Source organism: Pseudarthrobacter sp. MOO14, assembly GCF_058267675.1.
In genome coordinates this window covers 1705020-1926608 of sequence record NZ_CM177849.1, presented here as the reverse complement: position 1 = coordinate 1926608, position 221589 = coordinate 1705020, and the positions used below count along the sequence as shown (strand labels likewise).

The following is a 221589-nucleotide window of genomic DNA, read 5'->3' as shown; positions in this document are numbered from 1 at the left end:
CCGCTGCCAATTTGCAGGGCGCCGAGACCCAGTGATGCGGCCGTGCCAAAGAGCGTAGCGAAGATGGCAAGGATGTTGATGACCTTTCCCACCGGCCCCTCAACGGTCCTGATGCCGAACAGCGAGGTGAAGGCGGCGGAGATCAGTTGCCTGCGTCCCAGCCGGTAGGTGCCGTAGGCCATGGCAATGCCCACCACTGCATACATGGCCCAAGGGTGCAGGGTCCAGTGGAAGATGGAGGTGGCCATGGCCGTCTGGATGGCTGCGGGGGTACGCCCGTCAACGGTTCCGGGCGGCGGCGAGACGAAGTGGTACAGCGGCTCGGCCACCCCGTAGAACATCAGGCCGATGCCCATTCCAGCGGCAAACATCATGGCGATCCATGACACCGTGCGGAACTCGGGTTTTTCGCCGTCCTTGCCCAAGGGAATGTTGCCAAACTTGCCCAGGGCCAGCCACAGGACAAACACGACGAACAGGGACGCGAGGACCATAAAGAGCCAGCCGGTGTATTCCATGACCCAGGCCAGGGCGTCTTTGGACGTGGTGGCCAGGCTGTCCTTGTCGGCAAATCCCCACACCACGAAGGCGAGGGCGATGGCGCCGGTGATGCCGAACGTGGCCTTGTCCAGCGTCAGCTTCCGGTCGCGGCGCTGGGAGACGGCCTGCTCCCTGTTACTCTGCCGCAGTTCCTCCAGTATCTGCTGGTGTTCGTTGACGGCGGGAAGGGCCGTCGATTCCTCGTGGCCGGCGCCCGGTGGCTCGGCGGGAATTCCATCGGAAGGCGGCACTTTTGGCTTGGCGGAGGTGAGATCACTGTTAATGGCCACGAAAGCGGGTCCTTTGGCTAGTCCATGGGCTTGCGTTCAGTGCTGGGCATCGGGCAGCGCAATCCGGGGATGAATCGCCGCCTGGCCGTTGGCCAGCGGTGGCAGGGCATTGGGCCCTATGGGGAGGTGTTCCGCAAAGATCAACAGAGTTCGCGCTAAGCAACAAGAGTGCTGTACGTCACTTTGAAAGTCAAGGGTGTTACGGGGTGCGGAGTCGCTGCTCACCAGGCGAAGCGAGGGACCCGTTGCATAAAAAAGTGACCCCCGGTCCAGCCGGGGGTCACTCATTTTCTTAGTGGCCGTGGTAGCCCATGTTGGCGCTGACCTTATGGCCTGCTTCCTTCAATGTATCCAGCAGGCCTGGAATCCCCTCCGGGTCGAAGCGGAATGCCGGCCCCGAAATACTGATGGCGCCAATCACGGTTCCCTGGTGGTTGCGCACGGGAACCGCAACGGCATTCAGGCCGATCTCGAACTCCTCGCGCACCACGGCATACCCGTCGGCCGCTGCTTTGAGCAACTGAGCGTCCAGTTCCTTGCGGCTGGTGATGGTCCGGGCGGTCCGGGCGGCCAGGCCGGTCTCCTTCAGGATGCGGTCCCGGTCGTCGGCCTCCAGCGCGGCCAGGAGGACCTTGCCGCTGGACGTGGCGTGCAGCGGCGTCAGGCTCCCCACCCAGTCGTGGGTGGCCAGCGTTGAGGGTCCCATGGCCTGGTCAACGTTAACGGCGTAATTCGAACGCAGCACCGCCAGGTTGACGGTCTCCTTGAACTCGTCCGCAAGGCTTTCCAGGACCGGCCTTGCCTCGTGGACCAGGCTCAGCCGCCCGGGAATGGAGCTGGCCAGCCGGAGGATCCCGAAGCCAAGCTGGTACTTGCCCCGTTCGCTGTTCTGGTGGACCATCTGGCGCGTCACGAGCGAACCCATCAGCCTCGAGACGGTGGACTTGTGGATCCCCATTTCCTCGGCGATCTCGCTCACGCCCGCATGGCCGTCCCGGGCCAGGATCTCCAGCACGGTCAGGGCGCGCTCCACGGATTGCACCCCGCCGGACTGGCCGCCCTCGGCGTCGGTATCGGATTCCGGGTCTCTATTCGAAGCCATACCTCCAGATCCTATGCCGGAACTGTGACCGCCGTGACATTCGGTTTACGTGCTTGACACGCCGGCCCTGACGTCCGCGCTAGCTCCCGCGGTACGTTGAGTAGGCAAACGGGCTCAGGAGCAGGGGGACGTGGTAGTGCTCAGGGCCGGTCACTTCGAAGACCAGGTCAACCTCGGGGAAGAAGGTGGCTGTCTGCAGCCCGGCGTAGTACTCTCCCGTGGCGAAGTTCAGTTTGTACTGCCCGGGTTCCAGTTGCTCGGGGCCCAGGTCCTTTGCCCGGCCGTCGGCGTCGGTGCTGGAAGCGGCCAGCTCGCGCCAGGTGCCGGCGTCGTTCTTTGAAAGGACGACGGCGACCCCCGCCGCCGGGCGTCCGGCGCCGGTGTCAAGGATGTGGGTGGTGACGTGGGAAACGCTCATTCGCTGATCAGTCCTTCAAGCCGCAGCACGGCAATCTCGCGCAGCTGCTGGGCCACGATGGTGTCTTCTTCTTCGGGGGAGTTGGCGAGCCGCCGGTTCAGTGCCTGCAGGATTTCCGGTGCGGTGCGTCCGGCGGCCCGGATCAGGAAGACCCGGCCGAATTTTTCCTCGTACTCCCGGTTCCCCTTGGCGAGGGCCTCTGCGGCGTCGGTATCTGCCGGGTCAACCCCGGCCTGTTCGGAACGGGACATGGACGCCTCGGTGCCGGCCGTCGTCGGGCGTTCCCCGATCCGCGGGTGGTGGGCCATGGCGGCTTCGACTTCGGCGGGAGTGAACGGCTTGGCTGCGTCCGCAGCGAACGCCAGGAGCCCGTCCCGGCTGGCGAACGGCCGGGCTGCAGCCACTGCCTCCACCCAGCGGGTGACGTCGATGCAGGGCCGGAGGGTGGCCTGGGCCGTGGCGGGCTCCGCGGTGTTGAATTCGGCAAGCTTCATGCTGGCGTATTCCTTGGTGGTCATGCTGGCATCCATGGTGACGGCTATGCGGATGCCGGTTGACCCGGCGCCGATCGTCCGAGCGGCTTCCGCATCATGGAACTGTTATTTCAGCATACGTAATATCTAAGGACAGGCCGGCGCCCGTGTCAAGAGCGTACATCAGCCATTTGGGCCAGCCGGTAGGATCGCGGAAGGGCCACGGGCCCACGCTGATGATACTGGGGGCACAAGGGAATTATGGACGGGGCGGCTATGCAAGTGCTGACCGATCAGGATGCAGGACGCGACGCGGGCCTGCGGGCCTACGGACTGCTGCCATTGGCAGCGGGGGACACAGCGGGCCTGATTGATGACGGGGCGCAGGAGGCGCTCGAGAACCTGGTCCGCCTCGCCGCTTCCCTGTGCGGGGTGCCCTACAGCGTGGTCAACATCATCATGTCCAGTGAACAGGTCCAGATTGCTGCGTATGGCATCGACCCCGGGGTCTGCGCCCGCGAGGATTCCATGTGCGCCGTGGTCTTCCTCGACCACAGCACCACGGTGGTCCGGGACGCTTCCCGGGATCCCCGGTTCGCCGCCAACCCGTTCGTCACCGGCCGCATCGCCGACGTCCGCTTCTACGCATCCGTGCCGTTGGAGACATCCTCGGGACTGGTCCTTGGGTCACTGTGCGTGTTCTCCGATGAGGCGAAACTCCCTGCTCCGGAGCAGATCGAACTGCTGGAGGTGTTGGCCCACCAGGTGGTCGAACTCCTGGAACTGCAGCACCGCACCCTCCAGCTCAACGACGCCCTGGCCGAACTGCGGCGCAGCAACGATTTGCTCTCCGAATTCGCTGGCCGGGTCAGCCATGACCTTCGCACTCCACTGACCACCATCCTGGGATATGTGGAGCTGGCAAAGGATGATCCCGGAATCACGCCGTCAGACCCATCCGCGGAATACCTGGACCTGATTGGCACCGGCGGCCGGCGCATGCTGGGCATGCTGGAAGAGGTGCTGTCCTATGCCAGGGTGGACGGCGAAATCCGTCCGGAACGGGTATCTCTGCTGGCCGTCACCGCCGAGGCCGCGCAGGACCTGGGGGTGGATCTGGGCTACGGCAGCGGCATCTCGTGCGAGGACGCGGAAATCTTCGCGGACCGGGCCCAGTTGCGGACGCTGGTGCAGAACCTGTTGGCGAATTCCTTGAACTATGGCCGCGCCGACCGTGCACTGCGAATAACCGTCGGCGCCAGCGAAGGACCCCAAGGCGCCACCCTTACGGTGGCCGACAACGGCAAGGGGATCCTGCCCGCGGACCGGGAACGGGCGGTCCAGCCGTTGGTCCGCCTGAACCGCCCCGGCGACGGGCCCGGGACCGGGCTGGGGCTGGCGACGTCCCGGCGCATCGCCCAGGCGCACGGCGGCGAACTCGCCATTGGTGACACACCAGGCGGTGGCGCGGCGGTATCGGTGCTGTTCCCCGCCCGGCCGTAGCCGGCCCCGAACCTAGTCCTGGGAGGACGTCCGGGACAGCACCCACGTGTTGGTGCCGTCCTGGCGTTCAAACGTCACGGTGGTAACCAACGCTTCGATCAGCGCCAGGCCCCGCCCTGATTCGGCGTCCTCGTCCGGGGTGGAAGCCTCCATCGGACCGAACGGCGGCTTGGCGTAATAGGCACTGACGCGGGCCTGCAGCAGCGCGGGCTGCACGGTGGTTTCCACGCCCAGCTCCACGTCCCGTTCACCGGCGGGCTGGGCGTGCTGGACGATGTTGGACGCAGATTCGATGACCGCGGTGGTGAACGTCATCTGGTCCATGTCGTTGACGAATGGAACATCCAGCCACAGGCTGTCGAGGTCGTTGTGGACCGCTTCGATGGCATCCTCGGCGGCCGCCCCCCGGAAGCTGCGCGAGGCCAGGACCTCAGTCATTGCCGAACGCATCTTCGGCCGTGGTGTACGCCGTGAGGACCTTGTCCATGCTGGTCAGCTTCAGGACCATGTTCACCTGCGGCTGCACCGCGGCGATCCGGAGGTCGCCGCCTGCCTGCCGTGCCGCCTTCAGGCACCCGATCAGCGCGCCAAGGCCCGAGGAGTCCATGAACGCCGTGTTCTCCAGGTTGACCACGATCCGGTTCGACCCACCGGCGATCACGTCGGTGACGAACTCGCGCAGCTTCGGGGCGGAGACCATGTTCAGCCGTCCGTCCGCTTTGACCTCCGCGTATGAGTCCTTGACCTCATAACTGAACTCCATCAGGATTCCTCTCTTGTTGCAGGTTCTGCGGCCGGTTCGTACCCCTTGTAGAGCACGGCGCGGACCAGGATGCTCATGACCACCAGGTCAAAGACCACCCAGATGACATTGACCAGGGTGCCCAGCGGTTCCGCCAGCCCGGTGGCCAGGCGGATGATGCCGACGACGGCGGCGACGGCCAGCAGGACGGACACCACGATCTGGGGCCGGATCAGGCTCCAGCTGGGTCCGCCGCTTTGGCGCGCCTTGGGGGTGACCGCAAACCCGAGGGGACGGCCGAACCATACGTTGCGCGCCGCCGTCGTGCATGCCTTGATCCACGTGGGGAACAAGGCAAGGCTGTACTGCTGGCCGCGCCAGGTGGGGATGCCACGGCCGGCCACCGCGAACAGCAGCTGGTTGACCACCATGAACGGGATGAACCGGATGAAGAAGTCCCAGCTCAGGCTGCTCACCGGCAGGATGCCCAGCAGCAGGTAGATGATGGGGGCGGCGAAGTAGATGACGGCTGCGAACCCGCTCAGGTACGTCCACATGGTGGCGAAGTACATCAGGCGCTGGCCCAGCTTCAGGCCCTTCTGCACCAGCGGGTTTTCACGGAGCAGCACCTGGATGGTTCCCTGCGCCCAGCGCAGCCGCTGGGTGAGCATGGTTTTCAGGTCCTCCGGCGCCAGGCCATAGGCCAGGATTTCGTGGTGGTAGACGCTCTCCCAGCCCATCGCGTGCATGCGCATGGCGGTGGCCATGTCCTCGGTCACGGAAATGGTGGCCAGCGGCATGACAGGCTGGGCCTCGCCGGTCCGCTCCACGGTCAGGGCGTCCAGCACGGCCTGGACAGATTCCAGCGCGCCCAGCGGCGACCAGTCGCGGGCGGACATGCGCTGGACAGCGTCGTCCGCCACCACGGGCACGCCGGACTCACCCACGTGCGCAAGCTCCATGGCGGCGATCTCTTCGAGGTCTGCTTGCAGCGCCGCGACGTCGGCCTGGACCAGGGTCTGCACCGCGGCGTCCACCCGGCGGCGTACCCGGTAGGTGACTTCGGCCAGGGGCTGGCCGGCGTCCACTTCCTGCTGGGCTTCCCGGGTGGCGGCCTCCACCTCGTCCAGCACCTCGGCCACCAACGGCGAGTCGATATCAGTGGACTTGCGGGCCTGCCGGATGGCTGCGCGCGATGCGGCCAGGGCGCGGCGGATGCTCTTTTCGGTTTCCTTGACGTAGCCCACCAAGCCCAGCTGCATCAGGGCTTCGCGGCGGAGGATCGCGTTGGAGCCGCAGAAGAACGCGGCGTTCCAGCCGTCCTTGCCTTGCTGGATGGGGCCGTAGAACAGGGGCGCCTGGCTGCCCAGGGGGTCGCTGGCCGGGACGTTGCTGAAGTACTGGGGAGTCTGGACCAGGGCCACGCGCCGGTTGTTGAAGTAGCCCAGGGTCTTTTCCAGGATGTCCGGTTCGGGGATCTGGTCCGCATCCAGGATCAGCAGGAATTCGCCGTCGGTGACCATCAGCGCGTTGTTGAGGTTTCCTGCCTTGGCATGGCGGGGGAGGTCCTTGGTCCAGTCCTCGCTGCGGGTGACGTAGCCCAGGCCGTGCTGTTCGCACAGGGCCTTGAGCTCGGGCCGGGCGCCGTCGTCCAGGATCCAGGTGCTGTGCGGGTGGCGGATCTTCTGGGCCGCCAGCGCCGTGGTCAGGACCATGTCCAGGTCCTCGTTGTACGTGGTGATGAAGACGTCCACGGTGGCGTCATGGGGCGGTTTGGGGGCGCCCTTGCGGATCTTCAGGTTCCACACGGTCATCCCGAAGAGCATGACGTCGATGAGGCTGTAGGTTTCCGCGGCCACCAGCGGCAGCGCGATCCACCACGCGTCCCAGTTCAGGGAGGACATCCAGCGCCAGGCGATGTAGTTCAGGCCTGTCAGGACGGTGAGGACCACCACCAGGCGGGTCCAGAAACGGGTCATGCGGCCGCGTCCTCTGCGGGCAGCCGACGGACCACAACCACAGTGACGTCATCCTCCGCGGTGTCGGCCGGCGCCAGGGCCAGGATGGCGTTGCTGGCCTCATGCGCGGAGCCGGCGGACTGCGTGGCCGCCCGGACGGCGTCGGTGAAGTCCTCCACCGATGCGAAGACGTCCAGGACGCCGTCACTGACCACCACCAGGGTGTCCCCGGGGGCCAGCTCCAGTTCCGCATGCGGCCACTGTGTCCCGGGCCATGCGCCCACCGGTGGTCCGCCGGAAGGAAGGCGTGCCGCAGGCCCGACGGGCTGGACGTGCAGCGCCAGGCCGTGTCCGGCGTCGACGTAGCTGACCTTTCCGGAGGATGCGTCGAGCCGGGCATGGAACAGGGTCACGAATGAGTTTGAGGAATCCAGGTCCGTGGCGATCGCCTTACTGGCGGAGGCGAAACCGGCGTCGAGGTCCTGCTGCTGGCCGGTGGAGCGCATGACGGCCCGGACGGTGGCCGCGATCAGGGCGGCGCCCATCCCCTTGCCCATGGCGTCCGCGAACGTCAGGTGGAGACCTTCGGGCGTCTGGTACCAGTCGTAAAAGTCGCCGCCCACGTTGCGCGAGGGGCGGAAGATGCCGGCCACGTCATAGCCGTCCATCCGGATGTCCTCCTTGGGCAGCAGGCTCTGCTGTACCTCGGTGGCGCGTTCCAGCTCGCCCCGGGCCGCGGATTCGGCGGCAGCGGAGGGCCGGCGCCGGAACAGTGCGTTGATGCGGGACTGCAGCTCCCGTGGGCTGAACGGCTTGCTGATGTATTCATCGGCGCCGTTGTCCAGGCCTGTCAGCTTGTCCAGTTCGTCGGCCCGTGCCGTGAGCATCACGATGAATGCGTCGGAGAATTCGCGCAGGAGTTTGCACACTTCCAGACCATCGAGGTCGGGGAGGTTCAGGTCCAGGGTCACCAGATCGGGCTTGCGGAGGCGGACTTCTTCCACCCCCGGCAGGCCGGCTCCGGCGTGGGTGACATCGAAGCCCTGCTTCGCCAGGACACGGACCAGCAGGCCGCGAATGTCCGGGTCATCTTCGATGACCACCGCACGGCGGGATTCGGAGGGAGAGACCATAGCTCTACTTAACCGTATTAAGCCGCACAGGGCATGTCTTATGCTTCACAGTTTCCGGTGACTTGGCTGACAGGGCGGTTTCCGGTCCTTCCGCCCAGCCGCGGGGCACCCAGCAGATCTTGCGGAAATCTTGGCACCTGCTTGCCGAGACGTTGAGGAAGCCCGCGCACACTCGAAGGAACGCAGCAGCTTCCGGGCATCAGGATACGACGACGACCGCGCGGAGACTGTACAGCTTGCGGAAGGCGGGGAAGCCCATGGAAGACGTCAGGAACAGAGGGGCGGACAAGGCCAGGGCCCTGATCCGCCTGTACTTCCACGCACGGAAAGTGCGGGCCGCGGCCAAGGACCTGGAGCAGGCGCTCGCCGAATCGCGGGAAGTTTCGAGCTGGCCCGGCGACCGCCTCCCCGTGGGGGAGGAGATGTCCCGGCACGTGGAGAAGCTGACCCGGCGGCTCAAGGTGGAGACCGAGGCCCACAGCAGGTTCGCGAATCTCTTAAAGACTGCGGGAAGCGGGCATTCCTTAGCGGCGCTGTAGGTGCCAGACTTAGCAGCAATCGATTGGCTGGGGATAGTCAGGAGATTGCAGTGGGCGTGTTGGCAGGCTGGGCGTACCTTTTGGCGGGACTCATGACCATGGACGCGCTGTTGTTGGCGTTGTGGGCCATGGAGGTTGACTGGGGGAAGTACTGGCGCCGCAAGTAGCACCTGCCACTTCCGGGTCCCGGGCCGGGAAGGTTCAGGGCAGCGCCAGCCTCATCAGGACACGAGGGAAGCCATTGAGCACCGAGTCCGTTTCCGCGGCCTTGGCGAACCCGGCGTCTTCGAAGAGTTTGCGGGTGCCCACGTAGGCCATGGTGAGGTCCACTTTGCTGCCGCCGTTGTCCACCGGATACCCCTCAATGGCGGGCGCCCCGTAGGAGCGGGCCATTTCCACCGCCCCGGCCAGGAGGACGTGCGAGATGCCCTTGCCGCGGTGTCCGGGACGGACTCGCAGGCACCACACGGACCAGGCGTCCAGTCCGTCCACGTGCGGAATTTTCCGGTTCCGGGCGAAGCTGGTGTCCGCACGGGGGTGGACCGCGGCCCATCCAACCACCTCGCCGCCGTCGTACGCCAGGACCCCCGGCGGCGGGTCCTGGGCCACCAATTCCTTAACCAGCGCGCCACGTTCCTCAGCGCGCAGCGCGACGTTCTGCTGGGACGGGATCCGGTAGCTCAGGCACCAGCAGACCGTCGCGTCAGGGCGCTTGGGCCCCACCATGGTCCTGACGTCCTCGAAAACCGTTGCCGGGCGTACCTCGATGGCCATCCCGCCATCCTTCCACCGGCTGCCGGCCGCAGGCAACGCACCCGGGGAAGTGCCGTCCCGGGAACGCCGAACGCCCTTGCACCACGTGCAGGGGCGTTCGGGAAACAGCTGCGGGAAGCGGAGGCAGGTCTAGATGCCGAGGGCTTCCTTCAGGCGGGCGACGTGCCCGTCGGCCTGCACCTGGTATTGGGCCAGGGTGACCTTGCCTTCGGGGTCCACCACTACGGTGGAGCGGACGATTCCTTCGTGGATTTCGCCGTTGACCAGCTTCTCGCCCCAGGCTCCGTAGGCCAGGGCGACAGTGTGGTCGGGGTCTGAGAGCAGGGGGAAGGTCAGGGAGAAATCACCGGTGAAGCCGGCCAGGGCCTCCTGGGCGTCGGGGGAGACGCCGACAACCTCGTAGCCCTTGCCCTGCAGGGAGGACAGGCTGTCGCGGAAGTCGCAGGCCTCGGTGGTGCAGCCGGGAGTGGCGGCTTTGGGGTAGAAGTACACGATGACGTTCTTGCCACGGTAATCGGCCAACGAGGTCTCCCGGCCTTGGGCGTCCCGGAGGGTGAACTCAGGAGCCGGCGTGCCGGGCTGAAGCTTGGTGGTCAGGGTGGGGCTCATGGCGTTCCTTTGTAAGACTGGTCAGTGATGGCCAAACATCCAGTGAAGCGGTTTGCCGCTTGGTGATACAACTCCTGCGTCATATGCAGTATTCCGCCGGACCCCGAACGGTTGCGTGCGGACCGGCAACAAACTGGTAGCCGCCGCCGCGAACGGTGGCCACGGCATGGCGGGCATTGCCCAGTTTCCTGCGGATCCTCCCCACGTACACGTCGATGGACCGTGCAGTGGCGCCGGGAAAGGCCAGGGACTCCAGGAACTGTTGCAGTTCCTCCCGGCCTACCGTGCGGGACAGGTGGGTCACCAGGTAGTGCAGCACCTTGTATTCGACGCCGGTGAGGGCCACCGGCGTCCCGTCCAGCAGGACGGCATCGGCCGCGAGGTCAACGGCCACCCGGCTGACGGGCCCGGCCGACGGCGGGAGCAGGGTGCCGTCGTCGTCCCCCGGCTGTGCCGGGCACGGGTCCTCCGCCGCGGAGGGAGTGCGGGAGGAGTGGTTTGCGGCTCCCTCCGCGGCGGACGTGGGGGCTCCGGCGGCAGGCCAATGGACTTCCGCCTCCGGAGCAGTTTGCAGGGCTTTGGCGAGGACCATGCGGGCGGCGTGGCGCAGGAGTTCCGGGCTCGCGCCCTCAGCTGGAACCACCCACAGGGCCAGCCCGTAAGCGGTGGCCCGCCTGGCTGGAACCTGGTGCGCGGCAGCCGGCCGCGGATGATGGGCTTCCACTGCCATGGCCGGTCCTTATACGCCGCCGCGGCGGATCAGCTTGCCCGTGGGGGTCTGGCCGTCCACCACGGCGCCGCGGAGGAAGGTCTTGCGGACCACGCCGGACAGGGCCTTGCCGTCATAGGGAGTGATGGGGTTCTTGTGCTTGAGCTTGGAGACGTCCACCACGAAAGCCTCGTCCGGGGCGAAGACAGCGAAGTCGGCGTCGTAGCCAAGGGCCAGCTGGCCCTTGTTGCCGAGGCGGGCCAGGTTGGCGGGCTTTTCAGCCATCCAGGACACTACCTGCTCCAGCGGGATGCCGCGCTGCCGCGCCTCGGTCCAGATCAGGGACAGGCCCAGCTGCAGCGAGGAGACGCCGCCCCAGGCGACGGCGAAGTCGCCGTTCTCCAGGTCCTTCAGGTCCAGGGTGGAGGGGGAGTGGTCAGAGACGATGCAGTCGATGGTGCCGTCCTGCAGCCCCTCCCAGAGCAGCTCGCGGTTGGAGGCCTCGCGGATGGGCGGGCAGCACTTATAGGCGGTGGCGCCGTCCGGGATTTCCTCCGCCATCAGGGTCAGGTAGTGCGGGCACGTCTCCACGGTGAGCTTGACGCCGTCGCGCTTAGCGGAGGCGATCATGGGCAGTGCGTCCGACGACGACAGGTGCAGGATGTGTGCCCGGGCGCCCGTCCAGCGGGCCCGTTCGATGACTTCCGCGATGGCCTTGTTCTCGGCGCCGCGCGGGCGGGAGGCCAGGAAGGTGGAGTAGTGGTCGCCGCCGGGGTGCGGGGCACGGTCGATGGCGTGCGAGTCCTCGGCATGGACGATCATGACCGAGTCGAAGGACTTCAGCTCGGCCATGTCCTCTTCCATCTCGTCCGCGTCCAGGTGCGGGAACTCGTCCACGCCGGAGTGCAGGAGGAAGCACTTGAAGCCGAAGACGCCCTCATCGTGCAGGGGGCGCAGGTCGGCCTTGTTGCCGGGGATGGCGCCACCCCAGAATCCGACGTCGATGAACGCCTGGTCCTCGGCCACCTCGCGCTTGAGCTTGAGGTTTTCCACCGTGGTGGTGGGCGGGACGGAGTTCAGCGGCATGTCGATGATGGTGGTCACCCCGCCGGCTGCCGCGGCCCGGGTGGCGGACGCGAAGCCCTCCCATTCGGTGCGGCCGGGCTCGTTGACGTGGACGTGCGTGTCCACCAGGCCCGGGAGCAGCGTTTCGTCATCAGCCAGTTCGATGACTTCGGCGCCGGCAAGGCCGTTGCCGAGCGGTTCGAGGGCCACGATCCTGCCGTTGCGGACGCCCACCTCGCGTGGGGCAATCCCGGCGGTGGTCAGGATGCGCCGGCCCCGGATGACGAGGTCAAAACGTTCTTCAGACACGGAGGTCCTCCTTGGTACTTGCGGTGGCAGGCCTGTTGGCCGCCAGCCCCGCACTGATTTGGGTGCCCAGCTGCTCCAGCAGCGGCCCGGCCTCTGCTATGCACCTGTTTACATCTGATTCGAGCGCCGTCAAAGCGTAAACATCGTCGAATCCTGCGGCCGACGCCTGCCCGTGGTCCAGGGTGGTCCGGCCGCAGACGGCGACGACCGGAACGCCTTGCGCCGCCGCGGCCCGGGCAACACCCATGGGGGTCTTGCCGAGCAGGCTTTGTTCGTCCAGGCTGCCCTCGCCGGTAATGACCAGGTCGGCGCCGGCCAGGCGGTCCGCCAGTCCCGTGAATTCGAGGACGACGTCGATGCCCGGCCGCCGCGTTGCGGCCAGGACGGCGATGGCGGCGTAGCCCACGCCGCCGGCCGCCCCGGCTCCGGGAGCCTCTGCGGCCTTGACGGCGCGGAATCCGATTTCCCTGGCCAGGACTTCGACAAACCTGGCCAGGGCGGCGTCGAGCATGCCGACGTCTTGTGGTGTGGCACCCTTTTGCGGGCCGAAGACCGCCGCGGCGCCCTGGGCGCCCAGCAGGGGGTTGTCGACGTCGGATGCCAGCACGAAGCGGGTGTCCACCAAGCGCGGTTCAAAGTGGGTGAAATCGATGCTGTGCAGGTTGGCGAGCGCCGCACCGCCGGGTGGGAGTTCGTTGTTCCTGCTGTCCAGGAACCGGGCGCCGAGCCCCTGCAGGAGTCCCGCGCCGCCGTCGGTATTCGCGCTGCCCCCAACGCCCAGCACGATGCGGCGGCAGCCGGCGTCCAAGGCTGCCCGGATCAGCTGCCCGGTTCCCAGGGACGTCGCCGCGGTGGCTGCTGCCGAGTCCGGCCTGCCGCCCTTGCTGGTCCGCGGCACCAGGGCGAGTCCGGATGCGGTGGCCATTTCGATGACCGCTTCGTGCCCACGGACGGCGAAGTCCGCTTCCACCGGCTGGCCGGTGGGGCCGGTGACCGTTGCCGTGCGGCGGGTGAAGCCGGAGCCGACGGCGGCGTCGAGGGTGCCCTCGCCGCCGTCGGCCACCGGAATCCGGACGACGTCAAGGTTGCCGCCTGCGCCTCGCTGCAGGCCCTTCGCAAGGTGGGCACACACGTCCGGCGCGGAGAGGGATCCCTTGAATTTGTCCGGGGCAATAACCACGCGCATGGTTACGCCTGCAGTGCCAGGATGGCGGTGGGGGCGTCAGCGGCGGACTCTGCCAGTTCCTCGAACTCGTTCACGGCGTTGATTTCCACGCCCATGGAGATGTTGGTGACCTTCTCCAGGATCACTTCCACCACCACGGGAACCTGGAACTCGCCCATCAAAGCCTTGGCCTTGTCGAATGCGGCGGCGAGGTCGCTGGGATCCTCCACACGGACAGCCTTGCAGCCCAGTCCTTCGGCCACCTTGAGGTGGTCCACGCCGTAGCCGCGGGTGTCCTCGGAAAGGTGCGCGCTGTTGATGTTCTCGAACGCCAGGGAGACGTTCTGCTCCATGTTGAAGCCGCGCTGCGACTGGCGGATCAGGCCCAGGTAGGAGTTGTTCACCACCACGTGGATGTACGGGAGGTTGAACTGCGCGCCCACGGCCAGTTCCTCGATCATGAACTGGAAGTCGTAGTCGCCGGACAGGGCCACCACGGTCTGCTCCGGGTTGGAACGGGCGACGCCGAGGGCTGCCGGGGCGGTCCAGCCCAGGGGCCCTGCCTGGCCGGCGTTGATCCACTTGCGCGGGCCGAACACGTGCAGCATCTGCGCGCCGGCGATCTGCGAAAGCCCGATGGTGGATACGTAGACGGTGTCGCGGCCGAAAGACTTGTTCATCTCCTCGTACACGCGCTGCGGCTTGATGGGGATGTTCTCGAAGTGCGTCTTGCGGTGCAGGGAGGCCTTGCGGTCCTGGCACTCGGCAACCCAGGCGCTGTAGTCCGGCAGGGACCCGGCGGCCTTGCGCTCCTTGGCGAGCTCAACCAGCCCGGCCAGCGCCGCACCGGCGTCGGACGCGATGCCCAGGTCGGGGGAGAATACGCGGCCGATCTGGGTGGGTTCGATGTCGATGTGCACGAACGTGCGGCCGGCGGTGTAGGTTTCCAGGCCGCCGGTGTGGCGGTTGGCCCAGCGGTTGCCGATGCCGATCACGAAGTCGCTCTGCAGGTAGTTCTCGTTGCCGTAGCGGTGGCTGGTCTGCAGGCCCACCATGCCGGCCATCAGCTGGTGGTCATCCGGAATGGTGCCCCAGCCCATCAGGGTGGGGATGACCGGCACATTCAGGGTTTCCGCCAGTTCCACCAGCTGCGCGGAGGCGCCGGCGTTGATGATGCCGCCGCCGGCCACGATCAGCGGGTGCTTGGCGGCGAGGAGCATGTCCAGGGCCTTTTCCAGCTGCTTGCGGGAGGCCTTCGGCTTCTCGACAGGCAGCGGCTCGTAGGTATCGATGTCGAACTCGATCTCGGCCATTTGCACGTCGATGGGCAAGTCCAGGAGAACCGGGCCGGGCCGGCCGGAGCGCATCAGCTGGAAGGCCTTCTGAAAGGCGCCCGGAACCTGGCCGGGCTCCAGGATGGTCATGGCCATCTTGGTGACGGGCTTGGCGATGGACTCGATGTCCACGGCCTGGAAGTCTTCCTTGTGCAGCTTGGCCACGGGTGCCTGGCCGGTGATGCAGAGCATGGGGATGGAGTCGGCCCAGGCGGCGTAGAGGCCGGTGACCATGTCGGTGCCGGCGGGGCCGGAGGTGCCGATGCAGATGCCGATGTTGCCGTCCTTGGCGCGGCTGAAGCCGTCGGCCATGTGGCTGGCACCTTCGACGTGGCGGGCCAGGGTGTGGCGGATGCCGCCGTGGGCGCGCATGGCCGAGTAGAAGGGGTTGATGGCAGCGCCTGGCAGGCCGAACGCCTCGATGGCGCCTTCCTTTTCCAGGATGGCTACCGCTGCATCAACGGTACGCATCTTGCTCATGGGGTGCTCCTTGAAAGCTTGTGGTCGGGCCCGGTGGTTGAGCCTGTCGAAACCTGTTTTTGGGTGTGGTGGGGGGACCGCCGTCGTAATCCACGACGGCGGGCTCCCCGCTTAAGTGCTTGTTTCCGCGCTTTTTGTCCCGGCTGCGCGGGGAGTGGCTACTTCCGGCCGCTGAGCTGGAGGACCTGCTTGAAGAGTCCGGAGTGGTCCAGTGCACCGTCGCCCTGGTTGACGGTGGCGGCGACGAGCTGGGCGGCGATGGCGCCGAGCGGGATGGCCACGTTGGCTTCGCGGGCGGCGGAGGTGACGATGCCCAGGTCCTTGTGGTGCAGGGCCAGGCGGAAGCCGGGGTCGAAGTTGCGGTCCAGCATCTTCTGGCCCTTCTGCTCCAGGACCTTGGAGCTGGCCAGGCCGCCGCCGAGGACCTTGAGGGCGGCGTCGGTGTCCACGCCGTAGGCCTCGAGGAAGGCGATGGCTTCGCCGAGGACCTCGATGTTGACCGCGACGATCAGCTGGTTTGCAGCTTTGACGGTCTGGCCGGAGCCGGAGGGTCCCACGTGCACGATGGTCTTGCCGACGGCGTTCAGGACGTCCTGGGCGTCGTCGAAGTCTGCCTTGTCGCCGCCCACCATGATGGAGAGGACGGCGTCGATGGCGCCCTGTTCGCCGCCGGAGACCGGGGCGTCGAGGGGGCGGATGCCGGCTTCCTTGGCGTCTGCGGCGAGGCGGACGGCGACGTCGGGACGGATGCTGGAGGCGTCGATCCACAGGGCGCCCGGCTTGGCGTTGGCGAAGACGCCGTCCTTGCCGCTGACCACACCTTCAACGTCGGGGGAGTCCGGCACCATGGTGATGACGACGTCGGCATCCTTGACGGCGTCCGCGATGCTCGAGGCGCCCGTGCCGCCCTCGGAGACCAGTTTGTCAATCTTGTCCTGGCTGCGGTTGAAACCGGTGACGGAGTGGCCGGCCTTGACCAGGTTGATGGCCATGGGGAGGCCCATGATTCCGAGTCCGATGACTGCTACGTTGCTCATGATGGTTCTCTTTCTGAAGTCTTGAGGGTCTTGCGTGTGTGCGGCGGTGGTTACCGGGCGACGTGTTCGCGGATGGCCCAGCTGAAGGCGGTTTCCTGTGGTTCCTTGTACTCGAGGCCGATGTACCCCTGGTATCCGAGTTCGCGGCTGCGGGCGATCCATTCCCCCAAGGGGAGGGTGCCGGTGCCCGGGGCGCCACGGCCGGGGTTGTCAGCGATTTGGATGTGGCCGAAGTCCTTGGCGTGCTTTTCGATGACGGATTCGACGTCGTCGCCGTTGACGGCCAGGTGGTAGAAGTCGGCGAGGAGCTTGATGTTCCCGGCGCCGGTCTCTTCCTTGACGCGGGAGATGACGTTGAGTGCGTCGTTGGCGGTGAGGAGCGGGTATTTGGGTGCGCCGCTGACCGGTTCGAGGAGGACGGTGCCGCCGATCCGGGCGACTCCTTGGGCTGCCGCCGCCAGGTTCTTGACGGCGAGCTCGTCCTGCTCCTCAGGGGCGAATTCGTCCTGCCGGTTGCCGTAGAGGGCGTTGAAGGCCTTGCAGCCCAGGCGTTCGCCGATGGCGGTGACGACGTCGATGTTGTCCTTGAACTCGGAGCAGCGTCCCTTCCAGGAAACCAGGCCGCGGTCACCGGCGGGCATGTTGCCGGCGTTGAAGTTCAGGCCGGTGAGCTGGACGCCGGCATCCGTGATGGCGTTCTCGAACTTCGTGATCTCGCTGTCGGCCGGGACGGAGGTTTGGAAGGGCCACCAGAATTCGACGGCGTCGAAGCCGGCTGCCTTGGCGGCCGCCGGGCGCTCGAGCAGGGGCAGCTCCGTAAGGAGGATGGAGCAGTTCACTGTGTACGTCATCGTAGGTCCTTCCGAGGAGGGGCTTTGATCTATCTTCCCTTGCTTCCCGGTCTTCACCGTTTCCGCTTTGTGGAATTTAGATTCTGCTTTACGAAAAGTGTAGGGATCCTGGGGTGGGGTAGTCAAGGGGCGCCATGGGCAGGACACTGGAGGGAGGTAAGCCCGCTCCTCAGGGATGGAGTCAATCGATCATGGCCGGTGCCCGCCTGCGCGTTTTGGCTTGGGTGGTCGCCCTGGCCGGATTCCTTACGGCCTGCACGCCGACGACGGGCCTTCCGGAGGCGGCTACGGAGCCTGTGTCAACGGCTGCACCATCCGGAACGGCGTCTGCCGGCCTGGCGGTGGCGGAGGCCGGCGACGCCCTGACTCCGCCGCCTGCGCCCGCGACGGCATCGACGCCTGGTTCTTCACCGGCTGCCGAGCCGACCCCGGCTCCGCCCGCACCGGCTCCGCAGCCCTTCGCCCTGAACCTGTACCGGGAGGGTGACTTCGTTCCCCAGTACACCTTCGACTGGTGTGTTGCCGCGAGCATCCAGATGGCCCATAACCTCATCGACGACACCGGGGGAAGCGGCTGGGCTGACAGGGCGCAGCAAAGCGATTTGTGGGAGATGGCCCGCGCCCGCTCGTCCGACTCGTTCAATGGCGCCAACCCCTATGGCTGGGCGCAAGTGCTGACCGAATCGGGAATGGGTCCGTATCGGGTGGTCAGCATCCCGGACTATGGCGAGGCGCTCCGCACTGCCGCGCGCGCCATGGCCGAGACGGGAAGGCCGGTGGGGCTGGTCATGTGGAGTGGCCGCCACGCTTGGGTGATGAGCGGCGTTGAGTCGCTGGGCGACCCCCGGCAGTTCGCCGACTTCTCCGTCACGGGCATCCACGTCCTTGATCCCCTCTATCCCTACGGCAGCACGCAGTGGGGGCCATCGCCGGCGCCCAACAGCCTGCTCAGTCCCGAGCAGCTGGCGACGCAGTTCGTGATTCGCGAGCCGCGGCGCTGGAGCAGCGGACTGCCGGCCGGGTACCTCCTCGTGTTGCCGGTCGCTGCCTGACGGAGCTTCCATGTGGGCGCGTCTTTGGTAGTTGACGTGCGCTGCAGCCGACCTGCCAACGCACGCCAAAACGATTCTTCTCGCCAGTGAGAACCACACCAGGTCCGGATCCCGAGCTGCGTCAATGGCCGAATTTCCAGCTGGTGTGACACTTGACACTCCACGGAGTGGGGTCCTACAGTGTTGCCAAGTCGTTTTGGCAAAACGATTTTTCACCCCAAGCTCATTCTCACCATTCCGTTCGAGAGAAAGTGAGTCGACAGCGATGTCCACTCGTAAATTCATCAACAGGCTCGCCATCGGCGGCATCTGCACCGCTGTCGCCCTGGTCGCCTCCGGGTGCGGCGCAGGGGGCCCGGCCGCCACGTCGGGAAGTGCCGGCACCAACACGGTCAACGTCCTGGTCGAAGCCGGCGGCCACGCAGAGCTGACCGGCGTCGCCGAACAGTGCAAGAAGGAAGCCGGCGTCGACGTCAACTTCGTCGAACTGCCCTATGACGGTATGTTCAACCGGCTCTCCAGCGAATTTTCCTCCGGCAACGTCTCCTTCGACGTCGCCGCCCTGGACTCAGTCTGGCTCCCCAGCTTCAAGGACGCGGTCCAGCCCATCGACGAACTCTTTACCGATGAAGCCAAGAAGGATATCTTCCCGGCGTTGGTGAAGGAAGCCAACGTTGACGGCCACTTCATCGGCATGCCCGCCTGGACGAACGCCGAGATCATCCTTTACCGCAAGGATCTTTTCGAAGATGCCAAGAACAAGGCCGATTTCAAAGCGAAGTACGGTTACGACCTGGCGGCTCCCACCACCTGGAAGCAGTACCAGGACATTTCCGCGTTCTTCACCAAGGACGGCATGTTCGGTACGGACGTGAAGGGCGGCGTGGAAACCGAGTGGCTCGCCCACGTGCTGCAGGCCGGCTCGCCCATGGTGCTGGACGCTAACAACAAGGTGGTCATCGACAACGCCGCCCACAAGGAAGCCCTGGACTTCTACACCAGCCTGGTCAAGGACGCCCCGTCCGGGGCCGCCCAGGTGGACTGGGCTGCCGCGCAAAACCTGTTCAACCAGGGCAAGACCGCCATGACCCGGTTCTGGGCCCACGCCTACCGCCAGATCCCCAAGGACTCCCCGGTTGCAGGCAAGGTTGGCGCTGCCCCGATGATCGCCGGCTCGGCCGGCATCGGCGGCGTCCCCGGACCCTGGTACCTGACCGTCCCGAAGGCCACCAAAAACGCGGACGCCGCCAAGAAATTCGTGAAGTGCGCCTACGACTACAACGACAAAGGCATCGAATCCAACCTGGGCCTGGCCGCGCGCATCTCTGCCTTCGAGAAGTACCAGGACATGCCCGGCTACGAGAGCTTCAAGCCACTGATTGAAACCCTCAACGGCAAGGCCACTGCCACGCGACCTGCTACCGAGAAGTGGCAGCAGATCGTGGACACCGTTCTGGTTCCCATGCTTCAGAAGGCTGTTGCCGGTGGTGACTCCGCAACCCTCCTCGCCGATGCCAAGAAGCAGATCGAGGATCTCCTTAAGTAAGACCCCCGCGGCCGGCGCCTGAACTACCGGCGCCGGCCGCGGCCCCAACCAGCGGAAGAGAAAACCGTGCGTATCTCCGATCGCCGCTTCGCATTGTTCCTGATGACACCAGCGGCGCTGTTCCTGGCAGTTTTTGTTGCCTTCCCGCTGTTCCGCCTTGTCGCGGACAGCTTTTTCAAGATCTCCCCGATCGCCGGCGGCCCCCGCGAATTTGTGGGCCTTGACAACTACGTCCGGGCCTTCGCCTCCGAGGCCTTTACCGGCGCCGGATGGCGGACGCTGGCCTACACGCTGGTTGTGGTCACGCTCGAATTCGCACTTGGCCTTGGCATGGCACTGCTCTTCACCATGCTGGGCAGGAGCTCCCAGATTTGGCGGACCGTATTCATGTATCCGCTCATGATCGCCCCGATCGTGGCCGGCCTGCTGTGGAAGTTCCTGATGATCGACAACTTCGGGCTCATTGGCACCCTCCTGCACCAAGCCGGCATCCTCTCCGACCCCAACCAGATCGGCTGGCTGTCGGACCCAAACATCGTGCTCTTTTCGGTGGCGATCCCGGACATCTGGCTCACCACGTCGTTCATGTGCCTGGTGCTCTTCGCCGGACTGCAAAACATTCCGGGGGACCTCATCGAGGCGGCCCGGCTGGACGGTGCCCGCGCCCCCGCGCTCCTGTTCCGGATCATCCTTCCCCTCCTCCGGCCGGTCATCGCCGTGGCTCTCGTGGTCCGGGGCATTGACGCTGCCCGGGCCTTCGACACCATCCTCATCCAGACCAACGGCGGCCCGCAGTCGGCCTCCGAGACCATGAGCCTGTTGATCTACCGCACCATGATCCGCTTTGGCGATCCGGGCCTGGCCAGTGCCATGGGCACCATCTACCTGCTGGCGATGCTCGCCATCGCATTCTTCGCGGTGGCCACCATCTGGCGGCCCGGAAAGGACACCTGATGAGCACCGCAGAACGAACCACGTACGACGGCGGAACGCGGCACAAGGCGGCGCCGGCACCTTCGGCGCAGACCGGCACCGTCCAGCCCCGCAAACGGCGCGGCGTCAACCGGGAAGGACTGGAAGCCGGCAGGCGAGGGACCCGCACCCTGCTCTGGATCCTGCTCGCGGCGGCCATGGTGCTGTACGGCTTCCCCTTCCTGTATCTGCTGTTCACGTCGTTCAAGACCCCCATCGACACCATTGCGGTTCCACCCACGTTCCTCCCCAGGGAGTGGACCCTGGAGAACTACGCCAATGCCCTGGGCCGGAACGGAGTCCCGGCCTCGTTCATCAACAGCATCCAGACCGCGGTGATCAGCACGCTGCTTTCCCTTGTGCTGGCGGTACCGGCGGCCTATGGCATCACCCGGTACAAGACCCTTAGCGGCCGGATCTTCATCATGGCCGCGCTGGTGACCCGGATGGTGCCCCCGGTGGCCATCGGCATCCCGCTGGCGTCCATGATGGCGTCAATGGGCCTTGCCGATACCCCCATCGCCCTGTCCATCGCGCACACCACCATCTCGCTGCCGCTCTCGATCTGGCTCATGTCCAGCTTCTTCGAGGCGGTGCCCAAAGACCTGGAAGAAGCTGCCACCGTGGATGGCTGCAGCAGGCTGGGCGCGTTGTGGCGGGTGGTGATCCCCGTGGTGTCCGGCGGTGTCGCCGTCACCGCGATCTTCGCCTTCCTGGCGTCCTGGAACGAGTTCCTTTTCGCCCTGTTGATGACGGCCATCCGTTCCCAGACAACGCCCGTGGTCATCGCGAACTTCCAGACCCAATTTGGCCTGGACTGGGGTTCCATGACGGCTTTGGCCGCCGTCTACTCCATCCCGGTCATCCTTTTGACCCTGCTGCTGCAGCGCAAGATCGTGGCGGGCATGACGCTCGGCGCCGTCAAGGGTTAGACCACCAGCAACGAGTAGCCTACTGGTAACCCCCAGGGGCATCACCAACCATAAGGACGTGGGACGCAGATGAGTAACAGGAACATCGGGATCAAGGACGTGGCCGTAGCCGCCGGCGTGTCCGTGACGACTGTTTCCCACGTCCTCAACGAGGTGTCCTATGCCCGGATCAGCCCCGAAACCAGGGACAAGGTCCGGTCCGCCGCCGAGCAGCTGGGTTATGGCCCCAACCGGCTTGCGCAGGCCCTCCGGACCCAGCGGACCGGGATGCTGGGGCTGGTGAGCGAGGATATCGCCACCACGCCCCACGCCGGCCGGATCATCCTGGGTGCCGATGAGGCCGCGAAGGCCCGGGGGTACAACCTCATGATCATCAACACCTCCGGTTCCGCCAGCCTCGAATCGAGGCAGGCCGATGTTGAGGCCCTCCTGGAGCGCCGGGTGGACGGGATCCTCTACGCCACCATGTACCACCGCACCGTGAAGCTGCCGGCGAACCTGGGCAGCGTGCCCTCCATCCTGGTTGACTCGGTGGCCACGGACGGCAACATCACAGCCGTGATTCCGGACGAAGAAGGTGGCGCACGCGCGGCTGTGGGTGCGCTCCTCGAGGCCGGCCACACGCGTGTGGGCTTCCTCAACAACACCGACGATGTCCCGGCGACACGGCAACGGCTCCACGCCTTCCGGGCCGCACTCGATGAGGCAGGGCTCGATGGCGGCACGGCGCCCGTGGAGGCGGCGGCCTCGGAGGTCCAGGGCGGTTACGAAGCGGCCCTGCGCATCCTGGCCCGCGACGACCGCCCCACCGGGCTCTTCTGCTACAACGACCGCATGGCGATGGGCGCCTACCGGGCCGCCGCGGAGCTGGGACTTTCCATCCCGTCCGACCTCTCCGTGGTGGGCTTTGATGACCAGGAACTCATCGCCGCGAACCTGCACCCGGGCCTCAGCACCGTCGCACTGCCCCATTACGAGATGGGCGCCTGGGCAACCGAACACCTGATTGACGCCGTCGAGGGGAAGACGGACCTTTCCCTCATGGCACTGCATCCGACCATCCTGGGCTGCCCGCTGGTACGCCGCGATTCCATCGCGGCCCCACGCCACTGAGCAGCCAACCCTTCCACTTCCCGGAGGACCGCACCAACATGTCCACCTTCCTTGATGCCGCACGCCCGGAAACACCGGCCGGAACCGCCAGGTTTCGTCCAGCCATCCATTTCACGGCGAGGGACACTTGGCTGAACGATCCCAACGGCCTGGTGTTCCACGACGGCAAGTACCACCTCTTCTTCCAGAACAATCCGTTCGGCAACGTCTGGGGCAACATGTCCTGGGGCCACGCCACCTCTACCGATCTGCTGCACTGGACTGAACACCCGGTTGCCATCGCCTGCGACGACGAGGAGGACATTTTCTCCGGCAGCGTCGTGGTGGACGACGGCAACACGGCCGGCTTTGGCTCTGCGGAGCAGCCCGCACTCGTGGCCATCTACACCAGTGCCTTCAAAGCCGCCTCAGAATTGAACGGCACGCAGGCCCAGTCCCTTGCGTACAGCACCGACGGCGGCATGACGTGGCAGAAATACGACGGAAACCCTGTCCTCACCAGGAATTCGGCGAACTTCAGGGATCCCAAGGTGTTCCGCTACCAAGGGGACCAGGGCTCGTACTGGGTCATGGTCGCGGTCGAAGCGCATCACCAGCAGGTGGTCTTCTACCGTTCGGACGACCTCAAGTCGTGGGATTTCCTGAGCGATTTCGGCCCGGCCAACGCCGACGCCGGTGACTGGGAGTGCCCCGATCTCTTTCCCCTCGCTGTGGACGGGGATCCGGGCAACACCAAATGGGTCCTGATCGTCAACGTCAACCCCGGCGCAGTGGCAGGGGGGTCCGGCGGCCAGTACTTCGTGGGCCAGTTCGACGGCGCCCGGTTCGTTCCGGACGCAGGTTCCCTCGTGGCTCCGGCCGGGCTGCGTACCGTCCCGGACCCTTCGGAGGCTGCGGCGGCGCTGCGGGAATGCCTCTGGCTTGACTGGGGACGCGACTGCTACGCCTCTGTCTCCTTCAGCAACGCCCCGGACGGCCGCCGCATCGTCATCGGCTGGATGAACAACTGGGATTACGCCAACGAACTGCCCACCGCACCCTGGCGGTCGTCCATGACCCTGGCCCGCGAATTGCGGCTCGCCACGGTCAACGGCTCCGCCCGCCTGGTCCAGCAACCAGTCCTGGCAGGGCGAGGCCAGGAGGGAAGGCTCCCGCGTGCCACAGAGCTGACGGACGCGGGATTGCGTGAGCTGAACGCCGCAGGCCTGCGGCTGCCGGACGCAATCCCCGGCGCCGCCCAGTTCATCGAGGCCGAGCTTGCCCCTGGCGGTGCTGACCGGATCGAGGTCCGGATCTTCTGCAGCAGCGACCGGACGACGGGCGCCGTCCTGAGCTACGACACAGCCAGCGCCCGGCTCAGCCTTGACCGCCGGCACTCAGGCGACACCGGCTTCCATGCCAAGTTCGCCTCGGTCGAATCAGCCCCGCTGGTCCTGGAAGACGGTGTCCTCAAGCTGCAGATCGTCGTCGACCACTGCTCCGTGGAGGTCTTTGCACAGGGGGGCAAGGTGGTGATGACCGACCTCGTCTTCCCTGGCGCCGGGCACCTGCAGACCTGGCTCTCGGCCGACGGGGGCCAGGCAACCGTGCTGCACCTCGCGGTTTCATCACTTACCTAAGGAAGGGTCCAGAATGTCAACAGCCCCGCACCTCCACGGTGGTTCCGGTCCGGACGTGATCGTGGTCGGTGAAGCCTTGGTGGACATTGTCGCCTCAGCCCACGGCACGGCTGAACATCCGGGCGGATCACCGGCAAACGTCGCCTACGGACTCGGCCGCCTGGGCGTCGATACCGCACTCCTCACCTCGATCGGCGTGGACCGCCATGCAACGGCCATCGAAGAACACCTTCGAAGCGCCGGCGTAGGCCTACTGCCCGGTTCCAGGCGGCCGGGCACGAGCGCTACCGCCACCGCCGTCCTGGCTGCGGATGGATCAGCCCGGTATAACTTCGACATCCACTGGGACCTGCCACGAACGGCGCCTGCCACGCTGCCCAAAATCCTGCACACCGGTTCCATCGCCTCCTTCCTGGCGCCGGGGGCGGCAGCAGTCCGGGACCTCCTTGAGCAATCACACCGGCGCTGCGTTGTGACCTACGACCCCAACATCCGCCCCGCTCTGCTCGGCAGCCACGTCCAGGCGAAGACCACCTTCGAGGAACTCATCCCGTTCACCGAAGTGGTCAAGCTCAGCGACGAGGACGCCCACTGGCTCTATCCGCGGCGGCCACTGGAGGAAGTGTCACGCCATCTCCTGGCCTTGGGCGCCGGGCTTGTCGCCATCACCAAGGGATCGGACGGCTCCATGCTGGCAACACGGGACGCCCAAGTGCTGGTTCCCCCGGCCACCGCCGCGGTGGCTGACACCATCGGGGCCGGCGACTCCTATATGTCCGCCCTGATCTACGGGCTCCTGATGCGCGGCGCAGACGGACTGGCGCCGTCAGTCCTCGAAGCGCTGGGACGGATGGCGTCAAAGGCCGCCGCCATCACGGTTGGCCGCCCCGGTGCCCAACCGCCAACATTGGATGAACTGCAGTCAGACGCGCCTCAACACCAGCCGGCGAACCAGTGAGAACACCAAGGAAAGAAGCTATGTCCAGCAGCAACTACTACGACGTGACGGCGTGGCCCATCGGAAACCCGGCCCAGGACGTCGGGGAAGTCATCAACAGCATCATCGCGGACGTCAAGGAACGGCAGACCGCCACCGATGTGGACCACGGCGGAAAGCCGGGCGCGGCGATCTACCTGCCGCCCGGAGACTACCGGCTCCGTACCCAAGTGGTGATCGACGTCAGCTTCCTCAAGATCCAAGGTTCGGGACACGGCTTCACGTCATCGAGCATCCGATTCAATGTTCCCGAAGGCGAATGGCCCGACCTGCACGAACTGTGGCCGGGAGGCAGCCGGATCCTCGTGGACCTCGTTTCCGGTGGTGAGGCAGGGGACGCAGCGGGAGCCGCCTTCCTCATAAAGCGGGACGGCAGCCCGCGGATCAGCTCCGTGGAGTTCTCCAATTTCTGCATCGACGGCCTGCACTTCGTTCAGGACGGTTCGGGCCTTCACCCGGAGAACACCTACGTCAACGGCAAAACCGGCATCTACGTGGCGAGCGCCAACGATTCGTTCCGCATCAACGGCATGGGGTTCGTCTATCTCGAGAACGCACTGACCATTCACAACGCGGACGCACTGTCCATCCACGACAACTTCATCGCTGAATGCGGAAGCTGCATCGAACTGCGCGGCTGGGGACAGGCATCGAAGATCACGGACAACCTGGTGGGAGCCGGCTTCAAGGGCTATTCAATCTATGCCGAGAACCACGGCGGACTGTTGGTCACTGCCAACAACGTCTTTCCCCGGGGTGCGAGCAGCGTCCACCTCAGGGCGGTCACGCGGTCAAGCGTGAGCAACAACCGGCTGCATTCCTTCTACCCCGGGATGGTGGTCCTGGCGGAAGGCAGTTCCGAGAACCTTGTGGCCACCAACCATTTCCTGCGCGACCACGAGCCCTGGACGCCTTTCCTGGGGATCGGCAACGGGCTGGATGACCTCCACGGGCTGCTGTCCGTCAGTGGCAACAACAATTCGATTATCGGCAACCATTTCTCCGAAGTCATCGATTCGCAGACCATCCGGCCGGAGGGCGCCACGCCGGTGATCATTCGGCTGGTGGAAGGGTCAGCCAACTTCGTCTCCAACAACCATGTGGTTGCCCTCGACGTCAATGCCACCTCGAGCGACTCCTGCTTTGAGGCGCAGGTGGACGCCCTCCTGGCCACGGACGCTGCCGACGGGCTCGCCGTCACGGCCGTACAGGTCGATGCCGGATCCACCCGCAATACGATCCTTGACTCCGGAACCGAAGCCCAGGTGGCCGCCGACAGGGCAGCCAACGCTGTCAGGGCAACCCCGTCAGTAGGTGTCCGGGCTGTTACGGGGCCGGCGGGCCAGTAGGGAAACGACCGGTGCAGCACAAGGTCCCCGGTGCCGGTACCGGCCACCGGGGACCTTCCGCCGGGGTTCTAGTGCGTCAGGTCCTTGCCCTTGGTTTCGGGGATGGTGAACACGAAGGCCGCACTGATCACCAGCAGGAGCACCGCATAGACGTTGAACACCTGCGGTGCGCCCAGCGAGGACCCCAGCCACTGTTGCAGGTAGGGGGCGGTGCCGCCGAAGACCGCCACGCAGATGGAGTAGGGGACGCCCACCCCCACGGTACGGATCGACGTCGGGAACAGCTCGGCGTAGACAGCCGGAACGATCGCTGCGCTGGCGGCGATGAAGACCAGCATGACGGACATGCTCACCGCCAGCTGCCAGGCGGAGTCCTTGAGCAGGGCCGTCATCGGGAAGTGCATGATCCCTGCGCCGATGGCCCCGGCCCAGAGGACTTTCTTGCGGCCGATCCGGTCTGAGAGCTTGCCCCAGACCGGCAGCGCCGCGATGAAGACGATGTTGGCGGCCACGCCTGCCCAGAGTGCCTCGCCGCGGTCGATCTTCAGCGCCGTGGTGGCGTAGCTTGGCGCCACCACACCCCAGATGTAGTAGATCACCGTAAGGCCAACGGTCAGGCCGACCACCTGCAGCGCCTGCTTGCGGTAGCGGACAATCTGCGGCCAGATCGCAACCCGCTTGGCCGTGGCTGCCCCCTCAAACGCTTCGGTTTCATGCAGCCGTGACCGCATGATCAATGCGTACAGGCCCATGGCCGCGCCGATCAGGAACGGGATCCGCCAGCCCCAGGCGTTCATCGCCTCCGTGGTCAGCGCCATGTTCAGGACAGCCCCCAGGAGGGTGCCGAACAGGATTCCCACGGTTCCGGACGTGTAGATCAGCGTGGCCCAGAATCCGCGGTGCTCCTTGGGTGCCATTTCGGACAGGTACGTTTGCGACGACGGCAACTCCCCGCCGTGGGCCAAGCCCTGGACCAGCCGTGCCACCAGGAGCATGAGTGACGCGAACGCGCCGACGTTGGCGAAGGTTGGCGCAACACCGATCATCAGGCTGCCCAGCGAGGCAAGGCCCACGGCGAGCGTCATGGAAGTCTTCCGGCCCACCCGGTCGCCGATCCAGCCGAACAGGAACCCGCCGAACGGCCGGGCCACGAAGCCGACGGCGAAGATCGCCAGGGTGGACAACACGGCCGATGCCGGGTCTTCCTTGCTGAAGAGCTGGCTGGCGATGAAGGGGGTGAACGTGGCATAGATTGCCCAGTCGTACCACTCAACGGCGTTTCCGATGCCGGTGCCAACGATGGTTTTCGCGGTGGACATGCGTCCAGTCTGGGGCTTGCTTACTGCGACGGACATGGTGTTCTTCCTGGTCGGTTGGGTTCGGGGAAGGCAGGTTGCGCTGGTGTCGGAGCCTAGGAGGCCGGGGCGAGGGCACCCAGCCGCGACATGGCGAGTTCCGCGTACAGCGCGGCCCCGTCAGCCAGCACGCCGTCGTCGAACGTTGCGTACGGTGAGTGGTTGAACGGTGAGGTGGCCGGATCGCCGCTGGGGGCCACGGCGCTGAGGCCCACGAAGGTGCCGGGCACCTCGGCCAGCACCCTGGAGAAGTCCTCGGAGCCGCTGAGCGGGGTTGCCCAGCGTGAGAGCCGGCGCTCGCCGAACAGTTCGGTGATCACCTTTTCCGCCGTGTGTGTTTCGTCCTCGCTGGTGATGGTGAGGGGGTATTCCTGCAGGTAGTCGACGCCCACCTCCACCCCGTGTGCTGCCGCGATCCCCTTCAGCAGGCGCGGGACAGTGTCCATCATCTTGTGGCGTGACGCGTCGGAAAAGGTCCGGATGGTGGCCTCGATGCGGGCCGATTCGGGGATGACGTTCCGTTTGGTGCCGGCATGCAGCACGCCCACTGACAGGACCACGGGATCGAACATGTTGAACTGCCGGGTGACCATCACCTGCAAGGCGGTCACCATCTCGGCGGCAACGGTGACAGGGTCCTTGGCCGAATGCGGCGCAGAACCGTGGCCGCCGGCTCCGAGGACCGTGACTTCCAGCCCGTCCGAGGCGCTGAGCATGACGCCGGGCTTGGTGCAAAAGGTGCCGTGCGGCTCCAGTGCGGAGAACACGTGCATTCCGTAGGCTGCCTGGACGCGGGTTCCGGCGGCGTCCAGGACGCCTTCGCGGATCATGTAGCTTGCGCCGTCGAACCCTTCCTCGCCCGGCTGGAACATGAGGACGACGTCGCCGCCGAGCAGGTGCTTCTTGTCGGCCAGGAGCGTTGCGGCTCCCACGAGCATGGAAGTGTGCAGGTCGTGGCCGCAGGCGTGCATGGCCCCGTCCGCCTGCGACGCAAAGTCGACGCCGGTCTTCTCCTGCACCGGCAGTCCGTCCATGTCGGCGCGCAGCAGGACTGCGGGGCGGGGGCCAACGGACTCCCCTCCGGGGTGCCCGCCGCGCAGGACTGCGGTGACCGACGTCGTGTCCTTGCCCAGCGTGATCTCAAGGGGGAGTCCGTCCAATGCCTGGAGCACCTTCTCCTGGGTGCGGGGGAGTTGGAGCCCGATTTCCGGTTGGCGGTGAAGGTCGTGGCGCAGGCGGATGAGCTCTTCCTGCAGGTCCGTGGCGTCGGCGGTCGTGGGCACGTGGCACTCCTTGGCAATTGGCATTCGGGCTTGTGGACTATTCTGGAGTGGCGTGGTTCACACTCAGCGAAACCGCTGGAATTATGCTCGAAGCCGCGCTTTGGAACAGGATTCACGCAAAGGAAGAGCTGTGTCGGAAGAGCTGAGCGAAGACGATCTTGCCCTGATCCAGGTCCTGCAGGCCTCCCCGCGGCTGGGCTGGGCGGATGCTGCCAAGGTCCTCGGCGTACACCCCACCACGTTGGCCGCCCGCTGGGAGCGGCTGACGTCGAGCGGCGCATCGTGGGTTACTGCCCACCTTGCCGGGGATCCGAAGCAGATGCTCCTGGCCTACGTTGCGGTGGACTGCGAGATGACCCGGCGCGAAAGCGTCACAGCCCAGCTGGCAGCCGTCCCGGAGATCGTCACCGTGGAAGAGGCGGCCAGCAACCGGGACCTGATGCTGACCGTCATCACCCGCTCGCTGGAGGAATTCAGCGCCAAGATCATCTCCAGGCTCAAGGCCATCGAGGGCCTGACCAAGTACCAGGTGGCCCTTTGCACGCGGCTGCACAGCAGCGGGGACGACTGGAGGCTGAACGTCCTGAGCCGGTCTCAGCTGGCTGCACTCCGGGCGCTCGGTACCCAGCCCATGTCCGAACCGGGTCCGGCCGCGGGCCGGCTGCCGGAGAGCCACCTCGACCTCCTGCCGTTTTTGGCCAGGGACGGCCGCGCCACCGCCGCGGACATTGCCCGCGCGCTGGGCCGCCACCCGGCCACGACGCAGCGCCAGCTGAACCGGGTGCTGGCCAGCGGCATCCTGTCCTTCCGCTGCGAAATCGCCCAGCGCTATTCGTCGTTCCCGGTGACGTGCCAATGGTTTGTCAACGTCCCGGCCGGCGGCCACGATGCGGCGGCGGCGGAAATCCGGACCATCAGCAACGTCAGGCTGAGTGCCTCAACCACAGGACCCACCAACTTCGTGATCATCATGTGGCTGCACTCGCTCGCCGACATCATGTCGGCCGAGCTGGCGCTGCAGCAGAAGGTGCCCGGCATCGAGATCGTCGAAAGCGCGGTGATGCTGCGGACGGTCAAGCGGGTTGGTTGGATGCTGCGGGAAGATACGACGGCGACCGGTGCCGTGGTGCATGAAGCGAGCCTGGGCGCTGCAGAGTGAGGGCGCGGTGCGCTACGCCGTGCGGCCGCCGCCGGCCTCGCTGCTTGCCTGCCGCACGTTCTTCCTGTCCCGGATGCTGAGGAGCACTGCTCCGGCAGTCCCGATGCCCAGGGCCACGAGGATACTGGGCCCGGCTCCGCCCGCCGGCCCGAGGGTAGCCGCCAGGATCTGGCGCGACAGCATGGCCATCTCCTGGAAGTCGCCAAGGTAGACGCGGGTCCCGAGGACGTAGTTCACGCTGGTGAAGAGCGCTGGGACAAGCCAGAGCAGGGCTGCGTCGGCTGCCCACACCAGGAGCCGGACGAGCGGCCTGAATCCACACCACGCCAAGGCCACGCCAACCAGGACCGCCGGAAGCCAGCGCCACGCCATGCTGATCGGGGCGGGGACGGCGTCCGCGCCCGCCATGAAGGTGGTGGCGGCGGCCAGCCAGGAGGCGAAGGGCACGGCCATGAAGCCGACGCCCAGCGCGGCCACGGCGCGGGATCTTGCGGCGAGCATCAGCAGCGCCAAGACGCCGGCAGCTATGGCTGCGATGGTGCCCCCCAGCAGGCCGGCGAAGTACAGGGCTGAGCTGGATCCGGGCGCCAATCCACTGTTGAGTGCGCTGAATGACTGGATGGTGGCACCTGTATGGACCAGCAGCACGCCGGACAGGGCGCCGGCCGTAGTGAGGCCGCGGCGGCCCGGTTTCCACACGCGGAGGGCCAAGCCCGCGGCCGCGGCGCCAACGGTCAAGAGCGCCACAATGGTTGTACCCCGGTATTGGCTCAGCGGCAGGAACGTGAGGGGCATGTCCGCCGGAAGGGCGTCGCTGGCCCACAGATTCTGCAGCGGGAGCCGGGCTCCCGTAGCCAGCCACGGAGCGAGTCCCACGAGTGCGGCAGCGATGCCGAGCAGGACGGCGATGCCGGTTTCCGCGGCCGGAGTCCGGCCTGCGGGCGTGCGGTCGGTCCGGCCGCGGCGCCGGGAGGCTGGGTCCGTGACGGATGTTCCGGTGTCCGGCGGCGGGCGGGTCGTGTCCTGCGCGGGGTCTTCCATGGGGTCCCTTTGTTCGCCGACGTTGCTGGTCCGCCGGTGCGGCCTTGGCTGGTTGGACTATAGCCGCAGCAATAATACAGCGTGTGGAATAAATACTTTAATATTTCCGCATTACGGATTTATCTTTCCGGAAACATGGGTTACCTACGTTTGGGATGACCCTGCGGCGTTCTGGCGCCGCCATCCGAAGCAGGCGCCGCTCCCGTATGGCGTCCTTCCCAACGAACAGGCACACAGCATGAAGATCACCGCCTCCACCACGCCGCTGCCGCCGGCCCAGGATGCACTCAGGAAGCCGTTGTACAGGTCCCTTTTCATCCAGATCCTCGTGGCGGTGGTGGCGGGCATCCTCATCGGCCACTTCTGGCCGGACCTCGGCGCAGGACTCCGCCCGCTCGGCGACGGCTTCATCCAGCTGATCAAGATGATCATTGCGCCGCTCATCTTCCTGGTGATCGTCACCGGCATCGCTGCGGTCAGCGACGTCAAGGCCGTGGGCCGGGTGGGTGTCAAAGCCTTGGCGTACTTCACCGGCGCCACGCTGTTCGCCTTGGTCTTCGGGCTCGTCGTCGCCAACCTGGTGCAGCCGGGCGCCGGCCTCAACATCGATCCCGCCACGCTGTCCCAGGACGCACTCAACGCCAAAACCTCCACCGCCCCGCCCAAGGATGCCGGCGCCTTCCTGCTCGGCATCATCCCCACCAGCGTCGTTGGCGCCTTTGCCGGCAACAACCTCCTCCAGGTCCTCTGTTTCTCCGTCTTCTTCGGCGCGGCGATCGTCGTCGTCGGCCGTGAACGCTGCCTGCCAGTGATCACCCTGATGGAAACCGTGCTGGAACTGTTCTTCAAGATCATGGGCTGGGTGATGCGTGCCGCGCCCGTGGGAGCGTTTGGCGCCATGGCCTTCATCATCGGCCAGTACGGCCTCCATTCCCTCGGGACCTACGCGGTGCTGATCGCCGCCTGCTACGGCGCCGCAGCAGTGTTCATCGGGCTCCTCTTCGTGGTGGCATGGGCCTACCCCAGGGTGCCGCTGTGGCAGTTCCTCAAGTACACCCGGGAGGAATTCCTGCTGGCCCTGGGCACGGCATCCACCGAGTCCGTCCTGCCGCGGATCATGACCAAACTGACCAACGCGGGCTGCTCCCGCGCCACTACGGGCCTGGTGGTTCCCACCGGCTACTCGTTCAACCTGGACGGAGCAGCCATCTACCTCTCCATCTCCCTGCTCTTCCTGGCCCAGGCCTTTGGCTACAACCTTGACCTGGGCCAGCAGCTCGCGGCCCTGGGCATCCTGATGCTGACGTCCAAGGGCATGGCCGGAGTTCCCGGATCTGCCTTCCTTGCCTTGTCCGCAACCGCTGGTGCGCTGGGCATCTTCCCGGTAGCCGGCGTCGCGCTCCTCCTCGGCGCCGACCGACTCATGGATTCCATGCGTGTTGTGGTGAACCTGCTGGGCAACTGCGTGGCTACGTTTGTGGTGGCCAAATGGGAAGGACAGTTCGATCGCGAGGCCATGCTCCGGGCGTTCGCCGGCGGGGACGCTGCGACGGAATCCGTCGGTGGAGGCACGACGACGGCAGCCGAGGGACAGCCGGACGTTGCCGCGGTGCCGCAGGGGGAGGCAGCGGGACCCGGCGCCGAGTTCACGCACCCGGGCGCAGTGACTGCACAGCCGGCAAGCGCTGCGTCGGCGGCAGTCCGGTAGGTACGCGCCTCCCGGCCGCCTGTCCTGCCTTCCGCGCCCACCATGTTGCCCCCGCCCGGCGGTCCGTCCCCCTGAGACTGTTGTCCGGCCCGTGTTGCACACTGTCCCTATGACTTTTGCCAATGTGGGAATGCTCGGAACCAAGCCCGGCCAGCGCGATGCCCTGGTGGCCATCCTGCTCCGGCCCAAGCCCGGGATGAGGGAGGCCGGCTGCCTGCTGTACGAGGTGGGGGTGAATGACGAGGTTCCGGACACGGTTTTCGTCTCCGAACTCTGGGAATCCGCCGAGGCGCACCAGGCATCACTGCAGTTGGACAGCACGCGCGCAGCCATCGCTGAGGCCATGCCGTTGCTGTCCGGGGAAATGGCCGGCCACCGGTTCACGGTGTTGGGCTCGCCGCTGGAGTAGGCCGGTGCGCGCCACTCGTTGAAACGCCCGGATTCCGGAGCGGGAATTTTGTTCCGGGATCCGGGTACCGTTCCAGCCTGAGTGGACTACGGTAATCGGGGTAAGGAGGACACATGAAACCGCTGCCCGCGCTTGAACTTGTCACCCGCCTCGAGGACGCCGACTGGCTTGATCCCCTGGCCAAGAGTGTCCGGAAAGCCGTAAAGAAGGTCATCCCGGCCCGTTGGGCCCGCGATGTCCTGCACGGCGTCCCTGTCGGCCACCCGGTCCATCCCCTCGCCGTCCAGGTGCCTATTGGCGCTTGGCTTTCGGCCGGCGTGCTTGATGCAGTTCCGGGAGGCGAGAAGGCCGCCAGGCTCCTGATTGGAGTCGGCGCGGCCAGCGTGGTTCCGTCCGCCCTGGCCGGGTTCACCGACTGGTCGCAGCTGCACCCGCAGCAGCAACGGGTGGGGCTGGTGCACGCAGCGGCCAACGTCACGGCCACCGGGCTTTACCTTGCCTCGCTGGTGCAGAGGGCAAGGGGCAGCCAAGGAAGCGGCAAGGTGCTGGCGTACCTGGGGCTGGCCACGGTGAGCGCCGGCGGCTTCCTGGGCGGCCACCTCACGTACCGGCAAGCCGCCGGGGTGAACCACAGCGAGGAAATCCCGCACCGGTTCCCGTCCGGCTGGCATCCCTTGGCTCCGTTGGTTGACCTGCCCGAAGGCGGCCTCCACAAGCGCGACGTGGCCGGGATCCCGCTGCTGGTCCACCGCGAGGGTGACACCGTCAACGTCCTGTCCGACGTTTGCAGCCACCTTTCCGGACCGCTTCATGAAGGCAAGGTCAAGGACGACGGCGGGGACCCGTGCGTCGTCTGCCCTTGGCACCGGAGTACCTTTTCGCTGCGGACCGGCGAGGTCAAGGCCGGGCCTGCCACCGCCCGCCAGCCGGTCTTCGAAACGCGCACCAATGGCGGCCTCGTGGAGGTGTGCCTGCCCGGGGCTGACTGAGCGGGGAGCCCCGGCCTGCGCGCGAAGGCCGTTCGGCCCTACTGCGCGGTACGGAACGACGAAAGAATTAGCCCATGGCGGGTGCCGGCGGAGTGGAACCATGAGTCAACGCCGCAGCGTCAACATGGAGCTGCGTTCGGTGATACGCCACGCGGGGGTGCGACTGGACGATGCGTGTTTCTGAACCACGGGAGATCGCTTCCGGCCTCCTGCTCCTGACCTCCGGCAGCGGGCCACTGGCTTCGAACTTCTACCTTGTCCGGACCGGGCCGGCCTGGGTGCTGGTGGACTGCGGTTGGGGAAGCGGCGCGGAACCAGCACGCATCGCCGTTGAGCGCGTCCTCGGGCCGGGGGCGAAACCTGACGCGATCTTCCTGACCCACATCCACCCGGACCATTCCGGCGCCGCGGGCGCGTTGGCCCGCGCGTGGAAGGTGCCGGTGTACGCCCACCAGGCCGAGTTGCCCATGGCTGCCGGAAGATATGTCCCCGCGCGGTCCATGCCGCTGGACCGGTGGATTACAGCCCCGCTGATGTGGTCGCTGCCGGCCCGTGCGCGTCGCAGGATTGAGGCCGCGGGTGACATTTCGGACCTCGTGCGGCCCCTTCCCCGCAGCGGTGAGGTGCCGGGCATGCCCGGATGGGTGGCGGTGCCCACGCCGGGCCATACCGCCGGGCACGTTGCCTACTGGCGCGCAGGCGACGGCGTCCTCATCACCGGCGACGCAATCGTCACGGTGAACCTGAACTCCCTCGGCGGGATTCTGCTGGGATTGCCCGACCTGTCCGGGCCGCCCTGGTACACCACGTGGAACATGGACGTGGCCAAGGCCTCGGTCACGCGGCTTGCCGGACTGGGGCCCCGCCTGCTGGCGCCCGGGCACGGGCAGCCGCTGACTTTCGGGATCGCTCCCCGGTTGCGTGCACTGGCCGCGAAGGAGCCAAGGCAGCGGACCGCATTTCGGCGGCGCGCCGCGGGAGCACCCGGGGCTGTCTAATGTGCGGCGATCGAAGCGTCGCCGCTTTGCGGCCGCGGTTCCTCCGGGGCTGGTCAGGCCTAAAATTCTCAGTCAGCACGGGAACCACAACAAAATACTCAAACGGAGGCCATCATGACGAGCGATAAGAACCGGCCTGACGTCTTTACGCGTTTTACCACCAGGACGGCCAAGATACTCGGACACGCCTGGGTATTCGTCCTCGCCGTGGCTGTACTCATTGTGTGGGCCTTGACCGGTCCGCTGCTGGGGTTTTCAGACACCTGGCAGCTGGTCATCAATACCAGTACGACCATTGTGACGTTCCTGATGGTCTTCATCATCCAGAACACCCAAAACAGGGACACCGCCGCCCTGCATGTGAAGCTCGATGCGCTGATGCTCGAACTCAAGATCAGCAACGCGAAGCTGTACGAGGCCGAAGAGGAAGGCGAAAAAGAAATTGAGCGGCAGCGCCGACGGATCGAGGAAGCAGCCGAAGACGGCGGATAGCGGGGTACCTGTCGTAGGTGCTGGACGATCCGGCGGCGGCTGCATAGCCTGAAATTGACCGCACCAACGGAACTGCGACAGGGCGGAGGTCCCCTCATGACCATCAAGCTGAACGACGCCGGACTTCGTCAGGCCCGGAAGCTGATCAAGGACTCCAGAATCACGCGCGATGCCCGCGACGACTGGAGCGAACATGCCCCGGACACGGAGCAGGAAAATGCGTACATAGACAAGCACGGCTACACCGAATACGGCACCTGGCACCTGGGCGAAGACAGCGACAAAACCCCCGAAACGAAGGGCCGGTACAGCTTTCCCTTCGGGGATTTCCGCCGGCTGCACAGGTGCGCCGTGCTGGCCATCGAAAGCCGGGCCGCCCAAAACAACTACGACGACATCGCCAAGGCGGCAAAGTCGCTGCTTGAGGAACTCGACAAGGACTAGTCGGCCCGGCCAGATCTGCCATGAACGCAGGTGATGAGCCCGGGACCATGCTGGACCGGGCCCAAACACCCGCGGAGCCTGCCCCGATTGCTCAGCTGGGTGCGCTGGCCCATTGGCCCCTGCGCAGCACTGCCGCCAGGCTCAGGTCGTGGTCAAGGACCACGACGTCGGCCTGCATCCCGGCGCGCAGGTCACCGGCCTGCGCCGAGAGACCCAACAATGATGCGGGGACGGCGGAGGCGGAGGTGACGGCATCCCGCAAGGGAACGCCGGCAGCCACGCAGGAGCGGATGACATCCAGCAACGTGCTGGTACCCCCTGCAATGGCACCCGTGGCGTCAACCCGGGCTACGCCGCCGGCAACCGTCACGGCGAGGGAGCCCAGCATGTACTGCCCATCCTCCAGGCCGGTGGCGGCCATCGAGTCGGTCACCAGCGTGATGTTCTCCGGCCCCACGAGGTCAAACACCAACTTCACGGTTTCCGGGGCAAGGTGAACGCCATCGGCAATCAGCTCCACCACGGCCTGCCCGGCCTTGGCCGCACTGAGGCTCGCCGATACCGGCCCGGGCGAGCGGTGGTGCAGTGGCGGCATGGCATTGAACAAGTGGGTCACCGTTGGGCGGTTCCTCCCGGTCGCGTTGCCGGCCGAATCCAAGGCCTCCGCCGCGCGTGCCAGGAAGGCTGCCGCCGTCGCATGGTCCGCGGCGGTGTGGCCCAGGGACGGAATGATCCCTTGGGCCGCAAGCCGGACCGCAAGTTCGGAGGCACCCGGCAGCTCTGCCGCGAGGGTCATCGATACCAGGGATTTCCCCGCCGTGGCCAGCATGCGGGCCACCAAATCCGGATCGGGTTCCAGGAGCAGGCCGGGATCGTGCGCACCGCACTGGTGGCCCGAGAGGAACGGACCTTCCAGGTGCGAGCCGGCAACCAGCTCCTGGCCCGCCAGCTCCCTTAGCATTCCAAGGTTCCGCACCAGGTCCCCGGGCTTTCCGGTGACCAGGCTTGCCACCAGCGTGGTGGTTCCACGGCTGTGCAGGTAGTGCGCCGCCCGCGCCGCGCCATCGGGATCGCCCTCCGAGAAATCCGAACCATAGGCGCCGTGGCAGTGCACGTCCACGAGGCCCGGCATCAAGACCCGGCCGGCGGGTGCCTCGGGCGGAAGAACCCCGGGGAAGCCCCGCGCCGGCCCGGCGAAGGTGACCAGGCCGCCGTCGGCCGCCACCACTCCATCCGCAACATCCAGCGAGGCGGTGACTATGCGGCCGCGAAGAACGACGTCATCGCCCATGGTTCAAGGTCCTTTGTTCGGTGCAATCATCGATGGAAACAGCAGCGGCAATACGTGCTGCCAGTGCGGGGTCCGCGGCGCCGGACCGGTCTCCGCCGCCCGCAGCGCCGGCGTGCCGGGGCCGCGCCGAGGTGTGCACGGCATGGACCCCCGCCTCAAGGAGCGACGGTACCAGCGCCAGGGTGACGCCCCCGCCGGCCATGACCTGGACCGATGGCGCACTGTGGCGTCCCTGCTGCACAAGCCGGCCCAGCATCTCCAACCCCGCGGCGCAGTCGGGACCGCCCCCACTGGTGAGGACGCGGTCCACTCCGGCGTGCTCCAGTAAGGAGAGCACCTCGGCCGGGTCGGCACCAGCTGCCAGGGCTGCGTCGAACGCGCGGTGGAACGTGATTTCGGCTTCCGGTTTCACGGCCCGCGCAGCAGCAACGATGCGGCCGATCGCCGGGATGTCCGGGCTGCCGTCCGGGGACAGGACACCAACCACCACACCCGCGGCTCCGGCGGCCAAAGCCGCGGTGGCATCGTGCTCGATGACATCGAGCTCTTCCGGCGAATAGCTGAAGTCGCCGGGCCGCGGACGCACCAGGACATGGACGGGAAGTCCCAGGCCGCAGGCCTGCCCGATGGTGCCGATGCTCGGCGTGATGCCCTCTGTTTCCGCCAGGGCGGCGCACAGTTCAACGCGGGCAGCGCCCACGGCAGCGGCCAGCCGGACGCCGCCGGCATTCTCCACCGCCAACTCCAACTGCACGGTCCCGGCCCTGGGCACCCGCCTGGAGCTCAGAGTCCCTGCCATGCCGGCTTCCGGCCGAAGGTGTCCTGGTAGTACTCGCGGTGGGCGAGCCGTGAGGCAGCCGCCTCGTCCACGAGCACCGACACGTGCGGGTGCAGCTGGAGGGCCGACGCCGGGCAGACCGCCGCGACGGGACCTTCAACGGCGGCCGCCACGGCCTCTGCCTTGGCCTCGCCCATGGCCAGCAGCAGCAGGTGCCGGGCCTCCCGGATGGTGCCCAGGCCCTGGGTCAGCACATGGTCCGGGACCTCCTCCGGTGCAGCAAAGAAGCGCGCGTTGTCCTGGCGGGTCTGCCGGGTGAGCGTCTTGATCCGAGTGCGGGAGGCGAGCGAGGACATGGGCTCATTGAAGCCCACATGGCCGTCGGTGCCGATGCCCAGGATCTGGATGTCCACCCCGCCGGCGGCGGCGATCCGGGCTTCGTACGCGGCGGCCTCCGCCTGCGGATCCCGGACCATGCCGTCCAACCCGTGGACCGCACCGGCGCCGAAGTCCACGCTTGCCGTGAATTCGTCCCGGATGACCGAGTGGTAGGACTGGGGATGCCCGGCAGGCAGGCCCACGTACTCGTCCAGCAGGAAGGCCTGGGCCGAGGCGAAGCTCAGCCCGCCATTCCGGTGCCGGTCGATCAGTTCGCGGTAGGTACCCAGGGGTGTGGAGCCCGTGGCCAGTCCCAGGACGGACGGGCCGCGGCGGACCTGTTCCTCGATGGCATCCGCGGCCGTGCGGGCGACGTCGTCAGGGGTGGGCAGAATGATGATTTCCATGCGGTGTGTTGCTTTCGGCTGGAGGGTGCAGTTGGTGGGCGGTCTACTTCGCGGCTTCGGTTTCCACCGTCACTTCGTCGTCCTCACGGCCAGGCGTGCGAAGGTTCCAGCGCTTGATGACGAACGAGAAGAGGAAGTAGTAGATGGCCGCGTAGCCCAGGCCGATCGGGATCAGCATCCACGCGTTCTGTGCTTTGCCGAAGTTGAGGACGAAGTCGATCAGGCCGGCTGAGAACGTGAAGCCGTCGTGGATGCCCAGTGCGTTCACCAGGGCCATGGAGGTTCCGGTCAGGGCGGCGTGGACGACGTAGAGCGGGAACGCGACGAACATGAACGAGTACTCAAGGGGCTCGGTGATGCCGGTGAAGAACGCCGTGAGTGCGGTGGAGAGCATGATGCCGCCCACGATCTTCTTCTGCGACGGCTTGGCGTGGCGCCAGATGGCAAGGGCCGCGGCGGGCAGGCCGAACATCATGATGGGGAAGAAACCGGTCATGAAGGTGCCGGCGGTGGGGTCTCCGGCGAAGAAGCGGTTGAGGTCGCCGCGGACCAGGTGGCCGGATGCGTCGGTGTAATCGCCGATGAGGAACCAGACGCCCGAGTTCAGGATGTGGTGGAGCCCTGCAGGGATGAGCATGCGGTTGGCGAAGCCGTAGATTCCGCCGCCGAGTACCGCGTTGCCCGCCACAGCCTGTCCCACTGCGGAGAGGCCTGCGTTGAAGAGCGGGTACAGCAGGGCCAGGACGACGCCGGCCACCAGGCTGGTGACGGACGTCAGGATGGGGACCAGGCGCCGGCCGCTGAAGAAGCCAAGGAAGTCGGGCAGCTTGGTGCGGTAGAACCGCTGCCACAGGCCGGCGGACAACAGGCCCACCACGATTCCGGCGAGGACGCCGTAATTGATCATGGCCGGCTTCCCCGCGGGGTCCAGCTGGCCGTCCAGGACCAGGGGAGACATCGCCTTGAAGACGCCGTCGATCACCATGTAGCCCACCACCGCCGCGAGTGCGGTGGAGCCGTCTGCCTTCTTGGCCCAGCCGACGGCGATGCCCACCGCAAAGATGAGGGGCAGCCAGGTGAAGACGGCGTTGCCTGCGGCGGAGATGACGGACGCGCCGCCTTCGAAGCCGGGGATGGCGCCGAGCAGGTCGGCCTGGCCGATGCGCAGCAGGATACCGGCGGCGGGAAGGACGGCGATGGGGAGCATCAGGCAGCGGCCAAGCCGCTGAAGGGTGGCGAAGGCCCGGTTTGGCTTCTTCTCTGGGGCCAGTGCGGTGGTCTCGGATGTTGGCATGGTTGCACCTCTGCGGGGTTCGGGTGGGGGCTTGTGAAGAATGGGTTCCAGCCGGTACTGTCTGGTTATGACCAGTTCAGTGTGATTCATCCCACGGTCCGGTGTCAAGGAAGGAAAAATCCCTCCAGGACGGGCCGCCCGTGGCGAAAGAAGCCAGCATTGGTCGTACCGGGGCCGCCGGCCCAGGTGGAGGAAGATGTGCCCCGTGCGGGCACCGTCAGAAAGGGCAGCCATGTCCAAAGCAGAAAAAATCATCGAAGGCCTGGGCGGAGCCGGCAACATCGTGGAAGTGGAAGCGTGCATAACCCGGCTGCGCACCGAGGTGAAGGACTCCTCACTGGTCAATGAGGCCTCGCTCAAGGCTGCGGGAGCCCATGGCGTCCTGGCCGCCGGCACCGCCGTGCAGGTCATTGTGGGCCCGGAGGCGGACACACTGGCCGAAGACATCGAGGACCTCCTCTAGTGGCGCAGTCCTTGCCGGTCCATGCCCCCATCGGCGGGTCGGTCATTCCGCTGGCCGACGTGCCGGACCCCGTCTTCGCAGGCCAGATGGTGGGTTCCGGCGCGGCCGTTGAGCCGCCCGCCGGAGAGGCGTTCGACGTCGTGTCCCCCGTCGCGGGGAAAGTGGTCAAGATGCTGCCGCACGCCTTCGTGGTGGTCGAGCCGTCAGGCCGCGGCGTCCTGACACACGTAGGCATCGACACCGTCAAGCTCAAGGGCGAAGGCTTCAAGGTGCTGGTGGCGCAAGGAGACGTGGTCGAGGCCGGCGAGCCGGTCATGCACGTCGATCCCACGGCAGCCCTGGCCGCGGGCTACTCAATGGTGAGCCCCGTCGTCGTCCTGGATACCAAGCCGGACACTGCCACCTTGGTGGAGGCCGGGACCGTCAGTGCCGGCGAGCTGCTTTTTACGCTCGGCTGAACCGACTCACAAGCGGACCTCCATGCTGAGGGAATAGCGGTCCGAGCGGTACCAGGAGCGCGAATGCTCGATGGCCAGCGCGCCCGAATAGGACACGCGGTCAAAGGCCAGCACCGGCGCTCCGGTGCCCGTCCCCAGGAGTGCCCCGATGTCGGCCGGGGCGCCCTCGGACCGGACGCTTTGGCGCGCCCGGTCGATCTGGTGGCCGAACTGCGCGGCCAGTGCCTTGTAGACGGAGCCGGTGAGGTCGATGCCCAGCAGTCCCGGCGCATGCTGGGGGCTGTACCAGGCGTCGTCCACGCTCACGGGCCGGCCGTCCGCAAGGCGGAGCCGCTTCAGGTGGAACGCCTCCGCGCCCGGGGCGAGGCTGAGTGCGGCGGCCGTGTCCTCGGGGGCCGGGACTTGTTCGGCCACCAGGACCACCGTGCTGGGGACGTGGCCCATCGCCTCCATCTCCTGCGTGAACGAAGCCAGGTGCAGCGTGGACTGGACCGGGGAGTCCGCCACGAACGTCCCCTTCGCCGGAACCCGCACCAAGTGCCCTTCGTTGACCAGGCGGCCGATCGCGGCGCGCACGGTGATGCGGCTGACGCCGTAGGAATCCATGAGGGTCCGCTCGCTGGGAAGCCGGGCGCCGGGCTCCAGCTCCTCCTTGGCAAGTTTGAGGATGATGAGCCGGAGCTGCTCATGCTTGGGGACCTGGGTGTTATTGATGGGCGCGGTGGCCGCCTGCGCCGTGTTGCCGGGTGTGGCGGACATCCAGCCCCTCCTTCGTCTGGAGCGGTCCGGTTAGGACCACTTTCTCGGATTATTCCACACGGAGCCGTCCAAGGAGACGCGTGTTGGCGGCGGGCTGCCGGACGCTTGGCCGGCAGCGGCAGCGGCAGGAAAGACGGAAAGGCCAGGACGTCGCTGTCCTGGCCTTCCCCTTTTTTCCTTTACCTGCCGGGCAGAATGCCTACTGTGCCTTGCTGCCGAACCCCACGCGGGCACTCCCATCCGCCGGGAGTTCGGGGATGACGTCGCGGGTTGGCGCGCCGCGGAACTTCGGCGAAGGATCCTGGCCTTCGGTCAGGCGCTGCAACTCCTGGCCTTCGAAATCCTCTTCCTTGCCGAGCAGGATGGCCGAGTCGTGGTTGGTGATTTCACCTTTGAAGGCCCGCACCATGACGCTGTGGTCAAACTGGCCCTCCCACTTGGACACCACGAACGTTGCCACGCAGTTGCCCAGCAGGTTCACCACCACGCGCATCGAGTCCATGAGCCGGTCGGCGCCGAGGAGGAGCGCGACGCCGGCCACCGGGAAGATGCCCAGTGCGGCGGCCGTGGCCGACAGGGCCAGGAACGACGATCCCGGGACCCCTGCCATGCCCTTGGATGTCAGCAGCAGCACGCCCAGGGCCGCCAGCTGCTGGCCCAGGTCAAGGTGGTGGCCGAAGGCCTGGGCAAGGAACAGCAAGGAGATCGACAGGTAGATCGCCGCGCCGTCCAGGTTGAAGGAGTAGCCGGTGGGAACCACCAGGCCCGTGGTGGCGCGGGAGCAGCCCGCGTTGGTCAGTTTGGTCATGATCCGGGGCATCACCGCTTCGGTGGACGCTGTGCCCAGGGCCAGCAGGAATTCTTCCCGGGTGTATTTGAGGAAATGCCAGAGCGGCACCCGGGCAAAGCCCCAGGCCACGACGAACAGCAGGCCAATGAACACCAGCGCAGCGCCGTAGCAGGCGGCAATCAGGACCGCATAGGTACTCAGCGTGTCCAGCCCGTACTGGCCGATGATGAAGGCCATGGCACCAAATGCGCCTAGGGGAGCCACTTTCATGATCCAGGCCATGATCTTGAAGATCAGTTCCAGGACCGTTTCCATGACATTGACCACCGGCATGCACCGCTCGCGGCCGATCACGACGATCGCTGCACCGAAGAAGACGGAGAAGAAGAGGACCTGGAGGAGGCTGTTGCTGGCGAAGGCGCCGATGACGCTGGCGGGAATGATGTCCAGGATGAACGACGCCGCATCCTTGGGTGCCGCGGACCCGGTCTTCGCGTCCAGGTCGGCCTGGGAGAGGGTGGACGGGTCGATGTTCAGCCCGGCGCCCGGCTGGACGATGTTGCCCACGATCAGGCCGAAGACAAGGGCGAACAGCGTGGCCCCGGTGAAGTAGAGCAGGGCCTTGACGCCAACCCGGCCGACCGCTTTGACGTCGCCAACGGCCGATATTCCGGTGACGATCACCAGGAAGATCAGCGGCGCGATGATCATCTTGATGAGTTTGATGAAGCCATCTCCAAGCGGCCTCAGTTGGGATCCGAGGTCCGGCCAGAAATGCCCGATGAGCACACCTGCCACGACGGCGATCAGAATCTGGAAGAAGAGCGACTTATACAGCGGCTTCCTCTTCGCGGGCACCGAACTCGCCTTCAGTGCCTCAGGGTTAGGGATCTTCATTGACCTTTGCCTATCAATTGGGAACAGCCCGTTTTCGGGGCTCGTTTCCAACGTAATCCCGGTCACACTATTCCGCAAGAGGAAAACCAAATTCCACAATACGGAAGGCTAATCCGGCTTTGTGACTGAAGGCAGCGCCAGGCGCGAGGCCAGGTCGGCTGCCAGCTCATGGGCCGGGACCGAGGCGTCCAGCTTCACGAACCCCGCGTACTCCGGCAGTTCCCGGTATCCCGACTGGAATGCGGCGAGGTCATCAAGGGTCTCGGAATCCGTGCCACGTGCAACGATGCGGCGGTATGCTTCGGCGGGTTCGATGTCCAGGTGGAAGATGGCGTCCGGTTCCGGGAGGCGGGCGAGCAACCATGGAAGCAACCGGCCCCGTGGCAGTCCATTGGCGGTTCGCAGCGCCAGCTGGCAGTAGAGGTGCCGGTCCATGACAACCAAGCCGTCGTAGCGGCTGGCGCGCAGGTGTGAAACCAGCACGTTGCCCACCCTGAGGACGGTCTCGACGGCGTCGGACAACCTGGCGGGCAAGCCAACTCCCAACCTGGCGGCCAGCAGGGACATGACACGCCGGCCCGCATGGTTGTTGAGCAACCGGGCCCGGCCTCCCCGGGCCCGGACACCGGCGATTAGGGCACGGGCCGCCGTCGACTTCCCCGATCCGTCGATGCCTGTCAGCACAATGATCATCCGGCCTCCTCCGATGCCCCGTTTAACGCCGCGCCGGGGCGCAACGTCCCGGGTGAGGCGCAATTCACAGGGTGGGCAACGGCCGGGGCCCGGGCAGGCCTCCCGGAGGCAGCCGCCTATATGACCCCGGTAGGTACCAGAAGTGCCCACGCCAGCGCCGGCGCCACCAGGACCACGCCGCCCGCATAGAACATCAGCTGCTTGTAGACCCGCGGGCGGTCGTCGTCGCGGGCGTTGGCCACCACCAGGGCGCCGTCGGTGGAGAAGGGGGAGACGTCGACGACGGTGGCGGCGACGGCCAGCGCGGCAATGGTCCCGGAAGGGCTGAGCGAGCTCGTGGCCAGCAGCGGGCCGGCCAGCGGGATGAAGGCGGTCAACAGAGCGGTGGAGGAGGCGAAAGCGGAGCCGACGCCAATCACGTAGCACAGGATGAGGGCGATCAGCAGCGGCGCACCGAGTGCCAGGGCTTCCCCGGCGAGGGTGTCGATCACGCCTACATGCTGCAGCAGGGACACGTAGGTGATCATGCCGGCCACCATCAGGACGGTGGACCAGGAGATCCCGCCGATGAACGACCGGTGTTCCCTGACGTTGATGAAGGCCAGCAGGAGGCCCGCGGAGAGCGCAACGAAGCCGATGGGCATGTGGAAGCCGAGGGTACAGACGAGCATGCCGGCAATCAGTGCCAGCGTCAGCACCTGCTGGCCATGCGGGCGGCCGGTAGCGGTGTCGATGTCCTGGCCCCGGACGCCCGCGCCGTCGCGCAGCCTGCCCAGCAGGGCGAACAAGGCGATGGTCAGCACCGAGAGGAGCAGGTTCAGCGCGAAGCTGGCCAGGAACAGGCCCGCCTGGGAGATCGGGAAGCCGTTCTGGAGGGCAATGTCGTGGACCAGGACGCCGGCCACGGACAGCGGTGAGAACCCGCCTGCGTGGGCGCCGTTAACGATGAAGGCGCCCATGACCACCGGGTGGATGCGGGATTCATAGGCGAATCCGATGGCGGCCGGTGCCAGCAGCGCAATCGCGGCGGGGGAGAACGTGCCCAGGGAGGTGAGGGCGGCCGCGATCAGGAAGAACACCCATGGGAGCAGCAGCATCTTGCCGCGGACCATGCGCACGCAGCCCTTGACGATGAGGTCGATCGTGCCGTTCCGCTGGGCCATGCTGAAGAAATACGTGACGCCAATGATGGTCAGGACGATCGTGGCCGGGAAGGCCTCAAGGATCTGCCTGTCCGACATGCCCAGCATGAAGTACCCGACGCCGAAGGACGCCACGAGTCCCATCACGCCGATGTTCAGCGGCCACTTGGTGGCGGCAACGAACATCACCACGAGTATCACCAGCGGGATGATCTGGACTGCAGTCATGCTCGGCTCCGGGTTCTGGGTGGCCGGCTGGCCATGCCGGCCATCGTCCACAGCAGGATACGACGCCGGGCGGAGCCGGACCGGGATGACGTCAAGGTTTCATCGAATACGAAATCCCAGGCCGTAGGCTGGAAGCCGGTCGGGGGTTCCCCGGCCGGTACAGCAGTTCCCAGGTGAAAGGCAGGACCATGACCGTTTCCAGCGACGATCCCCAGAACACCGCAGACCTCCGCGGGCCGGGCGACCCGGACGGGGCCAAGGACGAAACCAAGGACGACGTCACCAAGGCCCCGCAGTCCGGCCAGCACCTGGAACAGCCGGGAGCATCCAACATCCGCGAGGAACAGCAGGGCCATGCTGCCGGAACGGTCCCGGCATCGTATGTGGGCGGCGAAGAGGCTGACCCGGAACAGAAGCCCGAAGAGGCGCTGGCGGAGCCGGGCACCTGGGATGACGAAGTCTGACAATGATCACCCGCGCTGACATCGACCAGGCCGCGCAGCGGACAGCGGGCCTTGTCCGCAGGACACCAGTCCTGCAGGCGGATGCCGGCACCGCCGCCGGCCCGGTCTGGTTCAAATGCGAATTCATGCAGCACACGGGCACGTTCAAGGCCCGTGGCGCGCTGAACCGGATCCTGGCCAGCAAGGAACGGGGTGAACTGCAGGCGGACGTGGGGGTGGTTGTGGCATCCGGCGGGAACGCGGGCCTGGCAAACGCCTATGCGGCGGCCCAGCTCGGGGTGCCTGCAACGGTCTTCGTTCCTGAAGCGGCACCGGCCGTCAAAGTCGGCAAGCTCAGGGCCATCGGTGCCACCGTGGTCCAGGGCGGTTCAGAGTACGCGGCCGCCTATCAGGCCGCCATTGCGCACGCCGAGAAGACCAGCGCCGTCTACTGCCATGCTTACGACCAGCCGGAAATTGCCGCCGGCGCCGGGACCGTGGGCTCCGAGTTGCTGGAACAGGTGCCGGAGGTGGACACCGTCCTGGTGGCCGTGGGCGGTGGCGGCCTGATGGCCGGCGTGGCTGCCGCAGTGGAAGGCCGCGCCAAAGTGGTGGCTGTGGAACCGGAAACTGCGCCCACCCTCCACGCCGCCCTGGCGGCAGGGGAACCGGTGGACGTCGCGGTATCGGGCGTCGCCGCGGACTCCCTGGGTGCCCGCCGCATAGGCGACATCGGCTTCTCCGTCGCGGTCCGCTGCGGCGTCAAAAGCGTCCTGGTCTCCGATGAACAGATCGTCGCCGCCCGCTCCGCGCTGTGGAACGACTACCGGATTGCGGTGGAGCATGGTGCCGCAGCCGCCTACGCCGCGCTGGCCTCCGGGGCTTACGTGCCCGGGAAGGATGAACGTCTTGCCGTGATCCTGTGCGGCGCGAATACAGACCCGGCGACGCTCTGAAAGGTCACCGGCCGCCCGGAGGGGCGGCCGGTTCCTTCGCCCGGCAGCCTAGCCGGCGGCCTGGCCGCAGAACTTGCTGTAGGTGCTGCCGGCCTCCTGGTAGCCGGACTGGAGATCGGCGAGCTTGTCCTTGTCCGGGTTCTCCTTGGCCTGCTCATCCGTGTACGCAAGGATCGAAGCGAGGGCGGGCTTGAGATCGTCCGACGCAACGGCGTGGATGGGGCGGATCTGGTTGGCGAGGTTGTTCATGCCCGTCTTGCCGGCGTTGTTGGCGGGGTTCGATACAACAGCCTGGATCCGCTCACAGGTTTCAGCGGTGGTCAGTTGGTGCGAGGCGGAGCAGGCCGTGGCGGAGGCAACGAGGCCGGCGGCAAACAGGGCTGTGGCGAGTTTCTTCATGGGTCCCTCAGTAGTGGTCAGAGGTTTCGATTGTAAGCAGATCGGGTACCTCCCCGCCTTCGGGGCGGCTTTCATTGCTTCTTTCCTTGGTCCCTTTCTGCCCTGCAGCCGGCTCATCGAGGACCCGCCACGCGCCACCGAGCGCACCACTGGCCGGCAGGAGGACCTGCCGGCCAGTGGTTGAACCCGCTGCTGCAGGGTCAGATGGTCCGCGGGGCCTTGGCCAGGTTGGCGGTCAGCTCAGCGGCCGTCTGCCGCTTCACGTAGGCCGGGCGGTCACGCTCCACCCGCCAGCTTTCCGAGAGCGGGCCGACGTTGACCGTGTCGAAACCGAACTCGTCGTACAGGCGCGTGACCAGTTCGGCGGCCTCCGGGTAGTCGCTGGCGGTGGCCAGCGCACGCCGGTTTTCGGTTCCCGCCGGAGTTCCGTCTGAGGTGATGTCCTTGGCCATGATGTGGTTGAATCCCTTGGCCACCTTGGACTCGGGCAGGTGCTCCTGGAGCAGGCCGGAGGTGGTGGCCTCGCCGTTGTCCAGGGCGGGAATCCTGCCGTCCCGCTCCCAGTAGTAGTTGTTCGTGTCGATGACAATCTTGCCGGCCAGCGGCTCGGCCGGAATGTCCTTGTAGTTCTTCAGCGGCACGGTGACCACGGCAAAGTCCCCGGCGGCTGCAGCCTCGGCTGCGGTGGCGGCGCGGGCCTTGGGGCCAAGCTCAGCCACCAGTTCCTGGAGGGTTTCCGGCCCTCGGGAGTTGCTGATGACCACGTCGTAGCCCAGCTCCACGGCCTTCCGTGCAACCTGGCTGCCAATATGTCCTGCACCGATGATTCCGATTGTTGTCATACGGGCGGCAACACCGGGCCGCGCCAGGATATTTCAGGGCCCTGCCAGTGCGTCAGTCCTGTGGGCTGCGGGAATGCTGTGCGGCCCGGTCCACGATTTCGTGCGCAATCGCATGGACCTTCTTGTTCAGCGACTGGCTTTGTTGGTTGATCAGCTCATAGGCTTCGTCCGCGGTGACGCCGGTGCGGCCCATCAGGATGCCTTTTGCCTGTTCGATGACCGCGCGGTTGCGGGCCGAGGCGGCGACTGCTTCCGTTGCCAGCTGGTGCCGGTCCGTATGGATCGATTGGGTCAGATCCACCACCACACCCCAGACGCCCACCGGGGTACCGTTTTCGATGATGAAGTCCGCCGAGAAGAGCAGCTTGTGCTGCCGGTCCTTTCGGTCCCGGATGGACACGTAGATCGATGACGGGCCGCCCGATGCCGCCACGCGGTCCCAGAACGCCTGCACGGTGGGCCTGTCGTCCGGTTCGATGTGGGCGAGGGCCATGTCCATTGAGGGGATGACGTCGCCACGCTCGTAGCCGTAAATGCGGTACAGGTCATCAGACCAGCGGAAGATGCCGTCGGAGAAGAAATATTCCACCAGCCCGGTGGGGCAGTTGAGGTACGCGGGGCTAAGATCCTCCGCTGATTCCGGAAGTGAAGAGATGCTGTTGGAGGTCACAGTGGGGCCGTTCGACGTGCTGTATCCGGGCTCCCCTGGCCCGGAAATTCAAGTGAACAGAATATAGCAGTTCCCGTCGCCGGGATGGGCCCTTGTCCGCTTACATTCCCAGGTAGCGGCCGGGCCGGTGGTTCAGGGCCAGGACCAGGTTCAACAGGGTGGCGCCCACCGCGGACAGGACCACCATCAGCGGCGCAACGAGGACGAGGGATGCCAGGACGATGGCCACGTCAAACACCATCTGGACGTAGCCTGCGCGCCACGCGAACTTCTCCTGCAGGAGCAGGGCCAGGATGTTGAAACCGCCCAGGCTGGATTTGTGCCGGAACAGGATCAGCAGCCCGACGCCGGCGAGCAGGTTTCCGCCCAGCACGCCGTACAGCGGGTCCAGGTGCACGGAGCCGAATGCGGCAGGGTGCACGCCGGCCAGGACCGAGACCAGTGCGATGGCCGCCCCGGTCCGAAGGGCGAAATCCCAGCCCTTCTTCCAGACTGCCAAGGCGAAGAACGGCAGGTTGACCGCAAAGAAGATGATGCCGAACGGCAAGGGCACGGTGTAGCTGACCAGCAGCGCCAGGCCGGCGGTTCCGCCCGTCACCGCCCCGCTCGACTTGAGCAGGAACAAGCCCAAGGACGCTGCGAAGGTGCCGGTGAGGATGCCCAGGACGTCCTCGACTGCCGAATGGCGGACGGCCGACGACGGCCCTGGACGCGCCGCCGTCGGCCCTTCCTGGTGCCCGCGGCCGTCCATGCTGGGTGCGGCGGCGGTGGTTTCCGCGGGGGCGCTCACTGGGCCGCGCCCGACTGGGGCAGGAACCGTCCGCGATTGGCAAGGACGGCAAGCACCCTGTCGTTCGTGTCCGGGTCCGCAAGCGTAATCCGGACGCCGTCCTTGGCGTAGCCGCGGGCCAGGATGTCGGCCTCACCCAGGGCGGCGAGGACCTGTTCGCGGAGCTCGTCGGATGCGCGGAGCCAGTAGAAGTTCGCCTGGCTGTCCGGTACGTCCCAGCCATGGCCGCGGAGGGCGTCGATGACCCGGCTGCGTTCCGCCGCCACCGCCTCCGTCCGCCGGAGGATTTCGTCCCCGGCCGCAAGGGAGGCAACCGCGGCGGCCTGCGCCATCCTGTTCACGCCGAACGGCACGGCGGTGTGCCGGAGGCCCTCCGCGATCTGCGGCCGGGCGATCGCGTAGCCGATCCGCAGGCCGGCGAGTCCGTAGGCCTTGGAGAAAGTGCGCAGGATACAAAGGTTGGGGTACCGGCGGTAGAAATCCAGGGCATCAACGCCGGGTCCGCGCTGGAACTCGATGTAGGCCTCGTCCAGCACCACCAGCACCCGCGGCGGGACGGACTGGAGGAACTCCTCCAGCTGGCCGGCGCTGATGGAGACCCCCGTGGGGTTGTTGGGCGAACATAGGATCACCAGCCGGGTGCGGTCCGTGATGGCAGCCGCCATGGCGGGAAGGTCGTGCTGCTCATTGGCCAGGAGCGGCACGGGCACCGAAACGGCGCCGGCCACCGCCACCAGGATGGGGTAGGCCTCGAAGGAGCGCCATGCGAACACCACTTCGTCGCCGTGGCCGCACACGGCCGAAATGATCTGCTGGAGCACCCCGGAACTGCCCGGGCCGGCAGCGACTTCCTCGGCTGCGACACCGAAATGCCGGGCAATGGCTTCCCGGGCCTCCGGCGCTCCCATGCCGGGGTACCGGTGGATCCGGCCCGCTTCCGCCGAAATCGCCTCCACAACCGACGGCAGGGGAGCGAAGTGGCTCTCGTTGGCGGCCAGGGCGGCCGTCAAATCAGTCTGCGCGCCCTTGCCTGCCACGTAGGCGGGCAGCTGGGCGACGGCGGCACGGAGTTCCGGCATGGCGGCATCGGGAAGGGTAGCGGTCATGGACAGCATGGTGGGGTGAGGCAGGACGTCTGCGCAACACAGACGTCCCGGGCAGGACAGATCAGGCATTTACTTGCCGGGAAAGTGGCAAAATGCTCACTATGCACCACATTGATGCCCTGGACGCCGAGATCCTCCTCACACTCGACCAGGACCCCCAAGCCACCGTCCTTTCACTGTCCCGGACGTTGGGCGTGGCCCGTAACACCGTGCACGCCAGGCTGAGGCGGCTGGTGAACGACGGCAGCCTGGCCCCTTTCAGCCAGCGGGTGCGCACAGCGGCGCTGGGGCTGCCGCTGGTTGCCTTCATCTCGATTTCCATCAGCCAGTCATCCAGCGACCAGGCCGTAGCGGCACTGCAGACCACCCCGGAAATTATCGAAATGCACGCCACGACCGGGGACGCGGACCTGCTCGCCAAAGTGGCTGCGAAGGACCCCGCCGATCTCCACCGGATCACCAACGCGATGCTGGCCATCGACGGCGTCGTCCGCACCAGCACCGCGATGTCTCTGGTGGAAGTGATGCCCACCCGGACCCTGCCCCTGCTGCGGGCAGCCGCGCGGAAGTAGCGGGACCGCCGTCAGGCAAGCTGGTCCAGGGCGTCGATGAGCGCGTCCACGAATGCGGTCAGGATGGCCGGCTGGGTGCGGCCGGTCATGGTCTGGACCTGGCCTTGGCGTTGCCGCAGCACCGGGTGCTCCAGGGTGACGGTCACCAGGTCCTCCTTGTCGCGCCGGTCCAGCGACAGGCCACCCACCAGCGAAACGCCGGCGAACGGAAAGAAACGTAACAGAACAATTTCTCCCATTAGGATCCCGTCAAAGCCTTGACTGAAATTGTCAGGCGCTGATAGACGTTAAGGGCAGAAAGCGTTTCCTCGCAGCAATCCTCCTCAAAATCACTCGTGAGGGGGACTGTCCACTGTGAATGAAACGTTACAAAATGGCTGGGCGGTGCCCTGTGCTGCCGCCGCATCAAAGGAGATGTTCTTTTGGCAAACCCCTCAATGTATTCCCCGACGCCCCGGACGGGCAGGGCGCCGAAGGCTGCTGCTGCCGCCCTGGCGGCTGCAGCGATTGCCTTCACCGGCCTTCCGGCCGCGGCTGCGGACCCTGCCGCGGCGGCACTTCCCGCAACGCCGGCAAATTCCGGCTCCCCGGCTGTCCCGGCCGCACCGGCAGGGCAGCAACTGAAGCGGCAGGTGGAAAGCCTTGACCGGGCCCCGGTCGCCGTCCTGACGGACCAGGGCGTCTCGCTGGGCTGGCGGATGCTGGGCCTGGACAAGGACAGCGTGGGCTTCCACGTCATCCGCGACGGCGTCCAGATCACCGATCAGCCCGTCCGTGGCACCACCACCTACGTGGACCCCGCAGGCAAGGCGGACTCCACGTACGTCATCAAGACCGTGGGCAACGGCGAGGGGCAGGACAAGCTGAGCGCAGGGTTCAGCCCGCTGGCCCAAAACTACCTGCCCATCAAGCTGGACAAGCCGGCCGACGGCGTCACCCCGGCGGGGCAGGCCTACACCTACAGCGCCAACGACTCGAGCGTGGCGGACCTGGACGGCGACGGCGCCTACGAAATCATCCAGCTGTGGAATCCCTCCAACGCGAAGGACAACTCCCAGTCCGGGTACACCGGAAACGTCTACGTGGACGCCTACAAGATGGACGGCACCAAACTCTGGCGCATCGACCTGGGCCGCAACATCCGCGCCGGCGCCCACTACACCCAAATGCTCGCCTACGACTTCGACGGCGACGGCAAGGCCGAAGTTGCCTTCAAGACCGCGGACGGCACCACGGATGCCGCGGGCACCGTCATTGGCGACCCGGCGGCTGACTACCGCAACAGCGCGGGCTATGTCCTGTCCGGGCCGGAATTCCTCACCGTGTTCAATGGGGCTGCCGGCACCATCATGGACACCGTTCCCTATGATCCGCCCCGCGGCACCGTCACCGCCTGGGGAGACGGCTACGGCAACCGCGTGGACCGGTTCCTCAGCGCTGTGGCATACCTCGACGGCGAGCATCCGTCCATGATGTTCAGCCGCGGCTACTACACCCGTACCGTCCTGGTCACCTATGACCTGGTGAACGGCAAGCTGGCCAAGCGGTGGAAGTTCGATTCCGACGCTGCCGGGGCCGAATACAAGGGCCAGGGCAACCACAACCTCTCCGTGGCGGACGTGGACCAGGACGGCAAGGACGAGTTCGTCTTTGGCTCCATGACCATCGACGACGACGGCAAGCCGCTGTACAACACCAAGCTGGGTCACGGCGACGCCATCCACACCGGCGACCTCGATCCCTCCCGGCCCGGCCTCGAGACCTTTGCCGTGCACGAGGACATGCGGTCGAGCGGGAACCGCGGTGCCACCTTCCGTGACGCCGCCACCGGTGAGGTCCTGTGGAGCATCCCGGCCTTCAAGGACACCGGCCGCGGCGCCACCGGCGACATCGACCCCCGTTTCCCGGGTTCGGAGAGCTGGGCGGTGGGTGGCGACGCCGCGTGGAACTCCACCGTCGGCTACCTGATGTCCGCCAAGGGTGAGCGGATTTCCGACAAGATTCCTGCCGCCAACTTCATGGCCTGGTGGGACGGCGACCTGCTGCGCGAGATCGTGGACCACGATTTCGACGCCGAGGCCGGCTATGGCGTGCCCACCATTTCCAAGTGGAATTGGGAAACCGAGTCCAGCGACCGACTGCTGACCGCCACCGGCGCCCGCACCAACAACTACACCAAGGGCAACCCGTCGCTGCAGGCGGACCTCCTGGGCGATTGGCGCGAAGAGCTGGTGTTCCCGTCGGCTGACAGCACCGAGTTGCGGATCTATACCAGCACCTCACCCACCGACGTCCGGCTCCGCACCCTGATGCACGATCCCATGTACCGGACCGGCGTAGCGCGCGAGACCGTGGGCTACAACCAGCCCCCGCACCCGAGCTTCTTCCTCGGTGAGGGCATGCAGGCCCCGGCCTTGCCGGCGGTCTACTACGCCGGCAAGGCCAAGTAGCACGGAGAAGAAAGCGCGGCCGCTCCGCCCCATCCGGGGGCGGGGCGGCCGTCTTTTTATGTGCTCGGCCGCGGATGCATGATCCGCATCTGGTCCCAGGTCCGCTCCGAGGCCGCAATGCTCCGGGTGGACCGTTCACGGTCCAGGGAGGCCAGCTCGACGGCCACCGCCTGCACTGCGGCAACGGCTCCCGTGAGGGAGGGGAAGAAGCCCGCGCTTTCGGCGGGGACCACGATCTTATGGGCGGCGTGGGCTGCCACCGGCGAACTTGCGGTGTCGGTGATGCTGACGATCCGGGCCCCGAGCTGATGGGCGATGTCCACGGCGCGGACTGTGCTGTCATAGACCCGCCAGAGGCTGATGGCAATGACCAGGTCGTCCGGCGTCAGGCGCGCGACCGCATTGGTCAACGCTGCCACATCGGCATCCAGCAGCCGGACGTCATAGCCGGCGATGATGCCGTTGTGCTCCAGCGCCTTGCCCGGAATGGCATAGCTGCCGGCGGCGATGATGAGGGTCTGCCGCGCACCTGCCATGGCGTCCGCAACGGCATGGATGACGGCAGGGTCCACGGTCCGCTCCAAGTGGGCCAGGTTGGACCGGTCCGTGGTCAGGGATGCCTGCGCCGGGCTGCTCACGTGGCCGTTGTGTTGTGCGGCGATCTCCACGGCGCTCAAGGACGCCAGGAAGCGGGAGCGGAGTTCGAACTGGAACTCCGCCCAGCCCTTGAAGCCTAGCGTCTGGGCGGTCCGGGTCACGGTTGAGGCGTTCGACGACGCCGCGGCGGCTATGTCGCTGACGGAGCCGTAGGAAGCCAGCCGCGGCTGGGAACGGAGGACGCCCAAGACCTGCAGCTGGCGGGCCGCGAGCTTCCGCCCCTGGGCCTGGCCATCGAGCCATTCGGTCAAGGTGGCGCTGTTAACTTCTTGTTTCACCTATTGACCTCCGCAAGTGATGCACGTAACTTCAATCTACATGCACAGATCTGTGCAAATCCTAAAAATTGTACAACTTGGCCCACTTCGGCAGGATTCCCAATGTCTCTCACAGCACGCCTGGACCGGCTCCCACTCAGTCGTCCACACTACAAGCTCCTCCTCATCGGAGGGCTCGGTTACTCCTTTGACGGCATGGACGGCGCCGTGGTGGCCTTCCTGCTGCCGCGCATCCAGGAGATCTGGGGCCTGAGCACCGCAAGCCTGGGCCTGGTGGGCTCGGCAGCGCCGCTGGGCTTCTTCTTCGGTGCCATCCTGTCCGGCTGGCTGGGTGACCGGTTCGGCCGGAAGAAGGTCATGCTGTGGGCGCTTGCCTTCTACTGCGCCATGTCCGTGGTGGCCGCCGTCGCCCCGAACTTCGAAGTCTTCCTTGTTGCCCGGGTCCTGGCGGGACTCGGCGCCGGCGCGGAGAGCGTCATCATCGCCCCGTTCCTTTCGGAGTTCATTCCGCCCAAGCGGCGCGGCTGGTTCATCGGGACCCTGGCCGGGTTCTTTTCGTTCGGCTTCGTGGCCGCGGCGCTCATCGGGCGGTTTGTGGTTCCCCTGGGTGACGACGGCTGGCGGTGGGCCCAGGTCATTACCGCCGTCCCCATCCTCCTGCTTCTTTGGTGGCGCCGCAGCCTTCCCGAATCACCCCGCTTCCTCATGAGCCAGGGCCGTGCGGCGGAGGCTGAACGGGTGGTGGAAGGGTTCGAGCAGAAGGTGCTCCTCGCCACCGGCAAGGAGCTTCCGGTGGTGGAAGCCGGTGGGGAAGACATCACCAAACACGGGCAGAAGATCAGCATCTGGAACGCCCTGAAGGTCATGTGGTCTCCCGCCCTGCGTCGGAGGACCGCCGTGATCTGGCTGATCTGGTTCGTGATCACCTTCTCCTACTACGGATTCTTTTCCTGGATCCCCACCTTGCTGGTGGGGCGCGGAATAACCGTCACCAAGAGTTTCGAATACTCCATCATCATTTACCTTGCGCAGATCCCCGGCTACTTCTCCGCGGCCTGGCTGTGCGACCGGATCGACCGCAAGAACACCATCGCCCTGTACCTGGCGGGCTCGGCCCTCAGTGCGTTCTGGCTGAGCCAGTCCAACGATTCCGGGATGATCCTGGTGGCCGCGGCAACGCTGTCCTTCTTCCTCAACGGCACCTACGCCGGGGTTTACGCCTACACCCCGGAACTCTTCCCCACCTGGATGCGCGCCACCGGCGTCGGACTGGCCAGCGCGGTAGGGCGCGTGGGCAGCATCCTGGCGCCGTCCATCATCGGTGTGTTCGCCGCAACGCTCGGCTTCGGCGGCGTGTTCACCATGACCACAGTGGTCCTGGCCGTGGGCGTTCTCGGAGTCGTCATCTTCGGAACGTCCACGGCGGGCAAATCGCTGGAAGACATCAATGCCCGCACCGAACCCGAGCAGGCAGCCGTGTTGGGAGGCGGCAAATGACGCAGGATCCCAACCCAGCCTTCCAGGAAATCTACGAGCACCTCCGCCGCGAACCGGGCGTCATCCTGTTCACCGCGCTGCGCTGGCTGCCGGGGCCCTCCGTGCTCCGAAGGGTCTCCACCAGCCACCCGGTGGACTACCCGCTGGGTGCCGAAAAGTCGGTGGAAATCTCCGAGGGCTGGCTTGACACCGTCATAGCCAACCAGCAGCCGTTCCTCGCTCCCGATGCCGCCGCCCTCGCGGAGGTGTTCACGGACGTCGCCTTGATCCAGTCCCTGGGCTGCGGCGCAGTGATCAACATCCCGGTGACAAGCCACGGCGAGGTGGTGGGCGTCCTGGCATTGCTCGACGCCGAGGGGCAGTACACCGGCCACAGCCTGGACGCGGCGTCCGCGGCAGTGTCCGCTGCCTCCGAAAGGCTTGCCGCAGCCTTCATCGATTCAGACCAAACCATTACGACAGGAAAGGATGCAGTCCTCCCGTGACCTCCTCCACCGAACCACTCGTCATCAGGAACGCCCACGTCCTGGATATCCATGCCGGCACCTTCTCCTTGGCCGACGTCGTGACCTCCGACGGAAAAATCCGCAGCGTTGGGCCTGGTGCGGAAGCGCCGGATAATGCGCGGGTCATCGATGGCACGGGCAAATACGTCATTCCCGGCCTCATTGACGCCCACGTCCACGTGGTGGCTTCCAGCGCGGACTTCCGGTCCTTGACCTGGACGCCCGCCTCGTACGTGTACGCCCAGACTGCGAGGATCATGCAGGGCATGCTGAGCCGGGGCTTCACCACCGTGCGCGACCTCTCAGGCGCCGACTTTGGCCTGGCGAAAGCCCAGGCCGAGGGGCTCCTGGAGGGGCCGAAGCTGCACTTTTGCGGCCGCGCCCTCAGCCAGACCGGTGGCCACGGCGACATGCGCCTTCCCGGCGAGGACCACGAACCCAACGGCCGGGGATGCTGTGGCATCGGGCGGGTGGCGGACGGCGTGGACGCCGTGCGCGCCGCCGCCCGCGACGAGCTCCGCAAGGGGGCCCACCACATCAAGATCATGGCGTCCGGAGGGGTGTCTTCCCCGACGGACCGCATCGACTCCACCCAGTACTCGCTCGAGGAGATGCGGGCCGCCGTCGAAGAAGCGGAAGCGGCCAACCGCTACGTGGCAGCCCACGCCTACACGGCCCGGGCCATCAACCGCGCCCTCGAATCTGGGGTCAGGTCCATTGAACACGGCAACCTCCTTGACGACGAGAGCCTGCGGCTCTTCCTGGAGAAGGATGCCTTCCTGGTGCCCACCCTGGTGACTTACTGGGCGCTGAAGGAAGAAGGCAAGGAGTTTGGCTTGACCGAGGAGATGTGGGCAAAGGTGGATTCAGTCCTCAGCAGCGGCCTGGAAGCGATCGCCCGGGCGCACGAGGCCGGCGTGAAGATGGTGTACGGCTCGGACCTGCTGGGCGGGATGCACCGGCACCAGAACGAGCAGTTCCGGCTGCTGGGCAAGGTCCAGCCGGCCATCGACGCCATCCGGTCCGCGACCACCACCGCCGCCGAACTGCTGGGCCGCCCGGGTGAACTGGGAGTCATCGCCCCCGGAGCGGACGCTGATGTGCTGGTGCTCTCGGCGGACCCGGTGGAGGACATTGCCGTGCTGGCGGACATCGCCGACCACCTGGAATACGTAGTCCAGGATGGCACCGTCGTCGGCGGACGCGCCTGACGCTCCTGCGAACGGAAACGGGCGACGACGGCACCTGGCCAGGTGCCGTCGTCGCCCGTTTGTCCGCGGCGGTGGACTTGTCAGTCCAGGTACTTGCCCACCAATGCCAGGTTCTGGATCACCGCCAGCCCGAACTGCGCCGTGTCATTGGTGGAGACGGTGGGTGCCTCGTCCACGGGCAGCAGTACGTGGGGTGGCTCGATCCGGCGCAGCGTGAAGGCGGATCCGTGGTTCAGGTGCTCGCCACCCTCGGTGAAACTGTCCCAGGCCCGGGCTGCGAGGTCACGATCCTGCAACCTTGCCGCCGCGTACGCCGTCAGCCGGCTGTGCGCCTGCGTCAGGTAGACGCCCTCCAAGGGCTGGCCGACCGCTTCCACCTGCTCCTCCTTGGTGGCCAGGAACAGGCGGCAGTACTGCAGCCAGGCCCGTTCGAAGTCCGCATCCCGCACCAGGTCCACCAGTTCGCTGCAGATCTCCACCAGCCCGAAGACGGCGCTGAGGTGTGAGACCTGGATCTGTTCGCGGCCAGTGTCGAACCGGCCTTTGTCCAGGTCGTACAAGGCTTCGCCGGTGAGGAAGCCGTACTTCAGCGCACCGATGTCCGCCATGGTGCCCAGCAGCCGGTCCCGGGACCATGGGTTACCGGTGCGTTCCCAGTCGGTGAGCCAGGTAGCGGCCAGGGATCCCCAGTCTGTCCCCAGCCCGACGCCCAGGGCGCCCCGGTTGGGCCGGTAGGTGGCAGCATCCGGGCGCACCTTGCGGACCGGATCCAGGCCCAGGAAGTTCCGGTCGCTGTCCACCAGTTCGCTCAGCAGGTCTCCGGTGCGCTCGTCGGCCGTGAGGTAGTAGTAGAAGCGGCGGTAGGCGGGGGTGCTGATCCGCAGCTGCTTGGCGCTGCAGCCCCAGTGCTGGACGTTGTGCCGGGAACCCAGGCCCTTCCATGGCCCCAAGTGGTACACGTCCACCTCGCCGGTATGCCGGGTCATTGCCTCGGCGAAGCGGAAGATGTCTGCCCGGCCCGAGCGGAGGTAGGAGTACCACAACCACAGGTCGGGGGAGAGCTCGGAGTTGTCCCAGGCGTATCCGCCCACGTCGTAGCGCCACACGTGCCGGTCGAAGTCATACGTGTGCATCACGTCGCCGAAGTTCCAGAAGCCGTACCAGCGGCGCTGCTCCACCTGGCCGGCGTAGAAGTCAAAGAGGAAGTCCAGCTGGTCCTCCAGCCGGGCACGTGCGGGAGTGCTGCGGTCCACCGGGTCCCAGTCACCGAAGACGCCCACGGAGTGCAGGTGTTCCGGCGTGGCCTGCAGCAGCGCCGGGGTGGACGCGGCGGCGGCGTCGGCGGCGAGGCCCACGGTGGACGGGGTGGCGTCATAGGCGAACAGGGTCACCTCGTGGGTGCGGGCAATGCCGGTGGGATTGCCGAATCCGGGTTCGTAGTCCTCGTAGGTGATCTCGAGCCCCTCGAGCTGCTCCTCGAAAGTGTCCTGGCCCAGGCCGTCGTGGTAGAACCGCAGGTCCATGGGCTGGGCTTCCGGGGAGAACAGCCATGCCGTCAGGGTTGCCTCGCCGGTAGCAGCGCCGCGGATGTCCAGCTGGCCCGGGTGGGACTGCCAGAAATCCTTGATTCCCACGCCCAGGCCGCCGCGGGTGTCGCTCAGGGAGCAGAAGCCTGCCGAGCGGGTGCCGCCGGAGATTCCCACCCAGCCATGGCCGCCGGTGGTCCGCTTGCGCAGTTCGAATCCGTCCGCGTTGAGCTGGGTAAGGGTGTAGTCTCCCCAGCTGGGGATGAGGTGCAGCCGGCCTGAGACCTCGGGGTTCCATGCCTCCGCGGGGGGAGTGGCGCGGCCGGCGATTTGCGCCTCCCGTACGTCCGCGCCGGGGTCCCGGCGCAGCCCGGTCAGGCCGCGCACGGCCTCGGTGAGGAACCCGCCGTCGGCCCCGGCGATCCGGACGTGCCGGTCATGCAGTTCAGCCTCCAGCGGCACGCTGAACCGGACGCCGAGGCCGGCCAGGAAGTCCTGCTCCGGGTCCCCGTCCCAGATGAAGGAGTGCACCATGCGCACGCTGCGGGCGTTGGCGTGGAAGTAGAAGCGCACCACAAACGGCAGCCAGTCGCGATGCGCGTAGTCCGCCAGGTCGGGGTGGTGGCGCCCTTCCAGCCGCACCACCGCGCGCACGGGCCCGGCTTGTTCCAGGACGACGGCGGTCACCTCGCCGGTGAAGGCCTTCCGGCCCGCGGTTCCGGCCCCTTCGGGAACGCCGTCCTGCAGCAGGCTGACCAGCCGTGCGTCGCGGGCAACGGGCCTGCCGTCCCTGGACAGGCTGCTGAACAGGGTGGATCCGCTGCGGTTGATCACCATCTGCAAGACGCCGGTATCAACTGTCAGCGCGCCGGCATCCTCGGTGACCTTGACGGCCGTACCTTCCGGCGCCTGCCGGCCTGCTGCGGCGGGCGTACCGGCGCCGGTCCGCACCCGGTAGGTTTCCGACGGGGTGTCCGTCGCCGGGAGGGCGATTCCCGCCCATTTCAGGGAGCCGTCCGGCCACGTGGCCAACGGCCACGCCTGGCTGGGGAGGGGAGCGCCGGCGCCGTCCGCCACCGAAAGTGCATCAGCGCCGGGCACTGAGCCGCGGGCGAACGGCATGCCCCACGTTGTTCCGCCGCTGATTTCTGCCGGGGCCTGTCCATCGATCCACCTGATGAGGGTGCTGTCCGTCATGTCTTCCGATTCCACTGGTGATTGCCGCGCGTAAGGGTCCCGCCAGAATGCAGGAAAGCGCTTTCTCGATTACGACTACAACGTAGTAGACGGCAATGCCGGGCGCAAGGGGTTTCTGCCCTCCGGACTACCTGCCCGGCTGGTGACGGTCACATCTGATGAGTGTTCGGTCTTCGTGGCCAGGGTCCTGGCGGCCCATGCGCCCGGACGCATCGACGCTTGAACCGGACAATGGCAAGCTTTCACGCTGGCGTCCTGCCGCGGGCGTGAATACGGATGGCCGCCGTCCCAGCGACAGCGGCCATCCGAGCCTGTTAGTCCAGCGGCAGGGTTACCGTCACGCTGGTGCCGCTGCCCGGTGCGGATGTGATCTCCACTGTGCCGCCGGCTTCCTGGACGGCCACCGCCATCAGCCGCAGCCCGTACCCGTGGTGCCGCCCGCACGTGGCGGCGTCCCGGTCAAAGCCCGCACCGTCGTCGGCCACCACCAGGCGGATCCCGTGGTCAACGGCCAGCAGCTGGACGGTCACTGTGGATGCGCCGGAGAACTTAAAGGCGTTGCTGAGGGCTTCCCGGGCCGACTGGTACAGCAGGGAGGCACAGTCCGCCGGGATCTCGACGCCCCAGTGCGGAGTATCCCAGTGGACCGTAATTCCGTGCTGGCGAAGCGGCGCCGTGAGCCGGTCGATGCACCCGGCCAGCCCCAAAGTGTGGAAATCCAGCGGCTGGAGGTCGGTCAGCACGCCTCCGACTGTGGTGACTTCGTTGTCCAATGCTGTCTTGGTTCCCATGACTTCCTGCTCCCCAAGCTGGTTTTGTCTGATACCTCCAGCGTGGACCTCAAATGTCTAGGGGGTGCAAGATTTGCCTCAAGATCGGATCAATTCTGCGCGGGGCACCATGAGGCGAAGGTGGTCTGTGGTGCGTGCTCCCGGAAGCATGAACGAAATAAGACGAAGGACGTCCCATCTCCTGTACACTAATGGAAGACGAGAGGCCGCCGCCCGGTGCGGTCAAAGGAGATGACGTGACAGTAGCATCCGCAGCGGTACCGCCCGCAAGGTTCAGTGCACAAATCCGGTCCCATGCCCTCCAGACCCGAATCATGGAGCTCATCCTGGAACGTGGCCTGGACGTTGGCGATGCGCTGCCCACCGAGAGCGAGCTGTCCGCAGAGCTCGGCGTCGGGCGGAACACCGTCCGGGAATCCCTCAAGGTCCTCCAAGCCCTCGGCGTCATCGAAATCCGCCATGGCTTTGGCATGTTCGTGGCACCCAACAACTTCAGCGCCCTGGTTTCCGGACTGACGTTCCGCGGCCGGCTGTCCCTTCGGCACAAGGGCGAAGAAGCCATGGAGCTCATCGACGTGCGCCAGGCCCTCGAGTCAGGGCTGATTGGTTCAGCCATCGACCTGCTGACGGAGGAACACCTCGCGGACCTGAAGTCCTCGATGGAGGCCATGCAGGCCGCCGCAGCCCAAGGTGAGCCGCTGGCCGAGCACGACGCGGAATTCCACCGGAAGCTCTATGCCCCCCTGAACAACGAACTCCTGATCAATCTCATGGATGTGTTTTGGCAGGTCTACCGGCAGATCCATGAGGCCCTGGGATCGGGGCCGGTCAACCTGGAGGAACAGGCCCGGATCCACTGGGACATCTACGAGGCCGTGGCCAACCGGGACAAGGCGCTCGCGGCCGAACGCCTGCAGCGCCACTTCGACGGCATCCGCCAAAAACTCAAGGACGTCGCGTCCGCCTAGCGGCGCAAACCCGGATCCACCACGCTTCCGCGGCAGGCGGCCCTACGCCGACCGGCCCGGCTGCCGCATGCCCTGCTTCAGTCCTTCCTCACGAGAAAGCCCAGCCTTGGAAATCTTTGTCGTTCCCGATGCCGCCGCCACCGGTGTGGTCGCCGCCGGGATTCTTGCCGCCGTCATCCGCTCCAAGCCAGACGCCGTGCTGGGCGTGGCGACCGGAGGCTCTCCGCTTCCTGCCTACGCAGCCCTCGCGGGGCACCGGCTGGACATGTCCGGGGTCCGCGCATTCGCCCTGGACGAGTACGTCGGGCTGCCTGCCGGACACCCGCAGAGCTACGGCGAGGTGGTGCGGCGGGAAGTGACCGAACGGCTGGGAATGGACCCGGCGCTCGTTCGGGTACCCGCCGGCAACGCGGCGGACCCCCGGCAGGCAGCCCAGGACTACGACGCTGCCATTCGTGCTGCCGGCGGGGTGGACGTGCAACTCCTGGGCATCGGGCACAACGGACATCTTGCCTTCAACGAACCCGGATCCGCCTTCTCCTCCCGCACCCGGGTGGAAGTCCTGGCCGAACGCACGCGCGCCGCCAACGCCCGGTACTTCACGTCCGAATCCGACGTGCCGCGCCGGTGCATCACGCAGGGACTCGGAACCATCCTCGAGGCACGGCACTTGCTCCTGGTGGTGGCCGGAACTGACAAAGCCGGCATCCTCGCCCGCGCCCTGCACGGCGAGGTCTCGGAGGACTGCCCCGCATCCGCGCTGCAACTCCACCAGCACGTGACGGTGGTGGCAGACGAAGCCGCGGCAGCACTGCTGGCTCCCGGCAGCGGCCAGGTTCCCGTGCGCGTTCCCCGGGAGGCTGTTGGCGTCTAAGACCGTCCCTGCGTGTCCCGGCCGCCACCACAGGATCCTGCCCCTCGGACCGCTGCTGCGGCACGACGGCGAAGGCTGCGACACGAAGGCAAAGCAAAAGGGCGCCCGCCTGCACGGTGTAGCGTGCAGGAAGATCAACAGCCTGAGGGGGCAGCGCTTGAATATCACCGAGTCCGTCACAGCCGTGCGTCCGGCGCACGGAGACCTCGGCAGCGGGCATCCATGAACGCCAAACGGCAGGCGCAACCGTTGACGTTGTTCTGGAAACTCATCATCACCCTCTCCGCCGTGGTGGGCGTGGGTACCTGCGCGGGTCTTTGGCTTATTTACACGCACTTCCTGATGGCAACGCCCGGGACCATGGCAGTGCTGGAACGGCAGCTGACCAAGAGCGACGCCATCCCGGCCATCCAGGACGAAGGCGGCGAAGCGGTCATCCGTGAATCCCGGAAGCTCGCCTCCTATGAATCCATGACCTACTACGCCGCGCCGGCCAGGACGTCAGGCGTCGCATGCCTGGTGGGGAAGTATGACCTGGACCAGGTGTCCTACTGGGAGGCCTGCGACTACATCCCCGACGGCCGGGACATCCTGGCGGAAGTGCAGGACCCCGACGGCAGGGACATTCTCTTCGTCCCCGACCAGTTTGATCACGGCCCGATGGAACGGGACGGCTGGGTCACCCTGCACCGCAACCTGCTGGTCATGCCCTTCACTGAACCGCGGCAGCCCCAAGCTCCCGAACTGCTGACCCGCAACGCAACGTTGCAAAAGACCGGTTAGGCGCGGTTAGGCCAAGGCGTCCACGAACCAGCCGGTGAGGGTGGCGGGGTGCGTTATGGCCGTGCCCACCACCACCGCGAAGGCGCCGGCGTCGAGGGCCTGCCGGGCTTGCGCCGGCGAATGGACACGGCCCTCGGCGATCAGCGGGACACCGAAACCAGCCGCTGCGATATCCGCCAGCAACTCCAGGTCCGGGCCGGCGGTCTTGGGGCGCTCGCCGGTGTAACCGGCCAAGGTGGTGCCGATGAGGTCCGCACCGGCCTCGACGGCGGCGGCGGCATCCTGGAGCGAACCACAGTCCGCCATGACCAGGGCGTGGGATTCCTGGTGGATCCCGGCGACAGTCTGCGCCAGGGTCAGCCCGTCCGGCCGGTCGCGGCGGGTCCCGTCCACCGCCACCACGTGGGCTCCGGCGTTGGCCACGGCCAGGGCGTGCCTGAACGTGGGTGTGATGAAGACCCCGTCATGCCCGTCTTTCCAGAGCCCAATGACCGGAACCTCGACGGCGGCGCGCGTGTACTGGATATCGGCCAGGCCTTGCACGCGGACCGCCGCGGCGCCGCCGATCACGGCGGAGGCAGCCACCTGGGCGGTGGTGCGGGGATCCCGCATGGGTTCGCCGGGGTAGGCCTGGCAGGACACGATGAGCCGGCCCCGCAGGGATTCCAGGGCTTCGGGGGACAGGATCATGGAGTGCTTCCTTGGCTAGTGTGGAGGGGCAGAAGAACCAGGCGGGCAGCGCCCACAAGGGCAGCGGCATTGCCCAGGGCCGCGGGTACCACCGGCAGGTCTCCCAGCGCCGGCAGCAGTTCAGCCCGGAGCGCCACCCGCATGGGCTCCCACCACCGCTCCCCGGCATCGGCCAGGCCGCCGGAGACCACAACGATTTCGGGATCGAGGATGTTGGCCAGGCCGCCCACCGCCTGGCCGGCGGCCGCAGCGGAGGTGTGGATGGCCTTGGCGGCAGTGGTGTCGCCGGCGCCGGCCAGGGCGAAGACGCCGCGGGCGTCGCGGGCAGGGGCGGTGCCACCCAGCCGGAGGTAGGCCTCCAGGAGGGCCGGGCCCGAGGCGATCGCTTCGACGTGCCCTGACCCGCCGCAGACGCACGCCAGCGCAACGCCCCCGTGAAAGGCGTGCGGTGAGGCGAAATGGCCCACATGTCCGCCGGCATGCCGGTGTCCCAGGACGGGCCGGCCGTCCACCACGAAACTGCCGCCAACGCCCGTGCCGAACGCCACCAGCAATGAACTTGCAGTCCCTGCGGCCGCTCCGGTCCAGGCTTCACCCAGGGCGTGGGCGTGGACATCGTTCACTGCCCGGACGGACGACGCCGGCAGGTCCAGCCGGGCGGCCAGGCCTGCGGTCAGTGCCGTCCCGGCCCAGCCCCGGATGGCATCCGTGGCCGAGACCACCACGCCGCGGGCGGAATCGATCACACCGGCGGAGCCGATTCCAACCCCCGACACGGCCAGGCCCTCTTTGCGGGCCCGGCCAATCAACGCGGTAACCAGCGCAGCAGTGGCATCGAGGATGGCGGACCCGCCGTCACGGTTCAGCGTGGGGATGGTCTCCGAAAACAGGACCTCCCCCGCGGCAGAGACCACTCCCGCTGCAGTCTTGGTACCGCCAAGATCAACACCAACGGCGTACATCACCAGCGTTTTACACCAGGCCGTTGCGTTCGAGGATGACCTTGATCGCGGTGGTCTCTTCTTCGTTCAACGCCTGCATGGGTGCGCTCATGGTGTTGGATTCGATGACGCCCATGAGCTGCAGCGCCGTCTTGAAGGCACCCAACCCGGCCGCCCCTCCGGAGACTCGTCCGTTGGGGGTGTAGACGATCTCGAAGAGGTCGGCCAGGCGGTCTTGTTCGGCGGCGGCTTTCGCCCAGTCGCCGGAAGCTGCAGCGTCCACCAGGTTGCGGTAGCCGCGGGGATCCACGTTGCCCAGGCCCGGAACAACACCTTGTGCGCCGCCGAGCAGGGCACCGTCCACCACCACTTCGTGTCCGGTGAAGATGTCGAAGTTGTCGATGCCACGGGCGGCGAGCAGGAGCTGGCGGAAGGCGACGTCGTCCCCGGAGGAGTCCTTGACGCCGGCGATGACGCCGTCGCGGCCCAGCCGGACCAGCAGGTCGGTGGGGAGCTTGAAATGGGTGCGCACGGGGACGTCGTAGGCGAAGACCGGGGCGTCAACGGCTGCATGGATGCTCCGGAAATGCGTTTCGGTTTCCTCGGCGTTGCCGATCGCGTAGTACATGGAGGTGACCACGATGGCATCCGCGCCAAGGTCCACCACCCGCTTGGCTTCCTCGATGACGCGGTTGGTGGTCTGTTCGTTGGCGCCCACGATCAGCGGCACGCGGGCTGCGCCAGCAGCAGAATTCGCCTCGGCGATGGTGCTGACCACCTGTGCGCGTTCGGCGTTGGTCATGTAAGGCACCTCCGCTGAGGAGCCCAGGACGAAGAGCCCGGACACGCCGCCGTCGAGCAGGTGTTTGGTGAGGTTCTGCAGCGAGGCGGTGTCGATGCTGCCGTCTGCGTGGCGGGGGGTGACGACAGGGGGAATGACGCCCGAGAACTGGGAAGACACGGAAAACTCCAATGCGTGGTTGTAAGAGGTGGGGTTGAAAATTTCAGGTGTGCAGCAAACTGGGCGCGGCACCGAGGAGTTTGCGGGTGTAGTCGTTCCGGGGGGCGTCGAACACCTGGGCCGCCGGTCCTTCCTCCACGATTTCGCCGAAGTACATGACGCAGATGCGGTCGGAAACGTAGCGGACGGTCTGGATGTCGTGGGAGATGAACACCATGCCCAGGTTCAGTTGGGTCTTCAGGTCCGAGAGCAGGTTCAGCACCTGGGCGCGGACGGACACGTCCAGCGCCGAGGTGGGTTCGTCGGCAACGATGATGTCCGGGTCCAGGGCCAAGGCCCTGGCGATGGCAACACGCTGGCGTTGCCCGCCGGAAACCTGCGACGGCGTTACTTCCGCCGCGGAGGCTGGCAGCCCTACCAGCGCCAGGAGTTCCTTGACTTTGGCGGCCCGGGACGCGGCGTTGCCGATGCCGTGGACCTGGAGCGGGTCGGTCAGGATGTCCTGGATGGTCATGCGCGGGTTCAGTGCCGTGGCGGGGTCCTGGAAGACGACGGAGACGGCGCGGCCAAACTCCTTTCGCATGGCGGCGTTGCGTTTGATGGCCGGTTTGCCGTGGAACAGCACCTCGCCGGATGTGGGCGCCTGCAGCCCCACCAGGACCGAGGCCAGGGTGGACTTGCCGCACCCGGATTCGCCAACGATGCCCACCGTTTCGCCGCGGCTGATGGTGAAGTCAACCCCGTTGACGGCCTTGACGATGTTGGGCCGGAAGAGCCCCCCGGTGCGTGCGCGGTGATGGACCTTTACGTCCTTGAGTTCGATGACCGGTTTGCCGGTGGATACGCTCACTTGGCGTCCTCCTTAAGGTGGCTGGCCCAGTAATGGTCCGAGTCCCCGCCCACGGCGGTGAGGACCAGTGCCTGGTTGGGGTCGGCATCGCTGCGCAGCGACCGGGGTGCGAAGCGGTCGCCGCTGGCGAAATCCTGGGGCGAAGGCACGGTGCCGGGGATCTGGTGGAGGCGGGCAGCGTCCGCTTCGATGGAGAGCACGGCACCCAGCAGGCCGCGGGTGTATTCGTGTTTCGGGTTCCGCAGCAGTTCGGAGGCGCGGGCGGATTCAACCACCTGGCCGGCGTACATCACCGTGATCCGGTGGGCCAGCGAGGCCACCAGCGCCAGGTCGTGGCTGACGAACACCATGGCGAAGCCCAGCTGCTCCCGCAGTTCGTTGAGCAGGTCCACCACCTGCTTCTGGACCGTAACGTCCAGCGCGGTGGTTGGTTCGTCTGCCACCACGATCTTGGGCGAGCGGGAGAGCGCCATGGCGATCAGGACGCGCTGGCGCTGGCCGCCCGAGAGCTCGTGGGGGTAGCTGGCCAGGGTGCGGACGGGGTCCAGTTTGACCATCTCCAGCAGTTCGGCCGGTGTCTTCCGGCCGCCGCGGCGGGTCAGCTGCGTCATCTGGTCCTTGATCTTCATGGACGGGTTCAGCGAGCTGAGCGCGTCCTGGTAGACCATGGCGATCTGTTCGCCGCGAAGCCCCTGGTAGGCCTTGACGTTGCTGTGCCCGGTTTTTGGATCCAGCAGTTCCTTGCCGTCGAAGGTGATGGAACCGGTGATCTTCGCTGTCTTGGGCAGCAGGCCCATGATGGCCAGTGACGTGATGGACTTGCCGCAGCCGGATTCACCCACCAGGCCCATGGTTTCGCCTTCGCGGACGGTGAAGGAGACGTTGTCCACGATGGCTGTGTCACCGAAGCGGCCGGGGAACCGGATGGACAGGTTCCTGACTTCCAGGACGGTGCGGGTGTTGGCGGGGACCTGGGGCAGCCGGTCGGTGCGGGTGGCCTCGACGGCGGCGAGGAGTTCCAGCTCGCGGTCCAGCAGGGCGTGCGGGTTGGCGGCCGCCGCGCGGCGGTCGGTCAGCAGGGCGGAATGGGCCAGCTCGCGCTCGCCGGCATTCGCAGTTGTTGCCTCGCGGACGCCGTCGAGCTCGTGTTCCTCCACGACTGAGGGTTGCGCAACCGAGGTGGCTACCTCGGTGTCCACCGCGGCGACAGCCGCGCCGGCCACCGATGCCGCAGCGCCGTCGTCGTCCTTCACCGCAGGTGCCTTGCGGAGCCGCGGGTTCACCATGGCATCGGTGAGTCCTTCGGCCAGGATGTTCAGCGCCAGCACGGTCAGCAGGATGGTGAGGCCGGCGAAAGTGGTGGCCCACCACCCGCCGGAGAGGACCAGGTTGCGGCCGTAGGAGATCACATTGCCCCACGACGGGGCCGGATCCTGCACGCCGGCGCCCAGGAAGGACAGCGAGGCTTCGAGGATGATCGCGTCGGCCACCATCACCGTGGCGAACACCAGGACGGGGGCCGCGGTGTTGCGCACGATGTGCTTGGCCAGGATGTAGAAGCGGCCGGCGCCGATGACCCGTTCCGCCCGGACGTAGTCCTCGCCGTACTGGGCGAGCACGTTGGCGCGGACCACCCGGGCCAGCTGCGGGGTGTAGATGATGGCGATGGCCACGATGATGGTGGGCACCGAGTTGCCGAATGCCGCCAGCAGGACCGCCGCCAGGGCGATGCCCGGGAACGCCATGAGGATGTCCATGAGGCGCATGAGCAGTTCGTTCACGGCTTTGCTGGATGTCGCGGCGAGCGAGCCGAGGAACGCGCCGGCGAGGACCGCCAGCGCCACGGCGCCCAGGCCGATCATCAGCGAGGACTGGGAACCGTAGAGCAGGCGGGAGAAGATGTCGCGGCCCAGCCGGTCGGTGCCGAAGAAGTGCTCGGCGCCGGGAGGCGTGGCCGGCAGGAAGGTCTCCAGCGGGTCGTGCGGTGCCAGGACCGGGGCGAAGAGGGCCGCGAGGGCGATCACCACCAGGAAGGAGAGGGCCAGGCGGGAGCCCCAGGGCAGGGCCTTGAAGCGAAGTCCGGGGGCGCTCAGACGTTCAGCGAGTTTGCTGCGCATGGGTCACACGGTCCTGATTCGGGGGTTGATTAGCAGGTAGAGGAGGTCCACGGCAATGTTCACCAGGACGAAAGTCACGGAAATGGTCAGGACCACGCCCTGCACCAGGTTCACGTCCAAGTTGGTGATGCCGTTGAGGATCAGCTGGCCCATGCCGGGCAGCGCAAAGATCATTTCAATGACGACGGCGCCGCCCAGCAGGTAGCCGATCCGCAGTCCCAGCACGGTAACCGGAGTGACCAGGGCGTTGCGGAGCACGTTCCTGGAGACCACTTCCCGGTACGGGACGCCGTTGCCGATGGCGGTGCGGACATAGTCCCGGTCCAGCTCCTCCACCATGGAGGTGCGGACCACCCTGATGAGGGAAGCCGAGACCGGGATGCCCAGTGCCAGGGCGGGCAGCGCCATCGAGTTGAGCCAGCCGCCGAACCCGGATTCCGGGGTGGCAATGCCGCCGGACGGGAACAGCGGTGCCGGACCAAGGGCGAACCACTGGATCAGCAGGATGCCCAGCCAGAACGACGGCGTTGCCACCGCGGCGATGGAGAAGACCCGCACCAGCTGGTCCTGCCATTTGTCCCGGTACAAGGCGCCGATGATGCCGAAGACCAGCGAGACCACGACCGCGATGATGACGCCCAGGAACGTCAGCTGCAGCGTCAGGGGGAAGGCTGAGCCGATCATGCTTGCCACGGATTTCGCCGGCGGAGTGGTGACTCCGAGGTCGAGCTGGAGGAGTTTTCCAAGGAAGCGGAAGTACTGCAGCAGCAGCGGATCGTTCAGGCCGTTGGCCTGCCGGTACTGCTCTTTCGCTTCCTCGCTGGCCCCTTCGCCCAGGGCGCTGCTCGCCTGGTCGCCGGGGGCGGCCTGCAGGACGAGGAACACGAGCAAGGTGATGCCCAAGACCATCAGCGGCAGGGCTGCCAGCCTCCGGCCCAGGAGGCGCAATATCGTGGTCAATGTAGTCTCCGGTTGGTGTGGCTAGGCGGTGCGGCCCACACCAACGAAGGAAACTCCGGTGGTGGGAAGGGGCTGGAAGCCGCTGAGCTTCTTTGCATCCCAGGCGCTGGGAAGCTGGCGGTGGAACAGCGGGTAGAGGGGCACCTCTTCGGAGACCAGGTCCACGATCTGCCCGGTGAGCTTCTTGGCGTCATCATTGGACGACTGGCCGGCCTTGGTCATGAGGTCCACGAGCTGGGCACGCTCAGGCGTCGAGCCCCAGTAGGCGCGGTTCTTCATCCAGGTGTCACCGGCGTAGAACCAGCTCAGCAAGAGGTCTGCGTCGTTGCCGAAGACGGACGGATCGCCTGGCGCCGCAACCACCTTGTAGTCGCCTTTGCCGACGCGGTCCGTATACAAGGCGCCGGACTGCAGGTTCTTGAGGGTCACCTTGACACCGGGGATCTTGTTCCAGGATTCCAGCATCAGGGGAGCAACGTCCTTGACCCACGCGGTGTCCGTGGTGAGGAGCTCGAACTCCAGGCTGGAGACGCCGGCCTGCTTGAGGAGGTCTGCAGCCTTGTTGGGATCGTAGCTGTAGACGTTCTTGGCCTTGACGTAGTCCGGGTGGCCCTCCTGGAAGTAGGAGCTGGCCGGCTTGGCGTTGCCGAACAGGGCTTTCTTGATGATGGAGTCCTTGTCCAGGCCGTAGTGCAGGGCCTGGCGGACCAGCTTGTTGTCGAACGGCGCGGCGGAGCAGTTGAACATCAGGAACAGCAGGCCGAACGACTGTACGGATTCAACGGTGGCTGCGGACTTGAGCCCCTGCATGTCCAGGTAGGGGACGTCCTCGATGGCCTGGACCCGGCCGGACTGCATTGCGGTCACGCGGGCGGCGGCATCGGAGAGCAGCAGCCAGGTCATGCCCTTGGCCAGTGCCGGCATGGGGCCGTTGTAGGCCTGGTTCGCCTCGAAGATGATCTTGTCGTCCTTGACGGCGGAAACCAGCTTGTACGGGCCGGTTCCAACGGGCTTGGCGTCGAAGGATTTCAGCTGGTCCGAGCCGGCCGGGAAGTTGGTGAGCGCCTTGGGCACCACCTTTACCACCGAGATCCGGGGTCCGAAGCCGGGGAAGGCGTACTTCAGCGTGAATTCCACGGTCTTGGCGTCGAGGGCCTTGACGTCCTGGATGAACGGGATGAACTGCGAGAACAGGGACTTGTTGGCGGGATCCATGACCCGGGTAAAGGAGAAGACCACGTCCTCGGCGGTGACCGGGGTGCCGTCGTGGAACGTGGCGCCTTCGCGGATGGCCACCTGGTAGGTGGTGGGGTTGACCATCTTGGGATCAGTTGCAGCCAGGGCGTTGTAGGGCTCCCGGGTTGCCGGGTGGAGCTCAACCAGGCCCTCGAAGACGTGCAGGTTGGCGGCCATGGGGGTGGCGCCGGAGGAGGAAATGGGATCGAAGCCGGTGGAGAGGGCGTAAGAGATGCCGGCCTCGATGGTGAGGTCCTTGTTGATCGGCGAGGTGTTGGTGGTTGAGCTGCTGGTGGTGGCGGCCGGTCCACCGCAGGCGGCCAGGGAGCTGGCAAAGGCTGCGGCCAGGCCCATGGCCCCGCCGAGTTTGAGGAAGTTCCGGCGGCTGGCGTCATTGACCAGCGGCAGGTTCTTGATGTTGTTCATTGGCCTCACCGTTCAGGAAATGTTTATCGGATGTAGGATGTCCTAGCTCGTATGGAAAACTGTAAGTCCCATCACAGCCAGCGTCAAGTGGACTAATGTTTCTTGCATTTACGCTTGGCCTGACGCCATACCCTTCGCGAATGGAGCTTCCTTGTCCTTGATTGTCGGCGCCTACCCCGCCCAGCCCGTCGAACTGCAGGAGCAGTTCTACCGGGGCCTCGCTGCCATTTCCCCGATCCGCGGACTTGAGCTTCCCTATGGTCCGCATGGCGGGACCGGCTGGCCCGCCGGGGCGCCGGAGGCCTGGTCCGCGGTGGTCACCGCCATCCCCGGGACCATGCAGCGGCTGGCCGCCAACGCGGCGTTCGGCCTGGCCTCCGCTGACACGGCGGGCCGGCGGGAAGCCCTCGACTTCGCGGCGGGTGTCCGGGAGTATGCCCGCGGGCTGCAGGATGCCGGGCATGAGGTGGAGGCTGTTGAACTCCATTCCGCGCCTACCGGGGGCGCCTCCGCCCGCTGGTTCGAGGAATCGCTCAAGGAAGTCCTGGAGTGGGACTGGGGATCGGCGCGAGTGCTGATCGAACACTGCGACGCCCCACGCCCAGGGGCAAGTCCGGAGAAGGGGTTCTTGTCCTTTGCCGAAGAGGTGGACATCGCCGTTTCGCTCCGGAACCAAGGTTTGGAGCGCGTGGGTGTGACCGTTAACTGGGCGCGCTCAGTCATCGAATCAGGCAGTCCTGAAACGGCAGTTGAACACCTGTCGCTCGGCCGTGAAGCAGGCGTCCTCGAGGGCCTGGTCTTTTCCGGCTGCTCGCCGGAGGAAACCGGCTTCGGCTATGCGTGGATCGACGCGCACCTCCCCGCAGTGGAGATCCAGGGCGCCCCGCCCAGCTCCATGCTGAACCGCCACGAAATTGACCGGTGCCTTGCCGCAGCGGGTCCGCTCCCCATCCTTGGGTTCAAGGTCGGGCTTGGTCCTGACCAGCTGTCGCCGGAAGAACGCGTGGAGCGGCTCCGGCACATGTCGGTCCTGGTGGGGGAATAACGGCTCAGCGCCCGGTACTCCCGGCCACGGTGATGGCTCCCGACGCGACGTCGCAGCGGAAGGTCCGGGACAGTTGTCGCCTACCGGCCCCCACCGCTGCTTCCACTGCAAAGGCAACCTCAAACGCATCCTGTTCCACGTCCTCCGCCGTCACGGTGTAGGTGGGCGTGAAGTAGAGAACCTCCTGGCCCGGCGGGAGGTCGGTTGCCGGAAACTCCCCTGCCCCCGGACCGTGCAGGCGCACGTCCCGGGCGGTGTGGCTGCCGTCATTCCGGGCCCTTCCGGTGAATGCCAGAATGTCCCCGGCCTTGTACCCGGGAATGACCGGGCCGTAGTTCAGGTCCTGCGCCTCCCTGGTGCCCAGGACCTGGGCCTGGTCGGGGGAGTAGGCCTGGCCGATCTCCTTCCACGACTCGGCGCCCCAGCCGTCTTTGCCTGGCGCCATCACGTGGAACTCGCCGGCGTTCTGCCACACGTCGGGAAGTCCCGGGGTGATGGACCGCAACTCCATGTCGAAGACCAGGCCCGGCTCCGATGGCGGCAGGCCGGCGTCGGGCCCGGCTGTATCCGGTGACGAAAGCTGGCCGGTGAGCTGGCCGGACGGCACCGAGGCAAAAACGATCTCGCGGTAGCCCTGGCGTTCGTACAGCACACCAATGTTGCCGTCCGGCAGGCGGGTGGCGGTGGAGTACGCCGAGCTGCCCGGGCACAGCACCAGCTTGGCAGGCCAGGTGGCGCCGTCGTCGGGCGACAGGCTCAGCACGGTGTTGCGGCGCAGATTGGGGTCCTGGTTGTTGGTGGCCAATAGCCAGGAATCCGTGGCCGGCGCGGCGAGGCCGGTGACGGACGGCAATCCGTCGAAGCGGGCCAGTGAACCGTTGTCGCTGGGATCGGGAAGGTCCGCGACCGGAACCGGCGTGCTCCAGCTGTGGCCGCCGTCGTCGGAGACGGCCGCAAGGCGCTGCGGCGTGGCCCGGCTGTGCAGGAGCAGCCTGCCATCGCTGAGCGCGGCCACCTTGTTCTCGTTGGGGGCGCCGCCGTCGGCTGTCCCCTCAATCAGCCGGCCAAGCCGCCAGGTATCGCCATGGTCGTCGCTGTAGGCCGAGGCTGCCATGATCCTGCCCCCGCTCAACACCACATACTGCTGCACCAGCCGCCCCTGGTGCGGGCCGCAGTGGACCTGGATCCCTTGGCCGGCCGCGGCGAAGATGCCCGTGATCTCCCGTCCGCTGCTTGCCTTGAGGTCCGCCGTAATGCGCCGGTGCTGCCAGGTCAGGCCGTCGTCGTCGGACATGCTGAGATCGCAATGCTGGACCTGGTGGTCGTGGTGGTCCATCCCCGCTGTGGCCTCGAAGAAGCCGGCATGCGTCCCGGCGGCGTGGAAGAGGAAGATCCGTCCGGTCTCGGCGTCAACGAGCAGGCTGGGGTCCCCGAATCCTTCCAGCCCGGTTCCGGTCCGCACCACTTCCTGGCCACTCCAGGTGCGCCCGCTGTCCGTACTGCGCCGGATCAGCAGGTCGATGGGACTTGGGAGATCGTCCAGGTTGGGCCGGCCGTCATAGGCCGCGAGCAGTGTCCCCCTGACGGTGACGGCGAGGGCGGGGATCCGGTACTGACGGTAGCCGCCGCGGCCGCGGGCCGCCAGGACATGCTCGACGGCGGGCCGCGCGGCGGGGACGGCGGGCCGCGCGGCGCGGGTGGCGGGAAGGAGATGGGATGTCACATCTACAGCATAGCCACCTCTGGCTTTGTGACTGTCGGCACATTACATTGGTAGGACGTCGTACGTAGTAGGAACAACATTTGACGATCCTGAACGGCGACGCCCTGCCGAGAGCCGCATCGTCGCGGCATCCAGAAAGGTCAGTCCCTTTGCCACATTCCCAAAGACACCGCACACCCCTGACACTGTGCAGAACCGCCGGATCAGCCGCCCTGGCCCTGGCGCTGCTTGCCGGAGGTGTTGCGGCGCAGGCGGCGCCCATTCCTGGCAACAGCCCCACCAATCCGCCCGGAAACTTCCAGGAAACCAACCTGGGGTCCGACCGCACCGCGGACAACTTCTTCTACCGCATCCCCGCGCTGACCTACCTTGGCAACGGTGTGGTCCTGGCGGCCTGGGACGGGCGGCCGGGCAGCTCCGCGGACGCGCCCAACCCCAACTCGATCGTCCAGCGGCGCAGCACGGACGGCGGGCGCACGTGGGGGCCGGTGCAGGTGATTGCCGCAGGCCACGTGGCCGATGCCGTGGCGCCGAAATACGGCTACAGCGATCCCTCCTACGTCTACGACGCGGAGGCAGGCACGGTCTTTGCGTTCTTCGTCTACTCAAAGGACCAAGGATTCGGCGGCAGCCAGTTCGGCAATGATGACGCGGACCGCAACGTCATTTCCTCCGCCGTGATCGAATCCTCCGACGGCGGCCTCACGTGGACCGGGCCGCGGCTCATCACCAACGTCACCAAGCCGGGCGCCAGCAGCACCAGCCCGGTTGCGGGCGATGTCCGGTCCAACTTCGCATCCTCCGGCGAAGGCATCCAGCTCAAGTACGGCCCATACAAGGGCCGGCTGATCCAGCAGTATGCCGGTGACGTCCGCCAGGCCGATGGAACGAACAAAATCCAGGCGTACAGCGTCTATTCGGACGACCACGGTGCCACCTGGCACAAGGGCGCCAACGTGGGTGACCGGATGGATGAGAACAAGACCGTTGAGCTTTCCGACGGCAGGGTCCTGCTGAACTCCCGGGACAACGCCAACCAGGGCTACCGGAAGGTTGCTGTTTCCAGCGACGGCGGGGCCACCTACGGTCCCGTCACCCAGGACACGGAGCTGCCGGATCCGGCCAACAACGGTTCCATCGCCCGCATGTTCCCCAACGCTGCCCCGGGCACAGCGGACGCCAGGAAACTGGTCTTCACCAACGCCAATTCCAAGACCGCGCGCGAGAACGTCTCCGCCCGGGTCTCGTGCGACGACGGCGCCACCTGGCCCGGGGTGCGCACCATCCGTCCCGGGTTCTCCGCCTACTCCACCGTGACCCGGCTGGAGGATGGCAGGTTCGGCGTCCTCTACGAGGGGAACTACACGGACAACATGCAGTTCTCCACCTTCGACGATGCCTGGCTCAACTACGCCTGCGCACCGCTGTCCGTCCCCGCCGTCACCACGGCGCCCGGTGCCACCCAGCAGGTGGCGGTCACCGTGACCAACCAGGAAGCCGCCACCCTGTCAGGGGCCACCGCCACCGTCTTTACCCCCACGGGCTGGTCCGCCACCACGGTGCCCGTGCCCGACGTCGCCCCCGGCGCCTCGGTTGCCGTCAACGTCGCCCTGACTGCGGCGGCCACGGCCAGCGGGCCGCAGAACCTCAACGCAGCGCTAACGACGGCGGACGGCCGGGTCTCGCAGTCCACGTTCACCGCCACCGTGCCGGTGGCGCCGCAGGTGGGCCTCAGCATCACGGGAGCTGCACCCGCCCGGGACGTGGCGGCCAACCCCTACAAAGCCGGCGACGTGCTGGGGTACACCTTCGCCGTCAAAAGCACGGCGAACGTGACGGCCAACTCGGTGCCGGTCTCGGGGAACTTCGATGCAGGTTTCCTGCCGCCGTCGGCGCCCAACTGCCGGTACAACAACCTGGCCGCCGGCGCCTCCTACAACTGCACCACTGCCAAGCACACGCTCACCGCGCAGGACATCGACCGCGGCTACTTCGTCCCCGAGGCAACCTTCAGCATCACGGCCAGCGCGACGCCGACGCTCACCAAGACCGTTGCCTTCAGCGGGGCCGCGGTGCCGCTGCGGGACGGGCTGGTGTCCGCCGGCATCGCAGGCAGCCGCAACGACGCCGGCCGCGACCTCGCCACCCAGCCGTACACGGCGGGCGAAGCGTTCCCGTACAAATTTGATGTGACCAACAGCAGCCCGCTGGTGGAAAAGGTGGTCCCCACCGCCGGCAACTTCAGCCCGTTCCTTCCCGAAGGGCCGGGCAACTGCCGCTACAGCGTCCTACCCGCCGGACAGGGGTACACATGTGCCACGCCCCGCCACACCGTGACGGCCGCGGAAGCGGACCAGGGATTCTTTGTCCCGGACTCCACCTGGGAGGTCAGTGCGGCTGGCCAGACTACCCGGACCTACGCGGTGAACGGCGGCGAAACCGACGTGAAAGTCCGGGACGCCAGGCTTGACGGCACCGTTGCGGCCGAGTGGACGGACCTGGACGGCGACCGCTATGCCTCCGCAGGCGACGCCATCACGTACACCTACACCTTGGGCAACGCCGGAAACGTCTCCCTGGACAATGTGGACGCCCCGGATGCCGGCATCGCGGCACCGCACCTGGCGGCGGGCGGCACCTTGGCGGCCACCCGGACGTACAGCCTGACCGCCGCGGACGTCGCGGCCGGGAAGCTTGGACCGGTCACGTTCGCTGCCACGGCAAGCAACGGTGCCAAAGGCGTGTCCGCCACGGTGACCGGCGGTGCCATCCAGTTGAATGTGCAGCCTGCCCAGCCGGACCTGGTTCCCGCGCTTGCGGTGCAGGACCTGGACGGACAGGTGGCACCGTTCGACCTCGGCACCGCGGACAAATACCGCAACGGCCAAAAAGTGGTCCTCGCGGGGCTCGACTACGGCCAGTGGTATTACGTGTACCTGAACAAGCGCAGCTACCGGATCGGCTGGATCTTCCCCACCACGGACAACACGGTGGAATTCATCCTGCCCGCCGGCGTGCAAAACGGCCGCGATGACGTGGTGGTGCTGGACAAGGACGGCAAGCAGGTCTCGTTCGACCGGCTCCAGGTGACCCCGAAAGGTTAGCCCGGCTGCCCAGCGGGCAGCATCGATGAGGATGGCCCCGGCGGTGATCCCGCCGGGGCCATCCGGGGTGAGGCCCGTGTTCAGGCTCCCGCCAGCACAGGCGCGGTGAGCCGGCCGTCGCGCATGGTGGCCACCAGGTCCGTCAGCGGCACGAACTCGGTGTCGTGGGTGACCATCACAGTGGCAACCCCGAACTCGGTGGTCACCTGGCGCAGCAGCCCGATGATCGAGGCGCTGCGCTCGTGGTCCAGGGCGGCGGTTGGCTCGTCCACCAGCAGCACTTTGGGATTGCCCATGAGTGCCCGGGCAATGTTCACCCGCTGGCGCTGGCCACCGGAGAGCTGGTGCGGCAGTTTCCGGGCGCTTCCACCGAGCCCGACGACGTCCAGCAGTTCCGCAGCCTTCGCCCGGGCCGCCTTGGCGGACCTGCCCCGCAGGTGGTCGCTGATGATGAGTTGCTCGGCGGCCGTGAGCGATGCCAGCAGGTTGGGCTGTTGGAAGATGATGCCCACCTTGTCCCGGCGCAGGGCGGTGAGTTCCTTATCCTTGAGGCCGGCTGTGTCCGTGCCGTCAATGAGGACCTGCCCGCGGGTGGGGCGGACCAGGGTGGCGGCGGTGGCCAGGAGGCTGGACTTGCCCGAGCCGGACGGGCCCACAAGTGAGACCAGCTGACCGGCCCGGGCCGTGAGGCTGACCCGGTCCAGGGCCGTGGTGGTCCCGCCGCCGTCGGGGTATTCGAGGGTGACGTCGACCAGGCTCAGGGGAGCAGGGGTGGGGGAGGACATGATGGCGTTCCTTTCGTAAGGGTGGATCAGTTGCCGCCGAGCGCCAGCAGCGCATCGACCTTGGTGACGCGGCGGACCGCCAGTGCGGCGCCGGCCAGGCCCAGGGCAACAATCCCGACGACGGGAAGCACCGTGGTGCCGGCGTTCAGCAGGAACGGGGCAGCCTGGGCCGCCAGCGCACCGGCGGCCACGCCCAGTGCTCCACCGATGGCGGCCCCGGCCACCAGGACGATCGCGGCCTGGGTCATGGCGTCCCCAAGGATGTAGGAGCCGGAGGCGCCCATGGCCTTCAGGACGGCGATGTCGCGGGTGCGCTGGATGGTCCAGACCGTCAGGAAGGCAACGATCACCAACGACGAGATCCCGTACAGGAAGGCCTGCATCAGGGTCAGGGACCCGTTCTCGCTCTTGAAGGAGCCCAGGGCCTGGAATGATCCGGTCCGGGATTCGCTGACCGTGCCTGCGGCCGCATTGGCCTCGGCCCCGTCCACCGCGGCCCCGGGCACGGAAGTGACGGCGATGACCGTGGCCAGCTGGTCGCCGTCGGACACGTGCGCCACCTTTGCCCACGCGGGCAGCGCCGTCCACACCACGCTGGTGTGCGCGTACCACTGGTCCGGCACCACGGCGGCTACGCCCAACTCGATGCCGCCAACAGAGACCTTGTCGCCCTGGCCTGCGGACAGCGCTTCCGCCGTCGAGGCGCCCAGCACCGCGGTCCCGGCGGATACCTCCACCGGTGCCAGCGGGCTGCCCGGCGAGACCCCGAACACGGCGACGTTGGCGGTCCCCGCGCCGCCGGCCGCCTGCGCCCGGGTCTGGGTGATGCCCAGCGGTTCGGCGGACTGGACGCCGGGCTGGTTCCTCCACCGGGCCACCTGCCCGGCCGTCACGGAGCTTTCCGTGTAGGACGCCTTGGGCGTGCCGGCTCCGGGGGCGCCGAAGGCAATGGCGTCCACCGGCCGGGCGGCGGACGCACCGAGCTTGCCGATTGCCGACGTCGACTGCTCGGCGAGTCCCGCCGTCAGGCCGGACAGCATGACCAGCAGGAGGGTAATCAGGGCTACGACGCCGCCCATCATGGCGAACCGGCCTTTGGCGAAGCGGATATCGCGGATTGCCAGGAACACGTTGTTTCTTCTCTCAGCAGGGGTGGATTCTCTTGTCCTTCCACTCTCCCGGCGGAAGCCTGCGGCGGCATCGCGGGGACGGTTGATCCGCGGGAATGGAAAGGTTGAGCCCGCAGTCAACCTTTTGGTTGATCCCGTCCCGGCGGGCCCGGCATAAGCTGATGAAATGCCTGCCACGCCCCTGCCGCCGTCACCGCAAAAAACCGGCGGCGCCCCGGCCAAGGGGCCGCTGGCCGCCCTGGAAAATGCGTCATCGGCCGCGATCCTCCGGGTCCTGCGCGTCACCTTGCACGCGGGGTTCGCCGTCCTGTTGGCCGTCGCCCTGGTCCGGTTGTTCCTTGATGGCGGTCCGCTGCGCTGGCTGTGGGCGGCAGCCGCCGTCGTCCTGGCCGTCATCTACCTGGCGGGGACCGTCCTGGAAAAGCGGCACGCCGAAGCCAGGATCGGCTTCAACCCCCGCCGCTACGGCCTGCTGTGGCTGGGCCTGGTTACGGCCCTGTGGGCGGTGCTGCTTGCCGGGAGTGCGGACTTCGCCTGGCTGGCCTTCCCCATCTTCTTCCTGCATCTGCACCTGCTGCCGCGGCGCGCGGCGCTGCTGACGATCGCCCTGATGACAGCGGCGGTGATCGTCTCCCAGTGGGCAGTGAGCGGCGCGCCGGTCCCGCCTGCGGCCGCCGTGGTGGGGCCCGTGCTGGGCGCGGTGTTCTCCGTGATCACCGGCCTCGCCTACGCGGCCCTCTACCGGGAGGCAGAGAACCAGCGGCGTGCAGCGGACGAACTGCGGCGCACGCGCGAGGAACTGTCCCGGTCCCAGCACCAGTCCGGGGTGCTGGCGGAGCGGGAGCGCCTGGCCCGGGAGATCCACGACACCTTGGCGCAGGGGCTGTCCAGCATCGTGCTCCTGGGGAGGGCCGCCGAACAGTCGCTGGCCGACGGTGACGAACCGACGGCGGCCGCCCGGCTGGCGCTGGTGCAACAGGCCGCAGCGGACAACCTTGCCGAGGCGCGGAGCTTTGTGCGCGGGCTGTCGTCGCCGCACCTTGAGGGGACCACGCTGGTGGAGGCCCTGCGCCGGCTGTGCGGGACCACGGAGACCGGCGCCGCAGCCGCCGGGCTTGCGCTGCGGTGCCGGCTGGAGGTGGACGGTGAGCCGCAGGATCTGCCCCAGCCCGTGCGCGTGGCCCTGCTGCGGGCGGCGCAGGCGAGCCTCGCCAATGTCCGCGACCACGCCCGGGCCGCGAACGCCGTCGTCACCCTTGCCTTCCTTGGCACGGAGGTGACCATGGACATTTACGACGACGGCACGGGCTTTGAGCCGTCCCGAGCGGCCGGTGCCCCGGACGCTGCGGACGGCAGCGGGTTCGGGCTGCGTTCGCTGCGGGAGCGCGTTGCCGGCCTTAACGGCTCGCTGGCGGTGGAGTCCGCACCCGGGGAGGGAACGGTGGTGGCCATCCGGCTGCCGGTGGAGAGTCCCGTTTCGGACGGTGCTGCCCCGCTGGAAGGACGAAGCGATGGGTGAGGTCCGGGTCCTGCTGGTGGACGACCATCCCGTGGTGCGTGCCGGCCTGCGGGCCATGCTGACGGGGTTCGACGGCATTTCCATTGCCGCTGAAGCCTCCGACGGCAGGGCTGCGCTGCACGAACTGGCGCGGCTGGCAGCGCTGGACAGGATGCCGGATGTGGTGCTCATGGACCTGCAGATGGGGGAGGGGATGGACGGCGTCACCGCCACTGCCGAGATCCGGAAGCTCCACCCGGCTCCGCCGGTGCTCATCCTCACCACTTACGACACCGACGCGGACATCCTTGCCGCTGTCGAGGCCGGTGCCAGCGGGTACATGCTGAAGGACGCACCCCCGGAACAGCTGCGGCAGGCGGTGCTGCAGGCCGCGGCCGGCGGCACGGCCCTGGCGCCGCGGGCGGCAGCACTGCTGATGGACCGGATCAGCAACCCCGGAACCTCGCTGACACCGCGGGAAGTCCAGCTGCTGGAACTGTTGGCCACCGGCCTGTCCAACCGGGGCATCGCCAGGCAGGTCTTCATCTCGGAGGCCACGGTCAAGACCCACCTGGTGCACATCTACGGCAAGCTCGGCGTGGACAACCGCACGGCCGCCATCGCCGCAGCCACCCAGCGGCGCATCATCCGGCCGCCGGGCGCCAGGGGCTGAGTTTTGATGCAGCGACGTGTCGGGCCACGGGACCTTGCCGCGTGCCTGCCACACAGTGCCGGGGGACGCCCGGTGGCCCTACTGTGCAGTAGGTTTATTTCACTGCCCCCGTGCCACGCTGTTCAAAGGAGAACGAATGTCCCGTCCGGTTCCCGCCGTTGATGCCCTTCTTGCCACTTACGGCGCGGCCGATGCCTGCGCAGCGGAGCTCCTGTGCGACAGCCACGATCCGGGCGCCGTTGCCTTTACGGTGGTTGCAGCGGACCTCTCCGCGGAGGACATCACCTACGGGGAGCTCCGGGAGCGCTCGGAGCGGGGTGCGGCAGCATTGGCGGAACTGGGGATCGGGCCCGGGGATGCCGTGGCCACCCTGATGGGAAAGTCGGCAGACCTGGTGGTCATGCTCCTGGCCATCTGGCGGCGCGGGGCAGTCCATGTCCCGCTGTTCACGGCCTTCGCGTGGCCCGCCATCGAACTTCGCCTCACAGCCTCCGGCGCCAAGGCTGTGATCACCGACCCCGACCAGCGGACGAAGATCCAGGAAACCGGGGCCGCCGTGGTGGTGGCCGGTGCGGAGGCCTCCCTTCCCGACGTGGCGCTCGGCCCGCTCCTGGCCAGGCAACAACCCGGCATCGCGGCCGAAGCCGTGGGCGGTGAAGGTGCTTTGGTGCTGATCTTCACGTCCGGAACCACCGGCGCTCCCAAGGGTGTGCCGGTGCCGCTCCGGGCGTTGGCCGCTTTCCGCCAGTACGTCGAACTGGGCCTGGACGTCAGCGAGGAGGATGTGTTCTGGAATGCCGCAGACCCCGGCTGGGCCTACGGCCTGTACTACGGGATCCTCGGCCCGATGGCGGCGGGGCGGCGGAACCTGCTGCTGCGACCGGGTTTCTCCCCGGAACTCAGCTTCAAGGTGCTGGAGGCTTTTTCCGTCACCAACTTCGCCGCTGCTCCCACGGTGTACCGCACCATGCGCGCGAAAGCCGGCGCCGGAACAGGTCCTTTCCACCTTCGGCGCGCCTCGTCCGCCGGCGAACCGTTGACCCCGGAGGTGATCAGCTGGGCCCGGGAAATGCTTGGGGTTCCGGTGCGGGACCACTATGGACAGACCGAACACGGGATGATGATCATCAACGCCTGGCACGACGACGTCAGGACGGAGCTGCGGCCAGGTTCCATGGGCCGGCCCCTGCCGGGGTGGAGCTGCGAGGTCCTCAAGGACAATGCTGACGAACCGGCCGCGCCGGGTGAGCTGGGCCGCGTTGCCGTAGACGTGGCGGGGAGCCCCATGATGTGGTTCCGGGGGTATCAGGACGCGCCGGAGAAGACGGCCGGGAGGTTCAGCGCGGACGGCAAGTGGTACCTGACCGGTGATGCGGGCATGGTGGACGAGGACGGCTTCTACTTTTTCTCCTCCCGGGATGACGACGTGATCATCATGGCCGGATACCGGATTGGTCCGTTCGAGGTGGAGAGCGTCCTGTCCACGCATCCGGCGGTGGCGGAAAGCGCCGTGGTGGGCGCCCCCGACGAACTGCGCGGAGAAGTCCTGGAAGCCTACGTTGTCCTGGCCGGCGGGACCACCGGAAGCGACGCCCTGGTCGCTGAACTCCAGGCCCTGGTCAAGACGCAATTCGCCGCACACGCATATCCGCGCCGTATCCACTTCGTCGAGGACCTGCCAAAGACGCCGTCCGGAAAGCTGCAGCGCTACATCCTGCGGCAGCAGCGGGCCGCTTCCTCCGGCAGCTAGAAGCACCCGGACGGACGACGGCGGTGGCACGGCACCCGAGGCTGGGAACCATGGGAGCCGCGCGCCGCCGTCGTGGTTTCCTTATCCAGTCAGCGTTCCCGCTTGCCCCTGCCGGTCAGGCGGGGCCGGGGAGCAGGCCCTGCCTGGCGAGGTCGCCGGCGACGAGCCGGGCCAGTTCGCCGGCGCCGGCCCGGCTGGGGTGCAAGGTGTCGCCTGTCATGAACAGTGTCAGCGTCGCCTCGGGACCGATTTCCGTGAAGTACGCCGAGGACAGGACGTTGAGGTCCACCAGCGGGACGTTCTCCTCTTGGGCCAGGGCAACCGTGGAATGCCGGTACCAGCGGTCCACAGCGGAGTGGACGCCGTCCACGAAGTCCGTGGCACGTCCCTGGGGCGTGACCAGGACAGGGGTGGCGCCGGTGGCCGCCACCTGGCGGAGCATGTCCCGCATGATCTCCTTGAACTCGGCCTCGGAGGTGGCGTTTTTTGCGGCGGTATCGTTGATTCCCATCTCAAGCAGGAACAGGTCGCCGGGCTTGATGTATTTCAGGATGGCCTCGAGCTGGCCGTCGTTGCGGAAGCCGCGGGCGATCTGGCCGCCGGTTGCCATGTTCCGGACGTCGAAGGCCGCCGGGTCGATGTACTGCGGGAGCAGCTGCCCCCAGCCGCCCTGGACACTGGACTCCAGGGGGTAGTAGTTGGCCACGGTCGAGTCGCCGCCCACCCAGATGGTGGGGTCCATGGCCGGGTGGCGGGACACCCGCTCGATTTCCAATGAGCTGAGCGTGAAAGCTGTCCCCGCCTTGCCCTCGGTGACCAGGAGGTTCAGTTGGCCGTCTGTCACGGGGATCTCGAAGGAATCGGTGGCCCCGTTGCCGGTCATGTTCATGACCTGGAAGACGCCTTCCGCGGCGATGCTGGCCCGTGCTGTGTCGCCCAGGGTGACCGTGACCTTGTAGAGGCCTTCCTTGAGGTCCACGTTGAAGGTGTTGGTGCTTTTGGTGCCGTATTCAAGGAAGCGCACGGCGTCGCTGCCGGCGCCGGTGCCCTTGGCCGGGACGTTGGCCATGTGTTCCGGGGTGTTGAAGCCGTACCGCTTCCCGGGGCTGTATGCGTCAGTTGCGCTGACCCCCGTGTATCCCTGTTCCACCGGCCCGCCGCCGAAGTCGAAACGGTAGTTGCTGGGCTCTGCGTTTGCGGCAGGGGCCGTGACGGCGAGCCCGGCGCCTGCTGCCAGGACTGCCGAGGCCAGGCAGCAGGCCAGCGGTGCGCGGACGGCAATGCGGGTAGCGGCGCGTTGTGCGGTCACATTCATCTCCTTTGATGACGGGCGGACTTGATCCATTTTGTATCGATTCAAAAGTTGCCGAATCCCACGCCTTGGCAGGGAAGCCTGAAGGTGTGGGAGGTGCGTTACAAGATTTGTAACAATGTTCCACGTTCCAAGTCAAGATATTTTGTGAGTTTGCTGTGCGCTTTTGATACCCAATGGTGCGGTCGGGGCCTGCCTGTCCGCGCTCAAGGTTGGATCAAGATTGGCCAAAGAAGTCCGGGACACGGGTTGGTGCCGCCCGCCGGCCGGTAATTCTTAAGTGCTTCCAGGCCAGTTCCCCGGCAGGAAGTACTGGAAGCCCCCGCGCTGGAGCGAGACTCGCGCGGGGGCTGTCCCAATATTGCTTAACTCAGTGTCCTGCGGAGGACACCGCCTCGAAGTGTTCCACCACCGGAAACGGCTCGTAGAAGTGGTGCAGCAGCTGGCGCCACTGCTGGTACTCGGGGGATCCGCGGAAGCCGATGGTATGGTCCTCCAGGGTCTCCCACTCGACGAGGAGCAGGTAGGTGCCCGGCGACTCCACCGATCTGGAAAGCGACAACGCTCGGAAACCCGGCATTGAAGCGATGATCGCCCGGGCCTGGTTGAAGGCCGCCTCGAAATCCGTTTCCCGGCCCGGCAGCACCGGGAGCAGGGCGTGTTCGGTAATCACCTGGCAGGCCCTGCAGTTTTCCCGACGCCGATCCAGTACCGCCGTTTGCCGTTACGGGAGTCCTCATAGCGGCCGCCGTTCTTTTCGATCGTTGCCCGTGACCCGGCGTTGTCCTCGTCGCAGGTCAGGAGAACCCGTTCGATTCCGAGCGTTCGGGCCACCGGGAGCGCATCTGCCAACGCCTTCGCAGCGTGCCCGCGGCGCCTTGCCGACGGCCGGACGCTGTAGCCAATGTGGCCGCCCTCGTTGAGGAGGAACTCGTTGAGGTGGTGCCGGATGGCCAGCGAGCCGAGGACGGTGGTGCCCTCCACGATCCACAGGTAGGTGCACGGGACGTACCCGGGTCTACGCACTGTTTCCGGTTTGGCGTCGTTGATGAGGGTGCCGACCAGCTGCGCAAAAACGGTGGGGTCCTTGAAGTCCTCCAGCGCCCAGCCGTCAAGGCCGGCGCCATCCATGCGGGCTCCGTCGAATTCCGTGGCGGCCTCCATCCACGAGGCGTGCAGGGTTGCGTCGGGGCTGGTGAGATGGGCCATTCAACGATCGTAGCCGAGCCCCAAGGGCGGGCGCGGTGGGCCCGGAGCAACGGGCCGGGCACGCCTGCATTCGCCATGGACAACGGAACACGGCCGAACTTAAAATCGATCGCTGGGACCCCCGAGAAAGATGACGGAAAGGGTTCGAGATGGGAATTGAAGAAGACGCGGCAGTAGTGCGGCGCGGTTACGAAGCCTTCAATACGGGCGACGTGGAAACCCTCAAGGGGCTGTTCGCCCCTGATGCCGTCTACCGGGTTGGCGGCAATGGCGGCCTTGCAGGTGACAAGCATGGCCAGCAGGAAGTCATGGGCTATTTCGGCGAACTGTTTTCCCGGTCCGGCGGAACGGTCAAAGTTCAGTTGCGGGACGTGATCGCCGGTGAACACCACACCATTGGCCTGCAGACCGCTGAAGCGCAACGAAACGGGAAATCGATGAAGCAGGACGGCGTCCTGGTCTTCACCTTGAAGGACGGGAAAGACACCGAGGTCAGCGAGTTCCAGGAGGACACCGCCACCGCCTCGGAGTTCTGGTCCTGAATCCGAAGCAGCCAGGGAAACTGCCATCGTTCCGGGCCGGCCGCACAGGCGGCCGGCCCGGAACACGGGCCAATCAGTTCAGGTCGAAGCGGTCCAGCTCCATGACCTTCGCCCAGGCGGCAACGAAATCATTGACGAACTTCTCCCCGGCGTCCTCGCTCGCATAAACCTCGGCCAGGGCGCGCAATTGCGAGTTGGAACCGAAAACCAGGTCCACCGCGGTGGCGGTCCATTTCAGCTCACCGGTTGCGGCATCCGTGATCTCGTAGGCATTTTCCTCCGATTCAGAGGCCTTCCACTTGGTGCCGGGCGAGAGCAGGTTGACGAAGAAGTCATTGGTGAGAACCTGAGGCCTGTCGGTCAGCACGCCGTGGCTGGAGCCGCCCACGTTGGTCCCCAAGGCACGCATGCCGCCCACCAGGACCGTCATCTCCGGCGCGGAGAGGTCCAGCATGTACGCCTTGTCCAGCAGGAGCGTCTCCGGCTGGAGCTTGACGCCGGCACGCAGGTAGTTGCGGAAGCCGTCTGCCCTGGGCTGCAGGTATTGGAAGGATTCGACGTCGGTTTGCTCCTGGGCGGCGTCGGTGCGGCCGGGCCGGAACGGCACCGTGACGGGGAACCCGGCGTCGGCGGCTGCTTTTTCCACGGCGGCGGCCCCGCCGAGGACGATCAGGTCGGCGAGCGATACCTTCTTGCCGCCGGTTTGTGCCGCGTTGAACTCCTCCTGGACGCGCTCCAGCACGGGCAGGACGGTGGCCAGCTGCTCCGGCGCGCCGGCTTCCCAACTGCGCTGCGGTTCCAGCCTGATGCGGGCGCCGTTGGCGCCGCCGCGCTTATCGGTCTTCCGGAACGTCGCGGCTGAGGACCATGCCGTCCCGGCCAGCTGCGGAATGGTCAGGCCTGAATCCAGGAGCTTGGCCTTGAGCTGGGCGATGTCCTGTTCGGTGACCAGTTCATGGTCGACGGCGGGAACAGGATCCTGCCACAGCTGCGCCTCTGGAACCCACGGCCCGAGCATGTGCGGACCCACCGGTCCCATGTCGCGGTGCAGCAGCTTGTACCAGGCCTTGGCGAACGCCAGGGCGAACTCGTCCGGGTTCGCCAGGAAGCGCCGGCCGATCTGCTCGTAGGCGGGGTCGAAACGAAGCGACAGGTCCGTGGTGAGCATGGTGGGGCGGTGCTTCTTGTGCGGATCGTGGGCATCCGGGATGATCTCCGGCGCGTCCTTGGCAACCCACTGGTGGGCGCCGCCCGGGCTCTTGACCAGCTCCCACTCGTATTCGAACAGGATCTCGAGGAAGCGGTTGCTCCACTGCGTGGGCTGGTCCGTCCAGGTGACCTCCAGTCCTGAGGTGATGGTGTCGCCACCCTTGCCGCTGCCGTAGGTGCTGAGCCAGCCCAGGCCCTGTGACTCCAGGTCGGCGGCTTCCGGCTCGGGGCCCACATGGGCGTCGGCGGGACCGGCGCCGTGCGTCTTTCCGAACGTGTGGCCCCCGGCGATCAGCGCGAACGTCTCCTCATCGTTCATCGCCATCCGCTTGAATGTTTCGCGGATGAACGCTGCGGCGGCCACGGGGTCCGGGTTGCCCCTGGGACCTTCGGGGTTGACGTAGATCAATCCCATCTCGGTGGAGCCCACGTCCTCGGCCATCGTCGCGTCACCGGTGTACCGCTCATCGCCCAGCCAGGCGTCCTCGGGCCCCCAGAAGATCTGCTCGGGTTCCCACACGTCCTCCCGGCCGAAGGCGAAGCCGAACGTCGTGAAACCCATGGACTCGAGGGCAACGTTCCCTGCCAGAACCAGCAGGTCCGCCCAGGACACCTTCTGGCCGTACTTCTGCTTGACCGGCCACAGCAACCGCCGGGCCTTGTCCAGGTTGGCGTTGTCCGGCCAGCTGTTCAGCGGCGCGAACCGCTGGCCGCCGTCGCCTGCTCCGCCGCGGCCGTCGTGGACGCGGTAGGTGCCGGCGGCGTGCCAGCTCATCCGGATCATCAGGCCGCCGTAATGGCCGAAGTCCGCCGGCCACCAATCCTGGGAGGTGGTCAGGACCTCCGTGATGTCCCGCTTGAGGGCCTCGACGTCGAGCTTCTCGAATTCCTTGCGGTAGCTGAACGATGGTCCCAGGGGGTTGCTGGACTGCCCGTGGGCGTGGAGGACGGAAAGGTCCAGCTGGTTGGGCCACCAGTCCTGGTTGGTCCGCGGCCGGGTTCCCTTGGGCTGGGGTGTATCGATTGCCGGGTTTTCACTCTCGCTGCCCTGGGCTGTGGCGCTTCCATGGGCCACCGGGCACCCGTCCCCGGCGTTCTGCTTCGGGCTTTGCGCGCTTTCGGGAGCGGGTACCGGGGGATGGTCTGGGCGTTCGGTCATGTGCTTCTTCCTTCCGTTGGGCCGAGGCCGCGGTTGGACTCGGGCAGCCGGTGCAACCCTCCCATTGGAACATAGAGGCACGGGGGGAGGCCCCCAATTTGATGGCCCATGGCCCCGTCCCGGAGTATCCGTAACAGTTGGTCAACCGGCGTAAGCCCGCATTTCGGAGCCGTTGGTCCGTCCTGCGTGGCCGGCTGGCGAGTGCGCTCCACCGGCTTGCGTGGGCGATCGAGCCTGACACGACGGGCACCTTCCAAGCCCTGCACCTCTGCCTGGCCCGGGGACTCGGACAACCCGGCCCTGGCGCCGGTCATCGCGCTCGCCGAACGGGTCTGGCCCGATGCGCCTGGAACGGCTGCCGGCTAGGGACGGAATATCTGTCGGAGGCTGCGGCTTGTCGCAAGAGGGCCGTCGTCGGCACAAGCACGCCGGCCCAACCTCCGGGCGCGATGCAGCGCGCGGGCCTTCCGCCACAGCGGAAGGCCGCGTCGGCGCGCGGAGACTCCCGGCACCTAGAGAAGGAGCACCATGACCATCGGATCAGGAACAACGGCAGGCAACGGACGGACCGCCCTGGTGGTGGGTGCCACCGGCATCGCAGGGTCCGCCCTGGTGGACACCTTGGTGGGCGAAGGCTGGGCAGTCCTTGCCTTGTCCCGCAGGCCCGGAGCCGAGCGCCCCGGCGTCCGGTGGCTCTCCGCAGACTTGACCTCGGCTTCGTCGCTGGCCGCTGTGCTTGGTCCGGAGAATCCTTCCCACGTCTACTTCACCGCGTGGTCGCGGCGGGCCACCGAGGAAGAGAACATCGCCGTCAACGCAGGCATGGTGCGTGACCTCCTCGCCGCCCTCCGGGGAAAGGACGTGGCCCACGTCGCCCTGATGACCGGGCTCAAGCACTACCTTGGACCGTTCGAGGCGTACGCCGCAGGGGAAATGCCGGACACGCCCTTCCACGAGGAGGAACCGCGCCTTCCGGTCCGGAACTTCTACTACGCCCAGGAGGATGAGCTCTGGGCGGCAGCGGCCCGGCAGGGATTCACCTGGTCCGTGCACCGCGCGCATACGGTGATCGGGCACGCGGTGGGCAACGCCATGAACATGGGCCTCACCCTGGCGGCGCAGGCCACCCTGTGCCGGGACAGCGGGGAGCCGTTCGTCTTCCCGGGCTCCGAGACGCAGTGGAACGGCCTGACCGACATGACGGACGCAGGGCTGCTTGCCGAGCACATGCTGTGGGCTTCCACCACTGCGGCGGCGGCCAACGAGGCCTTCAACATCGTGAACGGCGATGTGTTCCGCTGGCGCTGGATGTGGCCGAAACTCGCCGCCTACTTCGGCGTGGAGTGGGAGGGCTACCAGGTTGCGCCCCGACCCCTCGAGCAGTCCATGGCGGGGCGGGAGGACCAATGGCGGAAAATTGCCGCTGACCACAACCTCAGCGAACCGGAACTGGACCGGGTGGCGTCCTGGTGGCACACGGACGGCGACCTGGGGCGCGGCATCGAAGTGGTCACGGACATGGGCAAGAGCAGGGACGCCGGCTTCACGGGATACCGTCGGACGCTGGACTCCTTCACAGCACTGTTTGACCGTTACCGCGCCGACAATCTGATTCCCTGAGGGGGACGAAAGGGCTCACAAAACGGCCTGCCGTACGCCGTCAGTGAACCCTGAAACTTCCTCCAGCAACGCCCGGTCAAGTCCCAGTTTCCGGACGTACACTGACTGTCGCACCACGTTTGTGGACACACCGTCAGGTTGGAGCCGCCCATGCTCTGGAAGCTACTTGTTGAATACCTCCGGCCGCACCGGCCGCTGCTGGCCGCCGTCGTGGTTTTCCAGCTGGCGCAGTCCATCGCGTCCCTGTACCTGCCCACGCTGAACGCGGACATCATTGATCAGGGCGTGGCCCGGGGCGATACCGGCTACATCCTGTCCACCGGCAGCTTCATGCTGCTGATCACGCTGGCGCAGATCGTGTGTGCCGTTATCGCCGTGTACTTTGGCGCCAAGGCGGCGATGGGCCTGGGCCGGGACCTGCGCGGCGCCATCTTCGAACGGGTGGGTGAGTTCTCCGAGCAGGAAGTCACCAAGTTCGGGGCTCCCAGCCTTATCACCCGCTCCACCAACGACGTCCAGCAGGTCCAGCAGCTGGTGCTGATGTCCGCCACGCTGATGGTTGCCGCGCCCATGCTCAGCATCGGCGGGGTGATCATGGCCATCCGGCAGGACGCCCAACTGTCGTGGCTCATTGCGGTGTGCGTCCCGGTGCTGCTGATCGCCGTCGGGCTTATTGTCACCCGGATGGTGCCGCTGTTCCGCAAGATGCAGGCCCGGATCGACACCGTGAACCGGGTGCTGCGCGAGCAGCTCACCGGTATCCGGGTGGTGCGGGCGTTCGTGCGCGAGGACATGGAGACGGAACGGTTTGCCGGTGCCAACAGGGACGTCACGGAGGTCGCGTTGCGTGCCGGCCGGCTGATGGCGCTCATGTTCCCCGTGGTGATGCTGGTCCTGAATATTTCCAGCGTGGCGGTGATCTGGTTCGGTTCGTTCCGGATCGAGGACGGGTCCATGCAGGTGGGCACCCTGATTGCGTTCCTGAGCTACCTGATGCAGATCCTGATGTCCGTCATGATGGCCACTTTTATGGCCGTGATGATCCCGCGTGCGTCGGTGTCAGCGGACCGGATTGGCGAGGTGCTGGGCACCAGTTCCAGCGTCCTGCCGCCGGAGAACCCGGTCACCAGCGCGGCATTCGCCGGCAAGCCGCGGCGCGGCGAGCTGGAAATGCGCGACGTCGGGTTCGCTTACCCGGGTGCCGACCAGCCCGTCCTGTCCGGGATCAGCTTCACCGCCCGCGCGGGGGAGACCACGGCAATTATTGGCAGCACGGGCTCGGGCAAGACCACCCTGGTGAATCTGATGCCGCGGCTGTTCGACGTTACTTCCGGGGCGGTCCTGATGGACGGCGTCAACGTCAGGGACCTGGATCCGGACCTGCTCTGGGGGCATATCGGCCTGGTGCCGCAGCGGCCGTATCTGTTCTCCGGGACTGTGCGCAGCAACCTGCTGTACGGCAACCCGGACGCCACCGAGGACGAGCTCTGGACCGCGCTGGAGATCGCCCAGGCGCGCGACTTTGTGGAGCAGATGGAGGAGGGCCTGGACGCGCCCATCTCGCAGGGCGGCACCAACGTCTCCGGCGGGCAGCGGCAGCGGCTGGCCATCGCCCGGGCCCTGGTCAAACGGCCCGAGCTTTACATCTTTGACGATTCGTTCTCGTCCCTGGACACCGGCACGGACGCCCGGCTGCGCCAGGCGCTCAAGCGCAGCACCGCCGGTGCCACCATGGTGATCATCGCCCAGCGCGTGTCCAGCATCGTGGAGGCGGACCAGATCCTGGTGCTCGACGACGGCAGGATCGTTGCGCACGGCACCCACCACGAGTTGCTGGAGACGTCGGAGACGTACCGCGAGATTGTCTCGTCCCAGCTGGCAGCGGAGGAGACAGTATGAGCACGCACCGTGCAGGAACCCGCCCCGCCGGAGCCGGCCCGGGCGGAGGTACGCCCGCTGGAACCGCAGGTGGCGGCAAAGGCGGCCAGGACGCCGTCGTACGCATCCCGCGCCCGGCCGGCGGACCCGGACGTGGCGGACCGTTCGCCGGGATGAACGTGCCGGCGGAGAAGGCGATGAACTTCAGCGCCTCGGCCAAGCGGCTGCTGGCCACCCTCCGGCCGGAACGGCTGTGGCTGATGCTGGTGCTGGTCATGGCCGTGGCGGGCGTGGTGCTGCAGGTGATTGGTCCGCGGCTGCTGGGTGAGGGCACCAACCTGATCTTTTCCGGCGTGGTGTCCAAGCAGCTGCCGCCGGGCGTGACGCAGGCGCAGCTGATTGCGCAACTGAGGGCGGCGGGGGAGAACCAGAAGGCGGACATGCTCAGCGCCATGACGCTGACGCCGGGTGCCGGGATCGATTTCGCGGCGCTGGGCAGCGTGCTGACCTGGGCGCTGGTGCTGTATGTGCTGGCGTCGGCGTTCATGTGGGGGCAGGCGTATGTGCTCAACGGCGTGGTGCAGCGGACGGTGTTCGGGCTGCGCGAGAAGATCGAGGCGAAGATCAACCGGCTGCCGCTGCGTTATTTCGACTCGATCCAGCGCGGTGAGCTGCTGAGCCGGGTCACCAACGATGTGGACAACATCTCGCAGAGCCTGCAGCAGTCCATCAGCCAGGCGGTGACCTCCGTGCTGTCCGTGGTGGGCGTACTGGTGATGATGTTCATCCTCTCGCCCACGCTGGCACTGATCGCCCTGGTGACCATTCCTTTGACGTTGGGGATCACAGCGCTGATTGCCAAGCGCTCCCAGAAGCTGTTCGTACAGCAGTGGAAGAACACGGGCGAGCTGAACGGCCAGATCGAGGAGACCTACACCGGGCATGCACTGGTCAAGGTGTTCGGCCGGCAGCGTGAGGTGGGGGAGCGGTTCCGGCAGAAGAACGCGGAGCTGTATGAGGCGAGCTTCGGTGCTCAGTTCATTTCCGGGCTGATCATGCCAGCCATGACGTTCATCGGGAACCTGGTTTACGTGGGGATCGCGGTGGTGGGCGGCCTGCAGGTGGCGTCCGGTGCCATGCAGCTGGGCGACGTGCAGGCGTTCATCCAGTACTCGCGGCAGTTTACGCAGCCGCTGGCGCAGCTGGGGTCCATGGCCAACCTGCTGCAGTCCGGTGTGGCCTCTGCCGAGCGGGTGTTCGAGCTGCTGGATACGGACGAGCAGTCTGCTGATCCTTCTGGTTCTTCTTTGCAGAGTCCGGATGGTGCCGGGCGCGGGCGGCTGGTGTTCGAAGATGTGTCCTTCTCCTACTCGCCGGACAAGCCACTGATTTCCGGGTTGTCCTTGGTGGCGGAGCCAGGGCAGACGGTGGCGATTGTGGGGCCGACCGGGGCGGGCAAGACCACGCTGGTGAACCTGATGATGCGCTTCTACGAGCTGGACGCCGGCCGGATCACGCTGGACGGCGTGGACATCACCACCATGACCCGGGACGATCTGCGCTCGCGGATGGGAATGGTTTTGCAGGACACGTGGCTGTTCGGCGGGACCATCCGGGACAACATCGCGTACGGCCGGCCCACCGCTTCCTCGGACGAGATCCTGGAGGCGGCGCGGGCAACGTACGTGGACCGGTTCGTGAGGTCGCTGCCCGAGGGGTACGACACCGTGCTGGACGACGAGGGCGCGAACGTGTCCGCGGGCGAGAAGCAGCTGTTGACCATTGCCCGGGCGTTCCTGGCCCGGCCGTCGGTGCTGATCCTGGACGAGGCGACCTCCTCGGTGGACACCCGCACCGAGGTGCTGGTGCAGAAGGCGATGAGTGCTTTGCGGTCCGACCGTACGTCCTTCGTGATCGCGCACCGCCTGTCCACCATCCGCGACGCCGACCTCATCTTGGTGATGGAGGCCGGGCAGATCGTGGAGCAGGGGAACCACGCGTCACTGCTGGCCGCCGGCGGGGCTTACGCGCGGCTGTACGAGGCCCAGTTCGCGGCGCCCGTGGCGGAGGTCTAAGGCTCAGCATCGCTAGCGCGCATCGCCCCGCCGGGTAGGTTTAAAGTGACTGGCGGCCCACGGCGTCTGGGTGGACCTCGAAACCAAAAATTGTCCCCGTTTCGCCAAGAACGTGGTTACGTCCGCAAACTGCAATCGCCTTCCAGAGGCGTTCAACAGTGTCGGCAATGCGATGGTTGATCGACGTTTGCAGATAGTCCCATAAGGCGCTGTTTGTGGGATCCTCTGTCGCAGCTCTGTAGGCTGCGCCCACATGCAGATCCCGGAGAACGGCGTCCTCTATCCGCTGCCAGTGGGCGCTGGGACTTTCCCACGGTTGAGGCGTGTCTCCAAGTCGGTCCAGATGGTAAAAGCGCCCGGACTGACCATATCTGCTGAGGGTGGCGATTAGCGGGCTGACAACGGCATCAGCCTCAACCTCTGCTAACAGTCCGCGCACGTAATCTGTGCTGGCGGCCGTCCGTTGCGACAGCTCTGTCATGACAGATGTGTGCATGTCGGTAAGGTTATGACCAAATTCCTTCATCTGAGCTTTAGTCGGCCAGGATTGCGCTGCGTCCAGAGATGCAATGCCAAGCGTGAGCTTGTATAGCTTTTCGATCCCAATTGAAAGCATGGTCAAGACTGGATCCCGCGTTGTGTCCAGGAGCGCTGCCGTGCGAACCGCACGCGTTCCATATGCCAGCAAATTTCTTGCAGAAGTCATTTCTTCTATGAGCGCGAAGGACTTTTCGCCTTCTAAGTGGGGAATCGTCAAGTTTCCGCCTTTACGGAGTATTCGAGATCCGTTCCCCTCAATTTTCTGACCAGCTAGCGGACAAATTTGTCGAGGCGTCGGCGTTGCTCTAATGTCGCTGGGCAGTCGTCGAGCCGTCCAGATCGGAGACGGTTTCGGTCAAAGGTAGCTCTTCACCGTGGCCCGAAGAGCTTCAGTGTGTTCGTAAATCTCCTCGAGCGAGTTGATGGGCACACGAGTCTCTTCTTTGCTTTCGTCAAAGATGCCGATGTACTTCTGGGTTCGGTTGAAGTGCAGCCGTGCAATGGGTTTGCGGTTGTTGTCGTCGAGTAGCACAGCAAAGTAGGACTTGGCATCACGCTGCGCCACGCGAACTGGCTTTACTTCGCTGCAAACGATGGCGCGCACAATTTGGTAGCCCTCAATTTCTTCAAGCGTCGTCTCCAAACCGTCAGCTTCGGCGAGGTCCGCTTCTGCGACTGGAGCACTGGTCACGGCGGTAGCTACCGCGGCGTCCTCGGTTTGCGGGAAACCAGGGTTGCCGAGCGCCTTCTTCAGCCGTTCGTTCACCTGGTCATTGAGGAATTGCTTGGTGGCTTTCCCAACCAGCGTGGTGAACTGCTCCCGCACCTTCTGCGTGTACGGCCCGGAATAGACCCTGGCTGTAAGGAACTTGACCCATTCATCTTCTGGTTCCTTGAACTGCGCAGCCAAGGTGCGCTTCAGTTCACCGATGTATTTCAGTTCGCCCGCGGCGCTAATGATCGAGTCGAGATCGAAAACATCCTTGGACAGCTTCTGCAGTTCCGGGATCAAAGACTGGTCGATGTCGTTCAGATCCAGCACAAGGAAGGGCTTGGCGTCCATGCGGTTCGGCGCGTCGAGGTCCGTGAAGAACTGGTAGACCTCGCCATTGGTAAGGATGGCAATCCGAGCATTGGTGACCGCAAAGTAGCGGAAGAGCTGTGATGCGTGCTCGATCTTCACCGGCTCAGTGGACTTCTTGCATTCGATCAGAATCTGGACTTCGCCGTCCTTCACGATGGCGTAGTCGATCTTCTCGCCCTTCTTGAGGCCCACATCGGCAATGAACTCGGGAACGACCTCCAACGGATTGAAGACGTCATAGCCAAGAATCGTCGAGATGAACGGCATCACGAATGCATTCTTGGTTGCCTCTTCTGTTTGAATCACGCCCCGCTGCTGACGCACCTTTGCCGCCAGAGCTGAGAGTTTTTCCGCGAATTCCATGTCTTACCCCCAATAAGTCCCCTGTAGCTGGACACCACTGCGTGCCCAACAGCAGTTCAAAGCTGCTGCAGCAAAACTTACATCCGAGGAGCGACATTTACACGCAACCGACTAATAGCCGCCGTCATGTTGCACGGAGTCCCCATCGAGTACCAGACCGGGGGATTTGCACCCCCGGTCTGCAAAACAAAAGCGGACGACGGCGGGCTCCCACCCGCCGTCGTCCGCTCTGCGTAGCCGCCCAGCCAGGGCGGCCCATGAAACTACCTCAGTGCCACAACCCCAGCGCGAACTCTGCGATCACCGTGGACAGCAGGAACGACGCCGTGATGGCCACCAGTCCCACCGGAATGATCTTCCAGCCGATGTTCTTCAGCAGCGGGATGTCCTTGCCGAGGGACAGGCCGGCCAGGGTCAGCATCACGGTGGCGATGGAGAGGAAGTCCACGGTCTTGACCGCCGCGTTCAGCGCCTCGGCCCCGAAGAACCACGGGCTGGAGATGTACGCGCCGATGGTCGTGATGAACACGATCGCCGAGATCTTACGGGTGACCTTGGCCAGCCCAATGCTCACCAGGACCAGCGCCAGCAGGATCACGTACCCCAGCACGATCGAGAGCGACAACCCCTTCGCCGCAACGGAAGCAGTTCCAACACCCAGCACCGTCAGCACGGACAGGGAGAGCCACAGCGGCAGCTTCATCTCGGCCGAGGACTCCGCCACCCGCTCACGGAACAGCCGGTTCTCCTCAGCCTGGGCGGCCTCGCGCTCGGCGTCGGCAGCAGATACAGCGGGAGCACCAGCACCGGCAGCAACCACCTCACGGCTCGCCTGCTTCCGCGTCAGCACCCGGTAGAACTTGTCCGCCAGCGGCAGTGCAATGTAGATGCCCACATACACACCCAGCACCGTGGTGATCAGGTTGGACACGGCGGCCATGCCAAGGACAGCGTCCTGGTCGCCCGGGTACGCCGCGGTGATGCTCGCAACGGACGCAGCCATCATGGAACCGGACCCCACGCCGGCACCCATGGCCAGCGCCAGCGGATCGAAGATCTTCCAGTTGGCCACCAGCGAAGTCAGCAGCGTGATGAAAACGGCACCGAACAGCGTCCCGAACACATACATGGCCAGCACGCCGCGGTACTGGTCAGAGTCCGGCCCGTACTTCTCGGACACCATGGCGAAGGACGGCTCACGGTCCAGCGAGAACGTGGCACCCACCGTCGCCTTGCCCATCCGCAGCAGCACAGCCAGCGGCAGCGCCAGCACGATGGTGCCCAGCAGGTGGCCCACCTCCTGCAGCAGCAGCGCCGGGCCCGCCTTCAACAGGGTGGGCAGGCTGGGGCCAATGTTGAACGCCAGCCGCGCCACCAGCAGCAGCACGGCCACGCCCACCAGCGCCGCCGCCACCCGCTGCAGGTCGATGCCCAGCGGCTTGAACTTCTGGATGGACACGAGCAGGCCCAGGATCAGGCCCCACACCATGGGGAAAATGATGATGGCGCCGATGCCCAGGTCGATCTTCGCCTGCCCGATGAACTGGACGGCGAGGGCAATCACGAACGCCAAAGCGGCAATGGGGATGGTCAGCCTGGTGCCGGCTTTATCGGTCCGGGCTGTAGTGACAGTGCTCATGATGCGCCTTCCTGGGTGAAAGTACGACGGCGGTACGCCGCTTGGGTGAAGCGTTGACGTTGGGCGGGGGTTGAGGCAGCCGCGGCAACGGTCCAGGCCAGCGCGGTGCCGGCCTCGAACATCACCCCGTACGCCTGGGGAGTGTCCGCCAGGGCGGCGAACGCGTGCGAATGGATGGGAACGTCCGCACCGGGAATGCTCAGCCACGGGTGCAGGGACGGGATGACCTGGGAGATGTTGCCCATGTCCGTGGAACCGCCGCTCAGGCCTGCCGCAGGGGAGGTGTCCTTGCCGAACGCGTCCATCGCCGCCGTCCAGTGCGCGGCGAGGTCGTCATCCTGGATCAGCGGCTCGTACAGCGGTTCGGTGTCCTCGAACACCAGCGTGGTGCCGGTGGCCAGCGCCGCCCCTTCGAAGCAGCGCCGCACCCGCACCAGCAGCGCCTCGAACTCGGGCAGGGTGAAGGCCCGGCACTCGAATTCCACCACGGCTTTCTCCGGAATGATGTTGGTGACGTGGCCGGCCTCCGCCACAAAGCAGGCGATCCGGTGGTCGGACGGGATCTGTTGGCGCAGCAGCCCGATCGCCACCTGGCTCAGCACCGCCGCATCGGCGGCGTTGACTCCCAGGTGCGGGGCCGCAGCCGCGTGAGCGGCCTTGCCGGTGAACGTCGCCTTGTAGCGGCCCACGGCCTGGGCGCTGGTCCCGGCTGGGTTGTAGGTGACCCCGTCCTGGACCGGGTGGACCATCAATGCCAGCCCCACGCCGTCGAACGCTCCCTGCTCCAGCATCAGCGCCTTGCCGCCGCCGTGCTCCTCCGCGGGGGTGCCGATGGCCTTGAGCGTGATGCCCAGCTCGTCCACGTACGGCTGCAGCGCAAGGGCCGCGGCCACCGACGCGCCGGCGATCAGGTTGTGCCCGCAGGCGTGCCCGATTCCCGGCAGCGCGTCGTATTCCACGCAGAGCGCCACGGTCAGGTCGCCGCTGCCGGCGGTCGCCGTGAAGGCGGTGGGCAGCCCGGCGCTGCCGTGCTCCACCTCGAAGCCGCCCTCAGCCAGCAGCGCGGTGATGGCCTCGGCAGACTTCACTTCCTCGAAGGAGAGTTCCTTGAAGCCGTGGATGTCCTTGGCAAGCGCCTCCACGCGGGGTTTCCAGCGTTCGACGCCGTCCGCCAGGGCAGTGCGCAACGCACCTGCGGCGGGGGTTGTGTCAGTCGTGTGCATGGGTCTCCTAGTAGGACAGTGACGGGAAGGGGGATCCGGCGGCGCGCGTTGGCACCCACACGGCCTTGGTCTGGGTGTACTCGTCCAGCACGCCCGGGCCGGAAGAACGGCCGTGGCCGGAATCCCCGAACCCGCCGAACGGCACCGCCACGTGGATGGTCTTGTAGGAGTTGATCCAGAACGTGCCGGCCTTGACCTCGCGGGCCACGTGGTGGGCGCGGGACACATCCGAGGTCCACACCGCCCCGGCCAGGCCAAAGCTGGTGTTGTTGGCGCGGGCGATTGCCTCGGCCTCGGTATCGAACGCGTCCGCCCCCACCACGGGGCCGAACACCTCGGTGGTTTCCAGCCGGTTCGCCGGGGTGACGCCGTCCAGCAGCGTGGGCATCACCCAGTGGCCGCCTTTCAGCGCGGAGCCGCTCAACGCCTCCGGCAACGCTGACTCGGTGAGGCGACGGCCGCCGTCGTCCATTCCCGCCTCGATCAGGCCGGTGACGGTGGCAAACTGCTGCGCGGTGATGATGGGGCCCACCTCGGTGTCTGCGCTGAGCGGATCACCCACCCGCAGCAGGGCGGCCTTGGCGGCGACCATCTCCACGAACTGGGCGTGCACTCTGCGCTCCACCAGGAGCCGGGACCCAGCCACGCAGGACTGGCCCGCACCCGAGAAGATGGCGGAGATGGCGCCGTCCGCGGCTCGGTCCAGGTCGGCGTCGGCGAAGACGATATTGGCGCTCTTGCCGCCGAGCTCCAGCAGGGCCGGGATACCCGCCTGGGCTGCGGCCACGGCGACACGGCGCCCGGTGGGGACCGAACCGATGAAGCTGACTTTGCCCACCCGCGGGTCGGTGGTGAGTGCCGCGCCCACGGTCTGGCCCAGGCCCGCGGCGACGTTGAAGACGCCCGCCGGCAGGCCCGCTTCATGGGCGATCTGGGCCAGCCGGACCGACGACGCCGGGGTGAATTCGCTGGGCTTGATGATCACCGCGTTGCCAGCGGCCAGTGGGGCGGCAGAGTTCCAGCCGGCGGTGAACAGCGGTGCGTTCCAGGGCGTGATGGCGACGACGACGCCCCACGGCACGCGCTCGGTGTACGTGTGCCAGTTGCCCGGAACGGGGATGGTCTGCCCGGTGAGCTTGTCCGCCCACCCGGCGTAGTACCCGAACATTTCGGCCACCTTGGCCGCCTCTGCCCGGGCGTCCCGGATGGGCTTGCCGGTGGTGGCGGACTCGAGGATGGCCAGTTCCTCGGCGTGCTGCTCCACGGCGCGGCTGACGTTCCGGAGGATGGCGGCCCGCTCGAAACCGTTCAGCGCGCCCCAAATCCGGGCGCCCGCCGTCGAACTTTCCAGGATGGCGTTGGCACCCTCGGCGCCGGGGTCCGCGTAGCTGGCGAACGGCTCGCCAGTGGCCGCTGCGGTGAGCGTGATGCTGTCTCCGCTTCCGGCGGCGACGCGGCCGTCAACGAAAGCGCCGAGGCCCGCCGGGAAGGCGGCGTCCAGGACCGACTTGGCGGTGGCCTTGGAAGAGGAGGTGGGTGCTGTGGTGATACTCAAGTTCTTGTTTCCTTCGGGGGACGTAGTCGCGGGGGCTCTTAGGCGGCGGAGGTGGGTGCCGGGGCGCCGGCCGGGGTGATGGCGGGGGCCACGATTCGGGCGATCTCGGTGAAGTCAGCCCGCGGGCCAAGGACTGCAAGGGCGTCCTGCCACTGGTTGGCGACGGCGGCCAGAAGCGCGGGCTTCTCCCCGATTTGGGCGGCAACGTCCACGGCAAGGGCGGCGTCACGGGCCATCAGGCCCATGGAGAAGCCGGAATCGTGCGTGCCGGTGAGGACCCAGTTGGGATACATGGCGGCCGAGACTTTGCTGCCGCCGGAGGCTCCGCTGATGCTGGCCGCTGCCGTAGCGGGATCGATGCCGTAGGCCTTGGCCACGCCCAGCGCCTCGCCCACGGAGGCGAGGTTCGCGGCGGCCAGGACGTTATTGAGGAGCTTGACCACGTTGCCGCTGCCGGGGCTGCCGATGTGGCTGTAGTTGCCGCCGGTGAGCGCCAGCAGAACCGGCTCGGCAGCTTTCAGCGCGGCGTCCGTGGCACCCACGAAGGCGCTGAGCGTTCCCGTTGCGGCGCCGTCGCGGCCACCGGAAACGGGGGCGTCGATGAACGCCGCACCGGCGGCCTCCGCGAGCTGGGCCATGTGCTTGCTGGTGGCGGGCTCGGAGGTGGTGGTGTCAATGATGGCGACCGTTCCCGGGCCGGCCAGGAGCTGCGGCACAGTGGTTTCGACGATGCCGGCAGCGGGCAGTGAAAGGACTGCGTAAGGTGTTCCGGCCAGGCTGGACAGGGTGTCCGTGGTGCCGATGCCGGTTTCTGCGGCTGCTTGGCGGGCGGCTTCCGAGGGGTCGAAGCCGGTGACGTCCCAGCCCGCCTTGTGCAAGGTGGCGGCCATGGCTCCGCCCATGGCGCCGAGGCCGATGACGGCGACGCGGTTGTTTTGTGGCTCGTTCATAGAGGTACTCCTGGTGGCTGTTGGTGGTTCTGCGTGCCGCGGTTTTGTATTTGCGGCGCAGCTAGTCGAGGTAGATGTCCAGGTCTTTCCAGAGCTGCTGGGTGCGGCGGATGGTGGCCCGGCTGCGCTCCGGATGTGCTGCCTCCATGCCCGCGAGCAGGCCGTAGACCAGTGAGTTTGCAGCGGTGACGGACTGGAAGAAGGAGATGCCTTCGGAAGCGACCACCAGGAGGTGGTCCGCGGCGGTGGCCAGGCGGCCGCGGCGCAGGTCGCTGATGGCAACAACCGTTGCGCCTGCCTCTTTGGCGGCTTCGGCGGCGATGATGATCTGCTTGACGGAGCGCCACATGTTGATCACCACCAGGACATCACCGGGCCCAAGGCTGTTGGTGCTGGACGCCAGGTGGGGGCCGGCACGGTTTTCCAGGCTGATCGGGTAACCCATGGTGGAACCCAGGTGGGCCATGACGCTGGCGGGGCCGGCAAAGGAGCCGATGCCGACGACGGTGATGGACTTCGCTGACGCCAGCGCGGCGATGGCAGCCTCGGCTTCCTCGGGGGTGTTCGAGTCCAGCGTCAGGCGGAGGTTTTCGATGTCGTGGGTGATGGCTTCGTACAGCGGGCTGCGGGTTTCGCCGTGCTCGGTCAGGGTGTCCTCGGTGGAGATCATCACCAGGTAGCGGGACCGGAGTTCCCGCTGCAGGTCAGGCCAGCCGCGGTAGCCCAGGTGTTGTGCCGTGCGGACCACGGAGGAGCTGTTCACGTCCGCGCGCTGGGCAATCTCGGCGATGTCCGCGTAGGAGGACAGCTGCGGGTTGCGGCGGATGACCTCCACCACGCGGCTCTGGGCCTTGGTCAGCGCAACGTCCGGCAGGGCATCACCAAGCCACGCGTGGGAGCTGATGCCGGAGCCGTTGCCGTCAATGTCGGCGGCGCGCCCGGGTGCCGGCTCTGCTGCTGACACTGCTGCCGGCTGGGTTGCCTGCCCTGGTGCCTGCTCTTCTGCCTGCTCTGTGGAAGCGCTGGGGTTCACGCTGGTGCCCGTCCTGTAACGCAGATCACTCTGCAAGTTCAATTGCATCTAATGTACTCTGCAATTTCGTTTGCGAACAGTGTTTTGCGTTTCGGGGATGTAAAACCTAGCCTGCTGCGGCCCTTTCAACCGACAAGAGCCTCGCGTAGTTCAAGCACATGCTCGCGCCCTCGTTGGCCGGAACCCTGTTCCCGTCCACGCTTACGTGGTCCCCGTGGGTCAAGACCGAGCCGTCCGGCAAAACCGCAGCCTCCCCGTCCAGGCTGGTGCCCGCCGGAAAGATCAAGGTCCAGTCGGTGCCGTCCTTCGCGAGCAGGATGAGGCAGCCGGCGCCATCCCTGGACACCTGTCCCGCCACCGTGGCTTCCACCCGCGGCCCTGACGGTGCACTCTCGACCGTGAGTGCCTTGGTGCCCCCATCGGAGACGAGCAGCTTGGCGGTGAGCTCCTGCTGGACCGCGGGAGCGGGACTCGCGGCAGCCGGTTGCGCGGGATCCTGCGCTGAACAAGCCGCCAGCGCGAAAAGGGCTGCAATGGCCGTGCCGACGGTAATGGTGTGCTTCATTTCTGTTCCCCCTACAGAAAGCTGAAATCCCAGCCTACGGCCCGGAACCCGTACCCGCAGGCTCCCTTCAGCACCTTGGCGAGGCGTACGACGGCGGGTGGGCACCCGCCGTCGCACGCCTCCGTGCTGCGCGGCTGCTTTGGTACCTCGCGGGCTGTCTGTTCCAGCCGGGGTGCAGGTTGTTGGCGTCACCCCAAAATGTCAGACCCTGCTGCGAAGATTTTGGTTATGGAAGCCGGTGTGGTGGCAGGTGCGGGAGGCAGGGCGGCAATCGCCTCTGCGGTCGCCTCTGTGGCCGGGCTGGTCCATGAATTGGAGCGGGTCGTGGCCGGAGGCAGCCCGGCTGGCGCAGGGCCCGATCCGTTGCGGGAGCTGTCCGAAGCCTCCCTTGAGGGACTGGAAGTGCTGGCCCGGATTGAGGCGGCAACAGCCGCGGCCAAGGTCAGGATGATCGCCGTCCACGCGGAGGCAGCAACCCTGTTGGAGGCACCCCCGGCCGGGGCTTACAGGGAATCAGCCCAGGAAATGACAATGGTGGCGGAGATCGCCTGCGTACTCACCATCGGCGAACGCGCCGCATCGGCCTTGCTGGGGCAGGCCCACGCGCTGACCACCACGTTGCCGGCGGCTCTGGATGCGTTGCAGGCGGGCACCATTTCGTGGCAGCACGCCCGTGCCGTGGTCGACGAAACCACAGGGCTCGAACCCGCCCGTGCTGCGGCTTTGGTGGCCCATTTCTTCGACCCAGGGGACCCGAACCCTGCCCGCGGCGCCGCGCCCGGCGACCTCGTGCCGTCGCGCTTCCGGCGGAAGGTCCGGGCCTGGCGGGAGCGCACGTATCCGGACTCGTTGGAAGAGCGGCACGCCATTGGCGTGGCGGACCGGCGGATGGAATACCGGCCGGACGTGGATGGCATGGCGTGGCTTTCCCTGTACCTTCCCGGCGATACGGCCTGCGCGGTGTGGAACAAGGCGTCCGCTGTGGCCCGCGGGTTGCAGGGCCCCGGGGAGGACCGCACCCTGACCCAGTTGCGTGCAGATGTCGCGGCCGCACTCCTGATGGGTGCCAGGGCTGGTGGCGCGGCTGTTGCCGGCTCGAACCCCGCGGCCGGCTCGAACCCCGGGGCTGCCTCGAAGCGTAATGCCGCCTCGAACCCCGGGGCTGGCGACGACGGCCACGATGCCCGCTCGTTCGATGCCGGCAACGGCCCCCATGCCGAGGACGGCAACCCTTACGCCGTTGACCTGAGCAGGATTCCCACACCAAAAGCAGACGTCCTGGTCACCGTGCCCGTCTTTTCCCTGCTGGGGCTCACGGATGAACCGGCCGACCTTGACGGGTTCGGTCCCATTCCGGCGTCCATGGCGCGCCGGCTCGTTGCGGACGGGGCTGGTTCGTTCTACCGGGTGCTGGTGGACCCGCGGGACGGGGCGCCGCTGGAGATCGGACGCACCAGCTACCGGCTGCCGGAAAGCATGAAGCGGTGGATCCGGATGCGTGACGGCAGGTGCACCTTCCCCGGCTGCAGCAACCACACCCAGGACAACGAATCAGACCACCTCACCGCCTGGCAACACGGTGGAGCCACTGGAATCAGCAACCTGGGGCAGCTGTGCCCCAAGCACCACCGCCTGAAACACGGCTCCACGTGGACGCCCACCCCGGCAACCATGAACGAGCCACCCGGATGGACTTCCCCTGCCGGCCGTCACTATCCGGCCGAACAACCTGACTGGCAGAAACCGCAATGGCCGCCCGGATTCCCGGCAGCGGAATGGATCGTTCCGCCGGGCTGCCCACCGGGTGGGGCCAGCCCCTTCGAGGAAATCATCGTGGCGTACCTCGCCTCGTGACGCCACGGCACAGAGTTAGAACACTGCTGCGGCGAAACTGCCGCGCCGACGCAGCGGCCGATGCAGCGAAGGGGGCGACGGCGGATGCGTGCCGTCGTCGTGGGGTTGCTCGGGTCGGTGCCTGGCCGGGGTCTGTCCGGGTGCCCCGCCGTCGTCGGGTCGTCGTCCGTTCCGTGCCCGGCCCATTTCCGTGCCCAGCAATGTCCCGGCCAGTTCATCCCTACGCAACCACCACGTCCACCTCCGTTCTTTCGGGCGGACAAGCCTTGGCAGGCACCCACTGCCCGGCGGCTCGCGATACAAAGGGCGGAAGGCCCACCGTCCAAGGAGTACCCCGTGTTCGTAAGATCCACCCTGGCCACGCTTGCCGTCCTCGCCACCCTCGCCGGAGCAGCCGCAGCTCCCGCCCAAGCAGCCGACAACACAAGCGACAGCAGCCAGGCCTTCACCTTCGGCGTTATCGGCGACATTCCCTATGGTGCGGCCGAGATCGCAAAGTTCCCGTCGCACATCCGGGACCTCAACGCCGATGAGGACCTGAAGTTTGTAGCACACGTGGGCGACATCAAGAACGGCTCCTCCGTCTGCTCCAACGAGTACTTCTCCTACATCCGCTCCCAGTTCGACACCTTCACCCACCCGCTGGTCTACACGCCGGGCGACAACGAATGGGTGGACTGCCACCGAACCAACAACGGCGCCTACAACCCGCTGGAGCGCTTGGACAAGATCAGGGAGGTGTTCTTCAACGAACCTGGCAAGACGCTTGGCGCCACCATGCCCGTCAAGAGCCAGGCGAACCTGGGGCTGCCCGAGGACGTCCGCTTCACCAAGAACCGGGTGGCTTTCTCCGTTCTGAACGTCCAAGGCAGCAACAACTCGCTCCTGCCGTGGACGGGGTTGGGCAAGACCGCTCCCACGCCGGAACAGCTCGCCGAGGTGGAACACCGCACGGACGCCGTCCTGGCCCAGATCCACCAGACCTTCGCCGATGCCAAGCGCAGCAACGACCGGGCCGTGGTACTCATGCAGCAGGCGGACATGTTCGATCCCGCGCTGCTCGCCGACGCCGCCGCCGACCCCAAGACCGTGTCCGGCTTTCGGGAGGTCGTGCAGGCAATCGTGGACGAAACGAACCGCTTTGACGCCCCGGTCTACCTCGTCAACGGCGACAGCCACGTCTTCGCCCAGAACCAGCCCCTCGCCGCCGGCTCGCCCTGGCTGGATATCTACGGTTCGCCGGCCGCGGACAACCTGCAGCGCATTACCGTGGACGGCGCCAATAACGCCGTCGACTACCTCCGCGTCACCGTGTCAGGCAACAACGCCAAGGGTGCAGACGTCCTGAGCTGGGAAAAGGTCCCGTACAGCGGGTAGCACCACACTGAAGCGGACGACGGCGGGCGCCCACCCGCCGTCGTCCGCTTTCCTGTGTGCCGGAAACCGGCCGTCCTAGAGCCGGAGCGCCATGAACACGCTGTGGGGATCCAGCACATAGCCGGCGAATGGTGCGCACTCGGTGAATCCGTGGCGGGCATAGAGGCGTCGGGCCGGGGCGAAGTAGTCCTCGGTCCCGGTTTCCAGGTAGACGCGCTCCAGGTTCCGGGACCGCGCGTCGGCGAGGATGTGCCGAAGCATGAGGCTGGCGATGCCTCGTCCCCGAGCCGATGTGGTGGTGCGCATGGACTTGATCTCGCCCTTCCCGGCTGCGCCCGGTGTGGAGCCCAGGAGCTTGAGTGCCCCGCAGCCCAGCAGTGCACCCTGCTCGCGGGCGGTCCAGAACGTGATGGATGGGGCGGAGAGCGCGGAATGGTCCAGCGCATGCACGCTTTCTGGAGGCGAGGTGGCGAACATGTCCGCCAGGTGCTCGCTCAGGAGCCGGTGGACGTCGTCGCGCTCGGGGCTGTCCCGCTCTATGGAAATCATCACTTCAAAGGTACCGGTTGCCTGCGGCGCCGCGGTGTGCGACTATTCGGGGGATCGTGATCCGAATGCAGGAGGTGAGACCCATGAATGCAGTATCCGCAATGGGTGCTCCCTCGCAGTCCACGATCGCGCGGCTGAACTAGCCGCCACCGGGAGCGCCGCACAGGCTATTCGCGAAAGGCGACTCCCATGAATACAACACCTTCCTCCCAACCACGCCCCTCCCAGGGTTCACTTCCCGGCCGCGCACTGGTCCTTGGCGGGGGCGGATCAACGGGCAATGCCTGGCTGATCGGCGTCCTGGCGGGCCTCGCCGATGCCGGATTGGACGTGACCCGGGCCGACCGGGTCATCGGTACCTCCGCCGGATCCACGGCCGCAGCCCAAATCGCCGGGGCACCCCCGGCCGAACTATATGCTGCCATCCTGGACGCGCCTTTGCCGCCACAACGCCGCCCTCCAGCCGGCCACGCCCCTGCCAGGCCGGTGTCCGACCACCTGGAGCGGACCGGCAGGATCATTGCCGCCGCCGAGGATGCGGCCGACATGCGCCGCCGTATGGGTGCGGTTGCCCTGGAAATGGCGGCTGCCCGGAACCCTTCAACGGCGACCGCTCCGGTGCAGGACAGCGCGTCGCCGGCAGGTTCTGCAGGGGAGAGTTCAGCCCAGGGCGGTTCCCTCCGGGAGCAGTGGCGCGCAACAGTTGCAACGCGGCTCCCCACGCTCGAATGGCCGCAGCACGAGCTGCTGATGACCGCGGTTGATGCCCACAGTGGCGAACCGGTGGTGTTCCACCGGCACAGCGGCGTGGACCTGGTGGACGCCGTGGCCGCCAGCTGCGCCAGCGGCTTGGCGTACGGGATCGGGAACAGCAGCTATATCGACGGCGGCTACCGGCGCAACGAGAACGCCGACCTGGCGGCCGGGTGCGGGCGGGTGCTGGTCCTCTCGCCCTTCGGGGGCAGGACACGGATGCCGCTGGAGTGGAACATGCAGCTCGCAGCGCAGGCCGATGAGCTGCGGGCCACCGGCAGCGTGGTGGAAACGGTCTTCCCGGACGTCGGCTCGGAACACCTGTTCGGTGCCAACGCCATGGACCTGCGGCTGCGCCCCGCAGCCGCCCAGGCTGGCTACACCCAAGGAACGGCCCTTGCCGGGCGGCTTGCCGCCGTCTGGAGCTGACGCCGCCGGGGACGCGTTCGCCCCCGGGACGCGCTCGACGGCGGGTGCGCGTTCGACGGCGGGTGGGCGCCCGCCGTCGAACGTTTCCCGCTACAGCGTGGCCAGGAAATCCTCCGCGAACCTCTTCACGCCGTCCCATTCGGTGTAGACGTAGTCCCGGGACGTATCGGTGTCCAGGGAGCCCTTGTCGCCGGCGATCTTCTTCATGATGAGGCGCTTGATGAACCCGTAGTGCGTGTACAGCAGGGCGCCCCCGAACAGCGCCACATGGGCCGGCCGCCAACCGGTTTGCTCCTCGAACTCCCGGACGTAGCTCTCGGCGTTTTCGGCATCCCCGTGCGCGGCCAGGCTGACGGAGAACAGGGCGGATGGGAGCCGCTCCAGGGTTTCCCGGTTCTTCCGGACAAAGTCCTGGACGTATTCCTCGTGCTTGCCCATGTGCACCGATGCCCCCACCAGGACCGCGTCACACCCGGGCGGGATCGAGTCGCCTGCCTGCTTGATGTCCGCAACGCGGGCCTGGTGCCCATGCGCCTGGATGACGTCCCCAATGAACTCGGCGATCCTGGCCGTCTGGCCCTCGGTGGTCCCGTACGGGATGTAGATGCTGCCCATCGTTGGCCTCCTGGTGGTGTCCGGACCGGGTCCTGTATTACCTTGCCGAATTCCCGGTCCGTGGCGTAGGGCCCAACGTCCCGGAAGTTTTTGGCGCATGAGCCTTTGGCACTTCTCAGAGGGGATGACAAAAGGAGCGAAGAATGTCGGAGGCGGTCAAAATTATGAATTCGCCATAACTGGCGAGGTCACGTCATTGGTCCCGATTTTGCTGCCCTGCCAGGCCTCAGGCCGGGTAGGACGGCGGGACTGGCTAAAAAAGCAAAAGAGCGTATGGTGGCCGTTAACGCGAGAGAAGGGCGTGGTTCCGGTGTCTGGAAAATCAAAAGGCGGAGCGGCCAAAAAGGTCGGCAAGTCGATCCTTGAGAAACGTGCCGAAAAAAAGGCGAAAACCGAAAGCAGTGAGCTTCACGTTATAAAGCAGCGCAAGAACCACCGTTGACTGGGCTGCCGGCCAGGACTCCTAGCCCGGCTGGCTGCCTGTAGGCCGCCAGGGACGCTACTCCGGACCCTTGTCGATGACGCAGAACCGGTTTCCGTCCGGATCCTCAAGCACCACGAAGTCCGGGTCCTCCGGGTACATATCCCAGTCCACGCGCTTGGCGCCGAGGGAGACCAGCCGCTCCACCTCCGCGGCCTGATCGTCCGCGTACAGGTCCAGATGGATCCGCGGGTAAGCCTGGACAGATGTTTCGCTGAGCATGAGGGACAGGTGGGCGCCGGGCCCCGACGGCGGTTCGAGGGTCACCCAGGTGTCGTCACCAGGTTCCCGGGGGACATAACCGAGGGCTTCATGCCAGAAGGTGGTAGCGGCGGCGACGTCGTTGACGCCGAGGACGATGGTGCCGATGGTCAACATCCGCCCAGCCTAAACCGGGCGGGGCAGGTCCGGCTAGACTCGCCTGCATGGGGGAAAACAACACATCCGGGGAAGAACGACCATCCAAACGCGCCAAACTGCCCGCCGCCGTCGTACCCTGCCTCGGTCTGGCGGCAGTGCTGGTCGGCTGCCTCGTCGCGTACCTTAATCGCGACTTCACGGGCTGGGTTGCCTACGCTCCCTTGAGCAACCAGCCTTTCAGCGCCAACGGGGCTGCGTTCATCACGCAAGGCACGCAGGCGGGCCTGGCTGTTGCCGGCGTGGGACTGCTGGTGCTCTCTTTCTGGGCAGGCATGGTTGCGGGCCGTCGGGCTGGCTCCGTCCGCCGCTAGCGGGGGAAGACCGCCAGGCCCTGCACGCCGCCAGCGGCGGCAACGGGGACGTGGATCTCGGGAAGTTGCTCGAACGCCGGTTTGGCGAACCAATAGCCCTGGAGCAGGCGGACACCGGCTGCCTGCAAAACCCGGTATTCCGCCTCCGTTTCGATGCCCTCGGCGAGCACGGTGATGTTGAGGTCCCCGGCGATGGCCACGATGCCGGCGACCACTGCCTGCCGTGCGGGACTGCCGTCGATGCCGCGGATGAGCTTCATGTCGATCTTGATCAGGTCCGGCTGGAAGTCGACCAAGAGTCCCAGGCCTGCATGGCCGGCCCCGAAGTCGTCGATCGCCGTGATGAAGCCGTGCTTGCGGTATTCGGTGATGATATTGGTCAGGTGGGCGGTGTCAGTGACTTCTTCGTTCTCCGTGAACTCGAACATGATCGAGGACAACGGGAAGTCGGCTTTCGCAGCCGCAAGCAGTGTCGCGCGGAGGCAGGCCGCCGGTTCGTAGACCGCGTTGGGCATGAAGTTGATGGAGAGCATCAGGTTCTCGCCGGCCGGGAAGAGCCGCGCCGCCAGTTCGATGGCCTTGACGCGGCAGTCCTGGTCGAAGCGGTACTTCTGCTCCGGGGAAACCCTCCGCAGGACCTCGTACGCGCCTTCGCCCGCCACGCCCCGAACCAGCGCCTCATAGCCCCACGCCCTGCCGGCAACAGCGTCATAGATCGGCTGGAAAGCCATGCTGAAGTCGAAATCAAGCCGTGAAGATGTGGTGCAGCCGTCGCATGCCAAAGTTGGGGTCCTCTCGAATGGTTACTCAAGAGTAGGACACGGCCGGGCAGGTGCGCGGGATAATCCTTTCGCTGTTCACCCAACATCAGGTGATGCGTCGGATAATTCCGACATATACTGCCATTGTGCTTCCTGATGTTTTTGCCGCCGTCTCCAACCCGGCGCGGCGCGTCATCCTCGACGAGCTCCGGGAAGGGCCCCGAACGGCAGGTGAACTCACGGGGCTGCTGGACCTCAGCCGCCCCGCCGCCTCCGAGCACCTGGCAGTCCTGCGCGAGGCAGGCATTGTCCGGGAAGAACGCCAGGGCAGGAACAGGGTGTACCACCTGCAGCCTGCCGCCCTCGCCGAGATCGGCGGCTGGGTGAAGCACTTTGAGCACTACTGGAACCAGCGGCTGGATGCGCTGGCCGACCTTCTGGACGAGGAGAAACCGTCATGACAGATAACGCCATCCGGCTCGAACGCCGCTTCCCGCATCCCGCAGCGGCGGTCTGGGCCGCACTCACCACGCCCGAACTGCTGGCACGGTGGTGGGCCCCGGGCGACATCACACCTGCCGTGGGCCACCGCTTCACCATGGACATGGACTGCTGGGGCCGGCAGCAGTGCGAGGTACTCGCCGTGGACCCGGGCACGTCCATCAGCTTCCTCTTCGCCGAAGGCCAGCTGGACACCACCATCACCTGGCGGCTGGAACCCATTGACGGCGGCACGATCCTCCATTTCGAGCACGCCGGCTTCCGCCTCGATACCCCCATGGGCCGCCATGCGATCGAAGGCATGGGCAACGGCTGGCCGGGCCTGCTGGCGCGGATGGACGGGCTGCTCGCCGAGGTCTCCTGAGATCGGCGCATACCTGCTACGCTCCACGTAGTTGGCCCGTCGATGAGCCTTCAGGCGGCCACCAGCCACCAGCAGCTTCACGTGTAAGCGGGGTATCCAGCATGGCCGTCGCGGAAATCCAGGTGGACCAGCGCGTGATCGGAATCGACTCCCGGCGGTTCGCCTCGGTGGAGAAGGCGCTGGTGGAGCTGATCACCAACAGCGACGACAGCTACGCGCGCCTGGAAAAGGCCGGCGGCCAGGTCACCGGCAGGATCGTGGTGGGCTATGAGCGCCACCACGCCGGCGCGGTCCTGACGGTCAGCGACCAGGCGGAAGGAATGTCCTTCGAGCAGGCCGGCCGGGATCCTTAGCTACGGCGGCGCACACAGCCCCCTGGCCCGCGGCGAGGGCGCCGGACGCGGGTACTTCGGGCGCGGACTGAAACAGGCCATCTTCGGACTGGGCCACGGCTGGATCGAAACCATCCAGGGCGGCAGGTTCACCCGCATCGACGTCTTCCGTGGCGAAAACGGCGGCTACCTCTACGACGACGGCGGCGCCGACCGCGAGGCCTTCCCCGCGGATTACGCCCGGCTGGGAATAGACGACGGCGGGATCCCTGCCGACGTACGGAACGGCACCAAGGTGACCATCGTCGTCGACAATCCCCGTGCCACGATCACTCAGCAGGCGACCCTGCTGCAGCTGCTCGCGGACAACATCTACCTGCGCGACGTGCTGGGCCGCCGCAACGTGGAACTGGTGCGCGGGACTGCGGGCACCGACGGCTACAGCGGGGACGCCATCCGCTTCGAAGAACCCCCGGCTGCCACGCTCATCGGCCCGGACCGTCCCGGAACCTTCACCGTTGACGGCGTCGAATATGCCTTCACCGTCACGCTCAAGCGGGCCAACGGCGTTGAACTGGCCATGAAGGGCGACGAGCGCACCGCCGGCCTGGTGGTGGAATCCGGTATGGCCATCCTGGACTGCCAGATGTTCGACTACGAAAACCAGGTGGGCACGGAGTACCTTTTCGGCACCGTCAGGTGCCCGGCGCTGACTGAAATGCTGGGCCGGGGCAAAGCAATCATCAGCGACGAACGCGAGGGGCTGAACCCCAAAGATCCGTTCGTTGCCGCCTTCCGCCGCCGTGAGCCGGATGATCGCAGGGGCCGTGCAGGCAGAGAAGGAAAAACTCACCCACCTGGAACGCGCCACCACCTCCGGCCGCACTGCCGAAATGATCGAACGCCTGCTGCAGCACATGAGCGCTGCCGCCGTCCTGGACCTGGGCCTGGACACCGGACCAGTCCGCGACGCCGGAACTCCGGGAACCGGGGAGCCGGCATCCGCGGCGCTGCGGTTCACCACGCCGTTCTACTACCGCCCGCCGGGGCATTCGTTCCACGTGGCCCTGCTGCTGGATCCCGGCCAGCTCCCCGCCGGCGGGACCCTGGAATTCGATGTGGACCTGCCGCCATCGATCCGCCTGGTCCCGGTCCCGGTGTCCATTCCCGTCTCCGGTGTGCAGGACACAACCCGGCTTGAATGGACGGCTACCGGGGACCGGCCCGGAGACCAAGGGGAAATCACCGTGCGTGCCGGGGATTACTGGGCGCTCAGCGAAATCGTCATTGCCGAACATGCCTCACGTCGAAGCGCGGACCAGCCGCCGCACCCTGCAGTCCCCGGTTCCGGTACCCCGCCGGGCGCGCGCCAGCAGGCCCACCGTCCCGGCCGGGACCATGGCGTTGACCTCTTCACCGGCTACGACTTCCGCAACCTCCACAACACCACCGACCGGGCCGTTTACAGCGAGGCGGAGCGCAAAGTCATCATCAACACCGCCGCGCCCACCGTGCAGCTGTACGTCGATGGCCGCGGCCGGTTCCGTGACTCCGCCCGGCTGTTGCTGGCCGAGTTGTTCCTCGACGTGATCGCGGAGGAACTGGCGCGGCGCCGGGTGGAGCAGAACGGGCACGCCGGCGACCTTGACGCCTTCCGGAAAGCCAAGCGCAGCATCATCGGCCGCTACGGCAGTGAGGTCCACCGGACGTTCCTGGGGTGACAGTACGTTGCTGGGGTGACTCCACGCAGGTCGGGTGGCACCACGCAGGTCGGGTGGCACCCCCCAGTGCCGCTTCAGGGCTGGAACCGGTAGCCGATGCCCGCCTCGGTCAGCAGGTGGCGGGGGTTTCCGGTGTCCGGCTCGAGTTTGCGGCGCAGCTGTGCCATAAAGACGCGCAGGTAGTTTGAGTCCTTGGCATAGGCCGGGCCCCACACATCGGTCAGGAGCTGCCGGTGGGTGATCAACTTTTCCGGGTTCCGCACCAGGATCTCCAGGATCTTCCACTCGATGGGCGTCAGCCGGACATCCGCTCCCTCCCGGCTCACCCGGTGCTTGGCCAGGTCCACCGTGAAGTTCTCCGTGACCACCACCGGCTCCGGTGCCTGCAGGTCCGCGGACCGGCGCAGCAACGCCCGCAGCCGGGCCAGCAGTTCGTCCGGTCCGAACGGCTTCGTCAGGTAGTCGTCGGCGCCGGCATCCAGGGCTTCAACCTTGTCCTCCGAGGTATGCCGGGCCGAGAGCACCAGGACCGGGACACGGCTCCATTCCCGCAGTTCCTTGATCACGGTGACGCCGTCGATGTCCGGCAGCCCAAGGTCCAGGATCACCAGGGCCAACGGATTCTGGGTGGCGGCCAGCAGCGCTGACCTCCCGTCAACGGCAGTGGTGACCGCATAGCCGCTGGTTTCGAGGGCAAGCTTCAGGATCCGCAGCAGGTGCGGGTCATCATCCACTACCAGGACGCCCGTCACTGCTGATCCGCCGTTGATGCCTGGAAGGGGGCCTGGTGGATCCGCCGGGCCAGGAACGACTGGGGCACCACGGGCGCCTGTCCGCGGGGTCCGTCGTCGGGAAAGCCGGTGGAAAGCGGCAGCCTGATCACCATGGTCAGTCCTCCACCCGGGGTCTCCTCCGCGGTCAGCGTGCCGCCCATCGCCTCGGTAAATCCCTTAGCCACGGCCAGGCCCAGGCCCACGCCGGTGGTCTGCGGAATGTCATCCAGCCGCTGGAACGGACGGAACATCTCCACCACTCTCTCTGCCGGAACGCCTTGGCCGTGGTCGATGATACTGATCTCTCCGGCCGGCTGCCCCTTCAGCGTTGTGTTGCTCAGGCCGCCGGCGCCGCCCACCACGGCAATATCGGAACCCGGCGCGTACTTGACCGCGTTCTCCACCACATTGGCGATCACCCGCTCCAGCATCCCGGGGTCCGCCTCGATCTCAGGCATATTCGGCGGCAGTTCCACCCGAACCCTGCCCGCGGGGACGGACCGGAGGGCGCTGGGGATGACCTCGGACCAGCGCACGGGCCGCAGGAGTGGCTCGGCCCCGGGGGAGCTGAGCCGGGACATATCCAGCAGGTTCCCCACCAGCAGGTCCAGCCGGTCCGAACATTCATCAATGGTCTGCAACAGCTCGTGCTCCTGCTCCGGGGCGTAGTGCCGGTCCTTCTGCAACAGCATGCCCACCGAAAGCTTGATGCCGGCCAGGGGAGTGCGGAGGTCGTGGGAAACCGCGCGGAGGATGGACGTGCGCATGGTGTTGCCCTCGGCCAGGCGCAACACTTCACGGCGGCTGTCCGCCAGTTGCTGCCGCTCCAGTTGGGCGGCAAGGTGGACGCCGAACGCCGCCAGCAGGCGCCGGTCTCCCGCGGGAAGCGCACGGCCGAACAACACCAGCCGTGTGGCGGGATCAATGTTCTCCGTCGTTTCGGTGCCAAAATCCGCGGCCCCGGAATTCCCGGCGCCGGAACCTCGAGCGCCACCATCCACGGTGCCAGAACCCCCGCTGCCAGAACCCCCGCTGCCAGAACCTCGGGTGCCAGCATTCCCGCTGCCAAAATCCGGGATTCCGGTCTCGCCCGGTCCTGGCACCTCGCCGGCGCCGGCAACCAGCCGCCAGCCCGCCGTCGTCCGCTCATTGCCGTCCGGGCCGCTGCCGTACAAAGCTGCCCCGCGGACGCTGAAGACGTCGAGGGCCTGCTGGAGCAGGTCCTTCACGCCATCCTCGGACCGGACGGCGCCGCGGGTGAGGTCGGAGAGCGTGGTGGCCTCGGCGCGGGCGCGTGAGGCCTCCTTGGAGCGCCGCGCGGAGAGGTCCACCACCACGGCGACGGCGGCGGAAACCCCGACGAAGACCAGCAGGGAGAAGAAGTTGTGGGGATCGCTGATGGTCAGGGTGCCCACGGGAGGCGTCGAGAAGTAGTTGACCAGCAGGCTGCTCCACAGGGCGGCGAGCACCGCCGGCCACAGACCGCCCACCAGGGCCACCGTGACCGATCCGGTCAGCTGCACCAGGATGGCGGTGGACACACCGGGGTCCGGGTCCAATGCCAGCAGGAGCTGCAGGACCACCGGCAGCACCGCGGCGAGGATGAAGCCCACCGTGACGCGGACTCGGCCCAGGTCCCGTTCTCGCCGTGGACCGGCTCCCCGGCCGCCCAGGGGATGGGACACCATGTGCACGTCGATGTCCCCGGAATCGCGGACCACCCGCGTGCCGATGCCCCCGCCCAACAGGCCGCCCACCGTGCCCGCGAACTTGCCCCGCCGCGAAATGCCCACCACGATCTGTGTGGCGTTGACGCTGCGCGCAAAATCGAGCAGGGCAGCGGCCGGATCCTCACCGGCCACAATGTGGTAACTGCCGCCCAGGTCCTGGATTAAGCGGCGCTGGGCTTCCAGGGACTGCGGGGACTCATGGACCACCCCGTCCGCCGCACGGACATGGACCGCCAGCAGATCCCCGCCGTTGACCCGGTTAAGGATCCTGGCCCCGCGCCGGATCAGGATCTCGCCCTCCGGTCCGCCGGTCAGGCCAATCACCACCCGCTCCCGCGCCGGCCAGGTCGCCTGGATGTCGTTGTCCGCCCGGTACCGGGCCAGGCCCTCATCAACCCTGTCCGCCAGCCACAACAGGGCCAGTTCCCGCAACGCGGTCAGGTTTCCCAGCCGGAAATAGTTGGCCAGGGCGGCGTCTACCTTGTCCGGGGCGTAGATCTTTCCCTCACCCAGGCGCTGGCGCAGCAGTTCGGGGGAGATGTCCACCAGGTGGATCTGGTCTGCGCGGCGCACCACCTCGTCGGGCACCGTCTCGGCCTGCCGGACCTCCGTGATGGTGCCCACCACGTCGCCCAGCGAGGCCAGGTGCTGGATGTTGACGGTGGAGAGGACGTTGATGCCCGCGTTGAGGAGCTCGTCAACGTCCTCCCAGCGTTTACCGTGCCGGCTTCCCGGAACATTTGAGTGGGCATATTCGTCCACCACCGCAGTGGCCGGGGCGCGGTGCAGGACCCCGTCCAGGTCCATTTCCTCGAACTCGGTGCCGCGGTAGGGCAGCCGCCGGGGCGGGATGGTTTCCAGGCCTGCCATGAGGGCGCGGGTTTCGGCCCGGCCGTGGTCAAGGGCGAACGCGATAACCACGTCCTCGCCCCGGTTGGCCAGCCGGTGGGCCTCCTCGAGCATCTCGTAGGTCTTGCCGACCCCGGGCGCCGCCCCGAGGAAGATCCGCAGCGTTCCACGTGCCATGCAGTTATTCTTCCACTCCGGCAACGCCGCTCAGGACCGCGGCGATCCGGCCGCCGCCACGTCGAGGTTGAGCGCCGTGACGTTGACGGTGGGCTGGCCCAGGAACGCTGCAAGGCCACTGCTGGTGTTCTTGTCCACCAGGGCCTGGACGGCCTCGGTGCCCAACTGGTGGGCGGCGGCAACCCGCGGTACCTGGAGCCGGGCGTACTCGGGGGAGATGCCGGGATCCAGCCCCGACCCGCTGGCGGTGACGGCGTCCGCGGGGACGTCGGACGGCTGCACGCCCTCGGCCTCCGCCACGGCGGCACGGTTGGCGTTGACGGCATCGGTCAGCTTGGCGTCGTTGGGGCCCAGGTTGGAGGCCGACGACGACGCCGGGTCCCAGCCGACGGCGGAGGGACGGGCGTGGAACCAGGCGGGGTCCTGCGTGCCGTCGTCGTCCTTCACCTGGGCGATCAGCGCCGATGCCGCGGGCGCGCCGGCACCGTCGCGGAGGATGGAGCCATTCGCCTGGTACGGCGCAACCAGCTGCCCGACGCCAAAGACGGCGGCCGGGTAGGCGAGGCCAAGCACCACGGTGGCGAGGAACAGGAAACGGATGGCCGTTCCCGACTGTCGGAGATAACCGGTGAGCGCATTCATGGGGATTCCTAGCCGATGCCGGGGATGAGGGAGATGAGGAGGTCGATGATTTTGATGCCGATAAACGGGGCAATAAGGCCGCCGAATCCGTACACCAACAGGTTCCGGCCCAGGGCCTGGCCGGCCGAGATGGCGCGGTACTTGACCCCGCGCAACGCGAGCGGTACCAGGGCGATGATGATCAGCGCGTTGAAAATCACGGCCGACAGGATGGCTGAGGACGGCGTTGCCAGGCCCATGATATTCAGCAGCCCAAGCCCGGGGAACGTCGCCGTGAACAGCGCCGGGACGATCGCGAAGTACTTGGCGACGTCGTTGGCCACCGAGAACGTGGTGAGCGCGCCGCGGGTGATCAGCAGTTGCTTTCCGATCCCCACGATGTTGATCAGCTTGGTGGGGTCCGAATCGAGGTCCACCATATTCGCGGCTTCCTTGACTGCCGGCGTGCCGGAGTTCATGGCCACGCCCACGTCCGCCGCCGCCAGCGCAGGGGCATCGTTGGTGCCATCCCCGGTCATCGCCACCAGGCGGCCCGCGGCCTGTTCCTTCTTGATCACCGCCAGCTTGTCCTCCGGGGTGGCCTCGGCCAGGTAGTCGTCCACCCCGGCCTCGGCGGCGATCGCCTTGGCGGTGACCGGATTGTCGCCGGTGACCATCACGGTCCGGATCCCCATTTTGCGCAGCTCCGCGAACCTGGCCTGCATGCCCGGTTTCACCACGTCCGCCAAATGGATGGTCCCCAGGACCCGTGCGCCGGCGGCATCGGCCGTGGCAACCAGCAGGGGAGTGCCACCCTGCGACGAAATATCCTGCACCTGGCGTTCCACCTCCCCGGGCATGCGGGCGCCCAGATCGGCGGCGAAACTGCCAACGGTGGAGGCCGCGCCCTTCCTGATCATCCGGCCGCCAAGGTCCAGCCCGCTCATGCGCGTCGTGGCCGAAAACGGGACCACCGCCAACGGCTCCGCGCCCGATTCCAGGGCGGCCAGGTCCGGGCCCAGCGCGCCGTGTTCGGCCGCGAGGTCCACAATGGACCGGCCTTCCGGGGTTTCGTCCGCCAGGCTGGAGAGCCGCGCGGCTTCAATCAGTTCGGCCCGGTCCACGCCCGCTGCCGGGTGGAAGTGGACGGCACGGCGGTTGCCGAACGTGATGGTTCCTGTCTTGTCCAGCAGCAAGGACGTGATGTCACCTGCCGTCTCCACGGCACGCCCGGACGTGGCCAGGACGTTGTGCTGGACCAGCCGGTCCATGCCCGCGATGCCGATGGCCGGGACCAGCGCGCCGATGGTGGTGGGGATCAGGCACACCAGCAGTGCCACCAGGACAATGGGCGACGGCGCTGCGCCGGCGAGGGCGGCAAACGGGGCCAGCGTCATGGTGACGACCAGGAAGACGATGGTCAGCGACACCAGCAGCACGTGCAGCGCGATCTCATTGGGTGTCTTCTGCCGGACAGCGCCCTCGACGAGCTGGATCATCCTGTCGATGAAGGTCTGGCCCGGTTCGGCCGTGATCCGGACCACGATCCGGTCGGAGAGCACGCGGGTTCCGCCGGTGACCGAGGAACGGTCCCCGCCTGATTCCCTGATCACCGGCGCGGATTCACCGGTGATGGTGGACTCGTCCACGCTGGCCAGGCCTTCGATGATCTCGCCGTCGGAGGGGATCACATCACCGGCCTCGCACACCACCACGTCGTTCAGGCGCAGTTCCGTGCCCGGTACTTCCTTGGTGGTTCCGTCCGGCAGCCTCAGCCGGGCCTGGACTCCCTTGCGGCCGGCGCGGAGGCTGTCAGCCTGCGCCTTGCCGCGGCCCTCGGCGATGGCTTCGGAGAGGGTTCCGAACAGGACCGTGAGCCAGAGCCAGGCGGTGACGGTGATGCCGAAGACGGACGGCCGGAACACGGAGATACCCGTGCAGAGCGCGGCCCCCACCAGGACGGTGAACATGACGGGCGAGTGGATCATCTGCCCCGGGGCCAGCTTGCGGACCGCGAGCGGCAGGGCCGCTGCAACCACGGCCGGCGTGAGTTTGGCGGGTGCCTTAGTGTGGTGCTTGTGCGCGCCGGGGGTGCCGAGCGGATTTCCGTCGGCAAAGGTTTGGGTTTCCGCCCCGGGGGCGGTGTCCATGGTGGACCGGGTCATTTCAGGAGTCCTTCTGCGAGGGGTCCCAGGGCGAGTGCGGGGAAGTAGCTCAGGGCGGTCAGGATGACCGTCACGCCCAGCAGCAGTGTGCCGAACAGCGGGCCGTGGGTGGGGACGGTGCCGGTGGATGCGGGAATCCGGGCCTGCCGGGCCAGGGAACCTGCCAGGGCAAGAACCAGGACGATGGGCAGGAACCGGCCCAGCAGCATGGCCGCGCCAAGCATCGTCGAAAGATAGGGGCCGGAAGTGGTGATGCCGCCGAATGCTGAACCGTTGTTGTTGGCACCGGAGGTGAAGGCGTAGAGGACCTCGCTGAACTGGTGCGGTCCCGTGGCCGGAGCATTGGCCATGGCATCCGGGAGCAGGACGGTGATCCCGGCCAGGGTGAGCACCAGCAGCGGTGTCACCAGGATGTACAGGGCCGCAAGCTTCATCTGGGTGGGGCCGATCTTCTTGCCCAGGTATTCGGGGGTGCGGCCCACCATGAGGCCGCCGATGAACACGGAAATGATGGACAGGATGAGCAACCCGTAGAGCCCTGACCCTGTGCCGCCCGGCGCCACTTCGCCGAGCATCATGTTGACCATTGCCACGCCACCGGCCAAGGGCGGCAAGGAATCGTGGGCTACATTCACCGCGCCCGTGGAGGTGAGGGTGGTGGAGGCGGCGAAGATCGCGCTCGACGCCGGGCCGAAGCGGCTCTCGAACCCTTCGCCGATTCCGCCGGCGGCGGCCGTCGCGGTCCCCTGCGCGGTGGCTACTGCCCAGCCGGTCAGCGCGGTGGATGCCAGCCACAGCGTGGCCATGACGCCGGCTATCGTGTGCCCCTGCTTCTGGTCGCCCACCATCCTGCCGAAGGCATACGGCAGCGCCGAGGGAATCAGCAGGATCAGGAACACCTGGAAGAGGCTGACCAGCGCGTTCGGGTTTTCGAACGGGTGGGCCGAGTTGGCGTTGAAGTAGCCGCCGCCGTTGGTACCGAGGACTTTGATGGCTTCCTGGGATGCCACCGGGCCGCCCGGGACAACCTGTGAGACTCCGGTGGCGCTGTTGGTGACGTCCGTGGGTGCGAAGTTCTGCACCACACCGCCGAGAACCATCACCAGGGCGGCGAGGGTAGCCAGTGGCAGCAGGACCCGGAATGACGTCCTGGCCAGGTCCACCCAGAAGTTCCCCAGCCTGTCCGTCCTGGTTCGGGCTATGCCGCGGATGAGGGCGACGGCCACCACGATGCCCACTGCTGCCGAGAGGAAGTTCTGGACGGCGAGCAAGAGCATCTGGACTGCAATGCCGATTGTGGATTCGGGTGCATAGGTTTGCCAGTTGGTGTTGGTGACGAAGGAGATGGCGGTATTCATGGCCACCCACGGGTCCACTCCGGGCAGCGCCGGGCTGCCGGGAAACAGGCCTTGTGCCCGTTGGAGGGCGAACACCGCCAGTATGGAGACGGCGGAGAACACCAGGACGCTGCGGAGGTATGTTGGCCACGCCTGTTCGCTGCCGGCGTCCACGCCGGCGAGCCGGTAGAACAGCCGTTCCGGGCGGCTCGAAGCGGTGCCGTCGAAGACGCGCGCGAGGTAGAGGCCCAGTGGTTTGTGGACTGCGGCAAGGGCCAGCACCAGGGCCGCCACCTGGATGAGGAAGGAAGGAGCGTTAAAGGCCACCGGCCGTTCACCACTTCCCGGGCTTGATCAGGGCGGCGAGCAGGTAGCCGAACAGGCCAAGCCCTGCCAGCAGCAGGATCAGCCACATGAGTGCGTCCCCGTTCACTGCCAGTCCTCCGCCTTCTCCTGGCGGGCCGCGGCGGTCAGCAGGTGACCGATCCACATGACGAATCCCATGCAGGCGGCGAAGATTCCAATTACAGCCACGTCGGCCATCAGGTTCCTTTCACTGTTGCCCCGGAAGCGGGGCCTGGTTCCAGTGAATAGCCCGCTGTGGCGATGTAAGGCGGGCCTAACGGATCCTTAACGGCAGGGCCGTGAATCTTAACGCGGATTTAATGCGCGCGGACGCCCCGGAAGGAAGGCGGGGTGGCGTAGGGGCTCAGGGCCAGTCGGCGCGGGTGAACCGGACCTGGCTGTGCAGCGTGAGGAGGAGGTCGGATGACCATTCGGGGACGGTAGTATCTGCGTCTACCTCAGGCACGGACGCCTGCTGCGCATCCTGGTTTGCGGTGCCTTGAGGATCTTCAACTGAGCTTTTCACGCGTCCCCCTCGACAAGCCTGTATGCACACCCTAGGAGCCCTCCAATGGCATGGGAAGAGGGTTAGTCCACAGCCGGGATAAACTGCGCAAATCTTGAGGATCTCCGCTACTGGGAACCCGGAACGGCGGCCCTGCGCCGAGGTTCCACACTTATCGGCGCCCGCGAATCGGCGCCCGCCAGCGGGATGATTTCCATCCTGCCGGCGGGGCCGGCAAGCACCAGGACGTGCCGTGCCGCCACGCTGCCCAGCATTTCCGCCGCCTCCGCCGTGAGCTCCTCCAGGGAGGGCGGAAGTGCGGACGACGGCGTGGGGCCGGGACCGCCGTCGTCCGTCCGCAGCCAGGTGGTCACCTTGGCTCCGCCAATGGCGGCAGCGATGCCGCGGGCCAGGGCCTCGGGGTCCACGGTGCCTGGCGGATAGCCGCTGACCAAGGTGATGTGCTCGATCACCCGCTTGCCCGCCGGGGCCGCGGCGGCGAGCAGTGTCCGGTCATGCCGCCACAATGCAAAGTGGTATCCCGCCACGAGCCCGGCCGCCACCAGGAGGCCCAAGGGGGCGCGGATCCGGTCCAGGACGCTCCCGGCCGTGATGTCACTGAGCAGGAACTCGAAGAGCCGGTAGCCAATCACCAGCAGCGTGATCAGGGCAACGACGGCACTGACTCCGAAGAACGCCACCAGGTAGACGCGCCGCCCGGGCGGGATCTGGTCTGCCGTCCGGGGCTGGTGCCGCGGCTTCCACGCCAGCCACCAGACCGGGCCGCCCACTGCCAGCGAGCTGATGCCGCCAAGGAGCAGGGTGCGGGTGGCGCCGCCCGCCAGCGGCGAGACGGCGGCAGCCAGCAGTGCGTTGACCACCACGCCTACCCCGGAGGCTGCTGCCGCCAGGGCAACGGCGGATGTCACCAGGAGGCTGGCACGCCGGGTCGGGGTGGAACGCCGGACGGAGGCCGTGCGGTGGTAGCGCCAGATCACGGCTCCGATGACGGCGGCCGCGATGGCCGGGGCCAGCGGCTCCAGGAGGACAGCCAGGGGATCGGTCCGGTCAAAGGCCAGCCGCAGCACGACGAACACGGCCACGCCCAGGCCACCCAGGGCGGTGATGCCGGCAACGAAGATGCCGACGGCGATGATGGCAACGTCCACCAGGCCGGTCCGGAAACGCCGGCCGCCCTCGTGGAACCAGTGCCACCACCACACCAGTGCTCCGCCGGCCGCCCACAGCAGTGAACGCAGGACATCGAACCACCAGGGTTCAAAGGACGCTGCTGCCGTGAAACCGCGGAGGGCAATGTCCAGCAGCGCGCTCAACGCCGCAATCGCCGCGCCGGCGCCCAGCACCAGGCCAAAAACGGAGCCGACGACGGCCCGCACGTCCTCGAGGTGGGACGAGGGCTTGCGGGGGTGCTTCCACATCCACCGGTGCCACACCCAGATGGCCGTCCAGACCAGTCCGTTGGCCAGCGGGGACGGCCACTGGCTGTCCCTCGCACCAATGAAGGAGGAGGCGAGGTCCAGCAGGGAGGTGGTGGCGATGATGAGCGAGACGGCGTACATCCCGGTCAGGTAGAAGCCCCAGCCCGCAGCGGTGCGCTCGGCTTCGTCGTCGAGGCGCCGCCACACGAGCCACCACAGCAGCAGGGCCAGCGGCCCGCCGATCAGGGTGAAGGCGAGGGAGAGGGCAAGCCCGGCCACATCACCGGAAACCAGAGTGGTTGCCGTCCGGAAGAGCCGCTCGAGGAGTCCGCCCAGGCCCGAGGCGGCAATGACCACCAAGGCAAAAAGCAGGCCGTACACGATCAGCCGGCGGAGGGTTGCCAGGCCTCCGGCCGGGACGGGGGCAACGATTCCTGCCGGGGTGCTCACGGCTTCGCCGGAACTGCCGTGCAGGCCATCAGGGGATACGGCGCCTGGTCGATCATCCATTGTCCATTCACCTTCAGGAGCGAGAAGGCGTCCTCCATTTCATACTCGGACGGACCGAACGGGCCGCCCCGGGGGGACTGGACGATCGAAACCCGTACGGTGGCCGAATCGGTCCGCTCCGTCGTCGAAATCAACACGATGCGGGCCGGACGGGGTTCGCCGGAATAGGAGCCGTAGCACCTGCTCCGGGCACCCGGCGTGAGGAAGGTTTCCGCGGTGGGTATGTCGCCGTCGATCACGGCCCTGCTGTACCGCTGGACCACTCCGGCGGGGCTGGCCTGGTCAAGTGGGGCCGGCTCACCGCGGGTGAACACCACTGCCAGTGCAACCACCACCAGCACGGCCACCACACCCACCAGCGCGAGGAGGATCCGGTCCGGTCTTCGTGCTGCGTCGTCCATGGCACGAGTATGGATCCGTGCAGCCGCTTTCACCTGTGCCTTTAGGCCCGTTCCCTTGGGGGTTCAGGGCCAATATTCAACATAATTAAGAAAAAGCGTTGACTGGGCAGAAATCTTCACTATAGTTGTGTGAGTTAGCTCACCGAGTGAAAGACAATCGATGACCACCGAGAGTAGCACCACCGCACCTCCAGCCACCAGCGAACTGCTGGCCACGGTTGGAAACAAGGTGCGGGCCATGCGCAAGGAGAAGGGCATGACCCTCGCCAAGCTCTCGGACATCACCGGACTCAGCCAGGCGATCGTCAGCCAGATCGAACGCGGCATGGCCAACCCGTCCTTCACGACCCTTGCCCAGCTGGCCCATGGACTCGACATTCCCGTGGGAAGGTTCTTCATTGGCCAGGAACAATCAAAATCCCCCGTCGTGCGCAGGTCGGCACGGCGCAACCTGAAAAACGTCACCCGCGAATCCGTGGGCGAAGCAGTCCATGAACTGCTCACCCCGGACCGCGACGGCACCATCGAAGCGCAATGGATCAGTACGCCCCCAGGGCACGACACCAGCGCGACACCTTTTACCCACAGCGGGGAAGAGTTCTGCTACATCATTTCGGGCCGCAAGGACGTCTACTTGGACGGCGTCTGCTACAGCCTGGAAGAGGGCGACTCCATCACCTACCCGGCAGAGACCCCGCACTGGTACAAGAACAGCTACGAAGAGGTATGCGTAGCCATCTGGGTGAACGCACCACACAAGTGGTAGGCATACCGGTCCCCGCCGGCGCCGACGTCCACCCTTAACTGCCCGGACCCCCCCACGTGGCCCCGGACAATCCTTGCCACCTTCGCAGCATGCGCCTCCTCCAACAGGCGCCGCTGCGTCATACCCTCCTGCGCCGTTCCCGGCGCCAGCGTAAGGACACTTCCATGCTCGACATCCAAGCTACGGACAACGCAGTCCCGTCACCCCGTTCCACCATCTCATCCCCCCGCAACCGCGAAAAGTTCACGCCCGAAGTCCGCAAGGGACTCCTGGGCCTTGGCCTGGGCAACGCCCTGGAATGGTACGACTGGATGGTCTTCGGCCTCCTGTCCGCCTTCATCGGCCCCAACTTCTTTCCCAATGACGAGCCGCTCTCGGCCACCCTGAACGCACTGGCCGTGTTCGCCGTCGGATTCGCCTTCCGGCCGCTGGGCGGCATCCTGCTCGGCACGCTGGCAGACCGCATCGGCCGCCGCCGCGTGATGCTGCTGTCCATCATGCTGATGGCCGGCACCACCCTGGTCATCGCCATCACGCCCAGCTACGCCACCATCGGCGCCTGGTCCGGCATCATCCTGGTTGCCTGCCGCATCCTGCAGGGCATCTCCACAGGCATCGAGGCGCCGCTCTCCACCTCCCACGCGGTGGAACTCGCCCCGGAAGGCCGCGAAGGCTACGTGGCCGGCATCATGTCCTTCTACGTCAACATCGGCATCCTGCTCGCGTCCCTGGTCAGCTTCGTCTGCAGCCTGGTGATCGGCGGCGCGGCCATGGGGGAGTGGGGTTGGCGTGTCCCGTTCATCATCGGCGCCGTGTTCGGCTTCGTGGTGCTCTACCTCCGCCGTTCCCTGCCTGAAACCCTGAAGGCCGAGGAAATGGCCGCCACCACGGCAAAGTCCGTCTGGTCCGGAGTCGGCAAGCACTGGCTCTCCGTCCTGGCCATCGTGTTCGTGGTCGGCGCTGCCCAGGCCTACAACTACGCCTGGAACGTGGGCCTGCCCAGCGCAGCACGCAGCGGTTTCAAGGAAGATCCCACCGCGGTCTTCGCCCTCACCACCATCCTGGGCGCCATCCTGGTGGTGGGCAGCTGGATCATCGGCAAGCTCGCCGACGGCCGGTCCATGTCCCGGTGGTTCCTGGTGACGCGGGTCCTGGCCATTCCCTCCGTCTTCCTGATGCTCCTGTACGTACAGCCCGGCATCGGCGGTTTCGCGGCCGTGCTGCTCGGCGGCTCGATCGTGCTGGTCCTCAACATGACCCTCTACAACGTGGTCAGCTCGTCCCTGATGCCCAAGAACATCCGCGGCACCGGCGTGGCCCTGGGCTATGGCATCGGTGTGGCCGTCTTCGGCGGCACCGCCTCCTACCTCCTGGTGTGGTTGCAGTCCCTGAACCTCACCTGGGTGTTCCCGGTCTACGTGGCCGCCCTCTCCGTCCTCAGCATCGTTTTCTACCTCGCCGCCCGCCGCTCCAACGGCATCTTCGTCGGAAAGTAAGGATTTCCTCCATGAACAACCCACCTACCTTTGCCGCGCCCAAAACCGGGTCCCTGGAACTGTCCACCACTACCGCGGACCTCACCGCCCCGGTGATCTCCCGCTCCGACGTCCTGGTGGTAGGCGGTGGTCCCGCCGGCGTCGCCGCCGCCGTCACCGCGGCCCGCTCCGGGGCCAAGGTCACCCTCCTGGAGCGCTACTCCTCACTGGGCGGCCTCGCCTCCGGCGGCATGGTGCTGGTGCTGGACGACATGATCAACGGCCAGGACATCACGGTCACCGGGATCGTCTCCGAGTACGTGGAGCGGCTCCAGAAACTGGGCCTGGCCATCGTCCCGCCGGCCGAAGACCGCCGCACCTCAGAGGAACTCTGGAACAAGTGGGGCCGCTACGGCACCTTCGACTTCCACTCCCACACCACCCCCAAGCCCATCTGCTATGCCGCCGCATTCGACCCTGACGGCTGGAAGCGCGTCTCCAACGACCTGGTCCGCGAAGCCGGTGTGGACCTGCGGCTTCACTCCTGGTTCTCCCGCCCCATCGTGGACAACGGCGTGATCAAGGGCGTGGTCTGCGAAACCAAGCTTGGCCCGCAGGCCTTCACGGCGGACGTGGTCATCGACACCACCGGAGACATCGACGTCGCCTCCCGCGCCGGCGCCGCCTACGCCAAGGACAACTACCTCACCACCCTGGTGTTCCGGCTGGGCAACGTGGACACCGCGGCCGCGGAGGCCTTCGAACAGGCCAACCCCAAGGAAGCCCGCGCCATCAACCGCAAGATCAAGCGCCTCCTCGGCGGCGCCTGGGAACTGTGGTGGCTCAAGACCCCCATCGAAGGCGTGGTCTGGTGCAACGCCCCGCACATGACCGGCTACGACGGCGTGGACCCGGCGGACATGACCGCCGCCGAATTCGCCGCCCGCGACAAGATCTCCGAAGCCGTGGACTACGTCCGTGCCAACCTCCCCGGATTCGAAAAGTGCTACATGCTGGACGTCGCCTCCCAGATGGGCGTCCGCCAGACCCGCCTGCTGCAAGGCGAATACGTCATGACCAAGGAGGACGTCACCTCCCGCCGGCATTTCCAGGACAGCGTGGCCCGCGGCCGGGACTACTACTACCCGTACCGCTCGCTGCTGCCCAAGGAAGTGGACCAGCTGCTGGTGGCCGGCCGCCACTACTCCGCCACCCCCGAGGCGCAGAAGATGTCGCGCGAAATTCCGCCGTGCATGGCCATGGGCCAGGCCGTCGGCGTCGCAGCAGCGCTCGCCGTCCAGTCCGGCGTGCTGGTCCGCGACGTCGCGGCAGCGGACATCCAGCAGGGCATGCGCCGGCACGGCGCGGACCCCGGCGACGTCCCGTCGTCGAACGCCACCATCGATGCCGACGCGGCGGTGCCGGCATGAGCATGGCAACGGCAGAACGCCCGACGACGGCACCCGCCGCTGCCTCGCCCCTCACCGGGGGCGCGCGGCCGGCCACCCCGCTTCCGCTGGACGGCATCAAGATCGTGGACTTCACCCAGGTGTTCATGGGCCCCTCCTGCACCCAGTTGCTGGGCGACTACGGCGCCGACATCATCAAGGTGGAACGCCCCGGCGCCGGTGACATCTCCCGCAACTCGTTCCCGGACAAGGACGGCCAGGACAACCCGATCTTCCTGTCCATCAACCGGAACAAGCGGAGCGTCTCCATCGACACCCGCACCGAGGAGGGCCGCAATGTCCTGCACGCCATCATGGCGGACGCGGACGTGGTGGTCAGCAACTTCCGCTCCGGGGTCATGGAACGGATGGGCTTCGGCTACGAGGAGCTCAAGGCGGACAACCCCGGCATCATCTGGGCCTCCGGAACCGGGTTCGGCCCCGTAGGACCGTATTCGCACAAGGGCGGCCAGGACGCGATCGCGCAGGCGTACTCCGGCGTGATGTGGCGGCGGGAATCGGAGGACCAGAAACCGGCCATCTACCCCACCACCCTGTGCGACTACATCACCGGCATGCACTTGATGCAGGGCATCCTGCTGGCGCTGCGGACCCGGGAAACCACCGGAACCGGGCAAAAAGTGGAGGTGACCATGTACGACTCCATGCTGCACCTGCAGATGCAGGAGGCGTGCATGCAGCTCAACCGCGGTTACGAGGTCAACTGGGGCGCCATGCCCCTGAGCGGCGTCTTTGAAACCACCGACGGCGCCGTGTGCATGGTGGGCGGCTTCACCCCGGACCCGCTGGCACGGATCTCCGATGCCCTGGGCCTGGACGAGGACCTCACCGAACGCCCTGGATTCGCAACGCTGGAACAGCAGTTCAAGAACAAGCCCGCGCTGCAGGCGATCTTCCGCGAACACTTCGCCGCCAACACCACCGAGTACTGGACCGGCAAGCTGGAGGAACAGGGGCTGCTCAACGCTCCCGTCCACACCCTGGAACAGGCGCTCGCCGACGCCCAGACCGAGGCCAACGGGATGATCGTGGAGGCCGAACACCCTGGGGTGGGGACGGTGAAGATGCTGAACGCTCCCATCCGGCTCTCCGCCACCCCGCCGAGCGTCCGCCGGGCGGCGCCCCGCCTGGGCGAACACAATGTGGAAGTGCTGCTGGAGAACGGCTTCGACGAAGCCACCATCAAGCGGCTGCAGGAACTCGGGGTGCTCCGGTGACGGCGGTTGCAGCGGAGCCGCAGGCACCGGCGGAGGCCTCCGCCCCGGTTGACCAGGTCACCCTGGCCATCGAGGACCAGGTGGCCACCGTGGTGATCGACCGGCAGCACGTCCTCAACGCCGTGGACGGCACGGCCCAGGCCAGGCTCAACGCCATCTGGGAGCAGCTTGAGGCCGATCCGGACGTCCGCGCAGTGGTCATCACCGGCGCCGGCCCCCGGGCGTTCTGCGTGGGTGCGGACATGTCCGCGTCCGCCGTGGACAAGACGGGCCTGGAATACTGGGCCGGCCTGGACCCCAACGGTTTCGGCGGCCTGAGCCTGCGGACCACGCTGGATATCCCCGTGATTGCCAAGGTGAACGGCTACGCACTGGGCGGCGGCATGGAAATTGTCCTGGGCGCGGACATCGTGGTGGCAGCGGACAGCGCAAAGTTCGGCTTGACGGAGCCGCGAGTCGGGCGGTTGGCGCTCGACGGCGGCATCCACCAGCTGGTGCGCCGCGTTCCCTACACCCAGGCGATGGGCCTGCTGCTCACCGGCCGGAAGGCTGACGCGGCAGAAATGCAGGCCATGGGCCTGGTCAACGAGGTGGTCCCGGCGGACGAGCTCGACGCCGCCGTGCAGCGCTGGGTGGACCAGGTCCTGGCCTGCGCTCCCACCTCGGTCCGGGCCGTGAAGCAGATGGTCACGCAGACCGGGCACCTCACCGCCAAGGAAGCCCGCGGCCTGCGGCTGCCGGCCCTGATGGCAGCCCTGGACAGCGAAGACTCCGCCGAAGGCGTCCGCGCCTTCCAGGAAAAGCGGAAACCGGCGTGGCCCGGCAGATAGGGAAAGCCGCCAGATGAACAACAAACCAAGGGAGAACCCGATGCGGGAGTCATTGACGCCGGGCGTGTGGGGCGTCGTTGCCACACCGTTCCAGGGCAGCACGCTGGATCTGGACCTGGACAGCCTCTCGGACCTCGTGGAGCGCTACGAAACCATCGGCGCCACGGGCCTGACCGTCCTGGGCGTCTTCGGGGAGGCCGCCGCGCTGACCCCGGAGGAACGCCGCCAGGTCCTCGAAATCGCCGTCGAATGCACGGAACTGCCCCTGGTGGTGGGCGTAACAGCGTTGGCCACCAGGCCGGCCATCGAGGAAATCCGCGCCGCCCAGGAGGTTGCCGGGCAGCGGCTGGCCGCTGTGATGGTGCAGGCCAACTCGGCGAAGCCCGAGGTGGTCAGCGCCCACCTGGACGCCATCCACCGCGCCACCGGAGCCAAGGTGGTGCTGCAGGATTATCCGCTGGCCAGCGGCGTCGCCATCTCCACCGCCGCCCTGGTTGATGTGGTCGCGGCAAGCCCCTGCGTCATCGCCATCAAGGCTGAGGCGCCGCCCACCAGTGTGGCCATCGCCGAGCTCCACGCCGGTACCGGGGTTTCGGTATTCGGCGGACTCGGCGGCCAGGGGCTGCTGGACGAGCTCCTGGCAGGCGCCGCCGGTGCCATGACCGGGTTCTCCTACCCCGAGGCCTTGATTGCCTGCGTCCGCGCCTGGCGGGAGCAGGGGTATGCGGCGGCCGCCGGGCAACTGGTGCCCTACCTGCCGCTGATCAACTTCGAGCAGCAGGCCAAGGTGGCCCTGGCCATCCGCAAGGAATGCCTGCGCGAGCGGGGCTGGATCAAGGACCCGGGCGTCCGTGCCCCGGCGGCCGGCTTTCCCGAGAACCTGCGGCATGCCATGGAGGTCCATCTCCGCGAAGCCGCCATGGCCCTGGACTTGAACCGGGCGCTCGCCCCGGCGGGGAGGAACTGATGGAGCTGGGAATTGCCGGCAAGACGGCGCTGGTGGCCGCCTCCACGGGGGGACTGGGACTCGCCGTGGCCCGCGCCCTCGCCGCGGAAGGCGCCAAGGTGGCCATCGTGGGCCGCCGCGGCGTCCGTGCCAAGGAGATCGTGGACGAGCTGCAGGAGGCGTTCGGCGGCCTGCCGGGCTTTGCGGCCATCGCCGTCGAGGCTGACCTCACCGGTGCCGAGGGTGTTGACGCCGCGGTGACGCAGGCCGAGGCCGGCCTGGGGCCGATCGACATCCTGGTCCTGAACGGCCCCGGCCCCCGGCCCGGAGCCGCCGCAACACTGGGCAGCGAGGACATCGCCGCGGCGTTCGACCTCCTGGTCAAGCCGCACCATGCCCTGGTCTCCCGCACCCTCCCGGCCATGCGGGAACGGCGGTGGGGGCGGATCCTTGCCATTGGCTCCAGCGGTGTCGCAGCACCGCTGCCCAACCTGGCCGTCTCCAATACCGGCCGCGCAGCCCTTGCCGGCTACCTCAAAACGCTCGCCGCCGAGGTAGCCCTGGACGGGGTCACCGTGAACCTGCTCCTGCCCGGCAGGATCGCCACGGACCGCGTCACCGAACTGGACCAGGCAGCGGCAAAGCGCCGCGGCACCACGCTGGAGGACATCCGGCTGGAATCCCGCAAAACCATCCCCGCCCGCCGTTACGGCGAGCCCGCCGAATTCGGTGCGGCCGCCGCCTTCCTCTGCAGCGCCCCGGCGTCGTACATCACCGGTGTGGCGCTGCGGTGCGACGGCGGCCTCATCCGCAGCCTCTAGCCCCAACTTCCAAAGGAATGCCATGACCTCCACCGCCCTGGACCCCAACACCACCGCACTGGATCGCAGCAAAACCGCCCAGCACCTCATCAACGGGCAATGGCTGGGAATCGCGGAAACCCGCCGCACCAACCCCGCACGCCCGGACGAACTGGCAGCACTCTCGCCCAGCGGCACCGCGGAGGACGTTGACGCCGCCATCACCGCCGCCGCGGCAGCGCAGCCTGCCTGGGCCGCCCTGCCGGCACCTTCCCGCGGGGCCATCCTGATCACTGCAGGCAACCTGCTGATCGAACGGCAGTCCGCGATCGCCGAGGACCTGGTCCGGGAGGAGGGCAAGACCCTGGCCGAGGCCAAAGGCGAGGTGAAGCGTGCCTCGGACGTGCTGCGTTTCTTTGGCTCGCTGGGCTGGGCCGCCACCGGAGAGGTGCTGCCCAGCGGACTGCCGGACACCACCATCACCACCCGGCGCGAACCGCTGGGCGTGGTTGGCCTGATCACCCCCTGGAACTTTCCCATCGCCATTCCGGCCTGGAAGACGGCGCCAGCCCTGATCAGCGGCAATGCCGTGGTGATCAAGCCCGCCGAACTCACCCCGCTGTCTGCCACCCACCTGGCCCGTGCCCTGCAGGACGCAGGATTGCCGGCGGGCGTGTTCAACCTGGTGCACGGTAAAGGCCGGGTGGTGGGCGATGCGCTGGCCCGCGACCCGCGCATCGCCGGGATGTCCTTCACCGGGTCAACCAGCGTGGGCCTGGGACTGCAGGAGATCCTGAACGGCCGGCGTGCCCGCGTCCAGCTGGAGATGGGCGGCAAGAACGGCGTCCTGGTCCTGGACGACGCGGACCCAGCCAAGGCTGCACAGGTGGTTGCTGCCGGCGCGTTCGGCCTTACCGGCCAGGCTTGCACCGCCACGTCGAGGGTGTACGTCACCCCCGGTATCCGTGCGGCATTCCTCGACGCCTTGGTGGCGGAGGCGGCAAAGTACACCCCAGGAGACGGCCTGGAATCCGCCATGGGGGCCGTGGTGAGCGCCCAGCAGTTCGAGCAGGACCAGGCGGCGGTGCGCGGCGCCGTTGAGCGTGGCGCCACGCTCCTGCACGGAAAGTACGACGGCGATTCCTCCGAGGCGCTGTTCTTCCCTGCCGCCGTGCTCACTGGCCTTGACTTCGACGATCCTGCGGTGACGGAGGAGATCTTCGGCCCGGTGGTTGCAGTCCTTGAGGTCCCCGATTATGAGGCCGGCCTCGCAGGGATCAACGATTCCCGCTACGGCCTCACCGCCGGCATCTGCACGGACTCCCTGGCCTTGGCCACCGACTTCGCCGCCAGGGCCCAGGCAGGGGTCATCAAGGTCAACCGACCCACCGCCGGGCTGGACCTGAACGTGCCGTTCGGCGGGGTCAAGGATTCTTCCACCAACACGTTCCGCGAGCAGGGCAGGTCCGCCCTGGAGTTCTTTACCTGGGGCAAAACCGTCTACACGGGCGTGTAGTCCCATGACATACGTGATCGCCCAGCCGTGCGTGGATGTGAAGGACAAAGCGTGCATCCAGGAGTGCCCCGTGGACTGCATCTACGAGGGCGACCGGTCACTCTATATCCATCCGTTCGAATGCGTGGACTGCGGTGCGTGCGATCCGGTCTGCCCGGTGGAGGCCATCTACTATGCGGAGGACGTGCCGGACGAATGGGCAGACTACGTCCGCGCCAACGTGGAGTTCTTCCGTGAACTGGGCTCGCCACAGGGCGCCTCCGCACTGGGAAACCTGCATCGGGACCATCCCGTCGTTGCTGCCGAGCCCGTCCCGGCACGCTAGGGACCCAACCCTTTCAATGGCCGCCAAGCCTTCGCTTGGCGGCCATTACTGCGTTAATGCCCACATTTCGCGCTTGTTACAACTATGTTGCTCTATATGCAACGCCAGTCAGAACGGATGAAGCGAAGGCGTGATTGCCCGCCGGACGTTCTGCGCTGGTTTTAATCATGAAGCAGATACAGAAACCTCTTGACTGTGTCGCTCGTCACCACCTATGTTGAAACAACCACGTTGCAAGCAATGCAACTCATACGTTCTGATGGTGGTTCCATGAGTACCAATTCCAACTCCTACGGAGCAGGAGCCGTTGCCGCTGACGCCAACGGCCCCGCCGTGGCAGGCCAGGGTGCCGGCAGCCCCGTGGCAAGCAAGGACGTTCGACGCCGGGTGGTCACGGCCAGTTTCATCGGCAACTTCGTCGAATGGTTCGACTACGCCGTCTACGGCTACCTCGCGGCCGTCATTTCGTCCGTCTTCTTCCCCGAGGCCGACCGCCAGACTGCGCTGCTGGCCACGTTCGCGGTGTTCGCGATTTCCTTCTTCGTCCGGCCCCTGGGCGGCTTCTTCTGGGGCCACATCGGCGACAAGCTGGGCAGGCGCAAGGCACTGTCCCTCTCGATCGTCATCATGTCCGTCTCCACCTTCTGCATCGCCCTCATTCCCGGCTACGGAACCATCGGCATGCTGGCCCCGGTCCTGCTCCTGCTGGTGAGGGTCGTCCAGGGCTTCTCGGCAGCGGGCGAATACGCCGGGGCGTCGGCGTTCCTGGTGGAATACGCGCCGGCCAACCGCCGCGGCCTGTACGCTGCGGTCGTGCCCGCCAGCACGGCCGCGGGCCTGCTCCTGGGCTCGCTGATCGCGGCCCTCCTCAGCTCGGTACTCAGCACCGGGCAGCTGCACGACTGGGGCTGGCGGTTGCCGTTCCTCCTGGCCGCCCCCATGGGGCTGATCGGGCGCTACATCCGCACCAAGCTCGAGGACACTCCCGCCTTCCGCGCCCTGGCAGAGCAGGAAGAGTCCGCCCCCAAGGCGCCGGCGCTGGACATGTTCCGGACCTACCGGAAGCAGCTGCTCATCGCCTGCGGAGCGGTGCTGCTCAACGCCGTCGGCTTCTACGTCATCCTCAGTTACATGCCCACCTACCTGTCTGAGGAACTGGGCTTCGGCCCCACCGAATCGTTCCTGGCCACCACCATCGCCCTGGCCAGCTACATCGGCTTCATCTTCCTCACCGGCATGGCCTCGGACCGGTTCGGCCGCAAGCGGATGCTGATCACCGCCTCTGTGCTGTTCATGCTCCTCACCGTCCCGGCGTTCATGCTGCTGGATACCGGCAACTTCCTGGTGATCGTCCTGGTCCAGATCCTGCTGGGCGGCATGCTCACCCTCAACGACGGCACCCTGCCCAGCTTTCTGGCCGAACTGTTTCCCACCAAGGTCCGGTACAGCGGCTTCGCCGTCAGCTTTAACCTGTCCAACGCGATCTTCGGAGGGACCGCGCCGTTCATGGCCACCCTGCTGATCGGCCTGACCCAGAGCAAGCTGGCCCCCGGCTGGTACCTCGTGGCCGCGTCCGCCGTGTCCCTCGCCGCAGTCCTGTTCGCCGCCGAAACCTCGCGCAAGCCGCTCAAGCACCTCTGATCCTGCAGGGGACCCGGAACTTTCTTCCTTCCTACCCACCCATGTGCGGCCAAATACCTGCCCGCAATATCGAAAGGCACACCCGTGACCATCACCACCGACAACGCCTCATCCATCGCCGAACTCGAGCGCCTCAAGGTCCTGCACAACGGCACCAAGGGCAAGCTCACGTTCTCTGACGCAGAGTTCGAGCGCCGCCTCGGCGGCCTGCGGCAGATCATGGCCGCCAAGGGGCTGGACGCGGTCATCCTCACCAGCTACCACGGCATCAAGTACTACTCCGACTTCCTCTACACCACGTTCGGCCGCAACTACGCCTTGGTTGTCACCGCGGACGACTCGGTCACCGTCACCGCAAACATCGATGCCGGCATGCCATGGCGCACCTCCTACGGCGAGAACATCGTCTACACCGACTGGCGACGCGACAACTTCTACTTCGGCCTCCAGGAGGCACTGCGCCAGCGCGGCGTCAAGGCCACCCGGCTGGGCGTCGAGGACGACTTCCTCCCGGGCCTGACCCGCGAAAAGATCGCCGCAGCGTTCCCCGGCGCCACGCTCCTGGATGTCTCCCAGGACGCCATGCGCCAGCGCATGATCAAGTCCGCCGAGGAAATCGAGGTCATCAAGCACGGTGCCCGCATCGGCGACCTCGGCGGCGAGGCCATCCGCAACGCCATCCGCGAAGGCATCACCGAGTACGAGGTGGCCCTGATCGGCACCGAAGCTATGGTGCACGAGATCGCCCGGACCTTCCCCGACCGCGAAGTCCGCGACACCTGGGTGTGGTTCCAGTCCGGCATCAACACCGACGGCGCCCACAACTGGGCCACCACCCGCAAGCTGCAGCAGGGCGACATCCTCTCCCTGAACTGCTTCCCCATGACCTCCGGCTACTACACGGCCCTGGAGCGCACGCTCTTCCTGGGCCAGCCGGACGAGCGGTCCCTGGAGCTGTGGAACATCAACGTGGAGGTGCACCGCCGCGGCCTGGAACTCATCAAGCCCGGCGCCGTCTGCAAGGACATCGCCGCCGAACTCAACGAGATCTACATCAGCCACGGCCTGCTGGCCAACCGCACCTTCGGCTACGGCCACTCCTTCGGCGTCCTCAGCCACTACTACGGCCGGGAGGCCGGCCTGGAACTGCGCGAGGACATCGACACCGTCCTGGAACCCGGAATGGTGGTCTCCATGGAACCCATGATCACGGTGGCGGACGGCCAGCCGGGCGCGGGCGGCTACCGCGAGCACGACATCCTGGTCATCGGCGAGGACAACACGGTGGAGAACATCACCAAGTTCCCCTTCGGCCCGGAACACAACATCGTCCAGGCCTAACCATCACCGCAGCGAAGCGGCGCCATGCACGTGGCGCCGCTTCTGCCGTCCATGAGGAAAGATGGTGTCCACCATGACTCCTGCAACGACTTCCGACAGCAACGGCACAGGCACCAGTACCAACGGCGGGACGGACGCCAAAGGCGCTTCCGTCGTCGTCAATGCCATCGCCGTCCTGCGCACCTTTACCGCGGACGAACCCTTGCTGGGGGTTACGGAAATCGCCAACCGGGTGGGCATGCACAAAAGCAGCGTCTCCCGGATCCTGGCCACCTTCGAGCAGGAGAACCTGGTGGAACGGGACCCGGAAACCAAGCGGTTCCGGCTCGGCCTGGGGCTGATCGCCGTCGCCGGGCCGCTGCTGGCCGAGATGGAGGAACGGCGCGTTGCGTACCCCGTGCTGCGGCAACTGGCGGAGCAGACCGGCGAAACCAGTGCGCTCATGCTCTGGAACGGGGACGAAGCCATTTGCGTGGAGCAGATCGCCAGCCACCACCAGATCAAGCACACCACGCCGCTGGGCGCCCGGTACCGGGACGCCATGAGCGCTTCCGTCCAGGTGTTCCTGTCCACGCTGCCGGCCGAGCGGGTGCGTGAATTGCTGCGGAGCGGAGCCATCACCTTTCCCGGAATGGACGACGCCGGCCTGATGGCTTACGAGGCCCGGCTCCAGGACGTGGCGCGGCGGGGCTGGGCGGGCAACTACGGTGAATCGTCCATGGATGAAGTGGGCGTGGCGGCCCCGGTCCGCGACCATCGTGGCGACGTGGTAGCGGCCGTCCTGATTCCGGCCCCGCGCTTCCGGGTATCGAAGGAGCAGTTCGAGCGTCTGGCTGAAGCCTGCGTTGCCGCCGCCGCCAAGGTGACCACCCGTCTGGGCGGCCGTCCGGCAAGCTGATCCGGCATGTTCAGGTGGCCGGGTGTTCAGGTGGCCAGGACGAATACCTGGTTCACGCTGTGACCGCGCTGACTGCGACGACGCCACCCCACGGGTCGCTGATCACCGCGCTCCGGAATCCCGGGGTGTTCGAGGGTGCCATGAGGATGCCGCCCCCTAACGCAACGGCCCGGTCGGCAGTGGAGTCTGCACTGGCCACCGCGAAGTTCACACTCCAGTTCGGCGGAACGTCCACGCCCTCCGTTGAGGTGGCCACTGCCACCATTCGGTCTTGCAGAAGCCATAGTGAGAAGGCGGAGTCCGGCGGTGACTTCAGCTCCCACGTGAACATTGACCTGTAGAAATCCCCGGCTTTTCCAAGATCCGGGGTGTGCAGGGAACTCATCGCCCAGCAGTTCGGCTGGTCGGCAAGCTCAACGCCGTCATTTTCGCCTGCCTGCCGCAGGCAGAACAGCACGCCGGAGGAATCGGCAACCAGTGCCGTGGGGGCTTGGGCGTCCAGGAGCATCAGCCGCCGGCCCCCAACCTGTTCAGCGCGTGCCGATGCCTCGGCGACGTCGTCCACCCGGATGTGCGTCAGCCAGCCCGCAGGCGACTGTGGCGGGGCCTGTCCCACACCGGCCACCAGGCGTCCGTTGAGGCGCGCCCGGTAGTAGTCACCGTCAATGCCGGACGTGGGAATTGCCTCGTCGAAGCTCCAGCCGAAAAGTTGGCCGTAGAACTCTCTGGCTGCCCGGGGGTCCGGTTGCCACGTGTCCACCCAGCAGGGTGCACCTACCGACGATGTATCCCGCTTGGCCATAGTGCGTCCCCTCGAATCCGGCTGGGCCGCCGGACGCGTGGCGCCGGCCCCCAAGAGCAATGCACGGCAAGCATACGTCCGAAGCCGGAGGCGTGACGGGAGGTGGATGCGGGTCCGGTCGGGCATTGCCCCTTATCAGCCCAGCTCCGCTCGGCGGCCCGACCTCCGCGAGTGCGGCCCGGACCTCTGTGATGGGTCCAGGATCGCCGGACAACCAGGCGTCCATGTCCACAAACATTGCATCCGGAAGATGGCCGCCGTCGTATGCCGAATGTCTCATTATATGGACGCAAAGGAGCGCGGCCCCGGGCTTCTTCACGGCCTGTTCGGTCGCTCGTCGGAGCCGTGCCGGTCTGTACAACCAGCACGGGCCCGCGGGAAACTGGCGCCATGGGCAAACTAACCTTCGCCATGAACGTCAGCCTGGACGGCTATACCGCAGCTCGCGGGGACGACCTCGGCTGGAGCATGCCGGACGATGAACTGTTCCAATGGTGGTCCGACCGCGTGTCGGCGACGGGCCTGGCCCTGTACGGACGCAGGCTGTGGGAGGCGATGAGCTCCCACTGGCCCACCGCGGACCAGGAGCCTGGTGCCACGCCGGCGGAGATTGAGTTCGCGCAACGCTGGCGGGACATGCCGAAGGTGGTGTTCTCCTCCAAGCCCCGCCCGGTCAACTGGAATACCCGCCTTGTCACCGGCGATGCAGTTCCGGAGATCGCGCGGCTCAAGGCAGGGGAGGGCGGTCCGATTGATATCGTCGGTGCCACGCTTGCCGCGGCGGCCATGCGGGCCGGACTGATCGACGAGTACGTGATGGTCACCCATCCGGTCCTGGTGGGCGGCGGGACGCCCTTCTTTACCTCCCTGGACCATTGGGTGCAGCTGAAGCTTGTGGAGACCAGGGCCTTTCCCGGTGGCGCGGTCCTGGCCCGGTACGACGTTCGTCGCTGAGCAGGCCAAGACTCAAAGCGGCCGGCCTCCGCGCTTGGGGATGGGGAGGCCAATTTACCGGGACGGGCCTCTCAGGGGAGCCCCGCCATCCGGGCAGCGAGATGCAATGCCGCCAGCCGCCCCGTCCCGCGGGGATCGCCACCGCACAGCTCAAAGATCCGCTGAAGCCGGTGGTGCATGGACTGCCGTTCCAAGTGCAGTTCGCGCGCCGATTGCGCGGTGTTGCAGCCCGAGTCCAGCCATACCCGCAAAGTCTCCAGCAACTGGGACTGCCGCTGCGCGTCATGCTCCAGGACCGCCCGCAGCTGCCGGTTCACGAACGCCTCCCGCGCTGAGGCATCCAGGCAGGTCAGGGACAGGCTTTCGACGGCGGAATCCTCCGCGTCCACCACCACCAGGCCGCGGGCCGGATACTGTCGGCGTGCCGAGGCGTTCCGCCGCCGGATCTGGCGCACCTCCAAGGCCCGCCGCGCCTCGGCCAGCGACCAGGAAGCCTCAGCCACACCGCCGGCCAGGGGCCCCACGGCAATCACCGCGTCGGGGTCCCCCGCCAAGCCCTGCAACGATTCCAGCAGCTGCCGCCGCTCACCGGCGGTATCGGTGCAGGGCAGGCCGATCATCACCACCAGTTCGGCGTCGTCCAGGTACGCGGCACAGGGAATCTGTCGCGAACTCAGGAAGGTTTCGACGGCGCCGCGCACCTCCTGCGGTGACGCCGCATGGATGGCGGCCACCACTGCCGGGGAATCCGCGGGAAAGCCGGCCGCGGGAGCCAGCTGCTCGAGCCGCCACTCCGGGGCGGAGTTGAGCACGGCCCGCATCAGTTCGGCGCCGGCCAGGGCATGCAGTCCGGGCGGAGTGTGCTGCAGCAGCGCCAGCCCGAGGATGTCCACGGCGCGTTCCCCGGCCACCTGCGCCAGGGCCACGTCCGCGGCCTCCGGCACCCGTACCTCAAGCCGGCCCATCAGGACGCCGCGCACGGGAATGTCAACGCTGACCACCGTTTTGCCGGGCCGCCCGGCCCCGCCGGCAGGGCTGCCGTGAGCACCCGGGCCGGAGCCGTCGTCGTCCGCCGGCCCCTCCCCGGCGTCCGCGTCCACCCCGCTGCTCCACCCCTCGGGGACGGCGCTGCCCATGGTCACTCCCCACGGGGAGGTGAGGTGCACGGCGGAACCCGTGATGCCCGCCAGTACGGCCAGGATCTTGTCCAGCGAGGCCCCGTGGGCCAGCTCCGCCGCCATGGCACGGGTTGCGGCGTCGGCCTGCTGCAGGTGCCCCACCGACTCGCTGACCAGCATGGAATTGATGGCCTGCATGACGCCCACAAAGGGCACCACCTTCCGCAGCTCGACCACCGGAAGGCCGTATGCCTCGGCCGTCCGCAGCATGTCCGCAGGGATTTCCGGGAGGGCGCCCCCCGTCTCGATGGCGAGCGCCGCGATACCCCGCTGGGCCAGTTCGCGGACATAGTCCTCGCGTTTGGCGGGGGTGGCCGTGGCCAGGGTGATCCCGCCGCAGAGCAGCAGCTCGCCGCCACGGAGCAGGGGAGCGATGTCCAGGACTTCGCTGGAATGGACCCAGCGCACCGGCTGCGCATCGGCCACCACGCCCAGGGGATGGAGTACGGGATCGGCGGCGGCAAGGGCGGGGTGGGCGAGTATTTCGCCAAGAAACACTGACACGACATTCCGTAACGTAGTAGGGGAATCTGTTCGACAGATTGTATCTTGTTCCTTGTGATGGGGGCCACATAGCCTTTGAGTACTTATCCACCTCACGGAGGCCCCCATGCAAGAAAAGCTTTCACCAGCAACGCACGGGCACGCGGCCCCTGCCGGCCAGGACCACAACGTCGTGGACCACGAAGCCTGGCTGCAGCCCATCCCCGAATCAGCGCGCACACGCAAGGTATCCGGCCAGTTCTGGATCTGGGCGGGCGCCAACCTGGCTCCCATCAACTGGGTGCTGGGGGCACTCGGCATCCAGCTGGGACTCGGGCTGGCGGACACCGTCACCGTCCTGGTCCTGGGCAACCTGATCGGCATGCTCCTCTTTGGCTGCTTCGTCCTCCTGGGCCAAAAGACCGGAGCCACCGGCATGGTCCTGGCCCGGGCCGCTTTCGGCCGCCGCGGCAATTACCTGCCGGCCGCCATCCAGGCCCTGCTGGTCATCGGCTGGTGCGCGGTGAACACCTGGATCATCCTCGACCTGGTCATGGCACTCTTCGGAACCCTCGGCTGGGTTGACCCTGAAGCCCCCAACTACGCCTGGAAGATCGGCGTCGCCACCTTCATCATGGCCCTGCAGGTCGCTATCGCCTGGTTCGGCTACAAAGCCATCGCGGCCTTCGAAAAATGGACCGTACCGCCCACCATCCTCATCCTGGCTGTCATGTCGGCCGTCGCCTGGTTCGGCATGGACATCGACTGGGGCTACGCCGGACCGGCCGGCGCCATCCTGGAAGGCTCGGAACGGATCGCCGCCATGAGCGCCGTCATGACTGCCATCGGCATTGGCTGGGGTATCACCTGGTTCACCTACGCCGCGGACTACTCCCGGTTCGTCAGCACCAGCGTCCCCAAGAAGAAGGTCTACCTGGCCTCGGTTCTGGGCCAGTTCATACCTGTGGTCTGGCTGGGTGTCTTGGGCGCCAGCCTGGCCACCAACTCCGGGGAGATCGATCCCGGCAAGCTGATCGTCCTCAACTTCGGCGCCATGGCTCTGCCGGTGCTGCTCATGGTGCTCCACGGCCCCATCGCCACCAATATCCTCAACATCTACACGTTCTCGGTCGCGACCCAGGCACTGGATATCTCCATCAGCCGCCGCAAGCTCAACCTGTTCGTCGGCGTCTTCTCGCTCGCCGCCGTCGTCTTCTTCATCTTCCAGGAGGACTTCGCCGCGGTGCTCGACGCCTGGCTGATCGGCCTGGTGGCCTGGGTGGCCGCCTGGGGCGGCATCATGCTGGTGCACTACTTCTGGCTGGACAAGCGCTGGCCGGGCGAGCCGGAGCGCCTGTTCGACGCCGTGGGAACCAAGCGGCTGCCCGGCGTCAACTGGGCCGGTGTCATCTCCCTCGTGGCCGGGATCTTCGCAACCTGGCTCTTCATGTACGGCCTGATCCCCATCATGCAGGGCCCCATCGCGGTGGCACTGGGCGGCTGGGACCTGTCCTGGCTGGCCGGCGGACTGACCAGCGCCGGGGTGTACGCCATCCTCGGGCCGCGGCAGCACATCCGGTACCTCGCAGCGAAGCCCCGGACGGTCACCGCCGTGAACCCCGCCCCCGGAGCAGGCGGCAAGGAAACGGACGCCGCCCCTGTCCTGCCCGCCCGCTAGGCCGCACAGCTTCCCATCCACCAACACCTGGCGGGCGCCCTGCGCCCGCCGAAAGGATTTCCCGTGAACCAGCCCGCCATCGCGGACGCCCTGCATCCGGTCACCTGGCCCGACGGCGCCAAAGCCGCAGCCTCCTTCACCTTCGACGTGGACGCGGAGTCCTGCACGATCGCCCACGACCCCAGCTCCACCCGGCGCATGTCGCTGATGACCCACCAGTCGTACGGTCCCAAAGTCGCCGTACCGCGGCTCCTGAAAATCCTCGAGCGCCAGGACATCAAAGCCACCTTCTTCATCCCGGGCTTCACCGCCGAGTCCTACCGGGACGTGGTCCGGCGGATCGTCGACGGCGGGCATGAGGTGGGCCACCACGGCTACCTGCACGAACCGATGCAGGGCATCGACGCCGCCACCGAGGCCGGCTACCTTGACCGCGGCCTCGAAGCCCTGGCGAAGGTGGCCGGGGTCCGGCCGGTGGGGTACCGGGCACCGTGGTGGGAACTGAATTGGCACTCCCCGGGCCTCCTCGCGGACCGCGGCTTCCTCTACGATTCCAGCCTGCTCGACGGCGATGCCCCCTACCGCTTCGCCGTCGCCGCCGATGATCCCAGGGACATCGTGGAGATCCCCGTGGACTGGACCCTTGATGACTGGGAGCAGTACGCCTTCTACCCCGGTGTGACCGGCAGCGGCGTCATCGAAAGCCCGGCGAAGGTCCTGGAAATGTGGACCCTCGAGGCGCAGGCCCACCACTCCCAGGGCAGCTGCTTCGTCCTGACCAACCATCCGTTCATTTCCGGCCGGCCGTCCAAGGCCGTGGCCCTTGAACAGCTGATCGAGCGGGTGAAGGCGATGGACGGCATGTGGGTTGCCACGATGGAACAGATTGCCCGGCACACCAAGGCCTCGGTCACGGAGGTCCACACGCACGCGCGGATTGACGTACCGGTCTTCCCGGGCGCGGGTGCGCAATTCCAGCCGGCCGTGGTGCGGCAGGGGGTCCTGGCCTAGAGTGGCCGAAAAAGGGCCGGCGCCGCCGGCCGGGAGGAGTGCCGGAATGGACCTCATGGCCAGCCTTCAGGACAGCATCGGGCAGGAACTTGCCTGGCAGATTCCGCTGTACGAGCAGTTCCACCGGCATCCGGAGCTGGGCCTCGCCGAACACGTAACGTCCGCCGCCGCAGCGGACAACCTGGTCCGCTCGGGCTTCGACGTCCGGCGCTTCGGGGGGACCGGCGTCGTGGGCGTCCTCGCCAACGGCGCCGGTCCATGCGTGCTGTCGCTGGCGGACATGGATGCCCTGCCGGTTGCTGAGGCCACCGGGGCGCCCTTCGCCTCCACCGTCCCGGGCGTCATGCACGCCTGCGGCCACGACCTGCATGTGGTGGCCCTGCTGGGCGCGGCACGGTACCTTGCCGGCCACCGGGACGGATGGCGTGGCACCTACGTTGTCCTGTTCCAGCCGGCGGAGGAGACAGCGGCGGGGTCCCGGGCAATGCTCGACGACGGCCTGGCCGCCGGAATCCCGCGGCCGGACGTTGCGCTTGCCCAGCACGTCATGCCCACCGAGGCGGGAACCATCCGTACCACGCCGGGTCCCATCCTCTCGGCCGGAGATTCGGTGCGGATCATCGTGCACGGCCGGGGCGCCCACGGATCCATGCCGCACAAGTCGGTCGATCCGGTGGTGCTGGCTGCCTCGATCGTCCTCCGCCTGCAGACCGTGGTGTCCCGTGAAACGCGCCCGGGGGAGTTCGCGGTGCTGACCATCGGCTCGGTGAACGCCGGTGCCACGGCCAACATCATCCCGGACCGGGCGGAACTGCTGCTCAACCTCCGTACCTACAACATGCGGTCCGGAGCCAGATGCTCGCCGCCATCGAGCGGATCGTCCGCGGCGAGTGCGCGGCTGCCGGCTCGCCGCGGGAACCTGAGTTCGAGTACTACGACCAATACCCGCTGACCAGCAACGATCCGGAGGCCAACGCCAGGGTCACGGCGGCCTTCACCACGACGTTCGGTGCCGACGCCGTCTACCGCACCGCGCCGCAGACGGCGTCGGAGGATTTCAGCCGCATCCCCGACGCTTTCGGGGCCCCGTACGTGTACTGGGTTGTCGGGTCGGTGCCTCGGGAAACCTACCGGCAGGCGGTGGCAGCGGGCACCGTGGACACCGATATTCCAGCCAACCACTCACCGTTCTTCCTGCCCGCCGTGGATCCCACCCTGCGCGTGGCTACGCAGGCGCAGGCTGCCGCGGCCCTCGCGTACTTGGGCGCCGGGGCTTCCTAACCGTTTCGAGCCAGCAGGGACTTCATCTGCGCGGCCGCGTGGCTGCCCGGTGCGGGGGTGTACACCACGATGTGGAGGTCCGGCCGGTCGGACGGGGACACCTGGTGATGTTCCAACTGGAGCACACCCACGGCCGGGTGGTGGAAAAGGCGCTCGCGGGATTCGAAGCCCAGGATGTCGTACAGGTCCCAGCCCTGCCGGAATTCCGGGCTGGCTTCCTTCAGCCGTTCCACTTGGTACTGGATGTCCGGATCACCGAGCCGCTGCCCGGCTTCGGCGCGGAATTCGGCAAGGAACCGCTTGCTGGTGGTTTCCCAGTCCGGCAGGAGGTTGCGGACGTAGGGATCGGTGAACACCAGCCAGAGGAGGTTGCGGTCCGCCGGGGCCACCGTGGCGATGTTCGGAAACAGGGCGGCATAGGCCGTATTCCAGCCGGCCACGCCCCAGTCCGGAAACAGCGCGAAGCTCGGATTGGGGTCCAGTGCATCGAGCAGGCGCTGGATATGGGGCGGGGCGGAATCGGCTGCGGGGCCGGCAGGGGCCGCTGCTGCGTAACCGCCCAAGGACAGGACGTAGCCCACGCCGGTTGCCGAGAGATGCAGGGCCCGGCTGACCGCCTCCAGCACCTGCCGGGACGGGCTGATGTCCCTGCCCTGCTCCAGCCAGGTGTACCAGGTGACGCTGACGCCGGAAAGGAACGCCACCTCTTCGCGGCGCAGTCCCCGGTCGCGCGCCCGGCCGATCGGCGGCAGGCCGTAATCCGCCCGGAGCGCCTGGTCCCGGCGGGCGCGGAGGAAGAGGCCGAGTTCTTTGCGGCGCCCTGGTTCAGTCACCAGAAAATACTATTACTCTGGTACTCCTGCTACTAGTAGTAAGAGCGTCTTCCGCATGGCGGGCCATGCCCGCAGGATGGTAAGCATGCCTGCACTTCGCTCTAAAACTGTCACCCACGGCCGCAACATGGCCGGAGCCCGCGCACTGCTGCGCGCCTCCGGCGTCGCCAACGCGGACATCGGCAAACCGATCATCGCAGTGGCCAACTCCTTCACCGAATTCGTCCCCGGCCACACCCACCTTGCCCCCGTGGGCAGGATCGTCTCCGATGCGATCCTCGCCGCCGGTGCCGTGCCGCGCGAGTTCAACACCATTGCCGTGGATGACGGCATCGCCATGGGCCACAGCGGCATGCTGTACTCGCTGCCGTCCCGCGACCTGATCGCCGATTCCGTGGAGTACATGGTCAACGCGCACTGCGCCGACGCCCTGGTCTGCATCTCCAACTGCGACAAGATCACCCCGGGCATGCTCATGGCGGCCCTGCGCCTGAACATCCCCGTGGTCTTCGTCTCGGGCGGCCCGATGGAAGCCGGCCGCGTGACCCTCACCGACGGCTCCGTCCGTTCACTGGACCTGGTGAACGCGATTGCCGACGCCGTGGACGAGTCCATCTCGGATGCCGACATCAACCTCATCGAAGAGAATGCCTGCCCCACCTGCGGTTCCTGCTCGGGCATGTTCACCGCCAACTCGATGAACTGCCTCACCGAGGCCATCGGCCTGTCCCTGCCGGGCAACGGCTCCGTACTGGCCACCCATACCGCCCGCAAGGCGCTGTACGAGAAGGCCGGCGCCACCGTCGTCGAGCTGGTCAAGCGCTACTACGACGGCGACGACGAGTCCGTGCTGCCGCGCTCCATCGCCACTGCCAAGGCCTTCGACAACGCCATGGCCCTGGACATCTCCATGGGCGGCTCCACCAACACCATCCTGCACCTGCTGGCCGCCGCCCAGGAGGCGGGCGTGGACTACGGCCTGGCCGAGATGGACGCCAAATCCCGCCAAGTGCCCTGCCTGGCCAAGGTGGCACCCAACGTTGCCAAGGACAAGACCTACTACATGGAGGACGTGCACCGTGCCGGCGGCATCCCGGCCCTGCTGGGCGAGCTGAACCGCGGCGGACTCCTGCACAAGGACGTCCACTCCGTCCACTCCAATGACCTGGACGGCTGGCTGGATGACTGGGACATCCGCGGCGGAAAGGCCACCGAAGAAGCGAAGGCACTCTGGCACGCGGCCCCCGGCGGCGTCCGCTCCTCCACCGCGTTCTCGCAGTCGAACGAGTGGACTTCCCTGGACACGGACGCGGCGGAAGGCTGCATCCGCTCCGTGGAGCACGCGTACTCCAAGGACGGCGGCCTGGCCGTGCTCCGCGGCAACGTGGCCGTCGACGGCGCCGTGGTGAAGACCGCCGGCGTGGACGAGTCCATCTGGGTCTTCTCCGGCCCGGCCGTGGTGTGCGAATCCCAGGATGAAGCCGTGGAGAAGATCCTGAACAAGACCGTCAAGGAAGGCGACGTGGTGGTCATCCGCTACGAAGGCCCCCGCGGCGGTCCCGGCATGCAGGAAATGCTCTACCCGACGTCGTTCCTCAAGGGCCGCGGCCTGGGCAAGAAGTGCGCCCTCATCACCGACGGCCGTTTCTCCGGCGGCACGTCCGGCCTGTCGATCGGCCACATTTCGCCGGAGGCTGCCTCCGGCGGCGCCATCGCCCTGGTGGAGGACGGCGACATCATCAGCATCGACATCACGCAGCGCTCCATGCAGCTGGAGGTCTCTGACGAGGTCCTGGCCGAGCGCCGCGAGAAGCTGGAGGTCAACGGCGGCTACAAGCCCAAGGACCGGGACCGCCAGGTTTCCGCTGCCCTGCGCGCCTACGCCGCCATGGCCCTCTCGGCGGACAAGGGCGCCGTCCGGGACGTGTCGCTGCTGGAGCGGTAACGCTGGTTCCTGGCGGGGGAAGGGCAGGTCCATTGGCCCTCCTCCGCCAGGGAATTCGGCGCCACACTTGAAGGGTCATCGTCGGGCCCGGGGAGGTGTGGTGCGCAGGTTTGAACCGTCCCTCGCGGCAGCCGCCCTCGTGATGGTGCTGCTGGCGGGCTGCTCTCCGCAGCCGGCAAGTCCACAGCCATCGCGGTCCTCCGCTGCTGCCTCCGCAGCGGCGACCGGAGCGCCCGCCCCGCCGACGCCGTCGGACGTTCCGTCCTCACCGCCCGCAGAAACAGCGCCCGGCGCTCCCGGGGTCAGTTCCGCCGCGGCGGCCTGGACCACGTTTACGACGGCGGATGGCAGCATGGCGTTCGACCTTCCCGCCGGCTGGCGCGTCAAGGACCCTGCGGGTGAACTGGCCGAGGGTGGCGGGGCATTCGCCGAGGTCCGGAACCAGGCCGGAAAGATAATGGCCACGCTGAGGACCAACATGGCCACCGGATCCACCTGCACCGAAAGGTACCCCTACGAAATCCTGGACACGGTGGACGTCCCGGCGCTTGTCCAGGGCGGAGAGGTGCCGCAGTTCGTGTTCGAATCCCGTGCGAATGCCCCGACCCCCGGCCTGTACAGCACCCCGGCTGCCGGTTACGGCATCACCTCGGGCCCCGCGGCCAGCGGACCGGACGCGTGCCCCATCTTCCAGTTCTTCAGGTGGCCCCCAAACGCTGCCATGTTCGGGGCGTCCTACGACCCCAACAACAACGCGACGCCAGGGGACCCGTCGCTCCCGTACCTGGACCTCGCCCGGAAGTACCGGGGCACGTCCGAGTATTCGGACATCAGGAAGATGATCACCTCGCTGCGGCCGGTGCAGCACTAGCCGGACGCTGTTGGCAGGGGGGGCGCCCGGCCAATGGGGGGACCAACGCCCCGCCCTGCCGTCCTGCCCCTCCGGTACCCTTTTCACATGGTGCAGGAAGTGGCCGATTACCGGGCGGAAGGCATCCTGCTCGCCGGGGCGGGACGGGCCATCCTGCTGCAGCTTGCCAATCCCGCCATCGGCCGCGGGGTGGCGGCACACAGCACCTTCACCGAGCGTCCCGTCAACCGGCTCAAGGGCACGCTCACCTATGTTTACGCCGTCGTGTACGGAACCGATGAGCAGGTGCATGAGGTGCGCCGCAGGGTGAACCGGGCCCATGCCCCCGTGCGGCGCATTCCCGACGAATCGTCCGCCGGGTACAGCGCCTTCGATCCCGCGCTGCAGCTCTGGGTGGCGGCCACGCTCTACGACACAGCACTCACCGTCATCGAGAAGATCTACGGCCCGCTCGATGAAGCCGCCGCGGACGCCATGTATCGGGACTATGCACGGCTCGGTACGGCGCTGCAGGTCCCGCCGGCCATGTGGCCCGCGGACCGGGCAGCGTTCGGCCGCTACTGGCAGGAGCAGCTCGCCGCCCTGCGGGTGGAAGCCGAAGGCGCCCAGGTTGGCCGTGGCCTGCTGTACCCGGAAAACACCGCCTTCTGGTACCGGGCCATGATGCCCTCGGCCCGCTTCCTGACCGCCGGGCTGCTGCCGGGCCAGCTGCGGAAGGACTTCGGCCTCGCCTGGAGCGACCGTCACGAGCGGCGCTTCAACCTGACCATGCGCGTCCTGGCGGTGGCCTACCCCAAACTTCCACGGGGAACCCGGCACTGGTTCAAGGACTACTGCCTGGGCGAGCTCGACAAGGACCTGCACGGGAACGGCCGGCTGCAGCAGCGCCAGGGGAGCCGTGCGTAGTTCCACCCCCGTCGAGCAGAGGATCGACGACTACGCCCGCCGCTTCCTGGCCACGGCCCCGGCCCGCGGCGCCAAGGCACGGCTCACCGAGTTCGCCGTTTTCGGCCTCAAGCAGGGCTGGGCCTGCATCTTCGGAGCCGCGCTCCTGGCCGTGCTCATGGCCGCCCGGCTGTGGTACCCGGACGATGCGGTGCTGGCGCGGAACGACTTCCTGACGCTCGCCGCCGTCGTCATCCAGGTCCTCATGGTCGCGTTCAAACTGGAAACCCTGAGGGAGCTGCGCGTCATCGTCCTGTTCCACCTGGTGGGGACCGTGATGGAACTGTTCAAGACGGACGTCGGCTCCTGGTCCTACGAGGCCGAGGGCGTCCTCCGGATCGGGGCTGTACCGCTCTTCAGCGGCTTCATGTATGCCGCCGTGGGCTCGTACATGGTGCGTGTCTACCGGCTCTTCGACCTCAGGTTCGCTGCCTACCCGAGGCGCTGGATCACTGCCATCCTCGCCGGCGCCATCTACGCCAACTTCTTCACCCACCACTACATCTGGGATCTGCGCTGGGTGCTGCTGGCCGCCGTCGTGGTTGTCTATGGCCGCTGCGTGATGCACTTCCGTGTCTTCCGCAAGGAGTTCCGCATGCCGCTGGTGGTTTCCTTCCTGCTGGTGGCACTGTTCATCTGGATCGCCGAGAACATTGCCACCTGGTCCGGGGCCTGGCTCTACCCTAGCCAGGCCGCAGGCTGGCATCCGGTGGGCCTGGAGAAACTCGTGGCCTGGTTCCTGCTGATGCTCATCTCCGTGGTGCTGGTGGCCTGGGTCTACAAGCCCCGGCCGCCGGAACCACGAGGCATACGACGCAGGGACATTCCGTCGGCTGCACTGCCGCGCTAAAGGGGGGTCTGCCAAGACCCGTTTCAGCAGGGCCCTCGCTAGGGCTTCGGGACCACGCTTTGATGGACTGTATGTCTCCCGAAACCACAACCAGCAGTACCAGGGCGCCGCAACAAACCTCTGGCAGCGAGCATCGCCAGGCCCACTGGGGAGGCGTCTTTGCGATGTCGCTGTGCGTCTTCGCCCTGATCGCCTCGGAGTTCATGCCGGTCAGCCTGCTCACACCAATGGCAGCGGACCTCCAGGTCTCCGAAGGGATGGTGGGGCAGGGCATCGCGGTCTCCGGCCTGTTCGCGGTCCTCACCAGCCTGTCCGTCTCCCGCCTGGCCGGCAGCCTTAACCGCAAGGCCCTGCTGCTGGGCCTCACGGCGTTGATGGCGGTCTCCGGGGCACTGGTGGCCCTGGCGCCGGGATACCTGCTCTTCATGATCGGCCGCGCCCTCATCGGCGTGGTGATCGGGGGATTCTGGTCCCTCTCCGCGGCCACCGCCATGCGGCTGGTCCCGCCCCACCAGGTGCCGCGCGCCCTGGCGATCTTCAATGGCGGCAATGCCCTCGCCACCGTCCTGGCCGCCCCGCTGGGCAGCTGGCTGGGGGCCGTCATGGGCTGGCGGGCGGCCTTCTTCTGCCTGGTTCCACTGGCCGCCGTTGCCTTGGCCTGGCAGTGGTTCAGCCTTCCGTCCATGACGGTGGACAAGCCGCGGGAAGCCGGCAGCGTCCTGGCGATCTTCGCCGCGTTCCAGAACCGCCCGGTGGCCTGGGGCATGGCCGCATGCGGTTCCTTCTTCATGGGACAGTTCGTCCTGTTCACCTACATCCGCCCGTTCCTGGAACGGGTGACGCGGGTTGATGCGGCTACGGTGTCCCTGGTCCTGCTGGTGCTGGGCGTGGCAGGCTTTGCCGGCACCATGCTGATCGGCCGGTTCCTGGGGCAACGCCTGTACCGGACGCTCGCCACCATTCCCGCGCTCATGGCCGTCATTGCGGCGCTGCTCGTGCCGGCGGGCGGCTGGTTCGCCGCCGTCGTGGTTCTTTTGGGTTTGTGGGGCTTGCTGTCAACGGCCGCGCCGGTGGGCTGGTGGAGCTGGGTCGCCGAGGCCATGCCGCACGACGCCGAGGCAGGCGGCGGCTTGATGGTGGCCGTAGTCCAGACCTCGATCGCCATTGGCTCAACCCTGGGCGGCCTCCTGTTCGACTCCGCCGGTTACGGCGGCACCTTCGTTGCCAGCGCAACGGTCCTGTCCGCCGCCGGCGTCCTGGCCTTCGTGACTGCCAAGGCCACGCACCGGATGGCGTGACCAACAGATTTCCAGCCAACCGAATCAACAGGAGGAGACGATGAAGTTCACCAAGAGCGGCGGCCAGACCGGCGCCGGGCCAAAGGAATGGTTCACGGGGACGGTGCAGATCGACGGGATCCGCAATCCCGATGAACAGTCGGCCATCGGCTGCGCCCATGTCCGTTTCGCCCCGGGTGCCCGCACCGCGTGGCACCACCACCCGAAGGGCCAGACCCTCTACGTCACCGACGGCATCGGGCTGGTGGCCCGCCGCGGCGGCGAGGTCCAGGAAATCCGTCCGGGCGACGTCGTCTACATCGAGCCCGGCGAGGAACACTGGCACGGGGCCACCCCCGAGCGGTTCATGGCGCACGTGGCCATGCAGGAAGCTGATGCGGACGGCCAGGTGGTCACCTGGCTCGACCACGTCACTGACGAGGAATACGGGGCCTAGCTCCCGTCCCGGACAGGAAAAAGAGCGGACGACGCCGGAAGAATCCGGCGCCGTCCGCTCTCCTCGTCGCGGGGAAGGGTCAGTCGTCGTAGGTGTTGGCGATGTAGACATCGCACGGGGCGTTGTGCGCCACGCTGTTGGCGACACTGCCCAGGAGCCGGCCGATGCCGCGCATCCTGCGGTTACCCACCACGATCAACCGGGCGTCCAGGCGGATCGCTTCCTTGATCAGGGAATCGGCGGGCTTGCCCCGGGCAGCGAAGTGGGTGACCTCCACCCCGGGCCGGGAGTTGGCCAGGTCCTTCGCCACGATCTCCGAGCTGTCCGCATTGGAAATCCTGACCTTGTCCGAACCCACGCCGAAAGTTTCGGCGGTTTCGCTTTCAAAACCGGTCACCACATGCAGTGATGCTCCCAGCGATTCCGCCAGGCCCAAGGCCACTTCCGCTGCCTTCCGTGCCGACGGGCTCGCGTCCACGCCTACAACCACTACTCCACTCATCCTGCACTCCTTCGTTAGTCCTGGCGCAATGTCCACCTGCCAGTCTAGGGAGTACCCCCGTCATGCTTCGATATCACACAGTTGCTGCCGCAAACGCCGCCGCCGCCTGCCCATCAAAACGCCGAACCGATCGAGGCCAGTTCAGGGGCGGCAGCTCCGGCGTACCGGTTCTCCGGACGCGCCAACCCATAGTGCTCCCGCAGGGTCCGTCCGGTGTACTCGGTGCGGAACAGTCCGCGCTCCTGGAGGATGGGCACCACCTGGTCCACAAAGGTTTCCAGCCCGGAGGGGAGCACCGGCGGCATGATGTTGAAGCCGTCCGCCGCGCCGCCGTCGAACCATTCCTGGATGGCGTCTGCCACCTGCTCGGGCGTGCCGGTGAAGGTGCGGTGTCCGCGGCCGCCGCCCAGCCGGCCGATCAGCTGCCTCACCGTGAGCTGCTCGCGGCGGGCCAGTTGCACGATCAAGGTGTAGCGGCTCTTGGCCCCCTCGATCTCATCCTCGCTGGGCAGGTTGGCCGGCAGTTGGCGGTCCAGGGGCAGGTCCTCCGGGTCCACGCGGAGGGTCCTGGCCAGCTGGATCCGGGCGTACTCCGGCTTGATCAGCCGGTCCAGTTCGCGCTCCAGCTCCAGGGCCTCCTCCTCGGTGGCACCGATGACCGGGACAATGCCCGGCAGGATCTTGATGGTTTCCGGGTCGCGGCCGGCGGCTGCGGTGCGGGCCTTGAGGTCGCGGTAGAAGTCCTGCGCGTCGGCCAGGGTCTGGTGTGCGGTGAAGACGGCATCCGCATAACGGGCGGCGAGGTCCTTGCCGTCCTCGGACGAACCGGCCTGGACAACCAAGGGATGGCCCTGCGGCGACCGGGGAACATTGAGGGGGCCGCGGACTTTGAAGTGCGTGCCCTGGTGGTCGATGGTGCGGATCTTGTCCGCGTCGCCCCATACGCCGCCGGCCTTGTCTGCCAGCACGGCGTCGTCCTGCCAGCTGTCCCAAAGTTTCTGCGCCACCTCGATGAATTCGGCGGCACGCTCGTACCGGACGGCGTGGGCGGGCTGATCGTCCACGCCGAAGTTCCGGGCGGCGTCGGGGCCGGCCGTGGTTACCACGTTCCAGCCGGCGCGGCCGCCGCTGGCCCAGTCCACCGAGGCGAAACGGCGGGCCAGGTTGAACGGCTCGTTGTAGGTGGTGGAGGCGGTGGCGATCAGCCCGATGCGTTCGGTGGCGCCCGCGATGGCCGTGAGCAGCACCGTGGGCTCCAGCTTGCCGCCCGGGCGGCGGCCCACCTCGCCGAACAGGACGGGGGAGTCGGCAAAGAAGATCGAATCGAGCTTGCCGCGCTCGGCTGTTTGGGCGAGCTTTTGGTAGTGCCCAATGTTCGTGCCCGCGTGCGGGTCGCTTTCCGGCAACCGCCAGGATGCTTCGTGGTGGCCAGTGCTCATCAGGAAGGCGTTGAGGTGAAGCTGGCGGTCGGTGGGCTGGTTGTTGGCAGTCATGGCTGTTTCCTTGCTGGATGGAGGGAAGGGGCGTGGGTTTCGGCAGGCGCAGCCACCGGGGTCAGTGGCCCGCCGTTGCTTCGACGCCGAGTGCGGCCAGGAGATCGCGGCGGAGGGCCTCGTGTCCGGCGGCGTCTGCGGAGGTGCGGATGGGTTCCGGCACGGGCCGGACCGTGGCGATCCGGCCCTGGTCCAGGACCACGATCCGGTCAGCAAGCGCAATGGCCTCGTCCACGTCGTGCGTGACCAGCAGGACGGCGGGACGATGTGCTGCCACCAGGTCCTGGAGCAGTCCGTGCATCCTGATCCGGGTCAGCGCGTCCAGGGCGCCGAACGGCTCGTCGGCCAGCAGCAGCTGGGGTTCGCGGACCAGTGAACGGGCCAGCGCCACACGCTGCTGTTCGCCGCCGGAGAGTTGGTGCGGCCATGCTTTTTCACGTCCGGCGAGCCCCACTTCCGCGAGGGCCTTGCGGGCCCGGGCCCCGGCGTCGTGCTCCCGGACGCCCAGGGTGACATTGCCCAGCACGCTGTCCCACGGCAGCAGCCGGGAGTCCTGGAAGACCACGGAGACGCGGTCCGGGACGCTGATCACGCCGCTGCCGCGGACGTCGTGGTCCAGCCCGGCGAGGGCGCGCAGCAGCGTGCTCTTGCCGCAGCCGCTGGGTCCGAGCAGGGCCACGAACTCGCCGGGCGCGATGTCCAGGTCCACACCGTCCAGGACACTCTTGGTACCGAAGCTGCGGATGAGCCCGCGGACTGAAACAGCGGCGCCGGACTTAGTGCCGGCGGGGGAGGGGGCGACGGCGGTCAGCCCGCCAGGGTGCGCTGCCATGAGAGGGCCTTTCGTTCGATGAAACGGACAATGCCGTCGGAGAGGAGGCCAAGGATGCCGTAGACGGCAAGGCCCAGGATGATGATGTTGGTCTGGCCGTAGGTGCGGGCGAGCTCCATCATGTAGCCGATCCCGCTGGTGGCGTTGATCTGTTCCACCACCACCAGGGACACCCAGGCGCCGGTCACCGCGAAGCGCAGGCCCAGGAAGAAACCGGGCAGGGCTCCGGGGAGGACCACCTTGCGGATGAAGCCGGCCCGGCCCAGGCCCACCGTCTGGGCAAGTTCGACGAACCGCAGGTCGATGCCGCGCAGCCCGGCATGGGTCTGCAGGTAGACGGGGACAAAGACGCCCAGGGTGATGGTGAGGACCTTCATGGTCTCGTCGATGCCGAACCACAGGATGAGCAGTGGGATCAGGGCCAGGCCGGGGATGGCGCGCTTGATCTGCACCGGCCCGTCGATGACTGCTTCACCGATCCGGCTCAGCCCGGACAGCAGGGCCAGCACCGCTCCCACCAGGATGCCGAAGAACAGTCCCAGGCCGGCGCGCTGGGCGGAGATCGCCAGGTTCTCCTGGAGCCGGCCGTCGGCGATGAGCTCACCGGCGGTGGCCACGACGGTCCAGGGTTCGGAGAGGATGCGCGGGTCCAGCGCCCCGGTGGCGGAAGCAGCTGTCCACAGCAGCAGCAAAGCGGACGGGCCCACCCAGGCGAGCCGCCGTCGTCGTCCGGGCCCGAGCCTCCTGCCTGTGGGCCGCACGTCCGGCCGGCCAGCCTGCGCCGGGTCCTGGTGCGGTGCGACGACGGGACGGTCCAGGACCGCGCTCATGCCGCGCCAGCCTTGGCGGCGGAGGCGAACGCCGTGCCGGCGATGGCCTCGAAGCGGGTGTCGTAAAGATCTGCCGCCGTCAACTGCGGCTTCTTCTGCTCGCGCGCCAGCAGGTCGATGGTTTCCTGGTGCCGGGCGATCGCGTCGGTCCACGTGGTGGGCAGGTCGCGTTTGCCGGTGGCGTCGATCAGGTACTGGCCATCCTCACGGGACAGGCCCTGGTCCTTGACGTAGTAGCCCTCCAGCCACTCGGCCGGGTGGTCCTCGATCCAGCGCTGCGCCTTGCCCCAGACTTTCGCGTAGCCGGCAAGGGCGGCAGCCTTGGCGGGATCGGCCAGGACTTTGGCGGGGGAGTAGAGGAGGCTGGGATCATCGCGCAGCCCGTGGCGGAGGGTGGTGGCGCCGTCGGCCTTGTACTTGGCCAGGTAGCGCTTGATCTGGACGCCGCCCAGCGGAGCCGCGTCCACCTGCTTGCTGGCCAGCGCCGTGGCGTAGGCGTCCCCGGTGCTGGGGAGCTCCACGAGCTTGACGTCTTCCTGCTTGAGGCCGGCTTTGTCCAGGATGCGCAGCACCAGGGCGCCCTGTGCCTGGCCGGGGGAGTAGGCCACTTTCTTCCCGCGCAGCTCCTCGAGCTTGCCGATGCCGGCTCCCGGTGCCACACCGAGCTCGTAGATGGGATGGTTCACCGCGTCCTGCCGGTAGCCGGCGGCGATGATGCGGACGTCCAGCCCGGTCCAGGTGGCGTGGATGGGCGGAATGTCCGCCACTGACCCGACGTCCAGGGCGTTGGCGCGGAAGGCCTCGGTGGTCTGCGGGCCGCCGGAGATGTTGGCGAATTCCACCGTAAAGCCGTCCAGGTCCTTGATCAGGCCGGACAGTTCCAGGGCCACTTTGATGCTGGGATCTCCCACCGTGATGGTGGTTCCGGCGGGGACGGAGGCGCCCAGCGGGCCAAGGGATGACTGGCTGATGCGTTCGGCGCCCGCGGTGGCGGCACCGCCGCAGGCTGAGAGCAGCCCCGCGGCAGGCAGGGCCAGGAGGGCGCCCAGGGCGCGGCGGCGGGTAAACGCCCGAGCGGGGCCGGGTCGGGGCGGGGATGCTGGGAAGGACATGGTGTTCCTTTCGGGAAGATTCCGGGTACGACGACGGCACCCGGGATGGGTGCCCGGGTGGGCGTGGGAGGTTGGTGGGGGTGCCTGAACGGCGCTGGGTGCGTGGTTTTGCGCTGATGTCCCCGGTGGTGCGTACGGCTTGGCCGGTGCCGTAGAAACACCTAAACACGGCTTGCGGCATCTTGGCCAGCATCACGCAACGGACGCTCAACGCGACGAAACGGCACTACTCATGGCGCCATCCTGGAGACAAAGCAGGCAACCCGGCGCCATGAACCGCAACGGACGTTAATGTGACTGGACGTCCGCGAAGGCCCGTCGTCAGGCGCCGAAAAGCTTCCTGCCGAGGCCCTGGAAGAACCCCGGTTCCAGCGCAGGGTCGATGACGGCCGGCCGTGCACCGGGATCCGTCCCCCAACGTTCCACCGGCCGGCGCCTGTTGTTCCAGTCGACCGCCCCGAACTCCGGATTGTAGAGCGGCGGGTCTACCCCTTCCGCAGTGAAGATGGCCCACATCCAGTCAGGGATGCAGTCCGCCGTCCGGGGGTAGGCCAGGAGTTGGCGTGCCCAGATGGACGCACCAGCCGGTTCCGCGCCGGGGTGCCACCGGCCGTCGTCCGTCTTCTTGAGAAGTTCCTCATCAAAGAGCTCCACCACTCCGGGGCGGTCAGGGTAAACATGGACCTCCGCCGAGGTCCAGGTTCCGATACGCGGTTCGTAGGCCCGGCTGCGGTATTCGTCCAGCCATACGATCAGCGCCTCGTAGGAGAACTCTTCCTTGCCATCCACAAGGTCACGAAGTTTGCCGCCGGTGCGGGCACAGCCGTGGCCCAGGGTACTGGAGCCCCGGTGGACCAGCACTTGCACCACTTCCTCAGTCCCGCGGGCAAACCCGGCGGGACCAAAGGCCTCACGGCTGAGCCGTTCAAGCCCTTCAATGACGAACGGATCCGCTCTTAGGTCACGCACGGACAGGTCACCGGCTTTCTGTTGACTGAGGATGGAACGGTGGCCCGGTGTCAGGCCCGATGTCAGGCCCGCACGCGGCCCTGGGCCAAGCCGGCAACATTCTCGGTGACCGCCCAGGACGCAAGGAGCTTGAGGGCTTCCTCGGAGGGGCTGCCGGGGGTTGCGGGATACACGGTGAGGGTATGTCCGGGGTCCTCCTCCAGCCCGAGGACCTGGTAGTTCAGCTCAAGGAGCCCCACCACCGGGTGCTGGAAGAACTTGGTGCCCGCGTAGTGGCGCCGGACGTTGTGCGCGGCCCACAGGGTGCGGAATTCGTCGCTGCGCATGGACAGTTCGCCGATGAGTTCCGCGATCCCCTTGTCATGCGGGTTGCGGCCGGCCTCGCGGCGGAGGATGGCCACGTTGGTGTTCGCTGCCCGCTCCCAGTCCGTGTAGAAGTTGTGGGCTCGGGGGTCCAGGAAGATGAACCGCGAGTGGTTGGCCGGCCGCGACGGAGTGCGGTACATGTCCGAATAGAGCGCATAGCCCAGGGTGTTGGCGGCCACGATGTCCAAACGGTTGTTGCCAATAAAGGCCGGTGCCCCCGTGATGGTGTCCAGGAGGTACTGCAGCTCCGGCCGCACCGCCGTGGACGCGGAACCGCCGGCGCCCGCAGCCCGCTTGCGTCCCGAGGTGTTGGCTGTCCGTGCCAGGTCATAGAGGTGGTCGTGTTCGGCCCGGTCCAGTTCCAGGGCGCCGGCAATGGCATCCAGGACGCTGTCCGAGACGCCATTGAGGTTGCCCCGTTCCAGGCGCGTGTAGTAGTCCACGCTGACGCCCGCCAGCCGGGCTACCTCCTCGCGCCGCAGCCCCGGGACCCGGCGCCGGCCGCCGTACGGTTCAATGCCTGCCTGCTCGGGGGTGATGCGTCCACGGCGGGAGGAGAGGAACTGCCGTACCTCGGCTCGGTTATCCATAGGGACCACGTTACGACGATTCCGCGAACCGTAAGGAGGGTCTGCCAAAACCAGTTTCGGCAAGATCCTCGCCAACTGCCGGCGCTGCGGGTTTGATGTACTTGTCCGCTTTCAGCCGTTCAGCATTTGGAGGACCCAGCATGCGCGCAACCATCATGCACGCCCCCGGAGACGTCCGCGTCGAGGACCGTGACAAGCCAGCCATCCAGCGGCCCACGGACGCAGTCATTAAGCTCGTTGCCGCCTGCGTGTGCGGGTCCGATTTGTGGCCCTACCGAGGCGCCGACAAGCTGGCCCGGCCGCAGCCCATGGGCCACGAGTACGTGGGCATCGTCGAAGAAATCGGCGCCGACGTGAAGAACGTCCAACCGGGCCAATTCGTCGTGGGGTCCTTCTTCGCCTCGGACAACACCTGTGAGATCTGCCGTTCCGGCTACCAAAGCGGCTGCGTCCACCGCCAGGGCGTGGGCGGCGCCCAGGCCGAATACCTGCGCGTCCCGCTGGCGGACGGCACCCTGGTGGCTACCCCGGAAATGCCCGACGACGCACACATTCCATCCTTGCTTGCCGCCTCCGATGTGCTGGGCACCGGATGGTTCGCCGCCAAGGCAGCCGAGGTGGGCCCTGGCAAGACTGTAGCGGTCGTGGGCGACGGCGCGGTGGGGCTCTTGGGGATCCTGGCAGCCAAGCAGATGGGCGCCGGGAAGATCATCGCCATGTCCAGGCATGCGGACCGGCAGGCACTGGCCCGCGAGTTCGGTGCCACCGACATTGTCGAAGAACGTGGTGACGCTGGCGTGAAAAAGATCAAGGAACTCACGGGCGGGCTCGGCGCACACTCGGTTATCGAGGCCGTGGGCACCCAGGAATCGATGCTGCAGGCCATCCACGCCACCCGCGCCGGAGGCCACGTAGGGTTCGTGGGCGTCTCCCATGATGTGGCGCTGCCCGGCCGGGACCTCTTCTACTCGCACGTCCACCTGCACGGCGGCCCTGCCCCGGTCAGGCAGTACCTGCCCGAGCTGATCGACCGGATCCTCCGCGGCGAGATCAATCCCGGCAAGGTGTTTGACCTTGAACTTCCCCTGGAACAGGCAGCGGAGGCGTACAAGGCCATGGACGAACGCCGGGCCATCAAGGTGCTCCTGCGCCCGTGACCACGGTCCTGCCCCCGACTGGAGGCCGTCGAGGGTAGGACTCCCAAGACCAGTTACAACAGGGCCACCCTGGCCGCCTCAACACACAGGGTTTCACCAGGGAAGCCCTTGTAGCATCGAGTTATCCCCCAACAGATCAGAGGAGAACCATGACTACCGTCAAGGCTTATGCATCCCCGTCCGCAACGGAGGACCTGGTGGCCACCACCATTGAACGCCGCGAGGTGGGTCCGCACGATGTCATGATCGAAATCAAGTTCGCCGGCATCTGCCACTCGGACATCCACACCGTCCGCGGCGACTGGGGCCCGCAGCAGTACCCGCTGGTCCCCGGCCACGAAATCGCCGGCATCGTCACCGAGGTTGGCTCGGCCGTCACCAAGCATGCAGTCGGCGACCGTGTGGGTGTTGGCTGCATGGTCAACTCCTGCAAGGAGTGCGTCAACTGCCAGAAGGGCGAGGAGCAGTACTGCCTCAAGGGCAACGTGGGCACCTACGGCGCCGTTGACCGCGATGGCACCATCACCCAGGGCGGCTACTCCACCCACGTCGTGGTCACCGAGGACTTCGTGGTGACCATCCCTGAGGGCATCGACCTCGACGTTGCCGCGCCGCTGCTGTGCGCAGGCATCACCACCTACTCGCCCCTGCGCCACTGGGGTGCCGGCCCCGGCAAGAACGTTGCCGTCGTCGGCCTCGGCGGGCTGGGCCACATGGCCGTCAAGCTCGCCCACGCCATGGGCGCCGAAGTGACCGTCCTGTCGCAGTCGCTGAAGAAGCAGGAAGACGGCCTGAAGCTGGGCGCCGACCACTACTACGCGACCAGCGACGAGAACACCTTCTCCGAGCTCGCCGGATCCTTCGACCTGATCATCAACACGGTCAGTGCCTCGATCGACATCAGCTCCTACCTGGGCCTCCTGAAGCTGGACGGCGCGCTGGTGAACGTCGGTGCCCCGGCCGAGCCGCTTCCTGTCAACGCCTTCGCACTGATCGGCGGGCGCCGCTCCTTCGCCGGTTCCATGATCGGCGGGATCCGTGAAACCCAGGAGATGCTCAACTTCTGCGCCGAGCACCACCTGGGCGCCGAGATCGAGGTCATCCCGGCCGAGAAGATCAACGAGGCCTACGAGCGCGTCCTCGCCTCGGATGTCCGGTACCGGTTCGTGATCGATACCGCCACCCTCTAAAGCACCACCACGTGCGGCGGGCCGGCTCCGAAAGGGGCCGGCCCGCCGTCGTGCTTAACCCGTGGGTGAAGGACGACGCCGGACCGGCCTCACGGCGCGAGGCTTCGCAGGATCGACGCGGCCGGGCCCGCCATGGTGGTCCGGTAGTTGATGCCTGCCCAGAGGTTCAGCCCTTCCGGATCCCCCGCGGCTGCCGCCGCGGCACGCAGGGGAGTGGTGAGGTGGTGGATTTCCGGGTACCCGTAGGGGGCATCGGCGTCGTGGCGGCGCATGAACGCGTTGTACAGCCCGCGGGCATTGCGGCCGGAAAACGCGCGGGTAACGGCGGTGGTGGTGAAATGCTCCGGGGATGCCAGTGCCGCCCGGTGCGCCGGTTTGGTTCCGGCTTCGTCGGCACGGAGGAAAGCCGTGCCGGCCTGGACGGCTGCTGCACCGATGCTGAGGGCGGCCCGCGTTTCGTCCGCAGTGGTGATCCCGCCGGCCGCGACCAGGGGCACGTCGAGGTCGGACAGCTCCTCGAGGATCCCGTGCAGGGGCACCTCCGGCGGGGCGCCGGCGGAGTCGAAGGTGCCGCGGTGGCCGCCGGCCTCGGGCCCTTGGACGCAGAGGGCATCCGCACCCCGGGTAAGTGCCTGGAGTGCCTCGTCCCGGCCGGTCACCGTGGCCATGACGTACACGCCGCGTTCCTTCAGGGAACCCACAACGTCTGCACCGGGAAAATCGAAGGTAAAGGACACCACCGCCGGTGCCAGGTCCAGCAGGACCTGGAGCTTCCTGTCCCAGCCGTCATCGTCGTGCCGTGGATCCCCCAGTTCGACGCCGAAGCGTTCGGCGTCGGGGGCGAGCGAGGCGGCATAGCGCTGCAGGGCGTCGGGAGTGATGACGGAGGGCTGGGGGACAAAGAGGTTGACACCGAAGGGTGCGCCCGTGTGTCCCCTGACGGCTTCAATGTCGGCGCGCATCGCGTCCGCCGTCTTATACCCGGCGGCCAGGAAACCCAGGCCGCCGCCGGCGCTGACCGCAACCGCCAGCTCCGGAGTGGACGGCCCGCCCGCCATGGGCGCCTGGATGATGGGCAGTTCCAGGGACCTGGGACTGAACCGACGTGGTTTCCGCTCGCTGTTCAACTCATGCCTCCCGGGCCGGCTGCGCCTACCTGACGAATGCTACGCCGGTCCTGCTCCGGCACGAAGCGGCGGGGATGGAGCCGCCGGTATGGACCGGTCGTGACAGGGCCGGGGCGTGCGGGGAACGTCCCTAGGCGTCGTGGCTTCCTGCCGTCACCGGGCCTGCGGGCGCAATCCGCGCCACCGTGACCTTCACGGAAACGTCCGCCGGGGCAAAGTGCTTCCGGACCGCGGCGGCAACTCCACGGACCACATCCGGGGTACGGGCCTCCGAGCTGACGCCTACCCGCACCGTCACCTCGGTGCGGCCGTCCTGGTCACGGACGTCCACCAGGGCGTCGTTTTCCGGCTCCGCGGCCCGCGGGTTCAGTACGGACGCGGCCCGGGCCGGAAGGCGCTGCCACAGGCTCCGTGCGGGAAATACTTCCGTGACGCCGTCGACCGCCATGACGACGTTCTTCAATGGTGTGGTCACTGTTCCTCCCGGGGGGCGTCGATGACGTCGGTGATGGTGATGTCGATGGCCGCAATGGTCAATTCCGTGTGCCTCGCCAACGCCTCGGCCAGATCCTGCCGCAGCGATGCCGCACTGTCCATGAGGTGTTGGCCGAACAGCACGGCGAGGTCCACACGGACCGTCACCGGCTCTCCGGGGAGGGTGACGTCGCCGTCGAGCTTTACGCGTCCGGCTACTGTCCCTGGCAGGTTGTCAGCCACGGACCGGACCAGCGCAAGCACGGCCCCTTCCGTTTCGGACAGCGTGTCGGCGGGGTCGTCGGACCGCAGCGGGATGGTCCTGCCGGGCCGCAGTTCCAAGGCCAGGTTCGCCAGGATGTCCTTCATCCACTCGTCCGTGCCACTGCCGGCCGCGGCAACGTCGCTGGCAAAGAGCTCGTTGCCGGCGGCGGAAAGCCGGCGGAGGGAGTCGAGCCCGTTGCGGCATTCCGGGCAGGATTCCAGGTGGTGCGGGTCGGCGAATTCACCCGTGTCCAGGTAGATGCTGAGTTCCTCAAGTGTGTGGCCGCACTCGAATGTGTCGTGGGGCATGCTCATCGCCAATCCTCCATTTCGCGGACCAAGGCAGTCCTGGCACGGGCAAGCCGCCCCCGGACACTGGCTGGGCTGATGTTCAGGGTTTGCGCAATTTCTTCGTAGCTCTGTCCGTTGATCTCTTTCAGGATCCAGCAGCGCCGCTGCTCTTCGGGCAGGGTGGCCAGGGCCGCCTTCAGCGATTCGATGCCGGCGCCGGCCACCGCTGTCGTCTCGGGCCCGGCTCCGGGCGAGACAGTGTCCGGCGGCGCGTCGTCCTCCCCGCCGGCCAGGCTGGTGTGGTTCCTGCGGCGGCGCAGCAAATCGATGCTCCGGCTGCCGGTCAGCCGCAGCAGCCACCCTTTGACGGCCGCCGGGTCGCGCAGGGTGTCCAGTTGCTTCCACGCTTGGACCAGCGCTTCCTGCACGGCGTCGTCGGCGTCCGCGTAGGAACCTGTCAGCCTGCGCGCGGAGGCCCGCATGTGTGGGCCGTAGCGCCGGGCGAGGGCTTCAAAGGCCGCCGTGTCGCCGTCGGCCGCCCTGCCCACCAAAATGGCATCGGGGACCAGATCCAACTGGTCCCGCATCAAGGGTGAACCTGTCACCGAACCCTGCTTTCACTATCGGCGCGAACGCCTCACGCGCGGCAGGCAGGTCCGCGGACCGCCGTGGCGGTGCCGCGGGCCTGCCGCGGGGATTGGCTAGTCTTTGCGGAAACCTTCTTTGACCTTGGCGGCAGCGTCCTTGAGGTTGCTGCCGATGCCCTTGGCTGCGTCCTTGACCTTCTCGCCCGCTTCCTGGAGTTTCGCCTGCGCCTGGTCCCGCTGGCCTTCACGTTCCAGCTCCTCGTTGCCGGTCAGCTTGCCGGCACCTTCCTTGGCGGCGCCGAGGTGGTTGGTTGCCGCGTTGTTGAGCTTGTCGTCGAGTCCCACGATGGTGTGCCTTTCTGTCGTGTTCGGTTTCGTGCTAGCCCGCGCGCAGTGCCCGGGCCAGTGTGGTCCTGGTTCCAGTTCCTATTCGGACCAGGACGTCGGTGTGATGGCCCAGCAGTGCATCAATGCTGCGGACCAGTTCCTCGGCCACGTCCGCCACCTCCCGCGGCGAGGCGCCGCGGCGTGCCTGGAGGGTCAGGCGCAGGGAGGTGCGCGCGGCGTTTTTGGAGCCGCGCCGGCCCCACGCGGTCAGGGAACTGCCGACGACGGACCGGTTGCCTTCCAGCGCCGCCTCCACGGCGGCTGCCAGGTAGGAGACCTCCACTGCGGTAGCCCCCAGTTCCGGGTCGTCTTCCCGCGCCGCCGTCCTGGTCCGGCCGCCGCCTTGGCGGGCCAGCCAGAGAATCGTGGTGAGCGCCGCCAGCAGCAGTACCGCTGGCACGGCCAAGGACCACCAGCTGCCCAGCGGTTCCGGCGACGGCGCGGTGTCCCGGAGGGCCTGCCACGCCGTCAAGGCGCTGCCGGCGACAGCGGTCCAGCCCGTGCGTACGTCCGCGCTCAGCCCGGCGGCCGCCACCAGGATTCCAGCGCCGATCAGGATCACTCCGGCAAGGGCCAGAAAGGTCCTGTTCATTGCCCTGTTCGTGTTGTTCATCGTCCTACTGCCCCTTCCGCGGCAATGGCCACATCCGCTGCCAGGTTCCTGGCCAGCCGGCAGGAAGCCACTTCCCGGGCTGCCGCTTCGGTGAGCGCTTCCCGGTCAAGGGGCTGGCCCGACGTCGGCCGGACCGACACGTGCGCGCGGCGCCGTCCTACCGTTGTGCTCACCTGCTCCGGCGCCAGGTTGGCGGCCAGGCGCACTTGGCGTGAAACGGCGGCGGCAATGGCTTCGTCATCCACAACCAACGCCACGCGCTCGCTGTGCATGGTCCGCCGGCCCCGGCGGCCGCCCTTGACCGCAGCCACGAGAAGCACTGCCCCAAGTACCGCCGCCGCGGTGCCGGCTGCTGTCAGCCCGGCCGGTTGCACCGCCTGTGGCAGGTCCCTTATGGCATTCGCCATGGCATCGGGGCCGGCCACGAGCGGGCCGCGGCCCAGGAGCGCGAGGACGCACTCGGCCCCCAGCCACACGAAGCCGGCGAGCAGCAGCACGGCCGTGGCCACGGACAGTCCGGTGCGCGATGAGTGCGTCTCCCTCCGGAGCATCCGCTTTTGCATGCGGCCCTGGTTCATGGCTGCCTCCCGTCCTGTTTCCGTGCCCGGTCCGTGCGGGCTGCTTTGGCCGCCCGTGGGGCCGCGGTGAGCCGGATGTTGATCCGGCCAATGTCCATCCCGGTGATCCGCCGCCCGGCGAAGGCGATCCTCAGCCGGGCAATGTTTGCCTGCTCGAAGGTGGAGTGTTGCTCCCTTCCCGCCGGGGCCGCGGCCAGGAGCGGGGGAACAGGGAGCCGCATCTGGAGATCGACCCCGAGTTTTCCGGCATCGTCCCGGAGGGCGGCGGAAGCGTCATCCCGCGGGACGCCGTACGCGCCGGCTGCCACGGCTTCCAAGGTGTGCCGCAGGGCAGCCGGGGCGATCCGGGTATGGCCCCGGCGGTTCACGACGACGAGCGCCGGCCGCGCAGGGCGTCCAGCACGGCGCCGAGGTCCAGTTGCCCCTCGGCCGCCCGGCCCAGGACCGCGCCGATGGCCATGAAGATGGCCGTCAGCAGGAAGCCCCAGAAGCCGAAGGCGAGGGCGGCCAGAGCCAGCACGGCCCCTGCGGCCGTGCCGGCGACGACGGGGGTCATGCGACCCTCGGTTCGCGCTCGGCGTCGTCCGCGTCATCGCCCTCGGACGGGACATGGATATCGGTGATGGTGATGTTGACCTCGGTGACTTCCATGCCCACCAGGTCTTCCACTGCCGTGTAGACGGCATCGCGGGCCCGGTTCGCCACCTGCTGCAGGGGGTGCGGGTATTCGACCACCAAGGTGACATCCACGGCCACCTGGGTCTGGCCGACCTCCACGCTGACACCCTGGGTGAGGTCCTTCTGGCCCACCTTCTCGCGGAGGGTGCCAATGGCGCGGGCTGCCCCACCGCCCAGCGCGTACACGCCGTCAATCTCCTGGATGGCGATGCCGGCGATTTTTGCCACTACGCCGTCGGCCACCGTGGTGCGTCCGCGGCCGTCCGCGCCATTGGCGGGGGACAGTCCATGGCCGGGTGCGGTGGCTGCCTTCTTCTGCTGGACTGCTGCGGGGTTCTGCGCCTGGGTAGTCATTGCGTCACTCCTTGTTTGCTCTGGAAAGGGTTCCAAGGGCGCGTTGTGCGCCTTCACAAGTAAGGACGGGGCCAGGGCGGAAAACGTCACGCAGTTTTTTGAGTGACCCCTGTCACACCTGACTGGGGGCGTGAAAAAGGGGAGTGGACCACGACGGGAGGTCCCGTCGTCGTCCGCTCCCCGTGGGGCGCTGCTTAGACGGCCGCCAGGGCCGCTTCGTCGCCTCGAACGCTCAGCGTGAAGGTGTTGGGGCCGCTGCACGTGACGGCGATGCGGCAGGTGGTGGTGTTGTGCCGGGCGGAAAGGTCTGTTACCGCGGAGTCGAGGGTCTCGTGGAAAGACGCCCGGTCCCAGATCTTCAGCGTCACGGATTTGGCAGCGTTAAACGTCATTGTTCAGTACTTTCCTTCGTCAGTGCGGCCCCTTTCGGGCCGCTGGAGTGGCCTGTCCACGCTTCGGGGATCGGTGGCCTGCGCTCACCGGTGGGCCTCGTTGCGTCACCAGGATTTCGGAGCGGGAGCTTGCCCGCCCTCCATATCCATAGTGCCCAGGCCGGAACGGCGCTCGAAACCAAAAAGCGCTTTATTGCGGGTGTTTCTCGTCACGTTTAAGCGGGGCGCGGCGTCTATTCGTCGAAGTGCGCCGGGATCGTTTGCTCTCCGGAAATGGATGCAATGACGGCGGTGGCCACCTGCCGGAGCTTGATGTTGCGGGTATTCGAGGCGCGGGTGAGGATGCCGAACGCCGTGTCCCGGGTGCAGCGGTTTTGGGCCATGACCGCTCCCACCGCCATATCGATGACTGTCCGGGATTGCATGGCCGCGGAGAGGTCGTTCCTGGTTTCACGCAAGCGGGCAATCCGCAAGACCAGGCGCAGCGAGTTTGCCGCGTGCCGGGCGAAAGTCTCCACGGTTGCGATGTCCTCGACCGAGAAGCCGTTGGTGCGGCCGGAATAGAGGTTCAGCACTGCCTCGCCATCTCCACCGAGGTCCAACGGGACGGCGAGGATGGCGGAGACCCCTTGATGCAAGGCGGTCCGGACGTAGTCCTGCCAGCGGGTTTCGGCGGCAAGGTCGGGAACCAGGAGGGTGCGTTCCTCCCGCAGCGCTGTCAGGCAGGGGCCTTCGCCAAAGCCGTTCTGCAATTCATCCAACACGCTCGCGGCGGCGTCACTGGCGGCAACGGCTTCGGGTTTCTTTTGCCGGATAACCGTGACGCCGCTGTGGATGGTGTTGCCGGGGATGCTCAGCCGGGAAGACACCAGGACGGCCAATTCCGTCATGAATGCCCTGATGTCGCTGCTCTCAAGGACGAGTTCCTGCAGCGACAAATCGGCATCCCATCCACTCCTGAATCCGGTGGGAAGGGAACCTTCGTTGTCGGTCATGCGCCGTCGCCTCCAATGAATTCGTTCATAGCCAGCGTGACGAGTCCCACCTGTGCTGCGGGCAGGTGCAGGGCTTCATTGAGGTAGGCATCCAGAGCCAGTTCGTCAACGTCCCCGCCGATGCCGTAGTAGTACGTCCAGAGTTCAACCAGCGTCACCTTGGAGGCCTGGAACCGCTTCGCTGCAATCCGGCGGTGCGCATCTGCCTCGTTCAGTTGGTCCGGGCCACCCATCCAGTCCGCGTTCATCATTGCCGTCCATCCGGCGATCCCGGGATGTAGCCCCCATCAACGATCTCGGCAGCAATTTCCCGGATCCGCTTGTTGTTTGATGCGGCAGCGGCCTGCAGCACCGTGAGGGCGCCGTTCCTGCCGCCGCGGGTCTGGAGCATGACCAGGGCGACGGCCGCGTCCACAACGGCGCGGGATTTGAGCGCAGATCGGAAATCGTCTCCAGGGGCCTCCGGCGCATGCAGCCGCAGCGCCAGGCGGAGGATGCGGGACATCGAGGCCGCGTGGTCCTCCACGAAGGCAATGGCGGCCGGATTGAAGGCGTGTGTGGTGTAGGCGTAGGAGTTCAGCGCTGCACGTGCGGAGGAGTCTGTGTGGATGGGGACCGCCAGTACGGAGCGGACATTGTCTTCAGCGATGCTGTCCAAGTACCGGCTCCAGCGCAGATCATTGGCCAGGTCGCCAATCAGTACCGTTCTTTGCTGCCGGAGGGCCGTAAGGCAGGGTCCAATGTCGAAACCATACTGCGTCTCGTCGAGCCGGTACCCTTCCTGGCTGCTCGCGGCCACGGTGGCGAGTCCGCCGTTCCGCTCCACCGTGATGGTGCACTCCATGGTGCGGCCGTCCGCGCCCAGTTGCGCAGCGGAGATAGTTGCCAGGCCAAGGAGGAAGTCCGGGAAGCCGGGGCTGTCCAGGAGCAGGTCCTGCAGCCTGTCTGACGGGGAGATGATATTTTCCTTGGCCATCGGGCCTCGATCCTCAGTACGCCAGGGTTGCTGCTCCCGGCTTGCGACCCCCGCTCTCTGCGCGGCTGGCCCGTGTGGCAACCCCTGGATCTGCTGGCTATCCGGAAATCTCCTATATCCGACACTACGCCTCCGCACCTGCATTTGGTACGCGGGCGCCGGCACGCGCTACCCGTCGGAACCTGCACGGTGGCCACCGTCCTGGTCGCCTCCGTCCTTTTCGCCGCTGTCTTCCGTTTCGGAGTGGTGGGAGCCGTTGAAATCGTCGGAGTAGGGCGCCCGGGGCCGGGGAAGGTCGTCGATCAGCTCGTTCGCCGCCAAGGCAAGCAGGTCCCGTTGGATCGGTGGGAGGGAAAGAAGCCCTTGCAGGTAGGCCTCCACTTCGTACTCGCCGGCGTCTCCGGAGAGGCCAAAGTACTTCAGCCAGAGGTCGGGGACCGAGATGTCGGCAGCCTTCATCGCGGCTCTGAGTTGGCGTCGCTGTTCCGGTTCGTTGGGGTCGAAGCCCATGGCGAACCTAGGTTCCGGAGGCCGGCGTCCCGGCCACGACGCGTTCGCTGACCTGCTGCAGCGATGTTTTTTCCTCCCGGGCCTGCCTGATGAGGAACCGCACGGCGTCTTCCTGCCGCAAACCCATCCGTTCCATGACGACCCCGGTGGCACGGTTGACCAGGTCGCGGGTATACAGCGACGCCTGGAGTTCCGCCGTCATCCGATGCGGAGCCTCATTGGCCTGAATATGGGAGATCAGCGTGGCGGCCGGCGCTGCGAAGAGCTGGAGCAGTGCAGCGCTCCCGTGGTCGTAGGTGTCGGGGGCTGCGGCGTACAACTTCAGGGCACCCAGGGATTCCTTCCCCGCCAACAGCGGCGCGCTGACTACTGCGAGTATGGGCAGCCCGGCGATGCCGTTGCGCCACTGGGGCCACCGCTGTTCCACGTTGAGGTCGGTGACCAGCACGGGTCGCTCTGACGCCCACGCCGTAAGGCAAGGTCCTTCGCCATATTCATACTGAACCGTGTCCGCCTGGGAAACGATCGTGTCGGTGTATCCACTGCTGGTACGGCGTCCCCGGCCGTCGATGAGTGAGACGCCTGCCCCGATGGTGCCGGGGACTGATTCCTTGGCGGCCCGGGCCAGTAAACGGATGGCGGTTGTGACCTTTTCTTCCGTTAGCAGTAATCCCTGGATGCGAGCAATCACTGCGGTTAGCTCGTCAAGGGGAAGTTGCGCCATGGTCCCAGCATAGATCCAGACCCGCACCGGGGCTCCGCACGGCCCGGACCGTCCGAAACCCGCCCAGGCAGGGAGGGCTTGACTGGATGGGTGGGTGGCGGTTCGCTGGAGGACATGTTGAGTTCATCCGACCCTGAATCTGCCCAAGACCTCCAGAGCATCCTGGTGGGCTCAGAGAATGGCATCGAGTTCCTTTCCGGGTTGTCACGCCTTGCCGCCGCCGCCGTTTCAGAGGCAGGCGGGGGTGTGGTGGAGTGTGCCGTCACCCTGAAGATGAAGCGACGGCCCACCACGGCTGCGGCCAGCAGTGCACGTGCCCTGGAGCTGGACCAGCTGGAACAGGCGTTGGGTGATGGTCCCTGCGTGAAGGCGTTGCGTGAGATGTCATTGGTGTTGATCGACGACGTCGAGTCCGATTCGCGATGGCCTGAATACAACCGGGCGCTCCTGGCGGCCAACGTCCACAGCTCGCTCGGTGTTCCCTTGGAGATCACGGGCGAGACCGCCGCGGCATTGAATTTTTTCGCCTCGCGGCCCGGCGTATTCACAGCGGACGTCCTCGAAAAGGCACTCGGCTTTGCGGCCGCCGCCCAGAACACACTGCATTTGTCGGTGCGCATCGATACCGCCCGGAACCGTGCGGACAACTTGGAGGCTGCCCTGGAGAGCAGGACCGCCATCAACCTTGCCTGTGGGGTGATCATGGCGCAGAACCGCTGCTCACAGCAGGAGGCGATGGATATTCTCGCCCGGGTCTCCAGCAACCGCAACCGGAAACTCCGGGATGTCGCCAACGAACTCATCGAGCACTTGACCGGGAATGGCGTCAGGACCCATTTCGAGGCGTAACTATTTGCCGGCCGTTCCGGCGTCCAAGGCTGTTCAGGAGCCCCATTGACACCTCCATACTGGCGGACTAACGTACAACCAAATGGTTGTAGATCAGCTCCGTGAGTCCGAACGTGACCGCCTCTTCCAGGCGTTCGCCGATTCCACCCGGCGTGACATCGTCCGCCGGGTCACGGTGGGCGAGTACACCGTGTCCGGGCTCGCGGCCTTCTATTCCATGAGTTTCGCCGCCGTCCAGAAGCATGTGGCGGTGCTGGAACGCGCATCGCTGGTCACGAAGGAAAAACGCGGAAGGGAGCAGGTTGTCCGGGGCAATCACGAAGGGCTCCAGGAAGCCCGGCGGCTGCTCGACGAATACGAACAGATCTGGCGGCAGCGGGCCGCCAGGATGGCAGACATTATTGCTGAAGGTTAGGAAGGCACGGCCATGGCAGTCATCAGTATGGACAAGAACCCCGAGGCGCTCTCCCTCACGCTGGTCGCCGAGTTCGACGCCGGCGTCGAACGCGTCTGGCAGCTCTGGGAAGATCCCCGCCAGCTCGAGCGTTGGTGGGGACCACCCACCTGGCCGGCTACGTTCCACCGGCACGACTTCGTCCCCGGCGGGCGCGCAAACTACTACATGACCGGCCCGGAGGGCGAGAAGGCCCATGGCTGGTGGGAGTTTACGGCCATCGAGGCACCCCGGGAGCTTCAGTTCGACGACGGGTTCGCGGACAGCGACGGAAACCCCACGGGCGACCTGGGCGTCACCCATGCGACGGTCACGCTCGAGCCGCTGGGGGAGCGGACGCGCATGACCATCCATTCCGCGTTCGAGTCCGAAGAGCAGCTTGAGAAGATGGTTGCCATGGGGATGGAGGAAGGGATGACGCTGGCCGCCGGCCAGATCGACGGCATCCTCGCAGAGCCCGCCAACATCTGAACCTGCATCTGAACCCGGCAACCGGCAGGAACCTTGCGGCGGCGCCAGGTGGGCGGACGACGGCGGGATGTCCCGCCGTCGTCCGCCCACCTGCGGGCGTTGAACGCGCAGGCCGGCGCCGCAATACTGGAAGGCGGACCAACCTGAGGTGAGGCGGTGGCGGCAATGAGTGGCGGGTCGGCGGGGTTCCGGAGGCGGCTGGAGCGGGCGGCCGAAGTGCGTTCATACCGCGGTGCGGGCATCAGCGCCGAGGAAGAAGCCACGTTGGATGCCCTGGACGCTCACGAGCGCGACAAGCGCCGGAAGGTCAGCGACGCCGCCCGCGCGGAATACCTGGTCCGCGATGCCATGGCGCAGGGCAAGTTCGACAACCTCAAGTACGCCGGCAAACCGATTCCCGGCCTTGGCGATTCCTATGATCCGGACTGGTGGGTCAAGGGGCTGATCCAGCGGGAGAATATCAGCGGCCTGGGGCCGGCAGCCATCCTGCTCCGCGCTGAGGATGCCCACCTTGATGCGACTCTCGACGCCCTGTCCACGGAGCAGCAGGTCCGGGACCTCCTGCAGGACTTCAACAAGCGGGTTGTCGATGCACGCCGGCAACTGCAGGGCGGTCCGCCGGTCATCACGAAGACGCGGGACGTAGAAGTGGAACTGGACCGCTGGCGGAACCGCCGGGCAGCGCGCGTTGTGGAAGTACCCGCGGAGCCGGAGCCTGTGCGTTCCTGGTGGCAGCGGCTGTGGAAAGGGCCCGGCCGGGGCTAGCGCAATTTGCGGCGCAGGCCGATCCCGCGCTGGTATCAGGGCTTCGGCACCAGGGCTTCGGGTACCAGGGACCCGGGTATTAGGGCTTCGGTGTCGGATTTGGGCCAATCATCGATGCTGGCGGCGGAGCGAACGGTGCTGCGGGATACAGGGCCGCCACCTTGAGCATGTAGTTGGCCCACTGCGGCCCGGCAATCATGTAACCGTCCAGGCTGGGATAGAACGTGCCGTTGATGGTGACGTTCTGGCCGGCACGCGTCTGGCCTCCCAGGGCATCCCCAAAGAAGGACGCGGTGACCAGGCCGGTGGTGTAGCCCACCACCCAGGTGGAGCCATTATTGTTCGACGTTCCGGTCTTGGCTGCGGTGGGGAACTTGTCCTGCACCTTCGGGTTGATCCACACGCCTGATCCCCGCTTCAAAACGTCCTGCAGCACCGAGTTCACGCCACGGGCCACATCAGGCTTGACGGCGTCACGGCAGTCCGGGGCCGGTACGGGAAGTTTCGCGCCCGCGCCATCAGTGACCTCCACCAGGGCGATGGGCGTGCAATAGCGGCCCTCGGTGGCGAAGGTGGCAAAGGCGTTCGCAAGGGTCAGGGGTGCGACTCCTGTGCCGCCCAGCAAGTTGCCCAGCTGGTGCATGTTGACCGGCGTGCTGTCCAGCCCGCTATGCAGGCCCACCGAGTCCACCATCTTCTGGATGCCACAGAAATCGAGCTGTGCTGCCGAGGCGAACGTGGCGGTGTTGATCGAGTTGTAGAGGCCGAAATTGACAGGCATTGGCCGGTAGAAGCCGTCCTCGGCGTTCTGCAGGTCGTCCGCCGCGCCGAGCGTGGGATTGTTCTGCGCTGTGTCATAGGCGCCCAGTACTTTGCCGCAGCTGTCCTTCCACGGGAAGTCGAGGGGATAGACCCGGCGTGACGCGTCCACCACCGCGGTAAGGGCCTTCCCCTCGTTCAGCCACTCGGCAAACGTGAACGGCTTCATGGTCGATCCCGGCTGGAACCCACCTGCCCCGTTGAGGTCGTTCCCCTGCGCGTCCTTGGCGTCCACGTTAAAATTCAGGTTCGTGTCGAACTTGCCCGGTTGTGGAAGGAACACCGTGTTCTGGGCCATCGCCAGGATCTTGCCGGTGCCCGGCTGGATGCTCACCAGGGATGCGGCCCAGCGGTCCGGGTTGGCGCCTGCCGTCCCGTCCACCTGTGCCTGGGCCGCAGCTTGGAGCCTGCTGTCCAGGGTGGTCACGATCGTGAGTCCGCCCCGGTACAACCGCCGCTCCCGCTCGGCCTCGCTTTGCCCGAACGCGGGATTGTCCAGGATCAAGTGGGAAATGTAATCGCAGAAGTACGGCGCCAGGGCGGCATTGGCGCACCCCTGTTCCGGGGGCGTGATCTTCAATTCGATGGGAGCGGCCACCGCCTCGTCATGCTGGGCCCGGGTGATCTTGCCCAGGCGCAACATTTCGGACAGGACCTGGTTCCGGCGTACTGCCGAGTTGTCCGGATGGGTGGCCGGATTGTAGAACGTGGGGCTGTTCACCAGCCCGGCCAGCAGGGCCGCCTGCGGCAGGGTAAGGTCCTTTGCCGTGGTGCTGAAGAAGTAGCGGGCCGCCGCCTCGATCCCGTACGCGTTGCTGCTGAAGAAGACGATGTTCAGGTAGCCCTCAAGGATCTGGTTCTTGGTGTACTTCTTCTCGAGGGCGATGGCCAGCTTCATCTCCCGCAGCTTGTCGCCCAGGTTCTTCTGCCCGCTCAGGACCACCGCATCCGGCCTGTCCTGTGAAAGCTGGGCTTCATTGAGGACATTCGTGACGTACTGCTGGGTGATGGTTGACGCCCCTTGCTCGCCGCCTTTGGTCAGGTTGGAAAACAGTGCGCGGAGGATGCCCTGCGGATCCACCCCGGCATGCTCGTAGAACCTGCTGTCCTCGATCGAAACAATGGCGTCCTTGATGAAGGGTGACATCTGGTCCAGTGGCACCCGAACGCGGTTCTCCGCATAGAGGGTCGCGATCGGCTGGCCGTCGGCGCTCAGGACCCTGGTGGCTTGTGACGGCGGCTGCACCGTCAGTTCCGCAGGCAGGTTGTCAAAGAATCCAATGGAGGAGCTGACGCCGAGGCCCGCGGCTGCCACTGCCGGGACCACCAGGCTGGCAGCCAGTACGCCACACAGGATGCTGGCTGCAATGAACCCCACGAGCCGTCCCACGGCTGCGCCAAATCCATGCCTGCGCTTCCGCTTCTTCGCCATTCCTCAGCCCTCGTGCTCCAGGGTGTGATCAGGATACGCCGCCGGCCAACGGCGTAACAGAGGCTTGACGGTCAGGATTTGGTCACGTCAAAGGTCTTGACCAGCGATAGTTACCGACATATCGTTAACTATCGCTGAAGTAATCAGCGAGATACCTGAAGTGAAAGGACGATGCCGCTATGAAAGGCATATTCGACGACAAGCACCCCGGCCCGGAGTTCGCCAAAGGCCGCTTCGAGCGGGGGAGGGCCCACAGGGGGCCGCACGGGCACCGTGGGCCGGGGTTTGGGCCCGGCTTCGGACCCGGTTTTGGACCCGGTTTTGGCCCGGGCTTTGGTCCCGGGTTCGGTCCCGGTTTTGGCCGCGGCGGCCGGCGCGCCAGCCGGGGGGATGTCCGCGCGGCCATCCTCTCCCTCCTGGCCGAGGCGCCATCCAACGGGTACGGACTGATCAAGACCATTGCCACGAAGACCGGTGGCATGTGGCGGCCCAGCCCCGGATCGATCTACCCCACCCTCCAGCAACTGGTGGACGAAGGCCTGATCGAGGCGCTCAGCGAAGGCCGGGGAACAGAGTTCGCGCTCACCGATGCGGGCAGGGCCTATGTGGCAGAGCATGCAGAGGAGATGGAAAACGCCTGGAATGCAGAGCCCGACAGTGCAGACCGGGACTTCCACGAGAGCATTGGAAAGCTAATGGGTGCCATCCATCAATTCCGCGCGGGTGTGACCGGGGAACAGCGCGCTGCAGCTGTCGCAAAGATGGATGAAACGCGCCGGGCCCTCTACAAGATCCTTGCTGACTAGCAGCTCCAGGCGGTCCGGGCCGGCAGGCGCCGGCAGCGCCCGGCCGCGGGTCCCGGAAACAGAGTTCCCGGGCGGAGAAGCTACGCGAACGCGTCTTCCTTGGCGGGCACCCCGGCCTCGGCTGGTGTAGCGGCTTTGGCCGGTCCCGCGGCGGCGTGGGCAGCGTGGTGGTTCAGCATGTGGCCCAGGGCGCTGAAGCCCGAGCCCATTTCTCCGAAGGCGTAGGCCGTTTCCGCATGCTCGGACAGGTCCACGCCGGCGGTCTCAGCTTCATGGCTGACACGGAACCCCACCGTCTTGTTGATGACCAGGCCAATGATTGCCGTCCCGATTCCGGACAGCAGCAGGGTAATGACGACGGCGGCCGCCTGGGCCACCAGCTGCTGGATGCCGCCGCCGTAGAAGAGTCCGCCTCCTTGGCCGTTTACGGGCAGGGCAATGAATCCCAGCGCCAAGGTGCCGATGAGGCCCGCGCCCAGGTGGACTCCCACGACGTCCAGCGAATCATCGAGGCCGAAGCGGTACTTGAGGTCCACGAACACGCAGCAGGCAACCCCGGCAACGAGGCCCAGTCCTACGGCCGCGAGCGGGCTGATGTTTGCGCAGGACGGCGTGATGGCGACCAGGCCGGCAACCACGCCGGAGGCGGCGCCCAGGGAGGTCGGGTGCCCGTGGCGCACCTTCTCGGTCACCAGCCAGCTCAGCATCGCCGCGGCGGGGGCTATCAGGGTGTTGACCCAGATCAGCCCGGCCTGCTCCACGCTGGTTGCGGCGCCGCCATTGAAGCCAAACCAGCCGAACCACAGGATTGCTGCGCCCAGCATGATGAACGGGATGTTGTGCGGTCGGTGGTTGGGGTCCTTCGCGAAGCCGTGCCGCTGGCCAACGATGATGGCGAGCACCAGGGCGGCCGTGCCGGAGCTGATTTCCACCACCGCGCCGCCGGCGAAGTCGATGACCTGGCCGAAGATTGCCGTGACGGCGCCGCCTGCACTCATCAGGCCGCCGCCCCAGATCATGTAGGCGAGGGGGCAGTAGATCACCGTGATCCAGACGGGCACGAAGAGGGCCCAGGCACTGAATTTGGCGCGGTCGGCGATGGCACCGCTGATCAAAGCCACGGTGATGATGGCAAAAGTGGCGCTGTACCCGGCCTTGAGCAGGTCCGGGGATCCAATGAGGTTCTGCAGGCCGAAGCTGGTGAAGGGATTGCCGAAGACTCCCAGCACACCGTCGCCGGTGGTCATGGAGTAACCCCACAGGACCCAGACCACGCCGACGATGCCGGCAGAGATGAAGCTCATCATGATCATGTTCAGGGCGGCCTTGGCGCGGGTCATGCCGCCGTAGAAGAGGCCAAGGCCAGGAGTCATCAGCAGTACCATCGCGGCTGAAATCATCAGCCAGACGTGTTGGGCAGTGATTTCCACTGGTGGGTCCCTTCGCAGCGTGAACGTTGTGCGGGGCCCTTTTGGCCCCGTGGCATTTCCCCCGCGGTCCATTTTTCGTGCCGCGTGTTTCAGCCAGTGCCGCTTAAAGTTGCGGCCGCGTTACACAAATCGCTCCTGCGTGAAGTTCACGTATCAGCCATGTTTCAGGAATGTAAACGCGCCCCCACCGTGAGGAATCGTCCTGGCCGCCGGATCCCGCGATGCTGCGGACTTCGCGGGGTTTCCGGCTGTTTCAGGGGTGAGAATCCGCCGTCTTGCGTCTTTTCGCCTTATGTTTCGGCGCCGTGAACGGCGATTCGCCCGTTCAGAAGCTGCGGGCGTTGGCCAGGACCGGCAGCGTGGCGCGCACGGAGTCCACGGACGCCGGATCGATGTCGACGACGGCGAGTTCGGGATTTCCGCCGAGTGACACCACGGCGGTACCCAGGGGAGTGACGACGGCGCTGTGCCCGATTCCGGTGGGCGCCGCACCTGCGGGGCCTGCGCCGATGGTTTCGGGATCGCCCTGGCCGCACGCAACCACGAACGTGGTGCTGTCCAGTGCCCGGGCACGCACCAGCAGGTCCCACTGCTCGGCCTTGCCCTCGCCGGCTCCCCAGGAAGCGCACACAATGTTGACGTGTGCTCCCGCGTTGGCGTTGGCCGTGAACAGGGCCGGGAAACGGACGTCGTAGCAGGTGGCCAGGCCGAACACGGTGCCGTCGAGCTCGAACGTTACCGGCGCCTGCCCGGCGTCCACCGTCTTGGATTCGGTGAAGCCGAATGCGTCAAAAAGGTGGACCTTGTCGTAGGACGCCTCCACGGAGGGGCCGGTGACCAGCAGCGTGTTGCGGACGCGCCCTTCCGCGCCGGGGGTGAACATGCCTGCCACGATGGTGATGTCCAGGTCTTTGGCGACGCGGCGCACCTCGCCTGCCCAAGGGCCGTCAAGTGGTTCGGCAATGTCTTTCAACGAGTTCCCAAAGGCCCGCATGGCCGCCTCCGGGAAGACCACCAACTGTGCGCCGGCGTTTTTCGCCTGGGCCGCGTAGTCCCTGATGATGCCGAGGTTGGCCGCGGTGTCGGCGCTGCTGATGATTTGGGCGATGGCGATACGCATGGAAGATCTCCGATCTGTTGTATACATAATGTATGGTAAAAATTTCGGGTTCGGCCGCCTCGGGCCGCGAAAAGGCGTACGCCTACCTGCGCGAGAACGTCCTGACGGACCCGGAACTGCAAGGCCGCTTCCTCAACGAACAGGAGCTTGCGGCGGACATCGGGGTGTCCCGCACTCCGGTGCGCGAGGCGCTGTTGCTTCTGGTTTCCGACGGGCTGGTGGAGCTTATTCCGCAACGGGGCGCCTACGTTCCGGTGGTCACCGGCCGGGAGATTTCCGAGCTGATGGAACTTCGCGGCGTGCTGGAAAGCCATGCGGCCAAGCTTGTCATTGACGAACACCGGGTGCCCGCCAAGCAAATGCAGGACACCCTGCGGCAGCAGGCGCAGATTCCGGACAACGATGAACCGGACGATGCCCGCGAATTCATCCGCCTGGACACGCTCTTCCATCAGCAGCTCATCGACGCCGCCGGAAACGAACTCATTTCCCGAACGTACAGCAAGCTGCATGTCCGCCAGGTCCTGGTGGGCGTTGCCGCACTGTTCCGCACCGGAGGCAGGCGCGAGGCGGTGTGCGCCGAACACCAGGACATCCTCGATGCCCTGGTGGCCGGCGATTCCGCACGTGCCAAAGAGGCTATCGACCATCACCTCGCGGTGACGCGGGACATCCTCCTGCGGAGCTGATCACCGGGCTTCGCCTGCGCCGGACACGCGAGCCGCTTCGCCGGCCGCCCTGGATTCAGCACTGCCTTCCAGCAGCAGGCGGTAGTCCTGGTCCTCCACGGTGTTGCTGTCTCGGCCCAGGGCAAGCCCCACGAGGGTTACGGCCGCTGCGACCGCAACGTAGATGGCCACCGGAATCCAGGTGCCAAACTGCGACAGCAGCACGGTGAACAACAAGGGTGCGATGGCGCCGCCGATGACGCCTGCGAAGGTGTAGGCCAGTGAACTGCCCGTGGACCGGAGCCGGGGTGAGAACTGCTCCACGATGAAGGCGGCCTGCGGCCCGTACATGAAGGAGTGCGCCGCCAGGCCCAGGACGATGCCCACGATCAGCATCGGCTCATTGTTGCCGCCAAGGACGCCAAAGAAGACAAAGGTCCACACGGCGCCGGCCACTGCGCCCACGCCGTAGACCAGGCGCCGGTTGAAACGGTCCGAGACTGCGCCGGCGAGGGGAATCATGAACAGCTGGAAGGCCGAGCCCACCAGGACGGCGGTGAGCACCTGGTTGCGTTCGTAGCCGAGCGCCTGGATGCCGTAGGTGAGGGTGAAGACGGTGAACAGCGCGTACAGCACGTCCGGGCCCACCCGGCACAGGATGGCGGCAACGAGTGGCCGCAGTTCCGTACTGAACACTTCCCGGATGGGCGCGGCGGGCTGTTCTCCATGGGCTTCGATCGCCTTGAAGATGGGGGTGTCCTCCAGCTTGAGCCGGATCCACAGGCCGAAACCGACCAGGAGTGCGGAGACCAGGAACGCGATGCGCCACCCGAAGCTGATGAACTGCTGTTCGGTGAGCATCAGGGTCAGGACCGCCAGCGCACCGTTGGCCAGCAGGTTCCCGGCGGGCGGACCCACCTGCGCGGCCGAGGCCCAAAAACCCCGCCGCTGCGGGTCGCCGTATTCGCTGGAGAGCAGCACTGCGCCGCCCCATTCACCGCCCACGCCCACGCCCTGGGCGAAGCGCAGGAGCACCAGGATGATCGGGGCGGCAATGCCAATGCTGTCGTAGCCCGGAAGGACGCCGATCAGCACCGTTGCCACGCCGATGATCATCAAAGTGGTGACCAGGACCTTCTTGCGTCCGATCCGGTCACCGAGCCGTCCGAAGACCACACCGCCCACGGGCCGTGACACATAGCCGACCGCGTAGGTGGAGAAGGCGAGGATGGTGCCGGTCAGGGGATCGGAGGACGGAAAGAAAACGATGGGGAAAACGACAGCGGCCGCCGCGGAATAGACGGCAAAGTCATACCACTCCAGTGCCGTGCCGGTCAGGCTTGCCGCAAATGCCTTGACCAGGCCCTTTGGGCGGATTGGCGGGCCTGACTGGGGCGCTGCGCCCGCACCAGAAACCGGAGAATTGCTCATTGTGTCCTCCACAGTGGATTTTGAGGTGACGCCTGTCACGCTGGCGTTAAATGTATACATTACGCATACTGGATGTACATTGGCGACTGTTTCCGGTTTCCGGTTTGTTAATTTTCCCGCGGTGCACCGGCTCCGCGGCCTTCGAAAAGGACGGCACCATGACGGCTCTCAGCTTTGAACTTCCCGACGGCAGCATCAAGAACGTGCAGGTCCGGCACCTCCTCAACGCCGGCTACGCGGGGCGTGAGCAGGATGAGGTGCAGGCCCACATCGCAGAACTTGCTGAGCTCGGGGTCCCCGGCCCCACCACCACTCCGGCCATGTACCCCGTCTCGCCCTACCTCGCGCAGCAGGTATCCGAGGTCCGCGTCCAGCATGGACGCACGTCCGGTGAGGCGGAATGGGCGCTGGTCATCACCGACGACGGCGTCCTGCTCACCGTCGCCTGCGATCACACGGACCGTGAGCTCGAAGTGCATGGTGTGGCGTGGAGCAAGAATGCCAGCCCTGACGTCCTTGGCCGCAAGGCGTGGCGGCTTGACGATGTGCGGGACCACCTGGACCGCATCACGCTGCGCGGCTGGGTAGGGGAGGGGGAGACCCCGGACACCCTCATCCAGGACAGTTCCCTCGAGGCCCTGCTGACCCCGGACTACTGGCTGGAGGTGCTGGCCGCGCGCGGGCTCAACCAGCCGGGCACCGTGCTGATTTCCGGCACCGTGGCGATGACGGGCGGCGTCAACCAGTTCGCCCGCAGCTGGAAGGTGGAGATGGCGGATCCGGAGACGGGAGACTCGCTGGACGTCCAGTACGTCGTGGAGCAAATGCCGCAGCCTATCGGCTAAGCGCTGCGCCGGGGCAATAACGGCATAAAAAGGTTCCGCCGCCCCACCAGGGGCGGCGGAACCTTCCGTGCCGCGAAGCTACTGCCTGTAGCCCTCCACTTCACTGACGGGACGGGCCTGGGCCTCGTTGGGGTTTTCCCCGGATTCCTTCTTGGCCCGCCTTTGTCGCAACAGGTCCCAGTATTGGTCCAGGCTTTCTTCCACGTACTTCAGGCGCGCCTGGTCCGGAGCCTGGCCTCCGGCGGACCCCTCGCGCAGCGCATGCTCCTCTTCCACGAGGGCCTGGATGTGCGTCAAAATATCCTGATCATTCATTGGGCTTCCCCTCACTCCGGTCCGGTCACCTTCAGCCTACGTAGCTGGTGCTGAAGCCACCAGTCCCGCGCTGTACCATCGATTTCATGTCCACTGCGCTCGATATGGCAGGTCCCATCCTGGAAGTACTGACCTGGTTGTGCCTGCCCGCCGGGCTGGGACTGCTGTTCTACACCGGGTTCCTCCGCCGCTTCATCCACCCGTGGGACGTGGCAGAAGCCGTGGTGTATTCGGACTCCACCGGCGTAGGGTTCCGCTGGTACGACCGGAAGCACCAGGTGCACAACGCCCCCATGTCCCCGTACGACATCAGGGACATGGCCGTGGGGGACACGTTGCCGATCTACTACCACCCCAAACGCCCAACCCAGTGGCAGTCCACCGTACCGGAAGAGGCGGGCAGGACGGCGTCAGTCCTGGGCCGCTGCCTGACGGCCATCGGCACCGTGGCCCTGTTGGGCGGCTTCGTCCTGCCGATGTTCTAGCTTCGGCTGCTAACCCGTCACCACCACCACAACGCCGAGGGCGCCCAGGACGACGCCCGCGAAGGCGGTCCAGAGCACAGCCGAAAGGTCCGCTTCGATGCTCTCCCCGGCCAGGCCGTGGGACCTCGCCCGGTAGCGGCGGCGCTGGGTGAGGTAAATGGCCAAGGCGGCGCCTCCGGACACCGCCGGGAGCATCAGGATGGGCGGCCCGTACGTGGGAAGCCAGCGAAGGAAGAAGGCGCTCGCCGTCACCAGCGCCAACATGGTCCGGCCCCAGGCCAGCGCCGTCCGTTCGGGTTGGAGACCCGGATCACCGTGCGGACGGGGTGCGCCGGATGCCATCAGCGCAGAAGGATAAAAACGAGGACGACGGCGGCCGCCAGCGCGCCTGCCCCGGCCAGCAGGGGGACGAAGAAAGGCAGCGGAAGCGGTGCTTTGTTGCGCATGCTGCGCTCCACGCGAAGCCACCGCATGGCAGCGCCGCCGCTGAGCATCATGCCCATGAGAAGGAGGATGATGGCCAGGCCTTTGCGGACCGGTTCGATGAAAAGGCCTGAGGTAAAGGCTTCGAGGGCAATGCCACCGGCGAGCAGCGCAAGGGAGGTGCGGATCCATGCGAGGAAGGTGCGTTCGTTCGCGAGGGTGAACCGCGGATCCGGTTCCTCGCCGCCCGGCAACAGGCGTTCGGCGAGCCGTCCGCGCGGCGGCGGGGCTGCGGTCCCGGGCGGATGCTCACTGTTGGTCACGGGCCCAGTGTAGCCGCGCCGTCAAAGCACGGACTCCGGTCAGGCCGCCCGGCGGAGTGCCGCCTTGCCGGCCAGATGCTCACCGATGGGGAGCGCGGCAGTGGCTGCGGGGGACGGGGCGTTCAATACGTGGAGCATCCGGTCGGTCCCTGCCAGCAGGAAATCGTGGAGGAGCGTGCCGTCCCGGCGTACCGCCTGCGCCCTGATGCCTGCCTCGCGGGGCAGCAGGTCGCCTTTGGCCAGGCCAGGCGCGTATTTTCGGCATTCCTGCAGGTAGCTTCCCTTGAACAGGGAGTTCCGGACCTCCCGCACGGCGGTGGCGGCATTGGACCTCGCCACGTGCCACAAGCCCGGAAAGCGCAGGTAGCGGGCCACGTCCTTCGGATGGACCGAGAACTTGGTGTACCCCTCCCGGGACAGGCCCAGCACCGCGTTGGGTCCTACGGTGATGCCGCCGTCGATGGTGGGCGTCAGGTGCACGCCCAGGAAGGGCAAGTCCGGGTCGGGCACCGGGTAGATCAAGTGTTTGACGTAGTCCGATTTTGCGGCCGGCAGCTCAAAATACTCGCCCCGGAAGGGAACGATTTGGACGTCGATTTTCATACCCGCCAATTCGGCGAGCCGGTCCGACTGCAGCCCGGCGCAGGCCACCAGGCGGCGGCAGGCGTAGACGTCCCCGTCGGTCCCAACCTCCACGTGGCCGGCGTGTTCCACGATGGAGGTGACCCGGGCTCCGGTGTAGACGCGTCCGCCGGCGGCCGTGATGAGTTCGGCCAGCTTGCGCGCCACCTCCGGGTAGTCAACGATGCCGGTGCTTGGGATGAACAGGGCCCCCAGCCCAGCAACATTGGGTTCGCGCCGGTTGAGCTCGGCCCCGTCGATCCGCTCGCAGTCCAGGCCATGGATGGCGGCACGCTCCTCAAGCCGGTCCAGCCGTTCCCGTTCCACCGCAGAGGTTGCCACCAGAAGTTTGCCCGGCTCGGCATACCTGATGCCGTGGTCGCGGCAGAAATCCTTGGTCTGGCGGGCTCCGGCCTTGCAGAATTGGGCCTTGAGGCTGTCCGGGGCGTAGTAGATGCCGGAGTGGATGACGCCGCTGTTGTGCCCCGTCTGGTGCGAAGCCAGCACAGGGGCCGCCTCCAGCAGGACCAATGATGCGTCGGGCTCTTTCCGCAGTAGCTGGTAGGCGGTGGCAAGGCCCACGATTCCGCCACCAATGATGCAGTAGTCCGTCCGTTCCACGGCTCTCCGCCTTTCGTCGTGGCTAGAGTCTAGCTACCCGTCACGCTCCGCTCCGCGGTGCGAACATGATCAGTGCTACGCCCAGCAGGCACACCACGGACCCCGCAATGTCCCACCGGTCAGGACGGAAACCGTCGAACGCCATGCCCCAGGCCAGGGAACCGGCCACGAACACTCCGCCGTACGCCGCCAGGATCCGGCCGAAGTGCGCGTCGGGCTGGAGGGTGGCCACAAAGCCGTAGGCGCCCAGGGCGATCACGCCCAGTCCGGCCCACCACCAGTCCCTGCCCTCGCGGACGGACTGCCATACCAGCCATGCGCCCCCGATTTCGGCTGCGGCGGCGAGGACGAACAGCACAATCGTCTTGAAGACACTGACGGTTCCTTCAGGAATATCCACGCAGCCATCATGCCAGCCGGGAATTCGGCAGGCTGCCGCGCGGTTGGGGGAAAGTATGGAGCGCATCGGATTTCTTTCCTTCGGCCACTGGGGTCCCGGACAGGGTTCCCGTACCCGGACAGCGGCCGACGCCCTGCTCCAGGGGATTGATCTTGCGGTAGCCGCCGAAGAACTCGGAGTTGACGGCGCATTTTTCCGTGTCCATCACTTCGCCCGCCAGCAGGCCTCCCCGTTCCCACTTCTTTCTGCCATAGCCGCGCGCACCAGCAAGCTGGAAATCGGCACAGGCGTTATTGACATGCGCTACGAGAATCCGCTGTACATGGCGGAGGAAGCGGCTGCGGCAGACCTGATCAGTGGCGGCAGGCTGCAGCTGGGAATCAGCCGCGGCTCACCCGAACCTGCCCGGAACGGCGCTTCGGCTTTCGGATACCGGCCGGAGCCCGGGGAGACCGACGCGGACATGGCCCGGCGCCATACGGCGGCTTTCGGCCAGGCCATCACGGGTGCGGGCGTGGCCCAGGCAGACCCCCGGTACGCCGGCGGTGCCACCGGACTCCTGCCCGTCCAGCCCCAGTCGCCCGGTTTGGCGGACCGGATCTGGTGGGGTGCAGGCAGCCGGAAGACCGCGGTGTGGGCTGCTGAACTCGGCATGAACCTGATGAGCTCCACCCTGCTCACGGAGGACACCGGCGTTCCGTTCCATGAACTCCAGGCTGAACAGATCCAGCTGTTCAGGGAGGCGTGGGCCGCGGCAGGACACACACGCCCTCCACGGGTGTCGGTCAGCCGCAGCGTCCTTCCCATCGTGGATGACGAGGACAGCTACTACTTTGCGGGCAGCGCGCTCCGCGACGGCCGCGACCAGGTGGGCGTGATTGACGGCTTCACCGCAAGGTTCGGCAAGAGCTATGTTGGCGCACCTGACCTCTTGGCGGAGCAGCTGGCGGCAGACACGGCAGTGCAGGCGGCCGATACGCTGCTGCTGACCGTCCCCAACCAGCTGGGCGTGGAGTACAACTCCAAGCTCCTGGGCACCATCGTGGAACACGTCGCGCCGGCCCTGGGATGGCGCCGCCGCTGACGCCGGGGAACTTTCCGTGAGACCTAACCGTTACTCTTGAAGAGCGTGGTGGGGGCTTCGCGCCCCTACTACTGTGTGACTGCGGAACGGTCATATGACGGAGAGAGAGAAATATGGCTCACACCGCCTTAGGCTTGATCGCATGATCCGGCTACGACAGCTGGCCCAAGCGGCCTCTGTGCTGACCACGCCTCTGGCGCCAGAGGACATTCTGTCCCTGTTCAACCCTGTCTACTCGGCCCGGCAGCTTCGGGGCGTCGTGACCCGCGTGGTCCAGGAGACGGCCCAGTCGGCCACGATCTTTTTCCGTCCCGGGCGCGGCTGGAAGGCGCACCTTGCCGGGCAGTGGGCGCGCATCGGCGTCGAACTCGACGGCGTACGCCACTGGCGTTCGTACTCCCTCAGCGCCCCGGCGGGCAAGGACCCCGCCATCACCGTCACCGATGTCGGAGCTGTTTCCGGCACATTGGTGCGCACCACCAAGCCGGGCGACGTCTTGTTCCTTGCCCCGCCGCAGGGTGATTTTGTTCTTCCTGAGCACCCCAGGCCCCTGCTCATGGTCACGGCCGGCAGTGGCATCACCCCGGTGATGTCCATGATCCGCACCCTTGTCCCGCGGCGGCCTGATGCCGACGTCGTCCTGGTCCATTCCGCCCGCACCCCGGGTGACAGCCTCTTCCGCGAGGAACTGGCCGAGTTGGCGGACCAGTTCCCGAATTTCCGGCTGGCGCACTGGTACACGGGCGAACAGGGCCGGATGGACTTCTCCAGCACCCGGGAGCTGGACGAGATCTGTCCCGACTGGAAGGAACGGTCAGCCTACGCCTGCGGCCCGGACAGCTTCCTGGACGACGCCGAAGCGCTGTGGAAGCGGGCAGCCCTGACCACCGGCGCGCCCGGGACCGACGTCGCAGTGGCCGGAGACGCCGGCAACCTGATGATCGAACGCTTCAACACCACCTTCAACGCCGGTGTAGGCCACGACGGCGGCCTGGTCACCTTTGAGGCCTCCGACCGGGAGGTGGAGGCCGACGGCGACACCCCCATCCTGGACATCGGCGAGGACGCCGGGGTCCTGATGCCCAGTGGCTGCCGGATGGGTATCTGCCACAGCTGCCTCACCCCGCTCCTGGCCGGCCAGGTCCGCGACCTCCGCACCGGGGAAGTCCATGGCGAACCCGGCGAACTTATCCAAACGTGTGTCTCGGCAGCCGCCGGACCCGTCAACCTCGAAATCTGAGGAGCACCACGGTATGTCAGTAATCTCACCCGCCAAGGCCACGGCCACGGGAAGCTCAAGAACGCGCCCCGGCAAGCTCGCAGAATCCGGCAGCCCCACGGTCCGGCCCCCGGCGGCAGCGCACCTCAGCGACGAACAAGTGGCGGAGCTCGGCCGTGAGCTCGACGCCATCCGGGACGAAATCCTTGGAAAGCGCGGTGCGGAAGACGCCGCTTACATCCGCCGCATGATCAAGATCCAGCGCGGGCTTGAAATCTCCGGCCGGGCCGCCCTGCTGGTCAGCAAGAACAAAGCAGCCTGGGTTACCGGCACCACGCTCCTGAGCCTGGCCAAGATCCTGGAAAACATGGAGCTCGGCCACAACATCCTGCACGGACAGTGGGACTGGATGCGGGATCCGGATATCCACTCCACCACGTGGGAGTGGGACTTCGTTACCCCGTCGCGCTCCTGGCAGCACACGCACAATGACCTCCACCACCGCTGGACCAACGTGGTGGGCAAGGACAACGACGTCGGATACAACCTCCTCCGGATGGATGAGAACCAGCCGTGGAAGCCCATCAACCTGGCCAACCCGCTGTTCAATGCGATCCTTGCGCCGGTGTTCGAGTGGGGGATCGCCGTCTACGATCTCGAGCTGACCGAATACAAGGAAGGCACCAAGTCCAAAGAGGCCCTGCTCAAGGACCTCAAGGCCCTCGGCCGCAAGGTGATCACCCAATTCACCAAGGACTACGCTGCCACCCCTGCGCTCGCGATGCTCACCGGCTCCGCCAAGCAGGCCCTGTTCGGCACGATCGCCGCGAACGCCATCCGCAACGTGTGGGCCCACGCCGTCATCTTCTGCGGCCACTTCCCGGAAGGCACCGACACCTTCACCGAAGAAATGGTGGAGGGTGAAACCCGGGGCGACTGGTACGTTCGCCAGATGATCGGCTCCGCCAACATTTCGGGCTCCCGGTTCATGCACCTCATGACCGGCAACCTGTCGCACCAGATCGAGCACCACCTCTTTCCGGACCTGCCCTCCAACCGGTACGCGGAGGTGGCCCCCAGGGTCCGCGAGATCTGCCAGCGCTATGGCCTGAAATACACCACCGGTCCGCTGCTCAAGCAGGTGGGTTCGTCTTGGGCGAAGGTGTTCAAGCTGGCGCTGCCCGGCAAGGCTGCCCGGGCCTAGGAACCACACACGACGCAAAAAGTGACCCTGCCGGCGAAATCCGGCGGGGTCACTTCCTGCGTTTGGGCCCTAGCGCCGGGCTTCCGGCGCCAGGAGCATGTGGTCCAGTTTCGGCAGGGCGTGCCGGAGCCGGTGCTCGGCGCGCTCCAGGGTCTCTGCCGCCTGCGACAACCCGGTTTCGGCCAGTTCCAGGCGGGCAGTCCCCTGCAGCCGGTGGCCGGACCACCGCAGCTGCAGCTGCCGGACCGCGAGGACCCCGGGAGTCCCTCCGAGTGCGGCCTCGGCGAGCTCCACCAGTTCCGGCTCGATGCCGTCCATGAGCCGCCGCCCGATGCTGCGGACCGTCCCCCACAGGAGCACCATGATGGCGGCGGAAATGGCCAATCCCACGATCGGGTCCGCCAAGGGGAAACCAAGCATGACGCCAATGGCGCCGATCACCACGGCCAGCGACGTGAAGCCGTCCGTCCTGGCGTGCACACCGTCCGCCACGAGTGCCGCAGAACCGATCCTGCGGCCCACCCGGATGCGGTAGATTGCCACCGCCTCGTTGCCGGCGAAGCCAATAAGGCCCGCCGCCATGACCCACCCCAGGTTTTGCAGGGCCTGCGGATGGATGAGCCGGTCAACGGACTGCCAGCCCGCCACGATGGCGGAAAGGGCCACTACAGCCACGATGAACAGGCCGGCGAGGTCTTCTGCCCGGCCGTACCCGTATGTGTACCGGCGGGTCGCGGCCCTGCGCCCCAGGATGAAGGCGATCCACAGTGGCACTGCGGTCAGGGCGTCGGAGAAGTTGTGGATGGTGTCCGCGAGCAGGGCCACGGAACTGCTGAACAGGACCACCAGGAACTGCAGCAGCGTGGTGGCCAGCAGGACGAACATGCTGATCTTCAGCGCCCGGATGCCCTCCGTGCTGGCCTCCATGGCGTCATCGATGGAATCCGCGGCATCGTGGGTGTGCGGCACGAACAGCTCGAAAAGCCATCCTTTGAAACCGGAATGGTGATGGTGCCCGTGGTCGTGGTCGTGGTCGTGCCCGTGCCCGTGCCCGTGCCCGTGCCCGTGGTGGTGGTCGTGATTGTGCGCATCGTCGTCGTGGTGGTGATGGTGGCCGGCGTGGACGTTGTCGTGATGGCTGTGCGCATGCGTTGATTCCTGGTGCGGCCCGGTCATGAGGCGCTCCCTTGTGCGTGGTGGGCGGGTGCGCGGTGGTGCGCCGGTTCGCCGCCGAGTGCGTGTTCGGCCTGGAAAATGGCGTCAGCCACCAATTGCCGGGCGTGTTCGTTCTCCAGCCGGTACAGCACCCGCGTCCCGTCCTGCCGGGTGGATACCATCCTGGCCAGCCGCATTTTGGCCAGGTGCTGGGACACGGCAGCGGGGGATTTGCCTACCGTGTCGGCCAAGGCGCCCACTGCCATTTCGCCGTCGCGAAGGGCAAGGATGATCCGCACCCTCGTGGCGTCAGCCAGCATCGAGAAGACCTCCACGGCCAACTCCACGTACTGGCTGTCCGTCCCCAGCGAGCAAGCATTCTTATCTGCATTCATGCGCATATAGTGTCACAACGCGGACCCGGACGCACTGCACGCCTGTCTGTCGGACGGCCATCGCGGGCGAGCCAGCACGGCCACCTACAGTAGGAGGGGTACGGGCACGGCGTGACGCCGGCCGCTTCGGCCAGTCTCGAAAGGAATTTACCCCGATGGCTTTCATTACCGTTGGTACGGAGAACAGCACCGACATCGAGCTCTACTACGAGGATCACGGTTCGGGCCAGCCCGTGGTGCTTATCCACGGCTACCCGCTGGACGGATCGTCCTGGGAAAAACAGACTGCCGCGCTCCTTGGCGCGGGCTACCGGGTCATCACCTACGACCGCCGCGGCTTTGGCAAGTCCAGCAAGCCTGCCGACGGCTACGACTACGACACCTTCGCGGCAGACCTCAACATCCTGCTGACCACCCTGGACCTGGACAACGTGGTGCTGGTGGGCTTCTCCATGGGCACCGGCGAGGTGGGCCGCTACCTTGGCACCTATGGCTCGGCGCGGGTGGCCCGCGCCGCATTCCTCGGATCCCTGGAGCCCTACCTGCTCAAGACCGACGACAATCCTGACGGCGTTCCGCAGGACGTTTTTGACGGCCTCAAGGCCGCGGTTAATGCCGACCGGTATGCGTTCTTCACCGAATTCTTCAAGAATTTCTACAACTCGGACACCTTCCTGGGCACTCCGCGCCTCAGCCAGGAAGCCGTCGACGCCAGCTGGAACCTCGCCGCCGGTGCCGGTGCCACCGCGTCCGTTGCCGCCCAGCCCACGTGGCTGACGGACTTCCGGCAGGACATCCCCAAGATCGATGTTCCCGCCCTTATCGTCCACGGCACCGCCGACAACATCCTGCCCATCGACTCGACCGGGCGGCAGTTCGCCAAGGCGTTGCCCACGGCGGAATACGTCGAGATCGAAGGCGCGCCGCACGGCCTGCTCTGGACGCACGCCGCAGAGGTCAACGAGGCATTGCTCGGGTTCCTTTCCAAGTAAGGAATCCTCGGGGCGGCGGCGGGAGTCCCGTCGTCGCCCTATGCCGCTCCGCTCAGCAGAGGGAGGTGCCGGTGGTGCTGGGCTCCTCTGCCAATGGTGTGGGGCACAACCGCCGTGCCAGCGCTTCAAGTTCCCTGGGGTGGAATGGCCTGGTGAGGTAGGCGGCGGCCCCGGACGCCATGCCTGCCAGGACGTCATCCCCCTCCGAGCGGGCCGTGAGGAAGAGTAACGGGGCAGAGCTCCTGGCGCGGATGGCACGGGCAACCACGTGCCCGTCCATGTCCGGGAGTCCCAGGTCCAAGGTGACCAGGGCGATGCCTGGGTCGGACGCCGCGGCGATGGCTTCCGACCCGGTGCCAACGGCTTTCACTACGAAGCCCGCACGTGAAAGGACTATTGAAATCAGTCCGCGGATGTCGTCGTTGTCTTCAACGACAAGACAGGTGCGCTGCTGTTCCATCCAAGCCCCCCGGCGAAAAAGTTGGCAACAGTCTATCGCCCCTGTGCCGGGTTTCCGGGGCCCTGGCCCTATCCGTCGTAATGTGTCCGCGCGGGTCCCTGGCCCAGGGAGTGGACCACGGCGGCGGCCACATCGTGAAGCTTGGAATTGCGGGTGCTTGACGCCGTCTTCAGGATGTCGAAGGCGTCCTGCTGGCTGCACCGGTTCTGGGCCATGATGATCCCGACGGCCATGTCAATGACGGTCCGGCTTTCCAGGGTGGCGCGGAGGTTCGCCGCCGTTTCGCTGAAGTGCGCAAAGCGGATCGCCAGCCGCAGGGCCAGCGAGGTCTGGCTGACAAAATCCTCGGCGCATTTCATGATGCGGCCCTCGAAACGGTGCGCACGGCCGGAGTAGAGCAGCAAGGCTGCCTTGGTGTCGCCCTCCAGCCGGAACGGGAGCGCCGCGACGGACCGGATCCCCTCTGCCTGCACAGCTGAGGAGTAGTCGGGCCAGCGGCCATCAGCGTTGAGATCCGGGACGTGGACAGTTTCCTGGGCAGTTGCTGCAGTCATGCCCGGTGTCTCGGTGAACCGGTGCTCAAACCGTCCAATGACCCGTGCCTCATCGCTGCTGCTGGCTACCGTGGTGCCCTTCCGCTGCCTGAGCAGGGTGACGGCGCACAGCATCTCATCGCCGGGTTCGGAGAGGTTGCGCGCGGAGACCTGCGCCAACTCATTGAGGAAGTCCTCGACGTCGGAGCTGTCCAGGACAATTTCATGCAGGTACTCGGTTATGGATGTATCGGGTTTAGCTGTTGACTCGCTGGCCACTGTTTCTTGGTGCCATTCGCTCAGGTCAAAACGAGCCGGCAACACACAAACGCCCCGCAATGTGGGCGGGGAGTCGGTGATGGTCGCTGGATCGAAGAACTTTCCAACGGCCCGCTGCTAAACCGATAACCAGAGTATATACATCCGCAAGGAAGGCGAAACGTCATGCCCGCTGCGCCGTCACAGCCCGGACGCTGGCGCCATGCAGGGGGTAACCGGCACAATGAAGCGGGAGCCGGCCACCGGATGCGGCGCCAACCCAAAGGCAGCCCGCCGGGGAGGACAGGAACATGACCAGGCTTCTTATCATCGGCCCGCCGGGCTCCGGCAAGGGAACCCAGGCTGAACACCTGGCCAGGCACTTCGGGGTCCCGGCGGTGTCCACAGGGGATATCTTCCGCAGCAACGTCAGCCGGAAGACGGAGCTGGGGAACCAGGCTGCCGAATACCTCGACGGCGGCCATTTCGTTCCCGACCACCTCACCAATGCCCTCGTGAAGGACCGCCTCCTTGATGGCGACGTCAGCCACGGTTTCCTGCTCGATGGTTACCCGCGCACGGCACCGCAGGCAACGGAACTGGACAGTATGCTCGCCGCCCAGGGGCACGGGCTGGACGCTGTCATCGAGTTGCGCGCTCCCGACGCCGAACTGGAAGAGCGCATGCACCGGCGGGCGCAGGAACAAGGCCGCACCGACGACACCATCGACGTCTTCCGACGCAGGTTGGACCTCTACCACCGCCAGACGCATGAAGTAGTCTCGGTGTACGCGGGCCGGGGAATCCTGGTATCCGTCAACGGCAGCGGGGATCCGGGGGAGATTACCGCATTGGCGATTGCCGCCGTCGAACAATTCCTGGCAGCACCGCGACGGCCATCCTGACCGGAGCAAAGCATGGTGGACTCGAACAGAAGGAAACACTGATGAGAATTGCGGTTACAGGCGGAAGCGGAAAACTTGGCCGGCACGTGGTGCGCCGGCTTACCGACGACGGCCACCAGGTCCTCAACCTGGACCGCGCGGGTAGCCGGAGCCCGGGCCTGCTGGTGGTGGACCTGCGCAACTACGGCCAGGTGGTGGATGCGCTCCTGGGCGTGGATGACCGCCACGACGGATTCGACGCCGTGGTGCACCTTGGTGCCATCCCCGCCCCTGGCATCCTTCCGGACGCCGCGACGTTCGAGAACAACATGCTCTCCACCTACAACGTCTTCCAAGCAGCGCGACGGGCCGGCATCAAGAAGGTGGTGTACGCCTCCAGCGAGACCGTGCTCGGCCTGCCGTTCGACGTCGACCCGCCCTACATTCCGGTGGACGAGGAATACCCTCCCCGGCCGGAGAGCACCTATTCCCTGGTGAAGACGCTGGAGGAACGGATGGCCGTGGAACTGACCCGCTGGGACCCGGAGCTGAGCATCACCGGGCTGCGTTTCTCCAACGTCATGGACGAGTCTGACTACGAGCGGTTCCCCTCGTTCGATGAGGACGCAACGCTGCGCAAGTGGAACCTATGGGGCTACATCGACGGCAGGGACGGTGCGCAGGCAGTGGCCCGGGCACTGGAGAACGCAAAGCCCGGCTTTGAAGCCTTCATCATTGCCAACGCAGACACCGTTATGAGCCGCTCGAGCGCCAGCCTGGCCGCGGAGGTCTTCCCCGGCGTCAAGGTCACCAAGGAACTGGGCGAACACGAAACCATGCTCTCCATCGACAAAGCCCGGCGCATGCTTGGCTTCGAACCCGAGCACAGTTGGCGGAACCACGCAGCCGCTCCTGCCGGCACGGCGGGCGGCATCGGGTAGCGCCTGCGTTTTTCCCGCGGCCGCCGCGATTGCCGGGCGCATGATGGAGTGAATGGGCCTTCACCGGGATAGTGTTCAGCCCTAAGCATTTATCACGGCGCAGGGACAAGGCAGCACATTGGTACAGAGATCATCAGGGTCCGGGGTTGCGGAGCACAAGGCCGGCAAGTGGCATACCTTCAACGAGAAGTTCGTCGTGGAGGAGCGCTACGTGGACGTGGCGGACCGGCGCGGGCTGTACCGGGCGTCGGTCATCCTCTCCGTAGTGGGGCTGGCGCTCTTTACCGCCATCCTTGTCAGCGTGGTGCAGTCCACTGGATTGACGGTGGCCGACGAACCCGTGCATGACTGGCTGCTGACCACGCGTTCGGGCACCGTCACCGCCATCATGATTTTCCTGGCGGTGTTCTTTGGACCCATCGCCCTGCCCATCATTGTGCTGGTGGTGATCCTCGTCTGGGGCTTCGCGGCCAAACATGCCTGGCGGCCCATCCTGCTGGCGTCCGCGATGCTGGCGGGGGTGATCGTTTCGCAGATCATCCTCCACATCGTGCAGCGCTCTCGGCCGCCGGTGGACCAGATGTTGTTCGGTGCCGACCAAACGTTCTCGTTCCCATCCGGGCATGTCCTGGGTGCCTGCGACTTCCTGCTGGTGGGCGCGTACCTGATCGTGTCCCGGCGCCGCAGCCGGCGGGCAGCCCTTTTCGGATTTATTGGAGCCGGCATCGGAATTGTCCTGGCGATCGCCAGCCGCCTTTACCTGGGCTACCACTGGCCCACTGACACCTTGGCGTCGTTCTCCCTCTCGCTGATGATCCTCGGCGGAGTCATCGCCCTCGACACCTGGCGGACGGCCAGGATCGAAGGTGAACCGATCACCGGGGAGCTCTCCAAGGCGGAATCGCCGCAGGAGTGAACCGGCGCGACCGGCCGGTTGGCTTCCTGCCCCGCTAAGGCCTTGACCGCGCCCGTTTCAGCGCCCGGTGCAGTTTCAGGTTTGCTGCCTCCAGCTCCAGGACCTTGGCGACACCGGCGAGGTTCAATCCTTCCTGGAGGAGTTCGCCAATCCGAAGCAGCACGGCGATGTCCTCCTCGCTGTATTGCCGCGTGCCGCCTGCGGTCCGGGCAGGCGTCAGCAAACCTTTCGCCTCGTACAGCCTGATGTTCTGCTGTCCGGTGCCTGCCAGTTCCGCCGCTACCGAGATCGCGTACAGGGCGCGTGGGCCGGGGGAGCGGCCGGGCCGGCCGCCTGCAGGTTCCGTCATGGGTTCTCCCAAAAAATCCGCGCAACAGGGTCTTGCCCGATTTTCCCACTGGTGCTATAAAAAATCTACATTCACCACCATAGATAAGTAGGTGGTGGGTGGCCGGATATCCGACACCTTGAAGCTGAAGGAGTGGGAAATGATGTTGATGCGTACGGACCCGTTCCGTGAGCTGGACCGGCTCGCGCAGCAGGTTTTGGGAACCGCCGCCCGCCCGGCAGCCATGCCGATGGACGCCTGGCAGGAAGACGGCGAATTCGTGGTGGCGTTCGACCTTCCCGGCGTGGACGTGGACTCCGTGGACCTGAACGTGGAACGGAACGTCCTGACGGTGCGGGCCGAACGCAAGGACCCCACGCAGCCCAACGTGGAACTGGTGGCGTCCGAGCGTCCACGCGGCGTGTTCAGCCGCCAACTGATCCTGGGCGACACCCTGGATACCGACAGGATCAAGGCCGCCTACGACCAAGGCGTGCTCACCCTGCGGATCCCGGTTGCCCAGCAAGCCAAGCCGCGAAAGATCGAGATCCAGACCCAACAAGGCGGCATGCAGCAGATCGACGCCTAGGATCCGTGGCGCTGCGCCGGCGTCCCTGCCATCGGGTGGGGACGCCGGCAGCCATTGGCGGGCACAGAGGACTTCATCCAAGGAGGCGGAAACCCCATGAGTGAGTGGCGGCGCTACGATTCACCGCTGATTCCTGCATTCCATGAGCGCTTCGAGCAGCGGTGGGGCCCGGGAACTGCGCCGTTTTTGGACCCGGAAGCACATGAGCAGCCCATGCCGCGGGCGCAGTGGATCAACCCGGCCACCGGTGCTGCCTTGGCTGTGGTCCCCATCTGGACGGCCGATGAGGCGCAGCAACGGTCCTTCGGCGTGTTCTACCTTCCACCTGCCGGCGATATCTGGGTCCTGCGGCCCGGCTACACCGGGTACCTGGAACCGTCCGACGGCGACGCAGAGCATCTGGTGACCCTGCGCAATGACGCCTTCCGCAAGGCAGTGGCGCACGCCAAGGAGTTCCTCTTCGGCTCGCAGTAGCCAACGTGGCGGCCAAGGGAGTTAATGTTCGTCAGCCTGTCCCTGCTGTGTAATCCTGAGACGTACCCGAACCACTGCAACAAAGGCTGGCCTCCATGCACAAAACCGCCAAGGACCTCGCAGCGCTTATCCCCCCGGGGTTCACGCTTGGCGTCGCCACCGCAGCATTCCAGATTGAAGGGGCGCTGGACGAAGACGGCCGCGGCAAGTCCGGCTGGGAAGTGTTTGCCGCCACGCCCGGGGCTATCGTGGGGGACCAAAGCCCGGCCATAGCCACCGACCACTACCACCGCATGCCGCAGGACGTGGCCCTGCTGAAGCAGCTGGGCGTGGACTCGTACCGCTTCTCGTTCTCCTGGCCCCGCATCCAGCCCGGCGGAACCGGGCCGGTAAACCGTGCGGGCCTGGCGTTCTACGACCGGCTCCTGGATGAACTCCTGGCCAACGGGATCTCACCCATGGCCACCATCTACCACTGGGACACGCCGCTGGAGCTGGACGAGGCGGGCGGCTGGATGAACCGGGACATGGCCTACCGGCTGGGGGAGTACGCGGGCCTCGTAGCCGATGCGTTCGGCGACCGGGTGGCCCGCTGGGTCACCATCAACGAACCGGCAACGGTGAGCGCCAACGGCTACTCGCTGGGAGTGCATTCACCCGGCAAGGAGCTGGCCCTGGGTGCATTCCCCACCGTCCACCACCAGCTGCTCGGCCACGGCCTGGCGGTCCAGGCACTCCGTGCCGCTGGGGTGCCGGGAGAGATCGGCATGACCAACGTCTATTCCCCCATGGTGCCGAACTCCATCAACCCGCTGGACAAGCTCAGCGCCGGCCTGATGGACCTGGGCCAGAACCGGCTGTACGCGGACCCGGTCCTGACCGGCAAGTACCCGGACGTGATCCGGGCGGCCAAGTTCTTCAGCTCCTTCGAGCATCCCGAGGAGGACATGCAGATCATTTCGCAGCCCCTGGATTTTTACGGGTTGAACTATTACATGCCCACCAAGGTCGCCGTGGGGCCCGGCAGCGGCGCGGTGCCGGCGAGCATGGCGGAGGCGATGGGGAGCGACCTCAACGCAGCAGGCGGCGGTGCCACACCGTTCCACGTCGAGGCGTGGCCTGAAGCGGACATCACCGCCTACGGGTGGCCGGTCAAGCCCGAGTTCATGGCGGTCGCGCTGAAGGAGATGGCGGAGCGGTACCCCAACCTGCCTCCGGTGATCATTACCGAGGGTGGAGCGAGCTTTGAGGACATCATTGTCCGGGACAAGTCCACCAATACCAGGTTCATTCCCGACGAGCGCCGGCTGAAGTACATTTCCGACCACCTTGAGGCCGCCTTGAAGGCCACGGCCCCCGGCGGCGAAGCCGAATCGGTTGACCTCCGCGGCTACTACGTATGGTCCTTCCTGGACAACTTCGAATGGTCCGCCGGATACAAGCAGCCGTTCGGCCTCCTGCACGTGGATTTCGAGACCCTGGAGCGGACGCCCAAGGCCTCCTACTTCTGGTTCCAGGAGCTCATCGAGGAACGCGACCTCGCCTTGGCCGCGGATGCCGCCATCGCCCAGGCCGTTGTTCCGGGGGCCTTGGACGGCAGTGAAACGCCCGACGACGGCGCGGCGCTGGGTGCCAGCGCCTAGACCGTGCGGGGCCGGGCCGGTTCGGGGTCAGCCCCGGAGCAGGTCCAGCATGGCCAGTTGCTTGGCGATGCCTGCCCCGTCCGGGGAGTAGATCCACGGAACTTTTGATGAGGTGTGGTCACCGTCTTCGGAGTGGCCGCCGGCGAACACCGATTCGCTGACGGACAGCTGCCGGATGGCGATGGCCGCCACCTTGTCGGCGTTTTCCGCGGCGAACGCCGAATAGATGGCTTCATCGTGCTGGCCGTTGTCACCGATCAGGAGCCACCGCATGTCCGGGAATTCCTGCGCCAGGCGATCCAGGTTCCCCCGCTTGTGTTCCTGGCCGCTCCGGAACCATCGGTCCTGGGTCAAGCCCCAGTCCGTCAGGAGCAGCGCGCCCTTGGGGTACATGTTGCGGGTCAGGAACCGTCCCAGGGTGGGGGCCGCATTCCAAGGGCCCGTCGACAGGTAAATGACGGGGGCATCGGGATGCTCGATGGTCAGCCGGTCCAGCAGCACCGCCATGCCCGGAGTGGCCATCCGTGCGCGTTCGCTGAGCACGAAGGTGTTCCACAGCGCCAGGAAGGGCCGGGGCAGCGCGGTCACCATGACGGTGTCGTCGATGTCCGAGACGATTCCGAACTTCACCTCCGGTGCGATCACCTGGATCAGCGCCTCGGCCGGTTCGGTTCCCTCAGCGCGCAGGACCGCCGTGTGCCAGCCGGGGGGAAGCTGGACGTCCACTTCGGTGTCGATCAGTCCGCCCCGGTCCGCGGTCATGTGGGTGACGACGTCGCCGATGGTGATCTCGACGTCGGAAAACTGCAGCGGCACGCCGGTGAAGGCACGCCAGCCGCGGATGTTCTGGTTGCCGATTTTCGCTTCCCGCTCCGCCCGGCTTCCCGGCAGCGGCTTCTGCGTCAGCAGCACGCGGCCCAGCACACGTACCCGGGTCGTGGAACCGTACCCCTGGTAGGCGATGGTCTGCGGCACGAAATTCCAGCGCTTCGCCAGCCGGATCCGCAGGCTGTTGACCGCGTCTGAGACCCGGTGGGCCAGCCGGAAGGCCTGGTTCCCGGAGAGGGCGTACTGGGCCAGCACCGCCTGCGTGGGCTTGCGTGCCGTCTTCCGGGCCGGATGCTGGGGAGCCGTGTCCATGCCACCACTCTGCCACAGCGTGGAGTTCGGATCAGCCGGCGCCGAGGATCCCACGCAGTGTTTCGGCGTTTCGCACGGCGTTCCCGCCGCCGTCGTTGTTGAAGTACGCGTAGACGTCCAGGCCGCCGCTGTCCCATTCGCGGATCCGGTCCGCCCACCAGTGCAGGTCGGCCTCCGAGTAGGAGCCGCCGTACAAGTGCTCGTGGTCCGGACCATGCAGGCGGACATAGGTAAATGGCGCGGTGGCGCGCAGGATGCACGGCAGGTTGGCGCCGCTCATGATGCAATAGGCCGCCTGGTGCCGCTCCAACAGGGAAAACACCTCCGGGCAGTCCCAGCTGGGGTGCCTGAACTCAACGGCAACCCGGATCCATTCCGGAACCGCTGCCAGGAAGTACTCCAGCCGGGCGTCGTCGCGGCCCAACTGCGGCGGCAGCTGGACCAGGAGCACAGCCCGTTTGTCCCCCAGTTCATGCCAGCACCGGGCGATGCGTTCCACCCAGACTTCGGGTGCGTACAGCTTGCGGGCGTGGGTAAGGCCGCGGGGAGCCTTGACCGACATGCTGAAACCGGGTGGCAGCCGCCTGTTCCAGCCGGCGAAGGTGGTGTCGCGGGGCCAGCGGTAGAAGCTGGCATTCAGCTCAACTGTGCTGAACCTGGCGGCATAGCGTTGGAGCCGGTCCCGGACCGGCAGGCCGGGCGGGTACAGGACGTTCTCCCAATGGTCGTAGCTCCAGCCGGAGGTACCGATGTGGACTGCCATTCTTCGATGTTCCTACAGTGTTGTGTGGCAGGGTAATGCCATGGCGCGAATTGAGGATTATGCGGTCGTTGGCGACCTTCACACAGGTGCCCTCATCAGCAAGGAGGGTTCGATCGACTGGCTCTGCCTGCCGCGGTTCGATTCCCCTGCGTGTTTCAACGCCTTGCTGGACTCACCGGACGCCGGGCGCTGGCTGCTGGCTCCGGAAGGCGGTGGTACCTGCACCCGCCGGAGCTACCGCGACGGAAGCCTGATCCTGGATACCGAGTGGGAAACGCCGGACGGAACGGTTCGCGTCACAGACTTCATGCCGCCCCGCGACTCCGTGGCCGACATCGTCCGGATCGTCGAGGGTGTCAGCGGCAGCGTAAAGATGCACGGCGAGTTGGTGCTTCGCTTCGACTATGGGCATATCGTGCCCTGGGTGCGCAAGGACAAGCGCGGCCTGCACGCCATCGCCGGCCCGGACGCCGTCTACCTCGTGACCCCCGCACCCTTGCACGGCGAGAACATGCATACGGTCAGCGACTTCACGGTCAATGCGGGCGAGAAAGTGCCGTTCGTACTGACGTGGGCTCCCAGCCATGTGGGCCGGCCGGTTTCGGTCGAGGCGGAAAAAGTCCTGCACAGCACGTTCGAGTTCTGGCAGGGCTGGTCCTCGCAATGCACGGTCCAGGGGAAGTACCAGGATGCCGTGGTGCGCTCCCTGGTAACCCTCAAGGCCCTCACCTACGCGCCCACCGGGGGGATCGTCGCCGCTGTCACAACATCGCTGCCGGAACAGCCGGGCGGCCAACGCAACTGGGACTACCGCTATTGCTGGTTGCGGGATGCCACCATGACCCTCCAGGCGCTGCTGGCTGCCGGGTACAAGGCCGAAGCGGCCGCCTGGCGGGACTGGTTGCTCCGTGCTGTGGCAGGAGACCCCGCGGACCTGCAGATCATGTATGGGATCCACGGCGAGCGGCGGCTGCCGGAGATGGAACTGCCCTGGTTGAAGGGCTACGAGAATTCCGCTCCGGTGCGGATCGGAAATGCGGCGGCCGAGCAATTCCAGTTGGACGTATGGGGTGAGGTCCTTGACTGCCTGGCGCTGACCCGGAACTCGCTGCTCAAGCACACGGACGAGGCCTGGGACGTCCAGATTGCCCTGATGGAGCACCTGGAGACCATCTGGGACCAGCCGGACAACGGGCTCTGGGAAATGCGGGGGCCGCGCCGGCACTTTACGCACTCCAAGGTCATGGCATGGGTGGCCGCGGACCGGATGGTCAAGGGAGTGCGGGACTCCGGGCTGCCTGGCCCGGTGGAGCGCTGGGAGGCGTTGCGGGACCGGATCCGGCAGGACATCCTGGCCAACGGCTACGACGCGGAGCGCAACACATTCGTCCAGTCCTATGGCCGGCCTGAGCTGGACGCCAGCCTGCTGTTGATTCCCAGGGTGGGCTTCCTGCCCCCGGACGATCCCAAAGTGGTGGGGACCATCGAGGCCATCCAACAGGAGCTGACCCAGGACGGGTTCGTGCTCCGGTACCGGCCGGAACAAAGCGACGACGGCTTGCCTGGGGATGAGGGCGTCTTCCTGGCCTGCTCATTCTGGTTGGTGGAGGCGCTCCTCGGCGCCGGACGACACGAAGAGTCACGGGAACTGTTCGAACGGTTGCTGGAACTGCGCAACGATGTGGGGCTGCTGAGCGAAGAATGGGCGGTCAAAGCCGGCCGCCAGTTGGGTAACACGCCACAGGCGTTCAGCCACTTCGCCCTTGTGACTAGCGCCCTGGAGCTGCATCAGGATACGGTTCGGCGCAGTGACGCTCCCATTCCGCCGGAAGGGGCGGACTCGCGCTGAGGCGGCGCGGGCCGGGGCCGCAACTTCTCCTTCGCGGGATAGATAAGTATACTTACTAACACCTCATGGAGTGCTCCCCAGCACAATGCCGTGATTGACGGAGGAGTGATAGTTGTGGCCGGATTTTTTGAACTCGTGGATGCCCCTGACGGCGGATACCGGATCAGGATGATGGACGGAAGCGGGAACCTGATGGCCATTTCAGTGACTTTCCCGACTAAACGGGCGGCCGTCGCAGGCATTGCCATGGCCAGGGAAATCGCGGGCACGGGACTCATTCGGGACAAGAGCCTGGATGGCGCGGGTTCGGTGATACGGGAGCGGGTGCGGCCCGTCAGCTCCCCGAAGGAAGACGCGGCGAAACGGAAAAAAGCGCCGGATGTGCGGCGGACGGCCGTCGGCTGATGCCCGGAGCCTCTTTGCCGCCTGACAATGGACGCCACGGAGTCCTTTTTGACGTTGACGGGACGCTGATCGACTCGTCCTATATCCATACGCTCGCCTGGTGGGGCGCGTTCCGCCAGTACGGACACGATGTTCCGATGGCGGCCATCCACCACTTTGTCGGCATGGGCGGCGCCCGCCTGGTGGACAACCTCCTGCCGCCGGACCGGGACCGCTCCGAAGACGACGACGTCATGGCCAGCCACGGCGCCCTGTATGCCTCGCACTGGCCCTCGCTGCGTGCTTTCGCAGGGGCAAAGGAGCTCCTGGAGCAATGCCACTCGGACGGCTTGGCGGTGGCACTGGCGTCCTCGGCCCGGGAAAGGGACTTGCAGGTAATGCGCTCCGTGCTGGACGCGGACGCCTTTATCGATGCCGCCACGAGTTCCAAGGACGCTGAGGAAAGCAAGCCTGCGCCGGACATCCTCGCGGCGGCCCTGAAAGCGCTCGGAATCGACGCCGCGAACGCCGTGTATGTCGGTGACGCCGTGTGGGACATGAAGGCTGCTGCTGCGCTGGATATTCCCGCCATCGGCGTCACCTGCGGCGGAATCAGCGCGACGGAACTCAGGGTCGCGGGCGCCGTCGAGGTCTATGAAAGCCCCCGTCACCTGCTGGAAAACCTTGGCTCAAGCGCCATTGGCCGGCTGCTGGCGCGCGGGAGCAACTGATCCACCCGAACTGCACCAGGGAAAGCAGTGAGAAAGGGAAACTGTGAAAGCACTGACGTGGCAAGGCAAGCGTTCTGTAAGCGTGGAGGAAGTTCCTGATCCGGTGATCCAGGAACCGACGGACGCGATCGTCCGCATCACGTCTACGGCCATTTGCGGCAGCGACCTGCACCTGTACGAGGTACTGGGCCCTTACATGCACAAGGGCGATGTCATTGGACATGAGCCGATGGGCATCGTGGAGGAGGTGGGCAGCGGGGTCACCAACCTCCGCAAAGGCGACCGCGTCGTGGTCCCTTTCAATATCTCGTGCGGCACGTGCTTCATGTGCAGGCAGGGCTTGCAGTCTCAATGCGAAACCACACAGGTCACGGAGCAGGGCTCCGGCGCGGCGCTGTTTGGGTATTCCGAGCTTTACGGCTCCGTTCCGGGTGGCCAGGCCGAATACCTGCGTGTGCCGCACGCGGATTACGGTCCTGTGAAGGTTGGCAAGGAGCTTCCGGATGAGCGGTACCTGTTCCTCTCCGACATCCTGCCCACCGCCTGGCAGGCCGTGGAGTACGCGGATGTCCCGGCCGGCGGCACCCTTGCCGTGTTCGGGCTGGGACCCGTGGGCCAGTTCGCCGGCCGCATTGGCGTACATCGTGGTTTCCGGGTGATCGGTATTGATCCCGTCCCCGAACGGCGCGCAATGGCGGCGCGGCACGGCGTGGAAACGCTCGACTACGGCAAGACCATTGGGGACGAACTCCGGGAGATGACCGCTGGGCGCGGCCCGGACGCGGTGGTGGACGCCGTCGGCATGGAAGCCCACGGTTCCCCCCTGGCAGGATTTGCACACCAGGCGCTGGGGCTGCTGCCGGACAAACTGGCGCAGAAAGCCATGGAGACAGGCGGCGTGGACCGTTTGGCCGCGCTGCATGCGTCCATCGACGCGGTCCGCCGCGGTGGCACCCTGTCGCTGAGCGGCGTCTACGGCGGCCAGGCCAGCCCGCTGCCCATGCTGACCATGTTCGATAAGCAACTGCAGGTCCGGATGGGGCAGTGCAACGTGCGTAACTGGACGGACCGCTTGCTCCCCCTGGTGGAGGACGACGACGATCCTCTGGGCGTAATGGACCTGGTCACCCACCGTGCGGGCTTGGATGGCGCGCCCGCCCTGTACGAAAAGTTCCAGAAAAAAGAAGACGGCTGTATCAAAGTGGTCCTTAACCCGGGCGCCTGAGCCCGGGTGCCTGGATACCAAAGCAGGGGCTGTGACGGATCTTCCGTAACAGCCCCTGCTTTGTCTTTGCAGGCCCGGAGTGCGCGCCTAGGTGAGCTTCACCTGGCGGTTCATGTCCTTGTACAGCAGGTAGCGGAACTCGCCGGGCCCGCCGGCGTAGCAGGCCTGCGGGCAGAAGGCGCGCAGCCACATAAAGTCACCTGCTTCCACCTCCACCCAGTCGTTGTTCAGCAGGTACATGGCCTTGCCCTCCAGGACGTACAGGCCGTGCTCCATGACGTGGGTTTCCGGGAACGGGATCACGCCGCCGGGCTGGAACGTCACGATGTTCACCTGCATATCGTGGGCGAGGTCGTTGGAGTCCGTGAACCGGGTGGTCTTCCAGACGTCGTCCGTGTCCGGCATGGACGTGGGCTCCACGTCCTTCTCGTTGGTGACGAAGGACTTCGCCTCGTATCCTTCAAGCCGTTCGTAGGCCTTGCGGATCCAGTGGAAGGACACGACGTCGTCCGAAACGTTCTCCAGGCCCCACTCCGAACCAGCGGCCAGGTAGGCATAGCCGCCTTCCTCCAGCGGGTGCAGTTCGCCGTCCAGGGTGAGGTTGACCTTGCCGCGGGTTACGAAGATGACGCCTTCGACGCCGGCCTCGAACTCGGCCTTGGGAGCCCCGCCGCCCGGGCCGATTTCCGCGATCAGCTGGGAGAACGTGGTGGCAAAGCCGGAGATGGGACGGGCGATGATCCAGGACCGGGTGTTCGAAAAGCCGGGCAGGTTGGACGTGACGATGTCCGTCATGACGCCCTTGGGGATCACCGTATACGCCTCGGTCACGATGGCACGCTCGGTGGTCAGGTGGGTCTGCGGCGGGAGTCCGCCGGTGGGGGAGTAGTACTTGCCCATGAGAGGGATCCTTTGCCTAGGAGTTGGAAGTGGTGGCGAGCCGAGGATGCGCCAGGCCGGTCAGCTGCGGAATTCCGACGCCGGCAAGCGCCTGGACTTCCTCGGCACCGACGGCGCCGCACTGGACTCCGCGGAGAACGAATGCGGCCAGGGCCCGGGCGGTGGCGGGCTCGTCCATGACCCCGCCTTCGGTCCGTTCCACGTAGTTGCGCAGCCTGCCCGCCGCGGCGGGCAGGCCCTCACGGTAGAAGGCATAGGTGGCTGCGAAGCGGCTGGCCAGCTGGGCGGGGTGCAGGTCCCAGCCCTGGTAGTAGCCGCGCTCCAGCGACCGCCGGACCAGCCGGCCGTGCAGCTGCCAGGCGTTCTCCACGTTGTCGCCCACCGGAATGATGTTGGTGGAACCGTCGGAGAGCCGGATGCCGGTACCGGCCACGGCCAGCTGCATGACTTCCTTGGCGAAGTCGGCCACCGGGTGCTCCATGGACTGGTACTCCGCGGAGATTTGCAGCGAGGCCGAGTAGTCGTACGTGCCGTAGTGCAGGCCGCTGATCCGGCCCGGCACCGCGTGCGGCAGCTGGGCCACCGGCGAGGTTCCCTCCGGGCCCAGGATCAGCTGCGGGGTTTCCACCTGGACTTCGAACCGAAGCCGCCCCGCTGGCAGCGAGTGGACTTCTTCCAGGCGGGACACCGCGTAGTCCATCGCCTGGACCTGGGCCACGGTGGTGACCTTGGGCAGGGTCAGGACCAGGCCTTCCGGGAGTTCGCCGGCCGCGGCGAGGCCGGAGACAAACAGGTCCAGGGTGCGGAGGCCGCGGGCACGGGTGGGCGCCTCGAAGCACTTGAAGCGGATACCGATGAACGGGGGAGCGGACCCGGCCTGGACGGCGGCGGCCACCGCCGACGCCGCGGCAACGGCCGCGGCGTCTTCGGCGTCATCGCCCCGGTCCCCGAAGCCGTCTTCGAAGTCCAGCCGCAAGTCCTCGATCGGCTCGGCAGCCAGTTTGGCCGCCACCCGGGTGGCTACCGCCCCCGCAAGGCCTTCGTTGTGGCCCAGGAGCCGCCCCAGCTTTTCGAAGCCGCCGTGCGCATCCGCCGTCGCAGTTGCCTGGGCGCCCCAGTCCGCGGCGAGCGACGGCGTGAAACGGTCAGCGGGCATGTACACCGTGTGCACGGGCTGGCGTGAGCCGTCGTCGCCGGGGTAGTTCTGCTCCAGCAGCCGGTCCGTGGCGGCCAGCTGTCCGTCGATGTGGGCCAGGTCCGCAGCCGAAAGGGAGGGTTTGGGTGCTGCCATCTCAGCCCACCAGTTCGTACGCGGGGGTGGTGAGGAAGTCCGTGTAGCCGTCCGAGAGGCAGATGTCCGCGATCAGGTCGCTGGCAGGCTGGTAGTAGCGGCGGAAGGCTTCGTCACCGAACTCGGTCCGGAGCCGCTCGGTTTCTTCGCCCAGGATCCGTTCCACCAGCTCCTTGGTCACCGTGTTGCCCGTGTCCGCCAGGATGGACTTGTTGCGGATTTGCTGCCACACCTGCGAGCGGGAGATCTCCGCGGTGGCGGCATCCTCCATCAGGTTGTGGATGGCCACGGCGCCGTTTCCGGACAGCCACACTGCCGTGTAGGCCACGGCCACATAGAGGTTCAGGCGCAGCCCGGCCTCGGTGACCTGGCCGTCGGCGGAGGAGACGTCGAGCAGCTGCTCCGCCGTGACCGACACTTCCGGGCGCTGCTTGTCCACCTGGTTCGGCTTGTCCCCCAGCACGGAGTCGAAGACCTCCCGGCAGGTGGAGACCAGGTCCGGGTGCGCAACCCAGGAGCCGTCGAAGCCGTCGTTGGCCTCGCGCGTCTTGTCCGCCCGCACCTTCTCGAACGCGGCTTCGGTTACTTCCGGGTGGCGCCGGTTGGGGATGACCGCGGCCATGCCGCCCATGGCGAAGGCGCCGCGCCGGTGGCAGGTCTTGACCAGGAGTTCGGTGTAGGCGCGCATGAACGGGGCGGTCATCGCCACGGAGGCGCGGTCCGGGAGGACGAATTCCTCGCCGGCATCGCGGAAGTACTTGATAATGCTGAACAGGTAGTCCCAGCGGCCTGCGTTCAGGCCCGAGGCGTGGTCCCGCAGTTCGTAGAGGATTTCGTCCATCTCGAAGGCTGCCGGGATGGTCTCGATCAGGACCGTTGCCCGGATGGTGCCCTGGTGGAGGCCAAGGTAGTCCTGGGCGAACACGAAGACGTCATTCCACAGCCTGGCCTCAAGGTGGCTCTCCATCTTGGGCAGGTAGTAGTAGGGGCCCTGGCCGTTGAGCACCAGCTGCTTGGCGATGTGGAAGAAGTGCAGCCCGAAGTCCACCAGGGCACCCACTGCGGGTTCGCCGTTGAGCAGCAGGTGTTTTTCCTGCATGTGCCAGCCGCGGGGCCGGGCCACCACCACGGCCAGCGGCGCGTCGGTGCGGAGCCGGTACTCCTTGCCTTCCTCCGACGTGTAGCTCAGTGTGCCTTGCGCGGCGTCCCGGAGATTGAGGATGGCGTCAATGACGTTGGCCCAGGTGGGGGTGCTGGCGTCCTCGAGGTCCGCCAGCCACACCTTGGCTCCGGAGTTCAGGGCGTTGATGGCCATCTTCGCCGGTGAGGCAGGCCCGGTCATTTCCACCCGGCGGTCCTGCAGGGCGGCGGGTGCGGGCGCAACTTTCCAGTCGCCGTCGCGCACGTCCTGAGTCTCCGGCAGGAAGTCCAGCTTGCCGGTCTCTGCCACCCGCTGCCGCTTGGCGGCACGGGCCGCCAGGAGCTCGTTGCGGGTGCCGGCGAACCGGTTGTGGAGCTCCTCCACGAAGGCCAGTGCCTTGGGGGTGAGGATCTCCTCAGCGCGGTTGATCGGCCGGGGATCTGTGACGGTGATGGCCATTTCTGGTCCTTTCCTTGTGCGGGAAGTCGGGCGGTCAGGCGGAGGCCAGTGCTGCCACCGGCTCCTTGGCGGAATCGGCGGGAACGGCAGCCGTTGCCACTTGTGAGGCGTGGGCCGCGGCCGCGACGGCCGCCGCGACGTTGGCGGTCACGTGCGGGTCGAAGATGCTCGGGATGATGTAGCTGGCATTGAGCTCATTATCATTCACCCGGTTGGCGATTGCCTCCGCGGCGGCCACCAGCATTTCCGGGGTGATATCGCTCGCTCCGACGTCCAGGAGCCCACGGAAGAGGCCCGGGAAGGCGAGGACGTTGTTGATTTGGTTGGGGAAGTCGCTGCGGCCGGTGGCCACGACGGCGGCGTGCCGGGACGCGATGGCAGGGTCCACTTCGGGAGTGGGGTTGGCCATGGCGAAAACGATGGAGTCCTTTGCCATGGAGGCCACGTGCTCTTCGTCGAGGATGTTCGGGGCGGACACGCCGATGAAGACGTCCGCGCCTGCCAGGGCCTGGTGCAGGCTGCCGGAGAAACCCTCCTGGTTGGTGTTCTCAGCGATCCAGGTGCGGTGCGGATCGTTGTAGGTCTCGCCCTGGTGGATGGCGCCCGAGCGTCCTGCCGCCACGATGTGGCGGGCACCCTGGGCCTTGAGCAGCTGGATAATCGCTGAGCCTGCGGCGCCGACGCCGGAAACCACGATTTTCACGTCCTCGATCTTCTTGTCCACGACGCGCAGCGCGTTGACCAGTGCCGCGAGGGTCACGATGGCGGTGCCGTGCTGGTCGTCGTGGAACACCGGGATGTCCAGTTCCTCGCGCAGGCGGGCTTCGATTTCGAAGCAGCGCGGCGCGGCGATGTCCTCCAGGTTCACGCCGCCGAAGACGGGGGCCAGGAGCTTGACGGTGCGGATGATTTCCTCGGTGTCCTGGGTATCGAGGCAGACCGGCCACGCGTCCACGTTGGCGAACTGCTTGAAGAGGGCGGCCTTGCCTTCCATGACCGGGAGGGCGGCGGCGGGGCCGATGTTGCCCAGGCCAAGCACTGCGGAGCCATCGGTGACGACGGCGACGGTGTTGCGCTTGACGGTCAGGTTGCGGGCGGCGGCGGGGTCTTCGGCGATGGCCAGGCAGACGCGGGCCACGCCGGGGGTGTAGGCGCGCGACAGGTCGTCGCGGTTGCGCAGCGGGACCTTGGGGACCACTTCAAGCTTGCCGCCGAGGTGCATCAGGAAAGTGCGGTCCGAGACGTGCTGGACGGTGACCCCGTCGAGGGCGTTGAGGGCGTCCTTGACCCGCGCGGCGTGGGCGTCGTCGGTGGTGTTGCAGGTGACGTCGACGACGAGGGTTTCGTGGTGGGACTCGGTGACGTCCAGTGCGGTGATTGCGGCACCGGCTGCTCCGACGGCTGCCGCGAGTTCGCTGGTGGCGCTGAAGCTCGACGGTGCTTCCACGCGCAGGGTGATCGAATTTCCGGGGCTGGGGTTCGCCATTGAATGTCCTCCTGTTAGGCCTTGTCCGGCTTCTGCTCTGATCCGAATATTTTCGTATTATGGATATTATTATCTACTTTATGGAAACACAACCCCTTCGTGATGTGACTGCCGAGGGACATCGCCGCGCGTCCTGCCGTGCTGTATGTTGGGTGGTCTAAGCAACTCTTTTCACGATGCGGATAAGAGTTGTCGGATTCCGAGCCATAGGAGACAACGGAATGGCAGAAAAAGCCTCCGGCGGAGTGCAGTCGGTGGAGCGCGTCTTCGAGCTGCTGGAGCTCATCACGGATGCCGGCGGCGACGTCACGCTCAGTGAGCTGTCCTCGTCGACCGATTTGCCGCTTCCCACCATCCACCGCCTGCTCCGCACGCTGGTATCGCTCGGCTACATCCGCCAGCTGCCCAACCGGCGCTATGCCCTGGGTCCCCGGCTGATCCGGTTGGGTGAAGGCGCCAACAAGCAGCTCGGCGCCCTGGCCCGCCCGCAGCTCAAAACCCTGGTGGACCGCCTGGGGGAGACCTCCAACATGGCCGTGCTTGATTCGGACATGGTGATCTACGTGGCCCAGGTCCCTTCGCTGCACTCCATGCGCATGTTCACGGAGGTGGGCCGGCGCGCCCACACCCACGCCACCGGCGTCGGCAAGGCCATCCTGGCCCAGCTTGACGACGACACTGTCCGCGGCATCGTGGCCCGCGCCGGAATGCCCACCCCCACCGCCAAGAGCATTGGCGACGTCGAAGAACTCCTGGCCGACCTCAAGCTCATCCGCGAACGGGGCTACTCCATCGACGAGGAGGAGCAGGAGCTCGGTGTCCGCTGCTTTGCGATGGCGGTGCCCAACGCCCCCACGCCCACCGCGATCTCGGTGTCCGGCCCGGTGTCCCGGGTGGACGAAAACTTCGCCGACAAGGCCGTTCCCGTCCTCCGCGAGGCCGCCGAGGCCATCTCCCGCGAGCTCAACCGCACCTGATACTGCGGAACTGCTGGCGACGACGGCCCGCACCTTCGCTGGAAGGTGCGGGCCGTCGTCGTTCGCTGTGTCTTTGCTAATGCTCAGATGCCTTTTCGGCTGAGTCGATCCGGACTTCCTTCCCGTCGCAGTCGATGAGCTTGCCGTTCTCGAACCTGTCGCCGTCCGCCAGGGAACGGAGGGCCTCCGCCTTGACCAGCCGCTCGGTGCCAGCGACGAAGACGGACTGGTTGTCCGAATTTCCAGCCCGGAAGTGGTTGAAGAGAAGGTTCAGCAGGATGGCCATGACGGCCGCGGAGCTGATGCCGGAGTGGAAGATGGTGCCGAACCAGGACGGGAACTGGTCGTAGAACGTGGGTGCGGCGATGGGGATCATCCCGAAGCCGATGGATGCGGCCACCACGATCAGGTTCATGTTGTTCTTGTAGTCCACTTTGGACAGGGTCCGGATGCCGCTGGCTGCAACCGTGCCGAAGAGCACCACGCCGGCACCGCCCAGGACGGGCGTCGGCACCGCGGCCACCACCCGGCCAAGGACGGGAAGCAGCCCGAGGACCACCAGGATTACGCCGCCGGCGCTGACCACGAACCTGCTCTTGACGCCGGTGATGGCCACCAGGCCCACGTTTTGGGCGAAGGCGCTCTGGGTGAAGGAGTTGAAGAGGGGCGAGACGGCGCTGGACAGCATATCCGCGCGCAGGCCGTTGCCGATCCTCTTGGAGTCCACCTTGGTGCCCACGATCTCGCCCACCGCGATGATGTCCGCGGACGTCTCCGTGAGGGTCACCAGGATGACGATCAGCATGGAGACGATGGCTGCGATCTCGAATGTGGGGGGTCCGAAGGCGAAGGGGGTGGGAAAGGCGACAATCTCGCCCTGGCCCACCTTGGAGAAGTCGGCCATGCCGAAAACCAGGGCGATGAGGGTGCCCAGGACCATGGCAAGGAGGATGGAGAGCCGGGAGATGGCCGCACTGCCCACCTTGCTCAGGAGCAGGACAATGCCCATGGTGCCGGCGGCGAGGCCGATGTTGGCCACGCTGCCGTAGTTCGGAGCCTTGTTGTTGCCGCCCATGGCCCAGTTGGCAGCCACCGGCATCAGCGTCAGGCCGATGGTGGTGATCACGGTTCCGGTCACCACCGGCGGGAAGAATCGGATGATCTTCGAGAACAGCGGGGTGATCAGCAGGCCGATCAGGGAGGCTGCGATGACGGATCCGAACACCGCCTGGATCCCGCCGCCGCCGTGCACGATGGCCACCATGGTGGAGACACCGGCGAAAGACACGCCCTGCACCAGCGGGAGCTGCGAGCCGAAGAACGGAATGCCGACGGTTTGCAGGATGGTGGCGAGGCCGCCGACGAACAGGCAGGCGGCGATGAGCAGGCCGATGTCCTGGGAGTTCATTCCCGCGGCGGCACCGATGATCAAGGGAGGGGCAATGATGCCGCCATACATGGTCAGGACGTGCTGGAAGCCGTAGGCAAACATGCTTCCAACGGGGAGCCGCTGGTCCTCGGGGCGGCTAGGCCGTGCGCCTTTTCCAGCGGCTGCGGCGGCAAGTTTCTTCTTGGTGTTCATGGCAGACTTTCTTGGTTCATGGCAGACGTCATCGTCTGGCTAACTGGTGTCTGGCTAACAGGTGTTGTGAAGATGTGGGAGTGGTGCCGGGTGTGGCGTCGACAGGCTCAACCACCGATGGCTGAGCCTGTCGAAACCATGGGCGTGGCCCTTTAGCAGAAGCCGGCGATGCCCGACCACGCCGCCGGCGCGGCAGCTGCGTCATCACGCTGGACCGTGGCCTCGATCAGGCCGTACGGCCGGTCGGCGGCGAAGAAAACCTCGTTGGGGTTGTCCAGGCCGAACGGCGAGAGATCCACCAGGAAGTGGTGTTTGTTGGGCATGGAGAACTTGATCTCGTCGATTTCGCTGTGCGCCTCCAGCACCTTTGCGCCCATGTCGAACAGGGTCTGCTGCAGTGCGTGGGAGTACTTCTCAGTGAAGCCTTCGAGCAGGAGGCCCTTGACGTCGTCGTAGCTCTTGTTGAAGTCCAGGCTGCTGAAGTCGGTGCCGGCCTTGAAGCGCCAGCGGGCTGAAACGTCCGTGGCGAGGATGCGGTCGGTGGTCTCCGGAAGCGTCGTGTAGCGGTCGCGGGGGTAGCCCACGAAGCCGGACTCCGTGGACTTGAGGACGGTCAGGTCCTTCAGTCCGGAGATCAGGTGGGTGGCGGCGCCGTCGCGGACCAAAACCGCGGTTCGCACTTCCTGGCCGTTGCGGACGAATGAGTGGTCGTGTTCGCTGCCGTGCGCCTGGATGCGGCTCCAGGCGTAGGATTCCGCTTCCCAGCGGCCGCCGGTGACCCAGTCGAAGCTGGAGGTGAAGTGCTCGCCGAGGCGCAGCAGGAACGCCTCGGGCGAACCGATGCCGTCCCGGGCGAAGGCGTAGATGGTGTTCTTCTGGGTGTCCGTGGCCACCACGTGGGCGTTGTCGCCTTCAAGGTGGGCCGCGGCGAAATCGCCCCGCAGCTGCGAGGTGACGTTCAGGTCTTCGATCTCGTGGCGGTTGGTGTCCCTGGTGATCTTGACGACGCGGACTTCGGCCTTGCCGTACTGGTTTTCGCCGAGAATTATCTTGCTGCTCATGGTCTTTTCCCAATCTCCGGTAAGTGGAACCAAGGTTCCATCACTGAAATTAAGCGCGCGTTTCAAGCGCGTTTCCGGTGGAGCCGACCCAACAAAAAAGAGCCGGCATCCATTGATGCCAGCTCATTACGACCCTGCCTGCTGCTCCCAGGTTACGTGACGTGCGCCACGAGTTGCCTACCAGCGTACCCCCGCCGGGCGGTGGTGTACATCACAACCCCAAAAATCAGTTTGTGACCGGATCGCCCGGGAAGGGCCAGGCGGCCGACTGTTGACGCCCCGCAGTGTTGCTTCTAAACTTTCACAAAGCAGAATTTGCTTTCCGCAATACGAAATTAGGAGGTTTCGATGTACCAGCAGGACACCCCTTCCGTGCCGGCCGCCCCGGCCGCGGGAACCGGCGCACAGGAGTTCTACCTCCCCATCGGCGGCGGGATTGACCCGGACTTGTTCGTTCCGGAAGAACGGCACCACGAACGCGGGCTGTTCTCGCGCTGGGTCCACGCGTTGCCGGTATTCGGCCGGCGGATGTGAGTACCGCCCCTGCCTACCTGCGGAACCACACCGGCCAAACACAAGTAGTCGCTACTGGCGACCCCGGCAGCGAACTCCCATAGCCTGAGGCGGTAAGTCGTTGCCCGGAGTTGGGCTTGCGTGCCTGCCCGGGCCGGATTTCCGTTGAGCGCCGGGGAGGCGAGGATGCAGGAACGTGTGAAGCAGCCCGATTCCCGACGAGGGACGTGCGGGGCATGTCCATGAAGACCCGCCTCCTGCAATGCGTATGCTGCCTCCTGGTGGTTGGCGGCCTTTCGGCCAGTGCGGTCCTCGCCCCGGCGGAGTCCGGACTGCCCGCGGATCCCGCGGAGGCGGCTTCCGGGTCGTCCGGAGTCATTATCCCTTCACCCTCTGGAAGTCCAGGGCCTACCGGCCCTGCCGCACCGGCAGCGCCGCCGGAGGCCCCGGAAGTACCCGGATTGGATGCCTCAACCGGGGCTGCAGCGCCGGCCGACGCCGCCCCCTCGGGGGCCGTTCCTCCCGCTGCGCCACCCGCCGATGACACAGCCCAGGGCGACCCGCTGGAAGGCAAACCCGTCGTTTCCAGCCAGGGACTGGGCCCCGCCGGGGTTCCCGGCGCCTGGCACTTGGTGTTCGATGAGGAATTCAACACCCTGAACCCCGCTGTCTGGACCTCTTACTGGTTCAACGACTGTGATCCCAAGTCCAAGATGAACGGTGTCAAAACCTGCTCCAGCAACATTACGGTTGCCAACGGCGAGGCCGTCCTCCAGCTCTCCGACTCCGATTCCGGGGCGCTGCTGTCCACCAATCCCAAGGATGGGGTCTCCGGCCACGTGGGCTTCCAATACACCACGGGATACGTCGAAGCCCGCATCTATTTTCCGGGTACCTGCTCGGGCGGCATCTACAACTGGCCAGCCTGGTGGACCACCGGACAGTCCTATCCGAAAACCGGTGAGATTGACATAGCGGAGCCCTTGGCGGGCAACATGAGCACCGTCTATCACTCTGCGAGTGGCGGCGAGTTGGGAAGTGCCATCGTGGGGTGCTGGGCCGGTGGGTACCATACCTACGGCGTGCATCGGATGGCGGGTGTCAACGACATCTATTTCGACGGCCGCAAGGTCTATTCATATTCGTCCCAGGACGGCAACGCGCCGCACTACTTGCTCCTGAACGTGGGACTCAACCCCAACCAGAGGACGTTCGGACCGGCCGGAGCCATCAAAGTCGACTGGGTGCGGGTCTGGCAGTAGCGGCAAGGCTCAGGAACCGGGGCGTCCCGGCCACTGCTTGCCTGCCCAGGGGTCGTAGTCCGCGATGAGGTCCTCCTGCGGCGGGCGTTTGTCCTCGGGGACATGCTGGAGGTTGACGCGGACCCGGTACCAGAGCGAGCTGGACCCGCGCATCCCGTCGACAAGGACGTCGGCCGGCTGGAGCGTGCCAACGGCTGCGGGATGCCGGGCCTTCCACTGGTCAAGGGCTGCCAGCGCCTCGGGCTTTGTCTTGGTCCGGGCAACTTCGATAAGCGGCATCAGCGACTGCCGGCGGCCGGTTCCATTGCCGCTGCGGGGCGCTTTCTCTGCCGGGCCGAGTTTTTCGGCCAAGGCAAGGAGCCCGTCGAGTGTGCCCACCGCGTCATCAATGCCGGCGTGCGGGTCGCCGATGTCCGCAAAGCGCTGCGGCACTGTCTGCACTGTGAACTGCTCCGGCCGTGCGGTGCGGACTTCCTCCCACGTGAGCGGCGCAGACACCCGGGCGTCAGGCAGGGGCCTGACCGAGTAGGCGGAGGCCACGGTGCGGTCCTTGGCGTTCTGGTTGAAGTCCACAAACACGCTTTCACCGCGCTCCTCCTTCCACCACCGTGCCGTGGCGAGGCCGGGCGCGCGGTTTTCCACCTCCCGTGCAAGGGTTTCGGCGGCGAGCCGGACATCGCGGTACGACCACTGCGGGGTGATGCGCACCAGGATATGCAGCCCCCGCGACCCGCTCGTCTTCGGCCAGCCCACCAGCCCCGCGTCGGCCAGGACCTCCCGGGCCACGTAGGCGACGTCCACGATCTGCGACCAATCCACGCCAGGCATCGGATCGAGGTCCACCCGGAGTTCGTCCGGGTGCTCCAGGTCTTCGGCCCTGACGGGATGCGGATTCAGGTCCAGGCAGCCAAGGTTGATGACCCAGGCCAGGCCCGCCGCATCCCGGATGACAGCTTCTTCCGCCGACGTTCCGGACGCGTAATGCAGTGTGGTGGTGTCGACGAAGGGTGGATGGTTCTCCGGCACGCGCTTTTGGAAGAAGGGCTCGGCGTTGATGCCCTTGGGAAACCGCTTGAGCACCATCGGCCTTCCACCCGCGCCGCGCAGCGCCCCGTCCGCCACGGCCAGGTAGTACCGCACCAGGTCCAGCTTGGTCAGCCCGGGGTCTGGGAACACCACCTTGTCCGGGCTCGAGATCCGGACCTCAACACCTTCGATATCCAGGACTTCGGCCGGCGTCTTTGACGGAGTCATGCCGCCACGGTAGCAGTGGCCCGGTTCCGTGTCAGCCGTTCACCGGACCCCGTTTACCAGGCGCTTGGCCGCCGCTGAGTGCTCAGCGATGAGCCCGGCGATGTCCAGGCCGGGGATTTGTCCATCCACGACGCGCCACTGGCCGCCCACCATCACCCGGTCGGCGCGGTCGGCGGCGCACAACAACAAGGCGGCGACGGGGTCATGGCTGCCTGAGAAGCGCAGGTCTTCGAGCGCGAACAGGGCAAGGTCGGCCTGCATCCCTGGCGCCAGCTGGCCCACCCCGGGCCGTCCCAGCACTGCGGCCGAACCACGGGTGGCCCAGCCGAGTGCCCGCTCCACGGGGACATCAGCGCCATAGCGGAGGCGCTGGAGGTACAGCGCCTGCCGCGCCTCCAGGATCATGTTGGAAGCATCGTTCGACGCCGAGCCGTCCACTCCCAGCCCCACCGGAACGCCCGCATCCTCAAGTTCCAGGACCCGGGCCGTGCCCGAGGCGAGCCGCATGTTGGAGGTGGCGCAGTGGGCGACGGCGGTCCCCGCCGAACCGAGGCGGCCGATTTCTTCGTCGCTGAAGTGGATGCCGTGCCCCAGCCAGGTGCGGTCCGTCAGCCAGCCCACGCTCTCCAGGTAGTCCACGGTCCGCAGCCCAAACATCTCGCGACAGAAGTCCTCCTCGTCAAGGGTTTCGGCCAGGTGGGTGTGCAGCCGGACGTCCAGCCGTTCGGCGAGCGCGGCACTCTCGGCCATGATTTCCTTCGTGACGGAGAACGGCGAGCACGGCGCCAGGGCGATCTGGATGACGGCGTCCTCCCCGCGCTCGTGGTACGCGCCGATCAGCCGCTCGCTGTCCGCCAGCACCACCTCCGGTGCCTGGACCGTTGACTGCGGCGGCAGGCCGCCGTCGTCCGTTCCCAGCGTCATGGAGCCGCGGGTGAGTGTTGCCCGCATGCCCAGCCGGCGCACGGCCGCCACCTCGATGTCGATGGCGTTTTCCAGGCCGGCGGGGAAGAGGTAGTGGTGGTCGGCGGCGGTGGTGCAGCCGCTGAGCAGCAGCTCAGCGAGGGCGGCGGTGGCGGCGAGCTCCACATCCTTGGGTGTGAGCCGGGCCCAGACCGGATAGAGGTTCTGCAGCCAGGGGAACAGCGGGGCGTTGGCCACCGGACCCCAGGCGCGGGTGAGCGTTTGGTAGAAGTGGTGGTGCGTGTTGATCAGTCCCGGCAGCAGCACGTGGCTGCCGGCGTCGAACGTCTCGGCGCAGGGTTCGGACGGTATCTGTCCGGCTGCCAGGACCTCGGTGATGACGCCGCCGCTGATGACAACCCCGCCCGAGGCGTCAAGGTTGTTGGCGGTGAACGCGGCCTGCGGATTCCGGATCCAGAGGCGGGGTGCGGGTGCGGGAAGGGGCTGGTGCATGGGGTGTTCCTGTCCTGAGCGCGGGGGCAATTTTTCCAGCTCAGTGAGGCCCTGTCTGCTGATCCAGGTGGCCGCGGCGGACCGCGGATCCGATGAGATTAGCCAGCCCGGGCGCGGGGCGTCAACACCGGCGGGATGTGACTGGAGGGGGTTAGCGGACCGAAACATGGATTTCACATAGCGAAAATAAATTTCCAGAAAACTATGGCGCGGGCCACAAAGCGGTGCTAATCTCGATTCTGCCAAAGGCGGGCACCCGAACCCGGGAAGCTATCTACCAGGCGCAACTTAACCTTCACAGCACATGCTGAAGCCTGGTAACCGTCGCACCTGGTTCTATTGGTCCTTGCACGGCAACAGGCTTCCCGGCAAAAGGAAGTCGCATCATGAGTACCACCGTCACGGCCGAGCAGTTCCTGGCCAGATCCATTCGGCTGGCAACAGCCAACGTCCTGAACAGCGGCGGCCCCTTCGGCGCCATGATCGTCACCGCGGACGGCAAAACGTTCGACGGCGTCAACCGCGTCACCGCGGACAACGATCCCACGGCCCACGCCGAAGTCACCGCCATCCGCACCGCCTGCCGCGAACTCGGCACCTTCGACCTCAGCGGTGCGGTCCTCTACACCAGCTGCGAGCCATGCCCCATGTGCCTGGCCTCCGCCCTCTGGGCCCGTGTTGACCGCGTGGTCTACGCCGCCGACCGGCACGATGCCGCCTCCGTGGGCTTCGACGACGCCGTCTTTTACGAATACTTCGAAAACCAGGACAGGGACTCCCTGATGCCGGTATCCAAGCTGGAACTGGGCGATCCCCAGGCACCTGCACCGCTGGAACCGTTCAATACCTGGAACACGCTCGAATCCAGGATCGACTACTAGGCCGGGCGGCTGAGATGACCATCCTGGACCATTCCCACGAGGAGCATCCGGCTCCACCCACCAGCACCTCGCGGCGGTCGCCGCGTACCCCATCCGTACCCGGCCCGCCGGCGTCGGGATCCTACCTGGACCGCTTCTTCCAGATCACCCGCCGTGGCTCAACCGTTGCCCGGGAATTCCGGGGCGGCCTGGTCACCTTCTTCACCATGGCGTACATCGTCATCCTGAACCCCCTCATCCTCGGCGGTTTCAGCGCCGACAACGCCCCCACCGACGTTGCCGGGGGCTGGTTGTCCGCATCCCAGGTGGGTGCCGTCACCGGCCTCACCGCCGGCGTCATGACCATCCTGTTCGGCCTCATCGCCAACCTGCCGTTCGGGCTCGCCGCCGGACTGGGCATCAACTCCTTCCTGGCCGTCTCGGTGATCCACGAAGTCACCTGGCCCGAGGCCATGGGGCTGGTGGTCATCAACGGCATCCTGATCGTCCTGTTCGGCGTCACCGGCGCCCGGACCGCCATCTTCAGGGCCGTTCCCAAGGAACTCAAGGCCGCCATCACCGTGGGCATCGGCCTGTTCATCGCCTTCATCGGCTTCGTCGACTCCGGCTTCGTCCGGCCCACCACCGGCGGGCCGCCCGTCCAGCTGGGCGACGGCGGCTCCATCACCTCCGTGCCAACGCTGGTGTTCGTCGTCGGCCTCCTGGCCATGGGGATCCTCGTGGCGCGCAAGGTGCAAGGCGGGCTGCTCATCGGCATCGTCGGCACCACCGTGCTGGCCGCCGTCGTGGAAGCCATCATGAAACTGGGTCCTGCCGGCGCCACCAACCCCGGCGGCTGGCACCTGAACACCCCTGTCCTGTCCGGCCAGCTGGTCTCCGCGCCCGACCTGGGCCTGGTGGGCCACTTTGACCTCTTTGGGTCGTTCAGCCGGATCGGCGGACTTGCGGCCACCATGCTGGTGTTCACGCTCGTGTTCACCAACTTCTTCGACGCCATGGGGACCATGACCGGTTTGGCCAAGAGCGCAGGCGTCGCACACAAGGACGGCACGTTCCCGCGGCTGAAATCCGCCTTCATCGTCGAAGGCTTCGGCGCCGTGGCCGGCGGGGCAACCTCAGGTTCCTCCAACACGGTGTACATCGACTCCGCGGCAGGGATCGGCGAAGGCGCCCGGACCGGCCTGGCATCAGTGGTCACCGGGCTGCTGTTCCTCGGCTCAATGTTCCTTACCCCGCTCACCAGCGTGGTCCCGCTGGAAGTCGCCGCCGCCGCCCTGGTGGTGGTGGGTGCCATGATGATGGCGCAGATCCGCGAGATCAAGTTCACCAAGTTCACCGTGGCGCTGCCTGCCTTCCTCACCATCGTGACCATGCCGCTGAGCTATTCGATCGCCAACGGCATTGGCGTCGGCTTCGTGAGCTGGGCGGTCATCGGGGCGGCATCAGGCAAGGCGAAAAAGATCCACCCGCTGATGTGGGTGGTGAGCGCCGGGTTCCTGGTGTACTTCGCCCGCGGGCCGATCAACCTCCTGCTGGGCGGCTGATCGTTGCCCCAGCCGCACAGGGGGCCGGGCCAACCCTTGGCCCGGCCCCTGACAGGACAGACAATGGACACCACCGCCGCGCGGAAGAAGGAGTGCCGCCATGCTTGACCTGATCCCTTCGCTCGGCCCCTGGCTGCCCCGACTCGCGGACAAGCGGTTCGCAGTGGCCACCATCGTTGCCGCCTCGGGTTCGGTGCCCCGCCCTGTGGGGACCTCCATGCTCGTCACGGAGTCCGGTGAGGTGCTCGGCAGCCTCTCCGGCGGTTGCGTGGAAGGCGCCGTGGTGGCGCTCGCCCGGGAGGCAATGGACGACGGCGGCCCGCGCCACCAGGTCTTCGGCTTCAGTTCCGCCGATGCCTTCGCCGCCGGGCTCACCTGCGGGGGACAGCTGGAGATCCACATCCAGCCGGTTCCTGCAGCCGTTACCGGTGAACCGGAGCAACCGCTCCGGGCCGCCGTCCGGCAACTCGCCGGCCTCCGCCACGACGAACCCGTGGCGCTGGTACGGCTGCTGGGAGCATCGGGCGGTGCCGCCGTCGTACTCCCGGACCCGGCCAAGCACCACGGACCGGCATCCCCGGAACTGGCCCCGCTGCTGCACGGAGAGTCAGAGCTTCGGGTGGAATCCATCCTGCGCAGCGGCGGCGCCGGTCTGGTCCCGCTGGTCCAGGCAGGGGACTGCCTGCCGGACCGCGACGGCCACAGCAGGCATCCCGGGGGGCCCGCCGTCCTGGTGGAGTCCCGGCTCGCCCCGCCACGCATGCTGGTGTTCGGTGCCAACGACTTCGGGGCGGCCCTGGTGCCGGCGGCCAAGCTGCTCGGCTACCACGTGACCCTGGTGGATGCCCG

The 221589-nt window shown here is 66.7% G+C and carries 222 protein-coding genes (2 of these 222 running past the window's edge); 100 read left to right on the top strand and 122 right to left on the bottom strand.

What is annotated here, in order from left to right:
• From AC4EEV_RS09120 to uraD, 4 genes are all read right to left on the bottom strand, one after another.
• Nucleotides 1–830 carry the start of a BCCT family transporter gene (locus AC4EEV_RS09120; RefSeq protein WP_018760847.1) on the bottom strand. Its footprint begins 1087 nt before the window's first position, so the window shows 830 of its 1917 coding nt (coding positions 1–830); the start codon lies at nucleotides 828–830; its stop codon lies off the left edge, out of view.
• A gap of 292 nt (nucleotides 831–1122) precedes the next feature.
• Nucleotides 1123–1932 carry an IclR family transcriptional regulator gene (locus AC4EEV_RS09115; RefSeq protein ID WP_018760848.1) on the bottom strand — a complete coding sequence of 270 codons (810 nt, stop codon included), beginning with the start codon at nucleotides 1930–1932 and terminating at the stop codon, nucleotides 1123–1125.
• 79 nt (nucleotides 1933–2011) lie between these two features.
• On the bottom strand, nucleotides 2012–2350 hold the full coding sequence (gene uraH, locus AC4EEV_RS09110; protein WP_018760849.1) for a hydroxyisourate hydrolase: 339 nt from the start codon (nucleotides 2348–2350) through the stop codon (nucleotides 2012–2014).
• Entirely contained in the window at nucleotides 2347–2844 is a 498-nt protein-coding gene (gene uraD / locus AC4EEV_RS09105) for a 2-oxo-4-hydroxy-4-carboxy-5-ureidoimidazoline decarboxylase (protein ID WP_491330866.1), read from the bottom strand. Before uraD ends, uraH begins: the two co-directional genes overlap by 4 nt.
• A 255-nt stretch (nucleotides 2845–3099) precedes the next feature.
• Here uraD and AC4EEV_RS09100 point away from each other — a divergent pair, with 255 nt between their 5' ends.
• Complete coding sequence (locus AC4EEV_RS09100) at nucleotides 3100–4326, top strand: sensor histidine kinase (protein WP_491330714.1); 1227 nt, start codon at nucleotides 3100–3102, stop codon at nucleotides 4324–4326.
• A gap of 12 nt (nucleotides 4327–4338) precedes the next feature.
• On the opposite strand, the gene AC4EEV_RS09095 is transcribed toward AC4EEV_RS09100, so the two are convergent.
• The 4 genes from AC4EEV_RS09095 to AC4EEV_RS09080 are packed head-to-tail and all read right to left on the bottom strand — an operon-like array spanning nucleotide 4339 to nucleotide 8159.
• A complete protein-coding gene (locus AC4EEV_RS09095) occupies nucleotides 4339–4764 on the bottom strand; it encodes an ATP-binding protein (protein WP_018760852.1) in 426 nt (141 codons plus the stop codon).
• Nucleotides 4757–5089, bottom strand: a complete 333-nt coding sequence (locus AC4EEV_RS09090; protein WP_491330713.1) for an STAS domain-containing protein — start codon at nucleotides 5087–5089, stop codon at nucleotides 4757–4759. Before AC4EEV_RS09090 ends, AC4EEV_RS09095 begins: the two co-directional genes overlap by 8 nt.
• A complete protein-coding gene (locus tag AC4EEV_RS09085; protein WP_491330712.1) occupies nucleotides 5089–7047 on the bottom strand; it encodes a glycosyltransferase family 2 protein in 1959 nt (652 codons plus the stop codon). The genes AC4EEV_RS09090 and AC4EEV_RS09085 overlap by 1 nt, the downstream gene beginning before the upstream one ends.
• On the bottom strand, nucleotides 7044–8159 hold the full coding sequence (locus tag AC4EEV_RS09080; protein WP_285319630.1) for a PP2C family protein-serine/threonine phosphatase: 1116 nt from the start codon (nucleotides 8157–8159) through the stop codon (nucleotides 7044–7046). The genes AC4EEV_RS09085 and AC4EEV_RS09080 overlap by 4 nt, the downstream gene beginning before the upstream one ends.
• Before the next feature lie 257 nt (nucleotides 8160–8416).
• Here AC4EEV_RS09080 and AC4EEV_RS09075 point away from each other — a divergent pair, with 257 nt between their 5' ends.
• Nucleotides 8417–8698 (top strand): hypothetical protein, encoded by a 282-nt coding sequence (locus AC4EEV_RS09075; RefSeq protein WP_240617774.1) that lies wholly within the window; start codon nucleotides 8417–8419, stop codon nucleotides 8696–8698.
• 201 nt (nucleotides 8699–8899) lie between these two features.
• Here AC4EEV_RS09075 and AC4EEV_RS09070 read toward each other — a convergent pair whose 3' ends face one another.
• From AC4EEV_RS09070 to AC4EEV_RS09035, 8 genes are all read right to left on the bottom strand, one after another.
• Nucleotides 8900–9472 carry a GNAT family N-acetyltransferase gene (locus AC4EEV_RS09070; protein WP_018760858.1) on the bottom strand — a complete coding sequence of 191 codons (573 nt, stop codon included), beginning with the start codon at nucleotides 9470–9472 and terminating at the stop codon, nucleotides 8900–8902.
• A 129-nt stretch (nucleotides 9473–9601) separates the two neighbouring features.
• Nucleotides 9602–10081 carry a thioredoxin-dependent thiol peroxidase gene (bcp, locus tag AC4EEV_RS09065; RefSeq protein WP_018760859.1) on the bottom strand — a complete coding sequence of 160 codons (480 nt, stop codon included), beginning with the start codon at nucleotides 10079–10081 and terminating at the stop codon, nucleotides 9602–9604.
• 79 nt (nucleotides 10082–10160) lie between these two features.
• Nucleotides 10161–10811, bottom strand: a complete 651-nt coding sequence (locus AC4EEV_RS09060) for a winged helix-turn-helix domain-containing protein (protein WP_018760860.1) — start codon at nucleotides 10809–10811, stop codon at nucleotides 10161–10163.
• A 9-nt stretch (nucleotides 10812–10820) separates the two neighbouring features.
• Nucleotides 10821–12164, bottom strand: a complete 1344-nt coding sequence (allB, locus tag AC4EEV_RS09055) for an allantoinase AllB (protein ID WP_491330711.1) — start codon at nucleotides 12162–12164, stop codon at nucleotides 10821–10823.
• Entirely contained in the window at nucleotides 12157–13350 is a 1194-nt protein-coding gene (locus AC4EEV_RS09050) for a glycerate kinase (RefSeq protein WP_491330710.1), read from the bottom strand. The genes allB and AC4EEV_RS09050 overlap by 8 nt, the downstream gene beginning before the upstream one ends.
• Nucleotides 13351–13352: 2 nt before the next feature.
• Entirely contained in the window at nucleotides 13353–15143 is a 1791-nt protein-coding gene (gene gcl, locus AC4EEV_RS09045) for a glyoxylate carboligase (protein ID WP_491330709.1), read from the bottom strand.
• 158 nt (nucleotides 15144–15301) lie between these two features.
• Nucleotides 15302–16180, bottom strand: coding sequence for a 2-hydroxy-3-oxopropionate reductase (locus AC4EEV_RS09040; RefSeq protein ID WP_491330708.1), 879 nt, complete (start codon nucleotides 16178–16180; stop codon nucleotides 15302–15304).
• A 50-nt stretch (nucleotides 16181–16230) separates the two neighbouring features.
• Entirely contained in the window at nucleotides 16231–17031 is an 801-nt protein-coding gene (locus AC4EEV_RS09035) for a hydroxypyruvate isomerase family protein (protein WP_491330707.1), read from the bottom strand.
• Between the two features lie 191 nt (nucleotides 17032–17222).
• Here AC4EEV_RS09035 and AC4EEV_RS09030 point away from each other — a divergent pair, with 191 nt between their 5' ends.
• The 8 genes from AC4EEV_RS09030 (at nucleotide 17223) to AC4EEV_RS08995 (ending at nucleotide 26611) form a co-directional block, all read left to right on the top strand.
• The gene (locus AC4EEV_RS09030; RefSeq protein ID WP_491330706.1) at nucleotides 17223–18083 is read left to right on the top strand and encodes a hypothetical protein; all 861 of its coding nucleotides are present in this window, start codon (nucleotides 17223–17225) and stop codon (nucleotides 18081–18083) included.
• A gap of 265 nt (nucleotides 18084–18348) precedes the next feature.
• Entirely contained in the window at nucleotides 18349–19629 is a 1281-nt protein-coding gene (locus tag AC4EEV_RS09025; protein WP_491330705.1) for an ABC transporter substrate-binding protein, read from the top strand.
• 66 nt (nucleotides 19630–19695) lie between these two features.
• Complete coding sequence (locus AC4EEV_RS09020) at nucleotides 19696–20583, top strand: carbohydrate ABC transporter permease (protein ID WP_026264368.1); 888 nt, start codon at nucleotides 19696–19698, stop codon at nucleotides 20581–20583.
• The gene (locus AC4EEV_RS09015; RefSeq protein ID WP_491330704.1) at nucleotides 20583–21533 is read left to right on the top strand and encodes a carbohydrate ABC transporter permease; all 951 of its coding nucleotides are present in this window, start codon (nucleotides 20583–20585) and stop codon (nucleotides 21531–21533) included. The genes AC4EEV_RS09020 and AC4EEV_RS09015 overlap by 1 nt, the downstream gene beginning before the upstream one ends.
• Nucleotides 21534–21602: 69 nt before the next feature.
• Entirely contained in the window at nucleotides 21603–22646 is a 1044-nt protein-coding gene (locus tag AC4EEV_RS09010) for a LacI family DNA-binding transcriptional regulator (RefSeq protein ID WP_018760869.1), read from the top strand.
• A gap of 38 nt (nucleotides 22647–22684) precedes the next feature.
• Complete coding sequence (locus tag AC4EEV_RS09005; RefSeq protein ID WP_285319645.1) at nucleotides 22685–24265, top strand: glycoside hydrolase family 32 protein; 1581 nt, start codon at nucleotides 22685–22687, stop codon at nucleotides 24263–24265.
• 13 nt (nucleotides 24266–24278) lie between these two features.
• Nucleotides 24279–25223: a carbohydrate kinase family protein gene (locus tag AC4EEV_RS09000; RefSeq protein WP_491330703.1), complete on the top strand. Its 945-nt coding sequence runs from the start codon at nucleotides 24279–24281 to the stop codon at nucleotides 25221–25223.
• Between the two features lie 20 nt (nucleotides 25224–25243).
• The gene (locus AC4EEV_RS08995; RefSeq protein WP_491330702.1) at nucleotides 25244–26611 is read left to right on the top strand and encodes a NosD domain-containing protein; all 1368 of its coding nucleotides are present in this window, start codon (nucleotides 25244–25246) and stop codon (nucleotides 26609–26611) included.
• Nucleotides 26612–26679: 68 nt separating this feature from the next.
• On the opposite strand, the gene AC4EEV_RS08990 is transcribed toward AC4EEV_RS08995, so the two are convergent.
• Nucleotides 26680–27930, bottom strand: a complete 1251-nt coding sequence (locus AC4EEV_RS08990; RefSeq protein WP_491330701.1) for an MFS transporter — start codon at nucleotides 27928–27930, stop codon at nucleotides 26680–26682.
• Between the two features lie 92 nt (nucleotides 27931–28022).
• Entirely contained in the window at nucleotides 28023–29249 is a 1227-nt protein-coding gene (locus tag AC4EEV_RS08985) for a M20 metallopeptidase family protein (protein WP_491330700.1), read from the bottom strand.
• Nucleotides 29250–29379: 130 nt separating this feature from the next.
• On the opposite strand from AC4EEV_RS08985, the gene AC4EEV_RS08980 reads away from it, so the two are divergent.
• A complete protein-coding gene (locus AC4EEV_RS08980; RefSeq protein WP_109045617.1) occupies nucleotides 29380–30408 on the top strand; it encodes an Lrp/AsnC family transcriptional regulator in 1029 nt (342 codons plus the stop codon).
• Nucleotides 30409–30420: 12 nt separating this feature from the next.
• Here AC4EEV_RS08980 and AC4EEV_RS08975 read toward each other — a convergent pair whose 3' ends face one another.
• Nucleotides 30421–31449: a hypothetical protein gene (locus AC4EEV_RS08975; RefSeq protein ID WP_491330699.1), complete on the bottom strand. Its 1029-nt coding sequence runs from the start codon at nucleotides 31447–31449 to the stop codon at nucleotides 30421–30423.
• 238 nt (nucleotides 31450–31687) lie between these two features.
• Here AC4EEV_RS08975 and AC4EEV_RS08970 point away from each other — a divergent pair, with 238 nt between their 5' ends.
• The 6 genes from AC4EEV_RS08970 to AC4EEV_RS08945 all read left to right on the top strand — a co-directional run bounded on the left by AC4EEV_RS08970 (nucleotide 31688) and on the right by AC4EEV_RS08945 (nucleotide 36489).
• A complete protein-coding gene (locus AC4EEV_RS08970; protein WP_491330698.1) occupies nucleotides 31688–33157 on the top strand; it encodes a cation:dicarboxylate symporter family transporter in 1470 nt (489 codons plus the stop codon).
• Nucleotides 33158–33266: 109 nt separating this feature from the next.
• Entirely contained in the window at nucleotides 33267–33566 is a 300-nt protein-coding gene (locus AC4EEV_RS08965; RefSeq protein WP_018760878.1) for a putative quinol monooxygenase, read from the top strand.
• Nucleotides 33567–33679: 113 nt separating this feature from the next.
• Nucleotides 33680–34555, top strand: coding sequence for a Rieske (2Fe-2S) protein (locus tag AC4EEV_RS08960; protein WP_109045620.1), 876 nt, complete (start codon nucleotides 33680–33682; stop codon nucleotides 34553–34555).
• 170 nt (nucleotides 34556–34725) lie between these two features.
• Nucleotides 34726–35553, top strand: a complete 828-nt coding sequence (locus tag AC4EEV_RS08955; protein WP_018760880.1) for an MBL fold metallo-hydrolase — start codon at nucleotides 34726–34728, stop codon at nucleotides 35551–35553.
• A gap of 114 nt (nucleotides 35554–35667) precedes the next feature.
• On the top strand, nucleotides 35668–36045 hold the full coding sequence (locus AC4EEV_RS08950) for a low affinity iron permease family protein (protein WP_018760881.1): 378 nt from the start codon (nucleotides 35668–35670) through the stop codon (nucleotides 36043–36045).
• A gap of 96 nt (nucleotides 36046–36141) precedes the next feature.
• Nucleotides 36142–36489 (top strand): hypothetical protein, encoded by a 348-nt coding sequence (locus AC4EEV_RS08945; RefSeq protein WP_018760882.1) that lies wholly within the window; start codon nucleotides 36142–36144, stop codon nucleotides 36487–36489.
• A gap of 91 nt (nucleotides 36490–36580) precedes the next feature.
• On the opposite strand, the gene AC4EEV_RS08940 is transcribed toward AC4EEV_RS08945, so the two are convergent.
• From AC4EEV_RS08940 to AC4EEV_RS08925, 4 genes are read right to left on the bottom strand one after another with little or no spacing between them, the layout of a single operon-like run.
• The gene (locus AC4EEV_RS08940) at nucleotides 36581–37780 is read right to left on the bottom strand and encodes an N-acetylglucosamine-6-phosphate deacetylase (RefSeq protein ID WP_018760883.1); all 1200 of its coding nucleotides are present in this window, start codon (nucleotides 37778–37780) and stop codon (nucleotides 36581–36583) included.
• Nucleotides 37770–38579 carry a copper homeostasis protein CutC gene (locus tag AC4EEV_RS08935; protein WP_491330697.1) on the bottom strand — a complete coding sequence of 270 codons (810 nt, stop codon included), beginning with the start codon at nucleotides 38577–38579 and terminating at the stop codon, nucleotides 37770–37772. The genes AC4EEV_RS08940 and AC4EEV_RS08935 overlap by 11 nt, the downstream gene beginning before the upstream one ends.
• Nucleotides 38564–39343, bottom strand: a complete 780-nt coding sequence (gene nagB, locus AC4EEV_RS08930; protein ID WP_491330696.1) for a glucosamine-6-phosphate deaminase — start codon at nucleotides 39341–39343, stop codon at nucleotides 38564–38566. The genes AC4EEV_RS08935 and nagB overlap by 16 nt, the downstream gene beginning before the upstream one ends.
• A gap of 43 nt (nucleotides 39344–39386) precedes the next feature.
• Nucleotides 39387–40637: a PTS transporter subunit EIIC gene (locus tag AC4EEV_RS08925; protein ID WP_018760886.1), complete on the bottom strand. Its 1251-nt coding sequence runs from the start codon at nucleotides 40635–40637 to the stop codon at nucleotides 39387–39389.
• A 232-nt stretch (nucleotides 40638–40869) separates the two neighbouring features.
• Here AC4EEV_RS08925 and AC4EEV_RS08920 point away from each other — a divergent pair, with 232 nt between their 5' ends.
• The gene (locus tag AC4EEV_RS08920) at nucleotides 40870–41100 is read left to right on the top strand and encodes a PTS sugar transporter subunit IIB (RefSeq protein ID WP_018760887.1); all 231 of its coding nucleotides are present in this window, start codon (nucleotides 40870–40872) and stop codon (nucleotides 41098–41100) included.
• The gene (locus AC4EEV_RS08915) at nucleotides 41100–41558 is read left to right on the top strand and encodes a PTS sugar transporter subunit IIA (protein ID WP_491330695.1); all 459 of its coding nucleotides are present in this window, start codon (nucleotides 41100–41102) and stop codon (nucleotides 41556–41558) included. Before AC4EEV_RS08920 ends, AC4EEV_RS08915 begins: the two co-directional genes overlap by 1 nt.
• A 6-nt stretch (nucleotides 41559–41564) precedes the next feature.
• On the opposite strand, the gene AC4EEV_RS08910 is transcribed toward AC4EEV_RS08915, so the two are convergent.
• From AC4EEV_RS08910 to AC4EEV_RS08895, 4 genes are all read right to left on the bottom strand, one after another.
• Nucleotides 41565–42317 carry a GntR family transcriptional regulator gene (locus AC4EEV_RS08910; RefSeq protein ID WP_491330694.1) on the bottom strand — a complete coding sequence of 251 codons (753 nt, stop codon included), beginning with the start codon at nucleotides 42315–42317 and terminating at the stop codon, nucleotides 41565–41567.
• Between the two features lie 199 nt (nucleotides 42318–42516).
• Nucleotides 42517–44004, bottom strand: a complete 1488-nt coding sequence (locus AC4EEV_RS08905) for a cation:dicarboxylate symporter family transporter (protein WP_133831829.1) — start codon at nucleotides 44002–44004, stop codon at nucleotides 42517–42519.
• Nucleotides 44005–44112: 108 nt separating this feature from the next.
• Nucleotides 44113–44697, bottom strand: coding sequence for a dTMP kinase (locus tag AC4EEV_RS08900; protein ID WP_133831828.1), 585 nt, complete (start codon nucleotides 44695–44697; stop codon nucleotides 44113–44115).
• A 116-nt stretch (nucleotides 44698–44813) separates the two neighbouring features.
• Nucleotides 44814–46067, bottom strand: a complete 1254-nt coding sequence (locus AC4EEV_RS08895) for an SLC13 family permease (RefSeq protein ID WP_491330693.1) — start codon at nucleotides 46065–46067, stop codon at nucleotides 44814–44816.
• 188 nt (nucleotides 46068–46255) lie between these two features.
• On the opposite strand from AC4EEV_RS08895, the gene AC4EEV_RS08890 reads away from it, so the two are divergent.
• Entirely contained in the window at nucleotides 46256–46531 is a 276-nt protein-coding gene (locus tag AC4EEV_RS08890; RefSeq protein ID WP_018760893.1) for a hypothetical protein, read from the top strand.
• Between the two features lie 2 nt (nucleotides 46532–46533).
• Nucleotides 46534–47466: a threonine/serine dehydratase gene (locus tag AC4EEV_RS08885; RefSeq protein WP_491330692.1), complete on the top strand. Its 933-nt coding sequence runs from the start codon at nucleotides 46534–46536 to the stop codon at nucleotides 47464–47466.
• 48 nt (nucleotides 47467–47514) lie between these two features.
• Here AC4EEV_RS08885 and AC4EEV_RS08880 read toward each other — a convergent pair whose 3' ends face one another.
• From AC4EEV_RS08880 to hisC, 5 genes are all read right to left on the bottom strand, one after another.
• Nucleotides 47515–47865 (bottom strand): hypothetical protein, encoded by a 351-nt coding sequence (locus AC4EEV_RS08880; protein WP_018760895.1) that lies wholly within the window; start codon nucleotides 47863–47865, stop codon nucleotides 47515–47517.
• Between the two features lie 200 nt (nucleotides 47866–48065).
• Nucleotides 48066–48707 carry an NADPH-dependent F420 reductase gene (locus AC4EEV_RS08875; RefSeq protein WP_018760896.1) on the bottom strand — a complete coding sequence of 214 codons (642 nt, stop codon included), beginning with the start codon at nucleotides 48705–48707 and terminating at the stop codon, nucleotides 48066–48068.
• A 52-nt stretch (nucleotides 48708–48759) separates the two neighbouring features.
• Nucleotides 48760–49377, bottom strand: coding sequence for a PAS and ANTAR domain-containing protein (locus AC4EEV_RS08870; RefSeq protein WP_018760897.1), 618 nt, complete (start codon nucleotides 49375–49377; stop codon nucleotides 48760–48762).
• 100 nt (nucleotides 49378–49477) lie between these two features.
• Nucleotides 49478–50128, bottom strand: coding sequence for a YitT family protein (locus tag AC4EEV_RS08865; protein WP_491330865.1), 651 nt, complete (start codon nucleotides 50126–50128; stop codon nucleotides 49478–49480).
• A 35-nt stretch (nucleotides 50129–50163) separates the two neighbouring features.
• Nucleotides 50164–51282 (bottom strand): histidinol-phosphate transaminase, encoded by a 1119-nt coding sequence (gene hisC, locus AC4EEV_RS08860; protein WP_491330691.1) that lies wholly within the window; start codon nucleotides 51280–51282, stop codon nucleotides 50164–50166.
• An 83-nt stretch (nucleotides 51283–51365) separates the two neighbouring features.
• On the opposite strand from hisC, the gene AC4EEV_RS08855 reads away from it, so the two are divergent.
• Complete coding sequence (locus AC4EEV_RS08855; protein ID WP_026264371.1) at nucleotides 51366–51845, top strand: Lrp/AsnC family transcriptional regulator; 480 nt, start codon at nucleotides 51366–51368, stop codon at nucleotides 51843–51845.
• Between the two features lie 11 nt (nucleotides 51846–51856).
• Here the strand turns inward: AC4EEV_RS08855 and AC4EEV_RS08850 are convergent, their stop codons facing one another.
• Nucleotides 51857–52084 carry a hypothetical protein gene (locus tag AC4EEV_RS08850; protein ID WP_491330690.1) on the bottom strand — a complete coding sequence of 76 codons (228 nt, stop codon included), beginning with the start codon at nucleotides 52082–52084 and terminating at the stop codon, nucleotides 51857–51859.
• A 198-nt stretch (nucleotides 52085–52282) separates the two neighbouring features.
• Between AC4EEV_RS08850 and AC4EEV_RS08845 the strand changes: the two genes are divergently transcribed.
• Nucleotides 52283–54295, top strand: a complete 2013-nt coding sequence (locus AC4EEV_RS08845; RefSeq protein ID WP_491330864.1) for a rhamnogalacturonan lyase — start codon at nucleotides 52283–52285, stop codon at nucleotides 54293–54295.
• Between the two features lie 56 nt (nucleotides 54296–54351).
• On the opposite strand, the gene AC4EEV_RS08840 is transcribed toward AC4EEV_RS08845, so the two are convergent.
• Nucleotides 54352–55230, bottom strand: coding sequence for a MurR/RpiR family transcriptional regulator (locus AC4EEV_RS08840; RefSeq protein ID WP_133831820.1), 879 nt, complete (start codon nucleotides 55228–55230; stop codon nucleotides 54352–54354).
• A gap of 102 nt (nucleotides 55231–55332) precedes the next feature.
• Here AC4EEV_RS08840 and AC4EEV_RS08835 point away from each other — a divergent pair, with 102 nt between their 5' ends.
• The 3 genes from AC4EEV_RS08835 to AC4EEV_RS08825 are packed head-to-tail and all read left to right on the top strand — an operon-like array spanning nucleotide 55333 to nucleotide 58444.
• Nucleotides 55333–56727 (top strand): MFS transporter, encoded by a 1395-nt coding sequence (locus tag AC4EEV_RS08835; protein ID WP_018760904.1) that lies wholly within the window; start codon nucleotides 55333–55335, stop codon nucleotides 56725–56727.
• Nucleotides 56724–57212: a GAF domain-containing protein gene (locus AC4EEV_RS08830; RefSeq protein ID WP_133831818.1), complete on the top strand. Its 489-nt coding sequence runs from the start codon at nucleotides 56724–56726 to the stop codon at nucleotides 57210–57212. The genes AC4EEV_RS08835 and AC4EEV_RS08830 overlap by 4 nt, the downstream gene beginning before the upstream one ends.
• Entirely contained in the window at nucleotides 57209–58444 is a 1236-nt protein-coding gene (locus AC4EEV_RS08825; protein WP_491330689.1) for a metal-dependent hydrolase family protein, read from the top strand. The genes AC4EEV_RS08830 and AC4EEV_RS08825 overlap by 4 nt, the downstream gene beginning before the upstream one ends.
• An 80-nt stretch (nucleotides 58445–58524) precedes the next feature.
• On the opposite strand, the gene AC4EEV_RS08820 is transcribed toward AC4EEV_RS08825, so the two are convergent.
• Both AC4EEV_RS08820 and AC4EEV_RS08815 read right to left on the bottom strand, forming a co-directional pair.
• The gene (locus AC4EEV_RS08820; RefSeq protein ID WP_491330688.1) at nucleotides 58525–61167 is read right to left on the bottom strand and encodes an exo-rhamnogalacturonan lyase family protein; all 2643 of its coding nucleotides are present in this window, start codon (nucleotides 61165–61167) and stop codon (nucleotides 58525–58527) included.
• Between the two features lie 314 nt (nucleotides 61168–61481).
• The gene (locus AC4EEV_RS08815; RefSeq protein ID WP_491330687.1) at nucleotides 61482–61958 is read right to left on the bottom strand and encodes a sensor histidine kinase; all 477 of its coding nucleotides are present in this window, start codon (nucleotides 61956–61958) and stop codon (nucleotides 61482–61484) included.
• 236 nt (nucleotides 61959–62194) lie between these two features.
• Between AC4EEV_RS08815 and AC4EEV_RS08810 the strand changes: the two genes are divergently transcribed.
• From AC4EEV_RS08810 to AC4EEV_RS08800, 3 genes are all read left to right on the top strand, one after another.
• Nucleotides 62195–62926: a FadR/GntR family transcriptional regulator gene (locus AC4EEV_RS08810; RefSeq protein WP_018760909.1), complete on the top strand. Its 732-nt coding sequence runs from the start codon at nucleotides 62195–62197 to the stop codon at nucleotides 62924–62926.
• 106 nt (nucleotides 62927–63032) lie between these two features.
• A complete protein-coding gene (locus AC4EEV_RS08805; protein WP_491330686.1) occupies nucleotides 63033–63800 on the top strand; it encodes a glucosamine-6-phosphate deaminase in 768 nt (255 codons plus the stop codon).
• 222 nt (nucleotides 63801–64022) lie between these two features.
• Nucleotides 64023–64583 carry a hypothetical protein gene (locus AC4EEV_RS08800; RefSeq protein ID WP_109045644.1) on the top strand — a complete coding sequence of 187 codons (561 nt, stop codon included), beginning with the start codon at nucleotides 64023–64025 and terminating at the stop codon, nucleotides 64581–64583.
• 6 nt (nucleotides 64584–64589) lie between these two features.
• Here AC4EEV_RS08800 and AC4EEV_RS08795 read toward each other — a convergent pair whose 3' ends face one another.
• From AC4EEV_RS08795 to AC4EEV_RS08765, 7 genes are all read right to left on the bottom strand, one after another.
• Complete coding sequence (locus AC4EEV_RS08795) at nucleotides 64590–65273, bottom strand: N-acetylmannosamine-6-phosphate 2-epimerase (RefSeq protein WP_109045645.1); 684 nt, start codon at nucleotides 65271–65273, stop codon at nucleotides 64590–64592.
• Nucleotides 65270–66235 carry an ROK family protein gene (locus tag AC4EEV_RS08790; RefSeq protein ID WP_285319824.1) on the bottom strand — a complete coding sequence of 322 codons (966 nt, stop codon included), beginning with the start codon at nucleotides 66233–66235 and terminating at the stop codon, nucleotides 65270–65272. The genes AC4EEV_RS08795 and AC4EEV_RS08790 overlap by 4 nt, the downstream gene beginning before the upstream one ends.
• Before the next feature lie 10 nt (nucleotides 66236–66245).
• Nucleotides 66246–67175 (bottom strand): dihydrodipicolinate synthase family protein, encoded by a 930-nt coding sequence (locus tag AC4EEV_RS08785; RefSeq protein WP_018760914.1) that lies wholly within the window; start codon nucleotides 67173–67175, stop codon nucleotides 66246–66248.
• Nucleotides 67176–67218: 43 nt separating this feature from the next.
• The gene (locus tag AC4EEV_RS08780; RefSeq protein ID WP_109045647.1) at nucleotides 67219–68025 is read right to left on the bottom strand and encodes an ATP-binding cassette domain-containing protein; all 807 of its coding nucleotides are present in this window, start codon (nucleotides 68023–68025) and stop codon (nucleotides 67219–67221) included.
• On the bottom strand, nucleotides 68022–70142 hold the full coding sequence (locus tag AC4EEV_RS08775; protein WP_491330685.1) for a dipeptide/oligopeptide/nickel ABC transporter permease/ATP-binding protein: 2121 nt from the start codon (nucleotides 70140–70142) through the stop codon (nucleotides 68022–68024). The genes AC4EEV_RS08780 and AC4EEV_RS08775 overlap by 4 nt, the downstream gene beginning before the upstream one ends.
• Before the next feature lie 3 nt (nucleotides 70143–70145).
• Entirely contained in the window at nucleotides 70146–71051 is a 906-nt protein-coding gene (locus AC4EEV_RS08770) for an ABC transporter permease (RefSeq protein WP_051083417.1), read from the bottom strand.
• 72 nt (nucleotides 71052–71123) lie between these two features.
• On the bottom strand, nucleotides 71124–72764 hold the full coding sequence (locus AC4EEV_RS08765) for an ABC transporter substrate-binding protein (RefSeq protein ID WP_491330684.1): 1641 nt from the start codon (nucleotides 72762–72764) through the stop codon (nucleotides 71124–71126).
• A 151-nt stretch (nucleotides 72765–72915) separates the two neighbouring features.
• Here AC4EEV_RS08765 and AC4EEV_RS08760 point away from each other — a divergent pair, with 151 nt between their 5' ends.
• Entirely contained in the window at nucleotides 72916–73809 is an 894-nt protein-coding gene (locus AC4EEV_RS08760; protein ID WP_018760919.1) for a DUF4862 family protein, read from the top strand.
• A gap of 4 nt (nucleotides 73810–73813) precedes the next feature.
• Here the strand turns inward: AC4EEV_RS08760 and AC4EEV_RS08755 are convergent, their stop codons facing one another.
• The gene (locus AC4EEV_RS08755; protein ID WP_491330683.1) at nucleotides 73814–75532 is read right to left on the bottom strand and encodes a sialidase family protein; all 1719 of its coding nucleotides are present in this window, start codon (nucleotides 75530–75532) and stop codon (nucleotides 73814–73816) included.
• 149 nt (nucleotides 75533–75681) lie between these two features.
• Between AC4EEV_RS08755 and AC4EEV_RS08750 the strand changes: the two genes are divergently transcribed.
• Complete coding sequence (locus AC4EEV_RS08750) at nucleotides 75682–78636, top strand: exo-alpha-sialidase (protein ID WP_491330682.1); 2955 nt, start codon at nucleotides 75682–75684, stop codon at nucleotides 78634–78636.
• A gap of 80 nt (nucleotides 78637–78716) precedes the next feature.
• Here the strand turns inward: AC4EEV_RS08750 and AC4EEV_RS08745 are convergent, their stop codons facing one another.
• The gene (locus AC4EEV_RS08745) at nucleotides 78717–79421 is read right to left on the bottom strand and encodes an ABC transporter ATP-binding protein (protein WP_133831804.1); all 705 of its coding nucleotides are present in this window, start codon (nucleotides 79419–79421) and stop codon (nucleotides 78717–78719) included.
• A 26-nt stretch (nucleotides 79422–79447) separates the two neighbouring features.
• Nucleotides 79448–80551, bottom strand: a complete 1104-nt coding sequence (locus AC4EEV_RS08740; protein WP_491330681.1) for an FtsX-like permease family protein — start codon at nucleotides 80549–80551, stop codon at nucleotides 79448–79450.
• Between the two features lie 166 nt (nucleotides 80552–80717).
• Here AC4EEV_RS08740 and AC4EEV_RS08735 point away from each other — a divergent pair, with 166 nt between their 5' ends.
• The 3 genes from AC4EEV_RS08735 to AC4EEV_RS08725 all read left to right on the top strand — a co-directional run bounded on the left by AC4EEV_RS08735 (nucleotide 80718) and on the right by AC4EEV_RS08725 (nucleotide 84472).
• Complete coding sequence (locus tag AC4EEV_RS08735) at nucleotides 80718–82070, top strand: sensor histidine kinase (RefSeq protein ID WP_491330680.1); 1353 nt, start codon at nucleotides 80718–80720, stop codon at nucleotides 82068–82070.
• Nucleotides 82063–82722, top strand: coding sequence for a response regulator transcription factor (locus tag AC4EEV_RS08730; RefSeq protein WP_109045653.1), 660 nt, complete (start codon nucleotides 82063–82065; stop codon nucleotides 82720–82722). Before AC4EEV_RS08735 ends, AC4EEV_RS08730 begins: the two co-directional genes overlap by 8 nt.
• Nucleotides 82723–82858: 136 nt before the next feature.
• Nucleotides 82859–84472, top strand: coding sequence for an AMP-binding protein (locus AC4EEV_RS08725; RefSeq protein ID WP_491330679.1), 1614 nt, complete (start codon nucleotides 82859–82861; stop codon nucleotides 84470–84472).
• A 115-nt stretch (nucleotides 84473–84587) separates the two neighbouring features.
• Here AC4EEV_RS08725 and AC4EEV_RS08720 read toward each other — a convergent pair whose 3' ends face one another.
• The 3 genes from AC4EEV_RS08720 to AC4EEV_RS08710 all read right to left on the bottom strand — a co-directional run bounded on the left by AC4EEV_RS08720 (nucleotide 84588) and on the right by AC4EEV_RS08710 (nucleotide 86993).
• Nucleotides 84588–85781, bottom strand: a complete 1194-nt coding sequence (locus AC4EEV_RS08720; protein WP_491330678.1) for a rhamnogalacturonan acetylesterase — start codon at nucleotides 85779–85781, stop codon at nucleotides 84588–84590.
• A gap of 373 nt (nucleotides 85782–86154) precedes the next feature.
• Nucleotides 86155–86457, bottom strand: coding sequence for an antibiotic biosynthesis monooxygenase family protein (locus AC4EEV_RS08715; RefSeq protein WP_491330677.1), 303 nt, complete (start codon nucleotides 86455–86457; stop codon nucleotides 86155–86157).
• Entirely contained in the window at nucleotides 86454–86993 is a 540-nt protein-coding gene (locus tag AC4EEV_RS08710) for a GNAT family N-acetyltransferase (RefSeq protein WP_491330676.1), read from the bottom strand. The genes AC4EEV_RS08715 and AC4EEV_RS08710 overlap by 4 nt, the downstream gene beginning before the upstream one ends.
• 149 nt (nucleotides 86994–87142) lie before the next feature.
• Here AC4EEV_RS08710 and AC4EEV_RS08705 point away from each other — a divergent pair, with 149 nt between their 5' ends.
• Nucleotides 87143–87535: a nuclear transport factor 2 family protein gene (locus AC4EEV_RS08705; protein ID WP_491330675.1), complete on the top strand. Its 393-nt coding sequence runs from the start codon at nucleotides 87143–87145 to the stop codon at nucleotides 87533–87535.
• A 73-nt stretch (nucleotides 87536–87608) separates the two neighbouring features.
• On the opposite strand, the gene katG is transcribed toward AC4EEV_RS08705, so the two are convergent.
• Nucleotides 87609–89903, bottom strand: a complete 2295-nt coding sequence (gene katG / locus AC4EEV_RS08700) for a catalase/peroxidase HPI (RefSeq protein ID WP_491330674.1) — start codon at nucleotides 89901–89903, stop codon at nucleotides 87609–87611.
• Between the two features lie 528 nt (nucleotides 89904–90431).
• Here katG and AC4EEV_RS08695 point away from each other — a divergent pair.
• From AC4EEV_RS08695 to AC4EEV_RS08685, 3 genes are all read left to right on the top strand, one after another.
• Nucleotides 90432–91523: an SDR family oxidoreductase gene (locus AC4EEV_RS08695; protein WP_491330673.1), complete on the top strand. Its 1092-nt coding sequence runs from the start codon at nucleotides 90432–90434 to the stop codon at nucleotides 91521–91523.
• 150 nt (nucleotides 91524–91673) lie between these two features.
• Nucleotides 91674–93422 (top strand): ABC transporter ATP-binding protein, encoded by a 1749-nt coding sequence (locus AC4EEV_RS08690; RefSeq protein WP_491330672.1) that lies wholly within the window; start codon nucleotides 91674–91676, stop codon nucleotides 93420–93422.
• Nucleotides 93419–95476 carry an ABC transporter ATP-binding protein gene (locus AC4EEV_RS08685; protein ID WP_491330671.1) on the top strand — a complete coding sequence of 686 codons (2058 nt, stop codon included), beginning with the start codon at nucleotides 93419–93421 and terminating at the stop codon, nucleotides 95474–95476. The genes AC4EEV_RS08690 and AC4EEV_RS08685 overlap by 4 nt, the downstream gene beginning before the upstream one ends.
• A gap of 40 nt (nucleotides 95477–95516) precedes the next feature.
• Here AC4EEV_RS08685 and AC4EEV_RS08680 read toward each other — a convergent pair whose 3' ends face one another.
• From AC4EEV_RS08680 to AC4EEV_RS08645, 8 genes are all read right to left on the bottom strand, one after another.
• Nucleotides 95517–96233 carry a hypothetical protein gene (locus AC4EEV_RS08680; protein ID WP_491330670.1) on the bottom strand — a complete coding sequence of 239 codons (717 nt, stop codon included), beginning with the start codon at nucleotides 96231–96233 and terminating at the stop codon, nucleotides 95517–95519.
• A 138-nt stretch (nucleotides 96234–96371) separates the two neighbouring features.
• Nucleotides 96372–97463 carry a type I restriction endonuclease gene (locus AC4EEV_RS08675; protein WP_285319710.1) on the bottom strand — a complete coding sequence of 364 codons (1092 nt, stop codon included), beginning with the start codon at nucleotides 97461–97463 and terminating at the stop codon, nucleotides 96372–96374.
• A gap of 268 nt (nucleotides 97464–97731) precedes the next feature.
• On the bottom strand, nucleotides 97732–99102 hold the full coding sequence (locus AC4EEV_RS08670; RefSeq protein ID WP_109045663.1) for a DUF3100 domain-containing protein: 1371 nt from the start codon (nucleotides 99100–99102) through the stop codon (nucleotides 97732–97734).
• Nucleotides 99099–100325: an amidohydrolase gene (locus AC4EEV_RS08665; protein ID WP_491330669.1), complete on the bottom strand. Its 1227-nt coding sequence runs from the start codon at nucleotides 100323–100325 to the stop codon at nucleotides 99099–99101. Before AC4EEV_RS08665 ends, AC4EEV_RS08670 begins: the two co-directional genes overlap by 4 nt.
• Nucleotides 100326–100332: 7 nt before the next feature.
• Complete coding sequence (locus AC4EEV_RS08660) at nucleotides 100333–101880, bottom strand: aldehyde dehydrogenase family protein (RefSeq protein WP_491330668.1); 1548 nt, start codon at nucleotides 101878–101880, stop codon at nucleotides 100333–100335.
• Between the two features lie 38 nt (nucleotides 101881–101918).
• The gene (locus AC4EEV_RS08655; protein WP_491330667.1) at nucleotides 101919–102830 is read right to left on the bottom strand and encodes an NAD(P)-dependent oxidoreductase; all 912 of its coding nucleotides are present in this window, start codon (nucleotides 102828–102830) and stop codon (nucleotides 101919–101921) included.
• Nucleotides 102831–102891: 61 nt separating this feature from the next.
• On the bottom strand, nucleotides 102892–103863 hold the full coding sequence (locus tag AC4EEV_RS08650) for a MurR/RpiR family transcriptional regulator (RefSeq protein ID WP_018760941.1): 972 nt from the start codon (nucleotides 103861–103863) through the stop codon (nucleotides 102892–102894).
• A 106-nt stretch (nucleotides 103864–103969) separates the two neighbouring features.
• Nucleotides 103970–104428: a hypothetical protein gene (locus AC4EEV_RS08645; RefSeq protein WP_491330666.1), complete on the bottom strand. Its 459-nt coding sequence runs from the start codon at nucleotides 104426–104428 to the stop codon at nucleotides 103970–103972.
• A 228-nt stretch (nucleotides 104429–104656) separates the two neighbouring features.
• Here AC4EEV_RS08645 and AC4EEV_RS08640 point away from each other — a divergent pair, with 228 nt between their 5' ends.
• Nucleotides 104657–106282, top strand: a complete 1626-nt coding sequence (locus AC4EEV_RS08640; RefSeq protein ID WP_491330665.1) for an HNH endonuclease signature motif containing protein — start codon at nucleotides 104657–104659, stop codon at nucleotides 106280–106282.
• A gap of 336 nt (nucleotides 106283–106618) precedes the next feature.
• The gene (locus tag AC4EEV_RS08635; RefSeq protein WP_491330664.1) at nucleotides 106619–107659 is read left to right on the top strand and encodes a hypothetical protein; all 1041 of its coding nucleotides are present in this window, start codon (nucleotides 106619–106621) and stop codon (nucleotides 107657–107659) included.
• Between the two features lie 75 nt (nucleotides 107660–107734).
• Here AC4EEV_RS08635 and AC4EEV_RS08630 read toward each other — a convergent pair whose 3' ends face one another.
• Complete coding sequence (locus tag AC4EEV_RS08630; RefSeq protein ID WP_491330663.1) at nucleotides 107735–108208, bottom strand: GNAT family N-acetyltransferase; 474 nt, start codon at nucleotides 108206–108208, stop codon at nucleotides 107735–107737.
• A 189-nt stretch (nucleotides 108209–108397) separates the two neighbouring features.
• On the opposite strand from AC4EEV_RS08630, the gene AC4EEV_RS08625 reads away from it, so the two are divergent.
• On the top strand, nucleotides 108398–109390 hold the full coding sequence (locus AC4EEV_RS08625; protein WP_491330662.1) for a patatin-like phospholipase family protein: 993 nt from the start codon (nucleotides 108398–108400) through the stop codon (nucleotides 109388–109390).
• Nucleotides 109391–109480: 90 nt separating this feature from the next.
• Here the strand turns inward: AC4EEV_RS08625 and AC4EEV_RS08620 are convergent, their stop codons facing one another.
• Nucleotides 109481–110005, bottom strand: a complete 525-nt coding sequence (locus AC4EEV_RS08620; RefSeq protein WP_018760947.1) for a flavodoxin domain-containing protein — start codon at nucleotides 110003–110005, stop codon at nucleotides 109481–109483.
• Nucleotides 110006–110102: 97 nt separating this feature from the next.
• On the opposite strand from AC4EEV_RS08620, the gene AC4EEV_RS08615 reads away from it, so the two are divergent.
• Nucleotides 110103–110447, top strand: coding sequence for a hypothetical protein (locus AC4EEV_RS08615; protein WP_491330661.1), 345 nt, complete (start codon nucleotides 110103–110105; stop codon nucleotides 110445–110447).
• Between the two features lie 57 nt (nucleotides 110448–110504).
• Here AC4EEV_RS08615 and AC4EEV_RS08610 read toward each other — a convergent pair whose 3' ends face one another.
• On the bottom strand, nucleotides 110505–110864 hold the full coding sequence (locus AC4EEV_RS08610; RefSeq protein WP_133831780.1) for a VOC family protein: 360 nt from the start codon (nucleotides 110862–110864) through the stop codon (nucleotides 110505–110507).
• Between the two features lie 47 nt (nucleotides 110865–110911).
• On the opposite strand from AC4EEV_RS08610, the gene AC4EEV_RS08605 reads away from it, so the two are divergent.
• Nucleotides 110912–111217, top strand: coding sequence for a hypothetical protein (locus AC4EEV_RS08605; RefSeq protein WP_491330660.1), 306 nt, complete (start codon nucleotides 110912–110914; stop codon nucleotides 111215–111217).
• Here the strand turns inward: AC4EEV_RS08605 and AC4EEV_RS08600 are convergent.
• On the bottom strand, nucleotides 111214–111948 hold the full coding sequence (locus AC4EEV_RS08600) for an EAL domain-containing protein (protein WP_491330659.1): 735 nt from the start codon (nucleotides 111946–111948) through the stop codon (nucleotides 111214–111216). The genes AC4EEV_RS08605 and AC4EEV_RS08600 overlap by 4 nt on opposite strands.
• Before the next feature lie 176 nt (nucleotides 111949–112124).
• Between AC4EEV_RS08600 and AC4EEV_RS08595 the strand changes: the two genes are divergently transcribed.
• From AC4EEV_RS08595 to AC4EEV_RS08585, 3 genes are all read left to right on the top strand, one after another.
• Nucleotides 112125–112439: an ArsR/SmtB family transcription factor gene (locus tag AC4EEV_RS08595; protein WP_491330658.1), complete on the top strand. Its 315-nt coding sequence runs from the start codon at nucleotides 112125–112127 to the stop codon at nucleotides 112437–112439.
• Complete coding sequence (locus AC4EEV_RS08590; protein ID WP_491330657.1) at nucleotides 112436–112843, top strand: SRPBCC family protein; 408 nt, start codon at nucleotides 112436–112438, stop codon at nucleotides 112841–112843. Before AC4EEV_RS08595 ends, AC4EEV_RS08590 begins: the two co-directional genes overlap by 4 nt.
• Nucleotides 112844–112944: 101 nt before the next feature.
• Nucleotides 112945–113196 (top strand): hypothetical protein, encoded by a 252-nt coding sequence (locus tag AC4EEV_RS08585; RefSeq protein ID WP_491330656.1) that lies wholly within the window; start codon nucleotides 112945–112947, stop codon nucleotides 113194–113196.
• Here AC4EEV_RS08585 and AC4EEV_RS08580 read toward each other — a convergent pair.
• On the bottom strand, nucleotides 113144–114028 hold the full coding sequence (locus AC4EEV_RS08580; protein ID WP_491330655.1) for a hypothetical protein: 885 nt from the start codon (nucleotides 114026–114028) through the stop codon (nucleotides 113144–113146). The genes AC4EEV_RS08585 and AC4EEV_RS08580 overlap by 53 nt on opposite strands.
• Between AC4EEV_RS08580 and AC4EEV_RS08575 the strand changes: the two genes are divergently transcribed.
• Nucleotides 114003–114896 (top strand): hypothetical protein, encoded by an 894-nt coding sequence (locus AC4EEV_RS08575; RefSeq protein WP_491330654.1) that lies wholly within the window; start codon nucleotides 114003–114005, stop codon nucleotides 114894–114896. The genes AC4EEV_RS08580 and AC4EEV_RS08575 overlap by 26 nt on opposite strands.
• Nucleotides 114897–114970: 74 nt before the next feature.
• On the opposite strand, the gene AC4EEV_RS08570 is transcribed toward AC4EEV_RS08575, so the two are convergent.
• The 8 genes from AC4EEV_RS08570 to AC4EEV_RS08535 all read right to left on the bottom strand — a co-directional run bounded on the left by AC4EEV_RS08570 (nucleotide 114971) and on the right by AC4EEV_RS08535 (nucleotide 125748).
• Nucleotides 114971–115648: a response regulator gene (locus AC4EEV_RS08570; RefSeq protein ID WP_109045678.1), complete on the bottom strand. Its 678-nt coding sequence runs from the start codon at nucleotides 115646–115648 to the stop codon at nucleotides 114971–114973.
• Nucleotides 115645–118425 (bottom strand): DUF4118 domain-containing protein, encoded by a 2781-nt coding sequence (locus AC4EEV_RS08565; protein ID WP_491330653.1) that lies wholly within the window; start codon nucleotides 118423–118425, stop codon nucleotides 115645–115647. Before AC4EEV_RS08565 ends, AC4EEV_RS08570 begins: the two co-directional genes overlap by 4 nt.
• A 30-nt stretch (nucleotides 118426–118455) precedes the next feature.
• Nucleotides 118456–119067, bottom strand: coding sequence for a K(+)-transporting ATPase subunit C (gene kdpC / locus AC4EEV_RS08560; protein ID WP_109045680.1), 612 nt, complete (start codon nucleotides 119065–119067; stop codon nucleotides 118456–118458).
• A gap of 8 nt (nucleotides 119068–119075) precedes the next feature.
• Nucleotides 119076–121211 carry a potassium-transporting ATPase subunit KdpB gene (kdpB, locus tag AC4EEV_RS08555; protein ID WP_491330652.1) on the bottom strand — a complete coding sequence of 712 codons (2136 nt, stop codon included), beginning with the start codon at nucleotides 121209–121211 and terminating at the stop codon, nucleotides 119076–119078.
• Entirely contained in the window at nucleotides 121208–122875 is a 1668-nt protein-coding gene (gene kdpA / locus AC4EEV_RS08550) for a potassium-transporting ATPase subunit KdpA (protein ID WP_491330651.1), read from the bottom strand. Before kdpA ends, kdpB begins: the two co-directional genes overlap by 4 nt.
• Before the next feature lie 7 nt (nucleotides 122876–122882).
• Nucleotides 122883–122981 (bottom strand): potassium-transporting ATPase subunit F, encoded by a 99-nt coding sequence (locus tag AC4EEV_RS08545; RefSeq protein ID WP_018760959.1) that lies wholly within the window; start codon nucleotides 122979–122981, stop codon nucleotides 122883–122885.
• A 545-nt stretch (nucleotides 122982–123526) separates the two neighbouring features.
• A complete protein-coding gene (locus AC4EEV_RS08540; RefSeq protein ID WP_491330650.1) occupies nucleotides 123527–125347 on the bottom strand; it encodes a DUF5671 domain-containing protein in 1821 nt (606 codons plus the stop codon).
• A complete protein-coding gene (locus AC4EEV_RS08535; protein WP_018760962.1) occupies nucleotides 125284–125748 on the bottom strand; it encodes an LpqB family beta-propeller domain-containing protein in 465 nt (154 codons plus the stop codon). Before AC4EEV_RS08535 ends, AC4EEV_RS08540 begins: the two co-directional genes overlap by 64 nt.
• A gap of 160 nt (nucleotides 125749–125908) precedes the next feature.
• Here AC4EEV_RS08535 and AC4EEV_RS08530 point away from each other — a divergent pair, with 160 nt between their 5' ends.
• From AC4EEV_RS08530 to AC4EEV_RS08475, 12 genes are all read left to right on the top strand, one after another.
• On the top strand, nucleotides 125909–126514 hold the full coding sequence (locus AC4EEV_RS08530) for a helix-turn-helix domain-containing protein (RefSeq protein WP_018760963.1): 606 nt from the start codon (nucleotides 125909–125911) through the stop codon (nucleotides 126512–126514).
• A 164-nt stretch (nucleotides 126515–126678) separates the two neighbouring features.
• Nucleotides 126679–128010: an MFS transporter gene (locus AC4EEV_RS08525; RefSeq protein WP_109045684.1), complete on the top strand. Its 1332-nt coding sequence runs from the start codon at nucleotides 126679–126681 to the stop codon at nucleotides 128008–128010.
• A gap of 11 nt (nucleotides 128011–128021) precedes the next feature.
• The gene (locus tag AC4EEV_RS08520; RefSeq protein WP_109045685.1) at nucleotides 128022–129419 is read left to right on the top strand and encodes an FAD-dependent oxidoreductase; all 1398 of its coding nucleotides are present in this window, start codon (nucleotides 128022–128024) and stop codon (nucleotides 129417–129419) included.
• Nucleotides 129416–130675, top strand: coding sequence for a CaiB/BaiF CoA transferase family protein (locus AC4EEV_RS08515; RefSeq protein ID WP_133831770.1), 1260 nt, complete (start codon nucleotides 129416–129418; stop codon nucleotides 130673–130675). Before AC4EEV_RS08520 ends, AC4EEV_RS08515 begins: the two co-directional genes overlap by 4 nt.
• On the top strand, nucleotides 130672–131505 hold the full coding sequence (locus tag AC4EEV_RS08510; protein WP_018760967.1) for an enoyl-CoA hydratase-related protein: 834 nt from the start codon (nucleotides 130672–130674) through the stop codon (nucleotides 131503–131505). Before AC4EEV_RS08515 ends, AC4EEV_RS08510 begins: the two co-directional genes overlap by 4 nt.
• Before the next feature lie 13 nt (nucleotides 131506–131518).
• On the top strand, nucleotides 131519–132472 hold the full coding sequence (locus AC4EEV_RS08505; RefSeq protein ID WP_240617778.1) for a dihydrodipicolinate synthase family protein: 954 nt from the start codon (nucleotides 131519–131521) through the stop codon (nucleotides 132470–132472).
• Nucleotides 132472–133272, top strand: a complete 801-nt coding sequence (locus AC4EEV_RS08500; protein WP_018760969.1) for an SDR family oxidoreductase — start codon at nucleotides 132472–132474, stop codon at nucleotides 133270–133272. Before AC4EEV_RS08505 ends, AC4EEV_RS08500 begins: the two co-directional genes overlap by 1 nt.
• Nucleotides 133273–133294: 22 nt before the next feature.
• Nucleotides 133295–134767, top strand: a complete 1473-nt coding sequence (locus AC4EEV_RS08495) for an aldehyde dehydrogenase family protein (protein WP_491330649.1) — start codon at nucleotides 133295–133297, stop codon at nucleotides 134765–134767.
• Between the two features lie 4 nt (nucleotides 134768–134771).
• Entirely contained in the window at nucleotides 134772–135092 is a 321-nt protein-coding gene (fdxA, locus tag AC4EEV_RS08490) for a ferredoxin (RefSeq protein ID WP_026264379.1), read from the top strand.
• Nucleotides 135093–135362: 270 nt separating this feature from the next.
• The gene (locus AC4EEV_RS08485) at nucleotides 135363–136733 is read left to right on the top strand and encodes an MFS transporter (protein ID WP_491330648.1); all 1371 of its coding nucleotides are present in this window, start codon (nucleotides 135363–135365) and stop codon (nucleotides 136731–136733) included.
• An 84-nt stretch (nucleotides 136734–136817) separates the two neighbouring features.
• A complete protein-coding gene (locus AC4EEV_RS08480) occupies nucleotides 136818–138074 on the top strand; it encodes an aminopeptidase P family protein (RefSeq protein WP_491330647.1) in 1257 nt (418 codons plus the stop codon).
• 61 nt (nucleotides 138075–138135) lie between these two features.
• Complete coding sequence (locus AC4EEV_RS08475; RefSeq protein WP_018760974.1) at nucleotides 138136–138972, top strand: IclR family transcriptional regulator; 837 nt, start codon at nucleotides 138136–138138, stop codon at nucleotides 138970–138972.
• A gap of 52 nt (nucleotides 138973–139024) precedes the next feature.
• On the opposite strand, the gene AC4EEV_RS08470 is transcribed toward AC4EEV_RS08475, so the two are convergent.
• A complete protein-coding gene (locus AC4EEV_RS08470; protein WP_491330646.1) occupies nucleotides 139025–139732 on the bottom strand; it encodes a VOC family protein in 708 nt (235 codons plus the stop codon).
• Nucleotides 139733–140164: 432 nt separating this feature from the next.
• Between AC4EEV_RS08470 and AC4EEV_RS08465 the strand changes: the two genes are divergently transcribed.
• Nucleotides 140165–140728, top strand: a complete 564-nt coding sequence (locus AC4EEV_RS08465) for a dihydrofolate reductase family protein (protein WP_018760976.1) — start codon at nucleotides 140165–140167, stop codon at nucleotides 140726–140728.
• 71 nt (nucleotides 140729–140799) lie between these two features.
• Here AC4EEV_RS08465 and AC4EEV_RS08460 read toward each other — a convergent pair whose 3' ends face one another.
• Nucleotides 140800–142410: a PucR family transcriptional regulator gene (locus tag AC4EEV_RS08460; protein ID WP_491330645.1), complete on the bottom strand. Its 1611-nt coding sequence runs from the start codon at nucleotides 142408–142410 to the stop codon at nucleotides 140800–140802.
• A 106-nt stretch (nucleotides 142411–142516) separates the two neighbouring features.
• Here AC4EEV_RS08460 and AC4EEV_RS08455 point away from each other — a divergent pair, with 106 nt between their 5' ends.
• The 4 genes from AC4EEV_RS08455 (at nucleotide 142517) to AC4EEV_RS08440 (ending at nucleotide 146359) form a co-directional block, all read left to right on the top strand.
• Nucleotides 142517–144067, top strand: coding sequence for a purine-cytosine permease family protein (locus AC4EEV_RS08455; protein WP_109045694.1), 1551 nt, complete (start codon nucleotides 142517–142519; stop codon nucleotides 144065–144067).
• 63 nt (nucleotides 144068–144130) lie between these two features.
• Nucleotides 144131–145078, top strand: coding sequence for a polysaccharide deacetylase family protein (locus AC4EEV_RS08450; RefSeq protein ID WP_491330644.1), 948 nt, complete (start codon nucleotides 144131–144133; stop codon nucleotides 145076–145078).
• Between the two features lie 46 nt (nucleotides 145079–145124).
• On the top strand, nucleotides 145125–146030 hold the full coding sequence (locus tag AC4EEV_RS08445; protein WP_491330643.1) for an amidohydrolase: 906 nt from the start codon (nucleotides 145125–145127) through the stop codon (nucleotides 146028–146030).
• Complete coding sequence (locus AC4EEV_RS08440) at nucleotides 145934–146359, top strand: hypothetical protein (RefSeq protein ID WP_491330642.1); 426 nt, start codon at nucleotides 145934–145936, stop codon at nucleotides 146357–146359. Before AC4EEV_RS08445 ends, AC4EEV_RS08440 begins: the two co-directional genes overlap by 97 nt.
• On the opposite strand, the gene AC4EEV_RS08435 is transcribed toward AC4EEV_RS08440, so the two are convergent.
• A complete protein-coding gene (locus AC4EEV_RS08435) occupies nucleotides 146356–147192 on the bottom strand; it encodes a helix-turn-helix transcriptional regulator (RefSeq protein WP_285319754.1) in 837 nt (278 codons plus the stop codon). The two genes, AC4EEV_RS08440 and AC4EEV_RS08435, sit on opposite strands and share 4 nt — an antisense overlap.
• 85 nt (nucleotides 147193–147277) lie before the next feature.
• Between AC4EEV_RS08435 and ilvD the strand changes: the two genes are divergently transcribed.
• Entirely contained in the window at nucleotides 147278–149137 is a 1860-nt protein-coding gene (gene ilvD, locus AC4EEV_RS08430; RefSeq protein WP_133831760.1) for a dihydroxy-acid dehydratase, read from the top strand.
• Nucleotides 149138–149212: 75 nt separating this feature from the next.
• Here the strand turns inward: ilvD and AC4EEV_RS08425 are convergent, their stop codons facing one another.
• Complete coding sequence (locus AC4EEV_RS08425) at nucleotides 149213–149491, bottom strand: hypothetical protein (RefSeq protein WP_491330641.1); 279 nt, start codon at nucleotides 149489–149491, stop codon at nucleotides 149213–149215.
• Here AC4EEV_RS08425 and AC4EEV_RS08420 point away from each other — a divergent pair.
• The 5 genes from AC4EEV_RS08420 (at nucleotide 149490) to AC4EEV_RS08400 (ending at nucleotide 153537) form a co-directional block, all read left to right on the top strand.
• The gene (locus AC4EEV_RS08420) at nucleotides 149490–150008 is read left to right on the top strand and encodes a hypothetical protein (RefSeq protein ID WP_240617781.1); all 519 of its coding nucleotides are present in this window, start codon (nucleotides 149490–149492) and stop codon (nucleotides 150006–150008) included. The two genes, AC4EEV_RS08425 and AC4EEV_RS08420, sit on opposite strands and share 2 nt — an antisense overlap.
• 87 nt (nucleotides 150009–150095) lie before the next feature.
• Nucleotides 150096–150914: an oxygenase MpaB family protein gene (locus AC4EEV_RS08415; RefSeq protein ID WP_491330640.1), complete on the top strand. Its 819-nt coding sequence runs from the start codon at nucleotides 150096–150098 to the stop codon at nucleotides 150912–150914.
• The gene (locus AC4EEV_RS08410) at nucleotides 150907–151803 is read left to right on the top strand and encodes a DUF817 domain-containing protein (protein ID WP_133831757.1); all 897 of its coding nucleotides are present in this window, start codon (nucleotides 150907–150909) and stop codon (nucleotides 151801–151803) included. Before AC4EEV_RS08415 ends, AC4EEV_RS08410 begins: the two co-directional genes overlap by 8 nt.
• A 164-nt stretch (nucleotides 151804–151967) precedes the next feature.
• Complete coding sequence (locus AC4EEV_RS08405; protein WP_491330639.1) at nucleotides 151968–153101, top strand: MFS transporter; 1134 nt, start codon at nucleotides 151968–151970, stop codon at nucleotides 153099–153101.
• Between the two features lie 40 nt (nucleotides 153102–153141).
• Entirely contained in the window at nucleotides 153142–153537 is a 396-nt protein-coding gene (locus AC4EEV_RS08400) for a (R)-mandelonitrile lyase (protein ID WP_018760987.1), read from the top strand.
• Nucleotides 153538–153616: 79 nt separating this feature from the next.
• Here AC4EEV_RS08400 and AC4EEV_RS08395 read toward each other — a convergent pair whose 3' ends face one another.
• The 7 genes from AC4EEV_RS08395 to AC4EEV_RS08365 form a co-directional block, all read right to left on the bottom strand.
• Nucleotides 153617–154039, bottom strand: a complete 423-nt coding sequence (locus tag AC4EEV_RS08395) for a universal stress protein (protein WP_026264383.1) — start codon at nucleotides 154037–154039, stop codon at nucleotides 153617–153619.
• Nucleotides 154040–154152: 113 nt separating this feature from the next.
• A complete protein-coding gene (locus AC4EEV_RS08390; protein WP_491330638.1) occupies nucleotides 154153–155532 on the bottom strand; it encodes an LLM class flavin-dependent oxidoreductase in 1380 nt (459 codons plus the stop codon).
• A 61-nt stretch (nucleotides 155533–155593) separates the two neighbouring features.
• On the bottom strand, nucleotides 155594–156364 hold the full coding sequence (locus tag AC4EEV_RS08385; RefSeq protein WP_491330637.1) for an ABC transporter ATP-binding protein: 771 nt from the start codon (nucleotides 156362–156364) through the stop codon (nucleotides 155594–155596).
• Complete coding sequence (locus AC4EEV_RS08380; RefSeq protein WP_491330636.1) at nucleotides 156340–157194, bottom strand: ABC transporter permease; 855 nt, start codon at nucleotides 157192–157194, stop codon at nucleotides 156340–156342. Before AC4EEV_RS08380 ends, AC4EEV_RS08385 begins: the two co-directional genes overlap by 25 nt.
• Nucleotides 157191–158306, bottom strand: coding sequence for an ABC transporter substrate-binding protein (locus AC4EEV_RS08375; protein WP_491330635.1), 1116 nt, complete (start codon nucleotides 158304–158306; stop codon nucleotides 157191–157193). The genes AC4EEV_RS08380 and AC4EEV_RS08375 overlap by 4 nt, the downstream gene beginning before the upstream one ends.
• A 321-nt stretch (nucleotides 158307–158627) precedes the next feature.
• Nucleotides 158628–159275 (bottom strand): hypothetical protein, encoded by a 648-nt coding sequence (locus AC4EEV_RS08370; RefSeq protein WP_491330634.1) that lies wholly within the window; start codon nucleotides 159273–159275, stop codon nucleotides 158628–158630.
• A gap of 62 nt (nucleotides 159276–159337) precedes the next feature.
• Complete coding sequence (locus AC4EEV_RS08365; protein WP_491330633.1) at nucleotides 159338–160231, bottom strand: helix-turn-helix transcriptional regulator; 894 nt, start codon at nucleotides 160229–160231, stop codon at nucleotides 159338–159340.
• Between the two features lie 140 nt (nucleotides 160232–160371).
• On the opposite strand from AC4EEV_RS08365, the gene AC4EEV_RS08360 reads away from it, so the two are divergent.
• Together AC4EEV_RS08360 and AC4EEV_RS08355 are read left to right on the top strand one after the other, a co-directional pair.
• Nucleotides 160372–161388 (top strand): zinc-dependent alcohol dehydrogenase family protein, encoded by a 1017-nt coding sequence (locus AC4EEV_RS08360; protein WP_491330632.1) that lies wholly within the window; start codon nucleotides 160372–160374, stop codon nucleotides 161386–161388.
• Nucleotides 161389–161537: 149 nt separating this feature from the next.
• Nucleotides 161538–162578, top strand: a complete 1041-nt coding sequence (locus AC4EEV_RS08355; protein ID WP_018760997.1) for an NAD(P)-dependent alcohol dehydrogenase — start codon at nucleotides 161538–161540, stop codon at nucleotides 162576–162578.
• Between the two features lie 89 nt (nucleotides 162579–162667).
• Here the strand turns inward: AC4EEV_RS08355 and AC4EEV_RS08350 are convergent, their stop codons facing one another.
• The 16 genes from AC4EEV_RS08350 to AC4EEV_RS08275 form a co-directional block, all read right to left on the bottom strand.
• Complete coding sequence (locus tag AC4EEV_RS08350; protein ID WP_491330631.1) at nucleotides 162668–163705, bottom strand: nitronate monooxygenase; 1038 nt, start codon at nucleotides 163703–163705, stop codon at nucleotides 162668–162670.
• A 130-nt stretch (nucleotides 163706–163835) separates the two neighbouring features.
• On the bottom strand, nucleotides 163836–164180 hold the full coding sequence (locus AC4EEV_RS08345) for a hypothetical protein (protein ID WP_491330630.1): 345 nt from the start codon (nucleotides 164178–164180) through the stop codon (nucleotides 163836–163838).
• Entirely contained in the window at nucleotides 164177–164758 is a 582-nt protein-coding gene (locus AC4EEV_RS08340) for an anti-sigma factor (RefSeq protein WP_133831750.1), read from the bottom strand. The genes AC4EEV_RS08345 and AC4EEV_RS08340 overlap by 4 nt, the downstream gene beginning before the upstream one ends.
• On the bottom strand, nucleotides 164755–165321 hold the full coding sequence (locus AC4EEV_RS08335) for an RNA polymerase sigma factor (RefSeq protein ID WP_018761001.1): 567 nt from the start codon (nucleotides 165319–165321) through the stop codon (nucleotides 164755–164757). The genes AC4EEV_RS08340 and AC4EEV_RS08335 overlap by 4 nt, the downstream gene beginning before the upstream one ends.
• Nucleotides 165322–165435: 114 nt before the next feature.
• A complete protein-coding gene (locus AC4EEV_RS08330; RefSeq protein WP_018761002.1) occupies nucleotides 165436–165666 on the bottom strand; it encodes a CsbD family protein in 231 nt (76 codons plus the stop codon).
• 34 nt (nucleotides 165667–165700) lie between these two features.
• The gene (locus AC4EEV_RS08325) at nucleotides 165701–166300 is read right to left on the bottom strand and encodes a hypothetical protein (RefSeq protein WP_491330629.1); all 600 of its coding nucleotides are present in this window, start codon (nucleotides 166298–166300) and stop codon (nucleotides 165701–165703) included.
• A gap of 17 nt (nucleotides 166301–166317) precedes the next feature.
• Nucleotides 166318–166899 carry a hypothetical protein gene (locus tag AC4EEV_RS08320; protein ID WP_491330628.1) on the bottom strand — a complete coding sequence of 194 codons (582 nt, stop codon included), beginning with the start codon at nucleotides 166897–166899 and terminating at the stop codon, nucleotides 166318–166320.
• Nucleotides 166896–167267, bottom strand: a complete 372-nt coding sequence (locus AC4EEV_RS08315) for a hypothetical protein (protein ID WP_491330627.1) — start codon at nucleotides 167265–167267, stop codon at nucleotides 166896–166898. Before AC4EEV_RS08315 ends, AC4EEV_RS08320 begins: the two co-directional genes overlap by 4 nt.
• A complete protein-coding gene (locus AC4EEV_RS08310) occupies nucleotides 167264–167455 on the bottom strand; it encodes a DUF2273 domain-containing protein (protein ID WP_133831746.1) in 192 nt (63 codons plus the stop codon). The genes AC4EEV_RS08315 and AC4EEV_RS08310 overlap by 4 nt, the downstream gene beginning before the upstream one ends.
• Nucleotides 167452–167931 carry an Asp23/Gls24 family envelope stress response protein gene (locus AC4EEV_RS08305; RefSeq protein ID WP_491330626.1) on the bottom strand — a complete coding sequence of 160 codons (480 nt, stop codon included), beginning with the start codon at nucleotides 167929–167931 and terminating at the stop codon, nucleotides 167452–167454. The genes AC4EEV_RS08310 and AC4EEV_RS08305 overlap by 4 nt, the downstream gene beginning before the upstream one ends.
• 194 nt (nucleotides 167932–168125) lie before the next feature.
• Nucleotides 168126–168323, bottom strand: coding sequence for a hypothetical protein (locus AC4EEV_RS08300; RefSeq protein ID WP_018761008.1), 198 nt, complete (start codon nucleotides 168321–168323; stop codon nucleotides 168126–168128).
• A 233-nt stretch (nucleotides 168324–168556) separates the two neighbouring features.
• The gene (locus tag AC4EEV_RS08295) at nucleotides 168557–169318 is read right to left on the bottom strand and encodes an ANTAR domain-containing response regulator (protein ID WP_491330625.1); all 762 of its coding nucleotides are present in this window, start codon (nucleotides 169316–169318) and stop codon (nucleotides 168557–168559) included.
• Nucleotides 169315–169569, bottom strand: a complete 255-nt coding sequence (locus AC4EEV_RS08290) for a hypothetical protein (RefSeq protein WP_231369847.1) — start codon at nucleotides 169567–169569, stop codon at nucleotides 169315–169317. The genes AC4EEV_RS08295 and AC4EEV_RS08290 overlap by 4 nt, the downstream gene beginning before the upstream one ends.
• Nucleotides 169566–170294, bottom strand: coding sequence for a GAF domain-containing protein (locus AC4EEV_RS08285; RefSeq protein ID WP_491330624.1), 729 nt, complete (start codon nucleotides 170292–170294; stop codon nucleotides 169566–169568). The genes AC4EEV_RS08290 and AC4EEV_RS08285 overlap by 4 nt, the downstream gene beginning before the upstream one ends.
• Nucleotides 170295–170462: 168 nt before the next feature.
• Nucleotides 170463–170804 (bottom strand): hypothetical protein, encoded by a 342-nt coding sequence (locus AC4EEV_RS08280; RefSeq protein WP_133831743.1) that lies wholly within the window; start codon nucleotides 170802–170804, stop codon nucleotides 170463–170465.
• A 7-nt stretch (nucleotides 170805–170811) separates the two neighbouring features.
• Nucleotides 170812–171528 (bottom strand): GAF and ANTAR domain-containing protein, encoded by a 717-nt coding sequence (locus AC4EEV_RS08275; RefSeq protein ID WP_109045715.1) that lies wholly within the window; start codon nucleotides 171526–171528, stop codon nucleotides 170812–170814.
• 114 nt (nucleotides 171529–171642) lie between these two features.
• Between AC4EEV_RS08275 and AC4EEV_RS08270 the strand changes: the two genes are divergently transcribed.
• From AC4EEV_RS08270 to AC4EEV_RS08255, 4 genes are all read left to right on the top strand, one after another.
• Complete coding sequence (locus AC4EEV_RS08270; protein WP_491330623.1) at nucleotides 171643–172377, top strand: ANTAR domain-containing protein; 735 nt, start codon at nucleotides 171643–171645, stop codon at nucleotides 172375–172377.
• Between the two features lie 82 nt (nucleotides 172378–172459).
• A complete protein-coding gene (locus tag AC4EEV_RS08265; RefSeq protein ID WP_491330622.1) occupies nucleotides 172460–172792 on the top strand; it encodes an ArsR/SmtB family transcription factor in 333 nt (110 codons plus the stop codon).
• 12 nt (nucleotides 172793–172804) lie between these two features.
• On the top strand, nucleotides 172805–173302 hold the full coding sequence (locus tag AC4EEV_RS08260; protein WP_018761016.1) for an SRPBCC family protein: 498 nt from the start codon (nucleotides 172805–172807) through the stop codon (nucleotides 173300–173302).
• Nucleotides 173303–173467: 165 nt separating this feature from the next.
• Nucleotides 173468–174067, top strand: coding sequence for a DnaJ family domain-containing protein (locus AC4EEV_RS08255; RefSeq protein WP_491330863.1), 600 nt, complete (start codon nucleotides 173468–173470; stop codon nucleotides 174065–174067).
• Between the two features lie 79 nt (nucleotides 174068–174146).
• Here AC4EEV_RS08255 and AC4EEV_RS08250 read toward each other — a convergent pair whose 3' ends face one another.
• Nucleotides 174147–176318, bottom strand: coding sequence for a transglycosylase domain-containing protein (locus AC4EEV_RS08250; RefSeq protein ID WP_491330621.1), 2172 nt, complete (start codon nucleotides 176316–176318; stop codon nucleotides 174147–174149).
• A 179-nt stretch (nucleotides 176319–176497) separates the two neighbouring features.
• On the opposite strand from AC4EEV_RS08250, the gene AC4EEV_RS08245 reads away from it, so the two are divergent.
• Complete coding sequence (locus AC4EEV_RS08245; protein ID WP_133831738.1) at nucleotides 176498–177124, top strand: PadR family transcriptional regulator; 627 nt, start codon at nucleotides 176498–176500, stop codon at nucleotides 177122–177124.
• Nucleotides 177125–177204: 80 nt separating this feature from the next.
• Here the strand turns inward: AC4EEV_RS08245 and AC4EEV_RS08240 are convergent, their stop codons facing one another.
• The gene (locus AC4EEV_RS08240) at nucleotides 177205–178554 is read right to left on the bottom strand and encodes an ammonium transporter (RefSeq protein ID WP_491330620.1); all 1350 of its coding nucleotides are present in this window, start codon (nucleotides 178552–178554) and stop codon (nucleotides 177205–177207) included.
• 325 nt (nucleotides 178555–178879) lie between these two features.
• Nucleotides 178880–179674 carry a carbon-nitrogen hydrolase family protein gene (locus tag AC4EEV_RS08235; RefSeq protein WP_133831736.1) on the bottom strand — a complete coding sequence of 265 codons (795 nt, stop codon included), beginning with the start codon at nucleotides 179672–179674 and terminating at the stop codon, nucleotides 178880–178882.
• A gap of 32 nt (nucleotides 179675–179706) precedes the next feature.
• On the opposite strand from AC4EEV_RS08235, the gene AC4EEV_RS08230 reads away from it, so the two are divergent.
• Nucleotides 179707–180363 (top strand): GntR family transcriptional regulator, encoded by a 657-nt coding sequence (locus AC4EEV_RS08230; RefSeq protein WP_018761022.1) that lies wholly within the window; start codon nucleotides 179707–179709, stop codon nucleotides 180361–180363.
• Here the strand turns inward: AC4EEV_RS08230 and AC4EEV_RS08225 are convergent, their stop codons facing one another.
• Complete coding sequence (locus AC4EEV_RS08225) at nucleotides 180364–181773, bottom strand: MFS transporter (RefSeq protein WP_491330619.1); 1410 nt, start codon at nucleotides 181771–181773, stop codon at nucleotides 180364–180366.
• Between the two features lie 158 nt (nucleotides 181774–181931).
• Here AC4EEV_RS08225 and AC4EEV_RS08220 point away from each other — a divergent pair, with 158 nt between their 5' ends.
• Complete coding sequence (locus AC4EEV_RS08220; protein ID WP_109045722.1) at nucleotides 181932–182618, top strand: DUF2848 domain-containing protein; 687 nt, start codon at nucleotides 181932–181934, stop codon at nucleotides 182616–182618.
• 78 nt (nucleotides 182619–182696) lie between these two features.
• On the opposite strand, the gene AC4EEV_RS08215 is transcribed toward AC4EEV_RS08220, so the two are convergent.
• A complete protein-coding gene (locus tag AC4EEV_RS08215; RefSeq protein WP_109045723.1) occupies nucleotides 182697–182933 on the bottom strand; it encodes a DUF2630 family protein in 237 nt (78 codons plus the stop codon).
• An 86-nt stretch (nucleotides 182934–183019) separates the two neighbouring features.
• Here AC4EEV_RS08215 and AC4EEV_RS08210 point away from each other — a divergent pair, with 86 nt between their 5' ends.
• Nucleotides 183020–183418, top strand: coding sequence for a DUF3592 domain-containing protein (locus AC4EEV_RS08210; protein WP_018761026.1), 399 nt, complete (start codon nucleotides 183020–183022; stop codon nucleotides 183416–183418).
• 9 nt (nucleotides 183419–183427) lie between these two features.
• On the opposite strand, the gene AC4EEV_RS08205 is transcribed toward AC4EEV_RS08210, so the two are convergent.
• The 4 genes from AC4EEV_RS08205 to AC4EEV_RS08190 are packed head-to-tail and all read right to left on the bottom strand — an operon-like array spanning nucleotide 183428 to nucleotide 185806.
• On the bottom strand, nucleotides 183428–183760 hold the full coding sequence (locus AC4EEV_RS08205; RefSeq protein ID WP_285319785.1) for a DUF202 domain-containing protein: 333 nt from the start codon (nucleotides 183758–183760) through the stop codon (nucleotides 183428–183430).
• Complete coding sequence (locus tag AC4EEV_RS08200) at nucleotides 183760–184164, bottom strand: YidH family protein (RefSeq protein ID WP_285319786.1); 405 nt, start codon at nucleotides 184162–184164, stop codon at nucleotides 183760–183762. Before AC4EEV_RS08200 ends, AC4EEV_RS08205 begins: the two co-directional genes overlap by 1 nt.
• A 39-nt stretch (nucleotides 184165–184203) precedes the next feature.
• Nucleotides 184204–185406 carry an L-2-hydroxyglutarate oxidase gene (gene lhgO, locus AC4EEV_RS08195; RefSeq protein WP_491330618.1) on the bottom strand — a complete coding sequence of 401 codons (1203 nt, stop codon included), beginning with the start codon at nucleotides 185404–185406 and terminating at the stop codon, nucleotides 184204–184206.
• A 40-nt stretch (nucleotides 185407–185446) separates the two neighbouring features.
• Nucleotides 185447–185806 (bottom strand): YnfA family protein, encoded by a 360-nt coding sequence (locus tag AC4EEV_RS08190; RefSeq protein WP_018761030.1) that lies wholly within the window; start codon nucleotides 185804–185806, stop codon nucleotides 185447–185449.
• Nucleotides 185807–185861: 55 nt separating this feature from the next.
• Here AC4EEV_RS08190 and AC4EEV_RS08185 point away from each other — a divergent pair, with 55 nt between their 5' ends.
• From AC4EEV_RS08185 to AC4EEV_RS08175, 3 genes are all read left to right on the top strand, one after another.
• Nucleotides 185862–186890, top strand: coding sequence for an LLM class flavin-dependent oxidoreductase (locus tag AC4EEV_RS08185; RefSeq protein ID WP_491330617.1), 1029 nt, complete (start codon nucleotides 185862–185864; stop codon nucleotides 186888–186890).
• A gap of 142 nt (nucleotides 186891–187032) precedes the next feature.
• Entirely contained in the window at nucleotides 187033–188130 is a 1098-nt protein-coding gene (locus tag AC4EEV_RS08180; RefSeq protein ID WP_026264392.1) for a ferredoxin reductase, read from the top strand.
• A 13-nt stretch (nucleotides 188131–188143) separates the two neighbouring features.
• Nucleotides 188144–189313 (top strand): fatty acid desaturase family protein, encoded by a 1170-nt coding sequence (locus AC4EEV_RS08175; RefSeq protein ID WP_109045728.1) that lies wholly within the window; start codon nucleotides 188144–188146, stop codon nucleotides 189311–189313.
• A 69-nt stretch (nucleotides 189314–189382) separates the two neighbouring features.
• Here the strand turns inward: AC4EEV_RS08175 and AC4EEV_RS08170 are convergent, their stop codons facing one another.
• Together AC4EEV_RS08170 and AC4EEV_RS08165 are read right to left on the bottom strand one after the other, a co-directional pair.
• Nucleotides 189383–190489, bottom strand: coding sequence for a cation diffusion facilitator family transporter (locus tag AC4EEV_RS08170; RefSeq protein ID WP_491330616.1), 1107 nt, complete (start codon nucleotides 190487–190489; stop codon nucleotides 189383–189385).
• A complete protein-coding gene (locus AC4EEV_RS08165; protein ID WP_081624115.1) occupies nucleotides 190486–190863 on the bottom strand; it encodes an ArsR/SmtB family transcription factor in 378 nt (125 codons plus the stop codon). Before AC4EEV_RS08165 ends, AC4EEV_RS08170 begins: the two co-directional genes overlap by 4 nt.
• 155 nt (nucleotides 190864–191018) lie before the next feature.
• Between AC4EEV_RS08165 and AC4EEV_RS08160 the strand changes: the two genes are divergently transcribed.
• Complete coding sequence (locus AC4EEV_RS08160; protein ID WP_491330615.1) at nucleotides 191019–191855, top strand: alpha/beta fold hydrolase; 837 nt, start codon at nucleotides 191019–191021, stop codon at nucleotides 191853–191855.
• A 52-nt stretch (nucleotides 191856–191907) separates the two neighbouring features.
• On the opposite strand, the gene AC4EEV_RS08155 is transcribed toward AC4EEV_RS08160, so the two are convergent.
• Both AC4EEV_RS08155 and AC4EEV_RS08150 read right to left on the bottom strand, forming a co-directional pair.
• Nucleotides 191908–192315, bottom strand: a complete 408-nt coding sequence (locus tag AC4EEV_RS08155) for a response regulator transcription factor (protein WP_491330614.1) — start codon at nucleotides 192313–192315, stop codon at nucleotides 191908–191910.
• A gap of 68 nt (nucleotides 192316–192383) precedes the next feature.
• Nucleotides 192384–193127 (bottom strand): GAF and ANTAR domain-containing protein, encoded by a 744-nt coding sequence (locus AC4EEV_RS08150; RefSeq protein WP_133831729.1) that lies wholly within the window; start codon nucleotides 193125–193127, stop codon nucleotides 192384–192386.
• Between the two features lie 290 nt (nucleotides 193128–193417).
• Between AC4EEV_RS08150 and AC4EEV_RS08145 the strand changes: the two genes are divergently transcribed.
• The 3 genes from AC4EEV_RS08145 (at nucleotide 193418) to AC4EEV_RS08135 (ending at nucleotide 195847) form a co-directional block, all read left to right on the top strand.
• A complete protein-coding gene (locus tag AC4EEV_RS08145; protein WP_109045732.1) occupies nucleotides 193418–194011 on the top strand; it encodes an adenylate kinase in 594 nt (197 codons plus the stop codon).
• A 41-nt stretch (nucleotides 194012–194052) separates the two neighbouring features.
• Nucleotides 194053–194931 carry an NAD-dependent epimerase/dehydratase family protein gene (locus tag AC4EEV_RS08140; protein ID WP_018761041.1) on the top strand — a complete coding sequence of 293 codons (879 nt, stop codon included), beginning with the start codon at nucleotides 194053–194055 and terminating at the stop codon, nucleotides 194929–194931.
• A gap of 118 nt (nucleotides 194932–195049) precedes the next feature.
• Entirely contained in the window at nucleotides 195050–195847 is a 798-nt protein-coding gene (locus AC4EEV_RS08135) for a phosphatase PAP2 family protein (protein ID WP_285319795.1), read from the top strand.
• Between the two features lie 34 nt (nucleotides 195848–195881).
• Here the strand turns inward: AC4EEV_RS08135 and AC4EEV_RS08130 are convergent, their stop codons facing one another.
• Nucleotides 195882–196196, bottom strand: a complete 315-nt coding sequence (locus AC4EEV_RS08130; RefSeq protein WP_018761043.1) for a MerR family transcriptional regulator — start codon at nucleotides 196194–196196, stop codon at nucleotides 195882–195884.
• A gap of 142 nt (nucleotides 196197–196338) precedes the next feature.
• Here AC4EEV_RS08130 and AC4EEV_RS08125 point away from each other — a divergent pair, with 142 nt between their 5' ends.
• The 3 genes from AC4EEV_RS08125 (at nucleotide 196339) to AC4EEV_RS08115 (ending at nucleotide 198881) form a co-directional block, all read left to right on the top strand.
• Nucleotides 196339–196764 (top strand): Hsp20/alpha crystallin family protein, encoded by a 426-nt coding sequence (locus tag AC4EEV_RS08125; RefSeq protein WP_026264393.1) that lies wholly within the window; start codon nucleotides 196339–196341, stop codon nucleotides 196762–196764.
• Nucleotides 196765–196860: 96 nt separating this feature from the next.
• Nucleotides 196861–197238: a hypothetical protein gene (locus tag AC4EEV_RS08120; protein ID WP_018761045.1), complete on the top strand. Its 378-nt coding sequence runs from the start codon at nucleotides 196861–196863 to the stop codon at nucleotides 197236–197238.
• 95 nt (nucleotides 197239–197333) lie between these two features.
• The gene (locus AC4EEV_RS08115) at nucleotides 197334–198881 is read left to right on the top strand and encodes a glycoside hydrolase family 1 protein (protein WP_491330613.1); all 1548 of its coding nucleotides are present in this window, start codon (nucleotides 197334–197336) and stop codon (nucleotides 198879–198881) included.
• Between the two features lie 27 nt (nucleotides 198882–198908).
• Here the strand turns inward: AC4EEV_RS08115 and AC4EEV_RS08110 are convergent, their stop codons facing one another.
• Both AC4EEV_RS08110 and AC4EEV_RS08105 read right to left on the bottom strand, forming a co-directional pair.
• On the bottom strand, nucleotides 198909–200021 hold the full coding sequence (locus AC4EEV_RS08110; protein WP_491330612.1) for an App1 family protein phosphatidate phosphatase: 1113 nt from the start codon (nucleotides 200019–200021) through the stop codon (nucleotides 198909–198911).
• A 31-nt stretch (nucleotides 200022–200052) separates the two neighbouring features.
• Nucleotides 200053–200784 (bottom strand): DUF72 domain-containing protein, encoded by a 732-nt coding sequence (locus AC4EEV_RS08105; RefSeq protein WP_133831725.1) that lies wholly within the window; start codon nucleotides 200782–200784, stop codon nucleotides 200053–200055.
• Nucleotides 200785–200824: 40 nt separating this feature from the next.
• On the opposite strand from AC4EEV_RS08105, the gene AC4EEV_RS08100 reads away from it, so the two are divergent.
• The 4 genes from AC4EEV_RS08100 (at nucleotide 200825) to AC4EEV_RS08085 (ending at nucleotide 204973) form a co-directional block, all read left to right on the top strand.
• On the top strand, nucleotides 200825–202633 hold the full coding sequence (locus AC4EEV_RS08100; RefSeq protein WP_491330611.1) for a glycoside hydrolase family 15 protein: 1809 nt from the start codon (nucleotides 200825–200827) through the stop codon (nucleotides 202631–202633).
• Nucleotides 202634–202747: 114 nt separating this feature from the next.
• Entirely contained in the window at nucleotides 202748–203038 is a 291-nt protein-coding gene (locus AC4EEV_RS08095; protein WP_018761050.1) for a YegP family protein, read from the top strand.
• Nucleotides 203038–203748 carry an HAD family hydrolase gene (locus AC4EEV_RS08090; RefSeq protein WP_491330610.1) on the top strand — a complete coding sequence of 237 codons (711 nt, stop codon included), beginning with the start codon at nucleotides 203038–203040 and terminating at the stop codon, nucleotides 203746–203748. Before AC4EEV_RS08095 ends, AC4EEV_RS08090 begins: the two co-directional genes overlap by 1 nt.
• Before the next feature lie 43 nt (nucleotides 203749–203791).
• Nucleotides 203792–204973, top strand: coding sequence for a zinc-dependent alcohol dehydrogenase (locus tag AC4EEV_RS08085; RefSeq protein WP_026264394.1), 1182 nt, complete (start codon nucleotides 203792–203794; stop codon nucleotides 204971–204973).
• 87 nt (nucleotides 204974–205060) lie between these two features.
• Here AC4EEV_RS08085 and AC4EEV_RS08080 read toward each other — a convergent pair whose 3' ends face one another.
• From AC4EEV_RS08080 to AC4EEV_RS08065, 4 genes are read right to left on the bottom strand one after another with little or no spacing between them, the layout of a single operon-like run.
• Nucleotides 205061–205873 (bottom strand): bifunctional allantoicase/(S)-ureidoglycine aminohydrolase, encoded by an 813-nt coding sequence (locus tag AC4EEV_RS08080; protein ID WP_491330609.1) that lies wholly within the window; start codon nucleotides 205871–205873, stop codon nucleotides 205061–205063.
• A gap of 16 nt (nucleotides 205874–205889) precedes the next feature.
• On the bottom strand, nucleotides 205890–207164 hold the full coding sequence (locus AC4EEV_RS08075) for a DUF6986 family protein (RefSeq protein WP_491330608.1): 1275 nt from the start codon (nucleotides 207162–207164) through the stop codon (nucleotides 205890–205892).
• 1 nt (nucleotide 207165) lies between these two features.
• Nucleotides 207166–208764 (bottom strand): malate synthase A, encoded by a 1599-nt coding sequence (gene aceB, locus AC4EEV_RS08070; protein WP_133831721.1) that lies wholly within the window; start codon nucleotides 208762–208764, stop codon nucleotides 207166–207168.
• Nucleotides 208765–208798: 34 nt separating this feature from the next.
• Nucleotides 208799–210250, bottom strand: a complete 1452-nt coding sequence (locus tag AC4EEV_RS08065; RefSeq protein WP_491330607.1) for an NAD-dependent malic enzyme — start codon at nucleotides 210248–210250, stop codon at nucleotides 208799–208801.
• 221 nt (nucleotides 210251–210471) lie between these two features.
• Between AC4EEV_RS08065 and AC4EEV_RS08060 the strand changes: the two genes are divergently transcribed.
• Complete coding sequence (locus AC4EEV_RS08060; RefSeq protein ID WP_018761057.1) at nucleotides 210472–211227, top strand: IclR family transcriptional regulator; 756 nt, start codon at nucleotides 210472–210474, stop codon at nucleotides 211225–211227.
• A 76-nt stretch (nucleotides 211228–211303) separates the two neighbouring features.
• On the opposite strand, the gene AC4EEV_RS08055 is transcribed toward AC4EEV_RS08060, so the two are convergent.
• On the bottom strand, nucleotides 211304–212809 hold the full coding sequence (locus tag AC4EEV_RS08055; protein WP_491330606.1) for a nucleobase:cation symporter-2 family protein: 1506 nt from the start codon (nucleotides 212807–212809) through the stop codon (nucleotides 211304–211306).
• Between the two features lie 152 nt (nucleotides 212810–212961).
• Nucleotides 212962–213870 (bottom strand): factor-independent urate hydroxylase, encoded by a 909-nt coding sequence (gene pucL / locus AC4EEV_RS08050; RefSeq protein WP_133831718.1) that lies wholly within the window; start codon nucleotides 213868–213870, stop codon nucleotides 212962–212964.
• A 348-nt stretch (nucleotides 213871–214218) separates the two neighbouring features.
• On the opposite strand from pucL, the gene AC4EEV_RS08045 reads away from it, so the two are divergent.
• Both AC4EEV_RS08045 and AC4EEV_RS08040 read left to right on the top strand, forming a co-directional pair.
• Nucleotides 214219–214404 (top strand): hypothetical protein, encoded by a 186-nt coding sequence (locus tag AC4EEV_RS08045; protein ID WP_109044984.1) that lies wholly within the window; start codon nucleotides 214219–214221, stop codon nucleotides 214402–214404.
• A gap of 440 nt (nucleotides 214405–214844) precedes the next feature.
• Entirely contained in the window at nucleotides 214845–215645 is an 801-nt protein-coding gene (locus AC4EEV_RS08040) for a glycoside hydrolase family 16 protein (RefSeq protein ID WP_491330605.1), read from the top strand.
• 9 nt (nucleotides 215646–215654) lie between these two features.
• Here AC4EEV_RS08040 and ligD read toward each other — a convergent pair whose 3' ends face one another.
• Both ligD and AC4EEV_RS08030 read right to left on the bottom strand, forming a co-directional pair.
• Nucleotides 215655–216899: a non-homologous end-joining DNA ligase gene (gene ligD, locus AC4EEV_RS08035; RefSeq protein WP_491330604.1), complete on the bottom strand. Its 1245-nt coding sequence runs from the start codon at nucleotides 216897–216899 to the stop codon at nucleotides 215655–215657.
• Between the two features lie 39 nt (nucleotides 216900–216938).
• Entirely contained in the window at nucleotides 216939–218315 is a 1377-nt protein-coding gene (locus AC4EEV_RS08030) for an 8-oxoguanine deaminase (RefSeq protein ID WP_109044981.1), read from the bottom strand.
• A 386-nt stretch (nucleotides 218316–218701) separates the two neighbouring features.
• Between AC4EEV_RS08030 and AC4EEV_RS08025 the strand changes: the two genes are divergently transcribed.
• The 3 genes from AC4EEV_RS08025 to AC4EEV_RS08015 all read left to right on the top strand — a co-directional run.
• Complete coding sequence (locus tag AC4EEV_RS08025) at nucleotides 218702–219196, top strand: nucleoside deaminase (protein ID WP_018761064.1); 495 nt, start codon at nucleotides 218702–218704, stop codon at nucleotides 219194–219196.
• 14 nt (nucleotides 219197–219210) lie between these two features.
• Nucleotides 219211–220740 (top strand): NCS2 family permease, encoded by a 1530-nt coding sequence (locus AC4EEV_RS08020; protein WP_491330603.1) that lies wholly within the window; start codon nucleotides 219211–219213, stop codon nucleotides 220738–220740.
• Nucleotides 220741–220840: 100 nt separating this feature from the next.
• Nucleotides 220841–221589, top strand: partial view of an XdhC family protein gene (locus tag AC4EEV_RS08015; protein WP_491330602.1) — the 5' portion only. 475 nt of this gene lie beyond the right edge of the window; the window shows 749 of its 1224 coding nt (coding positions 1–749); the start codon lies at nucleotides 220841–220843; its stop codon lies beyond the right edge, outside the window.

What these genes read in the sequence shown, in the direction of transcription:
- AC4EEV_RS09115 (WP_018760848.1), bottom strand. Translation starts at nt 1,932, where the DNA reads ATGGCTTCGAATAGAGACCCGGAATCCGATACCGACGCCGAGGGCGGC.
- uraH (WP_018760849.1), bottom strand. Translation starts at nt 2,350, where the DNA reads ATGAGCGTTTCCCACGTCACCACCCACATCCTTGACACCGGCGCCGGA.
- uraD (WP_491330866.1), bottom strand. Translation starts at nt 2,844, where the DNA reads ATGAAGCTTGCCGAATTCAACACCGCGGAGCCCGCCACGGCCCAGGCC.
- AC4EEV_RS09100 (WP_491330714.1), top strand. Translation starts at nt 3,100, where the DNA reads ATGCAAGTGCTGACCGATCAGGATGCAGGACGCGACGCGGGCCTGCGG.
- AC4EEV_RS09095 (WP_018760852.1), bottom strand. Translation starts at nt 4,764, where the DNA reads ATGACTGAGGTCCTGGCCTCGCGCAGCTTCCGGGGGGCGGCCGCCGAG.
- AC4EEV_RS09090 (WP_491330713.1), bottom strand. Translation starts at nt 5,089, where the DNA reads ATGGAGTTCAGTTATGAGGTCAAGGACTCATACGCGGAGGTCAAAGCG.
- AC4EEV_RS09085 (WP_491330712.1), bottom strand. Translation starts at nt 7,047, where the DNA reads ATGACCCGTTTCTGGACCCGCCTGGTGGTGGTCCTCACCGTCCTGACA.
- AC4EEV_RS09080 (WP_285319630.1), bottom strand. Translation starts at nt 8,159, where the DNA reads ATGGTCTCTCCCTCCGAATCCCGCCGTGCGGTGGTCATCGAAGATGAC.
- AC4EEV_RS09075 (WP_240617774.1), top strand. Translation starts at nt 8,417, where the DNA reads ATGGAAGACGTCAGGAACAGAGGGGCGGACAAGGCCAGGGCCCTGATC.
- AC4EEV_RS09070 (WP_018760858.1), bottom strand. Translation starts at nt 9,472, where the DNA reads ATGGCCATCGAGGTACGCCCGGCAACGGTTTTCGAGGACGTCAGGACC.
- bcp (WP_018760859.1), bottom strand. Translation starts at nt 10,081, where the DNA reads ATGAGCCCCACCCTGACCACCAAGCTTCAGCCCGGCACGCCGGCTCCT.
- AC4EEV_RS09060 (WP_018760860.1), bottom strand. Translation starts at nt 10,811, where the DNA reads ATGGCAGTGGAAGCCCATCATCCGCGGCCGGCTGCCGCGCACCAGGTT.
- AC4EEV_RS09050 (WP_491330710.1), bottom strand. Translation starts at nt 13,350, where the DNA reads ATGCGCGTGGTTATTGCCCCGGACAAATTCAAGGGATCCCTCTCCGCG.
- gcl (WP_491330709.1), bottom strand. Translation starts at nt 15,143, where the DNA reads ATGAGCAAGATGCGTACCGTTGATGCAGCGGTAGCCATCCTGGAAAAG.
- AC4EEV_RS09040 (WP_491330708.1), bottom strand. Translation starts at nt 16,180, where the DNA reads ATGAGCAACGTAGCAGTCATCGGACTCGGAATCATGGGCCTCCCCATG.
- AC4EEV_RS09035 (WP_491330707.1), bottom strand. Translation starts at nt 17,031, where the DNA reads ATGACGTACACAGTGAACTGCTCCATCCTCCTTACGGAGCTGCCCCTG.
- AC4EEV_RS09030 (WP_491330706.1), top strand. Translation starts at nt 17,223, where the DNA reads ATGGCCGGTGCCCGCCTGCGCGTTTTGGCTTGGGTGGTCGCCCTGGCC.
- AC4EEV_RS09025 (WP_491330705.1), top strand. Translation starts at nt 18,349, where the DNA reads ATGTCCACTCGTAAATTCATCAACAGGCTCGCCATCGGCGGCATCTGC.
- AC4EEV_RS09015 (WP_491330704.1), top strand. Translation starts at nt 20,583, where the DNA reads ATGAGCACCGCAGAACGAACCACGTACGACGGCGGAACGCGGCACAAG.
- AC4EEV_RS09010 (WP_018760869.1), top strand. Translation starts at nt 21,603, where the DNA reads ATGAGTAACAGGAACATCGGGATCAAGGACGTGGCCGTAGCCGCCGGC.
- AC4EEV_RS09005 (WP_285319645.1), top strand. Translation starts at nt 22,685, where the DNA reads ATGTCCACCTTCCTTGATGCCGCACGCCCGGAAACACCGGCCGGAACC.
- AC4EEV_RS09000 (WP_491330703.1), top strand. Translation starts at nt 24,279, where the DNA reads ATGTCAACAGCCCCGCACCTCCACGGTGGTTCCGGTCCGGACGTGATC.
- AC4EEV_RS08995 (WP_491330702.1), top strand. Translation starts at nt 25,244, where the DNA reads ATGTCCAGCAGCAACTACTACGACGTGACGGCGTGGCCCATCGGAAAC.
- AC4EEV_RS08990 (WP_491330701.1), bottom strand. Translation starts at nt 27,930, where the DNA reads ATGTCCACCGCGAAAACCATCGTTGGCACCGGCATCGGAAACGCCGTT.
- AC4EEV_RS08975 (WP_491330699.1), bottom strand. Translation starts at nt 31,449, where the DNA reads ATGGAAGACCCCGCGCAGGACACGACCCGCCCGCCGCCGGACACCGGA.
- AC4EEV_RS08970 (WP_491330698.1), top strand. Translation starts at nt 31,688, where the DNA reads ATGAAGATCACCGCCTCCACCACGCCGCTGCCGCCGGCCCAGGATGCA.
- AC4EEV_RS08965 (WP_018760878.1), top strand. Translation starts at nt 33,267, where the DNA reads ATGACTTTTGCCAATGTGGGAATGCTCGGAACCAAGCCCGGCCAGCGC.
- AC4EEV_RS08960 (WP_109045620.1), top strand. Translation starts at nt 33,680, where the DNA reads ATGAAACCGCTGCCCGCGCTTGAACTTGTCACCCGCCTCGAGGACGCC.
- AC4EEV_RS08955 (WP_018760880.1), top strand. Translation starts at nt 34,726, where the DNA reads ATGCGTGTTTCTGAACCACGGGAGATCGCTTCCGGCCTCCTGCTCCTG.
- AC4EEV_RS08950 (WP_018760881.1), top strand. Translation starts at nt 35,668, where the DNA reads ATGACGAGCGATAAGAACCGGCCTGACGTCTTTACGCGTTTTACCACC.
- AC4EEV_RS08945 (WP_018760882.1), top strand. Translation starts at nt 36,142, where the DNA reads ATGACCATCAAGCTGAACGACGCCGGACTTCGTCAGGCCCGGAAGCTG.
- AC4EEV_RS08940 (WP_018760883.1), bottom strand. Translation starts at nt 37,780, where the DNA reads ATGGGCGATGACGTCGTTCTTCGCGGCCGCATAGTCACCGCCTCGCTG.
- AC4EEV_RS08935 (WP_491330697.1), bottom strand. Translation starts at nt 38,579, where the DNA reads ATGGCAGGGACTCTGAGCTCCAGGCGGGTGCCCAGGGCCGGGACCGTG.
- nagB (WP_491330696.1), bottom strand. Translation starts at nt 39,343, where the DNA reads ATGGAAATCATCATTCTGCCCACCCCTGACGACGTCGCCCGCACGGCC.
- AC4EEV_RS08925 (WP_018760886.1), bottom strand. Translation starts at nt 40,637, where the DNA reads ATGCCAACATCCGAGACCACCGCACTGGCCCCAGAGAAGAAGCCAAAC.
- AC4EEV_RS08920 (WP_018760887.1), top strand. Translation starts at nt 40,870, where the DNA reads ATGTCCAAAGCAGAAAAAATCATCGAAGGCCTGGGCGGAGCCGGCAAC.
- AC4EEV_RS08910 (WP_491330694.1), bottom strand. Translation starts at nt 42,317, where the DNA reads ATGTCCGCCACACCCGGCAACACGGCGCAGGCGGCCACCGCGCCCATC.
- AC4EEV_RS08905 (WP_133831829.1), bottom strand. Translation starts at nt 44,004, where the DNA reads ATGAAGATCCCTAACCCTGAGGCACTGAAGGCGAGTTCGGTGCCCGCG.
- AC4EEV_RS08900 (WP_133831828.1), bottom strand. Translation starts at nt 44,697, where the DNA reads ATGATCATTGTGCTGACAGGCATCGACGGATCGGGGAAGTCGACGGCG.
- AC4EEV_RS08895 (WP_491330693.1), bottom strand. Translation starts at nt 46,067, where the DNA reads ATGACTGCAGTCCAGATCATCCCGCTGGTGATACTCGTGGTGATGTTC.
- AC4EEV_RS08890 (WP_018760893.1), top strand. Translation starts at nt 46,256, where the DNA reads ATGACCGTTTCCAGCGACGATCCCCAGAACACCGCAGACCTCCGCGGG.
- AC4EEV_RS08885 (WP_491330692.1), top strand. Translation starts at nt 46,534, where the DNA reads ATGATCACCCGCGCTGACATCGACCAGGCCGCGCAGCGGACAGCGGGC.
- AC4EEV_RS08880 (WP_018760895.1), bottom strand. Translation starts at nt 47,865, where the DNA reads ATGAAGAAACTCGCCACAGCCCTGTTTGCCGCCGGCCTCGTTGCCTCC.
- AC4EEV_RS08875 (WP_018760896.1), bottom strand. Translation starts at nt 48,707, where the DNA reads ATGACAACAATCGGAATCATCGGTGCAGGACATATTGGCAGCCAGGTT.
- AC4EEV_RS08865 (WP_491330865.1), bottom strand. Translation starts at nt 50,128, where the DNA reads ATGGACGGCCGCGGGCACCAGGAAGGGCCGACGGCGGCGCGTCCAGGG.
- hisC (WP_491330691.1), bottom strand. Translation starts at nt 51,282, where the DNA reads ATGCTGTCCATGACCGCTACCCTTCCCGATGCCGCCATGCCGGAACTC.
- AC4EEV_RS08855 (WP_026264371.1), top strand. Translation starts at nt 51,366, where the DNA reads ATGCTCACTATGCACCACATTGATGCCCTGGACGCCGAGATCCTCCTC.
- AC4EEV_RS08850 (WP_491330690.1), bottom strand. Translation starts at nt 52,084, where the DNA reads ATGGGAGAAATTGTTCTGTTACGTTTCTTTCCGTTCGCCGGCGTTTCG.
- AC4EEV_RS08845 (WP_491330864.1), top strand. Translation starts at nt 52,283, where the DNA reads ATGTATTCCCCGACGCCCCGGACGGGCAGGGCGCCGAAGGCTGCTGCT.
- AC4EEV_RS08835 (WP_018760904.1), top strand. Translation starts at nt 55,333, where the DNA reads ATGTCTCTCACAGCACGCCTGGACCGGCTCCCACTCAGTCGTCCACAC.
- AC4EEV_RS08830 (WP_133831818.1), top strand. Translation starts at nt 56,724, where the DNA reads ATGACGCAGGATCCCAACCCAGCCTTCCAGGAAATCTACGAGCACCTC.
- AC4EEV_RS08820 (WP_491330688.1), bottom strand. Translation starts at nt 61,167, where the DNA reads ATGACGGACAGCACCCTCATCAGGTGGATCGATGGACAGGCCCCGGCA.
- AC4EEV_RS08815 (WP_491330687.1), bottom strand. Translation starts at nt 61,958, where the DNA reads ATGGGAACCAAGACAGCATTGGACAACGAAGTCACCACAGTCGGAGGC.
- AC4EEV_RS08800 (WP_109045644.1), top strand. Translation starts at nt 64,023, where the DNA reads ATGAACGCCAAACGGCAGGCGCAACCGTTGACGTTGTTCTGGAAACTC.
- AC4EEV_RS08795 (WP_109045645.1), bottom strand. Translation starts at nt 65,273, where the DNA reads ATGATCCTGTCCCCCGAAGCCCTGGAATCCCTGCGGGGCCGGCTCATC.
- AC4EEV_RS08790 (WP_285319824.1), bottom strand. Translation starts at nt 66,235, where the DNA reads ATGTACGCCGTTGGTGTTGATCTTGGCGGTACCAAGACTGCAGCGGGA.
- AC4EEV_RS08775 (WP_491330685.1), bottom strand. Translation starts at nt 70,142, where the DNA reads ATGCGCAGCAAACTCGCTGAACGTCTGAGCGCCCCCGGACTTCGCTTC.
- AC4EEV_RS08770 (WP_051083417.1), bottom strand. Translation starts at nt 71,051, where the DNA reads ATGGTCTTGGGCATCACCTTGCTCGTGTTCCTCGTCCTGCAGGCCGCC.
- AC4EEV_RS08765 (WP_491330684.1), bottom strand. Translation starts at nt 72,764, where the DNA reads ATGAACAACATCAAGAACCTGCCGCTGGTCAATGACGCCAGCCGCCGG.
- AC4EEV_RS08745 (WP_133831804.1), bottom strand. Translation starts at nt 79,421, where the DNA reads ATGTCCTCCCCCACCCCTGCTCCCCTGAGCCTGGTCGACGTCACCCTC.
- AC4EEV_RS08735 (WP_491330680.1), top strand. Translation starts at nt 80,718, where the DNA reads ATGCCTGCCACGCCCCTGCCGCCGTCACCGCAAAAAACCGGCGGCGCC.
- AC4EEV_RS08730 (WP_109045653.1), top strand. Translation starts at nt 82,063, where the DNA reads ATGGGTGAGGTCCGGGTCCTGCTGGTGGACGACCATCCCGTGGTGCGT.
- AC4EEV_RS08725 (WP_491330679.1), top strand. Translation starts at nt 82,859, where the DNA reads ATGTCCCGTCCGGTTCCCGCCGTTGATGCCCTTCTTGCCACTTACGGC.
- AC4EEV_RS08710 (WP_491330676.1), bottom strand. Translation starts at nt 86,993, where the DNA reads ATGGCCCATCTCACCAGCCCCGACGCAACCCTGCACGCCTCGTGGATG.
- AC4EEV_RS08705 (WP_491330675.1), top strand. Translation starts at nt 87,143, where the DNA reads ATGGGAATTGAAGAAGACGCGGCAGTAGTGCGGCGCGGTTACGAAGCC.
- katG (WP_491330674.1), bottom strand. Translation starts at nt 89,903, where the DNA reads ATGACCGAACGCCCAGACCATCCCCCGGTACCCGCTCCCGAAAGCGCG.
- AC4EEV_RS08695 (WP_491330673.1), top strand. Translation starts at nt 90,432, where the DNA reads ATGACCATCGGATCAGGAACAACGGCAGGCAACGGACGGACCGCCCTG.
- AC4EEV_RS08690 (WP_491330672.1), top strand. Translation starts at nt 91,674, where the DNA reads ATGCTCTGGAAGCTACTTGTTGAATACCTCCGGCCGCACCGGCCGCTG.
- AC4EEV_RS08685 (WP_491330671.1), top strand. Translation starts at nt 93,419, where the DNA reads ATGAGCACGCACCGTGCAGGAACCCGCCCCGCCGGAGCCGGCCCGGGC.
- AC4EEV_RS08675 (WP_285319710.1), bottom strand. Translation starts at nt 97,463, where the DNA reads ATGGAATTCGCGGAAAAACTCTCAGCTCTGGCGGCAAAGGTGCGTCAG.
- AC4EEV_RS08670 (WP_109045663.1), bottom strand. Translation starts at nt 99,102, where the DNA reads ATGAGCACTGTCACTACAGCCCGGACCGATAAAGCCGGCACCAGGCTG.
- AC4EEV_RS08665 (WP_491330669.1), bottom strand. Translation starts at nt 100,325, where the DNA reads ATGCACACGACTGACACAACCCCCGCCGCAGGTGCGTTGCGCACTGCC.
- AC4EEV_RS08655 (WP_491330667.1), bottom strand. Translation starts at nt 102,830, where the DNA reads ATGAACGAGCCACAAAACAACCGCGTCGCCGTCATCGGCCTCGGCGCC.
- AC4EEV_RS08645 (WP_491330666.1), bottom strand. Translation starts at nt 104,428, where the DNA reads ATGAAGCACACCATTACCGTCGGCACGGCCATTGCAGCCCTTTTCGCG.
- AC4EEV_RS08640 (WP_491330665.1), top strand. Translation starts at nt 104,657, where the DNA reads ATGGAAGCCGGTGTGGTGGCAGGTGCGGGAGGCAGGGCGGCAATCGCC.
- AC4EEV_RS08630 (WP_491330663.1), bottom strand. Translation starts at nt 108,208, where the DNA reads ATGATTTCCATAGAGCGGGACAGCCCCGAGCGCGACGACGTCCACCGG.
- AC4EEV_RS08625 (WP_491330662.1), top strand. Translation starts at nt 108,398, where the DNA reads ATGAATACAACACCTTCCTCCCAACCACGCCCCTCCCAGGGTTCACTT.
- AC4EEV_RS08620 (WP_018760947.1), bottom strand. Translation starts at nt 110,005, where the DNA reads ATGGGCAGCATCTACATCCCGTACGGGACCACCGAGGGCCAGACGGCC.
- AC4EEV_RS08615 (WP_491330661.1), top strand. Translation starts at nt 110,103, where the DNA reads ATGAGCCTTTGGCACTTCTCAGAGGGGATGACAAAAGGAGCGAAGAAT.
- AC4EEV_RS08610 (WP_133831780.1), bottom strand. Translation starts at nt 110,864, where the DNA reads ATGTTGACCATCGGCACCATCGTCCTCGGCGTCAACGACGTCGCCGCC.
- AC4EEV_RS08605 (WP_491330660.1), top strand. Translation starts at nt 110,912, where the DNA reads ATGGGGGAAAACAACACATCCGGGGAAGAACGACCATCCAAACGCGCC.
- AC4EEV_RS08600 (WP_491330659.1), bottom strand. Translation starts at nt 111,948, where the DNA reads ATGGCTTTCCAGCCGATCTATGACGCTGTTGCCGGCAGGGCGTGGGGC.
- AC4EEV_RS08590 (WP_491330657.1), top strand. Translation starts at nt 112,436, where the DNA reads ATGACAGATAACGCCATCCGGCTCGAACGCCGCTTCCCGCATCCCGCA.
- AC4EEV_RS08585 (WP_491330656.1), top strand. Translation starts at nt 112,945, where the DNA reads ATGGCCGTCGCGGAAATCCAGGTGGACCAGCGCGTGATCGGAATCGAC.
- AC4EEV_RS08565 (WP_491330653.1), bottom strand. Translation starts at nt 118,425, where the DNA reads ATGGCACGTGGAACGCTGCGGATCTTCCTCGGGGCGGCGCCCGGGGTC.
- kdpC (WP_109045680.1), bottom strand. Translation starts at nt 119,067, where the DNA reads ATGAATGCGCTCACCGGTTATCTCCGACAGTCGGGAACGGCCATCCGT.
- kdpB (WP_491330652.1), bottom strand. Translation starts at nt 121,211, where the DNA reads ATGACCCGGTCCACCATGGACACCGCCCCCGGGGCGGAAACCCAAACC.
- AC4EEV_RS08540 (WP_491330650.1), bottom strand. Translation starts at nt 125,347, where the DNA reads ATGGATGATCGACCAGGCGCCGTATCCCCTGATGGCCTGCACGGCAGT.
- AC4EEV_RS08535 (WP_018760962.1), bottom strand. Translation starts at nt 125,748, where the DNA reads ATGGACGACGCAGCACGAAGACCGGACCGGATCCTCCTCGCGCTGGTG.
- AC4EEV_RS08530 (WP_018760963.1), top strand. Translation starts at nt 125,909, where the DNA reads ATGACCACCGAGAGTAGCACCACCGCACCTCCAGCCACCAGCGAACTG.
- AC4EEV_RS08525 (WP_109045684.1), top strand. Translation starts at nt 126,679, where the DNA reads ATGCTCGACATCCAAGCTACGGACAACGCAGTCCCGTCACCCCGTTCC.
- AC4EEV_RS08520 (WP_109045685.1), top strand. Translation starts at nt 128,022, where the DNA reads ATGAACAACCCACCTACCTTTGCCGCGCCCAAAACCGGGTCCCTGGAA.
- AC4EEV_RS08515 (WP_133831770.1), top strand. Translation starts at nt 129,416, where the DNA reads ATGAGCATGGCAACGGCAGAACGCCCGACGACGGCACCCGCCGCTGCC.
- AC4EEV_RS08505 (WP_240617778.1), top strand. Translation starts at nt 131,519, where the DNA reads ATGAACAACAAACCAAGGGAGAACCCGATGCGGGAGTCATTGACGCCG.
- AC4EEV_RS08500 (WP_018760969.1), top strand. Translation starts at nt 132,472, where the DNA reads ATGGAGCTGGGAATTGCCGGCAAGACGGCGCTGGTGGCCGCCTCCACG.
- AC4EEV_RS08495 (WP_491330649.1), top strand. Translation starts at nt 133,295, where the DNA reads ATGACCTCCACCGCCCTGGACCCCAACACCACCGCACTGGATCGCAGC.
- fdxA (WP_026264379.1), top strand. Translation starts at nt 134,772, where the DNA reads ATGACATACGTGATCGCCCAGCCGTGCGTGGATGTGAAGGACAAAGCG.
- AC4EEV_RS08485 (WP_491330648.1), top strand. Translation starts at nt 135,363, where the DNA reads ATGAGTACCAATTCCAACTCCTACGGAGCAGGAGCCGTTGCCGCTGAC.
- AC4EEV_RS08475 (WP_018760974.1), top strand. Translation starts at nt 138,136, where the DNA reads ATGGTGTCCACCATGACTCCTGCAACGACTTCCGACAGCAACGGCACA.
- AC4EEV_RS08465 (WP_018760976.1), top strand. Translation starts at nt 140,165, where the DNA reads ATGGGCAAACTAACCTTCGCCATGAACGTCAGCCTGGACGGCTATACC.
- AC4EEV_RS08455 (WP_109045694.1), top strand. Translation starts at nt 142,517, where the DNA reads ATGCAAGAAAAGCTTTCACCAGCAACGCACGGGCACGCGGCCCCTGCC.
- AC4EEV_RS08445 (WP_491330643.1), top strand. Translation starts at nt 145,125, where the DNA reads ATGGACCTCATGGCCAGCCTTCAGGACAGCATCGGGCAGGAACTTGCC.
- AC4EEV_RS08440 (WP_491330642.1), top strand. Translation starts at nt 145,934, where the DNA reads ATGCTCGCCGCCATCGAGCGGATCGTCCGCGGCGAGTGCGCGGCTGCC.
- ilvD (WP_133831760.1), top strand. Translation starts at nt 147,278, where the DNA reads ATGCCTGCACTTCGCTCTAAAACTGTCACCCACGGCCGCAACATGGCC.
- AC4EEV_RS08420 (WP_240617781.1), top strand. Translation starts at nt 149,490, where the DNA reads ATGGCGTTCGACCTTCCCGCCGGCTGGCGCGTCAAGGACCCTGCGGGT.
- AC4EEV_RS08425 (WP_491330641.1), bottom strand. Translation starts at nt 149,491, where the DNA reads ATGCTGCCATCCGCCGTCGTAAACGTGGTCCAGGCCGCCGCGGCGGAA.
- AC4EEV_RS08415 (WP_491330640.1), top strand. Translation starts at nt 150,096, where the DNA reads ATGGTGCAGGAAGTGGCCGATTACCGGGCGGAAGGCATCCTGCTCGCC.
- AC4EEV_RS08405 (WP_491330639.1), top strand. Translation starts at nt 151,968, where the DNA reads ATGTCGCTGTGCGTCTTCGCCCTGATCGCCTCGGAGTTCATGCCGGTC.
- AC4EEV_RS08400 (WP_018760987.1), top strand. Translation starts at nt 153,142, where the DNA reads ATGAAGTTCACCAAGAGCGGCGGCCAGACCGGCGCCGGGCCAAAGGAA.
- AC4EEV_RS08395 (WP_026264383.1), bottom strand. Translation starts at nt 154,039, where the DNA reads ATGAGTGGAGTAGTGGTTGTAGGCGTGGACGCGAGCCCGTCGGCACGG.
- AC4EEV_RS08390 (WP_491330638.1), bottom strand. Translation starts at nt 155,532, where the DNA reads ATGACTGCCAACAACCAGCCCACCGACCGCCAGCTTCACCTCAACGCC.
- AC4EEV_RS08385 (WP_491330637.1), bottom strand. Translation starts at nt 156,364, where the DNA reads ATGGCAGCGCACCCTGGCGGGCTGACCGCCGTCGCCCCCTCCCCCGCC.
- AC4EEV_RS08380 (WP_491330636.1), bottom strand. Translation starts at nt 157,194, where the DNA reads ATGAGCGCGGTCCTGGACCGTCCCGTCGTCGCACCGCACCAGGACCCG.
- AC4EEV_RS08375 (WP_491330635.1), bottom strand. Translation starts at nt 158,306, where the DNA reads ATGTCCTTCCCAGCATCCCCGCCCCGACCCGGCCCCGCTCGGGCGTTT.
- AC4EEV_RS08365 (WP_491330633.1), bottom strand. Translation starts at nt 160,231, where the DNA reads ATGGATAACCGAGCCGAGGTACGGCAGTTCCTCTCCTCCCGCCGTGGA.
- AC4EEV_RS08360 (WP_491330632.1), top strand. Translation starts at nt 160,372, where the DNA reads ATGCGCGCAACCATCATGCACGCCCCCGGAGACGTCCGCGTCGAGGAC.
- AC4EEV_RS08355 (WP_018760997.1), top strand. Translation starts at nt 161,538, where the DNA reads ATGACTACCGTCAAGGCTTATGCATCCCCGTCCGCAACGGAGGACCTG.
- AC4EEV_RS08340 (WP_133831750.1), bottom strand. Translation starts at nt 164,758, where the DNA reads ATGAGCATGCCCCACGACACATTCGAGTGCGGCCACACACTTGAGGAA.
- AC4EEV_RS08335 (WP_018761001.1), bottom strand. Translation starts at nt 165,321, where the DNA reads ATGCGGGACCAGTTGGATCTGGTCCCCGATGCCATTTTGGTGGGCAGG.
- AC4EEV_RS08325 (WP_491330629.1), bottom strand. Translation starts at nt 166,300, where the DNA reads ATGAACAGGACCTTTCTGGCCCTTGCCGGAGTGATCCTGATCGGCGCT.
- AC4EEV_RS08320 (WP_491330628.1), bottom strand. Translation starts at nt 166,899, where the DNA reads ATGAACCAGGGCCGCATGCAAAAGCGGATGCTCCGGAGGGAGACGCAC.
- AC4EEV_RS08310 (WP_133831746.1), bottom strand. Translation starts at nt 167,455, where the DNA reads ATGACCCCCGTCGTCGCCGGCACGGCCGCAGGGGCCGTGCTGGCTCTG.
- AC4EEV_RS08305 (WP_491330626.1), bottom strand. Translation starts at nt 167,931, where the DNA reads ATGACTACCCAGGCGCAGAACCCCGCAGCAGTCCAGCAGAAGAAGGCA.
- AC4EEV_RS08300 (WP_018761008.1), bottom strand. Translation starts at nt 168,323, where the DNA reads ATGACGTTTAACGCTGCCAAATCCGTGACGCTGAAGATCTGGGACCGG.
- AC4EEV_RS08295 (WP_491330625.1), bottom strand. Translation starts at nt 169,318, where the DNA reads ATGACCGACAACGAAGGTTCCCTTCCCACCGGATTCAGGAGTGGATGG.
- AC4EEV_RS08290 (WP_231369847.1), bottom strand. Translation starts at nt 169,569, where the DNA reads ATGATGAACGCGGACTGGATGGGTGGCCCGGACCAACTGAACGAGGCA.
- AC4EEV_RS08285 (WP_491330624.1), bottom strand. Translation starts at nt 170,294, where the DNA reads ATGGCCAAGGAAAATATCATCTCCCCGTCAGACAGGCTGCAGGACCTG.
- AC4EEV_RS08280 (WP_133831743.1), bottom strand. Translation starts at nt 170,804, where the DNA reads ATGGGCTTCGACCCCAACGAACCGGAACAGCGACGCCAACTCAGAGCC.
- AC4EEV_RS08275 (WP_109045715.1), bottom strand. Translation starts at nt 171,528, where the DNA reads ATGGCGCAACTTCCCCTTGACGAGCTAACCGCAGTGATTGCTCGCATC.
- AC4EEV_RS08270 (WP_491330623.1), top strand. Translation starts at nt 171,643, where the DNA reads ATGTTGAGTTCATCCGACCCTGAATCTGCCCAAGACCTCCAGAGCATC.
- AC4EEV_RS08265 (WP_491330622.1), top strand. Translation starts at nt 172,460, where the DNA reads ATGGTTGTAGATCAGCTCCGTGAGTCCGAACGTGACCGCCTCTTCCAG.
- AC4EEV_RS08260 (WP_018761016.1), top strand. Translation starts at nt 172,805, where the DNA reads ATGGCAGTCATCAGTATGGACAAGAACCCCGAGGCGCTCTCCCTCACG.
- AC4EEV_RS08255 (WP_491330863.1), top strand. Translation starts at nt 173,468, where the DNA reads ATGAGTGGCGGGTCGGCGGGGTTCCGGAGGCGGCTGGAGCGGGCGGCC.
- AC4EEV_RS08250 (WP_491330621.1), bottom strand. Translation starts at nt 176,318, where the DNA reads ATGGCGAAGAAGCGGAAGCGCAGGCATGGATTTGGCGCAGCCGTGGGA.
- AC4EEV_RS08245 (WP_133831738.1), top strand. Translation starts at nt 176,498, where the DNA reads ATGAAAGGCATATTCGACGACAAGCACCCCGGCCCGGAGTTCGCCAAA.
- AC4EEV_RS08235 (WP_133831736.1), bottom strand. Translation starts at nt 179,674, where the DNA reads ATGCGTATCGCCATCGCCCAAATCATCAGCAGCGCCGACACCGCGGCC.
- AC4EEV_RS08230 (WP_018761022.1), top strand. Translation starts at nt 179,707, where the DNA reads ATGGTAAAAATTTCGGGTTCGGCCGCCTCGGGCCGCGAAAAGGCGTAC.
- AC4EEV_RS08225 (WP_491330619.1), bottom strand. Translation starts at nt 181,773, where the DNA reads ATGAGCAATTCTCCGGTTTCTGGTGCGGGCGCAGCGCCCCAGTCAGGC.
- AC4EEV_RS08220 (WP_109045722.1), top strand. Translation starts at nt 181,932, where the DNA reads ATGACGGCTCTCAGCTTTGAACTTCCCGACGGCAGCATCAAGAACGTG.
- AC4EEV_RS08215 (WP_109045723.1), bottom strand. Translation starts at nt 182,933, where the DNA reads ATGAATGATCAGGATATTTTGACGCACATCCAGGCCCTCGTGGAAGAG.
- AC4EEV_RS08210 (WP_018761026.1), top strand. Translation starts at nt 183,020, where the DNA reads ATGTCCACTGCGCTCGATATGGCAGGTCCCATCCTGGAAGTACTGACC.
- AC4EEV_RS08205 (WP_285319785.1), bottom strand. Translation starts at nt 183,760, where the DNA reads ATGGCATCCGGCGCACCCCGTCCGCACGGTGATCCGGGTCTCCAACCC.
- AC4EEV_RS08185 (WP_491330617.1), top strand. Translation starts at nt 185,862, where the DNA reads ATGGAGCGCATCGGATTTCTTTCCTTCGGCCACTGGGGTCCCGGACAG.
- AC4EEV_RS08180 (WP_026264392.1), top strand. Translation starts at nt 187,033, where the DNA reads ATGATCCGGCTACGACAGCTGGCCCAAGCGGCCTCTGTGCTGACCACG.
- AC4EEV_RS08175 (WP_109045728.1), top strand. Translation starts at nt 188,144, where the DNA reads ATGTCAGTAATCTCACCCGCCAAGGCCACGGCCACGGGAAGCTCAAGA.
- AC4EEV_RS08170 (WP_491330616.1), bottom strand. Translation starts at nt 190,489, where the DNA reads ATGACCGGGCCGCACCAGGAATCAACGCATGCGCACAGCCATCACGAC.
- AC4EEV_RS08165 (WP_081624115.1), bottom strand. Translation starts at nt 190,863, where the DNA reads ATGAATGCAGATAAGAATGCTTGCTCGCTGGGGACGGACAGCCAGTAC.
- AC4EEV_RS08160 (WP_491330615.1), top strand. Translation starts at nt 191,019, where the DNA reads ATGGCTTTCATTACCGTTGGTACGGAGAACAGCACCGACATCGAGCTC.
- AC4EEV_RS08155 (WP_491330614.1), bottom strand. Translation starts at nt 192,315, where the DNA reads ATGGAACAGCAGCGCACCTGTCTTGTCGTTGAAGACAACGACGACATC.
- AC4EEV_RS08145 (WP_109045732.1), top strand. Translation starts at nt 193,418, where the DNA reads ATGACCAGGCTTCTTATCATCGGCCCGCCGGGCTCCGGCAAGGGAACC.
- AC4EEV_RS08140 (WP_018761041.1), top strand. Translation starts at nt 194,053, where the DNA reads ATGAGAATTGCGGTTACAGGCGGAAGCGGAAAACTTGGCCGGCACGTG.
- AC4EEV_RS08130 (WP_018761043.1), bottom strand. Translation starts at nt 196,196, where the DNA reads ATGACGGAACCTGCAGGCGGCCGGCCCGGCCGCTCCCCCGGCCCACGC.
- AC4EEV_RS08125 (WP_026264393.1), top strand. Translation starts at nt 196,339, where the DNA reads ATGTTGATGCGTACGGACCCGTTCCGTGAGCTGGACCGGCTCGCGCAG.
- AC4EEV_RS08120 (WP_018761045.1), top strand. Translation starts at nt 196,861, where the DNA reads ATGAGTGAGTGGCGGCGCTACGATTCACCGCTGATTCCTGCATTCCAT.
- AC4EEV_RS08115 (WP_491330613.1), top strand. Translation starts at nt 197,334, where the DNA reads ATGCACAAAACCGCCAAGGACCTCGCAGCGCTTATCCCCCCGGGGTTC.
- AC4EEV_RS08110 (WP_491330612.1), bottom strand. Translation starts at nt 200,021, where the DNA reads ATGGACACGGCTCCCCAGCATCCGGCCCGGAAGACGGCACGCAAGCCC.
- AC4EEV_RS08105 (WP_133831725.1), bottom strand. Translation starts at nt 200,784, where the DNA reads ATGGCAGTCCACATCGGTACCTCCGGCTGGAGCTACGACCATTGGGAG.
- AC4EEV_RS08100 (WP_491330611.1), top strand. Translation starts at nt 200,825, where the DNA reads ATGGCGCGAATTGAGGATTATGCGGTCGTTGGCGACCTTCACACAGGT.
- AC4EEV_RS08090 (WP_491330610.1), top strand. Translation starts at nt 203,038, where the DNA reads ATGCCCGGAGCCTCTTTGCCGCCTGACAATGGACGCCACGGAGTCCTT.
- AC4EEV_RS08080 (WP_491330609.1), bottom strand. Translation starts at nt 205,873, where the DNA reads ATGGGCAAGTACTACTCCCCCACCGGCGGACTCCCGCCGCAGACCCAC.
- AC4EEV_RS08075 (WP_491330608.1), bottom strand. Translation starts at nt 207,164, where the DNA reads ATGGCAGCACCCAAACCCTCCCTTTCGGCTGCGGACCTGGCCCACATC.
- aceB (WP_133831721.1), bottom strand. Translation starts at nt 208,764, where the DNA reads ATGGCCATCACCGTCACAGATCCCCGGCCGATCAACCGCGCTGAGGAG.
- AC4EEV_RS08065 (WP_491330607.1), bottom strand. Translation starts at nt 210,250, where the DNA reads ATGGCGAACCCCAGCCCCGGAAATTCGATCACCCTGCGCGTGGAAGCA.
- AC4EEV_RS08060 (WP_018761057.1), top strand. Translation starts at nt 210,472, where the DNA reads ATGGCAGAAAAAGCCTCCGGCGGAGTGCAGTCGGTGGAGCGCGTCTTC.
- AC4EEV_RS08055 (WP_491330606.1), bottom strand. Translation starts at nt 212,809, where the DNA reads ATGAACACCAAGAAGAAACTTGCCGCCGCAGCCGCTGGAAAAGGCGCA.
- pucL (WP_133831718.1), bottom strand. Translation starts at nt 213,870, where the DNA reads ATGAGCAGCAAGATAATTCTCGGCGAAAACCAGTACGGCAAGGCCGAA.
- AC4EEV_RS08045 (WP_109044984.1), top strand. Translation starts at nt 214,219, where the DNA reads ATGTACCAGCAGGACACCCCTTCCGTGCCGGCCGCCCCGGCCGCGGGA.
- ligD (WP_491330604.1), bottom strand. Translation starts at nt 216,899, where the DNA reads ATGACTCCGTCAAAGACGCCGGCCGAAGTCCTGGATATCGAAGGTGTT.
- AC4EEV_RS08030 (WP_109044981.1), bottom strand. Translation starts at nt 218,315, where the DNA reads ATGCACCAGCCCCTTCCCGCACCCGCACCCCGCCTCTGGATCCGGAAT.
- AC4EEV_RS08025 (WP_018761064.1), top strand. Translation starts at nt 218,702, where the DNA reads ATGAGTACCACCGTCACGGCCGAGCAGTTCCTGGCCAGATCCATTCGG.
- AC4EEV_RS08020 (WP_491330603.1), top strand. Translation starts at nt 219,211, where the DNA reads ATGACCATCCTGGACCATTCCCACGAGGAGCATCCGGCTCCACCCACC.